General features: G+C 68.6%; 202 protein-coding genes and 1 pseudogene (1 of these 203 cut by a window edge). 114 read left to right on the top strand and 89 right to left on the bottom strand.

The genetic code is table 11. From position 1 onward, the window contains the following. The 3 genes from IPG50_14425 to IPG50_14415 all read right to left on the bottom strand — a co-directional run. On the bottom strand, positions 1–601 hold the 5' portion of the coding sequence (locus IPG50_14425) for a hypothetical protein (protein MBK6693385.1). The gene continues 383 nt to the left of window position 1, outside the view; the window shows 601 of its 984 coding nt (coding positions 1–601); the start codon lies at positions 599–601; its stop codon lies beyond the left edge, outside the window. Beyond that, positions 598–1,917, bottom strand: a complete 1,320-nt coding sequence (locus IPG50_14420) for a cyclic nucleotide-binding domain-containing protein (GenBank protein MBK6693384.1) — start codon at positions 1,915–1,917, stop codon at positions 598–600. The genes IPG50_14425 and IPG50_14420 overlap by 4 nt, the downstream gene beginning before the upstream one ends. Positions 1,918–2,068: 151 nt before the next feature. Further along, complete coding sequence (locus IPG50_14415) at positions 2,069–3,448, bottom strand: sigma-54-dependent Fis family transcriptional regulator (GenBank protein MBK6693383.1); 1,380 nt, start codon at positions 3,446–3,448, stop codon at positions 2,069–2,071. A 240-nt stretch (positions 3,449–3,688) separates the two neighbouring features. Between IPG50_14415 and IPG50_14410 the strand changes: the two genes are divergently transcribed. The 4 genes from IPG50_14410 (at position 3,689) to IPG50_14395 (ending at position 9,380) form a co-directional block, all read left to right on the top strand. Next, positions 3,689–5,887, top strand: a complete 2,199-nt coding sequence (locus IPG50_14410; protein ID MBK6693382.1) for a hypothetical protein — start codon at positions 3,689–3,691, stop codon at positions 5,885–5,887. Between the two features lie 8 nt (positions 5,888–5,895). Next, the gene (locus IPG50_14405) at positions 5,896–6,798 is read left to right on the top strand and encodes a DUF58 domain-containing protein (protein ID MBK6693381.1); all 903 of its coding nucleotides are present in this window, start codon (positions 5,896–5,898) and stop codon (positions 6,796–6,798) included. 10 nt (positions 6,799–6,808) lie between these two features. After that, entirely contained in the window at positions 6,809–8,755 is a 1,947-nt protein-coding gene (locus IPG50_14400) for a VWA domain-containing protein (protein MBK6693380.1), read from the top strand. An 85-nt stretch (positions 8,756–8,840) separates the two neighbouring features. Beyond that, complete coding sequence (locus IPG50_14395; GenBank protein MBK6693379.1) at positions 8,841–9,380, top strand: hypothetical protein; 540 nt, start codon at positions 8,841–8,843, stop codon at positions 9,378–9,380. Positions 9,381–9,383: 3 nt separating this feature from the next. On the opposite strand, the gene IPG50_14390 is transcribed toward IPG50_14395, so the two are convergent. Then, the gene (locus tag IPG50_14390) at positions 9,384–10,748 is read right to left on the bottom strand and encodes an NAD(P)-dependent oxidoreductase (protein MBK6693378.1); all 1,365 of its coding nucleotides are present in this window, start codon (positions 10,746–10,748) and stop codon (positions 9,384–9,386) included. Between the two features lie 123 nt (positions 10,749–10,871). Here IPG50_14390 and uvrB point away from each other — a divergent pair, with 123 nt between their 5' ends. From uvrB to IPG50_14365, 5 genes are all read left to right on the top strand, one after another. Then, complete coding sequence (uvrB, locus tag IPG50_14385) at positions 10,872–12,977, top strand: excinuclease ABC subunit UvrB (protein MBK6693377.1); 2,106 nt, start codon at positions 10,872–10,874, stop codon at positions 12,975–12,977. Positions 12,978–13,362: 385 nt separating this feature from the next. Further along, complete coding sequence (locus IPG50_14380; GenBank protein MBK6693376.1) at positions 13,363–14,400, top strand: hypothetical protein; 1,038 nt, start codon at positions 13,363–13,365, stop codon at positions 14,398–14,400. Then, positions 14,381–14,641, top strand: a complete 261-nt coding sequence (locus IPG50_14375) for a hypothetical protein (protein ID MBK6693375.1) — start codon at positions 14,381–14,383, stop codon at positions 14,639–14,641. The genes IPG50_14380 and IPG50_14375 overlap by 20 nt, the downstream gene beginning before the upstream one ends. Further along, on the top strand, positions 14,638–15,387 hold the full coding sequence (locus IPG50_14370; GenBank protein MBK6693374.1) for a hypothetical protein: 750 nt from the start codon (positions 14,638–14,640) through the stop codon (positions 15,385–15,387). Before IPG50_14375 ends, IPG50_14370 begins: the two co-directional genes overlap by 4 nt. 169 nt (positions 15,388–15,556) lie before the next feature. Further along, complete coding sequence (locus tag IPG50_14365; GenBank protein ID MBK6693373.1) at positions 15,557–16,516, top strand: hypothetical protein; 960 nt, start codon at positions 15,557–15,559, stop codon at positions 16,514–16,516. Here the strand turns inward: IPG50_14365 and IPG50_14360 are convergent, their stop codons facing one another. Together IPG50_14360 and IPG50_14355 are read right to left on the bottom strand one after the other, a co-directional pair. Continuing rightward, positions 16,517–17,059 carry a cytochrome P460 family protein gene (locus tag IPG50_14360; GenBank protein MBK6693372.1) on the bottom strand — a complete coding sequence of 181 codons (543 nt, stop codon included), beginning with the start codon at positions 17,057–17,059 and terminating at the stop codon, positions 16,517–16,519. It lies immediately after the preceding gene. Next, entirely contained in the window at positions 17,023–18,078 is a 1,056-nt protein-coding gene (locus tag IPG50_14355; protein ID MBK6693371.1) for a hypothetical protein, read from the bottom strand. Before IPG50_14355 ends, IPG50_14360 begins: the two co-directional genes overlap by 37 nt. Positions 18,079–18,106: 28 nt before the next feature. On the opposite strand from IPG50_14355, the gene IPG50_14350 reads away from it, so the two are divergent. Further along, positions 18,107–18,295 (top strand): hypothetical protein, encoded by a 189-nt coding sequence (locus IPG50_14350; GenBank protein MBK6693370.1) that lies wholly within the window; start codon positions 18,107–18,109, stop codon positions 18,293–18,295. Here the strand turns inward: IPG50_14350 and IPG50_14345 are convergent. Next, on the bottom strand, positions 18,292–20,388 hold the full coding sequence (locus IPG50_14345) for a hypothetical protein (protein MBK6693369.1): 2,097 nt from the start codon (positions 20,386–20,388) through the stop codon (positions 18,292–18,294). The two genes, IPG50_14350 and IPG50_14345, sit on opposite strands and share 4 nt — an antisense overlap. A 91-nt stretch (positions 20,389–20,479) precedes the next feature. On the opposite strand from IPG50_14345, the gene IPG50_14340 reads away from it, so the two are divergent. The 3 genes from IPG50_14340 (at position 20,480) to IPG50_14330 (ending at position 24,657) form a co-directional block, all read left to right on the top strand. Beyond that, on the top strand, positions 20,480–22,090 hold the full coding sequence (locus tag IPG50_14340; GenBank protein ID MBK6693368.1) for a hypothetical protein: 1,611 nt from the start codon (positions 20,480–20,482) through the stop codon (positions 22,088–22,090). Positions 22,091–22,095: 5 nt separating this feature from the next. After that, positions 22,096–23,772, top strand: a complete 1,677-nt coding sequence (locus IPG50_14335) for a hypothetical protein (protein MBK6693367.1) — start codon at positions 22,096–22,098, stop codon at positions 23,770–23,772. Positions 23,773–24,072: 300 nt separating this feature from the next. After that, positions 24,073–24,657: a hypothetical protein gene (locus IPG50_14330; GenBank protein ID MBK6693366.1), complete on the top strand. Its 585-nt coding sequence runs from the start codon at positions 24,073–24,075 to the stop codon at positions 24,655–24,657. A gap of 54 nt (positions 24,658–24,711) precedes the next feature. Here IPG50_14330 and IPG50_14325 read toward each other — a convergent pair whose 3' ends face one another. The 3 genes from IPG50_14325 to IPG50_14315 form a co-directional block, all read right to left on the bottom strand. Next, on the bottom strand, positions 24,712–25,875 hold the full coding sequence (locus IPG50_14325) for an acyl-CoA dehydrogenase family protein (protein MBK6693365.1): 1,164 nt from the start codon (positions 25,873–25,875) through the stop codon (positions 24,712–24,714). A gap of 135 nt (positions 25,876–26,010) precedes the next feature. Beyond that, the gene (locus IPG50_14320) at positions 26,011–27,450 is read right to left on the bottom strand and encodes a hypothetical protein (GenBank protein ID MBK6693364.1); all 1,440 of its coding nucleotides are present in this window, start codon (positions 27,448–27,450) and stop codon (positions 26,011–26,013) included. Positions 27,451–27,666: 216 nt separating this feature from the next. After that, positions 27,667–30,072, bottom strand: coding sequence for a serine/threonine protein kinase (locus IPG50_14315; GenBank protein MBK6693363.1), 2,406 nt, complete (start codon positions 30,070–30,072; stop codon positions 27,667–27,669). A 63-nt stretch (positions 30,073–30,135) separates the two neighbouring features. On the opposite strand from IPG50_14315, the gene IPG50_14310 reads away from it, so the two are divergent. From IPG50_14310 to IPG50_14295, 4 genes are read left to right on the top strand one after another with little or no spacing between them, the layout of a single operon-like run. Next, entirely contained in the window at positions 30,136–32,109 is a 1,974-nt protein-coding gene (locus tag IPG50_14310; protein MBK6693362.1) for a DUF1585 domain-containing protein, read from the top strand. Next, complete coding sequence (locus IPG50_14305; GenBank protein MBK6693361.1) at positions 32,106–32,828, top strand: hypothetical protein; 723 nt, start codon at positions 32,106–32,108, stop codon at positions 32,826–32,828. Before IPG50_14310 ends, IPG50_14305 begins: the two co-directional genes overlap by 4 nt. Positions 32,829–32,835: 7 nt before the next feature. Further along, on the top strand, positions 32,836–34,173 hold the full coding sequence (locus IPG50_14300) for a DUF1501 domain-containing protein (GenBank protein MBK6693360.1): 1,338 nt from the start codon (positions 32,836–32,838) through the stop codon (positions 34,171–34,173). Then, positions 34,154–35,278 (top strand): hypothetical protein, encoded by a 1,125-nt coding sequence (locus tag IPG50_14295; GenBank protein ID MBK6693359.1) that lies wholly within the window; start codon positions 34,154–34,156, stop codon positions 35,276–35,278. The genes IPG50_14300 and IPG50_14295 overlap by 20 nt, the downstream gene beginning before the upstream one ends. 88 nt (positions 35,279–35,366) lie before the next feature. Here IPG50_14295 and IPG50_14290 read toward each other — a convergent pair whose 3' ends face one another. The 4 genes from IPG50_14290 to IPG50_14275 form a co-directional block, all read right to left on the bottom strand. Continuing rightward, complete coding sequence (locus IPG50_14290) at positions 35,367–35,594, bottom strand: hypothetical protein (GenBank protein ID MBK6693358.1); 228 nt, start codon at positions 35,592–35,594, stop codon at positions 35,367–35,369. A 191-nt stretch (positions 35,595–35,785) separates the two neighbouring features. Then, entirely contained in the window at positions 35,786–36,310 is a 525-nt protein-coding gene (locus tag IPG50_14285) for a hypothetical protein (protein MBK6693357.1), read from the bottom strand. Beyond that, positions 36,307–37,929, bottom strand: a complete 1,623-nt coding sequence (locus IPG50_14280; protein ID MBK6693356.1) for an ABC-F family ATP-binding cassette domain-containing protein — start codon at positions 37,927–37,929, stop codon at positions 36,307–36,309. The genes IPG50_14285 and IPG50_14280 overlap by 4 nt, the downstream gene beginning before the upstream one ends. Positions 37,930–38,004: 75 nt before the next feature. After that, the gene (locus IPG50_14275) at positions 38,005–39,717 is read right to left on the bottom strand and encodes a serine/threonine protein kinase (protein MBK6693355.1); all 1,713 of its coding nucleotides are present in this window, start codon (positions 39,715–39,717) and stop codon (positions 38,005–38,007) included. 46 nt (positions 39,718–39,763) lie between these two features. Here IPG50_14275 and IPG50_14270 point away from each other — a divergent pair, with 46 nt between their 5' ends. Both IPG50_14270 and IPG50_14265 read left to right on the top strand, forming a co-directional pair. Then, the gene (locus IPG50_14270) at positions 39,764–41,605 is read left to right on the top strand and encodes a hypothetical protein (protein MBK6693354.1); all 1,842 of its coding nucleotides are present in this window, start codon (positions 39,764–39,766) and stop codon (positions 41,603–41,605) included. Between the two features lie 395 nt (positions 41,606–42,000). Then, the gene (locus IPG50_14265; protein MBK6693353.1) at positions 42,001–42,387 is read left to right on the top strand and encodes a hypothetical protein; all 387 of its coding nucleotides are present in this window, start codon (positions 42,001–42,003) and stop codon (positions 42,385–42,387) included. Here the strand turns inward: IPG50_14265 and IPG50_14260 are convergent. Further along, positions 42,384–43,454 carry a quinone-dependent dihydroorotate dehydrogenase gene (locus IPG50_14260; GenBank protein ID MBK6693352.1) on the bottom strand — a complete coding sequence of 357 codons (1,071 nt, stop codon included), beginning with the start codon at positions 43,452–43,454 and terminating at the stop codon, positions 42,384–42,386. The genes IPG50_14265 and IPG50_14260 overlap by 4 nt on opposite strands. 91 nt (positions 43,455–43,545) lie before the next feature. Here IPG50_14260 and IPG50_14255 point away from each other — a divergent pair, with 91 nt between their 5' ends. Beyond that, positions 43,546–44,118 carry a hypothetical protein gene (locus IPG50_14255; GenBank protein MBK6693351.1) on the top strand — a complete coding sequence of 191 codons (573 nt, stop codon included), beginning with the start codon at positions 43,546–43,548 and terminating at the stop codon, positions 44,116–44,118. A 91-nt stretch (positions 44,119–44,209) separates the two neighbouring features. Here the strand turns inward: IPG50_14255 and IPG50_14250 are convergent, their stop codons facing one another. Next, a complete protein-coding gene (locus tag IPG50_14250) occupies positions 44,210–44,563 on the bottom strand; it encodes a hypothetical protein (protein MBK6693350.1) in 354 nt (117 codons plus the stop codon). A 193-nt stretch (positions 44,564–44,756) separates the two neighbouring features. Here IPG50_14250 and IPG50_14245 point away from each other — a divergent pair, with 193 nt between their 5' ends. The 4 genes from IPG50_14245 to IPG50_14230 all read left to right on the top strand — a co-directional run bounded on the left by IPG50_14245 (position 44,757) and on the right by IPG50_14230 (position 48,922). Next, positions 44,757–46,076 carry a cyclic nucleotide-binding domain-containing protein gene (locus IPG50_14245; GenBank protein ID MBK6693349.1) on the top strand — a complete coding sequence of 440 codons (1,320 nt, stop codon included), beginning with the start codon at positions 44,757–44,759 and terminating at the stop codon, positions 46,074–46,076. Positions 46,077–46,186: 110 nt separating this feature from the next. Next, positions 46,187–47,257: an isocitrate/isopropylmalate dehydrogenase family protein gene (locus tag IPG50_14240; GenBank protein MBK6693348.1), complete on the top strand. Its 1,071-nt coding sequence runs from the start codon at positions 46,187–46,189 to the stop codon at positions 47,255–47,257. Between the two features lie 203 nt (positions 47,258–47,460). Further along, positions 47,461–47,979 (top strand): hypothetical protein, encoded by a 519-nt coding sequence (locus IPG50_14235; GenBank protein ID MBK6693347.1) that lies wholly within the window; start codon positions 47,461–47,463, stop codon positions 47,977–47,979. 10 nt (positions 47,980–47,989) lie between these two features. Beyond that, positions 47,990–48,922, top strand: a complete 933-nt coding sequence (locus IPG50_14230; protein ID MBK6693346.1) for a trypsin-like serine protease — start codon at positions 47,990–47,992, stop codon at positions 48,920–48,922. A gap of 23 nt (positions 48,923–48,945) precedes the next feature. Here the strand turns inward: IPG50_14230 and IPG50_14225 are convergent, their stop codons facing one another. From IPG50_14225 to IPG50_14215, 3 genes are read right to left on the bottom strand one after another with little or no spacing between them, the layout of a single operon-like run. Then, a complete protein-coding gene (locus IPG50_14225) occupies positions 48,946–49,788 on the bottom strand; it encodes an XdhC family protein (GenBank protein MBK6693345.1) in 843 nt (280 codons plus the stop codon). Position 49,789: 1 nt separating this feature from the next. Continuing rightward, positions 49,790–50,383, bottom strand: coding sequence for a hypothetical protein (locus IPG50_14220; protein MBK6693344.1), 594 nt, complete (start codon positions 50,381–50,383; stop codon positions 49,790–49,792). Next, the gene (locus IPG50_14215; GenBank protein ID MBK6693343.1) at positions 50,384–50,794 is read right to left on the bottom strand and encodes a radical SAM protein; all 411 of its coding nucleotides are present in this window, start codon (positions 50,792–50,794) and stop codon (positions 50,384–50,386) included. It abuts the gene before it with no gap. Positions 50,795–50,900: 106 nt separating this feature from the next. Between IPG50_14215 and IPG50_14210 the strand changes: the two genes are divergently transcribed. The 3 genes from IPG50_14210 to IPG50_14200 are packed head-to-tail and all read left to right on the top strand — an operon-like array spanning position 50,901 to position 52,750. Further along, positions 50,901–51,755, top strand: a complete 855-nt coding sequence (locus IPG50_14210; protein ID MBK6693342.1) for a methyltransferase domain-containing protein — start codon at positions 50,901–50,903, stop codon at positions 51,753–51,755. Positions 51,756–51,788: 33 nt separating this feature from the next. After that, positions 51,789–52,268: a cyclic pyranopterin monophosphate synthase MoaC gene (gene moaC, locus IPG50_14205; GenBank protein MBK6693341.1), complete on the top strand. Its 480-nt coding sequence runs from the start codon at positions 51,789–51,791 to the stop codon at positions 52,266–52,268. Positions 52,269–52,276: 8 nt separating this feature from the next. After that, the gene (locus IPG50_14200; protein ID MBK6693340.1) at positions 52,277–52,750 is read left to right on the top strand and encodes a molybdenum cofactor biosynthesis protein MoaE; all 474 of its coding nucleotides are present in this window, start codon (positions 52,277–52,279) and stop codon (positions 52,748–52,750) included. Between the two features lie 76 nt (positions 52,751–52,826). On the opposite strand, the gene IPG50_14195 is transcribed toward IPG50_14200, so the two are convergent. Together IPG50_14195 and IPG50_14190 are read right to left on the bottom strand one after the other, a co-directional pair. Next, on the bottom strand, positions 52,827–53,045 hold the full coding sequence (locus IPG50_14195) for a MoaD/ThiS family protein (GenBank protein MBK6693339.1): 219 nt from the start codon (positions 53,043–53,045) through the stop codon (positions 52,827–52,829). After that, complete coding sequence (locus IPG50_14190; GenBank protein ID MBK6693338.1) at positions 53,042–53,614, bottom strand: MogA/MoaB family molybdenum cofactor biosynthesis protein; 573 nt, start codon at positions 53,612–53,614, stop codon at positions 53,042–53,044. Before IPG50_14190 ends, IPG50_14195 begins: the two co-directional genes overlap by 4 nt. On the opposite strand from IPG50_14190, the gene glmS reads away from it, so the two are divergent. Continuing rightward, positions 53,613–55,511: a glutamine--fructose-6-phosphate transaminase (isomerizing) gene (gene glmS, locus IPG50_14185; protein MBK6693337.1), complete on the top strand. Its 1,899-nt coding sequence runs from the start codon at positions 53,613–53,615 to the stop codon at positions 55,509–55,511. The two genes, IPG50_14190 and glmS, sit on opposite strands and share 2 nt — an antisense overlap. 48 nt (positions 55,512–55,559) lie before the next feature. Here glmS and IPG50_14180 read toward each other — a convergent pair whose 3' ends face one another. Together IPG50_14180 and IPG50_14175 are read right to left on the bottom strand one after the other, a co-directional pair. After that, the gene (locus IPG50_14180) at positions 55,560–56,384 is read right to left on the bottom strand and encodes a metallophosphoesterase (GenBank protein ID MBK6693336.1); all 825 of its coding nucleotides are present in this window, start codon (positions 56,382–56,384) and stop codon (positions 55,560–55,562) included. After that, positions 56,381–57,277 (bottom strand): hypothetical protein, encoded by an 897-nt coding sequence (locus IPG50_14175; protein ID MBK6693335.1) that lies wholly within the window; start codon positions 57,275–57,277, stop codon positions 56,381–56,383. The genes IPG50_14180 and IPG50_14175 overlap by 4 nt, the downstream gene beginning before the upstream one ends. Before the next feature lie 185 nt (positions 57,278–57,462). Here IPG50_14175 and IPG50_14170 point away from each other — a divergent pair, with 185 nt between their 5' ends. Continuing rightward, entirely contained in the window at positions 57,463–58,431 is a 969-nt protein-coding gene (locus IPG50_14170; protein ID MBK6693334.1) for a hypothetical protein, read from the top strand. Positions 58,432–58,471: 40 nt separating this feature from the next. Here the strand turns inward: IPG50_14170 and IPG50_14165 are convergent, their stop codons facing one another. The 3 genes from IPG50_14165 to IPG50_14155 all read right to left on the bottom strand — a co-directional run bounded on the left by IPG50_14165 (position 58,472) and on the right by IPG50_14155 (position 59,790). Continuing rightward, positions 58,472–58,762 carry a hypothetical protein gene (locus IPG50_14165; GenBank protein MBK6693333.1) on the bottom strand — a complete coding sequence of 97 codons (291 nt, stop codon included), beginning with the start codon at positions 58,760–58,762 and terminating at the stop codon, positions 58,472–58,474. Then, positions 58,746–59,021, bottom strand: a complete 276-nt coding sequence (locus IPG50_14160; protein ID MBK6693332.1) for a BrnT family toxin — start codon at positions 59,019–59,021, stop codon at positions 58,746–58,748. The genes IPG50_14165 and IPG50_14160 overlap by 17 nt, the downstream gene beginning before the upstream one ends. Before the next feature lie 232 nt (positions 59,022–59,253). Then, on the bottom strand, positions 59,254–59,790 hold the full coding sequence (locus IPG50_14155) for a GNAT family N-acetyltransferase (GenBank protein MBK6693331.1): 537 nt from the start codon (positions 59,788–59,790) through the stop codon (positions 59,254–59,256). Positions 59,791–59,939: 149 nt separating this feature from the next. On the opposite strand from IPG50_14155, the gene IPG50_14150 reads away from it, so the two are divergent. Further along, positions 59,940–60,644, top strand: a complete 705-nt coding sequence (locus IPG50_14150) for a hypothetical protein (GenBank protein ID MBK6693330.1) — start codon at positions 59,940–59,942, stop codon at positions 60,642–60,644. A gap of 32 nt (positions 60,645–60,676) precedes the next feature. Here the strand turns inward: IPG50_14150 and IPG50_14145 are convergent, their stop codons facing one another. Together IPG50_14145 and IPG50_14140 are read right to left on the bottom strand one after the other, a co-directional pair. Further along, positions 60,677–63,064, bottom strand: coding sequence for a hypothetical protein (locus tag IPG50_14145; protein MBK6693329.1), 2,388 nt, complete (start codon positions 63,062–63,064; stop codon positions 60,677–60,679). Between the two features lie 63 nt (positions 63,065–63,127). Beyond that, positions 63,128–64,141 (bottom strand): hypothetical protein, encoded by a 1,014-nt coding sequence (locus IPG50_14140; GenBank protein ID MBK6693328.1) that lies wholly within the window; start codon positions 64,139–64,141, stop codon positions 63,128–63,130. A gap of 274 nt (positions 64,142–64,415) precedes the next feature. Here IPG50_14140 and IPG50_14135 point away from each other — a divergent pair, with 274 nt between their 5' ends. The 3 genes from IPG50_14135 (at position 64,416) to IPG50_14125 (ending at position 68,249) form a co-directional block, all read left to right on the top strand. Then, on the top strand, positions 64,416–65,441 hold the full coding sequence (locus IPG50_14135; protein ID MBK6693327.1) for a hypothetical protein: 1,026 nt from the start codon (positions 64,416–64,418) through the stop codon (positions 65,439–65,441). Between the two features lie 415 nt (positions 65,442–65,856). Further along, the gene (locus IPG50_14130; protein ID MBK6693326.1) at positions 65,857–66,834 is read left to right on the top strand and encodes a hypothetical protein; all 978 of its coding nucleotides are present in this window, start codon (positions 65,857–65,859) and stop codon (positions 66,832–66,834) included. A gap of 917 nt (positions 66,835–67,751) precedes the next feature. After that, positions 67,752–68,249: a hypothetical protein gene (locus IPG50_14125; protein MBK6693325.1), complete on the top strand. Its 498-nt coding sequence runs from the start codon at positions 67,752–67,754 to the stop codon at positions 68,247–68,249. Positions 68,250–68,452: 203 nt separating this feature from the next. Here IPG50_14125 and IPG50_14120 read toward each other — a convergent pair whose 3' ends face one another. The 3 genes from IPG50_14120 to IPG50_14110 form a co-directional block, all read right to left on the bottom strand. Continuing rightward, on the bottom strand, positions 68,453–69,304 hold the full coding sequence (locus IPG50_14120; protein MBK6693324.1) for an NmrA/HSCARG family protein: 852 nt from the start codon (positions 69,302–69,304) through the stop codon (positions 68,453–68,455). Positions 69,305–69,406: 102 nt separating this feature from the next. Further along, positions 69,407–70,180 (bottom strand): helix-turn-helix domain-containing protein, encoded by a 774-nt coding sequence (locus IPG50_14115; GenBank protein MBK6693323.1) that lies wholly within the window; start codon positions 70,178–70,180, stop codon positions 69,407–69,409. Then, a complete protein-coding gene (locus IPG50_14110; protein ID MBK6693322.1) occupies positions 70,177–70,593 on the bottom strand; it encodes a hypothetical protein in 417 nt (138 codons plus the stop codon). Before IPG50_14110 ends, IPG50_14115 begins: the two co-directional genes overlap by 4 nt. Positions 70,594–70,680: 87 nt before the next feature. Here IPG50_14110 and IPG50_14105 point away from each other — a divergent pair, with 87 nt between their 5' ends. The 3 genes from IPG50_14105 to IPG50_14095 all read left to right on the top strand — a co-directional run bounded on the left by IPG50_14105 (position 70,681) and on the right by IPG50_14095 (position 74,514). Further along, the gene (locus IPG50_14105) at positions 70,681–71,568 is read left to right on the top strand and encodes a 2-dehydropantoate 2-reductase (protein MBK6693321.1); all 888 of its coding nucleotides are present in this window, start codon (positions 70,681–70,683) and stop codon (positions 71,566–71,568) included. Positions 71,569–71,659: 91 nt separating this feature from the next. After that, positions 71,660–72,574: an ankyrin repeat domain-containing protein gene (locus IPG50_14100; GenBank protein ID MBK6693320.1), complete on the top strand. Its 915-nt coding sequence runs from the start codon at positions 71,660–71,662 to the stop codon at positions 72,572–72,574. Beyond that, positions 72,571–74,514 (top strand): hypothetical protein, encoded by a 1,944-nt coding sequence (locus IPG50_14095; protein ID MBK6693319.1) that lies wholly within the window; start codon positions 72,571–72,573, stop codon positions 74,512–74,514. The genes IPG50_14100 and IPG50_14095 overlap by 4 nt, the downstream gene beginning before the upstream one ends. Positions 74,515–74,553: 39 nt before the next feature. On the opposite strand, the gene IPG50_14090 is transcribed toward IPG50_14095, so the two are convergent. Continuing rightward, entirely contained in the window at positions 74,554–74,934 is a 381-nt protein-coding gene (locus tag IPG50_14090) for a DUF4288 domain-containing protein (GenBank protein ID MBK6693318.1), read from the bottom strand. Positions 74,935–75,100: 166 nt separating this feature from the next. Between IPG50_14090 and IPG50_14085 the strand changes: the two genes are divergently transcribed. Next, positions 75,101–75,961 carry a Uma2 family endonuclease gene (locus IPG50_14085; GenBank protein MBK6693317.1) on the top strand — a complete coding sequence of 287 codons (861 nt, stop codon included), beginning with the start codon at positions 75,101–75,103 and terminating at the stop codon, positions 75,959–75,961. A gap of 52 nt (positions 75,962–76,013) precedes the next feature. On the opposite strand, the gene IPG50_14080 is transcribed toward IPG50_14085, so the two are convergent. The 3 genes from IPG50_14080 to IPG50_14070 form a co-directional block, all read right to left on the bottom strand. Beyond that, positions 76,014–76,751, bottom strand: coding sequence for a Fic family protein (locus tag IPG50_14080; protein MBK6693316.1), 738 nt, complete (start codon positions 76,749–76,751; stop codon positions 76,014–76,016). After that, positions 76,748–77,629, bottom strand: coding sequence for a hypothetical protein (locus tag IPG50_14075; GenBank protein ID MBK6693315.1), 882 nt, complete (start codon positions 77,627–77,629; stop codon positions 76,748–76,750). Before IPG50_14075 ends, IPG50_14080 begins: the two co-directional genes overlap by 4 nt. A gap of 182 nt (positions 77,630–77,811) precedes the next feature. Beyond that, positions 77,812–78,543, bottom strand: a complete 732-nt coding sequence (locus IPG50_14070) for a hypothetical protein (protein MBK6693314.1) — start codon at positions 78,541–78,543, stop codon at positions 77,812–77,814. A gap of 700 nt (positions 78,544–79,243) precedes the next feature. Here IPG50_14070 and IPG50_14065 point away from each other — a divergent pair. Continuing rightward, on the top strand, positions 79,244–80,182 hold the full coding sequence (locus IPG50_14065; protein ID MBK6693313.1) for a hypothetical protein: 939 nt from the start codon (positions 79,244–79,246) through the stop codon (positions 80,180–80,182). A gap of 135 nt (positions 80,183–80,317) precedes the next feature. Here the strand turns inward: IPG50_14065 and IPG50_14060 are convergent, their stop codons facing one another. Further along, positions 80,318–81,670 (bottom strand): chemotaxis protein, encoded by a 1,353-nt coding sequence (locus IPG50_14060; GenBank protein ID MBK6693312.1) that lies wholly within the window; start codon positions 81,668–81,670, stop codon positions 80,318–80,320. Positions 81,671–82,022: 352 nt separating this feature from the next. Then, positions 82,023–83,123, bottom strand: a pseudogene (locus tag IPG50_14055) (site-specific DNA-methyltransferase). A 28-nt stretch (positions 83,124–83,151) separates the two neighbouring features. On the opposite strand from IPG50_14055, the gene IPG50_14050 reads away from it, so the two are divergent. The 17 genes from IPG50_14050 (at position 83,152) to IPG50_13970 (ending at position 98,621) form a co-directional block, all read left to right on the top strand. Beyond that, positions 83,152–83,640 carry a hypothetical protein gene (locus tag IPG50_14050; GenBank protein ID MBK6693311.1) on the top strand — a complete coding sequence of 163 codons (489 nt, stop codon included), beginning with the start codon at positions 83,152–83,154 and terminating at the stop codon, positions 83,638–83,640. Positions 83,641–83,677: 37 nt separating this feature from the next. Continuing rightward, positions 83,678–84,181 (top strand): J domain-containing protein, encoded by a 504-nt coding sequence (locus IPG50_14045; protein ID MBK6693310.1) that lies wholly within the window; start codon positions 83,678–83,680, stop codon positions 84,179–84,181. 37 nt (positions 84,182–84,218) lie between these two features. Beyond that, on the top strand, positions 84,219–84,545 hold the full coding sequence (locus tag IPG50_14040) for a hypothetical protein (GenBank protein ID MBK6693309.1): 327 nt from the start codon (positions 84,219–84,221) through the stop codon (positions 84,543–84,545). A 583-nt stretch (positions 84,546–85,128) separates the two neighbouring features. Continuing rightward, positions 85,129–85,527, top strand: coding sequence for a hypothetical protein (locus IPG50_14035; protein ID MBK6693308.1), 399 nt, complete (start codon positions 85,129–85,131; stop codon positions 85,525–85,527). Then, on the top strand, positions 85,503–85,985 hold the full coding sequence (locus IPG50_14030; GenBank protein ID MBK6693307.1) for a hypothetical protein: 483 nt from the start codon (positions 85,503–85,505) through the stop codon (positions 85,983–85,985). The genes IPG50_14035 and IPG50_14030 overlap by 25 nt, the downstream gene beginning before the upstream one ends. Positions 85,986–86,074: 89 nt before the next feature. Further along, positions 86,075–89,245, top strand: a complete 3,171-nt coding sequence (locus IPG50_14025; GenBank protein ID MBK6693306.1) for an efflux RND transporter permease subunit — start codon at positions 86,075–86,077, stop codon at positions 89,243–89,245. Positions 89,246–89,255: 10 nt separating this feature from the next. Then, positions 89,256–90,464, top strand: coding sequence for an efflux RND transporter periplasmic adaptor subunit (locus tag IPG50_14020; protein ID MBK6693305.1), 1,209 nt, complete (start codon positions 89,256–89,258; stop codon positions 90,462–90,464). Beyond that, the gene (locus tag IPG50_14015) at positions 90,451–91,074 is read left to right on the top strand and encodes a TetR/AcrR family transcriptional regulator (GenBank protein MBK6693304.1); all 624 of its coding nucleotides are present in this window, start codon (positions 90,451–90,453) and stop codon (positions 91,072–91,074) included. Before IPG50_14020 ends, IPG50_14015 begins: the two co-directional genes overlap by 14 nt. A 696-nt stretch (positions 91,075–91,770) precedes the next feature. Next, a complete protein-coding gene (locus IPG50_14010) occupies positions 91,771–92,562 on the top strand; it encodes a hypothetical protein (GenBank protein MBK6693303.1) in 792 nt (263 codons plus the stop codon). A 422-nt stretch (positions 92,563–92,984) separates the two neighbouring features. Further along, positions 92,985–93,110: a TetR/AcrR family transcriptional regulator C-terminal ligand-binding domain-containing protein gene (locus IPG50_14005; GenBank protein MBK6693302.1), complete on the top strand. Its 126-nt coding sequence runs from the start codon at positions 92,985–92,987 to the stop codon at positions 93,108–93,110. A gap of 852 nt (positions 93,111–93,962) precedes the next feature. Beyond that, positions 93,963–94,157, top strand: coding sequence for a hypothetical protein (locus tag IPG50_14000; GenBank protein MBK6693301.1), 195 nt, complete (start codon positions 93,963–93,965; stop codon positions 94,155–94,157). A 7-nt stretch (positions 94,158–94,164) separates the two neighbouring features. Then, positions 94,165–95,277 (top strand): hypothetical protein, encoded by a 1,113-nt coding sequence (locus tag IPG50_13995; protein ID MBK6693300.1) that lies wholly within the window; start codon positions 94,165–94,167, stop codon positions 95,275–95,277. A 110-nt stretch (positions 95,278–95,387) separates the two neighbouring features. Beyond that, on the top strand, positions 95,388–95,666 hold the full coding sequence (locus IPG50_13990) for a hypothetical protein (protein MBK6693299.1): 279 nt from the start codon (positions 95,388–95,390) through the stop codon (positions 95,664–95,666). 67 nt (positions 95,667–95,733) lie between these two features. Then, positions 95,734–96,093, top strand: coding sequence for a hypothetical protein (locus tag IPG50_13985; protein ID MBK6693298.1), 360 nt, complete (start codon positions 95,734–95,736; stop codon positions 96,091–96,093). 48 nt (positions 96,094–96,141) lie between these two features. Next, on the top strand, positions 96,142–96,567 hold the full coding sequence (locus tag IPG50_13980; GenBank protein ID MBK6693297.1) for a hypothetical protein: 426 nt from the start codon (positions 96,142–96,144) through the stop codon (positions 96,565–96,567). 1 nt (position 96,568) lies between these two features. Next, a complete protein-coding gene (locus IPG50_13975; GenBank protein MBK6693296.1) occupies positions 96,569–96,985 on the top strand; it encodes a hypothetical protein in 417 nt (138 codons plus the stop codon). Between the two features lie 487 nt (positions 96,986–97,472). Continuing rightward, the gene (locus IPG50_13970) at positions 97,473–98,621 is read left to right on the top strand and encodes a hypothetical protein (GenBank protein MBK6693295.1); all 1,149 of its coding nucleotides are present in this window, start codon (positions 97,473–97,475) and stop codon (positions 98,619–98,621) included. A 1,034-nt stretch (positions 98,622–99,655) separates the two neighbouring features. Here IPG50_13970 and IPG50_13965 read toward each other — a convergent pair. From IPG50_13965 to IPG50_13955, 3 genes are all read right to left on the bottom strand, one after another. Continuing rightward, the gene (locus IPG50_13965; GenBank protein ID MBK6693294.1) at positions 99,656–100,066 is read right to left on the bottom strand and encodes a hypothetical protein; all 411 of its coding nucleotides are present in this window, start codon (positions 100,064–100,066) and stop codon (positions 99,656–99,658) included. A 185-nt stretch (positions 100,067–100,251) separates the two neighbouring features. Beyond that, complete coding sequence (locus IPG50_13960; protein ID MBK6693293.1) at positions 100,252–101,688, bottom strand: NAD(P)/FAD-dependent oxidoreductase; 1,437 nt, start codon at positions 101,686–101,688, stop codon at positions 100,252–100,254. Continuing rightward, the gene (locus tag IPG50_13955) at positions 101,685–102,617 is read right to left on the bottom strand and encodes a metal-dependent hydrolase (GenBank protein MBK6693292.1); all 933 of its coding nucleotides are present in this window, start codon (positions 102,615–102,617) and stop codon (positions 101,685–101,687) included. Before IPG50_13955 ends, IPG50_13960 begins: the two co-directional genes overlap by 4 nt. A gap of 89 nt (positions 102,618–102,706) precedes the next feature. Between IPG50_13955 and IPG50_13950 the strand changes: the two genes are divergently transcribed. Further along, positions 102,707–103,420 (top strand): TetR/AcrR family transcriptional regulator, encoded by a 714-nt coding sequence (locus IPG50_13950; GenBank protein ID MBK6693291.1) that lies wholly within the window; start codon positions 102,707–102,709, stop codon positions 103,418–103,420. Between the two features lie 26 nt (positions 103,421–103,446). On the opposite strand, the gene IPG50_13945 is transcribed toward IPG50_13950, so the two are convergent. Together IPG50_13945 and IPG50_13940 are read right to left on the bottom strand one after the other, a co-directional pair. After that, entirely contained in the window at positions 103,447–104,316 is an 870-nt protein-coding gene (locus tag IPG50_13945; protein ID MBK6693290.1) for a hypothetical protein, read from the bottom strand. Beyond that, complete coding sequence (locus tag IPG50_13940; GenBank protein ID MBK6693289.1) at positions 104,317–105,189, bottom strand: SH3 domain-containing protein; 873 nt, start codon at positions 105,187–105,189, stop codon at positions 104,317–104,319. It abuts the gene before it with no gap. A 238-nt stretch (positions 105,190–105,427) separates the two neighbouring features. Here IPG50_13940 and IPG50_13935 point away from each other — a divergent pair, with 238 nt between their 5' ends. The 5 genes from IPG50_13935 to IPG50_13915 all read left to right on the top strand — a co-directional run bounded on the left by IPG50_13935 (position 105,428) and on the right by IPG50_13915 (position 110,315). Continuing rightward, on the top strand, positions 105,428–106,579 hold the full coding sequence (locus tag IPG50_13935) for a hypothetical protein (GenBank protein MBK6693288.1): 1,152 nt from the start codon (positions 105,428–105,430) through the stop codon (positions 106,577–106,579). A 179-nt stretch (positions 106,580–106,758) separates the two neighbouring features. Continuing rightward, entirely contained in the window at positions 106,759–107,262 is a 504-nt protein-coding gene (locus IPG50_13930; protein ID MBK6693287.1) for a hypothetical protein, read from the top strand. A gap of 54 nt (positions 107,263–107,316) precedes the next feature. Beyond that, positions 107,317–108,972 (top strand): S1 family peptidase, encoded by a 1,656-nt coding sequence (locus tag IPG50_13925; GenBank protein ID MBK6693286.1) that lies wholly within the window; start codon positions 107,317–107,319, stop codon positions 108,970–108,972. After that, on the top strand, positions 108,969–109,688 hold the full coding sequence (locus IPG50_13920; protein MBK6693285.1) for a hypothetical protein: 720 nt from the start codon (positions 108,969–108,971) through the stop codon (positions 109,686–109,688). Before IPG50_13925 ends, IPG50_13920 begins: the two co-directional genes overlap by 4 nt. Positions 109,689–109,772: 84 nt before the next feature. Then, a complete protein-coding gene (locus IPG50_13915; protein MBK6693284.1) occupies positions 109,773–110,315 on the top strand; it encodes a hypothetical protein in 543 nt (180 codons plus the stop codon). A 45-nt stretch (positions 110,316–110,360) separates the two neighbouring features. Here the strand turns inward: IPG50_13915 and IPG50_13910 are convergent, their stop codons facing one another. Genes IPG50_13910 through IPG50_13885 form a run of 6 tightly spaced genes read right to left on the bottom strand, consistent with a single transcriptional unit; the run spans position 110,361 to position 116,175 of the window. Continuing rightward, positions 110,361–111,860, bottom strand: a complete 1,500-nt coding sequence (locus IPG50_13910) for a serine/threonine protein kinase (GenBank protein MBK6693283.1) — start codon at positions 111,858–111,860, stop codon at positions 110,361–110,363. 8 nt (positions 111,861–111,868) lie between these two features. Further along, on the bottom strand, positions 111,869–112,795 hold the full coding sequence (locus IPG50_13905) for a hypothetical protein (protein MBK6693282.1): 927 nt from the start codon (positions 112,793–112,795) through the stop codon (positions 111,869–111,871). Between the two features lie 3 nt (positions 112,796–112,798). Further along, positions 112,799–114,211 carry a sigma 54-dependent Fis family transcriptional regulator gene (locus IPG50_13900; protein MBK6693281.1) on the bottom strand — a complete coding sequence of 471 codons (1,413 nt, stop codon included), beginning with the start codon at positions 114,209–114,211 and terminating at the stop codon, positions 112,799–112,801. Next, a complete protein-coding gene (locus tag IPG50_13895; protein MBK6693280.1) occupies positions 114,208–115,347 on the bottom strand; it encodes a hypothetical protein in 1,140 nt (379 codons plus the stop codon). The genes IPG50_13900 and IPG50_13895 overlap by 4 nt, the downstream gene beginning before the upstream one ends. Continuing rightward, positions 115,344–115,766 carry a hypothetical protein gene (locus IPG50_13890; GenBank protein MBK6693279.1) on the bottom strand — a complete coding sequence of 141 codons (423 nt, stop codon included), beginning with the start codon at positions 115,764–115,766 and terminating at the stop codon, positions 115,344–115,346. The genes IPG50_13895 and IPG50_13890 overlap by 4 nt, the downstream gene beginning before the upstream one ends. 55 nt (positions 115,767–115,821) lie before the next feature. Further along, positions 115,822–116,175 carry a hypothetical protein gene (locus IPG50_13885; protein ID MBK6693278.1) on the bottom strand — a complete coding sequence of 118 codons (354 nt, stop codon included), beginning with the start codon at positions 116,173–116,175 and terminating at the stop codon, positions 115,822–115,824. Between the two features lie 155 nt (positions 116,176–116,330). Here IPG50_13885 and IPG50_13880 point away from each other — a divergent pair, with 155 nt between their 5' ends. The 3 genes from IPG50_13880 (at position 116,331) to IPG50_13870 (ending at position 119,386) form a co-directional block, all read left to right on the top strand. Beyond that, positions 116,331–117,317 (top strand): hypothetical protein, encoded by a 987-nt coding sequence (locus IPG50_13880; GenBank protein ID MBK6693277.1) that lies wholly within the window; start codon positions 116,331–116,333, stop codon positions 117,315–117,317. Beyond that, positions 117,307–117,867 (top strand): hypothetical protein, encoded by a 561-nt coding sequence (locus IPG50_13875; GenBank protein MBK6693276.1) that lies wholly within the window; start codon positions 117,307–117,309, stop codon positions 117,865–117,867. The genes IPG50_13880 and IPG50_13875 overlap by 11 nt, the downstream gene beginning before the upstream one ends. Positions 117,868–118,123: 256 nt before the next feature. Further along, entirely contained in the window at positions 118,124–119,386 is a 1,263-nt protein-coding gene (locus IPG50_13870; protein ID MBK6693275.1) for a sigma 54-interacting transcriptional regulator, read from the top strand. Between the two features lie 38 nt (positions 119,387–119,424). Here the strand turns inward: IPG50_13870 and IPG50_13865 are convergent, their stop codons facing one another. From IPG50_13865 to IPG50_13855, 3 genes are read right to left on the bottom strand one after another with little or no spacing between them, the layout of a single operon-like run. After that, positions 119,425–120,609 carry a hypothetical protein gene (locus IPG50_13865; GenBank protein ID MBK6693274.1) on the bottom strand — a complete coding sequence of 395 codons (1,185 nt, stop codon included), beginning with the start codon at positions 120,607–120,609 and terminating at the stop codon, positions 119,425–119,427. Further along, positions 120,603–121,541, bottom strand: a complete 939-nt coding sequence (locus tag IPG50_13860) for a hypothetical protein (GenBank protein MBK6693273.1) — start codon at positions 121,539–121,541, stop codon at positions 120,603–120,605. Before IPG50_13860 ends, IPG50_13865 begins: the two co-directional genes overlap by 7 nt. Further along, positions 121,538–123,052, bottom strand: coding sequence for a protein kinase (locus IPG50_13855; protein MBK6693272.1), 1,515 nt, complete (start codon positions 123,050–123,052; stop codon positions 121,538–121,540). The genes IPG50_13860 and IPG50_13855 overlap by 4 nt, the downstream gene beginning before the upstream one ends. A gap of 160 nt (positions 123,053–123,212) precedes the next feature. On the opposite strand from IPG50_13855, the gene IPG50_13850 reads away from it, so the two are divergent. Further along, positions 123,213–124,211 (top strand): hypothetical protein, encoded by a 999-nt coding sequence (locus IPG50_13850; protein MBK6693271.1) that lies wholly within the window; start codon positions 123,213–123,215, stop codon positions 124,209–124,211. A gap of 36 nt (positions 124,212–124,247) precedes the next feature. Here the strand turns inward: IPG50_13850 and IPG50_13845 are convergent, their stop codons facing one another. The 4 genes from IPG50_13845 to IPG50_13830 form a co-directional block, all read right to left on the bottom strand. Next, complete coding sequence (locus IPG50_13845) at positions 124,248–124,751, bottom strand: 8-oxo-dGTP diphosphatase (protein MBK6693270.1); 504 nt, start codon at positions 124,749–124,751, stop codon at positions 124,248–124,250. A gap of 57 nt (positions 124,752–124,808) precedes the next feature. Continuing rightward, positions 124,809–125,219 (bottom strand): hypothetical protein, encoded by a 411-nt coding sequence (locus IPG50_13840; protein MBK6693269.1) that lies wholly within the window; start codon positions 125,217–125,219, stop codon positions 124,809–124,811. A 206-nt stretch (positions 125,220–125,425) separates the two neighbouring features. Then, positions 125,426–126,709 (bottom strand): hypothetical protein, encoded by a 1,284-nt coding sequence (locus tag IPG50_13835; protein MBK6693268.1) that lies wholly within the window; start codon positions 126,707–126,709, stop codon positions 125,426–125,428. Positions 126,710–126,831: 122 nt separating this feature from the next. After that, entirely contained in the window at positions 126,832–129,312 is a 2,481-nt protein-coding gene (locus tag IPG50_13830) for a VacB/RNase II family 3'-5' exoribonuclease (GenBank protein MBK6693267.1), read from the bottom strand. Positions 129,313–129,517: 205 nt separating this feature from the next. Between IPG50_13830 and IPG50_13825 the strand changes: the two genes are divergently transcribed. The 6 genes from IPG50_13825 to IPG50_13800 all read left to right on the top strand — a co-directional run bounded on the left by IPG50_13825 (position 129,518) and on the right by IPG50_13800 (position 139,707). After that, positions 129,518–130,588, top strand: coding sequence for a thioredoxin domain-containing protein (locus IPG50_13825; protein ID MBK6693266.1), 1,071 nt, complete (start codon positions 129,518–129,520; stop codon positions 130,586–130,588). Positions 130,589–130,855: 267 nt separating this feature from the next. Beyond that, positions 130,856–131,449 (top strand): penicillin-binding protein activator LpoB, encoded by a 594-nt coding sequence (locus tag IPG50_13820; protein MBK6693265.1) that lies wholly within the window; start codon positions 130,856–130,858, stop codon positions 131,447–131,449. A 38-nt stretch (positions 131,450–131,487) separates the two neighbouring features. Beyond that, entirely contained in the window at positions 131,488–132,840 is a 1,353-nt protein-coding gene (locus IPG50_13815; protein ID MBK6693264.1) for a hypothetical protein, read from the top strand. Between the two features lie 270 nt (positions 132,841–133,110). Then, positions 133,111–134,703, top strand: coding sequence for an RHS repeat protein (locus IPG50_13810; protein MBK6693263.1), 1,593 nt, complete (start codon positions 133,111–133,113; stop codon positions 134,701–134,703). Between the two features lie 61 nt (positions 134,704–134,764). Next, positions 134,765–136,807, top strand: coding sequence for an RHS repeat protein (locus IPG50_13805; GenBank protein ID MBK6693262.1), 2,043 nt, complete (start codon positions 134,765–134,767; stop codon positions 136,805–136,807). Positions 136,808–137,916: 1,109 nt separating this feature from the next. Continuing rightward, positions 137,917–139,707, top strand: a complete 1,791-nt coding sequence (locus tag IPG50_13800; GenBank protein MBK6693261.1) for a hypothetical protein — start codon at positions 137,917–137,919, stop codon at positions 139,705–139,707. A 246-nt stretch (positions 139,708–139,953) separates the two neighbouring features. On the opposite strand, the gene IPG50_13795 is transcribed toward IPG50_13800, so the two are convergent. Further along, entirely contained in the window at positions 139,954–140,352 is a 399-nt protein-coding gene (locus IPG50_13795) for a hypothetical protein (GenBank protein ID MBK6693260.1), read from the bottom strand. 267 nt (positions 140,353–140,619) lie between these two features. On the opposite strand from IPG50_13795, the gene IPG50_13790 reads away from it, so the two are divergent. After that, a complete protein-coding gene (locus IPG50_13790) occupies positions 140,620–141,024 on the top strand; it encodes a hypothetical protein (protein ID MBK6693259.1) in 405 nt (134 codons plus the stop codon). Between the two features lie 397 nt (positions 141,025–141,421). Here the strand turns inward: IPG50_13790 and IPG50_13785 are convergent, their stop codons facing one another. Continuing rightward, the gene (locus IPG50_13785; protein MBK6693258.1) at positions 141,422–142,081 is read right to left on the bottom strand and encodes a hypothetical protein; all 660 of its coding nucleotides are present in this window, start codon (positions 142,079–142,081) and stop codon (positions 141,422–141,424) included. Positions 142,082–142,102: 21 nt separating this feature from the next. Beyond that, positions 142,103–143,758, bottom strand: coding sequence for a hypothetical protein (locus IPG50_13780; protein MBK6693257.1), 1,656 nt, complete (start codon positions 143,756–143,758; stop codon positions 142,103–142,105). A 265-nt stretch (positions 143,759–144,023) separates the two neighbouring features. On the opposite strand from IPG50_13780, the gene IPG50_13775 reads away from it, so the two are divergent. The 5 genes from IPG50_13775 to IPG50_13755 all read left to right on the top strand — a co-directional run bounded on the left by IPG50_13775 (position 144,024) and on the right by IPG50_13755 (position 148,616). Continuing rightward, complete coding sequence (locus IPG50_13775) at positions 144,024–144,824, top strand: hypothetical protein (protein MBK6693256.1); 801 nt, start codon at positions 144,024–144,026, stop codon at positions 144,822–144,824. A gap of 98 nt (positions 144,825–144,922) precedes the next feature. Further along, a complete protein-coding gene (locus tag IPG50_13770; protein MBK6693255.1) occupies positions 144,923–145,507 on the top strand; it encodes a hypothetical protein in 585 nt (194 codons plus the stop codon). Then, positions 145,504–146,403 (top strand): ABC transporter substrate-binding protein, encoded by a 900-nt coding sequence (locus IPG50_13765; GenBank protein ID MBK6693254.1) that lies wholly within the window; start codon positions 145,504–145,506, stop codon positions 146,401–146,403. Before IPG50_13770 ends, IPG50_13765 begins: the two co-directional genes overlap by 4 nt. A gap of 40 nt (positions 146,404–146,443) precedes the next feature. Further along, positions 146,444–146,908, top strand: a complete 465-nt coding sequence (locus tag IPG50_13760; GenBank protein ID MBK6693253.1) for a hypothetical protein — start codon at positions 146,444–146,446, stop codon at positions 146,906–146,908. Between the two features lie 85 nt (positions 146,909–146,993). Beyond that, positions 146,994–148,616 carry a serine/threonine protein kinase gene (locus tag IPG50_13755; GenBank protein ID MBK6693252.1) on the top strand — a complete coding sequence of 541 codons (1,623 nt, stop codon included), beginning with the start codon at positions 146,994–146,996 and terminating at the stop codon, positions 148,614–148,616. Here the strand turns inward: IPG50_13755 and IPG50_13750 are convergent. The 13 genes from IPG50_13750 to IPG50_13690 all read right to left on the bottom strand — a co-directional run bounded on the left by IPG50_13750 (position 148,603) and on the right by IPG50_13690 (position 162,429). After that, complete coding sequence (locus IPG50_13750; GenBank protein ID MBK6693251.1) at positions 148,603–149,772, bottom strand: hypothetical protein; 1,170 nt, start codon at positions 149,770–149,772, stop codon at positions 148,603–148,605. The two genes, IPG50_13755 and IPG50_13750, sit on opposite strands and share 14 nt — an antisense overlap. A gap of 235 nt (positions 149,773–150,007) precedes the next feature. After that, on the bottom strand, positions 150,008–150,820 hold the full coding sequence (locus tag IPG50_13745; protein MBK6693250.1) for a class I SAM-dependent methyltransferase: 813 nt from the start codon (positions 150,818–150,820) through the stop codon (positions 150,008–150,010). Between the two features lie 105 nt (positions 150,821–150,925). Further along, complete coding sequence (locus tag IPG50_13740; GenBank protein ID MBK6693249.1) at positions 150,926–151,795, bottom strand: hypothetical protein; 870 nt, start codon at positions 151,793–151,795, stop codon at positions 150,926–150,928. A gap of 57 nt (positions 151,796–151,852) precedes the next feature. Continuing rightward, the gene (locus IPG50_13735) at positions 151,853–152,857 is read right to left on the bottom strand and encodes a hypothetical protein (protein MBK6693248.1); all 1,005 of its coding nucleotides are present in this window, start codon (positions 152,855–152,857) and stop codon (positions 151,853–151,855) included. Between the two features lie 36 nt (positions 152,858–152,893). Beyond that, positions 152,894–154,318: a protein kinase gene (locus IPG50_13730; protein MBK6693247.1), complete on the bottom strand. Its 1,425-nt coding sequence runs from the start codon at positions 154,316–154,318 to the stop codon at positions 152,894–152,896. A gap of 63 nt (positions 154,319–154,381) precedes the next feature. Then, complete coding sequence (locus tag IPG50_13725; protein ID MBK6693246.1) at positions 154,382–155,857, bottom strand: hypothetical protein; 1,476 nt, start codon at positions 155,855–155,857, stop codon at positions 154,382–154,384. After that, on the bottom strand, positions 155,854–157,215 hold the full coding sequence (locus IPG50_13720) for an OmpA family protein (GenBank protein MBK6693245.1): 1,362 nt from the start codon (positions 157,213–157,215) through the stop codon (positions 155,854–155,856). The genes IPG50_13725 and IPG50_13720 overlap by 4 nt, the downstream gene beginning before the upstream one ends. Positions 157,216–157,218: 3 nt before the next feature. Then, the gene (locus IPG50_13715; protein MBK6693244.1) at positions 157,219–157,824 is read right to left on the bottom strand and encodes a GNAT family N-acetyltransferase; all 606 of its coding nucleotides are present in this window, start codon (positions 157,822–157,824) and stop codon (positions 157,219–157,221) included. Between the two features lie 167 nt (positions 157,825–157,991). After that, the gene (locus IPG50_13710; protein MBK6693243.1) at positions 157,992–158,339 is read right to left on the bottom strand and encodes a hypothetical protein; all 348 of its coding nucleotides are present in this window, start codon (positions 158,337–158,339) and stop codon (positions 157,992–157,994) included. Between the two features lie 87 nt (positions 158,340–158,426). After that, entirely contained in the window at positions 158,427–159,527 is a 1,101-nt protein-coding gene (locus tag IPG50_13705; GenBank protein ID MBK6693242.1) for an NADH:flavin oxidoreductase, read from the bottom strand. A 60-nt stretch (positions 159,528–159,587) separates the two neighbouring features. Further along, positions 159,588–160,244 carry an outer membrane lipoprotein carrier protein LolA gene (locus IPG50_13700; protein MBK6693241.1) on the bottom strand — a complete coding sequence of 219 codons (657 nt, stop codon included), beginning with the start codon at positions 160,242–160,244 and terminating at the stop codon, positions 159,588–159,590. Next, complete coding sequence (locus tag IPG50_13695) at positions 160,241–161,686, bottom strand: hypothetical protein (GenBank protein ID MBK6693240.1); 1,446 nt, start codon at positions 161,684–161,686, stop codon at positions 160,241–160,243. The genes IPG50_13700 and IPG50_13695 overlap by 4 nt, the downstream gene beginning before the upstream one ends. A 2-nt stretch (positions 161,687–161,688) precedes the next feature. After that, positions 161,689–162,429 carry a glycosyltransferase family 2 protein gene (locus IPG50_13690; protein MBK6693239.1) on the bottom strand — a complete coding sequence of 247 codons (741 nt, stop codon included), beginning with the start codon at positions 162,427–162,429 and terminating at the stop codon, positions 161,689–161,691. A gap of 77 nt (positions 162,430–162,506) precedes the next feature. Here IPG50_13690 and ybeY point away from each other — a divergent pair, with 77 nt between their 5' ends. Both ybeY and IPG50_13680 read left to right on the top strand, forming a co-directional pair. After that, a complete protein-coding gene (gene ybeY / locus IPG50_13685) occupies positions 162,507–163,007 on the top strand; it encodes an rRNA maturation RNase YbeY (protein MBK6693238.1) in 501 nt (166 codons plus the stop codon). Positions 163,008–163,289: 282 nt separating this feature from the next. Continuing rightward, the gene (locus IPG50_13680; protein ID MBK6693237.1) at positions 163,290–163,601 is read left to right on the top strand and encodes an HU family DNA-binding protein; all 312 of its coding nucleotides are present in this window, start codon (positions 163,290–163,292) and stop codon (positions 163,599–163,601) included. A 394-nt stretch (positions 163,602–163,995) separates the two neighbouring features. Here the strand turns inward: IPG50_13680 and IPG50_13675 are convergent, their stop codons facing one another. From IPG50_13675 to lnt, 3 genes are all read right to left on the bottom strand, one after another. Continuing rightward, positions 163,996–164,223, bottom strand: coding sequence for a hypothetical protein (locus IPG50_13675; GenBank protein MBK6693236.1), 228 nt, complete (start codon positions 164,221–164,223; stop codon positions 163,996–163,998). Between the two features lie 95 nt (positions 164,224–164,318). Next, positions 164,319–164,849, bottom strand: coding sequence for a hypothetical protein (locus IPG50_13670; GenBank protein ID MBK6693235.1), 531 nt, complete (start codon positions 164,847–164,849; stop codon positions 164,319–164,321). Between the two features lie 181 nt (positions 164,850–165,030). Continuing rightward, positions 165,031–166,548, bottom strand: coding sequence for an apolipoprotein N-acyltransferase (gene lnt, locus IPG50_13665; GenBank protein ID MBK6693234.1), 1,518 nt, complete (start codon positions 166,546–166,548; stop codon positions 165,031–165,033). A gap of 167 nt (positions 166,549–166,715) precedes the next feature. Here lnt and IPG50_13660 point away from each other — a divergent pair, with 167 nt between their 5' ends. Together IPG50_13660 and IPG50_13655 are read left to right on the top strand one after the other, a co-directional pair. After that, positions 166,716–167,690, top strand: a complete 975-nt coding sequence (locus tag IPG50_13660; GenBank protein MBK6693233.1) for an FKBP-type peptidyl-prolyl cis-trans isomerase — start codon at positions 166,716–166,718, stop codon at positions 167,688–167,690. Between the two features lie 109 nt (positions 167,691–167,799). Then, positions 167,800–168,765, top strand: a complete 966-nt coding sequence (locus IPG50_13655) for a hypothetical protein (GenBank protein ID MBK6693232.1) — start codon at positions 167,800–167,802, stop codon at positions 168,763–168,765. A 33-nt stretch (positions 168,766–168,798) separates the two neighbouring features. On the opposite strand, the gene IPG50_13650 is transcribed toward IPG50_13655, so the two are convergent. Continuing rightward, positions 168,799–169,740, bottom strand: a complete 942-nt coding sequence (locus IPG50_13650) for an SUMF1/EgtB/PvdO family nonheme iron enzyme (protein ID MBK6693231.1) — start codon at positions 169,738–169,740, stop codon at positions 168,799–168,801. Positions 169,741–169,864: 124 nt separating this feature from the next. Here IPG50_13650 and IPG50_13645 point away from each other — a divergent pair, with 124 nt between their 5' ends. The 11 genes from IPG50_13645 (at position 169,865) to IPG50_13595 (ending at position 183,215) form a co-directional block, all read left to right on the top strand. Further along, on the top strand, positions 169,865–170,413 hold the full coding sequence (locus IPG50_13645; GenBank protein MBK6693230.1) for a hypothetical protein: 549 nt from the start codon (positions 169,865–169,867) through the stop codon (positions 170,411–170,413). 125 nt (positions 170,414–170,538) lie between these two features. Next, a complete protein-coding gene (locus IPG50_13640) occupies positions 170,539–171,084 on the top strand; it encodes a hypothetical protein (protein ID MBK6693229.1) in 546 nt (181 codons plus the stop codon). Positions 171,085–171,187: 103 nt separating this feature from the next. Continuing rightward, positions 171,188–172,918: a hypothetical protein gene (locus IPG50_13635; GenBank protein ID MBK6693228.1), complete on the top strand. Its 1,731-nt coding sequence runs from the start codon at positions 171,188–171,190 to the stop codon at positions 172,916–172,918. A gap of 21 nt (positions 172,919–172,939) precedes the next feature. After that, complete coding sequence (gene rfbB / locus IPG50_13630; GenBank protein MBK6693227.1) at positions 172,940–173,986, top strand: dTDP-glucose 4,6-dehydratase; 1,047 nt, start codon at positions 172,940–172,942, stop codon at positions 173,984–173,986. Further along, positions 173,970–174,851, top strand: a complete 882-nt coding sequence (gene rfbA, locus IPG50_13625; GenBank protein ID MBK6693226.1) for a glucose-1-phosphate thymidylyltransferase RfbA — start codon at positions 173,970–173,972, stop codon at positions 174,849–174,851. The genes rfbB and rfbA overlap by 17 nt, the downstream gene beginning before the upstream one ends. Next, positions 174,848–175,534, top strand: coding sequence for a class I SAM-dependent methyltransferase (locus IPG50_13620; GenBank protein ID MBK6693225.1), 687 nt, complete (start codon positions 174,848–174,850; stop codon positions 175,532–175,534). The genes rfbA and IPG50_13620 overlap by 4 nt, the downstream gene beginning before the upstream one ends. After that, positions 175,531–176,697: a dTDP-4-amino-4,6-dideoxygalactose transaminase gene (gene rffA, locus IPG50_13615; protein ID MBK6693224.1), complete on the top strand. Its 1,167-nt coding sequence runs from the start codon at positions 175,531–175,533 to the stop codon at positions 176,695–176,697. Before IPG50_13620 ends, rffA begins: the two co-directional genes overlap by 4 nt. Further along, positions 176,694–178,190 (top strand): hypothetical protein, encoded by a 1,497-nt coding sequence (locus tag IPG50_13610; protein ID MBK6693223.1) that lies wholly within the window; start codon positions 176,694–176,696, stop codon positions 178,188–178,190. The genes rffA and IPG50_13610 overlap by 4 nt, the downstream gene beginning before the upstream one ends. Further along, on the top strand, positions 178,190–180,031 hold the full coding sequence (locus tag IPG50_13605) for a hypothetical protein (protein MBK6693222.1): 1,842 nt from the start codon (positions 178,190–178,192) through the stop codon (positions 180,029–180,031). The genes IPG50_13610 and IPG50_13605 overlap by 1 nt, the downstream gene beginning before the upstream one ends. 38 nt (positions 180,032–180,069) lie before the next feature. Further along, positions 180,070–181,596: a hypothetical protein gene (locus tag IPG50_13600; protein MBK6693221.1), complete on the top strand. Its 1,527-nt coding sequence runs from the start codon at positions 180,070–180,072 to the stop codon at positions 181,594–181,596. A gap of 2 nt (positions 181,597–181,598) precedes the next feature. Further along, entirely contained in the window at positions 181,599–183,215 is a 1,617-nt protein-coding gene (locus IPG50_13595) for a DUF2029 domain-containing protein (protein MBK6693220.1), read from the top strand. A gap of 25 nt (positions 183,216–183,240) precedes the next feature. On the opposite strand, the gene IPG50_13590 is transcribed toward IPG50_13595, so the two are convergent. Next, positions 183,241–184,824, bottom strand: a complete 1,584-nt coding sequence (locus tag IPG50_13590; protein MBK6693219.1) for a hypothetical protein — start codon at positions 184,822–184,824, stop codon at positions 183,241–183,243. Between the two features lie 29 nt (positions 184,825–184,853). On the opposite strand from IPG50_13590, the gene IPG50_13585 reads away from it, so the two are divergent. Genes IPG50_13585 through IPG50_13575 form a run of 3 tightly spaced genes read left to right on the top strand, consistent with a single transcriptional unit; the run spans position 184,854 to position 187,848 of the window. Continuing rightward, positions 184,854–185,561, top strand: a complete 708-nt coding sequence (locus IPG50_13585; GenBank protein ID MBK6693218.1) for a glycosyltransferase family 2 protein — start codon at positions 184,854–184,856, stop codon at positions 185,559–185,561. Beyond that, the gene (locus IPG50_13580) at positions 185,558–187,438 is read left to right on the top strand and encodes a phospholipid carrier-dependent glycosyltransferase (protein ID MBK6693217.1); all 1,881 of its coding nucleotides are present in this window, start codon (positions 185,558–185,560) and stop codon (positions 187,436–187,438) included. Before IPG50_13585 ends, IPG50_13580 begins: the two co-directional genes overlap by 4 nt. Further along, complete coding sequence (locus IPG50_13575) at positions 187,363–187,848, top strand: hypothetical protein (GenBank protein MBK6693216.1); 486 nt, start codon at positions 187,363–187,365, stop codon at positions 187,846–187,848. Before IPG50_13580 ends, IPG50_13575 begins: the two co-directional genes overlap by 76 nt. A gap of 32 nt (positions 187,849–187,880) precedes the next feature. Here IPG50_13575 and IPG50_13570 read toward each other — a convergent pair whose 3' ends face one another. Then, positions 187,881–189,605: a glycosyltransferase family 39 protein gene (locus IPG50_13570; protein ID MBK6693215.1), complete on the bottom strand. Its 1,725-nt coding sequence runs from the start codon at positions 189,603–189,605 to the stop codon at positions 187,881–187,883. A gap of 7 nt (positions 189,606–189,612) precedes the next feature. Beyond that, a complete protein-coding gene (locus IPG50_13565) occupies positions 189,613–191,853 on the bottom strand; it encodes a hypothetical protein (GenBank protein MBK6693214.1) in 2,241 nt (746 codons plus the stop codon). A 275-nt stretch (positions 191,854–192,128) separates the two neighbouring features. On the opposite strand from IPG50_13565, the gene IPG50_13560 reads away from it, so the two are divergent. Beyond that, positions 192,129–193,190 carry a serine/threonine protein kinase gene (locus IPG50_13560; GenBank protein MBK6693213.1) on the top strand — a complete coding sequence of 354 codons (1,062 nt, stop codon included), beginning with the start codon at positions 192,129–192,131 and terminating at the stop codon, positions 193,188–193,190. Positions 193,191–193,208: 18 nt separating this feature from the next. Here the strand turns inward: IPG50_13560 and IPG50_13555 are convergent, their stop codons facing one another. After that, positions 193,209–194,078, bottom strand: coding sequence for an outer membrane beta-barrel protein (locus IPG50_13555; protein MBK6693212.1), 870 nt, complete (start codon positions 194,076–194,078; stop codon positions 193,209–193,211). A gap of 265 nt (positions 194,079–194,343) precedes the next feature. Between IPG50_13555 and IPG50_13550 the strand changes: the two genes are divergently transcribed. From IPG50_13550 to IPG50_13525, 6 genes are all read left to right on the top strand, one after another. Continuing rightward, positions 194,344–195,531 carry a class I SAM-dependent rRNA methyltransferase gene (locus IPG50_13550; protein MBK6693211.1) on the top strand — a complete coding sequence of 396 codons (1,188 nt, stop codon included), beginning with the start codon at positions 194,344–194,346 and terminating at the stop codon, positions 195,529–195,531. Continuing rightward, on the top strand, positions 195,528–196,322 hold the full coding sequence (locus IPG50_13545) for an HAD hydrolase family protein (protein ID MBK6693210.1): 795 nt from the start codon (positions 195,528–195,530) through the stop codon (positions 196,320–196,322). The genes IPG50_13550 and IPG50_13545 overlap by 4 nt, the downstream gene beginning before the upstream one ends. A 36-nt stretch (positions 196,323–196,358) precedes the next feature. Then, positions 196,359–197,579: an acetylornithine/succinylornithine family transaminase gene (locus IPG50_13540; GenBank protein MBK6693209.1), complete on the top strand. Its 1,221-nt coding sequence runs from the start codon at positions 196,359–196,361 to the stop codon at positions 197,577–197,579. 65 nt (positions 197,580–197,644) lie between these two features. Beyond that, positions 197,645–199,918 (top strand): HAD family hydrolase, encoded by a 2,274-nt coding sequence (locus IPG50_13535; protein ID MBK6693208.1) that lies wholly within the window; start codon positions 197,645–197,647, stop codon positions 199,916–199,918. A 47-nt stretch (positions 199,919–199,965) separates the two neighbouring features. Then, positions 199,966–202,617 (top strand): serine/threonine protein kinase, encoded by a 2,652-nt coding sequence (locus tag IPG50_13530; GenBank protein MBK6693207.1) that lies wholly within the window; start codon positions 199,966–199,968, stop codon positions 202,615–202,617. After that, on the top strand, positions 202,614–205,970 hold the full coding sequence (locus tag IPG50_13525; protein MBK6693206.1) for a hypothetical protein: 3,357 nt from the start codon (positions 202,614–202,616) through the stop codon (positions 205,968–205,970). Before IPG50_13530 ends, IPG50_13525 begins: the two co-directional genes overlap by 4 nt. A 35-nt stretch (positions 205,971–206,005) precedes the next feature. On the opposite strand, the gene IPG50_13520 is transcribed toward IPG50_13525, so the two are convergent. After that, positions 206,006–207,190 (bottom strand): serine/threonine protein kinase, encoded by a 1,185-nt coding sequence (locus IPG50_13520; protein MBK6693205.1) that lies wholly within the window; start codon positions 207,188–207,190, stop codon positions 206,006–206,008. A gap of 185 nt (positions 207,191–207,375) precedes the next feature. Here IPG50_13520 and IPG50_13515 point away from each other — a divergent pair, with 185 nt between their 5' ends. After that, positions 207,376–208,326, top strand: coding sequence for a hypothetical protein (locus tag IPG50_13515; protein MBK6693204.1), 951 nt, complete (start codon positions 207,376–207,378; stop codon positions 208,324–208,326). Here IPG50_13515 and IPG50_13510 read toward each other — a convergent pair. Continuing rightward, the gene (locus tag IPG50_13510; protein ID MBK6693203.1) at positions 208,320–209,996 is read right to left on the bottom strand and encodes a DNA polymerase/3'-5' exonuclease PolX; all 1,677 of its coding nucleotides are present in this window, start codon (positions 209,994–209,996) and stop codon (positions 208,320–208,322) included. The two genes, IPG50_13515 and IPG50_13510, sit on opposite strands and share 7 nt — an antisense overlap. Positions 209,997–210,107: 111 nt before the next feature. Here IPG50_13510 and IPG50_13505 point away from each other — a divergent pair, with 111 nt between their 5' ends. Further along, positions 210,108–211,040 (top strand): RluA family pseudouridine synthase, encoded by a 933-nt coding sequence (locus tag IPG50_13505; GenBank protein MBK6693202.1) that lies wholly within the window; start codon positions 210,108–210,110, stop codon positions 211,038–211,040. A 58-nt stretch (positions 211,041–211,098) separates the two neighbouring features. Here the strand turns inward: IPG50_13505 and IPG50_13500 are convergent, their stop codons facing one another. Continuing rightward, the gene (locus tag IPG50_13500; GenBank protein ID MBK6693201.1) at positions 211,099–212,304 is read right to left on the bottom strand and encodes a beta-lactamase family protein; all 1,206 of its coding nucleotides are present in this window, start codon (positions 212,302–212,304) and stop codon (positions 211,099–211,101) included. A gap of 280 nt (positions 212,305–212,584) precedes the next feature. Here IPG50_13500 and IPG50_13495 point away from each other — a divergent pair, with 280 nt between their 5' ends. Then, positions 212,585–213,289 carry a phosphatase PAP2 family protein gene (locus IPG50_13495; GenBank protein ID MBK6693200.1) on the top strand — a complete coding sequence of 235 codons (705 nt, stop codon included), beginning with the start codon at positions 212,585–212,587 and terminating at the stop codon, positions 213,287–213,289. Here the strand turns inward: IPG50_13495 and IPG50_13490 are convergent. Further along, entirely contained in the window at positions 213,284–214,192 is a 909-nt protein-coding gene (locus IPG50_13490) for an acyl-CoA dehydrogenase family protein (GenBank protein ID MBK6693199.1), read from the bottom strand. The two genes, IPG50_13495 and IPG50_13490, sit on opposite strands and share 6 nt — an antisense overlap. A 102-nt stretch (positions 214,193–214,294) precedes the next feature. Here IPG50_13490 and IPG50_13485 point away from each other — a divergent pair, with 102 nt between their 5' ends. Both IPG50_13485 and IPG50_13480 read left to right on the top strand, forming a co-directional pair. Then, positions 214,295–216,958, top strand: coding sequence for a hypothetical protein (locus tag IPG50_13485; GenBank protein MBK6693198.1), 2,664 nt, complete (start codon positions 214,295–214,297; stop codon positions 216,956–216,958). Between the two features lie 271 nt (positions 216,959–217,229). Further along, positions 217,230–217,388 carry a hypothetical protein gene (locus tag IPG50_13480; protein ID MBK6693197.1) on the top strand — a complete coding sequence of 53 codons (159 nt, stop codon included), beginning with the start codon at positions 217,230–217,232 and terminating at the stop codon, positions 217,386–217,388. A gap of 22 nt (positions 217,389–217,410) precedes the next feature. Here IPG50_13480 and IPG50_13475 read toward each other — a convergent pair whose 3' ends face one another. Beyond that, on the bottom strand, positions 217,411–218,073 hold the full coding sequence (locus IPG50_13475; GenBank protein MBK6693196.1) for a hypothetical protein: 663 nt from the start codon (positions 218,071–218,073) through the stop codon (positions 217,411–217,413). A 108-nt stretch (positions 218,074–218,181) separates the two neighbouring features. Continuing rightward, a complete protein-coding gene (locus IPG50_13470; GenBank protein MBK6693195.1) occupies positions 218,182–219,327 on the bottom strand; it encodes a DUF882 domain-containing protein in 1,146 nt (381 codons plus the stop codon). Positions 219,328–219,528: 201 nt separating this feature from the next. Here IPG50_13470 and IPG50_13465 point away from each other — a divergent pair, with 201 nt between their 5' ends. From IPG50_13465 to IPG50_13440, 6 genes are all read left to right on the top strand, one after another. After that, positions 219,529–220,788 carry a hypothetical protein gene (locus IPG50_13465; protein ID MBK6693194.1) on the top strand — a complete coding sequence of 420 codons (1,260 nt, stop codon included), beginning with the start codon at positions 219,529–219,531 and terminating at the stop codon, positions 220,786–220,788. Between the two features lie 190 nt (positions 220,789–220,978). Next, positions 220,979–222,031: a type IV pilus assembly protein PilM gene (gene pilM / locus IPG50_13460; protein MBK6693193.1), complete on the top strand. Its 1,053-nt coding sequence runs from the start codon at positions 220,979–220,981 to the stop codon at positions 222,029–222,031. Then, the gene (locus tag IPG50_13455) at positions 222,028–222,669 is read left to right on the top strand and encodes a PilN domain-containing protein (protein ID MBK6693192.1); all 642 of its coding nucleotides are present in this window, start codon (positions 222,028–222,030) and stop codon (positions 222,667–222,669) included. The genes pilM and IPG50_13455 overlap by 4 nt, the downstream gene beginning before the upstream one ends. Then, positions 222,670–223,290, top strand: coding sequence for a type 4a pilus biogenesis protein PilO (gene pilO / locus IPG50_13450; GenBank protein MBK6693191.1), 621 nt, complete (start codon positions 222,670–222,672; stop codon positions 223,288–223,290). Further along, positions 223,287–223,916: a pilus assembly protein PilP gene (locus IPG50_13445; protein MBK6693190.1), complete on the top strand. Its 630-nt coding sequence runs from the start codon at positions 223,287–223,289 to the stop codon at positions 223,914–223,916. Before pilO ends, IPG50_13445 begins: the two co-directional genes overlap by 4 nt. A 212-nt stretch (positions 223,917–224,128) precedes the next feature. Next, entirely contained in the window at positions 224,129–224,995 is an 867-nt protein-coding gene (locus IPG50_13440) for a trypsin-like serine protease (GenBank protein ID MBK6693189.1), read from the top strand. 97 nt (positions 224,996–225,092) lie between these two features. Here the strand turns inward: IPG50_13440 and IPG50_13435 are convergent, their stop codons facing one another. After that, entirely contained in the window at positions 225,093–225,914 is an 822-nt protein-coding gene (locus IPG50_13435; GenBank protein MBK6693188.1) for a putative metal-binding motif-containing protein, read from the bottom strand. A gap of 323 nt (positions 225,915–226,237) precedes the next feature. Here IPG50_13435 and IPG50_13430 point away from each other — a divergent pair, with 323 nt between their 5' ends. Next, positions 226,238–226,873 (top strand): C-type lectin domain-containing protein, encoded by a 636-nt coding sequence (locus IPG50_13430; protein ID MBK6693187.1) that lies wholly within the window; start codon positions 226,238–226,240, stop codon positions 226,871–226,873. A gap of 6 nt (positions 226,874–226,879) precedes the next feature. Here IPG50_13430 and IPG50_13425 read toward each other — a convergent pair whose 3' ends face one another. From IPG50_13425 to IPG50_13415, 3 genes are all read right to left on the bottom strand, one after another. After that, the gene (locus tag IPG50_13425) at positions 226,880–227,476 is read right to left on the bottom strand and encodes a hypothetical protein (protein MBK6693186.1); all 597 of its coding nucleotides are present in this window, start codon (positions 227,474–227,476) and stop codon (positions 226,880–226,882) included. A gap of 142 nt (positions 227,477–227,618) precedes the next feature. Then, entirely contained in the window at positions 227,619–228,413 is a 795-nt protein-coding gene (locus IPG50_13420; GenBank protein MBK6693185.1) for a hypothetical protein, read from the bottom strand. A gap of 40 nt (positions 228,414–228,453) precedes the next feature. After that, positions 228,454–229,830, bottom strand: a complete 1,377-nt coding sequence (locus IPG50_13415; protein ID MBK6693184.1) for a serine/threonine protein kinase — start codon at positions 229,828–229,830, stop codon at positions 228,454–228,456. Between the last annotated feature and the right edge of the window lie 32 nt (positions 229,831–229,862).

Below are 229,862 nucleotides of genomic sequence, written 5' to 3'. Positions count from 1 at the left end.
CCGCGCGCTGCTCTCGAAAGGGCTCACCGCTGGCGATGCGGGCGCCTTCCCCGGCCACGACGCGGCAAGTGTCGCCGGCCTCGATCCTCGTGCCCTGCGTCGCGAAAATGAACGCCGTCGTCGTCGCGACCTCAAGCGGCGCGCGCGCGGCGAGCACCGTGAGCGTGCCGTCGTAGAGCGTGAGCGTTTCGTCGGCGCCGCCCCGCAGGGCGGCCTCCCCGGCGATCTCGAACTCCACGCCTTCGGGGATCGTCTTGAGGACCGCGCCACCGCGCTTCAACGTGAGCCGATCGCCGGGGCCGATGCGCGCGCCGACGCCGAGCGCGACATCCGGCTCACGGCCCGACGTGAGGTGCGTCGCTCCGGCGTCGCCGTCACGAAGGGCGAGGACGCGGAGGCCGCGGTCGACTCGGCCGCCATCGCCCCGAAGCGATGGCGCCACCGGCGCTCGTTCCGTCGCCGTCGGCTGCGTCGCTGTCGTGCTCGGCGCCGCGGCTCGCTCATCGCTCCGCTCCGCCCTTCGCGCGCAGGCGGCGTTCGCGCTGGCGAAGGCGAAGGCGAATAGGACGAGGCACGGGAGGCTGCCTCGCCGGAGCGTCACGAGCGACCCGGCAAGGGGGGCGGAAGGCTGCGCGTTCGCATCGGTGTCGAGTGCTCGTCGACGCGCAGTCCTTCTTTGGCAGAGCGCAGATCGCTTGACGTTTGGTCGAGGCGATCGGCGAAGACGCCGAGGAACTGCCAGAGGAGCTTGACCGCGAGCTCGTGCTCGCGCCGCAAGATCTCGAAGAACTCGCTCCGGCGAATCGCGATGAGCTCGGCGGCGCCCTCCGCCGTGACCGTCGCCGAGCGAGGGACGCTCCGAATGAGCGCCATCTCACCGAAGTGTTCGCCCTGACCGAGGTGCGTCAGGACGGCCTCGCCGCGGGAGACGCGGACTTGCCCCGAGAGCACGATGAAGAGCTCGTCGCCGGTGTCGCCCTCGCGCAAGACCACGTCGTCGGAGGCGTAGGAGCGGACCTCGACGGCCTGCATGACGCGGAGCAGCTCGCGCTCGTTCAGCGGCGAGAAGATAGGCATCTTCGCCAGCACCTCGCGCTTCAACGCGAAGCGCCGTGCGCGGCCGTCGTCGGCGGTGTCGCCGACGTGCACCGTGATGACGGTGATGTTGTCTTTGCCACCCTTCGCGTTGGCAAAGTCGATGAGCGACTTGGTGGCTTGGGCGCCCTCTTTTGCGAGGTGCTCGGTCATGTCTTCCGGCGACTCGAGGTAGCCGTGGAGGCCGTCGCTCGCGAGGATGAAGGTGTCGCCGGGCAACACCTCGATGACAAGTGTGTCGACTTCGACGCGCTCGTAGACACCCACGGCCCGCGTGATGGCGTTCTTGTGGCCGACCTTGTCGATCTGTTCGCGGGTAAGGTTCCCGCGCTTCAAGAGCTCGTTGTAGACCGTGTGATCTTCGGTGATCTGCTCGATGCGCCCCTGGCGACGCAGGTAAATGCGGCTGTCGCCGACGTGGGCGATGAAGCCTTGGTGGCCCGCGACGAGCAAGGCGCTGAGCGTCGTGCCCATGCCGCGCTTCGCTGCGTCGAGGCGGGCCTCTTCGTTGACCTTCGCGCAGGCGCGCTGGACGGCGTGCTCGATGAGCGTGATGAGATCGCGCGTCGTGACCTTGGCCGCGCCCTTCGCGCCGGCGAGGTAGTCGGTGATGAGGTCGGCCTCGCGACGCACCTCTTCGTGGACCGTCCGCACGGCGATGGCGCTGGCGACCTCGCCGGCGGCGTGCCCTCCCATGCCGTCGGCGACGATGAAGAGCGAGAGCTTCTTGTCGACGAGGAAGTTGTCCTCGTTGTGGTCGCGCACCTGACCGACGTCGGTGCTCGCGAAAAAGCGCAGGCTCTCGTGCATCGCGGGGCCCATCATCCTAGTAGCTCGCCGCGGTGAAATCGAACGATTGGGGGGCGAGCTACTAGAAAATCGGCGGGAGCCGATTTTGGGGGCAAAAGGGGGCGAACATTGGGGCCGCCGAAGCGACGGGAACTTGGGCGGCCTCCGGTCGTGAAGGCGGGCGTCACGCGTCTTCCTCGCCCTTGTCGCCGCGCAGGCCGAGCGACCGTGCCTTCTTGTAAAGGTGGCTTCGCTCCAGATCGAGCGCGCGCGCCGTCGCCGTCATCTGGCCAGCGTGGTGCGTGAGGGCTTCTTTGAGGATGGTGCGCTCCGCCTCCTCGACGAGCACCCGGAAGGGGACGCCGGCGCGGTAGAGGCCCGCCGTGGCCGTGGCGACGCCGCCCGGGAGACAGGTCCGTACGTCGGCCTCGTCGATGACGTCGTCGGGCGTCAAGATCACGAGCCGCTCCATGAGGTTCTTGAGCTCGCGGACGTTTCCCGGAAAGGCGTAGCCGCTGAGGAGCGTCACGGCGCTGTCGGTCAGCTTTACGTTCCGCCGATCGTTGTTGCGCGCCGCCAGCTCGAGGAAGTGCGCGGCGAGCACGGGAACGTCCTCGCGGCGCGCCCTCAGCGGAGGGATCTCGAGCGGGACGACGTTCAGGCGATCGTAGAGGTCGGCCCGAAAGCCGCCCGACTCGCAGGCTGCGACGAGATCCCGGTTCGTCGCCGCCACGACCCGCACGTCGACCTTCAGCACCTCGTTGCCACCGACGCGCTCGATTTCGCGCTCCTGGAGCACGCGCAGGAGCTTGGCCTGCATCGGGAGCGGCATGTCGCCCACTTCGTCCAAGAAGAGGGTGCCGCCGGACGCGCGCTCGAACTTCCCGCGGCGCTGCTTCGTCGCGCCCGTGAAGGCGCCGGCTTCGTGGCCGAAGAGCTCGCTCTCGATGAGTTCGCTGGGGAGGGCCGCGCAATTGAGCTTCTCCAGAGGGCCCTTCGCGCGTGGAGAGAGCGTGTGGATGGCGCGGGCGACGAGCTCCTTGCCGGTGCCGCGCTCGCCGGTTACGAGGACGCTCGCGGCGCTCCGCGCGGCGCGGGCGATTTGATCCACGAGCCGCTTGACGGGGGGGCTGTCGCCGACGAGCTCGGTTCCTGAGCCGGCGATCTCGCGCAGCGCCTTGGCCTCGGCCTCGGCTCGATCGAGCCGCAGCGCCGTCTCGACGCCGATGAGGAGCGCGTCAGTGTTAATGGGCTTCTCTAGGAAATTGAGAGCGCCCAGGCGCGTGGCCTTGACGGCCGTGTCGATGGTGGCGTGCCCGCTCATCATTATGACGGGCGTCTCGACCTTCGCGGCCCGCAAGCGAGCCAAGAGCTCGATGCCGTCGCCGTCGGGCAACATGACGTCGAAGAGGCACAGGTCGTAGCTCCGCTTCTTGAGCTTTTCTTCGGCTACCTGCACAGCGCCAGCGACGTCGACGGCGTAGCCTTCGAGGTCGAGGGCCTTCTTCAGCGTCGTCAAGATCGCGGGCTCGTCGTCGACGATCAAGAGGTGAGCTCGCGCCATAGGGCGAGATGCTAACGCAAGCACCGCTTGCGTTGGTCCTGCGACGAGCGAGGACTGATCCGATCTTGGCTAGAGACTCCTGCGAAGGGCCGTCTCGCCCACCGGGGCGGCCGTTCGATAGGGGCGATTCAAGTGATCTCTGCCGTAGCCCCTCGGCCGCGTCGGTGCCCACGACCGTGACGCGCCCGGCATGGCGCTGGTCGCGTCCCCGCGTCGCTCGCGCCGGTGTACCATCCGCCCATGAGGCGGTTTCTTTGGTGCGCGATCTCGCTCGCGGCGCTCGTCGGATGCGGCTCACCGCCAAACACGGGACCCAAGCTCCCCGGCGAACGTGGGGGCAGCCTCTCGGTCGCCCCCGTCGCCGACGACCGTTTCGCGGAGACCGTGAAAGACCTCTTGGCGAGCGAGCCGCGGTCGGAAGCACGGCGCGTCTTGCTCGCGCAGACCATGTCGCGCCAATTGGTGCGCGCAGCGGCGCACTTCACGGGCAACGCGCCCGATCGGGGCCTCGCCTCGGTGACCGGCGCCTTCGCGCTCGCCTCCGTGTCGGAGATCGACGCGGCTTCCCTCGGCCCCGCCGCCAAAGGCGCCCTCGCGGGCGCTGCGAAGGAGCTCTCCAACCGGGGTGATGAGGGCGCCGCCTTCGCCGCCTACGCGATGCTCGCCCGCCTCTCTACGGAGGGCGATCGCAAGGAGATCGAGGCTCATCTCGAGGCCATCGGTCGCTGGATCAAGGACCTTCGAGCCGGCAGCGCGCCGATGGCGGGCGTCCAGCTCGCGAAGAACGCGGCCGTCGCTCGCGCCGTCCTCGAGCCCAGCGACGTTGCGCTCGCGGAGGCGGCGGCGCGCACCACGGAGTGGTTTGAGCGCGCCCTCGAGCTCAGGTCCAAGTACCGGTCGGCGCAGGTGCTCCGTTCGCTCAACCGTCGCGATCAAGAAGAGGCGATCCTGGCTCACGCGGCCCTCCGTAGCGCGCCCATCGTCCTCGCGGCCCTGTACCTAAGGCACGGCGACGCGAAGGGCGCCTCGCAGGCCCTCGAGAAGGTTCGAGCACGCGAGCTGGTTCCGCAGCTGGCGGCCGCCGTCGATGGCGCCAAGACCGCCAGCGCCGAGCGATGGCTCGAGCTGCTTCGCGCGCTGCAGCCAGAGGAGCGCGAAGAAGTCGACGCGAGCCTTCAGACGCTTCTCCGCGTCGCCCAGTTCCGTGTCGCCGCCGAGGCCTACCGCCTCGACCCGACGTCCGTCGACGCGGCCGGTGACTTGGCCCTCGCGCTCGTCGACTTCGACATGCTCGAGGCGGCGCCGGCGGTCGTCGTCGAGGCGGTGCGCGTGCACCCGGAGCCGCGCACTATCGCGGCGGCGCTCGCGCTCTCGATGCAAGCCATGATGAAGGCCTCGGACGGCGACGGCGCGCGCCGCGTCTTTCGCGCCGCCGGCGGCCTCCTCGCCATCGCCGATGGCGCCAAGGCGAAGATTCAGCCGAGCCCGGCCTCCGTGCGCGCGCTCATGGGCGAGATCGAGCTCCGCGATGGACACGTCGCCGAGGCGCGCGAGCTCTTGCATCGCGCCGCGTCGGTCGAGCCCACGGGCCCGGTGTCGGCGACGCTCGCGCGCATCGCTCGGAGCGAGGGCAAGACCGACGACGCGCTCCGTCACATCGACGATGCGACGCGCTCTCCCGAGGGTCAGCGCTCGCCGGCGCTGCGCGGCGAAATCCTGCTGATGAAGAGCGACATCCAGCGAGAACGGGGGCAAGACGCCGCCGCACGCGCGACGCTCGGCGATGCGCTTCGGGGTCTCGCCGAGGCGCGCAAGGCTACGACCGACGACGCTCGCGCCCGCGTCGAGCGAACGCTCGCCAAGGTGCTCGACCGCTTTGGTGCCGGGCAGAAGGCGCGGCAAGCGCTCGAGCGGGCCTTTGACGCAGCCCCGCGCGACAAGCAAGAGGCCTCGGCGACGCTCCTCACGATGGCGTCGCGGGCCCTTCGCGAGCTCGACCTCGCCGCCGCGCGGGACGACCTGCGTCGCGGCGTCGCCGCCGATCTCCCGGCCGAAGACATCGTCTACCTGGCCCTTTGGGTGCGCATCGTCGAACGGCACCGCAAGGTGTCGGCGGATCCGGTGGCGGAGCGAGCCATGACGGGCATCAAGGACGACGGCCGCTGGACCTCGCGGCTGGCGGCCTTCGGCACGGGCAAGATCGGCGTCAGCGAGCTCACCCAGAGCGCGCGCACGCCGGCGCAGCGCACCGAGGCGCTCTTCTATGGCGCGATGGAGCAGCGCATCCTCGGCGACCAGAAAGGCGCCGAGGCGACCTTGCAGAAAGTCGTGCAGTCAAGTGGCGGCATCGAGCTCATGGAGGTCACGATTGCGCGAGAATTGCTCGCCGGCGCTCGCGCGGCGCTCGGCGGTCCGGTGCCCGACGTTGGGCTGCCCTGACGAGGACGATGCGCGCGCGCGATCTCAGCAAGGGCATCGATTGGGGGAGCCTCGCGCCGCTCGCGCTCCGCTCGCGCGAGGTCGCCGAAGGCGTCTACGCGGGTGGCCATCGGAGCGCGCGACGTGGGGCTGGCGTCGAGTTCGGCGGACACCGCGAGTACCTTCCCGGCGATGACCTCCGCTGGCTCGACCGACGCTCGCTGCTTCGTCACGACCACCTGCTCGTGAGGCAGTTCGAGACGGAGACCGACCGCGCGCTCCGGTTGGTCGTCGACGCGACGGCTTCCATGGCCTACCGCGGCGGCACGGCGCCCGGCGCCAAGCTCGCCTTCGCCGCTCTTTGCGCGGCAGCCCTCGCCCGCATCGCCGTGGGGAGCGGCGACCCTATTGGTCTGACGTTCATCGGCGGAGAAGGGCCGCGCGGCGTTCCCGTTTCGGGTGGACGCGAAGCCTTTGAGCGCGTCGTCGCGGCGCTCGAGACCGTTGAGCCCGGCGGCGACGCGTTCACCGGCCCGGAGGTCTTGGAGCGCGCCCTCGGCGCCATCGCCCGTACGGCGCGTCGCGGCTCGATCCTTGTTGTCTTGAGCGACCTCCTCGACATGCCTGCCGGCGCCGTCTTGCGCGTTGCGAGCCTCGCATCGGCGGGGCGCGTGGTGGTCGTCGTGCAGACGCTCGACCGCGACGAGGAGACCTTGCCGTGGGAGGGCACCTTGCGGCTCCGCGCCCTCGAGGGACCGGGGCTCGTCGAGACAGACCCTTCGGTCACACGCGACGGCTATCTCCGCGCGCTCGCCGCGCTGCGCGACGAGTGGAAGACAGCCCTCTTGGCTCGCGGCGCACGGTTCGTCACGGCGTCCACGAACGACGATCCGGTGGCCGTCGTGCGCGCTATCGTCGAGGCGGTCCGGTGAGGAGTCCCGCGTGAGCTTCGTTACCGCGCTCGCTCTCTTGATCGGCCTCCTGGCTGCAGCGCCTTACATGGCGCACCGCCTTCGCCGCCGCCGTGGTGAAGAGCGCCCCTTCGCCGCAACGCACCTCGTGCCGCCGGCTCCGCCGCGGGCGCGGCGTCGCGCCGAGTTGGAGGACGTCGCGCTGTTGGTCATCCGCGCCCTCGCCGTCCTGGCCCTCGCGGCCCTCGGGGCCTCGCCGCTCGTGCGCTGCTCGCGGCTCTCGCTCACGCGCTCCAGCGGGGCCTCCGTCGCGCTCGCGATCGTCATCGACGATTCCATGAGCATGCGCGCGGCCGCTGGCAGCGGTTCGCGCTTCGACGCGGCCAAACGAGCCGCCCTCGAGTTGCTCGCCTCGTCCCGCGAAGGCGACGCGGTGGCGGTGGTGCAAGCGGGGGCGCCGCCGCGCGTTGCCCTCGCGGCCACCGGCGACATCGGCGCCGCACGGACGATCTTCGAGAACATGTCGCCCTCGGATCGGGCGACCGATTTGGAGGGAGCCGTCGCCGTCGCACGCGGGCTCGTGGCGCAACTGCCGCAAGTCGATCGGCGCGTTGTGCTTCTCAGCGATCTGGCCGACGGCCAACCGAGTGCGTCGCCGCTCGAGGGCGGCGACGTGCCGCTATGGGTGCCCCTACCGGAGCTTGCCGTCGCGGCCGTCGATTGCGCGGTGCTCTCCGCCGACCGTTTGCGCGGCGTCATTCGCGTCCGCATTCAGTGCAGCCCCGACGCGCCCCTGGCTCTCGAGCGGCGCACCCTCGAGGTCGTACGCGACGGCAAGGTCGTCACCTCCGTGGTGCCACTCCTCGGCGTCGTCGATGTAGCCGTCGCCGACGACATTGTGCCGCGGCTCGTCGTGCGCCTGACGGGAACAGATGCCGTCGCGAGCGACGACCAAGCGCCGGTGGTCGTCGAGGCGGCCACGAGCGCCGTGGCGGTTGTGGTCGAGCGAGGAAGCGAGGCCCTTCCCACGGGTGGGGCGCCGGCTGTTGAGCAGGCGCTCGCCTCGCTGAAGCTCGACCTCTCGGCGCGCCCGCTGCCCGTCGTGCCCGACCGCATCGAAGACCTGTCGGGCTTCGTCGGCATCCTCGTCGATGATCCGCCGGGGTTCACGCCGGATCAGCGGCGAGCGCTCAAGGCCTTCGTCGAAGAAGGGGGCGTCATCCTTGTCTCTCTCGGGCCTCGCGCCGCCGCCGCGCCGCTCGGCTCGTCCTTTGAACCGTTCTTTGAGCGAGGCGTCATCTGGGAGAAGAACAAGAGTGCCGGCGCCGATCCAAAAGGTGCGCGCGGAATGTTCGTCGAGGCAGCGACCTCGTTCACCGACCTCGGGGCCAAGGAGCGCTCGGTCATGACGCCCGCCGATCGGGAGCGCTACGAGACGCTGGTGCCATGGACCGACGGCGCGCCGCTCCTCGCCAAGCGCACGATCGCGCGAGGCGAGGTGTGGCTCATGACGTTGCCGCTCTCCGTCGACGCCAGCGACTTGCCGCTCCGGCCCGGATTTTTGCCGCTCCTCGACACGTGGGTTGATTTGGCGCGAGCGCGCGTCAGCGACCGGCGCACCCCCGTTGGCGAGCCGTGGGTCTTCGTGACGGGAGGGAAAGCCGCGGAGGTCTCCGGCCCGCGAGGCCCGGTGAAGGTCGTGCGCGAGGGCAACGTCGCGCGCGCCGTGCCCGAGGTCGCGGGCGCCTACGAGCTCACGTTCGCGGGGGGCCGCAAGGAGCAGCGCGTTGGCGCGCCCATCGCCAAGGAGCTCGACCTGAGGCCTAGGCGCGCAACGGCTCCCAATACGGAGGCGAAGCTCGGCGACACCAAGGCCACCGTCGACGTGTCCTGGATGGTCGCGCTCGTCCTCTTGGGGCTCCTTTCGGCGGAGCTCGCGCTCCGCGCGGCAGCGAACCAAAAGCGACCCGCTGCTTGAGTGTGCACCACATGCTGGCGGCGAGCCGGCAAGGTTGATTTCAGCGCCCTTTTCTTGAGAAATCCGCACTACGCTGCCGACTCCGATGAGAGCCCTCTTCGCCGCCGTCTTCGCGCTTTCCCTCGTCGCTTGCGGTGCCGGCCCCTACGGCCACGCGCCCCACTACGTGCCGCTCTCCGAGGAGCAGAACGCCGTGGCGGCTGCCCGCGAGTACGACCCCGTGATGTTTCAGCGCCAGCCCGACGAGTGGAAGAAGGGCCACGTCTCGCTCTTCGGCATCGTCACGCATCGCGCGCCCGGTCCGTCGGGGGCCACCGCGTTGACCCTCGGGGTGCGTCGCTTGGAGCCGCGCAACCTCTGCGAGAGCATGCGCGACGATTCCACCTGCCGCGTGACCGTCAGTGATCGCGAGTTTGGCCTCGTGCACGTCCTCGTCACGTTGCGCCCCGACGACGACGTCGGCGAACGTTCCGTTGGCGTGGGCTCGCTGCTCCGCGTCGTGGCCTCGTCCGGTGGCGAGGTCGACCCGCAAGACGGCGCGGCGGTGCTTCGCGCCAGCTACTACCGCCACTGGCCGCGCTACTTTTACGTCACCAAGGCGGCGGCGCGCGACCTTCGCCAGTAGACGCTACAGCTTGAAGTACTTCTCGAGGGCAAACGCGTCATCGGCGCCGAGGCCCTCTTCGACGGCCTTCTCCAGGGTGCGAAGCGTTTCGCGACTCACCGCGAGTGGGAGCCCGGCTTCCTGTTGAAGCTCTGCGAAGAGTCGCGCGTCGCGGAGGTGCGTCTCGAGCGTCGTCTCGACGGAGAAGTCCTTTGCGAGGAGCTTCTCCTTGCGCATCGCGAAGGCCGGCGCGGCGTAAGGACTCGCCGCGAAGGCTTCGAGGATCGTGCGCCGCGGTAGGCCTAGCTTCTCGCCGAGGGCGAGGGTGCTCGTCAGCGCCACGAGCTGGTCCGCCGCAAGGCCCGCCAAGAGCACGCGCAAGGCCTGCCCCGAGCCAACATCGCCGGCGTGGAGAATGCGGCGACACATGCTGAGAAGCACCGGCTGGGCCCGCGTGATCTCATTGAGCTTGCCGCCCACGAGTGCGACCAATTCGCCTCGCTCCGCGGCGCCCGGTGAGCCGGTCACAGGTGCGTCGACGAAGCGCGCGCCGGCGTCGCGGACGAGCTGCGCGACGCGGACGGCCGCCGCTTGACCGATGGTCGACATATCGACGACGAGCGCGTCGGGGGCGAGCTTATGCAACGCTCCCGTCGAGCTCGTCAGCACGTCGGTGAGGCCTCGTTCGTCGGTCAGCATCGTGATGACCAACCGCGCACCTTCCACGCACTCGGCGGGGCTGCTCTTGACCTTCGCGCCGAGCGGGGACAGCGACGCGGCGCGTTCGCGCGTCCGGTTCCACACGTGGAGCGAGAAGCCGCGCCGTGCGATGTTCGCGGCCATCGGGAGGCCCATGCTGCCAGTGCCCAAGAAGGCCACGACGCCGAAGGTGGGGGGGGTCGAGCCGCGAGGGCCCGGCGGCGGCAGCGAGCCGGGTCCGGGCCTCGCGCTCGGCCGGTCCGCGGGCGCGGACGACGGTGGAGCCGGCGGGATTCGGTTGGACGCCGAGCGCGCGAGCAGCGGATCGGTGTTGGGAGCGCCCGGAGGGACGCGACTCGCGCCCGAGCGCCCCAGCAGCGGATCGGTGCTCGGGGGTGCCGGCGGCACGCCCGAAGGCGGAGGCAACGGCGGCGGGCGGCTCGTTGGTCGAGGCAACGGTAGCGTCCCCTCGGCCGGCGCTTCGTAGACCAGGCCTGGCGCCGTCACCGAGAGCGCATCGTCGGGCAGGCGGAAGACCGGCTCCTCGGCGACGGTCGGCGCAGCTTCTTCCTCCCTCACCGTTTGAGGGGGAGGCCACTCGCGTCCCGTTTCCGGTGGCCGGCTCGACAGCGGGGCCGGCGCACCGGCGGGCCGCGGCACGGGAGGCCGCTTGCTCGGAGGATCCGCCACGCCTCACGAGTAGCACAGTTGGGCCGAGTCCGGGGCGTCGGCGGGCCTCGCGTGCGGTCGCGGCACCGACGGCGATGCGACCGCTTGTCGCACGGCTCGCTTCGGATAATGGTGATTGGCTCCATGGCCGCGGACTTCAAACTCGTCTCGGCGTTCGCCCCCAAAGGCGACCAGCCCAAGGCGATCTTCGAGCTCAGCGAGGGCCTCAAGCGCGGCGATCGCCACCAGGTGCTCCTCGGCATCACCGGCTCCGGAAAGACCTTCACCATCGGCAACGTGATCGCCGAGCACGGTCGACCGACGCTCATCTTGGCGCCCAACAAGACCCTCGCGGCGCAGCTCTACGGCGAGATGAAGGAGCTCTTTCCGTCGGCCGCCGTCGAGTTCTTCGTCAGCTACTACGACTACTACCAGCCCGAGGCGTACGTGCCGACGACGGACACGTACATCGACAAGGACGCCATCATCAACGACGCCATCGATCGGATGCGTCACTCGGCGACGCGCGCGCTCCTATCACGGCGTGACGTCATCATCGTCGCGTCGGTGAGCTGCATCTACGGCATCGGCAGCGCCGAGAGCTACCACGGCCTCCTGATTGATCTGAAAGTCGGCGAGGAGTTCCGCCGCGACAACCTCCTCCGGATGCTCGTCGACGTGCAATACGAGCGCAACGACGTGGACTTCCACCGCGGCACGTTCCGCGTTCGCGGCGACGTCGTCGAGGTCTTCCCCGCCTACGAGCAAGAGACCGCCATTCGCATCGAGTTCTTCGGCGACGTCATCGAAGCGATGAAGGAGGTCGACCCGCTGCGGGGCCGGGTGAAAGGCTCGCTCGACCGCTACGCCATCTATCCCGGCTCCCACTACGTGACGCCGCAAGAGCAGATGCGCCGCGCCATCGACGGCATTCGCGTCGAGCTCCGCGAGCGGCTGGAGTTCTTCGACAAGGCGGGGCGCTTCCTCGAGAAGCAGCGCATCGAGCAGCGAACCTCCTACGACATCGAAATGATGGAGCAGATGGGGTTCTGCAACGGCATCGAGAACTACTCGCGGCACCTCTCGGGCCGCAAAGCGGGCGATCCGCCGCCCACGCTCATCGACTATTTCCCCGAGGACTACCTCCTCATCCTCGACGAATCGCACCAGACCGTGCCGCAGGTGCAGGCGATGTTTCGCGGCGATCGCGCGCGCAAGGAGACGCTCGTCGAATACGGCTTCCGGTTGCCGAGCGCCCTCGACAACCGACCGCTCAAGTTCGAGGAGTTCGAGACACGGGTCAAACACGCCATCTACGTGTCGGCGACGCCAGGCGAATACGAGCTGCAGAAGGCCGACGGTGTCTTCGTCGAACAGGTCATTCGCCCGACGGGGCTAACCGATCCGGAGGTCGAGGTCAGGCCCGTGGCCGGCCAAGTCGACGACCTCCTGGCCGAGATCAAGAAGCGCGTCGCCGCGAACGAGCGCATCTTGGTGACGACGCTCACCAAGCGCATGGCCGAGGACCTCACCGACTACTATCGCGAGCTCGGCGTGCGGGTGCGCTACCTCCACTCGGACGTCGACACGCTCGAGCGCATCGACATCTTGCGTGATCTCCGGCTCGGGGAGTTCGACGTCCTCGTCGGCATCAACCTCTTGCGCGAGGGTCTCGATCTGCCCGAAGTCTCCCTCGTGGCGATCTTCGACGCCGACAAGGAAGGGTTCCTCCGAAGCGCCCGCTCCCTGATCCAGACGATGGGGCGCGCCGCGCGCAACTTGAACGGGCGCGTCATCATGTACGCCGACGCCATGACCGCCGCGATGAAGCGCGCCATCGACGAGACCTCGCGGCGCCGTGTCATCCAGGAGGCGTACAACTTGGAGCACGGCATCACGCCCGCGACGGTCGTTCGCGCCGTCATGAACATGAACCCCGACTCGGGCATCATCGATTACCTGAACATTCCGAAGGGCGGCGGTAAGCGCGGCGTAGAGGCGCAAGGCGGCGAGGAGCTCGCCGACCAAATCCAGGTGCTCCGTCTCGAGATGTTCGCGGCCGCCGAGAACCTCGAGTTCGAGAAGGCCGCGCGGCTGCGCGATCAGCTAAAGGCTCTCGAGGGCGCCGAGGGCCGGGGGCGGCCGGAAGACGTCGCGACGTACGAGCCCTACGGCAAGCGCAAGTCGAGCAGCACGACGACCAAGAGCGCGAAGACGCGCTCCAGCCGGCGACCCGCGAAGCGCCGCTGAGCTGTGAGAAGCACGAACAAGAGCTCGCTCCGCGAATCGTTGGTGCACCAAGTTCCTTCTTCGCCATAGCTTTCGCGCCGCGGTGGAAAGTCGTCGCGCGTCTCGTGCACGCGCTTGCACCCTTGGGCAGCGCCTTGCGACAGGTTCTTTTTCGAGGGTGCGACGCCTCCGAGATTTGCCACGCTTTTTCTCGGGCGCTCGCCGAGCACACGCCTTGCAGCCTCTCCCTCGACACTCGCCCGCACAATGTCGGGAAGCCACCGCGCAGAGAGAGGCCCCGGAACGAATTCGCGGGCTTCTTTCGAAACCAGTCGCGTACCCTCCGGTCTTCGGGCCTGGGTCGCACCCGCTGCGCCAGGCGCCCCGGATAAACAGGAGGACTTCGATGGGACTGCTGAAGACGCTGATCGACTTCGTCATGAAACTGCTCGGCATGAAGTCGGAGCCCGCAGGCCTGCCGGCTCAGGCCCATGGCGGCGGCGGGCACGCGGCGCAGATGGCGTCGTCGGAGCCCGAACCGGAGGCGGCGGAGGAAGAGACCTGTCCCCACTGCGGCGAGGTTCATGAGTTCGACCTCGCGGGCTTCAACCCCGAGACCGACGAGGACGCGTTCTTCGAGGCCCAGCTCTACATGGACAGCGAGGGCATGATCGCGCCGAACGTCACCATCACCGAGGAAGACCACGACCGCACAATGCGCCAGTGGGGCATCCGCGACCGCCGACACTGGCAGGCCGTGAGGGACTCGGTCCAGACGGTCCTCGCGCGCAAGTACGGCGGCATCGACGCCATGGCCCAGCGCATGATGAACCACCGCATGGGGATGACCCAGAAGCTGATGGCCAAGACCGCCGCGTCCAAGGCCGCGAGCGGCGAGCTCAACCCCGTCGAGGGCATCTCTCTTGAGCAATGGGCCGGCATCAACGCCGCCATCGCTCAGGGCGCCAACGCGGAAGACATGCTCAAGGGTCAGGGCATCGACATGCCGCGCTGGGATAAGGCTCGCGCCGAGTGGGAAGCCCGTATGTCGCGCGACACCACGTTCACGGTGGCGCAGATCTACGGCGACGCCTTCCAGGCGGCTTCCAAGGGCAAGTACTCGGAGTACGCCAAGGAAGCGACCGCTGCCCGCGCGGCGAACCGCGAGCTCAACATGCAGCCGCCCATGACCCTCGAGCAGTACTGGGAGATCCTCTACGAGCAGGCCTACGGCGCCAAGCAGGGCAAAGACCCCGTCGAGGTCCTCAAGTCGTGCAGCCTCAGCGTCGTGGACTGGTGCGATCTCTCAGCCTTCATGGGCTACCACATTCACCGGACTGCCGTTCAGAACCACAAGCAGTTCAACGAAATGCAGAAGCGAGTCGAGGCCAAGTTCGAGGCCAAGTACCCCGGCGTGAAGGCCGATGTCGACATCTCGTTCTGATTCCGGAAGCGGCGACTCGGGCGGCGGCCAAAAGCCGCCCGAGAAGCCTCCCGCCGCGCCGACGCCAGGGGGTGGCGTCGGCGTCTCGGCTCTCTTTGCGCGCGCCGTCGCCGCGCAAAAAGAGAAGGCCGCCCCCGACCAGACGGTCGCCGCCGGCGTGGCCATCATGACGTGCAAACAATGTGGAGCCCCTCGTCAACACGAGGAGCTCGTGTGTCGCTTCTGCAAGGAGAAGCTATGAGCGCTGCTGCCGCGCGATGGGACGGATTTCTCAAACAGATCGCGGACCGCCACGCGGCCGTTTGCCAAGAGGCAGAGGAAGGGTCCAAGGCGGCGCTCGCCGCCTGCGGGCACGACTTCATCCCGATTTCGCACGCGTGGATGGCGGTCAACGATCGCCTGAAGGAGCTCGAGCGTCGCATCATCGACACCTGGAACGAGAAGGTCGAAGCGGTCTTCGAGCAGGAAGGCGTCGAGCGCGGCGTGCAGATGCGCGAGCGGCGCAAGGGTGAGGACCTCGCCTTTGATCTGGAGAACAAGCGCGAGGCCTCCGAGATGCGAACCTTCGCCGCCGGTGCGCGCGAGCTTCATCAGCGGGCCCTCGTGACGCAGGCTGAGCGCAACTGCGGTCACTGCGGCGTACCGCTCGCGATCCCTGTGACATACCGCGCCATCAACGTCACCTGCACGCACTGCCAGAGCGTCGTGACCTTTGAGCCGGCGACCTTGGCGCGCATGGCCATCGCCAGCGGCGGCCACGCCATGGCGTGGGAAGCGGCCTACCCCGAGTGGCTCCAGATGCGCCGCGCGGAGCGGCCATTCGCGACCACCGGTCGCCGACCCCGCTCGCGATCCTCAAGGCCTACGAGCAGGCGCAGATCGCCTACTGGACCAAGTACATCGGGACCAAGGCCTACTTCGAGCCGGAGCTCCGCGACGTCGCGCACGAGGTGCGCTCGCGGATGCAGTTCTGGTGGACGCAAATGACGACCGAGGAAGAGTGGCGGAAGGCTGGAAATCCGCAGGCTTCCGTGTGATTCCGCCCCCGCTGCGTCGGCCCCGCGTCGGCCGCGCGCCAATCCTCACCGCTCCCGCGTAGGCGCCTCGATTCGCACCACGCCACTTCGTGGCGTCCCCGGTCTCATGGAGTCATCCTGTGACCGTGGCCTCGCCGGCAAAGAACAAGCGCTTCCTCGTGCTCCAGGGCGGGGCTCAAGGCGGTGCCGCCCGCGATGGAGCGGTGCCGTCGAGCGAGCGCGTTCCTGCGCCGCCCGACAGCGGCTCGCTCAAGGTTCGAGAGCTGGTCGCACCGGCCTCCCCCGCTGTTGCCGACGAAGACCTCGACCGCCTTGAGGTGCCGGCGGCGGTCGTTTGCGCGCGCTGCGGCGACGTCGATTGCCTCGGCTGCGATCCCGACGAGGAGCGCTCCGGCTTCTTGACCATCGTGCCCTGGGAACGCGATGGCTCGTCGCTGCGCGGCCTTTGGCTCACGGCGCGCCTCGCGACGGAGCAGCCCGAATCGTTCTTTGAGGCGCTGCCTGATGGCGCCGTCGCTCCAGCGCTTCGCTTCGCGCTGCTCTCGGAGCTCGCCGCGGCCTCGGCCCTGATGCTCGGGGCCGCCAGCGGCGTAGGCTTGCTTCTGCCAGCGCTCTCCGCCGAGGTCGTCGTGTCGGATGGCGCGCTGGCCTTTGCCGCCCGTTCCACGGTGGTCGGCTTGCCGCTCATCGCGCTCCTCCTCGTCGGTGCGCACGCGCTGCATGCGTTGGCCCTCGACCGGGCGGCTCGCAACTCGGGCGCGCGCGGTCAGCGCACGCGTGCGCTCCGCTTCGGACTCTACGCCGCCGGTTGGGACATCGTCCTGGGCCCCATCGGTCTCGTCGCGTTGCTGTTATCAGAGGGACCAGCCTCGGCCTTCGCCACGTTGACCAAGGCCGGCCGCGCGCCCGGCCGGGCCTCGCGGGCCTTCTTGCGCGGTGCCTACGGCCTGTCAGGCGACGCCGCCGAGCGAGCCCTTCGCGGCGGCTTCCGCGGCGCGGCGTTGGCCGTCGTTCTTGCGGCCGTCGTGCTGTTGGCGCTCTCCGTGGCCTTCGTGGTGGCGCTGGCGTCCCGCGTCTGATCAGGGCGCGCTACCGAGCCGAAAGACGTGGTCATGCGCGGCGTCGTCGTGGCAGAGGACGCAGCCCTCCGGTTTGCCGTCGACGACGACCTCACCGTCGGCCGCTACCACCACGAAGCGCCAGTCGCCGTGAGCGGGGTCGAAGCCGGCAGCCATCTTCTCCATGGCCATGACGGGGCCGCGCTTGCCGTCGCCACCTCGCTCCCAGTGCTCCTTGATGAAGAGCGCCCCGACGGGAAAGGTCCCCGCGTGCTTTGCGAAGGCCTCGGTCGCGCCCTCGTTGGCGTAAAGCAGAGCGTCGAAACGAGCACCCGCGTGCCCCGCCGACACGAAGCGACCCGAAAGCTTCCCCAGCCGCGTGCGGAAGTCGGCGGGCAGGACCGTCAGGGGGCGCGGCGCCGCGCCGGCGTCGGCCGCGCGAGGCCCCGGTCGCATCGCCTGCGAGACGCCCACCGGCGACTCCGGCGGCTTGTCACAAGCCGCGGCCGTGGCCGCCGCAGCGAGCGTCAGAAGAAGACGCCACCTTCGAGCGATAGCGTCCATTGGCGAGTGCTTTGTAGCCCGTAGTTTTCGGAGTCGGGAGGCGTCGCGTCGATCAGGAACTGGCCGCCGACATACAAGATTTCATACTTGTAGGTTGCACCGAACATCATGCGGTGCCGGTGCACGCGCACCTTGTCGAAGGTGGCGAAGTTGTTGAAGTCGACGTTGTTGTCCGCGCCGCTCGCGAGCTTGTTGCGGCACGAGGGAACGCCGGTCCGCGGGTCGGGGCCCGCGTAACCGCACTCGCGGAGCGCGTCGGTGTTCGGCGTAAAATCGGTGATCGTCGAGTCGCCGAAGATGAAGAGGCGCTGGTAGCCGACGTGCGGCGTGAGCGTCGCCGAGTCGGCGATGGGGATCGGCTTGGACGCCTTGACGTCGAAGCCGACGGCCGTGAGGTGGAACTTCGAGGTGCCCGTCAGCGTGCGAACGCCGCCGCCGACGGAGAAATCGGGCAAGACGCCCAGGGCGCCGCTGCGGAACCCCTCAAGGAGTGACCAGCGAGCGTCGGCGCCGACGACCCAAAGGCTGGACCCGCTGATGGTTCCCAAGGCTCCGACCAGTTCGAAACCGAAGGGGAGACCCTTTCTGGCTTTGAGGGTGTAGACGGACAGGAGCGAGTTGGGGCTCGTGTTCTCGCGCGAGAACTGGTTTGAGCCGGTGTCTTTGCTGCCTTGCGTGCCCTTGCGCCAATAGGAGGTCGTCGAGCGATCGTCACCGATGCTCTGGCCGTCGCTGTTCACCTTGGTGTAAGCCGCCTCGATGGTCAGCGCGATGCCGCCGATGCCTGTGGTTCGGGCCGGGTAGTTGGCCGTCGGGGCGATGGCGAAGCCCAACTCGGACACGTAGTTTCGGAACGCCATGTTGTCCGGCCGGCAGTTGAGGCTGGTCGGCAAGGTGCCGGCGGCGAGGGCTTTGTCGGGCGAGGCCGCGATGCTCTGGCACGTCTCGCCGGCGGGGAGGTTCGGCGGCTGAAGGACGAGCCGCTCCGGCGTCGGATCCAAATCGCCGGCCAATGCCAAGCGAGGAAGGCCGAGGAAAAAGGCACAGATGGCGAGGGCGGTTACGGTCCGCAAGCTGCTCGGAAGGTACGTGCGGCAGCGCGCTTGCGTCAACGACTCAATCGACTTGCCCCCCAAGAACGCGGCCCGGCCGTCGCGCCGCGTCGGGCGCCGTCTCGCCGCGGGCGCCGTCTCGCCTCCGGGCACCGTCGTCGGGGAGGCGCCGCCGGCGTTCTAGAACGGGCTTGGCACGGGCACCAACCCCGAGCCGAGGCGCGCCCCGTTCTCGATGAGGCGCGTGGTGGCAGAAACGAGCACGAAAAGCGGGCGGGGCTCGCCCGTCTCGGCGAGGGTCGAGCCGCCTTGCGCGTGCATCGCGACGGTGTTGTTGGCCAGCACCGAGTCGTCGAGGAGGCCGCTGCCGGAAGCGAAGGCTACGCCGACGCTCTTGCTCGAGAGGATCGTCGTTCGCAGAATTGACGCCGAGGCTCCGGCCACGAAGACCCCCATGCCGAAGCTGCCGCCGTCGTCGCTATCGGTATCCATGATGGTCGAATCCACGACGCTCGCGCGGCTGCCTTCGCTGATGACGCCGATGGCAATGGACCGGTTGCTGACAAATGCCGAACGCTCGATCTCCACCGTCCCCCCCGTCTGAACCGAAATGGCGTTGCCGCCGCTGCCGGCGCGAGAGCGCGTATGGGTGACGAGGACCTCGCTCAACTTGGCGGTGCCCCCGTCGAGGAGGAGCGAGGCCGCCGTTGCGTTTCGGACGGTGGAGCGGCTCATCGCAAGCACCGAATGGGGCGCGACGGCGAGGGCGTATCCGCCAATGTCCCCGGCCACAGGAGCGGTGTCCGCCACGAGGCTCTCCACGATGCTCGCGCTCCCGGTGCCCCGGATCCGCAGACCGAGGTTTCGCGATGCGAGGGCTGCCACGCTGCGCAGCGTGGCGCGCGCGCGGCCCTCCGTGACAAGCGCGGCCCCCTCCGTTGTCGGAGCCGCCTGCCCGGCAGCACGCGCGATGGTGACGCTCGTGAGCTCGGCTTCCGCCGCGCCTTGAAGCGCCACGTCGGTGCGTCCGTTCTCAGCAAAGGTCGTCTCTTCGGCAAAGGCGGACCCGGCGAAGGCGAAGAGCCCGGCGCCGTCGGCGCTGTCGGAGGGGCGCGTGCCGGCGACTACCGAACCGCGAATGGACACGGTGGCGCCGCTCTCGAGCAAGAGCACGCCGTTTTCCCGGTTGTCGAGGATGGCCGACTCTTCGATGTCGAAGGTCGCGCCCTTGCCGGCCACGGCCCCTACGCCGGCGCTCGAGAGCGCGTTCGCGCTGGAGGATGACCGTCCGCTCTTGATGATGGAGCGGGAAACGCGCAAGCTCGTTCCCGCATCGAGCGCTGCGACGTTGGTGAATTCGTTGTCGGCGAAGACGCTGTCCTCAACGCGCGCCGTCGATCCTTGTTGCACGAGAAGTCCGTAGGCCTCCCTGGTGCCGGGCACCATCGTGCCGCCTTCCACGACGACGTTCGAGAGTTCGAGCGTGGCTTGCTGCGCGGAGAAAATCCCCGCGCGTCGTGATCCCCGCACGATGACGTCGCGCATCGCAAGTCTGCCGACGACGTGCATTCCGTACTCAAAACCATCGATCGTGAAGCCGCGAAGGCTGACGTCCCGCGTGCGCACCAACAGACCTTTGGTGGCCGTGCCGGCGCCGCTCACGAGCGTCTCCGCCGGACACCGGCCGACCAGGGTGACGGGCTTCGAGATGTCGACGGACTCAACGTAGGTGCCGCGGTCGATGGCCACCGTAGCGCCGCTGGGGGCAGCGGCGATGGCAGCGCCGATGGTTCGAAAGTGGGTCTTGTCGAGCTCGACGGCGGCGTAGTCAGCGCGGACGAAATGGGTCGCTTCTGGCGGCGGAAACGCGTCACAGCTCGCGACGGGAACGCAGTCGCGTACCCCGAGGCGGGGCCGCTCCGCTTGGGGACACGAGCCCTGCGTGAGGATCGGCGAGCAGCCCCAGCCGCCCTCGGCTCGCTCGAAACCGGCCGCGCAGCGCGTGACGCCCACGGCCACGCACTCGACCGATCCCACCTGGCTCCGCGTCCCCGCCGGGCATTCGCGAGGAGGCAAGATGGGAACGCAGCCACGCCCGCGCTCCTCCGCACGAAAGCCCGCGGTGCAAGGCGGGCGCTCCGAGTTTGCCGTCGGCTGGGCTTGGGGGACGGGCGCCGCCGTATCGCTGCATCCGAACACAACCCCGAGCGCGAGCAAGAGACCTCGCGGCATGCCAAGGCGCGCCACGAGGCCGCCAGTTTGGGGTCGGGATGACACGAGTGTCACGGGGCGAGCGCGGTCCGTGCGGGAAGGATACAGTGTTCGTCGAGGAAATGGCGTTGGCACTGCTGTTGCGGAGGAACGAACCATGATGGTGACTAAGCGGCGATGGCTCCTCGTCTCGCTCGCGTGCGCGCCGCTCGCGTGCGGCGCCTCGGGCGACGCGTTGTCCTCCTCAGCGGAACGGGGCGCGTTTCCCGGTGATCCCTCCGCCTCTGGAGCGACCGCCGGAGGGGCGTCGAGCGACGCGGCCGCCCCCGAACGTGAGCTCGAATCGCTCTACGAGGCTCCCGTAGCGACGGGCCGATACGTGTGGACTGCAAACCCGCGCAGCGGGCGCGTGGCCTTCGTGGACGCGACCACGCTCGCGGTGCGCACCCTCGAAGCCGGCAATCAGCCGACCTTCCTCGCGACGGTTCCGCCGACGTGTGCGCCGAAGCCTTGCGACGACGACAAGGTCATCGTTCTGAACAGCGGCTCAAAGGACGCCACGCTCATCGGCGTTGGAGCGACCCTCGACGTGGCCACGGTGCCGGTGCCGAGCGGCGGCAATCGTTGGGCTGTCGCGCCCAACGGCCTCACGGCCATCGCGTGGACCGACGCGCGCCGCGAGGCCAGCGCGCCCAAGACCCTCGGTTTTCAAGACGTGTGCATCGTCGACCTCGCGACCCGTCGCTCCACGGTCCTCGCCGTCGGCTACCGACCTGTCGCGATTGGCTTCTCGGCCGCCGGTGACAAAGCGTTCGCGGTCACGCAAGACGGGGTCTCCGTTGTTGAGCTCGCGACGGCGTCGGGCCCGCGCGTATCCAAGAACGTCGCGCTCTCCGACGCACCGCTAGAGGATCCCGGCTCTCGCGACGTGTCGCTCACCCCCGACGGCGCCTACGCGCTCGTGCGTCGCGACGGTGCATCGACGCTCACGGTGATCTCGCTCGTTGATGGGACGCGCAAGACCGTCACGCTCGACGGGCCCGTTACCGATCTCGACCTTGGGCCCAACGGCGACCGCGCCATTGCGGTCGTTCGGAGCACCGCCAAGGCCGTCATCCTGCCCATTCCGCAGATTTGGAACGACCCTTTGACCTTCGACACGGTGACGCTTCCCGGCGAGACCGTTGGGTCGGTCGCGTTCGCGCCCGAAGGCAGCCGCGCACTCCTCTACACCACCGACCCGTCAGTGGAACGCATGAGCGTCCTCGACTTCTCGACGACGCCGGCCACGACGCGGCCCACACGCTTGTACTCACCGGTGCTCGCGGCGTTCCTCGCGCCATCAGGCGCCCACGCCGTCATCTTTCATCCGCCGGTGAGCGCCAGCGCCGGTGGGCCGGCCACGAGCGCCTTCAGCCTCGTGCCGCTCTCCGCCGAGCTTCCCGCGAAGATTGTGGCCACGGAAGCGCCTACGATGCAGGTGGCCATCGCGCCGGAGAGCGATCGGGCCATCATCACGGAGCGCGACGATCGGTCGAAGGTCTACCGGGCCTCCCTCGCGAGCTTCCCGTCGCTCATGGTTCAGCGCTACACGCTGGCGAGTCCGCCCATTGCCGCTGGCGTCGCCGCGCGGTCGCGGCGCGCCTTCGTCGCACAAGAGCACCCCGAGGGACGCATCACGTTTATCGACTTTGCGACGGGCGCCGCGCGCACGTTGACGGGCTTCGAGCTGGCGGCGCGCGTCGTCGATGGATCGGTGGGGCGATGAGGCCGATGAGCGTTCGTGACCGGTCGTTGATGCCTCTCTTTCTCGTCCTCGCGGCGGGAGCCGGCCTTGCTTGTGGCGAGCGCGCCGACGTGTGGAACGACCCCATCCGCATCGGGGCGCGTCACGGGCTCGTCGACGCGGTTGCCGTCGTCGACGAGTCGGCGAAGCGCGTCGTGCTCGCTGTGCCGGAGCCAGACCTCGGACTCGCGCGGAGCTCGGTGGCCGTCGGGCCCAACGTTGTGGCCACGGCGCTCTCGCGCGATCGCACGACACTCTTCGTCTTGTCTGCCGGCGACCAGCCGCGTCGTGAAGAGAAGGACGCCCGCCCGTCGCTCACCGTCATTCGCCGCTCCGGCGGCGCCACGATCCACCGCACGTTCGCCCTCAAGAACGCGCAGAGCGCGTTGACGCTCGACCCGCTGGGGCGTTACGTCGCGCTGCACGCAGCGCCGGCGGGCACGGCGAACCTCAAGGCGTCGTTTGTGGAGAACCCCAACGAGGTCGTCGTCCTCGACCTCGACGATCCGTCGACCGACTCGGCCGCCACCTCCCGCACGCTGCGGAGCTTCGGCGGCACGCCTCGCCGCTTCACGTTCACGCCGCCGCTCTCGCTCCCCGGGGGCTCGCGGCGACTGCTCATCGCCGAGACGGAGCAAGACGTCGCGCTGCTCGACCTCGATCACCTGAAGGACAAGCCGGAGCGCCCCGAGATCACGGTGCGCCTCGGCAGCGGCAGCACGAGCAAGGTGCTGAAGCCTGCGGGCCTCGTCTTCGACGATGGCGAGCCGACGCGCAACGACGACACCCGCATCGCCATTCGCAGCGAAAGCGACTCGAGCGTTGTGACGCTCACCCTCGGACCGGCGACGGCGGCGGCGGCAGGCACCACGCCGCCCCCCAACGCCAACGACTTCTCGCCCACCGTCAACCTCGTCGACGTCGGCGGCCCGCCTTCGGATCTCGCCTTCGTCCGCACCGACGGCGGTCTTCGACTCGCCGCGATCGTCCCCGGCATCTCCAGCGCCGTGCTCGTCGAACCCGAGACCGGCGTGACCGACAAGGTGACGTTGCCGGCACCGTTCACGCGCGTGTCGCTCGTCACGCGAGACGTTGCCGCCGTGGCCGCTCCGGCGGCAAGCTCCGATGTGGCGCTCCTTTGGGGCGGCTCGGGGGCGGGCGTCGCGTTCTGGTCTCTGGGCAGGACGAGCGGCGTGCCCTATCGCTCCGTTGAGTTCGTCTCGGTCGGCGGTGCCGTCGCGTCCGTCAAGGACGTGCCGCCGCCGCGACCCGAGCTCAAGGTGCTCGAGCTTGGCCGCGGGACTTCTGGCGCCTCCGGCACCGCGAGCTTCGCGATCCTCAACCTCAAGGACCGCACGGCCTCGCCGCTCGTGTCGACGGCGAACGCCCTCTCGCTCGAGGTCTCTTCCGACGGCGCTCGAGCCTGGGCGTTTCAACCAGGCACCGGCAAGCTCGCGGCCATCGGGCTCGCGGACGCCCGACCCCAGACGCTCGACGTCGAGCGAAACATCGACGCCGTCTACGACATCGAGGCACCCAGTGGCCGGGCCCTCGTGGCGGTGCACGCGCGAGGCGCCGTCGGCTTGACGCTCCTCGACGCACTGACGCCCGATCCGGCGCGCACCGTCGCCTATTCAGGCCTTCTCTTGGAAGGGGTGCAGTGATGCGCGTGCTCATGCGGCGACGGCTCAGCGTTGCTCTCCTCCTGGCCTCGTCTGCCCTCGCCGGGGGCGCGCGCGCCGATGAGCCTGCGGCAGCCCCGGTACCGGGCCCGGTACCGCCGTCGCCTCCGCCGTCCACGGGGGCAGCCGCCGCGCCAGTTGCTCCGCCGACCGTCGAACGCGCGCAGCCGGCTCCAGCACCGTCGTCGCCGAGCGAGGAGTCGCCCGGTGGCGCCGAGCCCGCGGAGGAGCCGAGTCGCGTCCTCACGGGAGAGCTCGGGGACCAAGCGAGACTCTTGGAAAATGTCGCTCGGCTTCCGGGTCGCATCCGTCGGCGACTCGACCTTCGACGCCTTCGCGAAGGGCGACGCGCTCGCCGGCGTCACGCTCGCGGCGTCGCGGACGCTCTTCGGTCGGGATCGGTTCGCGCTCGCGGCGGGCCTTGCGTGGGATCACGGCGGTCGAGGCTCCTCGATGCGAGGCCTCGCTGCAGGCCTCACGTCGGAGCGCTTCGCGCTTCCCATCGAGGCGCGCTTTCACCCACGGCCTCTGGTCTACGGTTTCGCTCGCGTGGCGCCCGGTGCGCAGCTCCTTCGTTTCGACGTCACCGATCCTTCGGCGCCGAGCCAGCTTCGCGGCTCGGCTTGGTCCTTTGCTACGGACCTCTCGCTGGGCGCTTCGCTCCTTCTGGGGCCGCACGCGGCGCCAACGCGGCATCGCGCGCGCTTCTGGCTCACGCCGGAGGTCGGCGTTCAACTGGCGACGGCGGCGAATCTCAAGCTCGAACCGACGGACCGCGACGATCCGCGGCCCGTGGCCAGCACGAAGCTCGGGGCGCTCTCGACCAACGGCGTCTTCTTCCGGATGACGCTCGACTTGTCTCTCTGAGCGGCAAGCTCTGCCCTCCAAGCCGCGTCGCGCGGTGACCCGCTAGGCGGCGCGTCACTCGAAGGCGCTGATCCCGGTCACGTCTTGCCCCAAGATCAACGTGTGCACGTCGTGGGTCCCCTCGTAGGTGGAGACCGTCTCGAGGTTGCAGAGGTGGCGCATCACCGGGTACTCGAGCGTGATGCCGTTGCCACCGAGGATGTCGCGGCACGTTCGCGCGATCTCGAGGGCTGCGCGCACGTTGTTGCGCTTGATCATGCTCACGTGTTGCGGCCGGAGCTGCTTCTGCTCCTTGAGCCGCGTCGCCTCGAGGGCCATGAGCTGCGCCGAGGTGATCTGCGTCAGCATCTCGGCGAACTTTGCCTGCACGAGCTGGTGCGACGCGATGGGCTTGCCGGCGAACTGAACGCGGTGCTTCGCGTAGTCGAGGGCCGAATCAAAACACGCGTGCATCGCGCCGATGACGCCCCACGCAATGCCGAAGCGCGCCGACGTGAGGCATGAGAGCGGGCCCTTCATGCCGACGACGTTGGGGAGCACGGCGTCTTTCGGGACGCGGACGTCCTCGAGGATGAGCTCGCTGGTGACGCTGGCGCGGAGGCTCATCTTCTTGTGAATGAGGCGCGCTTCGAACCCCTTCGTCTCTGTGGGGACCAAGAATCCGCGGACCAGACCCTCGGGGCCGCCGACCTTGGCCCAGACGAGCGCGACTTGGGCCACGTTGCCGTTGGTGATCCACCGCTTGGTGCCGTTCAGGACCCAGTGGGCGCCGTCGTCGATGGCAACGGTGCGCATGCCCGCCGGGTTCGAACCGTGATCCGGCTCCGTGAGGCCGAAGCAGCCGATGATCTCGCCCTTCGCCATCTTCGGCAGGTAACGCTCCTTTTGCGCCTCCGAGCCAAAGGTGTGAATGGGGTACATGACCAAGCTGCCCTGCACGCTCGCGAAGCTGCGGACGCCTGAGTCGCCGCGCTCCAGCTCCTGCATCGCGAGGCCGTACGCGGTCTCCGACAGACCGGCGCAGCCGTAGCCCTGTAGATTGCACCCAAGTAGACCGAGGCCGGCGATCTCGCTGATGAGCTCGGTGGGGAACGTTCCCTTCTCGAAGTGCTCACCGATGCTCGGCAGGACGCGAGCGTCGACGAAGCGACGCACGCTCTCCTGGATGGAGCGCTCTTCGGGGGACAGGTGCCTCGCGAGGTCGAAGAAGTCGGGCATGCAGGCGGTCTAATACCGTCGGCGGTCGCCGTCCACGGCCACACGGAGCCTCGCCCTCTCGGTGCGGACAAAACGAAGAAGGCCCGCCGAGGCGAGCCTTCCATCGAGCCGTTAGAGTCGGCTACAGCCGGCCGCTCAGTTGCGGCGTCGACGCGCGAGGCCGGCGAGGCCGAGCGCGAAGAGCGCGCCACCGAGGAGCGTCGTCGTCTGGTTCTTCTTCTGGCCCACGACGTCGCAGCCGCAGCCGCTGTCGCTGCCGGGTGTGGCCACCACGGCCGGCGGCTCCTCGGCCTTCGGCGGCGGCGCGGCGAGCGGCTTGGCGCCGTTCGCCGTCACGTTGATCTCGACCTTGGACTCGTTGGGGTCGTTGGACTTGACGAGGATCTTCCCCGCCGCGGGGCCGGCGTTCTGCGGGACGAACAGCACTTCGAGCTCGTACTTGCCCTTGATGGCGATCTGCGTCGCCTTGCCGACCTTGAACTGCGGATCGGTGCTCTCAAACTCGACGGTGGCGCCCATCTCGCCGGTGTTGTCGATCTGAACGGTCTTCTTGACCTCTTGGCCGAGCGTCACGGTGCCCATGTCGAGCGACTTGGTGCGGACCTTCACGTTCGGGAGCGCGATGTGGAACGTGGCCTTGGGGAAGTTGACGGCGAGCGGGCCGTCGAGATCGCCGGGCGTCTTGGTCTTGTCGTTGCCGTAGGGCACCTGGGCGTCGGCGATGCCGGCGAGGTCGATGGTGAACGGGAGGTTGAAGCCCGCGATCGACGTGACCTCGACGACGGGACGGACCACCATGTTGCCTTCGTAGTCGAGGCGACCCTTCACGAGCGCTTCCACCTCGAGGTAGTCGGCGTCGATGGTGGGGATCTGGAGCTCTTCGCCCTCCTTCGTGAGGGGCTTGTTCGCATCGAGCTGGATCGACGTCGTCTTGTAGGTGAACTTCGGCGTCGTGGTCATCGCGACGGCGATGTTGCCCTCGATGGTGCTCTTGCTCGCGCCGAGCGCCTCGAAGGTCGTGCTGACGATCTTGCTCTCCGCAATGGGCGCGCTCGGGATGGTGAACTGCGCGCCGTTCCAGCCCCAGGGTTCGAACGGCGACTGGCCCTTGGAGTGCGGGTCGAACTTGCTGCCGGGGGCCTTGTTCAAGAGGCCGCTGGCGTCCCAGAACTTGTTGAAGGTGCCGAAGGCACCGGCGTCGACGGTGATCTCGACGCCCGGCTTGATGACGTATTCGGCGGAGAAGACGCCTTCCTTCTGCTGCGTGCCGAGGGACTTGATGGTGATGTTCTTGTCGTCACCCCAGCTCGCCTCGATGAGCGCGCCCTTGGACATGTCGACGCGAAGGAGATCCTTCTGCGGGTCGGTCTCGGGCTGGAAGCTGAAGCCAACCTCAAGGGCGACGTCGCTGTCGCCGAGGGACGTGCCCACGTTGAAGAAGCTGTCGCGGGTGCGCCAGATGAGCGGCGCCGTGGCGCTCGAGCTCTTGTCGGAAACGGCCTGGGCGCTTGCCAAGTCGGCGAAAAGGACGACGGACGAAAGGGCAGCGAGCGAAACAACCGAACGACGCGTCATTGAGCCTCTCCAGGAGCGAGCCGGGGCTGGTATTTCCGGCCGGCAGCGAGGCTGGTTTAGCATGCGACCAAAGAATACAAGTCAGATATTTTTGTACCCTGACCAAATCCTTCAAGCAGGAACGTAAGTGCACGTGATGGCGACCTAAATCGCTCTATGGACAACTTCCGAGTTGGCGCGCAGCGCGCGTCTCACCGCTGCGCGCGACGCGGCACGTCAAAGTCTTGAAATCACTGTACCTGCGCGGACTTCCAGCGCCATGCAGCGCACGTCCGCGTGCGTCGGCGCCGTCGGCGCGAGCACCAAGACGCGGGACTCGCTTCGCTGGACGAAGTGCTCCGCGAGCGGCGGCGCGCCGAGCCCCGCCGGCGCTACGAGTGACGCTGCCTCAACGACCGGCCCGTAGCCGAAGCGCGGCGCGAGCGTGGTCGCGTCGATGGTCGCGAGCTCACGGCTGCCGGTGCCGTCTTCGAGGACTGTGAAGACGAGCTGGCCCATGGCGGCGAGCGCCACGAGCTTGCGCTGCGGGAGCGGTGTACCGGCGGTGGCTCCGCTGGGCCAGGCAAAGAGCGCATGCCCCTCCGGCATGCGGAGGACCGCGATGACACCGCCGCCAGAGAGCACCGGCCTCACGCTCGGCTCGATGGCCTTGTCGCGGAGCGCCACGGGCTCTTGCATGTTGCGACCGTCGATGACGCTGACGTAGCTGCCGCTCCCGAAGAGGCCGCGCTTCTCTCCCGACACCAGGAGCAAGGGACCTTCGGCGGTGACCGAGACCACGGTCTCCGCGTCGGGCATCGGCGCCCGGCCGGGCCCGGCGACCGTCGCCAACGTCATGGGGTCCAAGATCTCGAGGGTCTTTCCGCCCTCGCGGCCATGCAGCACCAGGAGCACGTCGTGCCACGCGGCCATCTCGACCCGCGACGGAAACGTGCGCTCTGCAACCACTGTCCCGTGACCTGCGTGGATGGAGAGGAGCGTCGAACCGCTGGCGCGCGCCACCAGCATCGGTTGCGGGTTCTGGAACCACACGATGGCCGGCGCGTTCGGCACGCGATCGTCGGGATCGACGGGGCGGGGAAGGACCGACCGCAACGTGACCTCGCCGGTCACCAGGTCGACGGTGGAGAGCGAGGCCCCCGACGCCACCACGACGGTGCGCCCAAAGACCGCGAGCCACACCGGTCCGTCGGGGATCGGGTGGCGCCAGAGCGCGATGCCCCGATGGAGGCGCAGGCCGATGAGGTTCGTGCCCTCCGCCGCCACGAGGATGTAGCGATGCTCCGCGTCGAAGCCGACGACGCTGCGCGCGAGCGATGACAGGCCGCCCGATTGAACGTCCGAACGCGGCACCGTCGCGGGGTCGACGCCGCGCGGACGGCCTGGTGCGGGCGGCAGCGGCGCCGGCGGCGCTTGCACGCCGGCGGCTTCGCGCGGGCGCGCCGCGGCGGGCAAGGGCGGCGGCCGATCGGTTGACGGCTTCTTCGCGTGAGGCGCCGGCGGCCTTGGCGCGACCATGAGCGGGGGCCGCTCGCGCGTCTCGAGATCGGCCGCCGAGAGCGACACCGGATCGACGTCGCTGTCGGAGATGGGGGGCGGCGCGACGAAGACCATGGAGCGCGATTCCGGCGCGTTCTCGATGACGAGCAGGTCGGGTCGCGTCGGCGCCGACGCGGGGCTCTTGTCCTCGAGGATCTCGCGGGCCGAGCGGAGCGCCGCCTGCATGGCGCGCGCCGAGGCGAAGCGATCGTCCATTGCGAACGCGAGGGCGCGGTCCACGACATCGGCGACGAGCGGCGGGAGGCGCGGCGCCGCGTCGAGAACGGAGCGCACCGGTTGGGTCATCGCGAGGAGGAGCTCCTCATGCGTGGTCTCGGCGATGCGCGGCTTCTCGCCCGAGAGGACCGCAAAGAGCACAGCGCCGACGGCCCAGACGTCGGTGCGCCCGTCGACGAGGTTCCAGCGACCGCGCGCCTGCTCCGGCGGCATGAACGACGGCGTTCCCATGCCGGCGCCGTGTTGCGTCTGCATGCCGTCGTTGGGGCCCTCGAAGAAGCGCGCGATGCCGAAATCGAGGACCTTGATCTCACCGGAGCGCGTTCGAAAGAGGTTGGCCGGCTTGATGTCGCGGTGAACGATCCCCGCGTCGTGAGCCGCTGCGAGGAGATCGAGCACCTCCTCGGCGACGCGCAGGCTCTCGACGATGGGGAGGCGCTCCTCGAAGGTGGCCCAGCGCTCGAGCGTGTGGCCCTCGAGCATCTCCATCACCAAGAAGACAGCGCCGTCTTCCGTGTGTCCGTCTTCGAAGATGGGCACCAGGCCCGGGTGATCGAGCTTCTTGGCGATGGCCCCTTCGCGCAGAAAGCGCCGCACGAGATCGTCGCGCGCGGAGAGCTCCGGGTGGAGAATCTTGATGGCGAAGCGCTGACCCGACTCGAGCTCCGTGGCCGCGTACACGGCCGCGCTGCCGCCGACGCCGAGCAGCTCGTCGAGCCGGTAACGCCCGACGATCGTCGAGCCGACGCGCTCGCGGGCGCGCGCCGTCGGCCCCTCGGGGCGGTAATCGTCTTCGGATGAGCTGGGAGCGTTGGTATGCTCCCTACCGTCCGACGGGCGAGTCATCGCTCAACCGTATCAGTCCGGGAGCTGTGAGTCTGGGCTTGGCTTAGGGAAGGGAGCCCAATCATGCGGCCCACGTTTCCGCAGAACTTTGCCGATCGCATCGGCCGCCCGACGGCGGCGGTGTTCGGGGCTCTCCTTGCCCTCGTGGCGCCGCGTCCTGCCCTTGCCGAGGGACCCCAAAAGGACCGCACGCTCGAGGAGTACCGCACCTATCGCGCCCTCTTCATCGACCTCGTAGGTCGAATGCCACTGCAAGCGGACCTCGAGCGCTTCGAACGGAGCGACTTCGACATGGGACAATTCGTCGAGGAGACGCTGCGAGGGCCCGGCTACGTGGAGCGCATGACGCGCATGACGATGGACGCCCTGCGCCTCGAAGCCAATCCGCTTCAGCTCTACACGCCCGCGCCGGCGACGCTCTTCGCGGAGACCGTTCGGCAGCCCGACGGCAAGCTTACCCGGGTCTTCTATCGCAAGGGCCAGCGGCGACTGCGCGCTGCGACGGACGCGGAGTTTTGCCTCACGCCCGGTGAATCGGGTGTGGACAAGAGCAAGCCGCCGGCCGACGTGGCGACGCTCCCACGTGTGCCTCAGGCGGCGCTCGACGGGGCGACGGTGCTCGTCAAGCCGTGGTGGCTCTACCGCGACTACCGGACGCCGCAGCCTTCCGAGCGGCTCGGCAAGGCATGGTCGCCGGCGCGCGGGTTCTATCCCGTGAAAGAGCTCACCGTCGAACCCGACGGAGAGACCGAGCTGGTGAGCGTGAGGGTTTGCCGAGAGGAGGCGCAGAGCAACGGGGAGGGGAAGCTTTGGGTCTCGGAGCGCTACGGCAAGAAGCCTCTGCCGCCGCGGGCGCCCGAGCGCACAACACCGCCGCCCTACGACGACGCGTGGGCAGGGGCGAATCGAGGCCAACCGATCGCGTGTTCGACGCAGCTCGCCCTCCGCGCCAGCGTTGACTGCGGTTGTGGCGTGGGCCTCGAGCGATGCCTCCCGCAGTTCATCGACTATTCGCCGATGTTCAAGGTGCCGGCTCGCGATCCTGTGGGGCTTGAAGGCGCGTATCCGCCGGGACCCAACAAGCTGACGAACTACCAAATATGGTGGTGGCACAACGAGGCGCTGAAGCTGCTCGACTACGTCTACGGGCAAGATCGCGACGTCCGGGAGCTTGTGACGGGCCGCTACACCTTCGTCAACGGACCTCTCGCTCAGTTCTATCGCTACGTCGAGCCGGCGGCCTGTTGCGAGGGAGAGCGTCCTCTTGGGATGCCGTTCGAATCGACGCCGCTCGTCTTGCCCGACGCTATCCCTGACTTGATGCCCCATGAGGCGGCTCCTTGGGTGTTCGTGAAGGACCGCGGACCGCGCGCCGCTGGCCTCCTCACGACGCCGGCGTTCCTCCAGAAGTTCACGTCGCGCCGAGCGCGCGCCGCGGCGATCCATACGGGCCTGCTCTGCAAGAACTTCATCGCGGACACGTCGAACGCCGCGCCGAGCAAGGACCCTGACCTCATGACGCGGCCCGGTTGCGCGAGCTGCCACACGACCCTCGAGCCGCTCGCGGCCTACTTCACGCGCATCAAGGAGGGCTCGTCGACCTTCCTCTCCCTTCCTGCCGAGAACCCGACGTGCAAGGTCGTCGGCGGTCGCATGTCGCCGGCCTGCACGACGTTTTACGACCCGTCGTTTTCGAACGGCGACCGCGGCCTCCTCCGCGGCGCATACGCCTCTCGCGACCACACGGAAGCGGGGCCCGTGGCGCTTGGCGCCGAGCTCGCCGCCTCGCCCGACTACGTAGGCTGCGCGCTCGACAGGGTCGCGTCGTCGCTCCTCGGTCGGCCGCTTGACGCTGACGACGGCGAGCTGCGCGCGCGGCTCCTCGCTCGCTTCGCCGAGAGCGGCTACCGCATGCGTCCCCTTGTGCGAGCCATCGTCCTCGACGCCGCGTACGCGCGCGCGCAGCTCGGCGCATCGCGACCCTCGGCGACGGGGAGTACCTTTGTTCATCCGCCGATGGGAGACGCGGGCCCATGAGCGCGCGAGTGGCCGCGTCGTTGTTGGTGCTCGCGCTCGCCTCATGCCAGGCGTCGCCACCGGAGGTCGTCGCGCCGCGGGCGCTGCCACCGCCAGCTATCGCGGAGGCCCCGCGCGAGTCGTTCGTGGCGCGCGAGACGAGGCTCGTGCCGGCCGAGGTGCTCATCCATTCGTACACCCAGATCTTCGGCGACCTCATGCTGCCCGAGGTCCGCGCGCCCTACGACGAGGCGGCGCGTCGCGGCGCGTATTTCGGTTGGGACCAGCACCTCGCGGCGCTCGGGCTGCCCGACTACGCGCGCGATCTCGGGCGCGCGACGCAGACCAACACCATCATGGCGGCGGCCTTCGAGCGGCTCGGCGTCATCCTGTGCGATCGCGCCGCGGGCCGCGACCTCTACAGCCGTTCGCCGAAGCCCCTGCCGCCCGCGGCGCGCGGCCTCGCGTTCGTGGAGCCGCGAACGGTCTTCGCCTTCGAACCGAGGCCGGCGCCCCTCTCGGAGGCCGACTTCGGTCCTCGCTTCGACGTGCTCCACCGCACGTTTTTGGGCTACCCCATGCGCTTGGCCCCGCCCGAACGGCTCCACGAATTCTTCGCCGTCTACAAGAAGGTCGAGTCGCGTCACGTGGCCCTGAAGCAGGGGCAAGCGCCGCACGTGTCCGCGTGGTCGGCGGTGTGCCAGGGGCTGGTGCGGCACCCCGAGTTTCATCACTATTGAGGTGCCCATGATCGGACGACGCGCATTGATCGCTGGCGCCTTGGCGTCACCGCTCGCGGCCGCGATGGCGCAAGCGGCGCCGGGGCGCGCCTCTTCGACGGAGTATTTCGTCCTGATCCACGCCCAGGGTGGCTGGGACGTCACGCTCTTTGCGGATCCACGCTTCGAAGCCGTCGGCGCGATGATGCCCGCGACGACCGCGAACCAAGACGTCCGCGGCCTGCGCCTTTGGGCCGATGGCTCCGCGGCGGGCGTCGACAAGAGCTTTCGTCCCGTCATCCCGAAGGGGCGCGACGTCGCCTTCGGGCCAGGCATCGGGGACCTCCTGGACATCTTCGATCGCGTCACGATTCTGAACGGCGTCGCCATGAGCACCGTCGCCCATCCCGACGGTGCAGCCTTCGCGATCAGCGGGCGCCACCTCGTGGGGGGCCGCCCTGTGGCGTCGAGCCTCGACGCCGTGCTCGCCGACGCCTTCGGACCGACGCAGATGTTGCCGGTCGTGTCGGTGGCGTTCCCGTCGTCATTTGTTGGCCAACGCCTCGGGCCCCACGCGATTCCCATCGAGACGGCGAACATCGACGGACTCGGCGCGGCGCTGACGCGCTCCGACCACACCACCAACGCGGACGACCGCGCCGACGTCGCGAGGCTCTTGGAGGCGGAAGCCACGCGGACGGCTCGGCTCTCCACGTACCCGCAGCGAAGTGTCGCCATGTCGGCGCAGTTCGGGGCGCTCGCTCGCCTCTCGCGCGAGGGCGTCGGCGGTCTCTTTGGCAACGCGGCGCTCCGGAAGGCTTATCCGAGTCTTCCCTGGACTGGACGCGCCGGGCCGGCGACGCAGAGCGCCGCCTTCGCGATCGAGGCCGTGCGCCGCGACATCGCGCGAGTGGTCGCGTTCTCCTTGGGCGGCTTCGACACGCACGCGTCGAACTACCGGCAACACGGGGCCGCGCTTCAGGATCTCTTCCAGCTCGTGACGGCGATGGTTCGCGTGTTTGACGACGTGGCCCATCCGACCGTTAGCGGGCACAAACTCGCCGACCACGTGCACGTGCTCGTGTTCAGCGAGTTCTGTCGCACGCCGCAGCTCAACCTCAACGGTGGACGGGATCACTACCCGAACAACTCCATGGTACTGCTCTCGCCGCGCTTCCGCGGCGGACTCGTGGCCGGGCGCACCGACCCGGGGGAGCTCTTGCCGATCGCGACGCGCCGCTTCGCGCTGGGGGAGCGCGCCGTGACGCCGCCCGATGTCTTGGCGACGTTCCTCCACGCGGTCGGCGTCGATCCGGCGCCCCACGTGCGCGATGGTGAGCTCATGCGTGAGCTCCTTCGCAGTTGACACACTCTTCGCTTGTGGCGGCGCGCCCGCGTCGGCGCCCACTGTGAAGGCATCGCTGGCGTTGCCCGTGGTGCTCGACACAAAAGAGCCGCCGCACCTCGGAGTCGACGCGCTCTTCGTGGGCCGTCGTGGCCCTTACCTCTTGGAGCGGAGCGGCGCCTTCCGCGCGCTGGCCGCCGACTCGGTCGGCGAGCTTGGCCCTCGCGACCCTCGCAGCGAGGCTCCGTCGTGGCGCTCGGTGACGGAGATGAACGCGCTCGACGGCACCGGGCGTTGGGCGCTCGCCGTTGACGCATCCGGCGCGATCCAGCGGCTCCGCCCTGGCGGCGGCCTCGAACCGATGAACGCTCGCCTCGGGGTGTCGGGCCGGGCCGTCGCCCTGACGAGCGCCGGCGACAGCCTCGCGGTTCTGACGGAGGATGGGCTCCAGGTGGTCTCCCGCGACCGCGTACGTCGCGCGGCCCTGTCGGGCACCGCCGTCGCAGGGGCGAGCGCAGCCGGCGTCGTCGCCCTTCAAAGCCCAGAGGGCGTTGTCGCGTTCGAGCTCAGCTCGAGCCGAACGCGGTGGTTTCCGCTCGTTGACGTGCGCCACGTCGCCGTCACCGCCACGGGAACCGTCGCTTGCGCGACGGACCGAGCCATCTATCTGGAGAACGGCTCCGGCGTCTTGACGCTTCGATACGTGGCGTCCGAATCCATCGGCGCGCTCGCGACCTCCGGAGAGCGGCTCTGGTTCGCCGAGGGGCCGCGCGTCGGGGCGCTCGACGACGCTGGCGTTCGTGTCAGCCGGGACCTCGGCTTCGGGAGCGTGTCGAACGTTGCCGTTCGAGGCGGCGAGGTCTGGGCGCTCGCGTCGGCGCGGGCCCATCGCCTCGTTCTCGAAGGGGCCTGGCCCGCCGACATTCAGTCGATCGTCGCGGCGCGATGCGGCGAGTGTCACCGAAGCGGCGGTCGCGGCGGCTTGGACCTCTCGACGCCGGAGCGGCTTCGCCAACACGCGGAAGAGGTCGCGCTCGCCCTTTCCTCGCGGAGCATGCCCCCGGCCGGCCATTCCATGACCGACGCCGACCGGATGCGACTGATGACGTGGGTCGGGCTCGAGTAGCGCGCCTCCACAAAAGCGAGAGAGCCGGCCAACTTGCGATGACCGACTCTCGGGGCCGCGAGGACGCGACGGCTCAGCGAGCTCTGGCTCAGGGGAAGTTGGCGGACTCGTCGACGGCGGCTTCCGTCTCGCGCGCCGACGACACGACGCACGTCTTGCCATCGGCATCGACGGCGTAGCCTTCGGGGCAAACGAGCGCGCTCGTGGTCGTGGTGGTGCCGACGGCCGGCGTCTGAATGGAGCCCATGATCTCCGCACAGCCGGTGAGAGCCGAGAGCGCGAAGAGAGAGATGAGGGAGAGCTTGATCGTATTCATGGTGGAGGACCTTCCTTTTGCCGGAGGCGCGAGTTGGGGGGGCTCCGCGGCGCAGGCGACGACGACCGGGTAGCACGCGGCTCCTGCTCGGCAACGATTCGGAAACGCCCACGTGTCGATTTGCGCGCCCACGGCCGAAAGTTCTGGTGGTACCGGTTTTTTGCTGCCGTGAAGCAACGCGCGGGCGTTGGCTACGGCGTGCAGGCCAGTGGCGCAGGCACCGATCCCGGCACGGCGCAGCTCGTCCGTCCGGCGGCCATTCGTCCGGCGCCCAAACAAATGGCCTCGGCGAGCTTGGCCGACGCGGCCCGATCGGCCTGGACGCGCCCCATCCACACGTCGTTGATGCCATCCAGGGCAATCTTGAGCGCTCGGGCCCCTTCGAGCGCCATCGTGTGGCACGCGCCAAGCTCACTGGGCACGTTCATCGCACCGAGACCGCCGCTCAAGAAGCCCGCGCCGTCGCGCGCGCGAGAGAGCCGCTTCATGCGCGCATCGGGCGGCAGGCCTGCCATCTCGTCGATGGCGTGCACGACCTCGGTCTCCTCGGCGACGAGGCTGCTCCACTTGGCGCGCGCCGCCTCGGCCGTGAGCGGCTCGCCTTTGGGCGCGGTCGCTGCGACAGGGGCCGCCGGGTCGTGGCCTGTGGCGGCGGGAGCTCCGCAGCCGGCGAGCACCGCTACGAAAGCGAAGGTGCGCAGTTCGCGCCCCCTCACGAGCGCACCCCGGGAGCTTCGTAGCCGGTCTGGGCCACGTACTCCGAGTAGCCGCCGCCGTATTGATGAATGCCGTCGTCGCTGAGCTCGAGCACGCGGTTCGACAGGGCCCTCAGGAAGTGACGGTCGTGGGAGACGAAGAGCATCGTCCCTTGATAGTTCGAGAGCGCTTCGAGCAGGACGTCTTTCGTGTCCATGTCGAGATGGTTCGTGGGCTCGTCGAGGACGAGGAAGTTGGGCGGGTCGAAGAGCATCTGCGCAAGGACCAGCCGCGCCTTCTCGCCACCGGAGAGGATGCGGCAGGGCTTCTCGATGTCGTCGCCGGAGAACCCAAAGACGCCAGCGAGGGTGCGAAGCGAGCCGATCGAGGCCTTCGGGTGGCGCGAAATGAGCTGCTCCCAGACCGTCGAGTCTTTGTCCAAGAGCTCCATCGCGTGCTGCGCGAAGTAGCCCAGCTTCACGCTGCCGCCGACGACGACCCGGCCGTCGTCAGGCGTGACGCTGCCGGCGATGAGCTTGAGGAGCGTCGACTTGCCTGCGCCGTTGACGCCCATGACGCACCAGCGCTCTTGCCTTCGGAGCAGGAGATCGAAGCCGTCGTAGATGACCTTGCTCCCGTAACGCTTCTTGACGCCCTCGAGGCGGGCGACGTCTTCGCCGGAGCGCGTGACCTCGGGAAAATCAAAGCGCAACTTGCGGCGACGTTTCGGCGGCTCGAGGCGCTCGATCTTGTCGAGCTTCTTCACGCGGGACTGCACCTGCGCCGCGTGGCTCGCGCGGGCCTTGAAGCGCGCGATGAACGCTTCTTCCTTGGCGAGCATGGCCTGTTGCCGCGCGAACTCGCTCTCGGCTTGCGCGTCGAGGACCGCGCGCTGCTTCACGTAGAACTCGTAGTCGCCGGTGAAGACCGAGAGCTCGCCGCCGTTGATCTCGACGATCTTGTTCACGACGCGGTTCATGAACTCGCGATCGTGGGCCGTCATGATGAGCGCGCCGTCGTAGCCCTTCAAGAACTGCTCGAGCCAAAGGATGGACTCGATGTCCAAGTGGTTCGTGGGCTCGTCGAGGAGCATGACGTCGGGCTTCATGAGGAGGATGCGCGCGAGCGCTACGCGCATGCGCCAACCGCCGGAGAGCGCTTCGACGCTGCCGTCCATCATCTCCTGCGAGAAGCCGAGGCCCGCCAAGATCTCGCGAGCCCTCGCATCGAGGGCGTAGCCGCCGAGCTCTTCGAAGCGCGCCTGCGCCTCACCGAACTCCTCGATGACGCGCTCCATTTGATCGGCGTAGGCCGGGTCGGCGAGCTGCGCCTCGAGGTCGCGGAGGCGCGCGCCAACCTCGGAGACGGCGCCGGCACCGTCGAGCGTGGCGCCGACGACGTTCTTGCCCTCCATCTCGGCCGCGTCCTGGCTGAAGTAGCCGATGGTTGTGCCGCGATCGATGATGACCTGGCCGGCGTCGGGATCTTCCTCCTTCACAATGAGGCGAAAGATCGTCGATTTGCCGCAACCGTTGGGCCCCACCAGACCGACCTTTTCGCCGCGAAACAAGGCGAAAGAGGCGTCGAGGAAGAGGATCTGGTGGGCGTGCTGGCGCGATACGGCGTCGAGGCGAATCATCGGGCGGCGCGACCATAGCAGGATGTCGGCGAGATGTTCGATCTCGACGGCGCGGTCGCCGGTCGCCGGTCGCGGCTAGCTAAGCGCTACCGCTCGACACGAATGAGCGGCGAGCTCCCGGTGAAGTCGGCGCGGAGCGTCACGCGCTTGTCTTTGGCCACATGAACGCGCTCGCCGCGCGACTCCCCCGTCGGCACGAAGACGAAGCGGACTTCGTGGGGCCCCGTCTCGACGGTCAGGTTCAGGGGGCAACTCCCCTTCGCGGCCCCGTCGATCGTGACCTTCGTCTCGGGATCGCAGAAGACCGCGAGTCTTCCTTCGCCCACCGCAACGCTCGGAGCGGGCGCAGCGACGGTCGAGGTCGAGGTCGAGGTCGGGGTCGGGGTCGGGGTCGGGGTCGGGGTCGGGGTCGGGGTCGGGGGTCGGGGTCGAGGTCGAGGTCGAGGTCGGGGTCGGGGTCGGGGTCGAGGTCGAGGTCGGGGTCGAGGTCGGGGTCGAGGTCGGGGTCGGGGTCGGGGTCGAGGTCGAGGTCGATGACGTCGCCGCCGGCGTCGCGCCTTGCCCGCTGAGCTTCGAGAGCGAGCCAAAGCCCACCGCGAACGCCGCCGCCGCTGCGAGCGCCACGAGGGGAATCCACACCTTGCTTGTTCGCGCACGCGGCGCCGCGTCGCCCGGTGGTGGAAACTCCCCAACGGGCGTCTCAAGGGGCCTCGTGGCGATCGTCTCCACGCGCGGCTCCGACGAAGGCGGCCGCTCGGAGCCAAGTCTCCGTGTGCTCGGCTCGGGAGGCGCCTCCGGCAGCATGTCGTCGCGCGCCGCGAAGGTCTTGGTCACCATCTCGACGTGGCTCGGCTCTCGCGGTCGCATCGACGGTGCCGTCTCGGCCTCCGCGCGAAGGGAGGCCTCGCGTCGCGCCTCCCGGGCACGGTCGCCTAGGCTCCGAGCGACGTCGCCGAGATCGATCTCCGCGAGGAAGCGACGAAGCACGCGCGCAAAGTCGTCGGCCGTTTGGGGCCGCTCTTCGGGGTTCAGCGAGAGCGCTCGACCCACCACGTCGTCGAGCGGCGCGAGTCGCGGGTCGACGCTGCTCGGCTTGGGGGCCGGCCCTTTCATGGCCTCCGCCGATTCCTCCGGCGTCTTGCGGCGGAAAGGCGGCTTGCCGCTCCACATCTCCATCAAGAGGACCGCCACGGCGAACAGATCGGTCGGGGGCCCGAGCTCGCGCCCCTCCATCTGCTCCGGCGGCATGTGGCCCGGCGAGCCGAAGACGCGGCCGCCATCGCCGCTGACTTGCGCGCGCGCCGCGATGCCGAAGTCGATGAGCTTGATCTGCCCCTCTTCGTCGACCATCACGTTGCGCGGCGTGATGTCGCGGTGAACGACCTGCATGCGCCGGTGCGCGTAGTCGAGGGCGCGGCAGATTTCGACGCCGACGTACGCGCCTTGCTCCGGCGAGAGCGGCGTCTTGCCTTCTCGTTTGGGGTCCAAGATCTCCGAGAGGCTTGCCCCGTCGACGAGCTCCATCGCGAGAAAGTACGTGCCCTGTTCGACGCCGAGCTCGTAGACCGGGACGATGTTCGGGTGGCTCAAGGCCACCGTCGTCTTCGCTTCCTCGACGAAGCGCCCGACGAACTCCGTGTCGAGCGCCAGCTCGTCCCGGATCTGTTTGACCACCAAGCGCTTCTCAAAGCCGCCGGCGCCTCGCAGCGTGGCAAGCAGCACGCGGGCCATGCCGCCGCGGGCCAGCTCGCGTTCGAGGACGTACTTTCCGAAGACTTGGGGGTACATTCGCGGGGATCGGCAGCGCCGCCTTGTCGGCTCGGGGATTCTACCAGTGTCTTTCGCGTACCGTACCTTTCCGGCTCAGCCTCGCGGACCGCTCGTCGCGGCCGCTCTGGCCGTTTCAGCCCTCGCGCTCGTCGCCGCGTCGTGTGCGCCGGAGGCCGACATCGACGAGCGCAGCGTGACGCTCCACGTGCCCCTCGCGTGTCCCGTCCCGCCCAACGCGTACGCCCTCCTCTATCCCTTTGGCGACTTTCAGCAAAGCGCGGCCTCGCCGTACCAAGTCTTTCGTGAGAGCGCCGCGCGGCTCGACGCTTTGCCTGTCAACACGAGGCAACTGGAGCTCGACTTGGCGGCCGGCGAACGGCGCTTTCGTGGACTCGGGCTCGTGCCAGCGGCGGGGCCTATCGATCTTCTCGCGTGGCCCGAAGGTTCGCCGTGCGCGCTGACGGGGACCATCGGCGCCCCTGAGCGCACCGGACACCAGCTAACGGTCGCCGGTGAGTTCGCTCTGGTGAGCGGCGGCACGGAGCGTGAGCGCACACCCCAATCGTTCCTCGCGGACCTGCGAACGGGCGCCCTCGAGGCGCTGCCGGTGGATGGCGATCTGCGAACGCAGCGCGCGCGCGCCGCTGCCGCCGCGTTTCCCGGCGGTGTCCTCGTCACCGGCGGCACGCGCTCCGACGGAAGTTTGCTCGACAGCGCCGAGCGCCTCACGTTGGCCGACGCCGCGGGGCGGCGCTTCGACGCCGTCATTCCCCTCGGCCAACCGCGCGCCGACCACGCCGCCGTAGCGCTCTCGACAGGGGAGGTGCTGCTCGTAGGAGGCATCGGCAGCCGCTCGCTCATCACGTCGCTCGAGCTCGTGGACGCGAAGGCGGGCCGGGCGCGGACCGCGGGCCTCGCGTCGCTCTCGTCGCCGCGACGGTTTCCGCGCGCGCTGCGCTTGGCCAACGGCGAGATCCTCGTGGCCGGCGGCTTCGATGAAAATGGCGTTCCCGTGCGCAAGCTCGAGTGGTTCACGCGCGACGCCACGTTGGCAGCGCATCCGCCGAAAGAGATCGACGTCGGCAACGAGCAGGGTCTCGTCGCGCTCCCGGCCGGCGGCGCTCTGGTCGTCACCACACAGGCGCCGCCGCTGAGCGGCGCGAGCGTCGTGTTCATCTCCGCCGAAGGCGAGACCGAGACGGCTCCGTCGGTGTTGGGCAACGTCACGCGCGTCGCGCTCTTCGAGGCGGCCGCCGGGGCCCCCATTCTGTGGACCGGCGATCGGTGGCTCCGCTTCCGGCCGTGGGAGGGCGCCTTCGCGCCGCTCGCGCTAAGCGCGACGACCGGGCCGGTCGCCGGAAGCGTCATCGCCACGGGTGATCCGAGCCTGCTGCTGTGGACCGACGGCCCTCGCCTCACGGGCCTCAGGGTCGATCCGCTTCGCGGGCCGTACAGCTCGGAAGTGCGACCGCTCTTGGCCGGCAGCGATCCTTCGCCCATGGCGCCCGATCGGCTCGTGTCTCCCACGACCGCCAGCTCGCTCCGCTTTGACGCCGATCGCGGCCTCACGGTGCCACAAGGCGCACGCGTCGTCGTCGCCGACGCGACCTACGCCGCGTTTGAAGCGGAAATCACGATCACCGAAGGAGCTATGCCGCACCTGGTGCTACGCAGCGAGGGCGGCCTCGAGAAGGAGCTCGGGGGAGACCCGTGCCCGAGCCCGCGCCCTGTGGGAACCACGCTCGTCGTCGCGCGGCGCGGCGCGCGCGTCGAGCAGCGCGCCGAGAGCGGCGCTGCCGTCACGTGCGAGGTGCCTGAGCTCGCTCGCGGACGGGTCGTCCTCGGCTTGAAGGGCACGGGCGAGGGCGCCACCGTGCGCTCCTTCGACATCAAGCGCACGCCGTAGCGACAAGGGCGCGTCTTGTGGCATTCTCGGGCGATGCGTAAACCGACCGCTCTCTTCTTCTCCTGGTTGTCGCAGGCGGAGCCTTTGCCGCCTGCAGCGATAGCGAATCCCCGGCCATCACCGATGGCGCGGATGCCAGCGGCGTCGATGGGTCGACGTCGTCGACGGGCGACGCGGCCGCCACGACCGACAGCTCCGCGGTCCTCGACAGCAGCTCCAGCACCGACGCGACGACCGACCTCGACGCGAGTCTGGAGCAAGACGGCGGCCTCATCACCGACGGCGGTGGAAACCCCGACGACCCCGACGCGGGCCCCGACGACGCGGGCGCGGCTGACGGCGGCGACGCGGGCGCCTGTGGCCCGGCGGCGGGCAACGGCCCCGCGCTCAACTCCGTGTGCTCGTCGATTCTGACGATCCCGCTTGGCGGAACCATCGTGCCCGGCACCTACGATCTGGCGGGCTTCACCGTCACGGGCTCGATTCCGTTCTGTTCCACCTACACGCAGCTCTCCTATTCGGGGCGCCTCGACGTGACGGCGAACGGCGGTGGGTTCAAGCTCGCGGAGCGTGTGGCGCGTTCGGGAACGCGGGCCACGTCTCGGACCTTCGATGCGACCGTGAACAACAAGTTCCTTGCCACCACGCAGCTCTGCGGGAGCGCCGTGACGTCGAACTCGTGGGGCTTCTCGGTGGGCAAGGCCAAGGGGGGCAAAGACACCATCACGTACACCCACGACTCGGGCTCCGCGACGGTGCGTTACTTCTGGATCGCGCGCTAGGCTTGGACGAGCCCCTCTACGACGTCTCTCACGAAGCTGGGCCCGCCGTACACGAAGCCTGTGTAGACCTGAACCAGGTCTGCGCCGGCGGCGAACATCGCGCGGGCACCGGCGGCGTCGCAAATGCCGCCCACTCCGATGATCGTCGCCTGATCGCCGAGTCGCCGCCTCGCCCGCGCCACAACGGCGCAAGCTCGCGCGTGAAGCGGCGGCCCGCTTAGGCCGCCGGCGCCGACGTCGCGAACGGCGGCGGCGTCGGTCACGAGGTTCTTGCGCGAGAGCGTGGTGTTGGTGGCCACGACGCCGGCGAACTCGCAGTCCGCGGCGACGTCGAAGAGCGCATCGAGCTCGGCGTCGTCGAGATCGGGCGCGACCTTCGCGAGCAGCGGCACCGTGTCGCCGACCTTGTGGCGCCGAACGGCGAGCGCACTGAAGAGATCGCGCGCCAGCGCGGGCCCCTGGATGCGCCGCAAGTCTTTCGTGTTGGGTGACGACACGTTCACGACGATGAAGTCGGCGACGGGCCGCACGGCCTCGAAGGCCAGGAGGTAGTCCTCCACCACGCTGCGGAAGTCTTCGACGTCGACGACGCGCGACTTTCCGATGGAGACGCCGACGGGCACCGGCATGTCGCGGCGCGCTCCCCGCAGGCCGATGCGCGCCTCGATGCGGCGCGCGACGGCCGCCGCGCCTTCGTTGGGAAAGCCCAAGCGATTGATGAGCGCGCGGTCCTTGGGCAAACGGAAGAGGTTGGGGCTAGGGTTCGCGTCTTGGGCCACCGCCGTCACGGTGCCGAGCTCGAGGAAGCCGAAGCCGAAGGCAGCGAGCGACCGCGGCCGGAGGGCGTTCTTGTCGAAGCCGCCGGCGAGGCCCACCGGGTTTCGGAACGCGAGGCCGAGCTTGTCGATGCGGAGCGCTCCTTCGGCGACGCGGGGGGCAAAGGACCGAGCCATGGCGTCACGCACGAACGCCGAATGCTCGCCGGCTCCCAGGGCCATCATCGCCATTTCGTGGGCCGTGGCCGCGGGGAACGAAAAGAGCGCGGGCTTCGCCAACTCGTAGAGCACGTGCCTTCTATACCGTCATCTTGGAGGCCGAAGCGAGGCGCGGTATCGTTCGAGGTCGCTTGGCTGCCGCCGAGCCCCATGGAGCTTGCGCATGAAACGATCTTTCCTTCTCGTGAATGCCTTCTTGGCCCTCGGTGCGGTCTACGCGTGCAGCAGCGACGAGACGACGACCAATCCCGCTACGTCAACGGACGCCGGTTCAGGCTCCGAGACCTCCACCGCCGCTGACTCAGGGAGCACCAAGGACAGCGGCGGCGGTAGCGACGCCGCCACGGTTGTCGATACCGGCGTCGACGCCGCGGTGCCAGCCCCGTGCACCGACGCGGAGCTCGACTTGCCGGCAAACGACTACAGCGCGTTCGATGGCGGTGGCCTCGGCCAAGTGGACATCGCCTTTCCGGCGAGCCTCGGCGATGGCGTGAAGCAGTACACGAACCGCTGCGTGAAGATTAAGGCAGGCCAAAAGGTGAGCTTCGGCGGCGCCTTCAACCTCCATCCGCTGACCCCCTTCGGTGGCACGACGCCGTCGCCCATTCCGGCGAACACCAACGTGACGCCCGATGCCGGGTACCTCGAGGTCACGTTCCCAAATCCCGGCACCTACGGCTACCGCTGCGGCTTCCACCCGCTCGTGATGAACGGCGCCGTCAAGGTCGTGCCCTGAGCACCGAACGAATGAGCCGCGGCGCGTGAGCGCGAGGCGCGAGCGGGGAGCCTTCGGGCTTCCCGCGTCGCTTTGTGCATGCCTTCTGACGTCAGCGTCGGCGAGCGGGAATCAGGCGAGCGCGCGAGTTGACGACGAGCGTGCCGAGTCGCGTCGAGACGCTGCACTCCTTGACCTGCGCATGGAGCGCGCGCACGGCCGTCAGGAGCGCGTGGGCGAAGAACGCGCTGAGCAAGACGCCGATGTCTTCGCCCTGATAGAGCGCGACGACCAGCGCGAGGCCAACGGCGTAGACGGCGAGCAGCGACAAGAGGCCCGTGCGGCGCCGCGCTTCGTCAAACTCGGCCCAGTCGGTGGCTTGAATGGGGCGCCGCGGCGGGGCGGACGAGCGGGCTCGGGAAGCCGTGGAAGAGACCGGAATGAGAAAGTGAGACGAGGCGCTCATGAGTACTCCTGGGCGTTAATCTCGTCGGTGCACGAAGTGTGCGCGGGTGGCGGACATCTGCCCGGCCGTGAATTGTCAATGATTTCCGGGTGCGGCGCCGCTCATGGCGGGTCCATTCCGATCCACGTTGTCCCTGGCGCGCTCCCACGAGGCTTGCGTACCGTGGTGGCCTCCCTCGGGCGAAGGACCGCTTGTGAAAAAACCTGATCGCCGAATTGCCGAGCTGACCGAGAAGTACAACCAGGCCTCCGAGCGCGATCGGCCCAGGGATGCGCTCGCCGCGCTCCGCGAGCTCGAGTCGCTCGATGCCATTGACGCGCGGTGGTCTCATCGCCTCGGCGACGCGCTCCGGCGCCTGGGGGACCTGAAGGACGCCGAAGAGGCTTACGTCCGCGCCATGGAGCGCTACGCGGCGCAGGGCTTCGTCACCAAGAGCCTCGCCATGGCGAAGGTCGTCGAGTCGCTCAACCCGTCGCGGGCCGTCGCCCACGAGGTCGACGCCGAGCCGGCCCGCTCGCTGATGGTGAAGCCTCCCATCGAGCCGCTCTTCGAACGCGCGGCCGTGCTCACGCCGGCGGCCGAGCCTTCGAGCGAGGAGCTGCGCTTCGACGATGGGCCCTCCACCTCGCACATCTACGATCTCGCGCCGCTGCGCGGTGACGCCGAGCCCTCCGTCATCGAAGTCACCGACGACGATCTCATCCTCATCGAGGACGACGACGAGCGCTCGACCGCGGAGGGAGAAGCGAAGATGGCGGCCTGCGCGCTCTTCGCGTCCGTCTCCGCCGATGCGCTGCGGGCCCTCGCGGGCGCCGCCGAGCTCATCGACCTTTCCGCGAACCAGGTGGTGGTGCGGGAAGGGGAGCCGGCCGACGCGTTCTTCGCCATCGCATCCGGTGCCGCGCGCGTCGTCTTCCCCGGGGGTGGCGCGTTCCCCGACGGCATTCGACTTCGCGAGGGGGAGATCTTCGGTGAGTCGTGTCTCCTCGGCGACGCGCGAAGGCAAGCGACGGTGGTGGCCGACGGGCACTTGCTCGCGCTGCGCATCGGCAAGAGCAAGCTCGATGGCATCGTGGCGGCCCACGCCGATGTAGAGGCTGCGCTCTACGGCTTGCTTACGCGGCGGCTGCTCACGAACACGCTCCACGCCTCGCCGCTCTTCGCGGCGTTCGATCCGCCGACGCGACTCGAGATCGCGCGCAGCTTCGAGGTGAGGCGAGCGCCCGTCGGCACGGTCCTCGCCGAGAAGGGCAAGCGCGCCGACGGCCTCTACATCGTCTTGGCAGGCGAGATGAGCGACGACGCGTCAGGGCAAAAGCTGGGTCGGGCAGCCACCTTTGGTCACGGTTCGCTGCTCTCGCGGACGCCGTCCTCGGTGACGCTCACGGCGGCGACCGAGATGCTCCTCTTGCGGCTCCCGCAGGCGGCCTTCTCCATGTTCGTCGCGATGTACCCGCCGGCGCTCTCGCACCTCGCGGAGCTCAGTGGGGATGTCGCGGTGCCGGTGGCGTGAGCGCGGGGCATGAAACACCGTGCACGTCCACGGACGTCCAGGAGCACGGGCACGTTCACGGGGGGAGGGGGAGCATTTACGGGGCCTAGGCACTGACGTAGAGGAAATTCATGCGGCACCTGATCGCGCTCATTCCCGGCGACGGCATTGGCAAAGACGTTCTCGCAGAGGCGAGGCGGCTGCTCGTTCATTACAAGGAAGACCGCAAGCTCGACCTTGAGCTCTGGGATCTCGACCTCGGCGCCGATCGGTACCTGCGCGACAAGGTCACGTACCCCGACGACGTGCGCTCGCGCATCGAGCGCGAGGCGTCCGCGGTGCTCCTCGGTGCGCTGGGCGACCCGCGCGTGCCCGGTCTCGAACACGCGCGCGACATTCTCTTCGGCCTCCGCTTCGGCCTCGATCTCTACGCCAACGTGCGGCCCGTCAAGGCGCTCGACGACCGGCTCGTGCCGCTCAAGGGCAAGGGCGCCAAGGACGTGGACCTCGTGGTGTTCCGCGAGAACACCGAAGGCATCTACGTGGGCATGGGCGGGCAGTTCAAGCGCGGCACGCCTGACGAGATCGCCATCAACGAAGACGTGAACACGCGCAAGGGCGTCGAGCGCATCATTCGCGCCGCCTTCGAGTACGCCAAGGCGCACGGCCACAGCGTCGTCCACATGGCCGACAAGTCCAACGCCATGCGGCACGCGCATGAGCTCTGGTACCGCTGCTTCTTCGAGGTCGCCAAGGAGTACCCGGGCATCGAGCCGAAACACGTCTACGTCGACGCGCTGTGCCTCTACCTCGTGCAGGATCCGTCGCCGTTCAAGGTGGTCGTGACGTGCAACTTGTTCGGCGACATCGTGACCGACCTTGGCGCCGCGCTGCAGGGCGGCCTCGGCATGGCCGGCAGCGCAAACCTGCACCCGGGTGTCCCGGACCGAGTCGCGATGTTTGAACCGGTCCACGGGTCCGCGCCGCCGCTCGCTGGCAAGGATCTTGCCAATCCGTTCGCGGCGTTCCTGACCGTGGGCATGATGCTCACCCACCTTGGCTACAAGGGCGAGGAAGCGCGCATCGAAGCCGCCGTGTCGGAGGCGCTTCGCGAGCGTAAGTGCACGAAAGATGTGGGCGGCGAGCTGGGGACGCGGGCTGCCGCCGACTTTGTGCTTGGCCGCATCCAACGATCGGCCTGAGCCCGTGTCCTAGCCCCCGTTGTCCTGAGGCCGCTCGCCAAATCTTTTTTCCCGAACTCGGGAACTTCCTCGTCCCCCGCTTGTCTCCACTACTTACGCGGCCTCTCGCGAGGACCCGTTTTGTGAGAACGTTTGTCGTCGTCACGCGTCTAACGAAGACTTGGCGGCCTCGTGCTGCGTTCGTGGACGATTCGGGAGGCTGAATGAGCGGAGTGGCGTGGAATGCGTGGGTGCTTGCGGCGGTCTTCGGCCTTTGGCTCGCCAGCGGGACCCAGCGCGAGCGCCCCCTCGTCGCCACCGATCGCGCGGACATCGTCCGCACCCTCGAGGCCCGCGTCGCTGAGGCCCCCGCCGATGTGTCGGCGCGTCGCGATCTCGCGCAGGCCTACCTCGATGTTCGCGCGCCGGGCCTTGCGCTCCGTGCCATTGAAGCGGCGCCCGAGCGCGTGCGCCACGAGCCGTCGGTCGAGCATGTGTACGCTCGCGCGCTCGCCGAGAACGGTCGCTCCGGCGACGCGCTCTTGGCGGAGCGCCGCGCCCTCGCCGCCTGCGACGACGACACGCGCACCTGCGACGCGTGGTTCATCGCCGCCGCGACGCGTCGCGCCGACTTCTTCTCTGAGCTCGTTCACCGCGGTATCGAAGACGCACAAGCCCATCCCGAGATGAGCGCGGTCGCCTACCACAGTGCAACGAGGCAGGCGCGCCTCGCCGTTCGATGACGAGGGGCGCATGACGCCGTCGTCGCGTCCGCCGACGGCCCTCGCTTGCGCGTGGGTTGCGGCGGCGGGCCTCGTGACGATGGGCTGCGCTCGTCCCCCGCAGGCGAAGGTCGCGGTCCGTCCCGCGTCGCACGACGACTCGCACGATGACGTCGCGCCGCGCGCGCCGTCACGGATTCCCTTCGCGCTGGCGACCCGCGAGGACGCCATCGTTCGCGTCGTCGTTGCCGGCCGTTCCTCTTGCAGCGGCACCCTCGTCGATGAGGATCTCGTGCTCACGGCGCACCACTGCGTCGTGAAGAAGTCCGACGCCGGCGAGCTCACGCCTACCAAGCACCGCGCCGAAGAGATCACAGTCGAGCTTGGCGGTGACGACATCGCTTGGGGGCAGGTCAGCGTGAAACACGTCGTGACGCCGCCGTGCGGCCACGGCGGCGGTCGCGGCGACGTGGCCGTCTTGGTGCTCGAGCGGAAGCTCGTGGGCGTGGCGACCATGCCCACGCGGCTCGACGCGCCGCCTCACGTGGTCGTGGCGCCGCAGTCGCAGGCGCCGGCGTCGCTTCACGCGGCCATGGAGGCGGCGGTGCCGAACAAGGCGAAGCACATCGCGCAGGCCGATCCCATCGGCTTTGGTCGCTGCGCGTCGTCGGCCGGCGGTGTGCATCGCCGCGCCCGCACCGGCGGGGACATCGAGACCGTTTCGAGCGGCACGTTTCGATTGAAGGCCTCCGTGTGCCCTGGCGATTCCGGCGGGCCCGTCTTGCTCCGTGGCACACAGGAGATCGTGGGCGTCATGAGCATGAGCGCGATGGACGGCGACGAGCGGACGGCCGGCATGTCGATCGTCGCCCGCATCGACGCGGTGCGGCCGGTCTTCGCGCAGGCACGAGCCATCGCCGATGGCGCGTCGCCGGCCGAGCTTCCGCCGATCAGCTGTCCGTGAAGCGACGCGGCGCTCGCGCGCCGCTACCGCTGAGCGTCCGACGCTTCTGACGCGTGCGGCTCATCGTCGTCGTTCTTCCAACGCACGAGCTCGGCGGCGATGGCGATGGCGATCTCGTCAGGCAAGCGCGCCTTGATGTCGAGGCCAAGGGGCATGCGAACCCGTTCGATGTCGCGCGCTGCAACGCCTTTCGCCTCCAAGCGCTGCCGCGTCCGTTCCGCCTTCGCGCGACTGCCGACTCCGCCAACGAAGCGGAAGCCCCGCCCGAGCGCCCACTCGATGGCCCGCTGATCGAGGCCGTGATCATGCGTCATCACGAGGCAGACGCCCCGGGGATCGATCTCTCTTCCGGCGTCGTCGAACTCCCCCACAACGACGCGCGCCGTTGGGAACCGCGCCGCGTCGGCCCACTCGCTGCGCTCATCGACGACGGTGACGGCGAAGCCGAGCCTCGCGAGCGTCGGCGCGAGGGCGCTCGCCACGTGGCCGGCGCCCACGATGAGGCACGGCAAGAGACCCGATAGCGGTTCGATCAACATCGTCACCCTCCCGCCGCAACACATGCCAAGCTCGGCGCCGAGTTTGTACGTCACCACGCGGTGCGCGCCGCGGCGAAGCACAAGCTCGTTTAGGTCTTCGAGGACGCGGCGCTCGAGGCCGCCGCCGCCGACGGTGCCGAGGCACGAGCCGTCGGCGCCGAGGTAGAGCTTCTGCCCTTCCGTGCCCGGTGCCGAGCCGTGGCGTTCGATGACCGTGGCCATCGCGCCCGAGACGCCCGCGAGGCTCTTGGTCCCGGCCAAGTGGAGGACCTCGGCGGCTCGTGCGCCCCGCGGGAGCGGAAGAGCGTCGCCGTCTTCCTTAGCCATGTCAGCCGCCGATGCCGCGCATCGAGACCTTGGCGGCGCTGGGCTCGGTGCATCCCTTCCACACGTCGCCGTCGGGCTTTTCAGCCCATGCGCGTGTGACCGCTTCGGCGATGGCGCCTTCGTCACCGCCTTTGGCGATCTCGCCCGCGGCGACGCCGTCGTTGGTCGCGAGGCAAGGCCTTAGGACGCCGTCGCTGGCGACGCGAAGCCGATCGCAACCTTGGCAATAGGTGTCGCTCGTGCCGCTGATGAAGCCCACGCGGAGCGTCGCGTCGTGGCGTGCGCTGACGTATTTGGCCGGACCGCGATCGGGATCGACGCGTCCGTCTTCGGCGATGAGCAGGTGGGCGAGCTTCGACTTCATCTCGGCGGCCGTGACGACGCGGTCCTTGAGCTTGGCGCCTTCCCCGATTTGCATGATCTCCAGGAACCGCGGCTCGATGCCGCGCTCCCAAGAGAAGCGCACCAGCTCCTCGAGCTCGCCGTCGTTCTCGCCGCGCATGATCACGGCGTTGAGCTTCAGGCGTGAGAAACCGGCGGCTCGCGCTGCCTCGATGCCGCGAAGCACGGTGTCGAGGTTGCCGCCGCGGGTCATTCACCAGAAACACGCCGAGTCGAGCGTGTCGAGCGAGATGTTGATGCGCTCGAGGCCGGCCTCCTTGAGCGGTCGCGCGAGCTTGGCGAGGCGCGTCGCGTTGGTGGTCATGGCCAAGTCGTCGAGGCCGAGCGAGGCGAGAAAGCCGATGGCTTCGAGGATGTCGCCGTGGAGAAGCGGCTCACCGCCCGTGAGTCGCACGCGCCGCACGCCAGCGCGCACCAGGCCGCGGATCATGACCTTCCAAGCCGCGAGGTCCAGCCGCTCGTCTTTGTAGCCGTCCTTCTTGTGTGGGCGGCAGTAGACGCACGCGAGGTCGCAGCGATCGGTCAGCGAGAGTCGAACGGATCGGGGCGCCACCTTTGCCGCTGGCTTCGCCGACGGCTCTCTCCAAAGGGGAAGCGCGCGCACGGCCCGAGTCTAGCCGAATGTTCGATGTTTGGGGCTGCGGCGAGGTCCCGTCGGAGCGGCCGGTCGGTGCTCGACGTCCGACGCTCATCGTCGCTACGATGCGCCGATGTCGAACGCGCCGGACGCGCCGCCGCCTGCCCAAAGCGCCGCCAATCCCCCCAGTCCGCTCGCTACCCCGCTCGCGTGGGACCTCGTCGCCGACGATTACACCGCGGAGCTCGTTCCTCAGTTTGAGCGCTTTGCGAGCGATGCGCTCCGCCTGGGCGGCACGAAGCCTGGCTCGCGCATCCTCGACGTCGCTACGGGCCCCGGCTCTTTGGCGCTGCTCGCCGCCCCCACTGCCGCGAGCGTGGCCGCCCTCGATTTCTCCGAGACGATGATCGCCCGCCTCCGCGATCGCGCCGCCGCCGCGTGCGTCACGAACGTCGAGCCGCGCCTTGGCGACGGGCAAGCGCTCCCCTACGACGACGAGTCCTTCGACGCTGCGTTCTCGATGTTCGGGCTCATCTTCTTCCCTGATCGCGTCCGTGGTCTCTCGGAGATGAGGCGCTGCCTCGTGCCCGGTGGGCGTGCCGTCGTTGCGAGCTGGAAGCCCTTCGATGACGTCCCCATCATGAAGCTCTTGTTCGCCATGTTGCGTGAAGTGCTGCCGCACTTGCCCTTTGGTCAGGGCAAGGCGCCGCTCGGCAGCGTCGACGAGTTTCAGACCGAGTTTGCGGCCGCCGGCTTCGCCGCCGTAGATGTTCACCCGGTGAGCCACGGCGCCGACGCGCCGAGCACGGCGGACCTGTGGGCCTCCTTCCAGCGCACCCTGGCGCCGCTCGTGCTGCTCCAGCGAAAGATGGGTGCCGCTGCGTGGGCGCCCGTGCGAGAGCAGATGGGCAAGCGCCTCGAAGAGGAGCTCGGTGCCGGGCCCCAGCGCATGGACCTGCACGCGTGGCTCGGCGTCGCGTCTCGATGACGCCCGCCGAGGTGCACGCTACGCTCGCCGGCGATGGCGACCGACGAGCTGACTCACCTTAACCGCGCGGGTGAAGCGCACATGGTCGACGTGGGCGACAAGCCGGTGACGCTGAGGCGCGCCGTGGCGCGGGCGCGCGTCACCATGGCGGCCGAGACGTTTCGCCGCCTCTCAAGCGGCGACACACCGAAGGGGGACGTCCTCGCGGTGGCGCGAGTGGCCGCCATTCAAGGCGCGAAGCGCACCAGCGAGCTGATTCCGCTGTGCCACCCGATCCCCCTGACGCGCGTCGACGTCGCCATCGCCCTGGTCGATGGCGGCGCTACCGTCGAGGTCACCACCGAGGCGCGCGATCGGACCGGCGTCGAGATGGAGGCCATGGTCGCCGCCTCCACGGCCGCGCTGACGCTCTACGACATGCTCAAGGGCATCGATCGAGGCATGTCCTTCGACGTCGCGCTCATCGAGAAATCCGGCGGCAAGAGCGGGCACTTCGTTCGCGAGGCGCCGTGAAGGTTGCCATTCGAGAAGCACGCTTGTCGGTTGACGAGGTGATCGACGCTGTCGCGAGGCCCTCCGCGGGCGGCCTCTCGGTCTTCATCGGCGCCGTGCGCAATCACAGCGACGGACGTGAAGTCACGAAGCTCGAATACTCGGCCTACGTGAGCATGGCGGAGCGCGAGATGGCGCGCATCGCCGAGGAGATTGAGCGCGAGGTCGAGGGGACCGTCGTCTCGGCCATTCACCGGGTTGGGGAGCTCGCCGTTGGTGACGCCGCCATCGTGTGCGCCGCCAGCGCGCCTCACCGCGGCGAGGCGTTCCGTGCGTGCCGGTTGCTCATCGATCGCATCAAGGAGCGGGTGCCGATCTGGAAGCGCGAGACGGGGCCCGACGGGGCCGCGTGGGTCGGCTGGGTCGACGCGCGCTGCGCCGCCGATGGGCACGACCACGCGCACGAAGCCGGCGTTGACCACAACGGACACGAGGGTGCTTGAAGCGCTCTTTCAGGACTTTGTGGGAGCGGAGGCCTTGACGTCTCCTCCGGCCTGTCAGGGCGGACGCTCGCGAGCCTCAGCCGCCAGCGACCGGCGGGATCAATGCGACGACGTCGCCGTCTTCGAGGGGCTCCGCGTTCGTGGCGAAGGTCTCGTTGCGCGCGAACCGCACCGCTGAGAGGCGCCCGGCGAGGGGGGCGTGATGGGCCTCGAGCCACGCCGCGAGATCGGCGATCGTCTTGACGCTGGGCGCCAGTTCCACGCGCTCTTCGTCTTTGCCGACGAGGTCTTTCACGGCGGCAAAATAGAGGGACCGTGATCTTCAAGTCTTTCCCCGTGCCCGTGCCCGTGCCCGTGCCCGTGCCCGGTCCGCCCGCGCAGCAAATCCACCGCGTGCTCCAAGACCGGCGCGATGAGCGCGCACGCTCCGAGCCGCACCGCCGCCGTGCTCCCCGGCAGCGACGCGACGAAACACGTTCTTACCGTCCCCGCGGTCGCGCGTGACAACATCGCGCGCGGGCCGATCTCCTCCCACGAGAGTCTCCGAAAGGCTTCGCCGAAGCCGTCGATGCGCTTCTCGAAGAGCGCCTCCACCGCCTCGAACGTCTGATCGCGCGGCGCGATTCCCGTGCCGCCCGACAAGACGACGGCATCGGCCTCGTCTCCGTCAACCACTTGGCGGATCAGCGCCGCGATGCGGGCCGGGTCGTCGGGCACAATTTCGTGTCGCAACAGGGCGAACCCGCGCAGCTCCTCGCGGAGCGCTTCTCCCGACCGATCGTCCGACGGCGTGCGCGTGTCACTCACGGTGACGGTGATGATGCGGGGTGGCACGGGCCGATGGTACGCTCCGCTCCCCATCATGTGCGGAATCGTTGCCTACGTTGGTCCCAAAGAGTGCGCCACCATCCTCGTCGAGGGCCTGCGCAAGCTGGAGTACCGCGGCTATGACTCGGCGGGCCTCGCCGTTCAGACGGGTCGCGGCGTCGAGATCGTGCGCGCCGTCGGCAAGCTCGCCAACCTCGACGCGGCGCTCAAGAAGACGCCGCTCGTGGGCATCGCGGGCGTGGGCCACACGCGCTGGGCCACGCACGGACGCCCCAGCGAGGCCAACGCCCACCCGCACGTCGCCGGGAAGGTCGCCGTGGTGCACAACGGCATCATCGAAAACCACGCCGAGCTCCGCCGCGAGCTCGAAGGCAAAGGCGTGCGCTTCTCGAGTGACACCGATACGGAGATCGTCGCGCACCTCATCGACGAGGCCGACCGCGCTTCGTCGGGGCCGCTCGACGCCGCCGTGCGGACGGCCCTCCGCCGCGTGCGCGGCGCGTACGCTATCGCTGTCGTGCACGGCGATCGGCCCAGCGAGATCGTCGTGGCGAAGGACGCCTCGCCGCTCGTGATCGGCCTCGGCGAAGGCGAGACGCTCGCCGCCAGCGACGTGCCGGCGCTCCTGGCGCACACGCGCGACGTCATCTTTCTTGAAGACGGCGAGCTCGCGGTGTTGACGGCGGCCGGTGCGGCCATCACCAAGCTGAGCGGCGAAGTCGTGACGCGCGCCAAGAAGCGCATCGACTGGTCGCCGTCGCAGGCAGAGAAGGGCGGCTACAAGCACTTCATGCTCAAGGAGATCTACGAGCAGCCTCGCGCCATCGAAGACACGCTACGCGGGCGCATCGATCGCGGCGTCGACGTCGTCGGCGAAGAGCTCGGCTTGAGCGCCGAGGCGGTCTCGAAGATCGGCCGCGTGTATTTCGTCGCGTGCGGCACGAGCGCCCACGCGGCCATGGCCGGTCGCTACTGGATCGAGCAGCTCGCGAAGCTCCCATCGACGGTGGAGATCGGTAGCGAGGTCCGCTACCGCGAGCCCGTCTTTCTGCCGACGGATCTCGTCGTGGCCGTCAGCCAGAGCGGCGAGACCGCCGACACGCTCGCCGCCGTGAAGGCCGCCAAGGCCGCCGGGGCGCGCATCCTCGCCGTCGCGAACGTCTTGGACAGCGCGATCCCGCGCGCCGCCGACGGCGCGCTCTACACGCATGCGGGCCCAGAGATCGGCGTCGCTTCGACGAAGTGCTTCACGACGCAGCTCGCGGCGCTCTTGCTCCTCGCGGTGTACATCGGTCGCCGCCGCGGCGTTTTGCCGCCGGAGGAGGCCAAGCGCATTCTTGACGAATTGGTGCGCGCGCCCGCGTACATCCGCGAAGTGCTCGAGCAAGCGGAGATGATCAAGCGCATCGCGAAGCGCCATCACCGCGCGCTTCACATGTTGTTCCTCGGTCGGGGCACCGGCTATCCGGTGGCTCTCGAGGGAGCGCTCAAGCTCAAAGAGATCTCGTACATCCACGCCGAGGGCTACGCCGCCGGCGAGATGAAGCACGGCCCCATCGCGCTCATCGACGAATCGATGCCCGTCGTTGTCGTGGTGCCGCGCGACGCGCACTACGAAAAGACGCTGTCGAACCTGCAAGAGGTGAAGGCGCGCGAAGGGCACATCATCGCCGTCATGACGCGCGGCGATCACGAGGTCTTGCAGCTCGTCTCCGATCAGCCGGTGATGCCGCCCGTGTCGGACCGGTTCTCCGGGCGCCCGCCGTCGCAGCTCAGCTTGCCCGACGTCGTCGAGGTGCCCCCTTGCGCGCCGGAGATCTTGCCGATCATTACGGTGGTGCCGCTGCAGTTGTTGTCCTATTTCATCGCCGATCTCAAGGGCACCGACGTCGACCAACCGCGCAACCTGGCGAAGACGGTCACGGTGGAGTGAGGCGGCCGGAACAACGGGACCCCATGGGACGGAGCGCCGCCGGAAGGATCAGGCCGTGCCGGCGCGCTCGCGCTCGAGGAGCACCACGCGACCGTTGACGTTGAGGACCTGCGCGCCGCCGCGGATGTCCGTCATGGGCTCGCGCCAGTAGAGGTGGCCGCAGACGACGAGCATCTCGCCGCTCCGATCGAAGGCCTGGCGAATGGACGCGTGGCCGCGGAGCTCGCCTCGTTTCGCGTCGGGTCCCTGGTGAAGTACGACGAGCGCGGGCTTTTGGTCGAGGACCCGGCGAAGGGCGCGCAGGTATTCCTTCTCCTCGCGGCGCCCGGGCTTTGACGCGTCGCCGATCATGTACCCCACGCCGCCGACGCGCACGCCGTCGAGCACCACGCAATCGCCGTCCAAGAGGTTGACGCGACCCTGCGCCGCGAACCGATCGCGCTCTTCGCGCACGTCACCGAAGGTGTCGTGGAGGCCGGCGACGCCGGCGACCCAGCGGTGCCGACCCGCGAACGCATTCCAGACGGGCCTCACGTCTCCGGAGACGCCGAGCTCGTCGGCGTTCGGCGCGCTGTAGAGATTGCCCGCGAGGACGACGCCGACCTTCGAGAGCGGTGGGATCGTGCCGCGCTCCGCGAGGAGCGAGAGCTCCTCCGACAAGACCTCGCCGACGAGGCGGGTCGCCTCACGCGATTGGAGCATCGCGATGCCCTGAAGATCGGACGCGACAACGAGCGCCTCGACTCCTTCGGGAAGGCCCCGGATGACGCCTCGATGGACCTGGAGGCTCTTGGCCTCGGACTTTCCTCCGCCAGCGGCCACGCGCTGCTGAATCGTGTGAATGGGGGCGGCGTCGATGCTCAGGATCTTCATGCGTGCGGGGAGCGTAGTCCTTTGCGGGCCGGCGCGTCGATGCAAGCGCTAGGGGCGCACGAAGACGACGAGATCGTCGATGCGGATCTTGACGGGCGCCGCGCCGTATTGGCTGCCGATGGCCACGGTGAAGGCACGACGTCGCTCGAAGTCTTGTCGAGCTGGCCGATCTCCACTGCCGCCTGAGCCGGCTCGGTCTTGGAGAAGACCGTCTTGCTCTTTTTCGCGACGAGCTCCACGGTGAACGCCTTACCGGTAAGGCCCAGGCAGGCGGAGCCGCCGTCAAAATTGCGAAACGCGCAAACGCTCTGGGGCCCACTTTCAAAATCCTGAAGGACGAATTGGTGCCTCAGGCCGACGGGGTCGACGTACGTCAAGAAGCTGATGTACGTGTACCCACCCGCGTCCAAGATCTCGGCGTAGCCGTACGGCTCGACCTCGACCTTGGCCTGAATCACGATCGACGCGTTGGCCCCGATCGCCGAGTTCGCGTAGGACCAAGCGAGCTGTGCTTGGTCGCCGGCGGCGAGGTCGACCTCGAGGAACTTGTTCGAGTCTTGCTTGTCGACGATGATGCCGCCGTCGCCGGCTCCCTTCAACGTGACGCCTGCGTCACCGAGCACGTTCTTGTTGAGGGCGTTGGGCCCTTCGAAGTCGAGGCAGAGGGCGGCCCCATCGACGGTGTCGCAAAACGTGACGACGGGAACGTCCGCGTCGGAGAGGAGGCCACCGTCGCCAGCCGCATCGGCTTCGCCAGCCTCCACGACGGCCGTCGCCGTCGCGTCTGCGCCCCCATCGTTCGGCGCCGGCGCGTCGCGCTCCTGGAAACTGAGGAGCGCCTGGCAAGCCGTGGCCGACGCGGCCAACGCAAGCGTAACGCTCGACAGTCGCATGGGCGCAGCATAGCCGAACGGACTCGCCCTCTTCTTCAAGAGGCCTATTTGTGCGCTCGGGCCCCCCCCAGCGCCGGTGATTTGCGCTGCCATTTGCGCTGCGAGGACAATCTCGTGAGGGGCGCCCCACGACGGAAGGTTTTTTCGGATGGTTCGTAAGTGGGGGCAACCAAGGAGCCACACGCATGCGCTTGTCCCTCGCCCTTCTCGCCCTCGCCGCGTTCTCGTCGAATTTCGCCTGCAGCGCCGCGCCCGAAGAAGAAGCCCTCGCCATCGACAGCGAAGCGGAGCTCCGCACGCTGACGGCCGCGGAGCTCGCCGGCGACATCACGTACGGGACGAGCGCCATGGAAGTGCAGCACCCCGGCGAGTCCACGAGCCGCCGCACCTACCGCGCGGTTCGCTTTCAGGGAACGGCCGGTGACGAGATCGACGCGTCGGTCATCGGCGGCAACGCGGCGCGTCCCGTCCTCTACCTCTTGGGCGACCGCTTCCAGACCATCACGAGCAACGACGTGGCGGCGCCCAACGACGGCGTGCACGTGACGCGGCGCCTCACGCGCACCGGGACGTACTACCTCGCGTTCCGCACCAAGGAGGGCTGGCGCACCAAGTTCTACGTCTCGCTCCGCAAAGCGAACGGTGCCGTCGAGCCGCCGCCTCCTCCTCCTCCGCCCGTGGCCACGTGGCGCACAGCGCTCGCTGGCGCCGACCGCTTTGGCGTCGTGTTTGACGGCGCCATCTCCACGAGCACGTCTGCCATCGGCATCTACTGCCGCATCTCCGTGAGCGCCGCCTCCATCCGCTGCGCGTCCAACGGCTACGACTACAATGGTGCGACCGCCGCGATCCAGGACGACGGCTCGTTCGCCGTCAACACGCGCACGAACCAGGCCCGCGCCGGCGACGAACTCAAGGGCTCCATCAACGCCGACGGCTCCGTGACGCTCACGCGCTTCGCACACTACGAGTGTTTCCAGACGTCATCGTTCTGGTGCGAAGGCCGCGAAGCCGACGGCGCGATGATGCCGCGCCGCGCGAACGCCTTCGAGCTCTGCCGGACGCCTGATCAGCACTTCTATCAAGGCGGATGGGCGTCCGGGTATTACCTCGCGTGCTCCGCGTGCAACGGTCAGTGCGAAAACGGCCGGTGAAGCGCTGAAGACCGCGTGCGAGCCGAAAGAGGTCGAGCGTTCAAGATGCCCGGCGCAGCCGCTCCGCGATCAGTGCATTCACGCTGACCCCTTGCTTGCGCGCTTCGCGCTCGAGTTTGCGCCATTCTGAGGCGGGGAGCCGAACGCTCCGCACCGCAGTCGGTGGTCCTTTGGGCCTTCCGCGGCGGACGAGCTTGCCGAGCGAGGTGGACGGCATCTCCCATAGCGACCAAAGGGCAATCCCATCCGCGGGGTCGTAGTCGGCGAACGGATTGCCCGGCACGCGCTTCCACTTCCTGAAATCAATTCGCTCTTCACTCCAGGCCTTCATAAATTCCCCTCTGTGCTGGGCTTGCCTTGCGCGCGCTGACGATGCGAATCGCGTCGCGACCGACTTCCGCGTGCACGACGAAAAGAAGCCGACTCTTCTTCGAGAGCGCGATGAGGATGAGTCGATCCTCATAGGCTGGGGCCACGTTGCGGAAGTAGCACCCGTTGGCGTCGTCGAAGCAGGTGGCGGCCTCGTCGAAGGACACGCCGTGCTTCTTCAGGTTGGTCTTGGCCTTGGTTGCATCCCAAGTGAACTTCACCTCATTGTTGTAACACAATAAATATCCGGGACGCCCATCTGTGACATCCAAAAACGGTAGCCGCGAGCTTGCGCGGCGGGTCGCAGTCCCCGGTGACCTCACTTCAACACGCACCGCGGATCCGGCTCAAGGCCCGGGAAGATTCGGTCGACGAAGCGCCGATCGTGCGCGAGTCGCTCGACGAACTCGGCGAAGCTGAGAACAGCCGAGAATCTGCATGCGCCGCTCGCCCTCAGCCCGTCGTCTCCGGCGCCAGGTCGTCCCGGAGCATCGAGTAGAGCACCAGGTCGTGGCGCTTTCCGAGCCTGAACTGCGCGCCGCGCAAGATGCCTTCGCGCTGGAATCCCACGCGCTCGGCGACGCGTTGCATGGCCAGGTTCTCCACATCCGTCGAGCCCTCGAGGCGTCCCACTTCGAATTGCTCGAAGAGGTAGCGCACGAGCGCGCGCATGGCCGATACGCCCAGGCCTTGGCCACGGTGCTCGGGGAAGAGCACGATTCCCAAATTGAACGCGCGGGAGCCTGCGTTCGGGCCGTATGCCGCGGTGTGCCAGCTCGCGGTGCCCGCCAGGTCGCCGTCACCGAGAACGACCGCCAGGCGGCCGCGCTCGCCGCCCGCTGGGAGGAAGCCGTCTTCGGCGAACCGCTTTCGGAGCGAACCTGCCCCCGTGAAGCCGAAGTCGTCGTAAGGCGATGACGCGCGCTCGGTCTCGCTTCGAGAGAGCGCGTCGAGATCGGCTTCGCGGACGGGACGGAGGATGGGGCGCATGGCACGGTCATCCTTGAGCCGAAGCTTGCTCCCGGCAAGAGCGGAATGGGAAGGCGCTCCGGCGCCCAGGTGAACGCGCTCGCGGGTCTCCGAGCGTCGCGCGCTCCAAAAGGCTTCGGGAGAGCGCATGGCGCGGATACCTTGAAGGCATGACGCTCCGCACGCGACGGTCCGCACGCATCGCCCTTGTGCTCCTTGCCGCCGCTGCTCTCTTGGCGGCCTGCTCGTCGGAGTCCGAGTCGACCGGTGGTGCGGGCTTGGCCGGCGCGGCCGACGGCGCCGCGGGGCCCGGTGCCGATGGCGCTTCGGCGTCCGACGGCTCCGGGGCGACGCTCACCGATGGCGCGGTCGTGCCGGCGAGCGATGCGTCCGTCACGCTGCCCTTCGACGGGGGCACGGTCGTCGCGTGCAGCGGGGTGCCCGACAGCGGTGGACTCACGTTCACGACCGTCTGCACCTTGAACATGCCGCTCAGCGGCGCCGCCACCACGACGCTGGATACAACCGGCTGTGCGAGGCCCGCGCCCGACACCTTCACTTGGGACGCGACCAGCAGCGCCGGAAAGTTCGCCGTGAAGATGCAGCTCACGGCACCGCTGGCGGTCGATACCGTGGGTGTGTTTCCGCTGCAGGGCTTCGAGCTCTCGACCACACAGAGCGGGGGCAACAAGTGGACGGCACCCAGCGGCGCTTGCTCCATCGCGATTACGCGCAGCGAGTGCAAGCCGTCGAAGCAGCACCCGACGCAGCGCATCGTCTCCGGCAACGGCGCCTGCGCGCAGCCGCTAGCGGGCGCGAGCGGCGGGCCCATGACCGTCGCGCCGTTTACGTTCCTTGTGGCCTTCGACCCGTAGAGCGCATGACAGCGGGCGACCGGCAGCGGGTGCTACCGCACCGTTGGGCACCGAATGCCCGTGGCGCCCGCCGAGTTGTTGTCCTCGAGACACTCCTGCACCAACGACACGCCACTGGCGCCATCGACGCGCACGAAATACGACGAGGGACTCCCTTGACCAGGCACGTCGAGTAAGACGACCTCACTCTGCCCCGGCAGGAGGACCTTCGTCGTGGCCTTCGCCGCCAGGAGCGGCGCCGTCGCGTCGGTGCCCGCGAAGAACTCGACCTTCACGCCGGGGGCTACGCCAAGCGACCCCTGATTCGTCACGCGGGCCCGAAGAAGGAGCGTGGCCGGGCAGCTGGCCGTCGAGACTTCGAAGTCGACGCGCAGGTCGGGCGCGTTGCCCACGCCTTTCCCTTGCGACGAGACTCGGTAGTTGTTGAAGCCGTTCGGGCCAAAGCTCGGCAGCTCCGGTGCGGGAACCCCGCCGGACACGTCGATGTTGGTGATGTGGTACGAGTGCTGGTTCCACACGCGCCGCGTGCGAACCCAGCGGTCGTTGGCGTCGCCATAAACAAAGACGCCGCGGCGAGCCGCTAAGCCCGCGTCCCCGTATTGCCCCGCGCAGTCGCCGTCGACGGTGCTGGGCCTGATGTTTGCGACGGTCACGAACTCGGTGTTGTTGTCACCGTCGACGTCCACCAAGATCGGGTACTCGTGGATGGTGGCCGACGTGTTCGGCACCGAGAAGAGCACGCCGCCATCGCGACCTTGGTAGACGCGAGAGAAACACTCGTCGCTGTAGACCACTTCGGCGACGCCATCGCCCTCGAAATCAAAGACGCTCGAGCCGGTGACGTTCGAGGAGAGATCCTTTGTGGGCGCACTCCACAGCACCGTGATGAGGCCGGGGCCGCCGTCGCCGGCCGGGTGGTACTTGAAGACGTTGTACGAGTAGCCACCGGCCGACGAAAACTCCATGGTGCCGTCGCCGTCGAAGTCGGCCACGGTCGGCGGCCCGCCGCGGTTCTTGTTTCGGTCTTGGCCCGCGAGCGTGAAGTCGCGCTCCGCCAGCAGGGCGCCGTTGGTTGCGTTGTGCACGCGGACGCGCCCGTCGCTCACCACCACCAGCTCGGGGGCGCCGGCGTTGTCCAAGTTCGCCACGGCCGTGTAGCCGTCGCGGTATTCCGGCCGTTGCCAAAGGGCCGTTCCGTTCTTTCGGTAGGCTCCGTTGCCGGTCACGACGAACTGCTCCGTCGTGTTCGGATCGCCGTCTACGTCGGCCACAACGCTCACGGGGCCGTAGGTGAAGTCGTTGGCGCCCCAGCGCTCGCGAGCGCCGCCGCCGTCGAAGCGCGTCTGCCCCGCCATGGTGCGGTCCACCAGGGCGCCATGGTGGTTGAGCACGATGCCGCCCACGACGACCTCGGCGTAGCCGGGCCCGTTGGGATCCGTCGCCGGGTCCATGTCGGCGATAGCGACCGTCGCAGAGAGGAACGAGCCGTTGTAGTCGGAGGCGCCGCCGTCGGTGAGCGGGGTCGTCGCCGCCCATAGTCGCGCGCCCGTGGACGCGTTGAAGGCGAGCACGCCGCCGCCCTTTCGCGGAACCACGATGGCGATGGGACCCCCGGGCGTGAGTCGACCCGCCGCGGGCGTGCCGCGCGGGTTAACCTCGTTCTCTGCTTTGTAGACGTCGGTGTTCACGTCGGTCCACTGCTCGAGGCCCGTCTTTCCGTCGAGGCGTCGCAGGTAGGCCGTCTCCGTGTGAGGGAAGCCGGAGCTGCCCGTGTTTGAGCTCGTCACGACGTAGACGTCGGGCGTTCCGTTCTGATCGCCGTCGATCACCACGGCCATGTTGATGATGTTCTCGAAGCCAGGCTTCACCGCGGCGCCGCCGTCGGCCAGCGGCCACTGCCACTCCACGATGGGGTTGAGCGGCGCGAAGGTGGGGAGCAGCTGGCAGCTCGCCCCACCGTCGGGCTGCGGGAGGCACTTCTTCAGCGTTGGCTCGCAGAACTGCGCCTCGTTGCAGTCGAAGGAGTCTTCGCATGGCGAGCCTGGCGTGGTGCACGCGCCGCCAAGGCAGACGTCGCCGGCGTTGCAGCAGGCGGCCCCGCAGCGCGTTCCCGAGGCACACGCCGCGGAGCATGCGCCCTGCACACATTCTTGGTTGAGCGCGCAGCAGACGCTCGGGGTGCCACACAAGAGCGCCGAGACGCACTCGGGGCCCGCGTCGGGGCCCGGCACGAACTGCGTGCCGTCGGGCGCGCTCGCCGCGTCGCCGGCAGAAGACGCGTCGGGGCCCTCCGCATCGACGGGCCCATCCCCAAAGACCGACGTGTCGCTGCCGCAGGCGCCAGCGACCACCGAAGCGGTGGCGACGGCGCCCACGAGGAGAAGCCTGGCTGACGGGAAGTCGAAGGCGCGGCGCAACATCGCACCAAGCGTTTCATGCCTTGGGGACCGCGGGAACCCCCCGCCATAGCCTCGCCGCGCGCTTCATGGACAAATGGGCGCGGGCGCCGCGACGAGCGAGTCGAAGAACTTGGCCGAGCCCGCGTCCGTCACGAGATCGGCCGACAAGATTAGTCCTGCGTCGCCGGGCTGCACTTGCCAAAGCCTTCGGTTCGCCGAGTCGACGGCGTAGAGCGCCGCTCGGCTCGTGTCGTAGCCGATGCGCGTCACGGTGTTGGGAAGGTCGCCAATCCGGCTGGTCGCGGCGTCGGCGCCATTCACTCGGTAGAGCCCGCTCGTGGTGGACGCGATGTCGAGCACGTAAATGTCATCGCCGATCACCGTCATGCTGTCGCAGTCTTCTTGGTCCGTCTGCAAGGGGCCGCCAAGCCTGGTCGCCGTGTTGTCGCCGAGGTCGTACGATACGAGGCTCTCGCTCAAGGGGACGTTCAAGGGATCGCCGTTCCAGTCCGCGCCGCCGAAGAGCGTCCCGCTCGAATGGCGAGCGATGCACTCGGCATGCGTCAACGCACCGCCGTCACCGCCCGCGTCAGAGCGTCGCGTGATGCGGGGCCCTGCCGTGATGGTGCCGGTGCAAAGGTCAACGGTCGCCAAGCGCGGCGCCGTGAGCGCGTCGACGATCGCCCGCATGGTGCTCGCCGCAGGGTCCCACACCATTCGCACGTCGTGCTGTCCGGAGGTTCCGATGGTGGTCACGAGACCCGTGGCCGGATCCACGCGCACGAGCGTGCCCGGCCCCGCGTCGCCCGGCGACGTGAACACCGAGAGATGCGCGTAGAGATAGGTGCTCCCGCTCATTGCATCGGCCGCGTCCGAGTCGGCCTGCCCTGCGTCGAGGGACGTTTCCGCGTCGGCGGCGGCGCCACCTTCCGCGAGCGGCGCGTCGGGCGCGCTTGCGTCGGACGCTTCCGCATCGAGCGAGGCATCGGCAGCCGGTGATTCGCTGCCCGACGGCGCCGGGTCATCGCCGCAGCCAGCATGAACGACCGAGGCGCCGAGGGTCGCCATGGTGAAGAGAAGAACGGCTCCGCGAGTCATGCCTTCGCGTTAGCACGATGCGACGCGTCGCCACCGCGCGGCGTCCGTATGGCAGCCCGCCAGCGGAATACACCCGTGCCGGCGTGGGGTCGCGCCGCCGGCCGCGTTGAGCCTCCGTCGCCGCGGGGCCGCCTCGGGAGCGGCGCGTGGCGTCTCTGCGGCCTCAAGGCGACGCGGGTGTGGCGCGGTCTCGACGTTGGCGCTTCGCGCCGGCCTCGTTCCCGGGGCGGAATCGATGAAACGCTGAGGCACGTCGCTTGCTGCCGCTATCGCGGTGATGAACAACCCGTTCCGCAGCGCGCTTCGAAGCGCAGCCCTCGTCGCGTCGCTCTTCGTCGCCGCTACGGTCGTCGCTGGGTGCGGCGGCCGCATCGCGGACGACACGCCCCTCGGCCAGACCCAACCCGGCACCGCAAAGGCGGGCGCGCCGCGTGCGGCGAGCGCTGACGACCCGACCGCGGATGAGCCCATCGAGCCCCCGCCGCTGCTCGCGATCCCCGACGGCTCCTATGGCTCATGCAAAGGGAACGGCTTCGTCGAGAACTACCAGAACCCGTCAGGGCCAAGCTCGGGCAACTGGGAGATGGACGTGGGGGGTCTTGCGTTTGAGCTCGCGCCCACCGGCGGCGTGCAGGTGACGTACAGCACCACGGGCTCGCGCGTGACCGCGAGCACGCTTCAACTGACCTCTCGCACGGAGACGACGGCCGTCATTGACGCTGGCCAGCGCGTGACGTTGCCGGGTTTGCTGGGCGAGGGGCCGCTGACCGTCGAGGTGGATCGGGGCGTCGTCGCGTGGGTCGGGAGCCTGATCTACTTGGCCTTCGACGCCCCCTTCGATGCACGCTCGCGCATCACGTACTTCGTGGCATGCGACGCGCCGGGCCTTAAGCTGCCCGCACCACCGACCTCCAAGGACCCATCAGGCCTCGTGGGGGCGTTCGAGGGGGTGGCGTGGGGCCACGACTCGCAAACGAACCAGCTCCAGAGCCCCATTCTTGTGGACAGCAAGGGCGGGAAGCTATCGGCGACGACGTGGATGGGCTCGCTCGACTTCGTGACGACGAACTCTACGACCGCCGCGCTGGCGCCGGCGCAGACGTTCATGCTCGGCGGCACGTATTGTTCAGCGACATCGGACCCCATTCTGCTGGAAAACACGGCAGGGGTCATGGTGCTCGACCAGGACACGCTGTTTCTGTTCATCAACGGTGAGCACGACACTCACAAGCCAACCCCTCGGCCCGACCTTCGCTGCCGTGCGCGCACGAGCGCCATGGCGGTCGGCAAGCGCCGCTGAGGCGCGTTCGGACCCCAACCTGGGTCCACCGTGAGGTCCGGGACCTGGGGCGCAGACAGGCTCACACCTGCTCCTCCAATACTCGTCGGCGAGCGGATCGAGCCAGTGCGGGAGGCTCGCCCTCCTGCTACGCAAATTGGCGGCGCCCTGGCGTGCCGACGATTGACAGAGCGAGGGAGCAATCAATGGCTCGATTCTCGATTCTCGATTTCGGTTCTCGCGAGCATTCGGCATCGTCCCGACCGTCAGTGCTAGGCTCTTGTCGACCGCCTGCTGGTTTGTCATAGCGTCCACTTCCTGCAGCGCTGGCGCCGAATCGACCGCGGTTCGGACATCGGCGGTCAGTGACTATTCACTGCAGGGCTCGAGTAACCTGCCAAGCGCTATCCCGAACTCGAAGTGCTTTCAGCAGGGGATGACGGGCCAGAACTACGGCTGCAACAATCAATGGACGCCGACGCCTTGGACCTTCGGTAGCAACTTCACCAACTCGAGCGTCTGGGACAGCGACTTCATTGATCCGCAGGTTCAGAGCGGCGGTGGCGACAACGCGTACTTCGACGTGCCTGGAACGGCGATTGGGTATTTCACCGGTCACGGCATGGACCCCGGCTGCAACGCTCTCGAGTTCTGTTCGTCGTCAGCGCAGTGCAACGCGCCGAACGCGAGCAAGTACCAGATCGGCCCCGGCACGTGCCGGAGCGGGCCGCCCGGAAGTTTTGGTGCTCCGCCCCACGGACCGGTGTGCTGCTACAACACCGACCGGGCCGTGGTGACGAGCTCGGGAAGCAGCTCGTTCGGAAATCGAGCCATCTACAGTCAGGTCTGGCTTGGTCCGAGCGCGCGATGGGCAGCGTGGGGCGAAAGCACGAACTCGGGGTCCTGGTCGAGTGCCGGCACGAACGGTGGTGTGAATCTGGTGGTCCTCGACATTAGCCACGGCGTGACACCGCAGTATTGGGTATCCCAGCTGCGCCCGGCCTTCGCGGGGCTCCAATACCTCGCCACCATCATGCCGACCGCTGGCGATACATCGATCAACACCGAACGAGGTCGATACTTCGCTCAGCGCTGGCAGGCGAACGCCGCCGAGCCCATGGCCAACGCGTGGACGTACACCCTCAATGACCTGCCTCCGACCCTTGGCGATCCCTGCAAACTGACTCCACCTGGTGGTCAGCCGGACTACTCTCTTGGAGGCGGGCACGGAATCAACGGGTGCGGGTGCAACTTCATCATCAGCTTCGACACCCAATCCCGCGCCTACTACAAAATGGCGTACGGAAACTGGAACACGTTGCGCGATGATGCGAACGACAGGATCAACAGCGGATACCACTACTGGTTCGCCGTCTGCAACTACGACACGAACACCTACCCGTGGGCGCTATGAGGGCCGAACGCTGGCGGGGTTGGCTAGCACTCGTCTGCTCGTCCCTCGCGATGGCGTGCACCGCAGCTCCCGAGGAACCCGTAGGGCGCCCGCGGGGGATGACCGCGACAAGGAACCTGTCCGGTGAGGGAGAAGCTCGGGTCCGCGGGTTTGTGCAAACCCTCGACACCTCACGTTTTGACCCCGGCCAGGGGGCGGCCGAGACATTCGAGTCGGGCCTCCGCAAGGTTCGCGGTGCGGCAGGTGTTTTCGCTTTCGACGAAGTCACGGGCGCGGTGATCGCAAGCCGCTCGTCGGGACCGATGCCGCTTCCGTACTCCGGAAGCGGAGGTCTCCACAACAGCGAGGTCCGCGCGTACTTGGTGTCTGCCGGGATCCCCGCCGAGCAGGTGGCATCCGCCGTTGTGCACACAGCGCTTCGGGGCAGCGGGCCCGCGGGTGAAACACCGTCCGTGGGTAGCATGGAGTTCGCAGCCTACTCGACGGTTCTGTCACGCCATGTCGAGGGGGTCGGCGTCGCGGAGTCCATCGCGTGGGCCGAACTCGACGGCGCGGGCCGAGTCGTTGCTGAAACCATCTACTGGCCTGAGCTACCCGTGGCGGCACTCGAGAGCGCCCGCGCATTTCGTGACGTGTTGAAAGATCCCGCTCGGGCGGCTGCGTACCTGCGTGCGTTGCCATCCGATTTGGAGGAGGGCCGAGTCGTCATTCACCACACCCCAATGACGTACCGGATCCCGCGTGCGTGGCGGGTCACGTACGACGCAAGCCCGTCCTCGGGGCCACGGTCGGGAGTTCGCTACTTCGACCAGGCGGGGACGGAGTATGCCGTTCCGATTTCAGATGGGATCCCTGCGCAGCGAGTCGCCGACGCGCCGGGAGGCCGGAAGTAGGTGCTGTGGTCGCGGCTGCTATCGATGGCGCTGCTTGCTGTGGCTTGCAGCACGCCGAGCGCGGAGAGCCCGCGCCAGATCGACGCTGCGGCGCCCGACGTAGGTGCCTGCGAGGCGTTCGCGGGCGACGCGGACAGGAGGGCATTTCCGATACCCTCCGACGACCCCGCGCTCAGCTTCTACGGAGCATTTCTCGTCGACGACGCCCGCAGCTGCCTCGTCGTCGTCGTTCACTCGCTGCCGGGCCTGTGTGTCGTCGAGACCGGTGGCGGCTCGCCCGGCACCGTGTGCCTTGTAAGCCCTGAGGGAGAGCGCTACCTCGTGCGCGCCACGAGCGGAACGTCCTTTGTGGGGGAAGGCTGGACGGGCGAGTCGCTGACGTGGGGCGTCGGTCGAGTCGCACGAGCGACGCAGGCGGAGGTCGACCGCTGTCACGAGACGGAGCGCACCGTGCTCGCACCGAACTGGGACCTGACGCGGAGCGTTTGCGGTGCCAATCGAGATTCCGGCGCGCACGACTGACGCGGGCGGGGCCTTGGTACGGGCCTAACGCGGCGGAGGTGCAGCCCGAACGGGCCTGGAAGCAGACACGCCAGTCGCGGGGAGCAAGCTTGCGCGCGCGCGGCCGGCTCCGGCAAGAAGAATGCAAAACACCCGGCCCGCTCTCCGCGCGCCGGGTGCTTCTCTCAGTCGTTCGTCGGTCGCTCGTCAATGACGACGAACGCTTACGGCTTCTGGTTCGCCGCCCACTGCTCCAGCGTGAGCGGCTGGATGCCCCACTTCGCGGCGCACGCCGCGATGTCGGCTGAGTAACCCACGTTCTCGAACCACTCGAGCATGAGGGCCATGTCTTCGCTGTTCTTGCGGACCGCGTCGATCGGGAGCGACTCGAAGGTGATCTCCTTGCCGAGGATCGAGCTGACGGCGGTCGCCGCGTCGAGCATCGTGACCGCGTCGCCGGCGAGGTCGACCTCGGCGCGGTTCCACTTGGCCGAGTCGATGAAGGCCGCGGCGCCGAACTTGCCGATGTCGTCGGACGCGATCATCTGGAGCTTGGTCGTGGGCTTCATGGCGGTCATGAGCTTGTCGCCTTGGAGGAACCACGGCGAGACGAGGTTCTCCATGAAGAACACGGGGCGCAAGATCGAGTACGCCGTGAAGCCCGCCGCGCGGACCGTGTCTTCGACGCGCGCCTTGTTGTCGAAGTGCGGGATGCCCGTCTTCTTGTGGGCCGAGCCCACCGACGTGTAGACGAAGTGCTGAACGCCGCGCTCGCGGGCGACGGCGACGAGCCGCTTGCCTTGCGTCTCTTCCTTCTCCACGCCAGCTTCCCACGTGTTCTGCACGCCGAAGACGCCCCAGGCGCTGCCGATGGCGTTCTCGAGCGACGTCTTGTCGTCGAGGTCGCCTTTGACGAGTTCAACGCCGAGCTCGACGAGGGCCTTGGCCGCGTCGCTCGAGGGGTTGCGCGTCATGCCGCGGAGCTTGAAGCCGCCGTGCTTCGCGAGGTGACGAAGCGTCGCGCCGCCCTGCTTGCCGGTTGCGCCCACGACGAGGATCGTTTTCTTGTCAGCCATGTGTCTTCCTCCTACGGAATGCTCGAAAGGGGAAGGATTGGACGGGACAAAGGCCGCCAGGTCAACGGATCTCGGCGGCGCGAGTTCCGCCGCCGTAGGTCGCTACTTCTCGGCGCCCGCGAGCTCGCGGAAGAAACGCGCGCTGTCTTCGTCAGCGGGAAAGAACAGCTCCACCCGCAGCTCGTCGAGAGTGACGTTCCTGGCGGTCCCGAAGCGCGCGATGGCGGTAAACGTGCGAACCACTCGGTCGCCGAAGCGAAAGCGCGGGCAGAGCACGTGCTCGGTCGTAAGGTCCGCGGCTGCCGGACGAGCGATGCCCTCAAGGTGCCGTTCGAGTCGCAGAAGGCAATCCTGGGGCGGGTTCGACTCCCGGCGCAGCGTGTCGGCGGCGTGCCACGCGACCTCGGCGAAGTTTTCGACGGCCGCGCGGAGCGGACTCGTGGGCGCGAAGGCGGCGTCAATCCAGTCCATCGTGTCCAGCTCCGGCAAGAGGCGCCTCGCCGCGCCGTTGGCAAGAACCAATCGATAGGCCCCATCGAGCACCAACGCTGGGTAAGGCTCCTGCTTCTCGAGCAGCGATTCGACGACGTGCCGGAACGTGGCGAGAGCGTCCGCGTCGAGCGCGACCTCCGGGTAGGCCGGTGCGAAGCCTGCAGCAACCAGGAGTCGGTTGCGCTCGCGCAGCGGAACGTCGAGAGCGTCTGCCAGTCGCTCGACGACCGCGCGACTGGGGCGCGCACGGCCCGTTTCGACGAACGATACGTAGCGCGGCGACATGGCCGCGCTGCTCGCGAGCCGAAGCTGGCTGACCCCGCGCCGTTCGCGCCAGTGTCTTAGCTCAACACCGAACGGACTCTGGGGACGAACGGGGCTCATCGAGCCGGTGCAGCGTATCGCCCTTCCTTGGCGCTCGCCCGACGGAGCGACCACAAGGGCGCGGCGAGGAGCAAGAAGGCCGTGTTGCCGATGGCGTTCTGCCATGATCCATGACCGAGCGAGGCCAGCGTATCGACGACGAACCATGCGAAAACACCCTGGGCGACGCAGGCCACGCCGCTGGTGTGCGCCTCACGGACCGCCGCCACGACGGCCACACCCAACCCGACGGTCAGACCGCCGGCCACGCCCGCGTACAAGGCAAGCGCGCGGTCGGGCGCGGCCGCCTCGGGGACCGCCAGCCGCGTGAGCGCGCCGAGCCACGGGGGCGCGAAGGAAAGGGCGACAAGCGCCAGCCCCGACGCCACATAGAGCCAACCACCCACGCTTGCGAAGCGACGTGCACGTTCCATTGCGTTACCTCCGGGCGAGAGGATGGAGCCGGCGTGGGACGAAGACGATTCCCAGATTGGGAAGCGTCCTGTGGTAGCCAAGCGGTCATGAGTGCCATCGCGGTCGTGGGGCCCGGCGCCGTCGGGGGGACCTTTGCCGCCGCGCTCGCGAGCGCGAAGCACGACGTTGTCGTGTGCGCGCGCACACCCTTCAAGGCGCTCTCCGTCGAGACGCCCGAAGGAACGCTCAAAGCCAACGCCCCCGTGCTCACGGATCCCGCTCAGCTCCGTGAGGATGGTCTCGCGCGTCCCTTCGATTGGGTGCTCGTCGCCGCAAAAACCTACGACGCCGAAGGCACGATTCCGTGGCTCCGCGCTCTCGTGGGGCCAACGACGTCGGTCGCCATTCTTCAGAATGGCGTCGAGCATGTGGAGCGCTTCGAACCCTACGTCGAGTGGGAACGCATCGTTCCCGTCGTCGTTGATCTCTCGGCAACGAAGATGAGCCCTGGCGTCATCGTCCTTCGCCGGGCCGGCATTGCGGTGGTTCCGACGACGGCGCGAGGCCGCGCCTTTCAGGCGCTCTTCGAGGGCCCGCCCCTTCGCGTCGAGGTCACCGACGACTTCAAGACGGCCGCGTGGCGCAAGCTCTGCTTGAACAGCATCGGCATTCTCTCGGCCATCGTCGCCAAGCCCGCCCGCATAGGGCTCGACGAGGACGTGGGCGACTTGATGCGCGGCATGCTCGCCGAGTGTGTGGCGGTGGGGCGCGCCGAGGGGGCGAGGCTTCCCGACGAGATCATCGAGGAGGTGCTCGCGCGGTACCGGCGCTCCTCGCCGGAGGCCATGAATTCGCTCGTGGTCGACCACTTGGCCGGCCGTCGCACGGAGGTGGACGCCCGCAACGGCGTCGTTGTCCGAAAGGGACACACCCACGGAATTCCCACGCCGCTCCAAAGCGCGATGAGCACCCTTCTCAAGGCGTGCCGGATGTAGCGGAATCGGGACCGTGCCTGTCTGAGGACTGATCCGCACGACGCACCTTCGCGCGTTGCGCACCTGGAAAGGGTTGGCGACGATGCCGCGCATGGCAATCGCAACGGAACACGACGCGGCGCTCCTCGCGGCCGTTGAAGCGAAAGATCCGAAAGGCCTCAAGGCGGCGCTCGCGGCCGGCGCCAACCCGAGCGCCATCAAGCCCGGCGGCCACGCGGCGCTCCACATGGCGCTTCAGTGGAAGTCGAAGACGATGGCGAAGGCCCTCCTCGACGCGGGCGCCGACGCGAAGGTGACCGACAAGAAGGGCGCCACCGCGCTGCACCTCGTGGCGACGACGTTTCCGGACCTGGACATCGCGGCCTTGCTCCTCAAGCGCGGCGCCGACGTGAACGCCTGCGGTGGCTCCGATGGCCGCGCGCCGCTGCACGACGCCGTTCTTCGGCCCAAGCTTGAGCTCGCCGGGTTCCTTCTCGAACACGGCGCGTCGATTGATGTGCGCGACGCGGAGAACGGGCTGACGCCGCTGCAGCTCACCATCAAGGAGGCCACGAAGACGAGCTTCGCGGCGGCGCGCTGGCTCCTCGAGCGGGGCGCCGACGTCAACGCGCTCGATGGTTACGGCGACAACGCGCTCAACACGGCCGCCAAGTGGACGAACGACCTGCCCATCATCACCGAGCTGTTCGAGCGAGGCACCGTGCTTGTGGCCAACAAGTATGGCTCGACGGCGCTGCACCACGCCGTCAGCACCACGCACGGACGCGCCACCGCCATCTGGGATCTTCTGTTGGCCAAGGGATGCGACCTCAACGCGCGCAACGAATCGGGCAGGACGCCACTCTTCGAGGCCGCGAGCCACTGGAATCCGTTCTGCGTGAAGTACCTCCTCAAGAAGGGCGCCGACGCTTCTTTGAAGGACGAAAAGGGCGAGACCGTCCTCGACCGAGCCAAGGCGCTGAAGCAAACCGAGATCATCTCCATCCTCGAAGGAGCCACGAAGTGACCACCGCGCTCGTCTTCCGACCCCTCACTGAAACGACCTCGCAAGAGGCCCCGCTTCCGACCGAGCCCGTCACGCCCGGCAACTACGGCCTCGTTTACCATCCGTTGGACAAGGCGCTCATTTACGCGCCGTCGACGGACCATCACCAGGGCGGCTCGGCGTGGGCCTGGGATGGCGCGGCATGGAAGCCGTTCGCGGAGAAGACCGCGCGGGGCAGCAGCATCGAGCAGCCGTGGCGCGCCGTGTGGGACGCGAAGCGGAAGGCCGTCGTCGTCTGGTCGTGGGACTACACACCGGGTCCTCTCGGCGTCGTGATTCAAGGCGGAGCCAAGGCTCCCGTCCTGCTCTCCGCCAGCAAAGAAGCGAGCGCCGAAGGGAAGGGGACGCTCGAGCTTCTGACCGGCGACTTGCCCATCAAGGCCGACGACACGAGCTGGCGAAAGTGTGCCGCGATGTTTGGCTACGACATCGGTCGCGGTGTGACCGTGTGCTTGAACGAGGCGGGCCTATGGGAGCTTGATGGCTCGCGCTGGACGCGTCGCGACGCATCGCTCGACGGGCTGCCCAAACAAGTCGACGGCAGCCGTATGGCGAATGGCTTTGGTTCGTTCTACGACGCGAAACACGAGCGTGTCGTGTTCTGGGCGCACGATCGCGAAGACGACGTGCTCGTGCTCTTGGCGTGGGACGGAAAGACGCTCAGCCGCCTCGACGTCGGCGGCCTGCCCGACGACCTCGCAGGCTGGCGCGGCGGCTTCTCGGTGGGTGACCACCCGGAGCACGGCGTCGTCGTGCTCTCCGGCATGGGCGACGCGCACCTCTTCGCGATGAAGGGCAAAGAGGGCGGCTTCAAGGCCGTGCCGTCCGTCGCTGGCGATGGCGCGCCCAAGGAGTTCTCGTTGGCGCTGCTCGCCTTCGACGTGTCGCGCGGTGAGCTCATGCTCGGGCCCCAGCACACGAAGACGAAGGAGCATCGGTTCTTCGTTCGCGGAAAGAAGGGCTGGCGCGCGTTTGGTCGCGCCGTTGAGAAGAGCGACCTTGGCGATCAGCGAAACTTCTTCGTCGTGGCGAGCGGCGGGGCCTACGCCGTGTCGACCCGCGGAACCGTGACGCGGTGGGACGAAGCGAAGCAGCGTTGGACGACGGCGCTCGGCGGTAGCGCGACAGAGAAGGTCTTCGAAGGCACGGTGCAGATCGCCGTGTGTGGCTGGAACGACAAGGTGCACGCCGTCAGCAACGACGGTGCCGTGTTTCGACTCGACGGCGACGACGCTGGCGCCGACGCGGCTGACGACAGCGGCGCGGGCCTCCGTTGGACGAAGGTGTGCGCCAAGAGCAAAGACTTCGGTGCCGTGCGCTGGCCTCTCTTCGCGTTCGACGAGGCGCGCGGGCTCCTCGTCGTGTGGGGCGACTCGAAGGCGTCACGCGGACGCAAAGACGACACGTTCGTGTTCGACGGCAAAGCGTGGAGCAAGGCCAAGAAGGGCAAGGAGAAGCCCGAGAGCCTCGACTACAAGGACAGCGATCCCTTCACGATGTTCTACGATCCCGGCGCGCGCGCCGTGGTGCGCCTCTCGGACAAGCAGGTCGGCGTCTTCGATGGCAAGACGTGGACGCACACGCCGCATCGGAGCGCGAAGCTCGCGGTCGGGTGGGAGCAAGTCGTGTGCGTGGCGCCCGGCAAGACCGACGTGCTCTTGGTGAAGCGCCACATGGGCGAGCGCGAGGTCGTGCTCCTCCGGCGCGGCAAAGACGGCTACGTGCTGAAGAAGGTCGCCACCTTCGAAGCCGTGCACAGCCGCGGCCCGCACGACACGGGCGGCAACGCGTCCTTCGACGTGGGCTGGTTCGACCCGAAGACCGCGCGTTTCATCGCGCACCTCCCAGAGGACGCGAGCATGAACTTCGCGCTCGACCTGGGCGCGCTGTTCGAGAAGTAGGGGGGGCCAGGCGAGCTCAGCGTTTGCCTTCGCCGCGCCCTAGCCGGGCACGAACATTTCGCGTTGCGCTTCGCTTTGCTCATCTTCATCCGCGCCGAGCAGTTGGTCGATAACCGCTGCGTCCGACACCTTTTCACGGATGACTTCTGTTCGTGAGTAGACCTCGCGACCGTGGCCCGGCTGTTCAAACAGGCGGAAAGCGTCGCAAGCCTCCAGAAACGTCATCTCAACGCGCTGCCCGTAGCGATTCGCGTGCGGCCTCCGCGCGGCGTACGCATGCCCTTCGACCTCCGCTCGACGAATCGCTTCGTCAAAGGAGCGCGCCTTGAAGAGCACGACACGCTCTTCGACGAGCGAAACGTCCTCTTCGAAATGCTTGTCCTTGCGGACGGCTCGGCCCCGCAGGGACGTTCGATACAACGTCTTCGGTGAGCGTCCGCTGGACGTCCGAGGGTGTCCGCGGACAGGCGGCCTCGCCCGATTCATCAAGGGTTCTGCAACGGGCATCGTGGCGCGCGTCCTGCTGGGAGTGCCGGTGATGCGACCGCACGGGGCACGTCGAGAGAGACCAGGTACACTTGCGGGCATGGCGTCGTCGCCGAATCCCGCGACCAAGGTCGTCACCGAACTCAGGCACGTGCGCCCCGTGCGGCCGCTTCATTTTCCGGAATCAGAGCCGGAGGAGGAGCACTTGGGCCAGCACCCTCGGCACGAAGATTTGTGCATGTTCTTGAAGCTGCTCTTGCGAGCGCTTTGCGGCGAGGCGAACGCCGTCTCGGCGGACATGTTCGTCTACTGGAACGCGACGCTGAACGACGATCGCGGTCGCCGTGCGCCGGACGCAGCCGTGAAGCTTGGCCTGCCGCAGGCCGAGATGTTCGAGCACGGCTCGTGGAAGACCTGGGAGCTTGGCGTGCCGGAGCTCACCGTCGAGGTGCTGTCGCTCTCGGATACGCGCGAGCGATGGACGCTGACGGAGAAGCGCGAAGCCTACGAGGCGATGGGCGTCGACGAATTCGTCTGCTTTGACGTCGACGCGCCAGCGGGCTCGCGCATTCGCGTGTGGGATCGCGTCGAGGGTGACTTCGTCGAGCGCGTCGTGGAGGCGGAGCGAACGCCGTGCATCACGCTGTCGGAAGCGTTCGGGTGCGTGTTCGAGTGGATCGTAGCGCCGGCGGAGCGCTGGCCCGTGGCGCTGCGCCTCTTGCAAGATGGCGTGCTCGTGCCGCTCCCCTCCGAGGTGGCCGAAGCGGCGCGCGCGAATGAGGCAGTCGCCAAAGCAAACGAGGCTTCTGCCAAAGCGAGCGAAGCGACTGCCAAGGCGAGCGAGGCTTCTGCCAAGGCGAGCGAGGCTGCCGCCAAAGCGAGCGAGGCTGCCGCCAAAGCGGGCGAGGTGGCTGCGAGGGCGCGGGTCGCGGAGCTCGAGGCGCTGCTCGCGAAGAAGTAGCGGCGGCGCCGTCGGCCCACCATGGCTTGCGTGAGACGAGGTCTCCTCCGCCTCACGCCGCCGACTCACATGCGCTGGCCAGCAAGCGCGTCGACCGAAGCACGGCGCGCGCTACCACGCGGGCCGCGTGACCCGGCGTGGGGTTCTCCCTTAGCGACGCGTGAAGCGCCACGAACGTGTCGCCGGGCGCCCCGAAGCCCATAGGCAAGTGTCCGTGCTCTCCGAGGAGCCAGTCGGCGGCGAGCCGTGCCGTGCGACCGTTGCCGTCTTCGAAGGGGTGCACGGAAACGAGCCACTGGTAGAGAAGCGCGGCGCCCCATATGGCCCCGCGCTGCCGCACGCGCACGTCGACCGCGGGCAGCATCCGCTCCAGCATCGCGGGGATGTCCGCCGGAACGACGCACGCTTCTTGGTCTAGGAAGGTCGCGGTCCGCCGCAAGGACGACGGACCCGGCTCACCCAAGACGGTGGCGTTGAGGCGTGACACCGATTCGAGTGAGATCGCGGTTTCCTCCGCAATCGCGGCGACGACCTTTGCGTTGGCGGCGAGCCACGCCGCGCGCGCCTGCTCGATGACCGGCGAGGTGGCGCCGCTCTCGCCGGAGAGTGTCGCCGACGCGACGATGCGCGCCCGCGTCACCCCGGCGACCGCTTCGGGGCGCACCGTTAACCGCTGGACCAATCCCTCCGCGGCGGCGAGCTCGGAGAAGCTCTCGTTGAGCTCCTCCACCTCCGCGCGCGTCGGCTCGCGGGCAAGCAGCTCCAGCAAGCGACGCGCGAGCGGCGTCATGGGCCCACGATCTCGCAGCCGATCGCAACCTCGCCGCCGAGCATGTCTTTCAGCGTCGGGTCCTCGGCGCGGAGCGTGAGCGCGTTGCGTGGAGGTCCGCCGCCGACCGAGATGTTCGCGAGGACCACGGAGTTGTAGCTGTTACGTAGCTCGTAGCCCTCGCCCGTGGTCTTCCGGGCCACGTCCGCGCTGTAGTAGCCCATCACCCAGTGCGCAGCCGGGTCGACAAACTCGACGCGCGCCTTGTAGGTCGGTTGAGCTTGCCCGCGGTTTGCGGCTTCGGTGATGGCGATGCGCACGCGCGTCCCAGCGAAGGGACCGCGCGACAGCGCAGTCGGTGCCGTGCAAGTGGAGGGTCGCAGTTCGCCGAAGGTAGTGCTTTCCGACACGATGTCCGGCGCGGTCGCGAACTCGAGGCGTTTCGCGTTCACAATCTTCTCGAGGCCTGCGTCGACGTCACAGGTGACTTCCACTTCGCGTGATGGCTCGCCAAAGCGTGACAGCGTGAGGATCGTCCTCGTGCGGCCTTGCGAGACCTCGCGGCGAATCTCCGCGTAGCTAGCGTCCGTGACCGTCGATGAGAACGTGCCCAGGCGAATCACGTCTCCCACCCGGCTCGCTGAGAACGTCGACGTGCGCACCAGCGCGCCGGTCGACGCGTCGTAGACCTGCAGCTCTACGTGGCTCGCGCTGACGGCATGAACACGGAAGTGTGTCCCGCCTTGGGGGGCGCTCACGCACCCCCGTCCGTCGGGAAACGGAAAGGACAGCGTCGCCGAGGCGAGCTCCGAGGCTTCGTCGACGGAGGTTTCGGGGCTGGTGGTTCCGCAAGCTGCGAGGCTCGCCGACGCCAGAACTGCAAGGATTGTCTGCTTCATGCTCGCCCTTACAGCAGGGGCCGTGCCGAGGTCGACGCCTTGATATCTCCTGGAAATTTGCCCGAATGCGCGTCGTGCCTCGGCGCAGGCGTGGCGTCGCGCCGCCATGAGCGGTCACGTCACCCGTGCCGGAGCGGGAGCGCCATGCCCGCGCGTTGCATGGCCCTGGACGCGCGTTCGCGTCAGTCGCCGTCGTCCTGCGACGAGTCGCTCGCGCGCTTTCGCTGCGCCAGGCCCAGGCGAATGAGGTCGACGCGCGAACTCAAGACGGCGCGCGCGGTCTCCGCCCATTCGGCGTACCAACCGCGCAGCGCCAACATCGCCGGCTCGTCGTCGAATTTCGGCTCGGGGCGCGGCGCGTTCGGCGTCTCGCCGAGCGCGACCTTGGAGAGCGCCAGCCACTCGGCGCGGAGCGCCGGCGAAAAGCCGCGGTCGGCGAGCGTCGCGAGCGCTTCGCGATTCGCCTCGGCGGCGAGCTGTGAGCCTTCGAAGGGGTCCTTGCTCTCGAGGAGCGACAGCATGTCCAAGAACATCCGAACGGTGAGCGCCGCGTTGCCCTTGCCCATGCGCTCCGCCTCGGCGACGCGTCCGAAGACGACGGCCTCGTGATCCGGGTGCCGGCGCCCGAGGGCGGCGCGCGCTCGTCGCAGATCGATGCGCGCGACGGATTCCATCGCCGCCTGGGCACGCGCGCGGACCTCTTCTTCTTCGCCGCGTTCGGGGGCGAGCGCGTCGGGCGCCAAGCGCAGCGCGTCGGTCAGGAGGCGAATGCCTTCTTCGTGGTGGGCAGCCGTGTACCCCGCCTTGGCGAGCTTGAGCTGCAGCTCGGAGCCTGTCCGCACGCCGCGCAAGAACGCCAGCACGCGCGATGGCGTCTCGGTCATTACCTGACGGCTTAGGCCTTCAGTTTTCATCGTGTTTGCACCTTGCGAAGCTTGCCCGTGAGGATCGGTCGCGTGTCGGGTGGTAGCAACGCATGAAACGAAGATGTCATCAAGGCGTATGGACGATGTGTACCTATGTCGAAGTTGAACATATGCTTGTCGGCACTGGTAGCTACCTTGTCGGTCATGTGCTGGAGAATGACGTCACGCAGACAACTAGCCACAGGCGACCGACAAGCAATCGAGACAGAAGGCAAGCGCTCACTCGTGTTGGTCAAGTCGCCAGCATGGTGAACAGCCTGCGCCGGAGCGCCGGAACTTGCGACTCTCGACGGCGCACAGCCCTGACCACCCTGAGTGGAGCGACCGACCGACCGGCCGGACGGCCGCCGGCCCCGCGGGCGAGTCAGTTTGCATGCTAATTGTCGAACCCCGCCCCCCGCGCCGCGCCCCCCGGCGCCGCCCCCCCGGCCCCCGCCCCCGCGCCCGCCCGGCCAGGCCCTGACTCGCCTCGCCCACAAAGCCCACCTCTTCCGTTCGCTCACGCCGCCTCCGCCGACCCGCGCGCAGCTCTCGCCCCGCCGGAAAAACCCGCTCCTCCGGGCTGGAGCATCGCGGGGAAGGGAAGTAAGGTGCGCGCCGCTCGAACCTCAGCGTCTGCCGCTCGTCCGCGAGCGCCGTCGCCGCGGCCTGACGCGCCTTTTCGCTCTCACTTCGTTTGGAGGCTCCCGTGAAGAAAATTGCCCTTGGCTTAACCTCGGTCGTCGCGTTCGTGATGAGCGCCGTGGGTGGTTGCTCGAGTGACGAGCCGGCCGCCGGTTCGCCGGACAACGACTCGGGTGTCTCCGAGACCTCGACCGTCGATCGCAAGGCGCCGCCCCCCGTGCAGACCGACGGCGGCGACGCCGTCTGCGCCCCGGGCGACGTGGCGTCCTTCAAGCCCATCTGGAAGGCGCCTTCAGGGTTCAACCAGAAGCTGTGCACGCCCGAGCAGGTCAAGCTGCTCGCCGACTGCGTTTGGTCCCACCCTGGCCGTGACGACGCTGCGTGCAAGACGTTCTTCAACTCGTCCGTCAACAAGGCGTGCGTCGGCTGCGGTTACACGTCGACGTCGTCCGCCAAGCTCGGCGCCATTGTCTCGAACAACACCTCCGTGGCCGTCAACTACGCCGGCTGCGTCGCCCAAAAGCTCGGCGACGTGACCGCGAATGGCTGCGGCGCAAAGGTGCAGGCGGCGGCCCTTTGCCGCGACGAAGCGTGCGTCGACGCGTGCCCCGTTCCCGACGACGACACCGGCAAGGCCTTCGAAGCCTTCTTGAAGTGCCAAGACGATGCGGCCACGAGCGTTTGCCAAAGCTACGCGGACGCCGCCGCTTGCGCCGACGACGCGCTCTCCGACGGCGGCGTCGCCGCAGACTGCAACCCCGACACCACCGATTTCGGCGAGCGCGCGGCGATCTACGTCGAGCTCTTCTGCGGCGGGCTCGCAAGCGACGCCGGTACCGACGGCGGTAGCGACGCCGCTACGCAGACGGACGCGTCCGTCGATGACGCGGCTGTCGATGCTTCCATCGATGACGCGGCGACGACCGACGCCGCGACGCCGGACGCGGACGACGCGGCGACGGCCACCGATGCGCCCGCCGACGCTCCCGCCGACGGCGGCTGAGCGGCCGCGAATCGCGGCGGGTGAGCGAGCCGTGATGATGGCTTCCGCTCCTCCGGCGCCACGCACCGCCGACGATGAGACCTGGCGCCCTTCGGGTTGCCAGGTCTCGTCACATCAGCGCGTCACATCAGCACGTCACATCAGGCGACCGAGCCGCTCGAGCGCGAGCCCTAGCTCCTTGAGCGTCGCATTCTGCGTCCGCGAGAGCTCCTCGAAGCGCGTCGTTGCCGAGAGCACTTGCTCGATGCCGATGGCTTGCGTGCGCTGGCTGCCGCTCAGTTGCGACAAAGACGCGTTGATCGCCTCGATGGCTAGCGTGATTTGACGGCCGCCGCGCGTTTGCTCCTGCGAGCTTCGCTCCACGTGTTGCGTGATGAGCCGCATCTTCTCGGCGCTCTTCATGATGAGCTCCGAGCCGCGCGCCTGCTCCGCCGTGGCCGCCGCGATCTGCTGGACCGTCTCGGCGATGCGCCCGATGGCGTCGGTCACCTGCTTGGAGCCCTTGGCTTGCTCGACGGTGGCGCGCGCGATGGCGCGCACCATGTTCGTCGACTTCTGGCTGCTCTCGAGGATCTTCTTGAGGGCGCGCTCCGCTTCGTTCGACACCTCGACGCCGCGATCGACGTTGTGGGCGCCCCGCTCGACGGCCGCGATGGCGTTCTTGGACTCGGTCTGCACGGTCTTGATGAGATCGGTGATCTCGCGCGTGCTCGCGCCGGCGCGCTCCGCCAGGTCTTTGATCTCGTCGGCCACGACGGCGAAGCCCTTGCCCTGCTCGCCGGCCTGCGCCGCGATGATGGCGGCGTTTAGCGCGAGCAGGTTCGTCTGCTCCGCGACGTCGTCGATGACGTTGACGATCTGGCCGATGGCCTCGATGCGCGAGCCGAGGCTCTGGATGACGGAGACGGCCTCCTGCGAGCTCTCCTTGATGCGGTAAATCTCGCTGATGGTCTTGAGGATGGCTTCGGCGCCCTTCTCGGCGTCGAGGGCCACTTCTTCCGACAGGCGCGCCGTCTCGTTGGCGTTCGATTGAACCTGATCGATGGACACATCCATCTGGTTCATCGACGAGCTCGTCTCCTCCGCCGTCAGCGACAAGGCGTCGACGTTCTTGGCGACCTCCTTGATGGAGTAAGCCATCTCTTCGATGGAGCTCACCGTCTCGCGGACGCTCCCCGCCAGCTCGCCGACGTTCTCGGCGACCTCTTCGTTGGTGGCCGTCATCTGCAAGATCGAGGAGCTCGACTCTTCCGCGCCCGTCGTGAGGGCCTCCACCTGCTCGCTCACGCCGCGAACGCCGCCGGCGATGCCGCGAATCAGCTCCCGAGCCTCCTCCCAAAGCGCGAGCTGCGAGCTGCCGCTCGAGCGGAGCCGCTCGATGGCTTCCTCGAGCACCTTCTCTGCGTCGCGCATCGCTTGATCGCGCGTCGCCACGTCGCGGCGCACTTTTTGGTGCGACTCGAGGAGCATCGTGAGCTCTTCGCCCATGCGCGCGAGATCGGGCGGCGCGCCCTCCGGCAGCTTCGGCGTCTCGCCCAGGGCGGCGCGCCGCACCAGCTCGAGGGCCGGTCCCAAACCGGTGCCGCTCCCGCTGGCCACGAAGAGCGCGATGGCGCCGGCGACGCCGACGACGAAAAGCGCCGTCTCGCGTTCGATGGACTTCGCCGTGCCGAGCACGAAGGCGAGGACCACCAAGAGGACGGCGAGGGCGAGCTGCTTCGGCGTGACGGTCATGAGCGTGCCGCGCGAGCGCGTACGCGCCGCGGCGGGGACCCTCAACCCTCGTCGTCCCCGATTCCGGCGGTGCCGGCACCGGCAGGAGCGCCCGGAGGCGCTCGCGAGCCGTCTTTAGCGCCACTTCGCTCGCGTCGATGCCCAAGTACCTTCGCTCGAGGCGCGCCGCGACGGCCAGCGTGGTGCCGCTCCCGGAGTACGGATCGAGCACCAGATCGCCCGGCGCGCTCAGCGCTCGGACCACGCGTTCGAGGAGCGCTTCGGGCTTTTGCGAGGGGTACCCCGTTCGCTCGCGCGCCACCGGTGCGATGACGCCGATCTCCCAGACGTCGCCCATGGGCACGCCCGAGCTCTCATCCTCGGAGCTCGAAGAGCGCACGCGGCGGCCGGACTTCCCAACGACGGCCTTCTGCTTCTTCGTGCCCCAGGTGGCCAACGTCGACGGCGCCAGCGGCTCGTAGAGCGTCTTGAATCGTGGCTCCGCCTTCGCGTCTTTGCGGTAACGCAAGAGCACGTCGTGGACCCGCTGGAAGTTCGGCGTCTTGGACGGCCAGCGCCGGTAGCGCCACACGATCTCGCTGGCGAAGCACTCGTCGCCGAAGATCTCGTCGCAGAGCACCTTCACGTAGTGGCTCGTCTTCGGATCCACGTGAACCACCACCGACCCGTGCGGCGCGAGCAGCTCGCGAATGGGCACGAGCCGGTCGGCGAGGGCCTCGAGGTACGCGGCCCGATCGTCCCAGCGATCGTCGAAGGCCACGTCGAGGCTGCGCTCGCCGACGGTCTTGCCCTTCCGAATGGCCTTGTGGACGCGGCCCGTGAGAAACGGCGGATCGAGGTACGCCAAGGTCACGCTCTCGCGGTGCGTCTCGGCGAGCGCCGAGAGGACCTTCGCGTTGTCGCCGCGTAGCAAGACGCCGCGCGACGTCTCGTGCTCGATGGCGCCCCGCAGGCCGTCGCCCACCTCGCGGTGCCCGCTGTTGGCGGGGCACTTCTCGGAGGATGTCGTCGAAGGCGCGCGCTCCGGCGCGGCGTCCTCGTCGGGCGCGCGCAAGCCGGGCAGCACGCGCTCCTTTCCGCCCCACGCGAGGCGAACGGCGCGGCCTTGCTTCACACGATCGAAGTGTAGTGAGGCCGCCTCTCGCGACGCCACTTTTCGGCCACGCGCGGCGCTCCGTCGAGCTCGTCGGGCGCGCGCGTCACTCAGAGACCGCTTCGGTTATGCTCGCGCTCCGATGAGCGACGAGCGACGCCGAGGGCAGCACCGCGTGAGCGTGAGCATCGCGCTTGCGGCCGCGTTCGCGCTCATTGGATGCGCGAGGCAAGCCGCCGACGCGACGCCCGAGGGCGCCGTGCACCTCTGGATCGAGCGCGCGGAAGCCTCGCTCGAAGATCGCCGCGCCGCGCGCGAGGCTTACGCGCTCCTGGGCCCCGTCGCCCGAGCCAACCTCGAGGAGCGCGCCCTTCGCGCGAGCCGCGGGCAGGGGCGCCGCGTCGAGCCCCACGAGATGCTCGCGGAAGGACGCTTTGGCCTGCGTTTCCGCCCCAAGACCATGAGCGCCACGTTCCTCGGCCCCGACGACGCCGTCGTGCACGTGCGCGGTAGCGGTGCCGAAGAGCACGCCTCGGTCCGTTGCCACAGAGAAAACGGCACGAGCTGGCGCATCGAGCCGGGCTTGCCCGCTCTTTCCGCTTCCCCGCGTCGCGACGACGCAGGGCAGTAGCGCGCGGTCGCTAGGCGATTTACGTTCCGGGGGCACCATGGCCTCCGACCTCTACGCAACCCTTGGCGTCCCCAAAGACGCCGACGGCGAGACGCTGAAGAAGGCGTACCGGAAGCTCGCGCAGAAGCTCCATCCGGACAAAAACCCCGGCAACAAGGACGCTGAGACTCGCTTCAAGTCGGTCAACCACGCCTACGAGGTGCTCTCCGACCCCAAGAAGCGGCGCCTCTACGACGAGTTTGGCGAAGAGGGCCTGCGCGAAGGGTTCAACCCGGAGCAGAACCGCGCTTACCGAAGCTGGTCGTCGCGGCAGGCCCAGGGCGCCGGCGCGGGAGGTTTTCCCGGCGGGTTCTCTGGCGGCACCGTGAACCTCGAAGATCTCTTCGGCGCCAACACCGGCGGTGGCGGCGGCGTGGCTGCGTTTGGCGATCTCTTTGGCCGAGGGCGGCGCCGCGGGCCTTCAAGGGCGGCGACCTCTCACGAGCACCATCACCATCGACTTCGCCGCGTCGCTCCACCCCGCCCCCGGCACGACGGTTGAGCTTCGGCCCCGCGGCGGCGGTGGCAGTCCCGTGACGGTGCGAATCCCCGCCGGCGCTGACGAAGGCGATCGCGTGCGCATTCCCGGGCAAGGCGCGCCGTCCGCGAACGGCGGTCCGTCTGGCGACCTCGTCCTCGAGGTTCACGTCGAGCCCCATCCCTACTTTCGCCGCGAGGGAGTCGATCTCCACCTCGACATGCCGCTCACGGTCGCCGAGGCCTACGGCGGCGGAAGATCTCCCCTGCCCACGCCCGACGGCCCCGTGAAGCTCTCGGTCCCGGCCGGCGCGCAGAGCGGCACCGTGGTGCGCCTCCGCGGCAAGGTGTGGCGCGAAAGCCGAAGGAGCCGGGCGATCTCTACGTGAAGTTCTTGATTCGCCTGCCGGCGGTTCAGAGCCCCGAGGCCGAAGAGCTCATCAAGAAGCTCGCGGCGCTCGACGCGACCGATCCGCGAGCGGCGATCAAGCTGTAGTCCGTAGCCTCGAGGTCCCGGTGACGCCCCTAGTAGGCTGCGGACGGCTCGAATCCCGTCGTCTTTCCTTTACGTCGCCCAGCGTCTAGGATGTGTAGAATGCATCGATCGACGAGCCGCCGTACGATCGCTTTGATCTCCCTCTTTGGAGCCGTCGTTGCCGGTGCTGGAGCCGCCTGCGAAACCGCAGGGGATGATCCCGCCGGCGACGCAGGCACGGACGCCGCGGCGGGTTCCGATGTCGCGCCCCGTCGACTCAGCCAGGAGCGACGGACAAGGGGACGGTGGCGCCGGCACAGACGGAGCGATCGCCGTGGGATCCGACGCCGCCGATGACGGCAGCCTCGACGGCGGCGCGAGCGACGCGGCAACCGGTGCCGATGCGGCCATCCCGATCCCCGCCGACTACACCGTCGACAGCGTGGTCGGTGACGACACGAACCCGGGCACGGCCGCGCTCCCGCTCCGGACCCTAGGTGTCGCGTTCGCTTTCGCGGCCGACGCCGGCGGCCCGCGCCGCATCCAGCTTCGACCAGGCAGCTACGTCGGAGGCCTGCTCAACGTGCCTTCAGGGGTCGTCGTCGTCAGGGGACGAGGCGTCGCGAGGAACCGCGAACGGCGGGACGCTCGTCACAGGCGTCAATCAGCAAGTGAAGGCCGGTGCTCGCCTGTCGGGATTGAAGTTCTCGACGCCCAACACCGCCCTGTCGTTCGCGGTCACACTGCAGGGGGGCGCCGTCACCTCGAGCACGTTCGAGGGCGGCGCCGGGGTTCTTGTCGCCGGCGGGGGTACCGTGGGCGCCCACATCCAAAACAATGTCTTCGCCACGCTCTATCAGGGCGTCGAGGGGTGCCAACCGGATGCGACGCGCTGATCGAGCAGAACAGCTTCACGAGCTCCGTGTCGGTCCCCATCACCCTCTATACGGGGAGCCTCGCCATCATCCGCGCCAACACGATTGTGGGCTCGGGCGTCGTCGGGATCCAAGCGGCCAGCGGTAGCGCGCAGATCCTGCTCAATACGTTCTCCGCGACCAGCTACACGGGGGGCGCTCTCGCTCTTGCGGGGCCTCACACGGTGAGGGGCAACACCATCCAGAGCACGTCCAAGGACGCTGTGGTTGCCAACGGCGACGTGGACCTTGGGACGGTCGCCGATGCCGGCGGCAATGTGCTAGGGGCTGGCGCCGCGGTCGGTCTTCGCGCGAACGGCAACGTGCAGGCCTTGGGCAACAGCTGGGCGCACACGCCGCCCGGCTGCGGCGTTGATGCGATCCTTGTGAACGCCGCGAGCAGCATCGCTCTGCTCCCGGATGGAGGCGGGTGCTTCTGATCGGCGGCGGCGCCGCGATCTTCCGCGACTGACCCCGCACCCCGCTTCGTTGACCTTCGTGGACGCACCGTCCACTATTGCGTCGCGCCATGTGGATCGTACGCCTCGCCCTAAGGCGCCCCTACACGTTCGTCGTGCTGGCGCTGCTCATGCTGGTGGCCGGCTTTCAGGTCATTCGCAAGACGCCGACGGACATCTTCCCGACGATCGACATCCCCGTCATCACCGTCGTCTGGACCTACGGAGGCCTCCCGGCGCAGCAGATCGAGCGGCAGATCACCCAGTTCAGCGAATATTCGCTCTCCGGCAACGTCGCCGATCTCAAGTCCATCGAGAGCCAGTCCTTCGATGGCATGTCGATCATCAAGCTCTACCTCCAGCCGGACGCCGATGTGCCGTCGGCCATGGCCGGCATCACGGCCGTCTCGCAGACCATTGTGCGCCGCATGCCGCCGGGCACGCAGCCGCCGATCATCGTGCGTTACAGCGCGTCGAGCGTGCCGATCCTCCAGCTCGCCTTTCGAAGCGACACGCTGCGCGAGGCGGAGATCTTCGACCACGTGAACCAGCGCGTGCGAACGGCGCTCTCCGTCGTTCGCGGGACGCGCTTTCCGCTCCCGTCAGGCGGCCGCGCGCGGCAAGTGAGCGTCGACCTCGATCTCGACGCGCTCCGCGCCCAAGGCCTCTCGCCCCACGACGTCAACCTCGCCGTCTCGGCGCAGAACCTCACGCTGCCCACAGGCAGCGCCAAGCTCTACGACCGCGAGGTCCGCGTCAGCTTGAACAGCTCGCCGGTGCTCATCGAGGCGCTCAACGACATCCCCATCAAGAAGCCCGACGGTAGCGTGGTCCTCGTGCGCGAGGTCGCCCACGTTCACGACGGCTTTGCTGTGCAGACCAACATCGCGCGCCTCGACGGCGCCCGCGGCGTCGTCTTGAGCGTACTCAAGACGGGCGACGCCTCGACGACCGAGGTCGCGGGCCGCATCAAGGCCATGCTCCCGACGATTCGCGCCTCGGCGCCGCCGGGCCTCGAGGTGGAGCTGCTCGCCGATCAATCGCTCTACGTGACGCGCGCCATCGACGGCTTGCTCGTCGAGGGCCTCATCGCCGCCGGCCTCACGGCGACGATGATCCTCCTCTTCCTCGGGAGCTGGCGGAGCACCATCGTCGTCGCCGTCTCGATTCCGTTGTCGGTCGTCGCCGCATTGCTCGCGCTGAGGGCTCTCGGCCACACCATCAACGTGATGACGCTCGGAGGGCTCGCCTTGGCCGTCGGCATCTTGGTCGACGATGCGACCGTCGAGGTGGAGAACATCCACCGCAACCTCGCCATGGGCAAACCCTTGGTCCAGGCGATCCTCGACGGCGCCTCGCAGATCGCCGTCCCGGCCTTCGTCGCGTCGCTCTCGATCTCCATCGTCTTCGTCAGCGTCGTGTTCCTCGACGGCCCGGCGCGCTTCATGTTCATGCCCATGGGCGAGGCCGTCGGCTTCTCCGTCATGGCGTCGTACCTCCTGTCGCGAACGCTCGTGCCGACGATGGTCATGTTCCTCCTGCGGCACGAGGCGGAGGCGCCGCATGGCCCGGCGAAGGGGCTTTTTGGTTTCTTTGAGCGGGCGTTCGAAGCGTTGCGCACGCGCTACGTCGCGATCTTGGACGCGGTCCTTCATCGACGCCGCATCGCCTTTGGCTCGTTCGCCGTCGCCGTGGCGGTCGCCGTAGCCGTCGTGCCCTTCGTGGGCCGCGACTTCTTCCCCACCGTCGACGGCGGGCAGGTGCGTCTCCACGTCACGGCGCCGCCGGGGACGCGCATCGAAGAGACGGAGCGGCACTTCACGCGCGTCGAAGACGCGCTGCGCGAGATCGTGCCGGCGCGCGACCGCGATCGCATCCTCGACGTCATCGGCTCGCCGGGCGGCTACACCTTGGCCACGACCGACAGCAGCAACCTCAGCTCCGCCGACGGGGAGATCCTGATGACGCTCGCGCGCACGCGAAAGCGCGCCACGGCCGACATCATCAAGGAGCTTCGCACCGAGCTGCCGGCGCGGTTTCCCGAGCTGGGCTTTTACTTTTCGCCAGCCGACATCGTGACCCAGATCTTGAACTTCGGCTTGCCCTCCGCCATCGACGTGCAGGTCTCGGGCGCCAAGCAAGACGTCACCTACGGCATCGCGAAGCGCGTCGAGGCCGATCTCCGGAAGGTGCGCGGCGTCGTCGACGTGCGCCTACATCAGATCGTCGATGCGCCGCGCCTTCACGTCGAGGTCGATCGCTGGCGCGCCGCGCAAGTGGGCCTCACGCAGCGCGACATCGCCAACAACCTCTTGCTCCTCGTCTCGTCGAGCGGGCAGGTGAACCCGTCCTATTGGACCGACCCGGCCACAGGCAGCGGCTATTCGGTCGCGGTGCAGGTGCCCGAGTGGCGCGTCGACTCGGTCGAGAAGCTGACGGCGCTCGGCCTCAGCACCGCCGGCGGGAGTCAAACCTTCGGCGACATGGCGAAGGTCGACCACCGCATCACGCCGGTGGTCGTCAGCCACGTGAACGTCCAGCCGACCTTCGACGTGCGCGCGAACATCCAAGACACCGATCTCGGCAGCGTCGCCAAAGACATCGAGGGCGTGACGGCCAAGTACATCAAGGAGCTTCCCCCTGGCGCGACGCTCGCGATCCGCGGTCAGGTCGACAGCATGAACGAAGCGTTTAAGAGCCTCGGCTTGGGCCTGCTCGTCGCGGCGCTCGTGGTCTACGCGATCATGGTCATCAACTTTCAGTCGTGGCTCGATCCGTTCATCATCCTGACGGCGCTCCCCGGCGCGGGCGTGGGCCTCGTGCTCGCGCTCTTCGCGACGCAAACGACCTTCAGCATCCCGTCCTTGATGGGCGCCATCATGAGCGTTGGCGTCGCGACGGCGAACTCGATCCTCATCGTGTCCTTCGCCAACGAGCGACGCAGCGAAGGCCTCTCGTCGCGCGAGGCGGCCCTCGACGCGGGCCGCGTGCGCCTTCGGCCCGTGCTCATGACGGCCCTCGCGATGATCATCGGCATGCTCCCCATGTCGCTCGGCCTCGGCGAAGGCGGCGAGCAAAACGCGGCGCTCGGTCGCGCCGTCATCGGCGGCCTCTTCGGCTCGACGATCGCGACCTTGTTCTTCGTGCCCGTCGTGTACACCGTGCTGCGGGCTCGGAACAAAGTTCGCACCCTCGATCCCGCGCTTCGCGATGCGCCCCACGATGGTGCGGTGGCAGAATGAAGAGGACGTCATGACGATGCCGCATCCGCCAACAGAGCCGAAGCTCGCCGAGGACGCGGCGCTCGCTGGCGAGCGGCGACGTCCGGCGTTGGGGCGCTACGTCTTCTTGGCCTTCGCCGTGATGGCTGGCGCGCTGGCCATCGGCGCTCTGCCCAAGCTTCGCCAGCGAGACGCGCTCACCAAGGCGGCGGCCGAGTCGGGCGCGCCCAAGCGCGTCCTCGTGGGCAAGGTCACGGCCGGCTCGAAGCGCGTGGAGACGACGCTCCCCGGCAGCGTCGCGCCGTTCCAATCGGCGCCGCTCTACGCGAGGACGACGGGCTTCGTTCGCAGCTACAAGGTCGACCTCGGCGATCGCGTAAAGGCTGGCGATCTGCTCGCGGTCATCGACGCGCCGGAGACGAAGGAGGAGCTGCAGCTCGCCGAGGCGCGCAAGCGCGAAGCCGAGCTGAACCTCGACATCTCGAAGTCCATCGCGGAGCGCAAGGACGCCCTGTCGAAGAGCGGCCTTGTCTCGCAGCAAGACGTCGACGAGCAACGGGCGAAGGCGAACTCGGCGGCGGCGGCCCTCGGGACGACGCGCGCGGAGGTGGGACGCATCGGCGCGCTCATGAACTACCAGCGCATCGTGGCGCCCTTCGACGGCGTCGTCGTGCGGCGCGGTGTGGAGGTCGGCTCGCTCGTGACGCCGAACGTCGGCAGCGCCGGCACGGTGCTCTTCGAGATCGGCAAGCTCGATACGTTGAAGGTCTTCGTCGACGTGCCGCAGTCGGCGGCGAGCGGCGTCCGCGTGGGCACGAAGGTGAGCGTGTCGCTCCCGTCGTCGCCGAAGGCGCCCATCGAAGGTGTTGTGGCGCGCACCGCGGGCGCCCTCGATCCGTCGACGCGCACGCTCCGGACAGAGATTCATGTGCCCGGCGGAGGCGTGCTCCTCTCGGGCGCCTTCGTCAGGGTCCGCATCGCGACGGAGCGCCTGGCGCCGCCGCTCATCGTCGCGGCGAGCGCGCTGGTGGTGCGCAAGGAAGGGACGCGCATCGCCACCCTCGACGCGTCGGGCCGCGTGCTCCTGAAGACGGTCGTCATCGGCCGCGATCTCGGCAAAGACTTGGAGATCGTCGACGGCCTCACGCTCGGCGACACGGTCGTGCTCAACGCGTCGGATGATCTCGTGGATGGAACGGTCGTGAACCCCGTGGAGCCCAAGGCCCATGGCGCGCCCTGAGGCGCAGAAGGCAGAGGCGCCGCCCCGAGCTGCGCGCGGCAGGCCGCGGAGCGAGGATTGCCGCTGCGCGATCCTCGAAGCCACGGCGGATCTCCTCGAAGAGCGCGCGTACGCGGGCGTGAGCATCGAAGCCATCGCGGAGCGCGCCGGCGTCTCGAAGCAGACGATCTACAAGTGGTGGAAGAGTCGCGCGTCGCTCGCGATGCAGGCCTACGCGGAGCGCCAGTTACGGCGAAACCCGTTTCCCGACACGGGCAACGTCCGCGAGGACTTGCTCTCCCTCATGCGTCAGAGCTGTCGCTTGCTCCGCGGCGGTCGCTTCGGCGAGACGATGGCGGGCTTCATCGCGGCGGCTCAGTCGGACGCGGCGCTCGCGGAGGAGTTTCGCGAGACGTACGTGCAGACGCGGCGCAAACACGTCGCCGAGGTGCTCGATCGAGGCGTCGAGCGCGGCGAGCTCCCGCGCGGGCTCGATCGCGGGTTCATGATGGATCTGATGTTTGGCCCCGTTTGGTATCGGCTCCTCTTGCGCAACGCGCCGCTCGACGACGCGTTCGCGGAAGCGGTGGTGGACGCGGTGCTCTCGGCGACGCTTCGCGAGGCGCGGTAGTGGGCGAGAATTTGCGTCGCCGAATAGCGAAAAAGGAGAACGCGCACCTCCGGCCGTCCTCGCGATGGCGCCGATTGCGAGACGGTTTCGAGGCCCCGCGTAGCGAGAGCGTCCGATGGGGACGATCCTGCGATTCAAGCTGAATCGTCTCCTGGTTCGCCCTGGTCAAAGAGACTTTGAAGAGCGGTGCGCGTTCCTGTGGCGCGGGGGGCCACAGCGAATGGAGCCGAGCGCGATGCGCCAGCGGACATTCGGCGACGATGTCGTCTAGGCAGAAAGGGGGCAGGGGGTGAACGATTCGTTCATCCCCGAATTGGTGGGCAATCATTCAAGCGATGCGGACACCTGCCTCGCTTCGCGAACGTCTGGCACCGCGGCGCCCGGCTAGAGGCCTTGGTCAGCATCTTGCTTGACCGGCTGTGGAGCACGGCACCTCGTGCTCTCAAGAACGGAGCGCAGCACGTGAGATCATCGCAAGCGGCACAGTTCGAACTCGATAGCGCGGCGCTCGCAAGCGTGAGCGGTGGCATGAGCACGAGCGGCTTCAGGCCCTCGACGAACATGGATCGCGTCAACGACGCCCACCTTTGGACGCCAACCGAAGATGGACGCGTCGTCGGCCCAACGGGCGCCTGGACGTGGGACCGACCATCAACGCCAACCAGCCCGACAAGATCTACAGCGCCACGGAGGGTGGTGAGCTCATCGGCCCTGACGGCAAGGGAGTACATCGATCCCGGCCTGGGCTCTTACGGAAGGGTGGAAGCCGCGAACACCGAGTACCGGACTCCGGCCTTCGACGACGCCAAGAACTACATGAGCGACGCGCTCAACTTCAACCTATCGCCCACGGAGGACGGCAAGGTTGTCGGATCAAACGGTCGCGTCTATGACGACCCGTCGATCAACGAGAACCAAGACGTGTACACGCACAAGCCCGGCGAATTCGTCCCGGGCGTTCACGAGAATGAGGCAGCGCCGAACGGCTACAAGACGTGGGGCCTCATGGGGAACGGCGCCGAACCGACCAGCGCCCCCGGTGGGCTCCCCGCAGGCGGCGCCGACGAGACTGGGTTCGTGCAGGCGTTCGGTGGGGCCGAAGGTGCCGGCGACAGTGGTGGCGGTCAGAACGGCGGGTTCCAAAGCAGCAGCGCCGACGAGACAGGGTTCGTGCAGGCGTTCGGCGGGGCCGAAGGCACCGGCGAGAGTGGTGGCGGTCAGAACGGCGGGTTCCAAAGCAGCGGCGTCGATGAGGCGGGCTTCGTTCAAGCGTTCGGTGGGACCGAAGGCACCGGCGAGAGTGGTGGCGGTCAGAACGGCGGGTTCCAAAGCAGCGGCGCCGATGAGGCGGGCTTCGTTCAAGCGTTCGGCGGGACCGAAGACGGTGGCGGCGGCGGGCCGAGCGGCGGGGGCGATCAGACGCAGAGCTCGTCGGGCGGTGGTGCGGATGAGGCGGGGTTCGTTGACGCCTTCGGCGGCGCTGAGTGAGATAGGTCGACGCAGACTCCGACCGAGCCGAGCCGCTACGCGGGAGGGGCGCCCCTCCAACGAGACGCTTTCGAGCCCCCGCCCAGCGATAGAGACTGTGTTTGCCTCCGCCGCGTGATTGCTCACGTGATGCAGGCCCCCTGTATCGGGTGACTGGCTGACGCTTCGTTCGCCCGGCACGACGACGAAGGTGCGTGAGATGACGAGTTGGCCTACGGCGTCGTCTCCGAGTCCGCTCGCTTCTCTCGCCCGACGACTCCTTTAGTCGACGTAGTGGCGCCGCTTGCCCGAGACGCGGCCGCCGACGAAGTCGATGTTGAGCACCTCTCGCGAGAACGGCGAGGTGGGGCGCACGACGCACATGCGACCGTTGACGATGCGCGGAGAGCTGCCGCGAGCCGCGAGGGCTCGACCGCGGGTTCATGATGGATCTCATGTTTGGCCCCGTTTGGTATCGGCTCCTCTTGCGCAACGCGCCGCTCGACGACGCGTTCGCGGAAGCGGTGGTGGACGCGGTGCTCTCGGCGACGCTGCGCGAGGCGCGGTAGCACGCGAGAATTTGCGTCGCCGAATAGCGAAAAAAAAACGCGCACCTACGGCAATCCTCATTCTGTCGCGGATTTCGAGACGCTTTCGAGTCCCACCGTAGCGAGAGAGACTGTGTTTGCCTCCGGCGCGTGATTGCTCACGTGATGCAGGACTGTGTCGGGTGACGGGGCTAACGATTCGTTCGCCCGGCACGACGACAACAGTGCGTCAGAGCGCGAGCGACTGGCTCGACCTCGAAGGCTTCCGCGATCTGTCGATGTGGATCCAAGTCGCTGACGTGACGAGCGGCGCCGAGGTGAAGCTCACGCTCGAGACGGCGCCGATGGAAGACGAGTCGCTCTTTCAGACACTCACGATGCAGCCATCGGGCACCGTGCTCTCGACTCGCGGCGTCTACTTCGCGGCCTCGCGCGCGAACGTGTCGAAGGTGCCGCTCTCCAAGCATCTGCGCTGGGCGGTCTCCCTGACCTCGGAGGGGACTGGAACCTCACCTTCCGGCTGGTTGTGGCGCTCAACCCCGTCGTGCGCGAGTTCCGTGCGTCGCGCGGGAGCGACCTCTTCGCGATTCCCGAGGGCATGTCTACAGCAGCGTCGACCCCGCAGGAGCGCGCTGAGATGCACAGCCTTCTGTTCCAGGACATCGTCACCGTCTACGGCACGACCACCACGACCAGTGGCGCAATCCGACGCCGAGGCGCTCGACCTTGCGGCGTACCAAGACTTCAGCGCGTGGATCGAGGTGATGGCGCTCGCGCCGGCGGCGCGCGCCGTCGCCGAAGCTGTGGCTCGAGACGGCGCCGCTCAAGGAAGAGGCGCTCTTTGCGTCGCCACAAGACGGACTGCAGACCAACGTGCCGCTCGTCGTGGGGCTCACGACGACGCGCAACATTCTGAACGCGCCTCTTCGCGACACGACGGCGCAGCAGATCCCCTTGGCCCGCTGGCTGCGTTGGCGTCTCGACCTCGCGTCGGCGTCGTCGAGCTGGTCGGTGACGTTTCGGATTCACTTGGCGGCGCACTCGGTGTGGTTGCCGCGCGCCTCTTGAGGTCTCGATGCACTCCGTTCGTTTGACCGATTGGATCACGATTCGCGGCAGCGGCACGACGCCCGTCGTCCAGTCGGAGGAAGACTGGCTAAGGGCGCCGGAATACGCCGATGCCGTCTTTTGGGTGGAGGTCACGGAGGTCACGAACCCTGGCAGCGGCACCGTGGCGCTGCGCTTCGAGACGGCACCGGCGCCCTTCGAGAGCCTCTTTGTGACGCTCGACTCCGTCGACGTCTTGACCGTGGGGCCCGCGCCGGTCTTGCGGAAGGCGTTCATGAACCAAGTCGTGAAGGTGCCCCTGGCTCGGCTCCTTCGTTGGAAGCTCGTCGGGTCGGCCGCGGGGACGTGGGATGTGACGTTCCGCGTGCACGTGACCTTCGGGGAAGGCGTGCGCTCGGCGATGTCGCCGAGGAGCGCACTCGACTCGACCGGCGCAGGAACGCAGCCCGGGTTGCTCCTGTGGCTACGGGCCGACCAGGGCGTGGTGCTCAGCGGCTCGAACGTGACCGATTGGCTCGACCAGTCCGGCAACGGCAACCACGTCACGCAGGCCGTGGCGGGGAGTCGGCCGGTGCTCGTGAACAACGCCGTCGGTGGGAGGCCCGCGCTCGACTTCTCGGGCTCGAAGTTCATGCAGAACACGCTCACGAGCCTTGTTGCGGGAGGAGCGGCGTATTCAGTGTTGTGCGTGGCGAAGAACGGCAACGGCACGTTGCTTTCATTGCGGTTGGCCTCCCCGCCCGCGACCACCTACTCGGCGAGCATGTTTTTCTTGGCCAACACCTACGTCTACAGCGATAGCTCCGTCGTCAACGAGACGGTCGACAACACCTTGGCCGAGACGCAGTCGGCCTCGGCAGCGTTCAAGAGCTGCCATCGGTACGAGGGGGCGGGGCAGTTTGCCAAGATCACGCTGAACACCACGCCCCGCACCATCACGGGTGGCTTGCTCAGACAACGGCGACCGGCGCGACGGGCTTTTCGAGTGGGCGTGAACACGCAAACGGTGCCCGAGTATTGGAACGGCCTCATCGCGGAGGTCATCGTCGTCAGGGGCGCCATCTCCGACCTCGATCGGCAGCGCATCGAGCTCTACCAGCGGAACTACTTCGGGGTGTAGGCGATGCAGAGCTTTCTTCTTCAGGACTGGTGACGGTGGGGACCGACGGCGGGGCAGCAGGCGTCGTTCAGGCGTCCGGCGGCTGGGTCGACTAAGGCTTCGCGAGCGAGGTGGTGTTCTTTCTCGAACTTGCGCGCCGGACGACGCTGAGCCCACAGAACATGATCTACGAGACGGCGCCCTTCCGTGATGCGAGCACGTTTCGAGCCTTGGGTACGCCGCTCAGCATCACTTCAGCGGGCGCGACACCAACGGTCAGTCGCTTCGCGCTCTACGACAACCCGGCGCAGCCCGTCTCCCGCTGGGTGAGGTGGCGCACCGTGTCGCAGGATACAGGCGTCAGTTGGAACATCACATTTCGCATCACGATGATGGCGTACGCGCGCTGAGCGCCCACGAGAAGCGCGACGGGCGAGCGAGAGACGAGGACAACGTGTGGTCGAAGGTCATTCAAGATTGACGACGCTGCAACGCTCGGGCGGGCCGACGGAGATCGTGCAGAGCGAGGCCGTGTGGGTCCCCGCAGACGAGTTCCAAGACGCGCAGTTTCTGATCGAGGTCGGCAAGATCATCGTGAGCGGCACCAATCTCTACCTGCGCATGGAGACGGCGCCGTCGGAAGACGAGGCGCTCTTCCTGCCGCTGCAAGCACCCACGGCGGTGAACCTCGCGACCATCGGTACGTCGACGGTCATGACGGCGCTCGCGCACTCGGTCTACGGGCCGCCCGTCGGCAACTGGGTGCGCTGGGCGCTCGAGTCGGCGGACAGCGCCACGTGGAGCGCGACGTTTCGGATCACGATGTCGGCGATTTGAGGGCTTGGGGCGGCAACGAACAGCGCGATGCGCGCGGAGGGAGAGACCATGCACGGATTCTTGTTGCAGGATTGGACCACGATTCGAATGCAGTTCGGCCTATCCAACGTGATCCAGACGGAGGCCAACTGGCTCGACCTTCAGGGCTACCAAGACGCGGTCATGTGGCTTGAGGTGCGCGAGGCGTCGTTCGCGACCGGGACGTCGCCGCCGACGCAGCTCAAGTTCGACTACGAAACATCCCCCACACGGGATGAGTCGATGTTTCGCGTGGGCGTGTCGAGCGCGGCGTTCACCGGGCCGTTTATCGGCAGCACGCCGGACGTGCAGAAGATTCTCGTTAGCAGCACCGTGCCGTTGGCGCGCTGGCTCCGCTGGAAGCTCGCCATCGCCGCCGGTGGCGTCGGCACCGTGGGCGCGTCCGACGTGACATTTCGCATCGCCGTCGCGGCGAACATGATTGGAGGCAGGTAACATGCAAGGATTCCTGTTGCAGGATTGGACGACGATTCGCATGCAGTTCTCGATTCAGAGCGTGATCCAGACCGAGGCCAACTGGCTCGACCTCCAGGACTACCAAGACGCGACCGCATGGCTCGAGCTTCGCGAGTGCACCATCGCAACGGGGCACACCTCGTTGAGGTTCGACTATGAGACCGCACCCACGCGAGACGAGTCGATGTTTCGCGCGAGCGCAGCGAGCCCGACGTTTACGGCGACGCCGCCGCTCTTGGCCACGAGCCCCGATGTGCAGAAGCTCGTGCTTGGCAATACCGTTCCGCTAGCGCGTTGGCTCCGATGGAAGCTCATCGCGACGGCGGTGGGGTCGTCCGGCGTCTCCGACGTGACCTTCCGCATCGCCGTCGCGGGCAATCGGGTGGGGGGAAGGTGAGAGTGACCTCGGAGCGCGTAGGCCCGGGGCCGGACCACGGAGCCTGACTGCCGTCGATGGGCGCGAACAGGACCGCTTTCAGACCCGCGAACCGCGAGCGGGCCAACGGAGCGAGCGTCCCGAGGGACGGCGACTGATGTCTGAAAATGAAGCAAACGAGGAGACCGTGATGCAAAAACAACGACCCGATAGCGGCGACGAGGCACTCAGCGTTGATCGTGAGCACGATGAGAGCGTTTGCTCGGAGGTCTCGGCGGTGAGCATCGCGGCGTCCGTCGTTCCGACTCCGTCCACGCCTGCGGTGGCGGCTGGTTCCGAACGAAGCCGCGTCGTGCGGTGCTCAAGAGCTCACGTTCCGCGTGGCAACGCCTGGCAACGCAGGCGGCTCATGAGGCATGTGCGGCGGCCCAACGTCACGGCTAGCGGAGGGCGCGGGTGAGCCCCGCTCGAAGCGCCCGCCAAGTCAGCACGTAGCGACGGAGTTCACATGGCACTTAGTCGAATTCAGAGGATGTCCCGGCCGGGCATCGTCGTGCCGATGGCCTACGACACACTGCGCAACGAGCGCACGCTGGTCGTCGGTCCGAGGCAAGCGACGAGCAACAACATCTACCACGGCCTCACGTCGGACTTTCGGACCATTGGCGAGGCGATGCGGGTCATCCCGCTGCCGCCGAAGAAGAACTACACCGACGTAGACTTACGGCCGGGTGAAGACACCTGGACGATCCTCGTGACGCCTGGCGTCTACTACGAGGAAATTCGCATGAAGCCCAACGTGCTTCTTGTTGGGATTGGTCAGTCGGCCACGATCTTCCCTCCGAACGGCGCGTGGGTGTCGCCGGAGGGCCCAGGCGGACGCCGAGCGGTGGTCTACATGAATCACAACACGTCGGTCAGCAACCTCAACTTCGCGAAGTCCGCGAGGATGAAGTCCACCGATTACGTCTTCTGGAACCGCGACATGTACAACGTTGGGCTTCGGCTCGAAGGGCGGGACATCCAGGTTCCTGACGTAGCGTATCCGGCGCGCACGGCAGAGCGCGTCCTCGACGCGAGCGGGATCGCGATCAAGGACGTTTGGGTGTGGCCTTACGGGGACAAGGGCAAGACGCTGCTTCTGGAAGGCGACTGGCACACCGCGCTCTTCACAGACTTCGGCAGCTCGTACAACGAACGCGACGGCTACGACATCGAGGTTCGTTGCAAGCACAAGAACGCCGATTGTCACTTCATGAACTGCTTCTTCGACGCCCTCTTCATGGAGGAAGGGCCGGGAGGCTGCATGCTGATCGAGGACGCGTTCGACGTGCACGTTCGTGGATCGCTCCTCCGAACGAATGTGACCGAGGCGTACTACACGGCCAAGAACTTCGACAAGGCGACAAGCGCGTATCGGCCGATACCAGGCTCGTGCGTCTGCATACGTGACACGGACGAGACTTCGTCGGCGTCTGATGTGTCGCCCACCTACGTCTTCCTGGAGAACACGTCTCTCGAGGCGCCGTCTTTTCCGGCAGCGTCGCGGAGCGCGCTTCAGATCCTCGGCTCGCGCGCGAAGTGCTCATTCCGCAACTCGTCTGCCGATTCGTTCGATGGAGACATCAGCCAACTCGATAGGCCCGCCCTCTCGTGAGGACCGCGACTTGGGAACGATTCGGGCGCTATGGGGCGCGGGCGGCGCTCGTTCTCTTGCCCGCGCAATGGGCCTGCGAGCGGGAGGTGCAGCCAACACCTGAGCAATGCGATCCGAACGCACGGTTCTTGTACCCGAACGCCGCCGCGGCCGTTAGCGACTCGCTCGGCGCGCTTGTCGACGATCCGACCCCGATGCTATCGGGCGACGAATTGACGGTGTACTTCCATGCGCAGCACAATGGCGCGACTGCGCTCTACCGCGCAACCCGCACCGATCGCAAGCAACCGTTCGGCCGGGCCGGAACCCTGTCTGGAGCGCCCGGTGGACTGGCGGGAGTGAGCACCGATGGGCAACGCTTGTACTTTAGTACGGGGACGGCGGTTCGTAGGGCCCACTTTGTCCCCCCTGACGCCGTCGTGCCGGATGCGGACGACGAGGTGTTTGCCGGGGGGATCACCTTCACCGGCGTCCTCGTGTCGGCGAACGAGACGGTCATCCTGTATTGGAGAGAGGGTCGCATCGTTTCGAATGCGGTCGACAACCCGCCAATCTATCGGAGAGAGCGGGGCTGGGCAGTGGGGCGAGGAAACGGACTCAGGGGCGCGAGGGCGCCTTGGCGCAGTCTCGGCCGACGGCGCGCTCTTGGTCGCGGACCAGACAACGTTGGGAGGCCAGCAAATGCCCTTCGCCTACGAATTTCGTGCGGGTGAATCTCGCTACGGCAAACCCGTTAGGGTGGGGGACTGGTACCACGCGTCAAGCCGCTGGCTCTCGCCCGACGCGTGTCGCCTCTACGTGAGCGGTTCGGCTGGCCCCGTGACGGGCCAACCGAACCACACGATTAACTGGCTCGAGCGCGCTCGATGAGAACGCGTGGCGCGGCCGCGCGACACGGGGCGGGCTCGTCCAACGGTTGCCGCGCCTACTGCTCCTACGCAACGCCCGGCCTCTGGATCGCGCAGCGAGGCAAGTGACGAGTTGGCCTACGGCGTCGTCTCCGAGTCCGCTCGCTTCTCTCGCCCGACGACTCCTTAGTCGACGTAGTGGCGCCGCTTGTCCGAGACGCGGCCGCCGACGAAGTCGATGTTGAGCACCTCTCGCGAGAACGGCGAGGTGGGGCGCACGACGCACATGCGACCGTTGACGATGCGCGCCGTCAGCGGTCCCGCTTGGCGCGCTTGTCCGGGCGGCCCGTCCAGCAGAACCGGATCGTTCGTCTGCACGAGGAGCGCGCCTTCGTAGAGGGAGATGCTCCCGACCTTCCCCGCGACGGCGCGCTCCAGCACCGCGTCGAAGGCGTCGCCCACGTTCACCGCCGCCTCGAGCGGCGCAAGCGACTTGCCGAGGGAGCAGCCTGACAGCGCGACCGACGTCACCGCGCCCACCGCGACCACGAGGACCCCGAAGAGGGGAGTCAGGATCCTCGGGAGGGGCAAGCGCATGAGCGGAGAGCGTGGCGGCGCTCGATCAGACGACGCAACAGAGCCGCGCATTCCAGTTGGGGGCGCTTTTCGCGGGGAGCCCACGAAAATACCTTTCGACCTCGACCTCGACCTCGACCTCGACCTCGACCTCGACCCCGACCCCGACCCCGACCCCGACCGCGAGCCCAGGTCTGGCGGCTGCTCTAGGCGACGGTCTCGTAGTTCTCGAGGTCGAAGCGCCTCGTGCGGTGGCGGAACTCGAGCACCGAGCCGGGCCACATGGTGGTGTTGCGGCCGCTCTTGCTCAGGTACCAACTCTGGCAGCCTGACGCCCAAACGGTGCGCGCGAGGCGCCGCTCGAGCCAATCGTTGTATTGGCGTTGCGCACTCTCACGGAGCTCGATGGAGCCCACCTCGTCGAGCGCTGCGAAGGCGCCGCGGAGGTAGCGAAACTGCGCCTCCATCATCGCGATCATCGAGTTGTGCCCGAGGCCCGTGTTGGGGCCCACGAGGAGAAAGAAGTTCGGCAGGCCTCGGATCGTCGTGCCCAGGTAGGCGGAAGGGTCCTCCTTCCAAAGGTCGTCCCATGTGGCGCGTGGGCCTCGCGCCGCGAAGGGAGGCGACGCGTTCGCCGCCTCGAAGCCCGTCGCGAAGACGATGGCGTCGAGCTCGTGATGCGCGCCGTCGCTCGTACGCAGCCCCGAAGCCGTGACCTCCACGATGGCGCACGTTGTGACGTTCACGTTCGGTCGCGTGAGCGCCTCGTAGTAGTCGTCGGAGAGCAGGATCCGCTTGCAGCCCATGCGGTAGCGCGGCGTGAGCTTGTCGCGTAGCTCCGGATCGCGCACGGCGCGATGAAGCTCCTTCAGCGTCGCGCGCTCCACGTAGCGCATGAGCTCGGGCTTCCGCGTGAGCGCGACCGACAGAAGCTCGTGCCGCGCAAAGAACGCGGCTCGAAGCGCGCGCTGCGTCGCGGGCGCGCGTCGAAAGAGCGCCTTGAGCGCGGTGGGTACCTCGCGATCGCCGCGCGGCACGATCCATGGAGCCGTGCGCTGGAAGACCGTCAACGACGCGACCTTCGGCGCGATGGCGGGGACGATCTGGATGGCGCTCGCGCCCGTGCCAATGACGGCCACGCGCCGGGCCTCCAATGACACGCTGTGATCCCACCGCGCCGAGTGGAAGGTCGCGCCGCGAAACGACGAGAGGCCCGGGAGCTCGGGCACGACCGGCTGGTGGAACGCGAGGCCCGACGCCGACACGAGCGCGCGCGCGTAGACGACGCGCTCCATGCTTGTCTCGATGCGCCAGCGTCGTTGAGCCGGTTCCCACGTTGCCGCGGTGACCGGCGCCCCCGTCCACAGGCGGTCGCCGAGCGCTTCGGCGTGGCGACGCAGGTACGCGAAGATCTCCTGCTGCGGCGCGTACGTTCGCGACCAATCCGGGTTCGGCGAAAACGAATAGGAATAGAGCTGCGACTCGATGTCGCAAGCGACGCCCGGGTAGTGGTTGTCGCGCCACACGCCGCCCGGCTCGCTCTTCGCCTCGAGCACCAAGAACGAGCTCCCCTCGCGCGCGAGGAGCGTCGCGAGCCCCAGGCCCGCGAAGCCGCCGCCAACAATGGCGACGTCAACGATCACGCGGCGCCTTGCTCCGCAAACGCCTCGATGGCCATCCCGGTCGAGGTCCCGGTCCCGGTCGCGGTCGTGGTCGCGGTCGTGGTCGCGGTCGTGGTCGTGGTCGCCGCTGCCCCTTGCGTGTACCCCGCCTCCTCAAGGTACCTCTCCGCGAGCGCGTCGAGCTCGCGGTCGAGCGGATGAAAGTCGCGCTTCATGTATTCGCGAATGCCGCGCACGAAGATCGACGAGACGCCCTCTTGCCCGAACATCCGGAGGAAGTCCTTCGCAAGGCGATGCGGTTTCTCCTCTTGGAGCAGAAGCGACACGGTCGCGAGAGCCCAAAAGCCTCCGAGGCACGCCGTCGCGACGAAGAGCCCCGCGAGTCGCAACGGATAACTCGGCGCCACCGCGGAGAGCACGTCGAAGGCCACGGCGCGGTGTTCGATCTCCTCGGCCGCGTGCCACAGGAAGAGCTCGCGCATCGTCGGGTGCGCCTCGTCGAGGGAGCGTGACACGAGCGCCTCTTCTGCCAAGAGCGCCGTGAAGTGCTCGCACGCGGCCGTCGTGGCGAGGCTCAGCGATGCCGGCGAGATGCGCTCGATGAGCTTGTAGGCGACGCGCTCGTAGAACTGAAGGAACCCAGTCACGTTGTACCCCTGCTCGCGCAAGAGCGCGATGACGCGGTCGTGCTCCTTCGCGTGGCGTCCCTCTTGCCCGAAGAAGCGCTTCGCGTGCGCGACGAGGGTCTCGTCCTTGAGCTCGCCCAGGTACGCGCGGACGGAGCGAACGAAGAAGCGCTCGCCGGCGGGGAACAAGAGGCCCACGCCGTTGGCGAGGTGCGTGGCGACGGCGTTGTCCGCGAACCAAGCGCGCGGGACGGGGCCGTGGCTCGACATCTTGGGTGAGCGGACTTCGGGGAGCGGACGCTGCGGCGGATGCAGATCAGCCATGAGGGCCTCCTTGGGCGTTTCCAGAGTGTGGCGTCTATTGAACCAAAGTCAATAGTGGCCCGGCGGCGCATTTCCCGTAAGCTGCGGGGGTGCCGCGACCCTCGCCGAAGCGCTCCAAGAAGACGACGGCTAGCCGGAAGGCCACGTCGGCGGCGGCGCCGGCGTCCGTGCGCACCCGGCTCGACGTCGATGAGCGGCGCGCGCAGCTCGTGGTTCTGGCCGTGCAGGCGTTCAGCGACCGGGCCTACGACGAGGTGTCCATCGACGCCCTCAGCGAGGCGGCGCACATCTCGAAGGGCCTCCTCTACCACTACTTTCCGTCGAAACGAGACCTCTACGCCGCGGCCCTCAAGCACACCGCCGAGGAGCTTCTCCAGGCGACGGCGCTGGTCGAGGCGCTCCCTCCCATTGAGCGGCTCCACCGCGGTCTCGAGACATACCTCGACTTCGTGGCGCGCCGCGGGCCTGCGTACGTGGCCTTGATGCGCGGCGGCATCGGCTCCGATCCGAGCATCGCTTCGATCCTCGAAGCGACCCGGCGTGCGTTTCTGTCCCGCGTGGTCGCCGGCATCGAGGAAGACTTCCCCGATCTCGGCATCGGCCCCGTCGAGGAGGCGAAGCTCGCGCCGGTGCTGCACGCGGGCTTGCGCGGTTGGATCGGCTTCGTCGAAGCGGGCTCCGTCGACTGGGTCGAGTCGCACGCGTCCTCTTCCGCGAGCGAGCGCGCAGCCTCTCGGCAAGCGCTCGTCATGCTCTTCAGCACCGTGCTCGGCGAGGTGCTCAGGCTCGCGCCTCCGCGCTGAGCGGCGGGCCCGAGCAGTCGAATCGTTCAGCCAAGCGCAGCGAGGACGTCGTCGATGGCGCGCGTCAGCTCGGTACGAATGGCCTCCTCGAGCGGATCGGCGGCCGGTGTGGCGAGCGAGGCTCGGAGCGCCGCGAGGGCCGGCGCGCTGCGTCGCTCCCCGATGCGTCCGAGCGCGAGCACCACGAGGTGTTTGCCCGCGCGAGGCACGGTGTCGTCGGCGAGCTCGCGCTCCAAGAGCTCCACGGAGCGCGGATCGGCAAGCTCACCGAGCGCCTCGTAGACGTGGAGCAAGACGCCCAAGTCGGGGCGCTTCTTTTCGTCGTTCAAGATCTCCGTCAGCCGGCGGAGCGCAGCGTCGCGCGCCGTAGCGGTCGCGGCGGCGCCGAGCTTTCCCATCGCGACGACGGCCGACGGCGCCACGCCAGGGACCGAGAGGTCAACGCGCAACACGGCGGGGAGCGCCGACGGATCGCCTCGCGCGATCAACGTGTCGAGGGTCTCGAGCAAGACGGCCGCGTCGCTCGACGAGAGGAGCGCTGCGAGGCCCGCGACGGCCGCCGGGCGGGGATCCGCAGTGAGGGCCCGAACGCGCGCGAGTGGATCGGTCGCCGAGGGCGCGCTCGCGCGGCTGTCGTCGACGTCGACGTCGTCGTCGGTCCGCGGAGTCCCGAAAGGAGCCGCGTGCGCGGGCCCTGGCGGCGGCGGAGGTGCACCCAGGTTGCGCGTCGCCGCGCGCGCTGAGGCCTCCTCCGGCATCGCGTTCGGCGTCGACGGCTCGCTCACACGAAGCGGCTTCTCCGCCTCGATCGCCAAGCGCGCGACCACCGAGAGGGCGCCCACGGCAACGCCGCCGGCGAAGGCCAGCGCGAGCTTCGTTTCGCGGCGAGCGCCCACTTAGCAGCCCGCGACGCTGCAGTAGAGGTTGCGAACCTGGCTCATCGACTTGGAGGGCTGACCGTAGCGACCCGGCGGCAACGAGGCCCACTCGTACGAGAGCTTCGACATCGCGTTGGAGAACTCCGTGGCCGTCATCGGACGCGCCGTCGGGATGGTCACGCGCCTGGTCGTGGAGACGAGGTACGCGGCGCCGCGCTCTTGGTTCTCCGGCTCGAAGCTCGGCAGGCCGGCGGCGCGCTTCACGGTGTTCCACGTCGTCGTCAGGAACTGGTAGCGCCCGGCTGCCGTTGAGCAGCTGCTGCCGAAGGCGATGCACACGTTCGGATGCGTCTGGCAGCTCGCGAACGTGCGGTGCGAGAACATGACGTTGTAGCCGTCCTTCGAGTAGTCGCGCGTGCCTTCGGCGTAGGCGATGGCGTCGTGAAGGGCCTTCTGGTAGCGGTGCACCGCGCCGTCCGCGCGCGAGGGTGCGCACGTTCCGCCGCTGGGCGCCGGGTTCGGTGAGGGATTCGGCGATGGGTTCGGGGAGGGGCTCGGCGCGCCGCTCACGCGAGCGAGGTACTTGCCGAAGACCCAACCCTGGTCGCCGCCCTGCGACTTGACGTTGACCCAGCCGTCTTCGCCGCTGGTGGTGACCGCCGTCACGCGATCGTTTTGCCGCAGCACGGCGACCACATCGGCGCTGAGCTCCGCTTCGTTTCGCAAGTTCAGGCGCGACGCGGTGACGCGCAGCGTGGCTCCGGCCGTCACGACCTCCGTGGCCGTCAGTGCCGCTTCGTCGGTCACGCCCTCGTCCCCGTCGGCAGGCGCGGCGCCGCAGCCGGGGAGGAGCATCGCAATGACCAGCACCGACGGCCCGAACTTCAGCATGTCGACCTACTGAGCAAGCACCGATCCAGCGCCGGCCTGACGCCGAACTTCCGTCCCCGGTGAAGATTGAAGGGCGTGAGCGTTCGCGCGACCCCGTTCCGTGTCTCTCTCCGGTGCTCGATCGGGATTTGGGCACGTCTTGGCGTCGCCGAGTGTCGGCGGCCGGTGACGCCAAGAGACAGTCGCACGATCCGGCTGTCCTTGCGTGGGAGCGCCAAACGTTGCTCTACTTGGGCCGGTGCGTCACCGATTCGCCGCGGCGCTCGCCAATCGCGTTCGGGCCCGCGCGATCGCGTGCGTGTTGGGCCTCGCGGTAGTGAACGGACCGCTGGGATGCGGGAGCGCTCCTCCGCCAGTGCCGTCGCCTGCGTCCGCCGGTTCCGTCGAGGCGCCGCCGCCGCCCCCGGTCCAGAAGACGATCGTGGCCGTTGCGGCGGGCGATCTGCATACCTGCGCGATGGCGCAAGGCGGGAGCGTCTTCTGTTGGGGCCGCAACAAGGACGGCGAGCTCGGAGACGGCGGCACCGCGGGCAATCGCACCAAGCCGCTTGCTGTGCCCAACCTGCGCGACGTCGAGCAGCTCGCCGCGGGGCACGGGTTTTCGTGCGCGCGGCTGAAGAGCGGCAAGGTGCGTTGTTGGGGCTCGGGCAAGATCGTCGGCGACGGGCGTGACGTCGACAAGGTGCGGCCCACAGAGGTCGTCGGCATCGAGGGGGCCATCGACATTCAAGCGGGCGGCTTCGTCGCGTGCGCGAAGAACCAGTCGGGCGGCGTGAAGTGCTGGGGCACGCCGAGTGTCACGAAGGGCGCGCCCGTCGCGGGGGCCGACGAGATCGCTGTTGCCGGGGCGCATGCGTGCGCGCGCTCGCTCGATGGGAAGATCACGTGCTGGGGCGAAGGGCTCGCGAAAAATCAGAAACAGTCCGGCCCCGATGTCGCGAAGGCCACGTCGATCGCGACCGGCGACTCCTTCGTGTGCGTCGTCGTGGCGGGCCAGCCGCGGTGTTGGGGCCGAAACGATCAAGGCGAGCTGGGCATCGCGCCCGACGGCGAGACGCGCGCCAAGCCCACGACCCTGAAGGGGGTCACGGGCGTCGCGAAGCTTGTGTCGGCGGCGGCGCGCTCGTGCGCGCTCGGCACCGATCGCACGGTGCGCTGCTGGGGCGCCAACAACGACGGCGAGCTCGGCCAGGGCACTCGTTCGATCTCGGCGACCGCCGGGCCCGTCGCGGGACTAACCGACGTGGTCGAGCTCGTGCTGGGCGCGGGCCACGCCTGCGCCCGCGTTGGCGAAGACGGCCAGCTCCATTGCTGGGGTTCGAACCGATACGGCCAGCTCGGCGACGGCTCGCTCGAGACGCGCACGAGTCCGGTGCGCGTCGTCTTCTGAGCGTGCCGACGCGCACGCGCACGACAGCGAGGCCCCTGCAGGTGTTTCACGGAGGGTAGCGTCGAACTCCACCTCCGTTCCCCACCCGCATTGCCGCCGCTCCTTCATTTCTCCGGTTTAGGCGTCTTTCTGTCGGGCACGCGGGTGCTACAGGACCGGCGTCGTTCGTGGAGGTTCGCTTGATTCGTGTCGCTGGTCTCGTCGTCTCGCTTGCCGCGTTGGTTGGCTCCTTGGTCGCCTGCAGCGACGGGTCGGGTGGTGATGCGCCCTCGCAGGCCAAATCCGACGGCGGCGCTCGCGTGATCATCGGTCAAGAGGACGCGGGCGCTTCGCCCACCGCGCCCGGAACGAACGGCGGAACCACGGGAAACACGAGCGCCACTGGCCTGTGCAAAGCGCTCACCGCGGCAGGGTCGGGCGCGCCCACCGCATGCTCCGATGCCGACGCGGGCACCACCGACGCGAGCATCACGTTGAAGAACGGCTGCGGCGAAGACGTCGAGCTGGTCTGGGTCGACTACGCCTGCAAAGAGGTCTCCTACCAGACGGTCGCCGCCGGGAGCGAGATCACGCAAGGCTCCTACGCCGGGCATCCTTGGCGCGTTCGTCTCGCCAAGGGCGGTGCGGTGGTCAAAGACATCCCGCGCCTCGCCGTCGGCAACACGACCGTGACGTTGCCATGAGGCCCTCTCTCGGACGACGCATGAGCGTCGGCGGCGCGGTCACGACGGCGACGTTTGGCCTCGCGGTCACCCTCACCCTCACCGCGGGTTGCTCCTCGCTCGCTGACGCTCCGAGCGGCGACGCGCGTCACGCGCACCCAGCAGGCCATCATCGGTGGCGCACTCGACACGACGCACGCCGCCGTGGTGACGCTGCGCTCGGCGCCTTCGGGCGGCGGCTTCTTCGAATGCAGCGGAACGCTCGTGAAGATTGATCCGGCCACCGGCGTCGGCTGGGTCCTTACGGCGGGCCACTGCCTCTCGAACTGGAAGCCCCAGACGGTGCTCCTTGGAGAGGATCCGGAGGCGCCCTCGACGCGGCGATTCTCCGTGCTCGACGGGAAGACGAACTACACAGGGAAGCCGGAGGTTGGCGCCCACGACGTCGCGATCGTGCGCATCCTAGGCGTCGACGCAACGACGCCCTTCGTGCCGCTCGCCACCGCGAGCGACGGCCTCTCGGTCGGCACGAGCGTCGTGAGCGTCGGCTACGGCCGCACCACCGCGAGCGGCCCCGACCCGGCCAAACAAGCGCGCCGCAACATCACGCGCAACGTCTCGGCCCTGGGCGCTGACTTCCTCCGCTACGAGATGAGCGACGGTGGCGTCTGCTCCGGCGACAGCGGTGGCCCGGTCATCCTGGGCACGGGCGCGAGCGCGCGCGTCGTGGGCGTGCACTCGTTCGTCGAGCCCGACTGCCTTGGCGTTGGCACGAGCGTTCGCGTGTCAGGCGAGCTCGTTTTCCTCGATGCCGAGCTTGCGGCGCCGCTCCCCGCGATGGACACGTGCCGCGTTTGCGCGAGCCGCGCCGAGTCTGGCGACAACACCTGCGCGAAGCGAAGAGACGCCTGCGTCGCCGACAAGGACTGCAAGGCGCTGCTGGATTGCCGGTCGGCGTGCGGCTCGCAAGCATGCGCCGATCAGTGCGCCAACAAGCACGAGGCGGGCGCTGGCCCGTACCTCGCGTTCCAGAGTTGCTCGTGCCAAGACGCCTGCGCCACCGAGTGCCGCGACGTGGCCGGGTGCAAGAGTCTGCCGGCGTGCGGAAGGGCGCTGCTGAAGGACAGCGCGTGCGACACGTGCGGTGGAGCGAGCTGCTGCGCCGAGCGGCGCGCGCTGTCGTTCGAGTCCGTCGGCGCGCGTTGCGTCGCGAACCCGAGCGACCCTTCTTGCGCCGCGAGCTCCGGCGGCAAGGGCTACGCGGCCTGCCTTGAGCGAAGCTGCGCGGCCGCGTGCGGCATCGCGGCACCGGCGGCGGCGGCGCCCGCTGCGTCGGTCGATGGGGGCGCCACGTCGCAGGCGCCAGCCACAGCGGACGCGAGCGACGGCGGTTGCGCCGTCGCGGGTCGTTCGACGCCGGGAGGCCTGTGGCCGCTCGCCGTCGCGATGCTCGCCCGCCTTGGTCGACGAAGGCGGGCGGCCGCTCAGGGCTTGCTGCCGCCGGCGGGCCGGCGGCGCGCCGATAGGCTCGATAACAGGGCGCACGTTGTAGTCGGCGGCGGCGCGTTCATGCGCCCTCGGGCCCGAGCGCACAGTCCGCTGGTGGGGCGATGGATCGTTCGCGGCTGCTCCTGCGGCTTGAGAGCCGCAACTGTGGTGTTCCGCCGCAGTGCGGGCCGCGATCCGGGCGGCGCGACGCTTGGCATGTTCCTCGATGGGGAGGCTGCATGAGAACACCTGCCTCGTTGGAATTGTTGGAGCGGGCCTTTGGCGGCATGGAGGACATGACAGGACCGCCCCGGCTCAACCAGGGTGAGCTGGCCGACTGCTTCTTCGTCGCGGCCGTGAACCAAGTCGCGGCCACGCCCGCTGGCGAGGCGCACTTGCGGTCGCTCGTCCAGTCCCTGGGCGACAACCTCTACGAGGTCATCGTCCACGACAAGGAGCGACCGGCGCACGTTGTTTTGCAAGGTCCCGGCCCGGTTGGAGCCGCTGGCGACAACGAACTGCGCGTCCTCGAGCGGGCCGCCGCCGTCCATTACGGCGTCGGTGCCACCGACATGGTCGCCGGCGAACGCGATCTCTACGAGCAGAGCGCGCTCGGGCGCGGCGGCTTTCCGGCGACGGCGTTCAGCATGCTCGGACTCGATGCCGTGGAACTCTCGGCGCAGGACGCCTTGCAGGCCGCGGCCCGTGGTGACGCTGACGCCGTGGTCATCGCCTCACGAGCCGTTGCGCCCGGAAGCGTCGAAGAAGCGGCGCTCAATGCCTACGGGCTCGTCCCAAGTCACGCCTACGAGTACGGCGGAACGAGGCGCGACGACGCCACGGGCGAAGAGTTGGTCTCCCTCCGAAATCCGTGGGGTACTGGTTCTCCAGCGCCGATTCCCAGCGAGATGGTTCCGCGCGTCCTCGCGTCCGGCACCCTAGGTCGGCTGCGCCGATAGCTCTTGCGCGCCTGGCGCTGTCCCAGCCTCAAGGGCGGATTTGCGATACGACTAGGCCATGTTGCGCCAGCATGCAGGACGTCCATGAGCCTCGTTCGGACGTGCGTTCTGGTCGCCCTCACTTCCGCGTGCTCCTACGACTGGACCACCACGCCGAGGGACGCCGGTTCCGCCGATGCGAGTCGGGATTGCCGCGTCAAGACCGATTGCCGCGCGGACGAGTATTGCGCCTTCCCGGACCGTCAGTGCGGTCGGGGGGCGCTGGGGGCCTGCCGCGAGCGTCCGCAACTCGACACGTGCACCGACGAGAAGGTACCTGGCGGTGTCTGCACTTGCGAAGCGATCGGCGAAACCTCGAGCGCTTGCCGGGCCGCGGCGACCGGTAGCGACGTTTGCGATGCGTCCAAGCCCACGTTCACGTGCGGCGCCACCGCTTGCGCCACCCCGTCACAGGTCTGCGTCGGCGTCAGTGCGAGCGATGCGGGCAAGGGGGCCGTCACGTACGACTGCGTTCCCCTCGTCTGTCCGCTCGAGGATTGCCCGTGCCTTCTCGCGGAGCATTGCGCCAAGAGCGGCGCCAAGGGCTTCTGCGCCGCTGGCGGGGCCGACGTGATCTGCACGCTCTAGGTCGCCGCTCCTTGCCGTTGGTCGCGCCGGGGCGCGATTGTGCCGCTATCCGTTCCCGGCGTCGCCTCGGTACGGGTTCGGCGGCGCCTTGTCGCCGTCCTTCGCCTGGGTGCCCGCGTCGACTGCAGCCGCCGGGGCGATGGGTCGAACGATGGCTCGAGGCGGTTGCCGTCGAGGCGCTTTCAGCTCCTTGGCGCTCGACGCGGCAATGGCCGTCGGGTCTTTGGGCGGCACGTCGCTAACCACAGCCGCCGTCGCGCTGCCGTCCTGCGCTCGAAGTCCGAGGGGGACCAGCACGGTGCTCTGGCTTGGTGCCGACGAGGGCGTCGGTGCTCCGGGCTCTCGCGAGAAGAGCCTGAAGCCAGCCGCCAACGACGACGCGGCCACGAGCGCCGCCAACGCGAGCCAACGGGAGTTTGATGGCGCATGAGCGGCCTTTGGCACCGCCACGGCGGCGGCGCCATCGAGCGTCAGGGTCTGCTTCTTGTCGTCTTGCTTGGTCGGCTGGTTGGCTGGGCCGGCGCGCGTTTCGGTGCGCTCAGGCGGCACGAACTCGTCTTTCGTGACGTCCAGCGATCGGAGCAGGTCGCGTCGTGTGCGCAGAAGATCACCCGCGCGCGCCTCGACGGCGTCGGCTACCTCGTCGTGGCTGGCAAGCCCGTCCGCATAGGCGCGCACCGCTTGTTCGAGTTGTTCGGCAAACGCCCGTGCCGAGGCGGGGCGTTCCTCGGGATCCCTCGCGAGGGCGCGAAGCACAACCTCGTCGAGTTCGGCCGGGACGCCCGCCGCGACGGCGCTCGGTGCCTTGACGCTGCACCGAAGGACCGCCGCCAGCGTCGAGCCTTCGTTGACTCCTTGAAACAGCCGCTCACCGGTCAGTGCCTCCCACAAGACGATGCCGAGCCCGAAAACGTCGATGCGCCGGTCGACAACGCCGCGTTCCACGTATTCCGGCGCCATGTACGCGAGCTTGCCCTTGAGCCCTCCCGTCAGGGTGCCCGGGCCCGTGTTTGACAGGCTCTTCGCGACACCGAAGTCCGTCACGCGCGCGATGCCGTCTTTGCCCACCAGAACGTTGTGTGGCGTCACATCGCGATGCACGACGTCGAGCGAGCGGCCGCGATCATCTTTGAGCTCGTGGGCCGCGTGAAGGCCGTGGGCCGCGTCTAGGACGATGCGCACCGCGAGCCGTGCGCGGGTCGTGGCGTCGTCACTCAAAGGAACGAGCTCGGCCAGCGACGCGCCCTCGACATAATCCATCACGAGCAGAAGCTCGCCATCGAGGTCCTCTACGTCTTGCACGGCCACGACGTTCGGATGGTGAAGCCGCGACGCGAGTCGAGCCTCGGCCACGAAAAGTTTGCGATAGGTCGCGTCGTCGGCCAGATGCGTGTGCGCCCGCTTCACGGCGAACAGGCGCCGCGTGCCGGCGGCCGCCGAAAGCCGCCCGACGTAGACGGTTGCCATGCCGCCGGCCGCGATCTTGTGGAGAAGCTCGTAGCGTGACGTCGCTGGCAAAAGCGGCGTGGAACCTGAGCTAGGCAACGGCTGTCTCACGGCAGCCTCGCACCCGACGGCGGGCCACCCGCGCCTTCTGCGACGCGGCGGACGGAGGAGCGCCCAGCGCCGTCGCGGTCCGGTGCGCGCCAATCGACGGCGAAGACGCCAAGGGCGAGCGTCGCGAGGGCCGTGACGCTCAAGGCGCCCAGAAGCAGGTTGGTTCGAATCTCCGCATTGCGCCCTCGCGCCGCGGCCGCCTCGTCGCTGGTGTCACGAAGGAACGCGTCGTGTTGGGTCTTGGTGTCGAGGGCGGAAGCGCCGAAGCCGACCGCGAGGCCCGCGGTCAAGGCGCCACCCACGGCGACCACGAGTGGCGGGAGCCCTGCTCGCACTGCGGCAGCGGCCGGCGGAGGCGTGACAGGCGCGGAGACCGATTGGGTCGCCGGAGTTCGCGATGGGACCAGCTCGTGGCTCGAACCTCCGGCGAGATCGACCGCGCGCTCCTCCTCACGCCCGTCACCGACGATGACGATGCGCACAGGGCCCGGCGACACCCATCGGGCGCGTCCCGTTTCCAGGGGCACGCCCCCGATGGTGCCGCTGCACACGACGGGTGGCGGGCAGACGAGCACCACGCGTGCCGCCTGCCGCCCTAGCCGGCGGCGTGCCTCGAGCGCTGCGTCGAGGGCCTGACCGCGCGCGTCGGCGCGCTCCGCGAGGTTCATGGCCAGCACGGCGTCCGCACTGCGTGTCGCGGCCTTGAGCGCCAGTTCGAGCGCGATGGCGCTCGGGACGCGCTCGTCGGCGGCACTCAGCTCCCTAGCAGCCGTCGCATAGTCACCCGCGTCGTAAGCGGCGGCGCCCCGGTCGTAGGCGGCGGCGGCGTCTTGGCTTGCATCGGCGTGGGCCAGATCCGCCGCGGCGACACCCCAAAAGGCCGTGGCTGCGAACAGGAGCGCGCGGGGCTTGCGAGAGCGCATCGGCTACGACTTTCCGAGACCGTGTTTGGCAAGCAGGCGACCGAGGTAGGTGCGGTCGAGGCCGGAAACCCGTGCCGCCGCGGACTGGTTGAAGCCCGTGCTCTCGAGGACCTTCGCGAGGTAGAGCCGCGTCATGCGATCGGTGACGGCGTCTTTTTGTTCCGCATACGGGCGTGCCGCGTCGATGACATCGAGGAGCGCTGCGTCGAGTCGTGCGAGCCGCGGCGCCTCCTCTGAGGGAAGCTCACCCAAGGCCAGGTAGGCCAGCACCGCATGGCGCAGCTCGCGGACGTTCCCCGGCCACGCGCGCTTCGTAAGCTCCAAAATGACCGGCTGAGGCAAGTCCATGGCGCCGCCCTGCCGGGCGAAGGCCCGGGCCAAGAGCGGAATGTCCTCAGGGCGATCACGCAGGGCTGGCAACGCTACGGTGACGGCGGCGATGCGGAAGTAGAGGTCTTCGCGGAATCGGCCCGCCTTCATTTCGGCTGCCAGGTCGCGGTTCGTGGCCGTGACGAGGCGCACCTCGACGCGCCGAGTCGAAGGCTCACCGAGCGGCTGAATGAATCCCGTCTCGAGGGCGCGGAGCAACATCGGCTGAAGGTCGAGCGGCAGCTCGCCGATCTCGTCCAAGAAGAGCGTCCCGCCGTCGGCGCACTCGAAGGCCCCCTTGCGGCTCTCGGTGGCACCAGTAAACGCGCCGCGGCGGTGTCCGAACAGCTCACTCTGGATGAGGCCTGCGGGGATCGCCGCGCAATTGACCGCGATGAACGGCCCGGCCTGTCGGGTGGATCCGCCGTGAAGCGCCAACGCAGCTAGCTCTTTGCCGACGCCCGATTCGCCGGTCACCAACGTCGGAACCAGCGAGCCCTCCAGTCGCAACAAGAGCGCGAAGACCTGTCGCATCAGCAAGGACGTTCCCAACATGCCGCGGAAGGAGTCTTGTTCGACGAGCGCGAAGCCGCCGAGCGACGGGTCGTCAAGCTCGAACGTCAAGGTCGCTCCCCCGACGGCGACGGCGGCGCCCGGGCCCAAGATGGCGCGCTCGATCCGCTGCCCCAAATAGTAGGTCCCGTTGTGACTCCCGAGATCGGTGACGCGGACACCCTCCGGCACCAACTCGAGTTCGACGTGTTTGCGCGACACGGTGCTGTCGGCAAGCACGAGGTCGCAGGGCGGTTGCGAGCCTACGACGACCTTGTCATCCTTGAGCCGCACCCCCACGGGCCTCGCACGAACGCCCTCCACCCGCACTCGCATGGCGAGAGGGCGGCGCGAGACTTGGCCGCGCAGGATCGTTTGCGTGCTCGCGCCGGGCTTTGCGACCATGAGGCTCGGGCCGCTGTTATTGCGCCCCTCGGCGGAGCTTACCGCAACTTGCGGCGCGCCATCGGGCGGCTCGCCGCGCGCTGCGCTCATGGGCTGCTCTCCCCCCGGACACGCGGGAAGGCTCGGTAGATGGGTGCACTCTGCATGACGCGCCGTTGGGATGCCGTGAGCTCAGGCGTGTTCTTGGGGCCGCTGGGGGCCATCAAGTTGTTGGTGTCGAGGCACGCTCGTGCCTTCGGGGCGCACGTCGGTGTGTCGAGCAAGAGGTCGTCGGTCCCATCGTCTTCGGACGTGTGCATGAGGCCGGCAAAATGTCCGAGTTCGTGCAGCATCGTGACGGCATCGTTTTCTGCGCTCGACTCGGGGTAGAGGGCCACGGCGATGGCGGCGCGCGTCCCGCCACCGGGGTCGGCGAACCCCGGGAGACCGAGCGTGTAGCCGTAGAGCGGTGCGCCGTCCGTGTACGACATGCGGTTGGTCAACGCCACGGCCACGGTGCCCGGCTGGCTCGGGGCAGCTTGCCGGAGAAGCTCGGCGCGGGCGTCTCCGCTTTCGGCAGCGGCGTAGCGTGCCTCCATGGCGCGGGTCGTCACGGTCCCGCGCGAGATCCCGACCGACACCCAAAGGAGCGCGAAGAACGCGTCGACCCGCGCCGCGATGGCCGGGTCGCCGACGGCATCGTTGGCGCCGATGGGGCGGCGAACGTCGCCCTCACCGACGAGAAGACCGTCGGGAACGAACAGCTCGAGGTCCATGAGGCCTCCGTGGAACTGGCCGTCGTCGGTCCTCTGAACGAGCAGGCGCAGGGACGAGCCTTCGGGCCCTTCGGCGAGCACGGACCAAGGTCCGGCCACCGGCCCGTCGTTGATGCCCCAACTGCTCGTCACCGCGGCCGCCCCGCGTACGCCTTGTCCAAGGGGACGCGCCCCGCCCTGAGGAACGAAGTCGACGACCGCGCTGCGGCCTGCCGGATCGCGCAGCTCGCGCACCCCCGAGACCGCGCGCTCGGATCCGGTAGGAGTCCACATCGCCAGTGAAAAGCCCAACGCGCCGCGCGGGACCTCGAAGACGACGGGGGTCTTCGCGAGGGCTAGGTCCATCACGGACACCGATGGCGCGTTCGCGCCGGTCCCAGCGTCGGCAGACGAGGCACCGGTCGGAGCCGCCTCGAGCGGCGCGGTGCACGCCAAGGCGGCCGGCAACAGCAAGGCGAGCGTTCGCGTCATTTCCCGGCGGGGCCCGAGGGGGTCGGCGTTCCGCCGAGGCACTCGATCATTCGAAGCTTGTCGCACGTCGTGAGCTGTTCCAAGCAGGCGAGGCTCTGGGCGGAGGCCTTGGTGCAAACCGAGTCGCATGGGTTGTTGGCGCCGCACACGCGCCCGAGCGAGGCGTTGCAGCGGGTCACGCACGCAGGCTCCGGCGCGGGCGTGTCCGACGCCGGTGGCGCACCGCCTTTCGCCGTACCGCCATCGGCGGTGTCCGTCGCGGCCACCGGCTTGGCGGCGGGAGCGGCGGCGTCTGGCGCTCGCAGCGGCGCCGAGTCGCGCTCCGAGTCGTCCTCCTTGGGGCTCTGAATTTCGCCCGAGCATGCGTTGAGCGTGAGCAGGGCGAACAGGGTCGAAACGCTGGCAATGGTTCGAAACATGGGGGACTCCTTGGTTGTCCCCTCCTCAGCAAACTGCGCGCCGTCCTGTCCTTCGTCAAAGCTCTCGGGGATTGCCCGATAACTCACCGCCCATGCGGCTTTGACGCCGCACCCGCGCGGCGCAGCGGACCACCGCGCCCCGCGGTAGCAGGGCCGTGGCCGCGCTTCTGGTCGCCGCGCGCGTCCGCGTCTTGCCGACTTTAGGGAGCGCCGGAGCGAGGGGGTGCCCGGTGAGCTCGGTAGTAGGTGCGCTCTGCATCACGCGCCGCTGCGAAAGACTGAGCTCCGGGACGTTCTTCAGGCCTGCCGGCGCCATCAGCTTGTTCGCGTCGAGGCAGACCCCGGGCTTCGGGTGGCACGTCGGCGTGTCGGCCAAGAGGTCCATGAGGCCGCCGTGAGTGATCCTCATCGAGCAAGCCGCGCGCGGCCGTCTGCCAGTGTTGCAGCGTGGGGCGCCCACGTCCCGGGAGGGGCCCTCACTCGCGAGACCACGCCTCAACTTTTCTTAGCCTCGTGCAACGAACGCCGGCCGCTCCGGCCAACAGGAGGTCAAGGAGCGGTCGCATGAGCCAGGCCGAGGAGAATGCACGTTTCGAATCGGAGCACCAAGCACGCCTCGACGAGGCGGCGCGACTCTTGCTGGAGGAGACCCGCGAGAAGGACCCCGTCCGCCGAGCCGAGCTGCGCGAGCGGCGTCTCGGGCTCGAAGCCGTCACCCGTGCCCTCTTCGAGCAGCGCGTCGCCGTGCTCTTGCAGAGGGATCGCATCGCGCGCATGCTCGCGATGGAGGAGGTGATCAACCGGGCGCCTTGGATCCGCTCTGTGCGGGGCGCCGATCGCACCGACCTTCGGCCGAACGGGTGCTCGACCTGCGCGAACGCGCCCGCGCGCTTCACCGATGAAGGCATTCGGGCCAGCCACAAGTTCGGGGAGCCTCACCAGGTGAGGCGAGAAATTCAGGCCAAGTTTCCGCGCTACGTCGACGAGCGACAACCGCTGCGCGTTCACGTCGTGAGCAAAGAGGAGATCACGAGGACGCTTCCCGGGGCAGGGGCGTTCGCGACCCATGCTGGCGATATCTACATACCGGCTGACGCCTCGCTCCGAACGGTTACGCACGAGGTGCTTCATACGCTCACGGCGCCGGGTTGGTATGGGCGGGTTCCGAGGACGGTGAACGAAGCGGTGACCGAGTTCCTGACGCGTCGCATGGGGAGGTTCCCGCCCGATGGTACGCTGCTACACGCCAAGGCCTACGAGGGCAGTCAGCGGCTGATCAGCGACTACGTCGCGGCGAACCCGGCGCGCGAAGACGCGCTCGCGAAGGCGTACCTAACGGGAGACTTCGGCGATCTGGACCGACTCGAAGACGCCTCCATGCGAGGCTCGGTCTTCGCGATGCTTCACGGCCCTTCGGCTCAGCGCTTCCGCGACTGGGACGCTCGGTTGGCGAACGTCCTCCCCGGCTCATCGTTGACCATCGACGACGAAACGCTCTCTCCGCCGCCGCCGCCGGTGTCACCTCCCGTGGAGGCAGGCCGTGCCTACTAACGTTCAAGAAGAGTTCCTCGCGCATCTTCGCCTCATCGACGCACAAGCCGAGCGCCTCGCGCGCACCGTCGAGGCGCGACCGGCGCTGCGCAAGGACTACGCGGAGGAGGCCGCAGCGTTAGAGGTGCGCCTCTCGGTCGTGGAGCGCGCTCTCGCGGTTGTGGGCCCCGATGCCCTCGCGGCGCTTCGCCCGGCTCTCTCCGAAACGAAGCTGGACCTCCGCTTCGTCCAGAAGGAAGGTGAGTTCATCAGCTGCCGGCTCGCTCGCTTCCTTCGGTCGCCGCGCGTCGAGGTGCCGGAGCTGCTTCGAAGGCTCGACGATGTCGAGGCTCGTGTCGCTTCGGCCGGCGAGGCCAGCGCCGACCTCACGCGCCCAGAGGCCGTGGAGCTCGCCCAGCAGCTCGACGAGATCGAGCTCAACCTTCAAGCGTTGTGGCCGGGTGCCCTCGAAGCGCGGGGAGTGCAACTCGAGCGAGCGCGACGGCGCCTCCTGGCGATCGTCCGCGCTCCCGCCGACGGCCTCCGCGACCGGGCTCTTCTCACGGGGTGATGCGCCTCTCCTTGCCACGTTGCCGCGACGAGCGCCTATCCTCGTCCGAGCAGGGCCGTCGGACGTCCCCGGGGCCGAACCGAAAGGTGTTCACCAGGAAGTAGCCGGCTAACGTTGGTCCGTGGCCGAGGCGTCGGTGTACGCTTGCCATGATGGTCGACGAAGAGACGGGGGCGATGGGGGCGAGCCGCGTCGTCCGTCAGTCAACGCGCGCGAGCCGGGCCTCGTCCTTTCGTACGCGCCGACGGCGAAGGACATGCCTTCCGTCGTCATTCTCGAAGAAGGCACCTGCGTCTTGGGACGCGACCCGCCACCGGGCGGAGTCACGTTGCCGCTGACGTCGGTCTCTCGCGTGCACGTTCGGGTGCATCGGAAGGCCGACCGGGTGTCGGTGCACGATCTCGGGAGTCGGAATGGCGTCTTCGTGCGCGGTGAGCGCGTCGATGCGGCGGAGCTGCGGCCCGGGGACGATCTCCGCATCGGTGATGCGGCCTTCATTTTTGTGGCCGACGGCGCCCGCGCGTTCGTGGGCTCTCGCTTCGACGGCGTCGGCGAGACGCCGTTCGCGCACGCACCAATCGCCTGCGGGCCGGCGAGCCGAAGGGTCTTCGAGGAGCTTGTTCCCATCGCTCGCTCGGAGATCCCCGTCCTCGTGTTAGGCGAGACGGGAACGGGCAAGGAGCTGGTCGCCGAAGCCATTCATTCGGCGAGCCGTCGGAGCGGCGCCCTCCGCGCGCTCAACTGCGCTGCGATCGCGCCGACGCTCGTCGAGAGCGAGCTGTTCGGATTCAAGAAGGGAGCCTTCACAGGCGCGGAGCGTGACAATCCGGGCATCGTGAAGGCCGCTCACGGCGGAACGCTCTTCTTGGATGAGGTTGGCGACTTGCCACCGGAGGTCCAGCCAAAGCTCTTGCGCCTGCTCGAGTCTCATGAGGTCGCGCCCGTGGGCGCCGCGCGAACCGAGATCGTCGACGTTCGCGTCGTCTGCGCCACGCACGCCGACATGGAGGCGCTGGTTCGCAGCAAGCGCTTCCGCGCGGACCTCTACGCGCGCATTCGTGGACACGTGGTCCACCTTCCGCCGCTTCGCGCGCGCAAGGAGGACATGGTTCGCCTCGTCACGGCGCTCCTTCATCGTATCGGTCGCGCCGAAGCCGAACTCTCCGTAGCCTTCATGATGGCGCTGCTCCGCCACGACTGGCCCTTCAACGTTCGTGAGCTCTTCTCCGTCTTACGGCGAGCGGTAGCTTTGGCGCCGCCCGGCACCGTGCTCGATGTCGCCCACTTGCCTGACGAGCTGTTGGTGCCCGCGGCCTCCGAGGGGGCGAAGGTGACTCCCGCGACGACCGACGGCGAGGACAAGCCGCCGATCCCCTCTCCCGACGAGCTGCGTGAGGCGCTCCGGCGCTCCGGTGGCAACGTCGCGGAGCTGGCGCGCATCTTTCGTCGCGATCGCTCGCTCATCCATCGCTGGCTCAAGCTTCACGACATCGATCCGTCGTCCTACCGCACCGAATAACCCTCGCCGGCGTCGCCGACGAACGGCGCTCGTCGTCCTCAGGGGCGAGCTAGCTTCTTTACACCGTTGCCGGTGCCCCAGTAGTAGGCCGCGGTGTCGATGGCGAGGCCTCGCGGCCGATCTTCGCCGCTCGCGTGCGTGGTCTGGCCCGTCGTGCAGCCGACCGTCGGACACGAATGGATACCGCCGTCGACGAGGCCACCGTCGGCGAGCTCCGTCCAGGCCGTCCAGTGGACTCGGTCGCCATCGATGGTGAGCGCTCGCGGGTGCCCGAAGGCAGGCCCGAGCACTTGCGATACGCCGCCGTCGCGCGGCGCGCGAGCAAGGCTGCCCGGATCGCCGACGTCGTTGGCCACGGCCCAGTACACCCAGGTGTCATCGAGGGCCACCTCGCGGCCCGAGGTTCCCGTCTTTCCGATGAGCGTCTTCCCGCCGTCGCTCTCGGAACGGAAGACGCTCGCGGAGAAGTCGACGATCCAGAAGGCGTTCGGTGCGCCGCCCGCGAGGGCCATCGGGCGACCCCCGGCGACGTCGACGACGGTCTGCTCTGCGCCGCCGTCGAGGGGCCTCCGACGGATCTGATCTCCGTTGCTGTCGGTCCAGTAGGCGTGACTTCCGTCGACGGTGAGGCCCGTCGCTTCTGCCCCGTTTTGGGAGAAGACCTCGGGAGCGGCACCGCAGCCGGCCAGCGGACATCGCGAGACCCAGCCGGGCAGGTCGCCGTTGGCCCAGTAGAAGTGCGTGTCCGTTGCAACGATGCGCTTTGGCACCGCGACGTGCGGCGCCGTGGCGAGGGGCTCGACGGCGCCGCCGTCCTTCGGGACCCGGGCCACGAGGTTGGTGCTTATGGCTGTAAAGTACACGTGAGTCGCGCTGAGTGCCACCGCTGAGACGGGGCCCTGGCCGTTCGCGAGCGCCGTCGCTTCACACTGGCCGTCGCGGCACTGGCCACCGAGACACGAGTGGCCGCAGCGGCCGCAGTTCTCAGGGTCGGCCGCGGCATCGCAGCGGCGCGCAGCGTCATCGCCGACGTCGATTCCGGCGTCCGACGCGTCCTCGGTGCCCGTGTCTCCGACGGTGCCGTCGTCGGCGCCCGTTTCATTGCGCCCCGAGTCGGCGCCGCTTGCCGGCACCGCCTCCAGGTCGTTGATGCCGATCAAGAGACCGCAGGCCGGCAGGAGTGCGGCCAAGAGAAGAGCCAGCGCGCGTCGCGCCGTCACCATCGGACCACCGCACCGACGCGGCCAAGGCCGAGCGTCGGGGTGACGCGCGCCCCCGTTGGGCTTGCCGCTGTTGCCCACAGGATGACGCCCGTCGCGAGGAGCGCGCCGCCGACGGAGAACGTTGCCGTCGAGGCCGTGGCCCACGAGCGCGCGGCGTCGTTGGCGCGCAGCGCGTCTTGGTCCGCACACGGTCCGTCGACGGGACACTTCGCTTTGGCGGTGCCGTTTTCCGATATCGCGACGAGCCCGGTGATCGCGCCGGCAGCGACGCCCGCGACGCCGACGCCGCCGAGGACGAAGGCCCAAGTGCGCTGCGGGGAGCGCGCGGCCGGCTCTTCCGATGAAGCCCCGGTCGTGTCGTCGCTGCTCGGCGCTTCGCCGAACGTAACGTTGACCGACACCGTCTGCCCCGCGGGAACATCCACGCTCTGGCGCCACCTCTCGCCGCGTCGCGACGTCGCCTCGACGAGGTGGGGGCCCGGGTCGACGGGAATCGCAGCTCCCAGCTCCGAAGCCACGAGGGCAACTCCGTCGCGCGTCACTCGCGTATCGGCCTCATGGCCCGCCGCTGCGAGGATCGTGAGGCGGCTCAGGTTGCCGGCGAGCGCGGCGGCGCGGGTGCGGGCCTTCGCCTCCCACTCGGGGCGCGCCGTCGCCTTGTAGGCCGCGGCGGCGCTCAGGTAGGTCGCCCACGCGCTCGCGCTGCGGCCGCTCTTGTCGTAGCAAACGGCGAGGTTGTATTCGGTGCCCGGTCCCGGATCGAGCTTCTGACTGCCCTCGAGCTTGGCGCAAGCTGCGATGAAGTCACCCTTGCCCATCAACGCGCGGCCTTCTTCGAAGAGCGCCTGTGCGGCCGCTGTGTTGTTGGCGCCGGCCGGCGTCGTCGCGATCACGAGCGCTGCAAACAGGGCGACGAAGACGTGGCGCTTCACTTGCGGTCCGACGGCGTGTCCAAGTCGGCAGGCCGGCTCGCGTCAGGACGCGTCGTGCCGGCGTCCGTCGACAGCAGGACTGGCGCTGCCGCGCTCTGAGGCGGCGCCGGACGATGCGTTCCCGTCGTCGTGGCGGCGCTGCTCGGCGCGGTCGTTCGCGGCAAGGCGTCCGGTTCTTGCGTCGGGGCAACGCCAGTCGGCGACGGTGTCGTCGTCGTCGCTTGCCCGACGGCGGGCGGTGACGTGGGAGTGGTTGCCTCGACGGCCCGCGCGCCGGGGCCGAAGCTCATCGAAGCCCCCACGCCAAGAATGACTCCGGCGGCCAAGAGCACGGCCGCCATCACCGTGCGACGAGGGCTCCGTTCCGTGCGTTCAGGCCCTTTGGCGTGGGTCACGACGGCTTGGTTTGTCTCTTCGCGGCGTCCACCGGCGCTCGCGCCTGGAGGCGCATCTTGAACGGGTCGCTCCGCGCGCGTCGCCTCGGCATCCCGAGACGAGCTCGCAAGGGGCGGCGCTGCCGCCTCGCCTGCGGCGGGCATCGATGGGACCGAGCTTCGTTCGATTTCCTCGATGAGCTCACTGCGTTGGCTGAGCTCGACGCCCGCCACCGACTCGACCCAAGCGGCGACCTCCGTTCGCGACGCCGCCTTGAACGCGCCCTCGAGGGCTTCCGCGAAGGCGTTCGCCGTGGCGAAGCGTTGCGAGGCTTGGCGCTGCAGCGCCTTCTGGAGGGGCGCGTCGAGGGCGCCGAGGTCTCCGCCGGGCAAGGGTCGGTACGTTGGCTCCATGACCTTTGGCAGCAGCGACGGATCCGACGCTTGTCCGAAGTAGCGCTCGCCTGCGAGCATTTCCCAGATGACGATGGCGGCGCCGTAGATGTCGACGCTTGCCGTCGCCGTGTCATCGAGGAGTCGCTCCGGGGCCATGTAGGCCAGCTTGCCTTTGACGTCGCCGTTCGTGGTCGCCGCGAGACGACCGAAGGCCTTGGCGATGCCGAAGTCGAGGACGCGCGCGACACCATCGACGCCAACAAGCACGTTCTGCGGCGAGACGTCGCGATGGACGAGCCCGAGCGGCTTGCCCCGTTCGTCGCGGGCCGAGTGGGCCGCATGAAGGCCATGCAGAATGTCGACGGCGATGGTGACGGCTACCCCTGCCGGCACGCGCCGGGCGGCGTCGTCGGGCCCCGCCACGAGTTGCGACAACGCCCGACCGTGGACGTAGTCCATGACCAGCAGCACTTCATCGCCGTCGATCGCGACGTCGTGCGTGGCCACGACATTGGGATGGTGAATGCGCGCGGCGATGCGGGCTTCGTCGAGGAACGCGTCGACGAAAGCGCGCTCCTTGACGAGGTGCGGGTGCATGCGCTTGATGGCGACGAGCCGCGAAAAGCCTGCCGGCCCGACGAGGCGCCCCAAGTGGACCCTCGCCATGCCACCGGCACCAAACTGCCCGAACAACAGGTAGCGCCCGACGGTGCGATCAAGGCGCGAGAGGTCGGCGGGCATGCCGAGGAAGGATACCAGCGGTCCCGCTGGCCGGTGGAGTTCTGAGAGCGGCGGCGGCGGGTCACGGTCACGGTCACGGCACCTCGAACCCTCGCGACCCCACAGTTTTCAGAGCCTTGCGGGCCGCCGGCGTCGGCGCGGCCGTTGCACCACCGCCGCCATGCCCATTGTCATCCCGACGTTGCGAAGCCTTGCCCTTGTCTCTCTCGCTGCCCTCAGCGCCTGTGTGGTCGAAGTCGATGACCCGCCGCCTCCCTCTGCTGCGAGCGACGATGGCCCAACGGGCGCCGACCCTGCGTCGGACCGCGCGGGCGCCGTCGCTGCGTCCGGCGAGGCAGCGCAGTCCCCCACGTTTCGCTCCCTCTCGCTCACTTGGAAGATCCAGAAAGCCGACGGCGCGAAGGACCAGTGTCCCGCCAACTATTCGAAGCTCAAAGTGCACGCGAGCGCCATCTCGGCCTCCGACACGCGCAACGGCGACGCCTTTGTCACGGTCTTCGACTGCAACGCCGGAAAGGCGACCCTGCGTTTGCAGACGTCCGGCGACGAAGCTGAGCAGCGCACCGCCGACGGGTCGCTCGTGAAGGGTACGGCCAGCGCCATGACGGGGAAGTACTCGATCACCATGGTCATCACGGAGCCGTCTGGTGAGGTCGATTTCAGCGCGACGCGCTCGCAGGTCGTCGACCTCTCACGAGGCGACGCGAGTCTCGCGTTCGTGGTGACACCAGGCGCTAGCCATCGGCGCACCGCCTGGGGACTCAAGGCCAAGTCGACCGGTGATTCGCTGAGCTGCGCCGCCTCCGGCGCCGACACGATTCGCGTGAAGAGCAAGCGGGTGCAGCTCCCCGATCAGGCGCCGGACCCGTCACCGAAGGAGACGATCCAAACGTTTCCCTGCGAGAGCGAACCGTCGAACGTCACCTGCTTCGGGTGCGCCGGCGCCGGCACCAGCACGCCCCTCGAATATGGGTACTACGCAACAAGCATCGAAGCGCTCGCGAACGGCACCGTGATCGGGACGCTCCCCTATGACGACACCGGCTCGCTCGTGCGCGTCGACCGTGAATCGGTGCGCCTGCTGAAGAACGCCGGCAACCCAGACAGCGCCGACGTCTACATGAGCTCGAGCTTCTTCCTTGAGGTGACCAACCGCTGACCACGCCTCGCAGCAGGCCCGCCGACGACGGCGTCGCTATCGGCCCGCATCACCCTCGTCCAAGAGCTCGTGGTCGAGCATCGTGTCGCCCTCGAAGAGGAAGCGCCCCCGGAAGGGCCGTCCCGCGAGCATCATCGGAAGCCAGAGGCGGTCGTCGCTCCACATCTCCTCGTAGGGGAGCGCATCAAGCGGGGTCCACAGCGGAACGGCTTCGTCTGTCTCGCGCACCGTCCCTTCGCACGCGTCTGCCGAGAAGACATAACACTCGACAGAGTAGCCATCGACGAACTGGAAACGCAGGTGGCCGCGGCGCCGCGGCTCACTGGGCGTGACGCCGACCTCTTCTTGCGTCTCTCGAATGGCCGCTTGCTCCGGCGTTTCTCCCGGCTCAATCCGCCCTCCGGGAGCGTTGATCTTGCCAGCGCCGAGACCGCGCTTCTTTCGAATCAGGAGCGCCTCTCCGCCACGCATGACGAACAAGAGGACGGCCACGTCTTTTGGGACCCAGGTGTCCCACGCGATGTCGGAGAGCGTCTTCACGCGCCTCCTTCTATCAGGAACCGCGTCCGGCGAGCGGAACGCAGTCAGCCTCGCAGCTCAGGCCGCGACGAGTCGCTCGACGGCATCGCTCAGGCGCTGCACGAGATCGCGAAGACGGTCACCGGAGCCGTGGGGCGCGTCTGGGCCGGCATCAACGCTCGAAGCCGCAACGGCGCCGGACGCCGGACGCGGTGGCTGGGCAACTTGGTCCACCTCGAGCACGTAGTGGGCGGGATCAAACGTGCGCTCGCTCCGCGGTGCAATGGCGCGGATTTCATCGGCTCGGAGCGTGGCTGGCTCCTCGTCCGAAAGCGACGGAGAGCCCCGCTCGCTGGGCGCGATGTCGGGCAGTCCGTAGGAGCGGACCGTGTCCGGCGCAGCTTCCTCGTCGAGGGGCTGAACGACGACCTCGCGCCAATGGGGCGAGTCGACGTCTGCGGTGGAACGAAAGAGAAGAGTGAAGCTCATGAAGGACTCCGCGAGCACTAGGCGTGCCAAAGGGGGAGACACGCGAATCACCGAGAAAACCTGCGGCGTGGAAGGAACCCGGGACCGTGGAGAGGCATTCCTGCCGCAGCCCTGAGTCTCGATGGCCACGCCCACCCCCCTCCAAACGGCGCGCGTCCGACTCGGCTTACACCCGCGGGTGACGTTTCTCGGAAGGCGAACCGCGCCTAAGGCATCAGGCGTTCAGCGCTCGTCAGTGAGTCACCCGTCGCGCCGTACCCGCCGACGATGAGCGTCGAGCCGTCCTTCAGCACCGTCGCCGTTGCAAGGCTACGCGCCTCGGAGAGCTCGAAGACCCTCGTCGCGCCCTTGTCGCTCCACACCTGGACCGAGGTCGGGGCCGTGCAACCGTCGTTGTCGCAGGAGAGGCCGCCAAAGACGAGCGCGCCACCTTCTTGGAGTGGCACAAGCGTCGCGACGGTTCGCGCGGGCCCCGCCGTTGGCCCGAGCGTCCATTGACCGCTCGTCGGGTCCCAGATCTGCGTGTCTTGCAGCATGAACCGGTTGGCCTTCTTGCCGCCGAACACGAGGACTCTCCCGTCGGCGAGCCGCGTGGCCGCGTGATGGAGTCGGTCGGCGCCCTTGAACTCGCCCGCGGGCGCGAAGGTGCCCTTCGTCTCGTCGAAGACCTCGGCGGTGGCGAGCGATTCGGGATCGCCGTCGCCGGCGCCTCCGGCGGCGACAACGCGTCCGTCGGCGAGCGCCACCAACGTGAACGCGTAGCGAGCTTCGGCCATCGGGCCAACGCTCGTGAACGTCTCGCTGGCGGGGTCGAAGACCTCCGCGTCGGCGAGCGCCGTCGCGAAGGGGATAACACCGCCGGCGCCCTTCGCCTCCTTCGGCGTCGAGCCCGAGCCGCCGCCGCCGACGAGCAGCACCTTTCCGGACGGGAGCAACGCCGCTTGGTGCCCGTGCCTCGCCGCGCGCGGGGCGCCGACGGGCTTCGCTTCACCGGTCTCGGGGTCAACGAGCAACGCGTCCTGGTGGACCTCCTCGCCAGACGGCACACCGATGGCGTTGAGGACGCCGCCGCCCACCACGAGCACCTTGCCGCTCGCGAGGAGCGTGGCTGTGTGGGCGCCGCGCGGCTTCGGCAGCGAAGCCAGCGACGTCCACGCGTTGGTGTCGGGATCGTACAGCTCGACGCTGGCGAGCTGCGCGCGCGAGCTGATGCGCTCTCCGCCGATGACCAGGACCTTCCCGTTTGGCAACAAGGTCGCCGTGTGCCCGTCGCGGGCGACCTTCATGCGCGCCACCTTCTCGGCGCGCCCCGGCCGCGTCGCGAAGGGCGAGACGACGGCGGCGGTCTGGGTGGCGCCGCCGTCGGCAACAGCAGCAGGGGTCTGAGCTGACGTGCCGGCGTCGGTGGCCGAGCAACCCAGCGCCGTCAGGGAAGCACCCGTGACGGCGAAGAGCAGGGCGTGAGCGAAGTGCGCGCGGTGTGAAGGCATGCGGCCGCGAAAGCAACGATCGCGCCCGGCGTGAAAGGCAGGGAGTTCGGGCCGCGCGTCGCGATCTTAACGCGACCTTTTTCCGATCGATCGCGTCTACGCGGCCTTTGCCGCGCGCGCGCCTACTTCCCCTTCTTCTTGCCCTTCTTGCCCGATCGATCCGACTTGCCGGTTGCCGGCGCCGGCGACGCCCCGCGCGCCGAACGATCGCGGTGGTTCTTGCTCTTGTCGCGCCCCTTGTCGAAGACGCGATCCTTCTTCTTCGCGCCCTTCGACTCAACGCCGACGCGCTTTCCGTAGACGGTGCGGCGCGTGATGACGCAGTCGACGATCTCAACGAGCACCCGCTCTCCGAGGCGAATCACGTCGCGGCTTCGTTCGGCCACGGCCGTAAGTCCCGCTTCGTCGATCTCGTAACGCTCACCGGTGTCTTCGAAGCGAAGCATGATGTCGACGAAGGGATCGTCGAGCTGCACGTAGGCGCCGGTCCCGACGAGCGCCGTGACGGTGCCCTCGTAGCGCTCGCCGATGCGGTCGCGCATGAAGACGCAGCGGTAGATGTCGACGACCTCCCGCTCAATCTCCATGGCGCGGCGCTCGTTCTCCGACGACACGCGCGCCGCTTCGGCGAGCTTCTCGTCGTCCGACGGCGGCCGACGTTTGCCTTGGACCACGGCGTGCGTGGACCGGTGGACGAGCAAGTCGGGGTAGCGGCGAATGGGCGAGGTGAAATGGAGGTAGGCCTTCGACGCGAGGCCGAAGTGGCCGATGTTCGCGATGTCGTAGGTCGCCTGCTTAAGGGAGCGCAAGAGCAGCATGCGAAGGACGTTCGCCTGCGGATGGTCTTCGAGATCTTTAAGGAGTTGGCTCAGCTTCTTCGGGTCTTGCGCATCCTCGGCGTCGAAAGGGACGCCGAAGAGCTCGCACACACCGGCGAAGCGATCGAGCTTCTCGCCGTCGGGCGGCGCATGGACGCGGTAGACCGTTGGGATGTTCTTCTCCTGGAAGAACCGCGCGACGACCTCGTTGGCGAGGAGCATCAGCTCCTCGATGAGCTGGTAGGCCTTGCGCACGCCTTGATCGTCGGCGCGCCGGCCGATGGCCGTCGGGTTGCCGTCTTCGCCGAGGACGATCTTCGCTTCCGGCAGATCGAGGTCGAGGGCGCCGCGCTTCATGCGGCGCTGCCGCAAGATCTTCGACAGCTCGAGCGCGACCGTGAGACCGGGGACGAGCGCCTCGGCCTTTTCGTTGCGCGGCGGCGCGTCGCTCAACCCGAGGGCGCGGGCGACGCTTCCATAGCTGAGCTTCGCTTGGCTCTTCATGAAGCCGCGCACGAGACGCGAACGGACGACGTTGCCCGCCGCGTCGATCTCCGCGTCGACGCAGAGGCAAAGGCGAATCACGTCGGGCAAGAGCGAGCACAAGTTCGACGACAGCGGCCTGGGAAGCATCGGAATGGCGCGGTCTGGCAGGTAGATGCTGCAGCCGCGGAGGAGCGCTTCGGCGTCGATCTTCGTGCCCGGCACGACGTAAGAGCTCACGTCGGCGATGGCGATGTAGGCGCGGTAGCCGCCGCGCGGCGTTCGCTCGACCCACACGGCGTCGTCGTGATCGCGTGCGTCTTCCGGATCGATGGTCGGCAGCGGAAGATGGGTGAGATCCTCGCGACCTTCGAGCATCTCCTTTGGCACTTCGAGGCCGTAGGCCTCGGCCTCCTTGAAGGCCTTCTCCGAGTGAACCTCTTCGATCTGCTCGCGGACGAGGATCTTCGCGACCTCCACGGTGAGCTCGCCGGGGCGACCGAGGACCGCTTCGAGTTTTCCCTCCGGGAGCTCGTCGGGGAGCTCGGGGTAGCGCGTGATGGAGATGACGACGGCGTCACCGTCGTTGCCGCTGTTGCCTTCGGCGCCGCGCGTGTCGAGGTCGCTGGCGAGCGGAATGGGCCCGCGCATGCGCGCGTCGTCGGGCTCGAGCCACGCGCTCTTGCCGCGCCTCCGCAACGTGCCCGCGACGCGCCGCGCCTTTCGTTCGACGACCTCCGTGACGGCGCCCTCGAAGCCGCGCGCCGAGCGCTTGGCCACGAGCACCTTGACGCGATCGCCGTGCATACCGCCCAAAATGGCTTCTTTGGGGATGTACACGTCTTCACCGGCGGGGCCGATGCCTGACACGAAGCCGAAGCCGCGGGCCGCGATCGAGAGGTTGCCCTCGCGCTCGTCGCCGCTCGCCACGCGAACGGGGCCGTCGGGCCGCCGCCCGGTGCCGCTTGGCGCCACGGGGAGCGAGGACGGCTTGGGCTCTTCGTGGCGTCGCGCCGCCTCACCTCGCCGCTCCTTGCGCGAAGGTGGCAGCCCCTTCTTTCCGTGGTTCTGCGCGGCGCCGCCGCGCCGGTCGGCGCTTTCGCGCTCGCCTCGCTCCTGGCGGCCTCCGCGCGGCGCTTCCCTTGGTGCTTGGGGCTTCGACCGGATGCGCTCGTCACGCTCCGCGGGGGAGCGCTCCGCGGCGGTGAGGTTCAGCGGCTCAGGTTTGCGGGTGCCGGGCCACGCAAACCGCGCCCGGTCGTCGGCTTCCAGCTCGCCGCTTAGGACGAGGTCGTCGAGCATGCGCAAGAGACCTTGTTCGCTGGTCTTGGGTTGCGAAAGCGCGGTTGCGGCTTCCTCCACCGTGAGCTCGCGGCGCTCTTTGAAGATGGCGAGGATTTCGGCCCGACTGGGCAGGTGACGCGGCATAAGGCCCGGCAGTCTCGGAGGTTCGGCCCCGGGGCGCAAACGGTTTGACCAGGCGCCCACGCTCTGGCACCAAATGGGCATGCCCGATCCTGGACCCGAGCCCGTGGCGCCTCAGGGCAGAGGCCACCTTTCCGTTGGTTTTTCCGCTGCCGCATGCCTGGCGGGCATCGTCGCGAGCGCGCTCTTGCTCGTCGATTACGTACGGCCCGCAGCCGTCTTTTGCGGCGGCGGTGGCGGCTGCGAACGCCTTCGCAGCACGACGTATGCCGCGGTTCTTGGCGTCCCGACGCCGGCGTTCGGCTTGCTCGGCTTTTGCGCGGTGGCCGTCGCGCTGTGTTTCTCCGGACCGCGGGCGCGCCTCGTCCAGCTCGCGCTCGCGGCGCTCGGCGCCGTGGTCGCGACGTTCCTCCTCGCGGTGCAGCTGCGGCTCTCGGTCTTCTGTCGCTATTGCCTCGTCGCGGACATCGGCTGCCTCGTGCTTCTCGTGGGGAGCGTCTTTCGTTACCGCCTCGGGGTCGACGCGACGTTCCGCTTCGCCGTGCCGACGCTGGGTGGCTCCTTCGTCCTCGCTGCCGCGATCCCCATGGGCGTTGGCTTCACGCGACCGCTGCCGCCGCCGGAGGCGCAAGGCCCCGTGCCGGAGCTGGTCAAACGGGAGATCGCCAGCGCGCCGCCGGGTGTCGTCACCGTCATCGACTTCGTCGACTTCGAGTGCCCGTTTTGCCGCATGACCCACGAGGGGTTTGCGCCGGTTCTGGAGCGCCACAAGGGACGCGTGCGGGTGATTCGCAAACAAGTGCCCCTCACGCGCATCCATCCCCGTTCCATGGACGCGGCGCTCGCGGCGTGTTGCGGTGAGAAGCTCGGCAAGGGAGCCGAGATGGCCGAAGCCCTCTTCAGCACGCCGCCCGACGACCTCACGCGCGAGGGCTGCGAGAAGCTGGCGACGAAGCTTTCGTTGCCGCCGGCAGAGTTCCGCTCGTGCTTCGACGACCCGTCGACGCGTGCGCGTGTCGATCGAGAGATCGCAGAGTTTAAGGAGGCCGGTGGCCGCGGCCTTCCCACGATTTGGATCGGTGCGGAGCGCTTCGTGGGCGCGCAGGATCCGGCGCACCTCGAGGCGGCCATTCGGCGCGCCAGCGGCGGCTGAAGCGCCGCGCGTGAAGATCGCGCTCGGCCATTTGGCCGCTTCTTCGCCGCCCCTTCGAGTCGCGTAATCGCGCCTTCACGGTCCGATCGTCACCGGGGGTTCACGTTTCGCCTCGATCGCGCCGTAGGCCGCGCCGCGATTGAATCGGTGAGAACGGTGCCGCGTCTTGCCGGTATCTCGTCGGCCGCCCGCGGCGTCGCTGCGTCGGCTATCCTCCCCTCCGACCGACCGACTCACGTTCTTGTGCCTGGGAGACGAAAAGGAATCATGAAGCTCATATCCCTCCAAGTGGCCCTCTTTGGCGCAGCGCTCGCGCTCGCTGGCTGTTCGAAGGAGTACGTCCGCGGCTCCAACGATCCGAGCATCGACAACCCCGCCATGAGCACGGGCCTCGACAAGGAAGACATCCAGAGGATGCTCTCCGAGTCTCTCGGCAAGCTGCGAAACGCGCCGCTGATGGAGCTCTGGCGCGGCAACCGCGGCAAAGACATCGTCGCCATCTTCCCCTACCAAAACGCCACCAGTGAGCACATCGACTCGCAGCTCGGCGCGGCCCTCAGCGAGACCGAGACGTGGCTCGTCGAGTCGGGCGTCGTGACGGTCATCAGCCGCGAGCGCCAGAAGGAGATGATCGCCGAGGTTGAGGGCCATCAGAACCCTGTCTTCAATCCCGCCAACGTGACGAAATACGGCCGCCAGCTCGGCGCGAAGTATTTCATCACCGGCAAGGTGCAAGCCGCTGCCGAGCGCACCGACGACGCCCGCCGCGTTCAGTACTTCTTGTTCATGCAGGTCATTGAGGTCGAGACCAGCGCCATTCGCTTCCAGCACAAGGCGTACATCACGAAGATGGTTCGTTAGGTCCCTTGCCTCTCATGCTGCACCTCTCGCGCTCGCGCCTGCGATGGCTCGTCGCGCTGGCTCAAGCCCTTGCGCTGGCCTTCGCGCTCGCGCTCCTCGTGGGCTGCGGTGGTCACGAGGCTCGTACGCTCCGCGTTCGCACGGCGCTCGACGACGGAGCGCCGCGCGCGGCCATCGCGGCGTTGAACGACGAGATGGACGCGAAGACCGACAAGGACCTGCCCGAGAAGCTCGAGGGCGACAACGCGCTGCTCTTGCTCGACCGCGCGACGATTCAGCAGTCGCTGGCGCAGTTCGAGCTGTCCGCGCGCGACTTCGAGGCCGCTGACAAGGCCATCGAGATGCTCGACCTCTCGAAGAACGCCGCCGACACGATTGGAAAATACATGTTTTCCGATTCGGTCGGGCGCTACCAGGCGCCGCCTTACGAGAAGCTGCTCATCAACACCCTCAACATGGTGAACTACCTCGAGCAGGGCGATCTCAACGGCGCGCGCGTCGAGGCGCGGCGCCTCGCCGTTCTGCACACGTACTTCAAGCAGAAGCTCAAGGACGAATCGAGCCCGGTGCTGGGACTCGGCGGCTTTCTCGCGGGGCTCGTCTTCGAAAAGAGCGGCGAGCCCGACGAAGCGCTGCGCTGGTACGACGCGGCGCTGGCGCACAAGGGGTTCGATTCGCTGCGCCGATCGGTGCGCGGCGTCTTGGCGCAAGGGGCCTATCGAAGCCCGCGCCTGACGGCGCTCGAAAAGGACGACGCGCCGCCGCCGCTCGGCGACGAAGGGGAGATCATCGTCGTTTTGGGCTATGGGCGCGTGCCGCACAAGATCGCGAAGCGAATCCCCATCGGGCTCGCGCTCACCTACTTCGCCTCGTCGATAAGGCCTGACGACGCGTCGGCGGCGAATCGCCTCGCGGCGCAAGGGCTTGTCACGTGGGTGAACTACCCGACCTTGGCGCCAGGGCAGGGCGGCTACGAGATCCCTACGGCCAGCGTCGGTCGCTCGCCGTTGCCGGTCGAAGAGGCCGTGAACCTCACGGCGGAGGTTCGGCGGGAGTGGGAGAAGCTCGAGGGCGCCATCGTTGCTTCCGCCATCTCGCGCCTCGTCGTGCGTCTCGTGGCCGGCGAAGGCGTGCGCCGCGCGGGCGGCAGCGGCGACGGCGCCATCATCGGGCTCATCGCCTCGCTCGCGACGCAAGCCACGCTGACGGCTCTCGACACACCCGACACACGAAGCTGGGAGACGCTTCCGGCGCGCATCGCCATCACTCGGGTCCGCGTGCCGGCAGGGCATCACAAGGTTCACCTCTCGGCGCGCGGCGTGTCGCGTACGCAGGCCGTTGACGTTCCCAAGGGCGGCTTCCGCGTCGTGTCGTTGATGGCGCTGCGCTAGGCCGCGACGCGCCGCGCGTCGCGCTGCCAGGCGCGCATGGCGTACCTCTCCATCCATGCACCGATGCTGCTGCATCGGGGCGGCTCGTTTGCGTTGGCGCTGCGCGGCCGCCCTGATAGCCGTTCTAGTGCGGCTGCGCTTTTCTACGCGCCCGTGCGAGTGCTCAGCGAACGCCCATCGTGGGCCGCGAGAGCGCTCACGAGAGGCATGATGGCGAGGGCAGGGGCAGTGCTCGGGGCAAGGACGGCGATCCGCTCGATCGCTGGCGGCGTGGGGCTCGCAAAGTGGATCGCGCTCGGCGTGCTCTCGTTCTGGGCCGCGCCGGCGCAAGCCGCCGACATGCCGCCTCCGCTCACGTGCACCGGGGGGAAGATCCCGAAGGGCGTTGTCTCAGCCACGGGCGGTTTCTTCGATCCGACGCGGCCCCTTTGCAGCGTCGGTGACGCCATCACGAGCGTCGCAGGTGCGGTGACTCAGTGCGCCGTTCCCGGGCAGCCAGCTACGGTCTATCCGAACGTCATCTGGGATCTGCCGAGCGCCGTCGATTGTTACTACCGCGGCGAGAGCCAGAGCTATCCCCCAGGGCGGCACGTCCATCAGTACCAGTGCACCCAGAAGAGTCACAACAAGAACTCCCCCACGGGGCCCGCCGGCTTCCCGTACATGGGGTGGGACCTCTTGCTCGAGTGCGTCACCTGCACCGGAGATGCAGACTGCAACGACGGCAAAGCATGCAACGGGGGTGAGCGCTGCGTCTCGGGTGTCTGCAAGTCCGCGAGCGTTCCGCCGCCGGCCACCTGCGGCAACTGCCCCGCGGGCGAACTATGGAACGGGAGCGCGTGCATTCCCGCTGCGAGCTGCACGGGCCAGGCGCAGTTCGGCCAATGCCTCGGCGGTTCGCTCGCCAACAAGTGCGAGGACTGCGATCCGGCCAAGGGCGCCCTCTGGATCGGTGATCCCATTCATCCGGGCGCTGGCGTCAGTCGCCAGGCCGAGCCCATCTTCAGCTCGTCGACGCTCGAGCTCACGCTCGTCTACAACTCGCTGCCCACGGGCGCGTACCTCCCGCCGCGGTCGTACCCCTTCGGAACGCTGTGGTCGCATCGCTACGGCGCGCAGCTCTTGACGGCGCTCGACCCCTTCACGGTGGCGGCCGTGCGGCCGAGCGGGCAGATCTACTCGTTCTCGGCGCCGTCGAGCGGTACGCGCTACGGGGCCGACCGCGACGTCTCCGAAACGCTCGACAAGATCGTCGACGCCGGCAACGTCATCACGGGCTACCGCATCACGATCCCTGCCGAACAAGTCGTGGAGCTCTACGACGCGGCTGGCACGCTCCTCAGCGTCACCGATCGCACGGGGCGTGTCACGACGCTCACGTACAGCACCGCCGCGACGCCCGTCGCGGTGGCGCCGAAGGCCGGACTGCTCCTTCAAGTGACCGACGACTTCGGTCGTTCCATGGGCTTCGTCTACGACGCATCGAGTCGCGTCTCTACGGTGACCGACCCGGCGGGCGCGAACTACACGTTCAAGTACGACGAGGCGAGCTCCACCGGCGCGGCCAACAACCTCACGAGCGTGACCTTCCCCGGCGGCGCAAAGCGGACGTACTTCTACAACGAGGCGGCTCACGTCGCGAGCGCGCAGTCAAACGCGCTCACCGGCATCAAGGACGAAAACGGCACGCGCTTCGTGACCTGGAAGTTCGACGCACAAGGTCGCGCCACGGGCTCGCTCGTCGGTGGGCCTACGGGCCTCGAGAACACCACGGCCGTCTTCGGCGCGAACGCGGTGACCGTCACCGATCCGGCCGGCGCCGTCCGCACGTACGCGACGACGCTCGTCAACGGGGGTCGGTAAGGTCGTCAGCATCAGCGGGCCGCCGTGCCCGAGCTGCGGGCCGGCGGCTCAGAACTTCGACGTGAACGGGTACCTCACCTCGGTCGCTGATTGGAACGGCAACGTGACGACCTTCGAGCGGACCGACGCGCGCAAGAACCTCGAGACGTCGCGCACGGAAGCCTTCGGGACCCCTCTTGCGCGGACCATCACGACGACCTGGCACCCCACGCGGGACGTCCCCACGCTCGTCAGCGAGCCGGGCCGAACGACGACGTTCACGTACGACGCGAGCGGCAACATGCTCACGCTTTCGCTCAAAGACACAGCGTCGAACAACGCGCGCACTTGGTCGTTCTCCTACGACGCCCACGGCCGCGTCGTCACGCTCGACGGTCCGCGGACCGACGTGACGGACACGGTGGCCTACGCGTATTACGCCGACGGCGCCACGTGCGCCGGCGCAAGTTCCCTCGGTTGCCGCGGCCAGCTCGCCGCCCAGAGCGATGCCCTCGGGCACCTCACGCAGTACCTGGAATACGACGCGTACGGCAACCCGCTCAAGCTCGTCGACCCCAACGGCACGACGATGACGCTTGCGTACGACGCGAGGCAGCGGCTCACGTCGCGCAGCGTGGGTGGTCTCGTCACGAGCTACACGTACGATGCCGCCGGGCTCGTCACGCGCATCACGATGCCCGATGCGTCGTTCGTCGATCTGGCTTACGACGCGGCGCATCGCCTCACCGACTTGGCCGATAACCTCGGCAATCGCGTGAAATACACGCTCGATGGCCTCGGCAATCGCACCGCCGAGACGATTCGCGATCCCTCCAACAACGTGACCCAGTCGCGCACTTGGGTCTTCTCGAACCTCGGGCGCTTGACCAAGTCGCTCGGCGCCCTCGGGCAAACCACGACGTACGCCTACGACACGCAGGGCAACCTCACGAGCGTGACCGACCCGCTCAGCCGCACGACCACGCGCGCGTACGATGCGCTCAATCGCCTCATCAAGGCGACGGACGCTGCGGGCGGCGTCACGGACTTCGGCTACGACGCGCGCGATCGCCTCGTGAGCGTCACCGATCCGCGCTCGCTGGTGACGCAATACGCCGTGGACGCGCTCGGTGACGTGCTGAAGGTCACGAGCCCCGACACGGGCGTGGCGAACGCCACGTTCGACGCGGCGGGCAACGTCGTCTCGCGGACCGACGCGAAGGGGCAGGCGACGACGTACGAGTATGACGCGCTCAATCGCGTTGTCGCGGTTCACTACGCCGATGGGACGCAAGCGTCGTACGACTACGACTCAGGCGCGAACGGTATCGGTCGATTGACCGCCGTCACGGACGCGAGCGGCGCCCGCGCCTACCTCTACGACGCGCTCGGGCGCCTCGTGCAGGAGTCCCAGGCGATCACCGCCGGCGGCAACAACGTGTCGCTCACGCTCGGGTACCAATACGACGCCGTGGGGCACCTCACGAAGATGACGTACCCCAACGGGCAGGCAGTGAAATATGCGTACGACGCCCTCGGTCGCGTCGGCAAGGTGTCGCTCGACGCTGCCGGACCCAACCCGACGACGACGACGCTGATGGACCTCATCGCGTATAAGCCCTTCGGGCCCGTTACGAGCTACAAGACTCAGGGCGGCGTCGTTATCGCTCGCGCCGTCGATCTCGACGGTCGCATCGCGAGCTACATGGCGGCGGGAAAGACGTGGACCGTCGCTTACGACGCCGCGTCGCGCATCACGAGCATCGCCGACGCCGCCAACGCGACCGACGCGCGAACGTATGCGTACGACGCGCTCGATCGACTCGTGGCCGCGGTGACGCCGGCCGGCGCAGAGAGCTACGAATACGACGCGGTGGGCAACCGCACGAAGCGAGGTGCGCAGACGCTGTCGTACGGCGCGGGGAACCAACGGCTGCTCGCGACGTCGGCGCCCGACGCGCGCAGCTACGCCTACGACGAGAACGGAAGCCCCACGACCGATGGGATTCGGAGCTTCGCGTACGACGCTCGCGGGCGCCTCACGAAGATGACCAGCGGGTCGGTCGTCGCAAACTACCTCGTTGGTTCGAATGGCCTCCGCGTGGCGAAGACGGTGACGCGATGAGCGCCATCATGAAGCGCATCGGCGCATGGCAACTTGCCGCAACGTTCGCCGTCGCGCTCACGCTTCTCGGTTGTGACAACGCGGGCTCTGACGGTGGAAGCGGCGGCGATGTCGGCGCGCCCGGAACCGAGGCCGGGAGCGACGAGGCAGCGACCGGCGGCGATGGTGGAGGTCATGCGAGCGCCGATGGCGCGGCCGACGCGCCGGGCAGCGGTGACGCCGGTGATGGCGGGCCCTGCACGCCAACTCTCACGACGTGTCCCGCGCAGCAGACGTGCGGCAAGGTCGACAACGGGTGCGGCACGCTCCTCGACTGCGGCTCGTGCGTCGCGCCGCAAGTGTGCGGCGGCGGCGGCACGTCGGGTCAATGCGGCTGCGAGCCTGCGAAGGCGTGCCCCAGCGGACAGAACTGCGGCACGGCGCCCGACGGTTGCGGTGGCACCCTCGACTGCGGCTCGTGCTCCTCGCCGCAGACCTGCGGCGGCGGCGCGATCGCGAACCAGTGCGGCTGCGCGCCCGCCACGACGTGTCCGACCGGGCAGACTTGCGGGAGCGCGCCCGACGGCTGCGGCGGCACGCTCGATTGCGGCTCGTGCGCCTCGCCGCAGACGTGCGGCGGCGGAGCGACGGCGAGTCAGTGCGGCTGCACGCCCGCCACGGCTTGCCCGTCGGGGCAGAACTGCGGCACCGCACCCGATGGTTGCGGTGGCACCCTCGACTGCGGCTCGTGCATCAACGCCGACACCTGCGGTGGCGGCGGAACGGCGACGCAGTGTGGTTGCACTGCAGCGACGACGTGCCCTGTAGGCCAGGTGTGCGGTACCGCCAGCGACGGCTGCGGCGGGACGATCCCTTGCGGAACGTGCAGCGCCGGCGAAACGTGCGGCGGTGGCACGTGTCAGGTCGTCGTCGTCTGCAAGACGAGCTGCCCCGTGGGGCAGAACTGCGGCACGGCGCCCAACGGTTGCGGAGGCACGCTCGATTGCGGCACGTGCACTGGGCCCGAGACGTGCGGCGGCGCCGGCGCGGCCGGTGCGTGCGGTTGCACGCCGGCGACGAGCTGCCCGGCGGGACAGAACTGCGGCACCGCGTCCGACGGATGTGGAGGGATGTTTGATTGCGGCTCGTGTCTTGCGCCGCAGTCATGCGGTGGCGGCACCGTCGCGAACCAGTGCGGATGCAGCCCGGCGACGACCTGCCCCGCGGGACAGAACTGCGGCAGCGCCGACGACGGTTGCGGTGGAACGATTGACTGCGGCTCCTGCACCGCGCCCCAGTCGTGCAGCGGCGGCGCCACGGCGAATCAATGCGGATGCACGCCGGCGACGACGTGCCCCGCGGGACAGAACTGCGGCACCGCCGATGACGGTTGCGGCGGCACCGTCGACTGCGGCGCCTGCACCGGCCCGCAATCGTGCGGCGGCGGCGGCACCGGCAACCAGTGCGGGTGCACACCGGCGACGGCGTGCCCGAGCGGCCAGAACTGCGGCAGCGCCGACGACGGTTGCGGGGGCCTCATCGATTGTGGCTCGTGCGGCGCGCCTCAATCGTGTGGCGGCGGCGGCATTCCGAACCAGTGCGGCTGCACACCGGGCACGGTCTGCCCCGCCGGCGAGAACTGCGGCACCGCGAGCGACGGCTGCGGCGGCACGATCACGTGCGGCACGTGCACCGAGCCCGAGACGTGCGCGGGCGCTGGCGTTCCGAACCACTGCGGGTGCACGCCGAAGACGACGTGCCCAGCGAATTTCATGTGCGGCACAGCGCCCGACGACTGCGGCGGTCAGGTGGCGTGCGGCTCATGCACCACCGGCGAGTCTTGCAATGATGACCATCGCTGCACCAAAACGACGTTCGCGTTCCGCGACGCGGCGGGGCGCTTGATCGGCGAATACGATGCGACGGGCGCGCCGATCTACCAAGTGGCGTACATGGGCCAGACGCCCGTCGCGCGCTTCACGCCCACCGAGTCGCAGACGATTCACACCGATCACCTGGGCACGCCGCGCGCGCTAGCCGACGCCACCGACAAGATCGTGTGGAAATGGGACGGCGACGCGTTCGGCATGTCGATGCCCGACGAAGATCCCGATGGCGACTCGGTGAAGCTGAGCTTCCCGATGCGCTTTCCGGGGCAGCTCTACGACGACGAGAGCGGGCTCCATTACAACGTCTTCCGCGACTACGACCCGAAGACGGGGAGGTACTTGCAGGCGGATCCGATTGGACTCGCGGGCGGGGCGAGTCTCTATGGGTATGTCGGAGGAGCGCCGGTTGGGCGGAGCGACCCGACTGGGCTGTACTGGTTTCTTCCGTATCTCATCCCTTACGTAGCCACGGCCGCCACTACTGGCGTCGCGCTTCTGTATCGCTCCGCGCCGATGCTCAACCAAGCGACGATCTTGGCCTCAGAGGTCGTTGTTGACGGTGGAGGCATGGGCTTCGGCGCGATGCTCACGTCGGTCGGGCGCTCGGCGAATAGGGTCGCACTCGCCGCCCGCCTTCGAAATGTGAATTCCGTCCGCGGCACAACCAATTGCCAGGAGGTGGCTCTCTCGGTTCACTCGATTTTGCGCGGACACGGCCCGCGTCCGGTGACCAATTCCGCGGCCGGTGCACCTGAAGTTCTCGAGAAGGCACTCGGCGGGAAATTCACCTCCCGAAGCCCCATCGAAGAAATCATCAAGCAGATGGAAGACGCTGGACCAGGTGCGGCGGGGATCGTTTCGGGCTCCAATCCGTTCATTGACCCAACCAAGGGTCACGTCTTCAACGTCATCAACGATGGCGGGATCGTTAGATTTATCGACGCTCAACCCGGGGGCAACGCATTCACTGCAGGAAGTCGTGCCGCGCACGAGGAGTACTCGGCGTTTCGCCTCTTGCTGCCGGGAAAGTGAAGGCCCTCACCTCCGCCTCACCTCAAACGTCCGCGGCCCGTTCCTATTCTCTTCACGCACGGAGACGAGCCCGCTTCGGTCGATGCAGACGCGCCCTAGCGTCTTGCCGTAGGGGCCGCGGTCGGTCGCTACGAGCAAGACCCGTCCTGGGTTCCTTTTTCGCCGGTCGACGCAACTTGGCTCGCGTCGCCGCCGATGTGACGTTCATGACGCTTCCCCGTCAGGTCGTGGCCGGTCGCACGTACCTCACCAGTCGGCGCTGCACGCAGCGCCAGCACCTGCTGCGTGCCGATGCGCGCGTCGCGGACGACAGTTCACCGTGTACACACGGTGAGACCAGCAAGACCCGTCCTGGGTTCCTTTTTCGCCGGTCGACGCAACTTGGTTCGCCCCGCTGCCGATGTGACGTTCATGACGCTTCCCCGTCAGGTCGTGGCCGGTCGCACGTACCTCACCAGTCGGCGCTGCACGCAGCGGCAGCACCTGCTGCGTCCTGATGTGCGCGTCGAGCAGATTTACCTCTACTGCCTCGCGGAGGCGTGCGAGCGCTACAAGATCACGCTGCATGGCTTCATCGCGATGAGCAACCACCAGCACCTGCTCGTCCGGGACAACCTCGGGAACTACCCCGAGTTCTTCGCCCACTTCCATAAGATGATCGCCAAGGCCCCTCAACGCGCATTGGGGTCGCTGGGAAAACCTCTGGGCCACCGAGCAGCCCAACGCCGTTTACCTTGTCGAGGCCCAAGACCGCTTCGACAAGCTCATCTACGTTCTCTGCAACCCCGTGGCGGACAACCTCGTCGAGCGAGTCGCGGAGTGGCCCGGTGCGTCGTCGTTCGGCCAACATCTTCCGCGGCACGACGAGGACCATCAAGCGCCCAGGCGGCTTCTTCCGGGGAAGACGGCCCGATGCCGAAAGAGGTGACCCTTCGCATCGAGCCCATTGACGGCTTCGAGCACCTCGCGGCCAAGGAATGGGCCGACAAGATCGCCGCTGCGGTCCGTGCGGAAGAGGACGCGGCGAAAGCGCGGCGCGCGAAGACGGGGCGACGCGTGCTTGGACGCAAGGCCGTGCTCGGCACGGCGCCGACGAGCAGGCCCCGCACCGTCGAGCCTCGCCGCAAGCTCCGGCCCCATGTGGCATGTCGCAACAAAGAGCGGCGGCGCCAAGAGCTCTCGGCGCTCCGCGGCTTCCGAAAGGCCTACCGCGACGCACGACTCCGATGGATCGCGGGTGAGAGCACCGTGTTCCCAGAGGGAACCTATCGCTTCGCCGCATTCGGCCCGCGCGGCCATGGCGCCGCGCAAACATAGCTACCTCACCGCTCCGCGCCGATGTTCCGAACCCGCCCACGCGCGGCTCGCGAGCGCGATGGGAGCACTTTGTTCGCGGTGAGCGGCACGGGCAAACGGCCCGTGACCCACAGCGGTCGCACGAGCGTTTGCGCTTCGTGTCCACCGGTTCCGTGGGCGAACTGGGACGCGGGACGCGATCGCGGCCCGCACGACCACGCTTGCGGCAGCGGCACCGCAGCCTCGCGGAAATCAACCCAGGTCGGCCGCCCCGGCCGCCCCGCCCCCCGCGGCCGCCCCGCGCAGGTCCGGCCTGCCGCGCCGAAGAGCCCGACGGCGACTGCGTGAAGATGAGCTTCCCCCTGCGCTTTCCGGGACAGCGGGCGGTGCGGGCCTCATGGCGACGAAGAGAAGTCCCTCACCTCCGCGTCACCTCAAGCACTCGCGGCCCGTGCATGTTCTCTTCGCGCACCGAGACCAACCCGGCTCGGTCGATGCACACGCGCCTTAGCGTCTTGCCGTAGGGGCCGCGGTCGGACGTCACGTGGCACGGCGCGCCTTTGGGCTTCGCCATCTTCGCATCGGCGAAGCTCGCGCCGCCGGCGGTCTCTGTGAGGACGCCCCCGGTGAGGCGCCACTCGTCGGGCAACCGCGTCGCGATGGCGGTGTCACCCTCGACGGCCCAGCTTCCGTTGGCTACCCAGGCGCCGTCGTCGCAGTCCACGGCCGTCACGCGGAAGGTCGCCTCGAGCGTCGTGCGCTCCCGGGCTCCGTCGGTGCTGTGCGCATCGACGGTGTCGATGATCCGATACCGCTGCGTGCTGCCGACGCGGAAGAACGCCTCAAACGGACCCGCTGGTGGCGCACACCGCGGTGGTGCCGCGTCGACGTTCGTCGCGTCGCTCCGTGACGCATCGAGCGGCGGGCTGAGCGGCTCGCTTGCCGCACCGGGGTTGCGTACGGGCGCGCTCGCGTCGACAAGGGGCGCACCGTCAGCGGTCGCGCGCAGGTTGGCTTGCCGCGTCGAGCAATGGGAAAGGGCCACCATCAAGCCGGCGCCGGCGAGTGCCTTCTTCACCTGAGTCACTCGCTTGATCGCTCAGAGTTGATTCGCCGCAGGAGAGGTCGTGCCCGTGACGCTCGTGCCCTGAAGGACCACGTAGCCATCGCCGCCTTTGACGACCTCGTCCTTGAATGCGCCGGCCGTGCCCGTCGCGGTCCCGCCGACGGCTTTCACCTGACCGGTACCAACGTTGAGCGCGCCACCCTTGATAAAGACGTATCCGCCGGACGCCGGTTTCGCGGCAGTGGCGGCCCCGCTCGCGCTGATCTTGCCCGTTGCGCCGACGGTGAGCTCACCCACCAAGAGCAGCGTGATGCCGCCGGACCTGGACGCCAGCACGAACGGATCGAGAATCGGCTGATCGGCGAAGCTGGCGCCGCAGGCCAAACCGCCGCCCGCCCCCGAGCCCATCGTGAGCTTGGTGGCGTCGGATACACCGTACGTTGTGCCGTCGGCGCCAAACGTCCGGCCCAGCGGATTCTTTCCCGCTTCGCCCGCCTGCGCGTGCGCGGCGCCAGGCATGAGCGGAAGGTCGTCTCCAGCGAACGACGTGGGCGGCGACGGATCGTTCATCACCCATCCGCTCGAGCCGCCAATCGGCGCGCCGCCGCCGCCGACTGCAGCGAATCCACCGATGGACTCGCCACGCATCGTCGGGACGTTGTAGACGCACGAGCGGTCGACGCTTCCGCGCCCGTCGCGGTAGCCGCGCGCGTCGGCGGAGATGGTGCCGTCGACCGTGAGCTTGACCGCGCGGAGCGCCGTGACGCCGCCAATGCCCATGAGCGCCTCCCACGGCTGCGTCGCTACAGTGCCCGTGTTGGTAACGGTGAGCACGCCAAAGCGCGGAACGCGCATCAGCATCACCCGTTGAGTCTTGCCGCTCACACCAGTCGGCCCGATCTTGGTGTCGTCGTTTCCCGCACCGTAGTTGCGCGTCTTGGCCGTCGCGAAGGTGACGGTCTTCGACGGCACCGAGTAGCTCGCGACTTGGAGGAGCTCCCAGTTGCCCACGTTTGCGACCTCACCGATGCTGCCTTGGAGGTTGATGAGCAGGACTTCGTCCCCTTGGGATAGACAGCTCGCACCCGCCGAGAGTTGAGTGCCGTCGCTCGAGGTCGAGACGGTGGCCGACGTCGTCGTGAGCCCGGTCACTGCGAACGACATCGCGTCGGAGCACGTCCGACCCGGCACCACGGACGCGAAGGAGGGATTCCAACTGTTGGATACGGTCACCGACGGCCGACACGAGCCGCTGCCGCAAAGTCCGCTGGTGCACGGCGTCCCCTCGGTCGCCGCGGCGCCGTCGACGCACGTGGGACCTCCATCGACGCACGCGACGACGCCCTCACGACACGGGAAGCCAGCGTTGTCTGAGCATGCACCGCCAGCGACGCAGCCGGCTGGGCCGTCAAGGGCGGCGTCTGCGGCGCCGTCGTTCGCGCTGGCATCGTTCGCGTCGCTCGCCGTCGCGTCTTCGCTCACCGCGTCGGGTGCAGTGGCGCCATCGACGCTCGTTGCGCCATCCGCGCCGGTGGTCGCGTCAGCCGTGGAGCCGCCATCGGCTTCTGCGAGCCCTCCGTCGCCCGTCTCGCCGTCGGGCGCTCCGGTGGTTGGGGTCGTCGACGTGGCTGCCTCGCTGCAGCTGGCTGCGATGACGACGATGGCGACGATCGGGAGGAACCGTTTCATAACAACCTCTGGGCGGGGCGAACGAAGGCGACGGAGCGAGTGAATCGCACCGCCGCAGGACCAGGACAGCGACAGCCACGATCGCAGAAAATCGGTCGCGCCCGAACACTCCGTAGCTAGAAAAATCCGCCCTGACGCTGGCTGCCCTGACGCCTCGGGGAGGCGCGACTGGATCCTTCACGCGCCGTGACCGCACCGGGCATGTGGGAAAATCGCCCGTTTCGACCGATGAGCCGGCGGCACGGTCGCTGCATCCCCGCCCGACATGAAGGTCTCTGTCGTTCTCCGCTTCGTCCTCGGCGTTGCCGCCGCCAGCCTCTTCGCCTGCGGAGGACAGGCCACCGACGCAGGCTCCAACACCGCCTCGGAGGACGCGCTTCGCGGCGCATCGATCGCCTTGGGCACTTACGTCGTCGACGGCAAGCCGAGCTCGGACTTCTACCTCGCGCGGCTTACGATCCTCTCCGACACACGCTACGAAGCCGACCTCGTGCAACGTGGCGAGCCCCGCATCAGCCGCGGCTCGTACCAAATTTTTCCGGCTCGTCCCAACAACCCCGACAGCCCCGTCGCGTCCGACAAGCCTTGGATCGCGCTCTCCGCCGAAGGTGGTGGCCCCAGCCCGAACTTCGAGTTCGACAAGCTCGAGAGTGGCGGCCTCAAGATGTACTCGGCGGCGCGGCACGAGTCCTTCAACATGAAGAAGGATCCGTCGTGGCGCGCGGAGGCCACGAACGCGAAGACCATGAAGTGCACGGGCAACCTCGCCGACGCCGAGCTCGTCCTCGACGAAGCGCAAAACCGCGCCGGCACACTCAAGCTCCGCGGTAAATCGGGTCGCATTCCCACCGTGACCGTGTCCGTCTTCCTGGTGCCTGAGTCCGAGACGGGGGTTCGCGATTGGGTTCGCTACGAAGGCCGAAAGGGCGAGCAAGACTTCAGCATCGGCATCAAGAAGGTCGACTTCGAGCGCGCGTCCGGTGCCGCGACGGTCTCGGCGAACTACGCCGAGAACGGCCAGCAGTTCGGCGTCGGCTTCGGCTCCGACCAGTGTTCGTTCGAATAAAAGTCGCTGCCGTTCCTCGCTGAGAGCCGGCTGTCCACGCGGCGCCGGTCAAGCCAAACCCCGCGCCGTCGCGCGCGTGGTATACCGCGACACCACGTATGGTGCGCTCCAAGCACATCGATGACGGCCTCCGTTCGCTAGGGCTCTTGGCCGCGTTGACCTTCGCGGGCGTGAGCCTGCTCACGGCTTGTCCGCCAGCCCTCGACGGCCGCCCCGAGGAGCGTTGCTACGCGGAATGCAAGGCTCGCGCAGAGGGCTGCACGGCAGATGAGTGCGCCCGCGGGTGTCGCTTCGTCTTGGACCGCCTCGTCGAGAGCGAAGATCGCGCCGTGCTCGGTTGCGTGACGCTTGCTGCCAAAGCCGCCAAAGACAAGAGCGCCGACCGCTGCGGCGACGCCGTCTGGGCGCGCTGCGCGGTGACGGTGGGCATCCACGCCGATGGCGGCCCGCCGCTCCCCCTGCCGGTCGGCGAGGACCGCGAAGAGGAGTCCAGTGGCGACGATGACGCGCCCAGCGAGAACGAAACGCGCAAGCTCGACGCCGGCGCCGCCCCCGTAAAGGTGGGCGACGCGGGGAAGACCAGCGCCGCCCGAGACGCCGCCGCGCCAGAGAAGAGGGACGCGGGAAAGCCCACGAAGAACGCTCCGGCGCCGCCGAAGAACGTCGGGAAGAAGGCGCCGTGATCGTCAAGGTGCGCGACGATCGGGGCCGCGAGCTCCTCTTTGGGGCGACTCCGCAGCGCGTTGTCTCCCTCGTGCCGAGCGACACGCTGTCGGTCTACGAACTCGGCTGCGGCTCGGTGCTCGTGGGGCGGACTGACTACTGCGAGCTGCCGGAGAGTGTGAAGACCCTGCCCAGCGTCGGCGGAACCAAGGACGCGCGCTTCGAGGCCGTCATGGATCTCGCGCCCGATCTCGTCATCGCGAACCAGGAGGAGAACACCCGCGCCCTCCTCGAACAGGTGGCCCAGGCCGGCGTCCGCGTGTTCGTCGCGTTCCCGAAGCGCGCCGCCGATGCCCTCGCGCACCTCGCTCGCCTTGCGCGGATCTTCCGCGTCGAGCGCGACGTGGCCGTTCGCGAGCTCGTTCGTCGCGGTTATCAGGCGCTCCGCGCTTCCGAAGCGGAGCGCGCGACGAAGCGGCCGCTCCGAGTGTTCTGTCCCATCTGGATGGATCCGCTGATGACCGTACACAGCTCGACATACATCAGCGATGTGCTCGCGGTGTCCGGCGGCGCGAATGTCTTCGCCGACCGCGAGCGACGCTACCCGCTCGCGGCCGATCTCGGCCGCGCGAGGCCCGTTCCCGAGGAGGACCTCGCGGGCCGCGACGTGCGCTACCCCCGCGTGACGCTCGACGAGGTCGTGGAGCGCAACCCCGAGCTCGTGCTGCTCCCCAGCGAGCCTCACCCGTTCACCGACATCGACGCGGAGGTGTTTCGTCGCCTTCCCATCGACGCCGCGTCTCGCGGCGCCATCGTGCTGACGGATGGCAAGGATCTCTCCTGGTACGGCTCGCGGACCGTCGATGCGCTGCCGCGCGTCCGCGCGCTCATCGATGCCCACCGGCTCTACAGCTGAAGTGGTTGCGGTGCGCACGAAAGCCCGAGAGCATCGGGGGATGAGGCGTTGGCCCGCTCTCTCCATCGTGGCGCTGGCGCCTGTTTGGTTGGCGGCGTGTGCCTACGACTTCACCGTCGGAAAGAAGGCGCCTGTGGATGCCGCTATCACGGACGACGGCGCTGCCGCGACGAGCGATGCTGGAGCCGTCGACGCGAGCGTCGATGCCGCCGTCTCGTGCATCGATGAGACGGTGGCGCTCAAGCGCGCACGCGCCGCCGCGGTCGCGTGTACCGAGGCCGTCGAGTGCCCCAAGGTCCTCAAAGACGAGTGTGGCTGCAGCGTGCCTGTGCTGAGCGACATTTCGCAAGCTGCCGTGGACTACCTTCGCGCCGTCGAGCGTCGCAAGGGCTCACCTTGCGCTGAGCCGTGCGCGCCGTGTCCTGACACGTCGGGCGTGACCGCAACCTGCGAATTCGACCCTGCCAATCCCTCGGCCGGCTTTGCCGTGTGCGCCTTCCCGTAGCTGAGCCCTCGCTGAGGCTCCGGCTCGCAGGAGTGGATCGCAATACTCGCTCGCGTTGGGAAGCCCGTGAGTAGATAGTCATCCGATGTCTGGGCAGCACCGCGCGTCACCGGTCGGCGATACCAGCGAGGAGGGGCGCGCCTTCCTTCAGGCGAGGGTCGCGCTCTTCTGGAAGGTGCTCTTCTTCATCACGCTGCTCAGCTGCGGTCTCGGCGCGGTGGGGGCCGTCGCGAAGCCAGGCGTCGACTTCGTCGTCGTCGTGGCTCTGACGGCTCAAGCCGGCATCTTCTGGTGGCTGTGCCGACGCGGGGAGCGATCGATTCAGTTCTCTCGGGCGATGGAGGCTGGCGGCCTCTTGTTCAATTTGGTCGGGGGCGCCTTCCTCGGGCGCTACTTCTTCGCGGCGTTCGCCCGCGACCACTCCCTCGCGACCGCCGAGGGAGCCTTGATGGGCGACGCCTACGTGTCGATGCTTCAACAGGGCGGGACCGCGATGATGGTCTCGATTCGAGCGGCGCTGATTCCCTCTTCGCCCCGTCGCACCGTCGTGGTCACGGCGCTCGTCGGCGCGCCTATGCTCGTGGCGAACGCGGTCGTGGTGCCTACGGCCAGCGGTGGGCTCGCTTGGCGCCCGCTCGAATCGGGCGCGTACCCTTGGATGCCCGTCGGCGCCGTCATGATGTGGGGTTTCGCCATCATCACGGCCACGGTCATCTCTTGGGTGATCTACGGCCTAAGGGCTGAGGTCCGCGAGGCCCGCCGTCTCGGCCAATACGTGCTCGAACGGAAGATCGGCGAAGGCGGAATGGGGGAAGTCTATCGGGCCCGTCACGGCATGATGCGGAGGCCGTCGGCGCTCAAGCTGCTGCGCAGCGATCGGGCCGGCGACCTCCGTCGCTTCGAGAGAGAAGTTCAGCTCACCGCGCGCCTGACGCATCCGAGCACGATCACCATCTTCGACTACGGACGGACGCACGACGGCGTCTTCTACTACGCGATGGAGCTCCTCGACGGTGCCAACCTCCAGCGAGTCGTCGCCGTTGACGGAGCGCAGCCAGCAAGCAGGGTCGTGCGGATCCTGGTCATGGCGTGCGGTGCGCTGACGGAGGCTCACGAAATTGGCTTGATCCATCGCGACATCAAGCCCGCCAACATCATGCTCTGCACGCAAGGGGGTGAGCGCGATGTCGTGAAGCTGCTCGACTTCGGGCTCGTCAAGGAGCTCGACGTCGATGGAGAGGTCGCGTTGACCGGCGCCAGCACCTTGACCGGGACGCCCCTCTACATGGCGCCCGAGGCCATCCTCAAGGCAGACTCCGTCGACGCCCGTACGGACCTCTACGCTCTCGGCGCCGTCGCCTACTACCTGCTGGCGGGGAGCGAGGTCTTTGGCGGCAAGTCCATCGTCGACGTTTGCGGGAAGCACCTCTACCAAAGCCCCGACTCGTTCTCGGCGCGAGGGGTAACGGTCTCGGCCGAGCTCGAGGCGGTCGTGCTCTCGTGTCTGGAGAAGGACCCGGACCGTCGGCCGCAGAGCGCGGCCGAGCTCCGGCGTCGGCTCGAGGCGTGCGCGATCGAACCCTGGGACAGCGAGAGGGCGCGTGCTTGGTGGCTCAAGCATCAACGCGAGCTCGACGATGACGGCGGTGAGAGGCTAGAGGACCCCAAAACGATCGCGGTCGACGGCCGCCGGGTCAGCGCACCTTGACGCTCGCGAGCACGGCGCGGCAAGCCTCGTGGACCGGCTCCCGCGACGGGCCCGCGCACGTGACGGCGTAGTGGCCGTCGTCGGTCGGCACGTGAAGCGTCGTTCCAAAAATGGGCGGCCCGTCGGCTTGTTCATCGAACTCCGCGGTCATCGTCGCGTCTTTCGCCCGCTTCTCGGAGCGGAATCCCGCGAACGTGGTGTTGCCGGTGGTGTCCTTCGAGAGGGCCGCCTTGTAGCGAGCGAGAACCGCCGTCGGGGCGGCGCCGTCGGTGATGGCGACGTCCACGAGGCGAACCGCGAGGTGAAAGTCGTCTTCGAGCACGAGTGAGAAGACCTTGCCGTCGCCCGAGGCTTGGTCGCTCGATTCGCGCCAAGCGTCCTCCTTCAAGAAGGGCAGCGTCGCCCGTGCGTCGCCGCGAGTCTTCGGCGCCGCGTCGATGCGCCCCAGGTGTTCACCGCAGCGGGCGCGGACATCTTCGAAGCGCGCGGTCTTCGCGTGGCACGTCGCGACGACGAGGCGGCCCGACGTGGCGATCGCCCGCACCATGCCGTGAAGCGCCACGGGCTTTGACGGGCGAGTGAAGTCCATGGCGACGGCCTGCTTGCCGCCGACCGACAGCGGGCGCTGTCCCGCTCGCTTCGCGCCGGACGCCTCGGCGCCGCGCATGAACCCTTCTGCGAGCGACGCGGTGTCGCCGAGCTCGTGAAGCACCACGAGCGTGACGCTCGAGCCCATCAAGGGGCCGCGCGGAGCCGCAGCCATCAGCGCCAGCGGACTCTTCGCGGGACGAAGCTCCAACTCACCGGGGATGTCGATGGTCATCGCTTCGTGGGCGAGGCGGCGGAACCCCTCCGGCGGGTTCTCGGCCCCGCGGAGACCGAAGCCGCCGGTCTGCGAGGTCGTATGCACGGGCCTTGCTCCAAAGCGCGCCGGCGCGCCGCAAGCGAGGAGGGCGAGGGGAGCAACAAGAACCAGCGGCCGACCGAGCAACATCATGCCCAAAGGAGCCCGCCCGGCCCCGCAGGTCGCAGCAAAAATCGCCGCTCCTCCCCCGTGAACGTGCCCGTGAACGTGAACGTGAACGTGAACGTGCCCGATCCCCTGTCCCTCTCTCTCTTCTTCTTCCGTCTCGCTCTTCCCTTTACGCCACCCCACCGCCTCCGGTTATGCTGCTCGCGCGGAGGTTTTCATGGCTAAAGGCGTTGAAAAGGACAAGAAGAACAACAAGCCCAAGCTCTCCACCAAGGAGAAGCAGAAGAAGAAGAAGGAGAAGGCCGCCACCAAGAAGTAGGCCTCGGAAAGACGGGCTCGCGCGGGCGAAGTGGTCGCCGGGGGAGCGAGGAGCCGCTCTGCGAAGCCGCGATTCCGGAGGGCCGTAGCCGCCATTGCGCTACACGCGCTCGGTCACCATGAGTCGCTCGTGCAGCACCAGAAGGTGCCTCGCGCGCGGCTCGAAGCGCTCGGCCCACCGGTTCGCCCCTTCGTCGGACACGAATTGAAAGCCGCGGCTTGAGAACGACGACGCGAGGTCGGCCGTGGTCACGGGCCCCAGGAGCGGCTCGCCGATGCCGCGAAAGACGAAGTGGGCCGCGCTGCCGGCGAGGCGCCCCAGTCGCGTGAGGTCGGGCGTGACGTAGGTTGCGGCGACGACGCTTCCGGGCGCAGCCCGAGCGGCGATGGCGTCGAGGGTCTTGTCCCGCGCGGCTGCTCCAAGGTACATGGTCACGCCTTCCCAGACGAAACACGTGGGCTCATCGGCGCGATGGCCGGCCTGCTCGAGGGCCGCGCCGAGCTCATCCCGCTCGAAGTCCACGGGAACGAAACCGAGCTCTCTCGCCATCCCATAACGCCGTGCGAGCCGGGCCTTCTTGTAACGCTGCATCGCCGGGTGATCGACCTCGAAGACCCTAAGCCGCGCCACCTCGGGCATGCGGAGGGCGCGCGAATCAAGACCGGCTCCCAAGATCACAAGCTGCGTTGTTCCAGCGTCCAGGCGGCGCACCACGTCGTCGATGGCGCGTGTTCGAAGCCGGATGTGAGCCCCGAAGCCCAGCGCAAGGGGGCTCGCGAGCGCACCGCCCGCGAGTCGCGTGAGCACAGCAACCCATGCCGGCAGCAGCGACAGGGCCTCGCCATCGACGTCCGGATGCGCGCGTGCCGCCGCGACCAACAAGGCTGTGAGGCTGAGATGTCCCGCGCGCACGCCCGCATCGTACCGCGGCCTTCTCGGCTCACGGCTGGTCGTTGCAGCGGGCGCGTACGTGCGGAGCCCTTGGAGCCGAGCTCGAGTACGTTGAGGTCCCCCGCCTTACGGATCGCAGCGCTGGGCGAAGACCCGCGGGTAGCGCACTGTGGCGAGCCCGGAGCCGCCCGTCCCTGGAACAAACGGGCCGAGCTGGAGCAAGCCCCCGCTAGGGCCTGGCTGAAGGTTGATGGTCCCAAGAGCCTGACCGTCAAGCCGCGCAACGACGCTGGAGTCACTGCCCGTTTCTGTGAGCTCGAGGCGCATGCGATGCGGGCCCGCTCCCGTCAAGGTGACGGGTGGGGTTCCCGCCTTCACGCCGTCTGGGCGCACGAACACCACGGTGTTCGACTGCTCCGTCGCGAAGACCACCTGAGCGTTGGTATAGCCATTGATGCCCGCCTGCGCCGCGACGAGGTCCATGCCGATGGGCATATTCTCTACGACGAAGTCGAAGATCAGGACCCAGCGGAACTGCTTTGCCACCGCGTCGAGTCCCGCAGCCGGATCGTATTGGTAGATCGCGTAGGTATCGCCGAAGGGACCCGTAACGCTGCAACGCATCCCATCGAGTCCAAAGGCACAACCGCCGGGCGGGTTCACCGACCAGTGCGGGTGCCCGCTCGTCAAACGTGTGGCGTTGCTGTGGAAGGAAACGCAACCCGTCTCTAGGGCGGGGTCGCCGCTCGCTCCGTCGGCATCCCCGGCCTCGAGCGTCGGAGAGTCGGGGGGGCCGGCATCGGCTGCCGAGCCGTCCGCCGATCCGCCGCCGTCGTCGCTGCGGGCGCCGTCCTCCGCAGCCGCCCCGTCGCTCACGGTCGCGTCGGTGTCGTTGGTCAGAAAGACCGGATCGTCGCCAACGCAACCAGCCACCGCCATGCCGAACGACCCAGCGAGCAAGGCCGCAATCGCCGCGGCGAGCGAGGACACGCGCATGAAGCAAACCATACCATCGCCGCCGTCACAGGATGGCATCCGGGGGCCAGCTACACGCTAGAACGTGCCTCTGAGCCCCAACCCGTGGCCCACGAAGGTCGGAACGACGTGGACCGCTGAGGCCCGTGACGTGCCTGTGCCGCTCGTGACCAAGAGGATGCCACCCACGGCGAGCGCCACGAGGCCACCGCCGCCCGCGCCGAGAGCGACCCATCGATTGGTGTCGCTGGCGCTCGCCTTGGACTCATACGACGCTTGCAGGCTCGTGCATCGGTTGCTGCCCGCTTGTGCCGCGCACTCGTCGTCGCGTTGCCCTTTGATGTCGTCGCGACCCGGGGCTGTGACGACCGCGTCGAAGATGAAGAACCCGGCGGCCGTTGCGACCCCCGCGACACCGACGGCTCCGAGGACCCATCCGGCCGTGCGACCGCCGCCCGACGGCGTCTCCGCTGCCCTTGGGTTCGTCGCGAGGGGAGGTGAGGCCTTGACCGGTTGGCTTGCCGCGTCCTCCAGTCCTTCCACGTCGACGACGTAAACGGGCCTCTCACCGGCGGTGACGACGACCGTCTTCTGAAGCGGCCTCTTGCCGGGGGCCCTGACCAAAACAACATGCGGTCCCGGGTCTGCTGGGACCGACGCTCCCTCCGGCACCTTCGTGCCGTCGCGCGTGATCTCCGCGCCCGGCTGCCCCGCGACTCGCACGACGATGCGTTGGAGCTTCGGCGTGAGGCGCTCGGCTTCAGCGCGCGCCGCCTGCGCGCGGCTGGCCTGCTTGTTCAGCTCGGCGAGGCTGGCGGCCGCGTTGTAGTGGCCCCACGCAGAAGCGATCTTGTTCTGCTTCTCGTTGCACTGGCCAAGGTTGATGAGCGCGCCTACGGAGGGCTCGGCCGCCTGGCTGGCCGCGAAGGCCGCGCAAGCCGCGGCGTAGTCCTGTCGGCCCATGGCCGCATGACCGTCGCGGAACAAGCCCTCGGCGGCGCCTGCATCGGCCGACGCGTGCGCGGCCCAAGTCGACAGGCAGAGGACCGCATTGGCGAGCGTGAGGGGGCGTCGCAGGGCCATCGGCCGGCGGAAGGTACCATCACCAACAAGTCGGGACTAGCGGAGGTCGGGCCGAAGTGGGTCGACCGCGGACCCGTTGTCGCTGCCTGCCGCGGTCGGCACCTGGCGCGGCTTCGTCTTCTTGACCGCGCCGGGCGAGTCCACCGAGCGCGATTTGCGCGACGAAGAGCTCGGTACCATGGGCGTCGCGTCGTCGGTGCTGGCGCGCAGCGCCGGCGTCTGCACGGGGACTTCGATCGGGTCGACGCCCGAAGTCGCGCCCGATGGCGTGGGTGCGGTCGACGCGGCTCGCTCGGCGCTCTCGCTTGGTGCGGCCTGTGCCGCGGCGCGAGGGCTTACCGCCGGTGCAGGCCGCAGGTTACGGACCGCGAAAAATGCGCTCGCCGTCGCGGCGATACCAAACAGGACACCCGTCGCGACGACCTTCGCGCGCTGGCGAGATGCGGGGCTCGCCCTGCGGCTGTGCGGAGCATCGCCAGTGGAAGTCGAAAAGCCCTGACCGCTCGTCGCCGACACTTCGCCGAGCCCTGGTGGCGTCGCCGGCGGCGCAGGCCGCGCAGGCGTCGACAAGGGCGCGTTGGCCTCGTCCTGGGTGATGAACGGCGCGAGCGCGTCAATGACCTCCGCGGCGGACTGAAATCGCTCCTCGGGTCGCTTTCGCAAGCACCGCATGACCACCGCCTCAAAGTCCGTGCTCACGTCCGGCGCCACTGCGCGGAGAGGCACCGGTTCCTTCTCGAGTATCGCCGCTAGGAGGCCGCCGAGATCTTCACCATCGAAGGGCCGCTGCCCACTCACCAGCTCATAGAGAATCACGCCAACCGCCCAAACGTCAGTCAGGGGGGTCACGGTGCTCGAGCTGCGCACCTGCTCCGGCGACATGTACCTGGGCGAGCCCAAGGTCGCTTGCGAATTGGTCATTGACGGTTGGGCCGCGAGCGCGCCGCCCGTCGCCTTGGAGATGCCAAAGTCGAGGACCTTGACGAGTGGCGAACCGTCGCTTCGCGCGGTCAAGAAGATGTTGGCCGGCTTGAGGTCACGATGCACGACGCCGAGTGCGTGCGCGGCGCCGATGCCGCGGAGCGCTTGGGTCATGAACGCGGCGACGCGCGGCGGCGGTAGCCGACGATGACGCGTCAGGTGGTCCGCGAGATCCTCGCCTTCCAGCAGCTCGAGGATCATGTAAGCGAAGCCATCCTCCTCGTCGACGTCGCTGACTCGCACGACGTGGTCGCTGCGAATGTTGGCCGCGGCCCGGGCCTCGTTGAGGAAACGTGCCCGACTGTTCGGCAGCAGCGGATCGGAGAACATCACCTTGATGGCGACCGTGTGCCCGAGCGTCCGGTGCGTCGCCGCGAAGACGGCTCCCATTCCGCCGGCACCGATGAGGTGGTCGATGGTGTACTTGCCGCCGACGACGGTCCCGGGGGCGGGAAGGATGACGTGGGCCGGGAGGTCCAAGGGCCCGATTGTAGCGTGAACGCTCGCCTTGCTACTCCCAAACCGCGTCGCCGCCGCCCCTGCTCACGGCGCGATTTTGTGAATCACGTTGGGCGTGCCGCTCGCCTGATGTCGCGTGACCCAGTTCACCGAGCCGCCGTTGGGCTCCGAAACGAAGCGCGCCGAGTTGGCCCGCACGGCGAAGAGCGAGATGACGCCGCCGCCGACGCCGTCGGTGGCCGAGAGGAGTTCGATGAGATCGCCGGTGGCGGCCGCCTGATGGGAGGTCACGGTCAAGAGCCCCGTTTGCGTCATGAGCTGCGGCATCTGCGCGGTGCCCGTTGCGCCGTCGAGGACGACGAGCACACCGCTCACATGAGTGAAGGCAGAGAGACCGGAGGCCCACGACTGACCCAGCGAACTCAAGGCCCCGCTCGGCGCCGTCGTCTGGTCGTGCACGAGCACGACCTCGAAGTTCGCGGTCGTGGCCCCGGCCACCGCGGCGTCGCTCGCCGTTGCGGTCACCACAATGTTGCGGCCGGTGCGCGTCTTGGCGTCGGCGAAGATGCTTCCCACCCGCGAGATCGCGCCCGCTCCCGCGTACCTTTGGTACGAGAGCACGCGCACCGGATCGCTGCGCGACATGAGCACGGCGTTCTCCAAGATGCGCGCTTGAGCCGTGCGGAGCGGCGTCGTCGCGTAGTCGTGCCCGATGTAAACGATGTCGCCGCTGGCGGCGCCTTGGCAAACGCCCTGCACGCAGATGTTCGAAGCGCAGACGCGGCCGCACGCGCCGCAGTTGTCGCCATCGGTCAGGAGGTCTTTGCACGTGTCGCCGCAGCGAGAGAGCGGAGCCAGGCAGAAGGGCGCGCACGCGTAGCTCGTGCCGTCGAACTTGCACGCGTCGTTGGGGGCCACGCACTGCGTAAAGCAGTCTCCGCAGTGCGCTTCCGTCGTGTAGGGCGGCAGGCACGCGTCGCCGGCCGGCGCATCGCTCGCACCAGCGTCGGTGGCACCAGCGTCGCTGACGCCGCCATCGCTCGATCCGCCGGCGCCGTCGCTCGCGCCGCCGTCGTCGCCCGTCGGGCTGTCCGTGAGCGCGCCGTCGGTGCCCCCGCTGTCCACGCTCGAGCTGTCGGGCCCGGCGCCGTCGCTCAACGTTCCGTCGGCGACCGGTCCGTCGGAGACGGTCCCATCGCTCGGTTGACCATCGCCGACGTTGCCGTCGGAGCCGGCGCCATCGACGCCAGCTTCGCGGTCTACGCCCGCGTCATGGCTCACGGTGCTCGGACCGTCACACCTGCCGCCGATGCAGGCGACGCCGGCGTTGCACGCGACGTCGCAGGCGCCGCAGTGCGCAGGGTCGGTGTCGAGATCGACGCAGGCGAGGTTGCACTCCACGTAAGGGAAGCGGCACGCGCCGCCGACGAGGCCGGTGCTCTCACCGCAGCCCGACATGGCGAGCGCCACCGCGAGGGCCGTGGCGCCGAGCGTGACGAGCGTACGCAAGGTGTTCTTTGGGGACGTCGACCGGCAGCTCTCGTCAACCATTGGCTTCACGGCTTTTCTCCCACCGACTCGGTTCGCGGGCTGCTGCGGACCACCCAGAACTCCACACGGCGGTCTTCCACTGAGCCTCTGCCGGTGTCGACCTTCGTCTTGGGCCTCGATTCGCCGTAGCCCCGCGCTGAGAGGCGTGACTCGGAAACGCCCGCCCCAATGAGCAGCGTCCTCACCGACGCTGCGCGCGCTCGCGAGAGCCCAAGGTTGTAGTCGTCTGCGCCGACGCGATCGGCGTGGCCCTCGATGTCGACGTGCAGGATGTCCGGCGACGCGTTCAGAAATTCTGCGACGCGACGGAGCAGGGGAAAGCTCTTGGAGCGAACGCGAGGACTGTCGGTGTCAAAGTGAATCCGGTCATCCAACACAAGCCGATCACCGACGAGGCGAATCGTGCTCGTGAGCGGCGCGCAGCCGTTGGTGGCCTTGTCGGTGGTGCGAACGCCTGCCGCGTCGGGGCACGCGTCTTCGTCGTCGAAGACGCCGTCGCTGTCGCGATCGCTCGGGGGACAGCCGTTGGTCTTCGGATTGTGGGTCCGCACGCCGGGCTCTTCGGGGCACGCGTCTTCGTCGTCGTAGACGGCGTCTCCGTCGCGATCGGCGCGGGGGCAGCCGTTCTTCTTCGGGTCCGACGAGCGCGGGCCCGATTCGTCGGGGCACGCGTCTTCATCGTCGTAGATCGAGTCGCGATCGCGATCGCTTCGCGGGCACCCGTGTATAGCCTCGTTGCCGCTCGCAGGGCCCGCGACGCCGGGGCACGCGTCTCTCGCATCGCAGATGCCGTCGCCGTCTTGGTCTCCGCAGGTCCCCGAGCGCTGGCCCCACGCCACATGCGCCCCGACGGTGAAGAGGCGCGCGTCTTCTGGCCTTAGCGTGTCGTCGGGCTGGACGACGTGCAGGTAGCCGATGCTGGGGCCCGCCTGCCATGTTTCGCTCCGACCGACGGCGAAGTCCCAACCGACGTGCGCATCGAACCCGAAACGCGCGACCCCCGTGGCGACGAGGCCGAGGCCGAGGTCGAGATAGGGGCCACCTTCCGGTGGGGAGACGCGCACGCCGGCAAAGACGTTCGCGGCCATGCCTGCCGTTCGATCGGCGAGGCGAGGGTTCGCGGGCGACTTGCCATCGGCGAGGACGACGCCGCCGACCTTGCCCATGATGCCGAGGACGTTGGTGACCGGTACTTCGAAGCCCACGTCGCCGGCGGCGCCGAAGCTCAGCTCTCGACTCTGCGGCTCAGAGACGGCGTGCGCGACGCCAGCCGTGGCGTGCACGCGCGGCGGCTCCGCGGCGGCGGACGCAGGAGTGAGCATCGCCGCCAGAAGCGCGACGCGGAGCGTGCATCGATGTAGGCGCATGGGTCAGCGAGCGCCTCCCGACGCAATGGACACCGCTCGCGGATCGGTGACGAGCATCCCGAAGATGGCGTGGTCGAGCCACCGTCCGCTCACGCGTTCGGCTTGGCGTGCCACGCCCTCGAAGGTGAACCCGAGGCGCCTTATGACGGCCTGCGAAGGATGATTGTCGGTCGCGGCGGCGACGCGAACGCGGTGAGCGCAGAGCTGCCGGAAGCAGAACCGAAGCGTCTCCGTTGCGGCCTCGGTCATGTACCCGGCGCCGACAGCGTCGGTGCGGAGCCAATAGCCGAGGTCCATGTTCTGGTGGATGTGAGCCATCGACTCCAGGCTCACGACGCCGAGGAAGCGCTGCGTCTCGCGATCGCGAACGGCGAGGCGGCAGGCGCGGCCCGCGTCCCAGTCTTGCGCGCTCGCGTCGGCGTACCGAAAGCTCGCTTCCGGGTCGACGGTGAACGGCACCCAGGGGAGCCATCGCTCAAGCTCGGTTCGCGATCCTTCGACCGCGTACCAGAGGTCATGGGCGTCTTTGGTTTCGATGGGGGCGAGCATGAGGCGAGCCGTGGTTAGCGGTCGCGAGCGAAGCTCGGCTCGGGTAGGAACGGCCAACATCGCTCGGCGAGGCTACTCCAAAGACGGTCGAACAGGCCTGCGCCTTAAGGCACCCATCCGCTCACATCCCGTGCCCGGGCCCGTGCCCGTGCCCGAGGTCGAGGTCGAGGTCGAGGTCGAGGTCGAGGTCGCCCATCGCCCGCCGGGCTGCGCGGCCTCGCCGGTCCTCAGGAGAGCGGCGGGTACGACTCGACGAGGACCTTTTCGGGCCGGTCAACGCGTTCGAGCGGACTCGTCACCAGATCGCGGCCCTCGTACGCGAAGTAGAGCGCCTCGCCCGGCTGCGGATCGCCCGGGTTCGGGACGATGGCACCGTTGAGGTAGAACTTGAGGCCGCCGTGGATGCGTCGCCGCAGCGCCAGGTGCCCGCGCAAGAAGTCGCCGGTGCGCCGATCGCGGACGGCCACGCAGAAGCCATCGCGGAAGTGATACTCGGTGTTGCGGGTGACGTAGACGCGGTGGCGTCGGCGGTCCGGGCCAGGAAAACCCGAGGACATGACGGCGGCGGTGCTCATGCGCGAAAGCGTCGCCGAGGTAGGTTGATGTGGCCAAATTTTACGAATCGCTTCAATAAGCGGCTAAGCGGCGCGATCAGCCTGAGCTCAGACCACGAAGCCTTTCCACTGGCTCATGTACTCCGCGAAGCGGGGGCTTAGGCCGCGGGCTTGGAGCTCTTCGCGCGTCAGGGGCGGGCGCCTCGGCTCCCAGGCCGGGTCCGATGCACGCCGCGGCCAATCGGGGTTCGCGATGGCGGAGCGGCCGAGCGCGATGCCGTCGGCGCCGAGCGCCAGGAGGCGTTCGGCTTCGGCGCGGGTCCAGACGCCGCCCGCCACGAGGAGCGCGACGTCGGAAGGTAGGGCTCGCCGCACGAGCGGCAGTGCATGCTCGCTTGGCCGCTTCTGCGTGTTCTCCTGCGCTCTCCAAAGGGAAAGGTGCACGAAGTCGACGCCGTCGTCGGCGAGCCATCGTGCGGTTTGCACGCTTTCGTCGAGGTCGAGCCCCTGCGCGTTGCCGAAGTTCTCCGGAGAGAGGCGCACGCCGACGGTAAATTCCTCGCCGACGCGCGCCCGCACCGCGCGCACCACCTCACGAATCAAGCGCGCGCGATCTTCGAGCGAGCCGCCCCACCCATCGGCGCGCACATTCGTGGCGCTTAGAAACTGCGTGAGCAGGTATCCGTGAGCACCGTGGATCTCGACGCCGTCAAAGCCGGCGCTCGCTGCCCGTGCCGCCGCGTCGGCGAAGCGAGCGACAACACCTTGAAGCTGGGCCTCGGTGGCCGCGGCGATAGGTTTTCCATCGCTCACGGAGGCGACCGCGCTCCATGGTTGTGAGCCTGACACGGCGGCGTCCGCGCGCGCGCCGCCGTGGAACAACTGCACGATGGCCCGGGCCCCGCGCTCGCGGAGGGCCGTTGCGAGGGAGCGGAGACCGGGGAGGTGAGCGTCGTCGAAGATCCCCAGCTCCCCGGGCCAGCCCTGACCGTCTTTCGCGACGTGCGCAGCGCACGTCATGACGGTTCCGAAGCCGCCGTCGGCGCGGGACTCGAGCCAGCGTCGCTCGTCATCGGACAACGTGCCGTCTTCGTGGCTCTGCTTGTTGGTCATGGGCGCGAGCACGAGGCGATTGTGCGCAGCCAGGCCAGCTCGGAGGCCAGCTCGGAGGCCAGCTCGGAGGGTGAGCGGTTCGAAGAGCGACTTCATGCGCGCACGCTCTCACGGGGCGCCATCGGGCGCGAGCACCGAGGCGCGCAAAGCAGAGGCCTACGGGCCCTTCATGCGCTCTGGGTCGACGGCGCCGTTGCGCACAAGCTTGCCAAAGACGATCTGCGTCCGATCTTTCGGGCCGTCGATGAGGACGACGCGCCGCGGCGACCCGCCCTCGGCCAAGTCGATGTCGAACTCGATGCGCTTGAGACGGCCGGCGGCGGCGCCGGGGCGTGGCTCGGCGGAGAACGACACGAGGGGCCCGTCGCTCTTCTCGAGGGTCAACGAATAGCGCTCCGCGAGGCCGTCCAACCGATCGCCCAAGACAATCTTGAGGTCGTCGAGGGCCGCCGCGATCTTCGCGTGGGTGGCGGGCACGCGCCCCTTTTCGCCGCGCGCGTTCTGAAACGCAAACCCAGCCGGCGTCACCCAATAGACAACGGCGTCGGGCGGCGCGAGCTCCCACCGGAGTCGGTCGGGCCTCACCATCGTCAGCGTACCCGTGCTCTTCACTTTTGCGGCGAGGAGGCCAATGGTCCGCTCCTGCTCGAAGGGCCCCGCCAAGGTCGTGAGGCCCGAGCGCGCGCCGGCCACCTTCTGCAGCGCCTCCGCGAGCGGCGACGCAGCGCGCGCGCGCCGGCCCGCAAGCAGCAGCGGACCGGTCGTGGCCCCCGCAATCGCCATCGACAGCACGTCGCGCCTCGTCCAGATCATCGCTTGTCTCCTCGCGCCTGCCCAAGACCGCGCGCTCGCGCGCGGACCTCATTGTACTCGGCCGACTCGGCGGCCGGGTCGGCGGCCACCGTTGGCGCTGGCGACGGCGGCGCGTCGGGCGTCGCCGTGAAGGCTTCGTTCAAGTCCAAGCCAACGAATTGTCCCGAGAGGCCGGGCCCGGCGCTGACCCAGAGCACCTTCGCCGTCGTATCGGCGACGATGCCATGCGTCGCGATGAGCGCGTCGATGGCGCGTCGGTCGCCGAGCGCACACGCGGCGCCGCCGGCGCACCGATGATCGCGAAGCATCGCCACGGCGCGGGGCACGTCGCCCTCGCTTGGCCCTAGCGTCGCCAGCATTTCATCGAGCCGCGCACGTCGCGCGAGCGTGGTCGTGTTCCGGCGCACGCTATCGTTCTTCGGATCGGCGGCCAGCGGACCCTCGAAGTGGTTCGTGACGGCCACGCGCGACGGGTCAGCGAAGTCGCGGCGCACCGTCGCCGGGGAGCCGGGGGCCCGCTCGACGACCGCAAAGTGTCCCTTCGCGTCGGCCGCGATGACGATGTGCGAAACCATCACGGCTTCCCGCGAGAGAATCGCGGCCGCCTCGTCCACGTCTTTTGCTTGCTCGAGCACGCCTCTCATCGAAAACACCAGCGGAACGCCCGCCTTATGGACGGGGCCGGCGCGCCCTCCATGCACGACCACCGCGAGGCCCTCGCGATTCATTCCGCTGACGACACCCACGAGGCCCGGCCAAGCGACGCTGGCGAAGGGAATGGTCCCGTCCCCCGCGACGAAATAAACGGCCTTGTCGCGGTCGAAGGCCTCACCGGCTTCGAAGTCGAAGGCGCGCGCCAAGAGCGTGTGGCCGTCGCGCGTGGCGGCGGGCCCGAGCCCGAAGGTCGAGCAACCGACGAAGCGAGACTGCTCGAAGCTGAGCGCGATGTCGTAGAGGGCGTGCAAGAGGACGAGGCGCTCGTAGGTCGGGACCTTCGAAGCGAAGCGGTCGTTCGCGACGGCTCGCGCCTCTGCCGACAGCTCGACGGCGCGCGCCTTCGGCAGGTTTCCGTCGACGTGGCGGTACTGGAGTCGCGCGAGGTCCAGGAAGAGAAAGCGCGCCGGCGCTAGGGGAACCACCTTTTCGAAGGTGCCCCAAAGCTCCCCCTCGTTCTCCATCATGCGGTCCTGGAGCAACGCGCCATGGGCCGCACCAAGCTCTTTGGGTGACCCACGCAAGTGCACCTCGCGAACGCCGCCCCGCATCCGGATAAAGCCGTTCTCACGCTTGCGCGCCGGCCCACCGACCTCACCGACGTCGCCAACGTCCGGCGGCGTCATCGACCTCTGGCCGACGTAGAGGTGAAGGGCCGCGGCAAGAAGGAGCGCGAGCCCGGCGCTCCCCGCGAGACCGAAGGCAAGGACGCGGGCCCAACGGCGCATCGCTACGGGTCCGCCGCCGACGTGCGCCTCGCGGCGACGGAGCGCGGACCGGCCGCCCGCGTGCGCCGAACCGTCCGCAACACCGCCAAGATGATGCGGGCCGGATCCTTGACCGCGTCGAAGTGCGTCACGCGCTGGTTCTCCGGCGGGTAGATCACGCGGATGTCGACTTGCTCGATGGCGAGGCCGGCGGCGGCCGCGAGGAGCACGATTTCAGCTTCGAACGCGTAGCCTGTTTCCTGGGGCATGAGCGCGAGCGTTTCGTCCACGGGGTAACGGCGCAGACCGCACTGCGTATCGGCCAGCGGGATGCCGGCAAAGCGCGACAAGAAGAAGTTCGAAATGCCGTTGGAGAAGCGGTTCTTCTTCGGCGCGCCCGCGCCCGCCAGGTCGCGAACGCCGAGCACCAGTGCGCCGGCCGGCGCATGGAGCACCTTGGCGCAGGCGTCGCCCGGATGCTGACCGTCGGCGTCGACCGTGAGCGCCGCTCGGTAGCCGCGCCGCCGGGCCTCGGTTAGGCCCGTCATGAGCGCCGCGCCCTTGCCGAGGTTCCTTCCGTGACGGAGCACCGATGCGCCGGCGGCCTCGGCGATTCTGCTGGTTTCGTCGTCGGAGCCGTCGTCGATGACGAGCACGTGGCCGGCGGCTTCGGGCACCGACGCGATGACGTCGGCGATGACGTCGGCCAGGTGGCGCGCGGCGCGATAGGCAGGGATCAGGACGATGAAGGACGGACGCGGCATTGACCGGGAGGTAGCGAACAGATAGCACCCGCGCCGTGCCGATACACGTCGCCTTCCAAGGTAAGCCCTCAGCCATCGTGACCCCCCGCGCCATCGCCGTGCGCGCGGGGCGGATGATGAGAGCTCTTCAAATCGAAGATCATGAGCTCTCAATCCTCCTAACGGATGACAAACAAATAAAGATATTGAACCGCGACTACCGAAAGAAGAATCGCCCCACGGACGTCTTGGCGTTCGCCATGCGCGAGGGCAGCGGCGGGCACCTCGCGGGCCGCGTCCTCGGGGACGTGATCATCAGCCTCGAGACCGCGGAGCGCCAGGCGCCCCAGTTTTCTCGCTCTTCGGCGGAGGAGGTCACGTTCCTCCTGGCGCACGGCCTCCTGCATTTGCTCGGTTGGGATCACGACACCGACGCGAAGGAGCGGGCCATGACGAAAGAGACCAAAAAGCTCTGCGTCGCCGCGGCTAGCGCGCCCAAGGCCGCAACAAAGACGTCTCCCACACGCAAAAAACAGGGCGATCGGCGGCCCCGCGCGGCGTCGCCGCGGGCGCGACCGCTCCGCCGAAAGTCCAAGTAAAAACACGCGCTAGCGACGGGGCATGGATGTTCTTTCCCGGAGATTTTGGCCTCCGCGGAGGCGCCATTCTCCAAAACATCTATTTTTTTCGCTTGCGCGCCGCTTTTCGCGGGTGCTACCCATGTTTTCGCCGAGCCGGACGCAAGTTCGGAGAACGCAACGACGACGCCCTGCGGATCCGGAACCCCGGACCACGTAGAGGTGACTGGCGGGGGTGTGTCCGAAGCCCTCGGGTACGAGCCCGGCAGAGATTTCTGATTCGTTTAGCAGGAGGAATGCACGATGTCTGGAAAGCGCATGACCAAGTCTCAAGTGATTTCTGAGATTGCTGACTTCGCGGAGCTCGACAAGAAGAGCGTCAACCGCGTGTTTGACGGCCTCACCGAGCTCATCAAGAAGCAGCTCAGCTCGCGCGGTCCCGGCGAGTTCGTGATCCCCGGCCTCCTCAAGCTCAAGGCTGTGAAGAAGCCCGCCACGAAGGATCGCCCCGGCGTGAACCCCTTCACCAAGCAGCCGATCACGATCAAGGGCAAGCCGGCTTCGAAGAAGATCCGCGCCACGGCCCTCAAGTCGCTCAAGGATCTCATCCAGTGAGCGCGAGCGCGGCGCGGCCTCTCGCCGCGTCGTGCTGACTGGCGAAGGCGTCTCCCGAAAGGGGGGCGCCTTTCGTCATTTTGGTGCGCGCTCGCCGGACCGGCCGCCGGTCAGCCCGCGTCAACAGAAGAGAGATCGATGACCGCGAGGTCGGGCGCCGCTGGAAGCCACACTGCGCGCGCCGCCCGCCCGGAAGCAACGATTGCCCTCGGTTGAGGGCGTCAACACGGGGCTTCGCGTCTCGTCGAAGACCGTGACGCCGGCGCGGTCGACCTTCACTCGGTAAGGGCTCGCGGCTTGAATGTTGGTCGGGCGGGTCCAAGAGGCCGTCACGACGCGGGCGTCGGTGGTGATGTCCGTGCGAAGGGAGCCGGCGAACAGCGGAGCTCCGCCGTCAGGCAGAAGGGCGACGCTGTCCGCAGGTCGCGCCCTCGCAGAGCGTGACCGTGAGGTCGCGGAGTCCTTCCGCGCCGCCGCGGTTGGTGAACACGACTTTGAGGACGGAAAAGAATCCCCTGCCCTCGCACAGGTTGCAGGCGCCCGCGTCAACGGTGTCCGACGACGTGCTCGCCTCGCCGCAGGCGAAGAGCGTGAGGGCGGCGAGGAGGTGCGCGCGGGTCATCCCAGCAAGCCGAGCAAGTGCCGTGCCCGTGCGCGCCCATTGGAAACGGCAGCATGCACCACGCCGCCGTGAGCCAGCGTGTGCCGAGTGGCCGCCTAGCGCCCGCCCGTGGCCCGGTAGCCGCCGCCACCGGCCCGCGCGCCGGCGCGCTCAACCTCGGTCACCGTTCCCTCAATTTCGCAGGTCGCCTTCGCCGGCGACCGGGCGCTGCCTTTGCACTTCACGCCGCCCGTTGTGGTCTTGCCGAGACCTTTGAAGAGCAGCGAGGCCAAGAGCGCGCCTTGCTCGTGCTCCTCGCCGACGAGGACGCTGAAGGGGGCGCCGAGCGACGGGTCGGCGTTGCTCTCGAACGACAAGAGGCAGAGCCCGTCGGTGCATTCGAGGACGTAGCCCTCCGTGTGCACCCCGAGAAATCCCTCGTCCATGCGAACGAGCTCAGGGTTTTCCATCATGACCTTGTCGAGGATCGCGTCGGCAGCGGCGCCCTTCGCGATGTGCATCCGCACCACGTGCTGCACGTTGAGGGCAGCCTGGTCGCTCTCTCCGTTGGTCGAGGAAGGCGCGGCTTCGCCGCAGCCGACGACGAAGGAGAGGAGAAGGAGTGGCAGGGCAAACATCGATCGCATGGGGGCCTCAACGGTTCGGTTTTCACCCTGAGGTGCACCCGATGTGCCACCGACGCGGAGTTCGCGCAAAAGGCGAATCCAACTGACCTTTCGCGGCGTTGGGCGCCGCGGCCGAAGCTGACGGTCTGTGCGATTTGCGGTCGTGTCGGATCGCCAAGCGATCAGCCCGGCTTGCCGCCGGTCATGCTGGTCGCGAAGAGCGGCGACCGCGCGCGACAAGGAGCGCGGCGGCGCCCAGCGAGAGCAGCACCCACGGCGTCTCGCCAAAGCGCACGTACACCGTCGCCGGCAGCTCCAAGAGCGCTGGCTTCGCCATCAAGAACGAAGGCACCGTCGGCTCGATGACCCCTGCGATGCGTCCCGTCGCCGCGACCCACGACGTGGGCCCGTGGTTGACGGCGCGTACCATGTCGCGGCGCGTCTCGACGCTGCGCATGACCGCCACACGCAGGTGCAGTGCGCTCTCCTGGCTCCCCGCAAACCACGCATCGTTCGTGATGTTCACGAGCAAGTTCGGCGAAACGAGGCCGGCTTCGCGGCCCGCGGCGGGGACCGTGTCTTCGAAGCAGTTGAGGACGGCCGCGCGCACGTTGCCCGCTGGGAGGATGAGCTGCGCTTCGCCTGGCACGAGCCCCGTGCCCCGCGCGAAGGTCTTGCGGACCCACGGCCAAACGTCGGCGAGCGGGACCGTCTCGCCGAACCAGAGAAGATGCATCTTGTGGTACGGCTCCGAGACGGTGCCGTCGCCGTGGATCACCACAGCGGAGTTCATCGCGTCGCGCTCCTTGTGGGTCAGCGCGCCGGTCAGCACGGGGCCGCGAACGCCCGCTTGCAACGGTGCGTACGAACCAACGGGCGCACGTCGGCCCGTCGCCGACAGCGAATATGGGTACGCCGCCTCGGGCCACACGACGAGCTCGGCGCCGGCGGCCTCCGCGCGCTTTGTCAGGTCCGTGAGCTTCGTCAAGATGGCGGCAGCACGGCCCTTCTCCCATCGCTCGCGGGCCTCAATGGAAGGCTGCACGAGGGCTACGGCCGCCGCCGGCGCTCCTTTGCGCGCTGCCTCCACGGCCCGAATCCGGACAGAGCCGTAGACCATGAGTGCCGTTGCGATGAGCGCCGCACCGCCCGCGAAGTACGTCGCGCGCCTTGGTGTCCTTCGATGGCGGAGCGCCTCGACGAGCAGCGCCGAGAGGACCGCGAAGAGGCCCGTCAAGAAGCGCTCGCCGCACAGCTCTGCGAGCTGCACCGTCACCGGCCATGCGGTGGCGCCGCCGGCCGGCGTCCACGGAAAGATCATCGGCACGAAGGTGCTGAGGTACGTGGCCACGCCGAAGGCCACGACCGGCGGCACGCGTCTCTTCGCCATCGCCCGATAGAGATGCTCGAGCACGAAATAGCGAAGGCCCTGGGCCCACGCCAAGAGCACAACGGCCAGGGCGCCGGCGACCCACGGCAGCGGCGTGAAGCGTACGATCACGTCGGGCACGAAGCGAAACGTCATCACGTTGCACGCGAAGCCGAAGGCGAAGCCCATGGCGCCGCGGCCGACGAAACGCCGGAACCGCCCGCGCCCTTCGCCGAGCGGCGCCGCGAGGACGAGGGCGCCGTAGAGCGCCGCCGGCGCGAGCCAAACGCCAGGCACGAACGAGGTTGGTGGCCCCACCACGGCGAGGAGCACACCGCCGGTAGCTGCCATGAGGAGCGCTTGCGATGGCCGTAGCGTCACCCACGCAGCGTGCCATGAACGGCTTCGGTGACCAAACCTAGGCGGCGCCGTTTCGCGCCCGACATTTTCGCGCCGCCCTTTCGGGCCGCGCTTAATGGGATGGCCCCCGCGACGCGACTTTGGCAGCATGGCGCCCGATGCGAACCACCTCCTTGCTCGTGCTCCTTTCCCTCGTGGCCGCCTGCGACAAGACCCCCGCGCTTGCCGATCCTGCTGGCCCTTCGGCCGTTGGGAGCGGGAAGGGGAGCGCGCCCGCGGCGACCAACGCGGCGACCGCGGCCCTGACGCCGCCGCCCGGTGAGGTCGCCCCCGTCGCGAGCGCCAACGCGCTCCCGGCGCCTGCGGACGTTGCCGCCCCGCCGGCGACGGCGAAGAAGACCGCGACGGGGCTCAGCTCCGTGGTGCTCACGCCGGGCAAAGGCAAGGAGAGCCCGTCCCCGTCCGACAAGGTGAAGGTGCACTACACCGGCTGGACCAAGGCCGGCGCGATGTTCGACAGCTCCGTGACGCGCGGCGAGCCCGCCACGTTCCGCGTGAGCGAGGTCATTCCCGGATGGACCGAAGGCCTTCAGCTCATGGTCGCCGGTGAAAAGCGTCGCTTCTGGATCCCCGCGGCGCTCGCGTATGGCGAGAAGCCCCGAATGATGGGCGCGCCGGCCGGCGATCTCGTCTTCGATGTCGAGCTCATCGAAATCACCGTCGGCCCGAAACCGCCCGCGACCCCGGAGGACGTGAAGGCCGCGCCGGCGACCGCGAAGAAGACCGCTTCGGGTCTCCAGTACCGCGTGCTGAAGGCCGGCACCGGCAAGAAGAAGCCAGCGGCCACGGACCGCGTCACCGTTCACTACTCAGGCTGGACGCCCGACGGCAAGATGTTCGACAGCTCCGTCACGCGCGGTGAGCCAACGACCTTCGGCTTGAGCAACGTCATCAAAGGCTGGACGGAGGGCGTGCAGCTCATGGTCGAGGGCGAGAAGACGCGCTTCTGGATTCCCGGCGAGCTCGCCTACGGCGAGAAGCCCACGCGTCCCGGGGCCCCGGCTGGCATGCTCGTCTTCGACGTGGAGCTTGTCTCCATCGGGGCGCCTTCACCCGGCGGCTCGCCGCACTGACGCGCGAGTGCGGGGGCGCCGGTGCTGCACGATGAGGCAAGACGCGGCCGCTCGAATTGCCTGAACGAAGGGCAATTTGAACGGCACACGCGTTGCCTGGGCATGGGCCATGGCAATCTTCGCACTCGACGTCGCGCACCTTCATCTCTGCGTCGGCGGCGTCGCCATCAGCGATGACCCCTTCTTCGCCAGTCAGGACGGCGGAGGCGGCGGCGGCTACGACGGCGGTGGCTACGACGGCGGCGGCTACGACGGTGGCGGCTACGCCGGCGGCGGCTACGACGGCGGCGGCTACGACGGCGGCGGCTACGACGGCGGCGGCTACGACGGTGGCGGGCCCTCCGTCGAAGACCTGATCCAAGACATGTCGCCGGGCGAGCGAGATCGTTGGCCGACGGAGGCCGACGTCGACACGACGGGCGTCGAAGTTCGCGAGCTGTCCGCTCAAGAACGTTTCGATCAGCAGGTCGACCTCATCCAGAACTACCGAGACGCCGCCAGCCAGCCCGAGCTCGTGCAAGGCGACATTGCCAATTGCTACGCGGTCGCCGCCATAAACTCTGTCGCGCAGACGCCGGAGGGGCAGGCACACCTCGCGAGCCTGGTGACCCCGCTCGGCAACGGAGTCTACAACGTGACCCTCCAGGGGGTCGACGGCCCGACGACCGTCGGCGTGGTGTTGAACGACGGCGAGGTCTTCGGCAGCGGGCCCGACTTCATGATGGCGATTGAAAAGGCCATCGTTTACTCGAACAACGCCGACGGGCTGACGGGGGTCCTTCGCGATGAGGGCGGCAATGCCGGCATGGCCCTCGCGCAGCTCGGGCTGAACTATGTGTTCGCGGGGGACTCGCCCTCGCCCGACGCCGTTGCCGTCGCCCAGGTCTATGGACAGGACGGACACGCGTATGCGGTGGGCGGAACCCTTGTCGACCCCGCAGGGAACACCGTCATCGTGCCGCTTAACCCTTGGGGCGTTGATCAGATTGCGCCCGTCTCCGCCAGCAGCGCCTACATCTACACGGCAACGCTGGACTCCGGTGATGGGGCGCCGCTCGACGCGGGCGGGCCCTGACGCTGCTCCCGCGTTCGACCGCCGTAGAAGCCCTCACTTCACTGCGTCGGTGCAGCAGCGCACGCCTTCCTGGTAGAAGACGTGCGTCTCGCCGTGGGCGCGCGTCGAGGGCCGACAGCGCGTGCGCACCGGACCCCAATAGCCGCCCTTCAAGATCGACGGGCGGCCTGGCAAGACCGAGCGCGTCCACTCGTCGACGTTGCCGACCATGTCGTAGACGCCGAAGGGTGAGCGGCACTTTGGCTGCGCGCCTGATGGGAGTCCCTGCCACAGGCCGTCGAGCTCGCGCCTCGTCTGCTCGCTGCCGCGACCGTGCTTGATCCACGTGCCGGCGAAGGGGCGCCACGGCCGATCGACGAGGCAGGCGTCGGCGTCGCGCGTGTAGCCGTAGGGGTAAGGGACGGCTTCTTCGCCTTCGCAGGCGAAGGTCCACTCGTCTTCGGTGCAGAGGCGCTTCTTCTCTTGCTTGCAGAGTGCACCGGCTTCGTTCCAGTCGAGCAAGATGACGGGGTATTCGCCCTTGCGATTGGGGTACTCGAAGCGATCGATGCAGAAGGCCATCTCGCGCGTCTTGACGTCCTTTGAGAGCGCGAGCCACTTGTCGCGGTCGAACTCGGCGCAGCGCTCCGGGAACGTGCGCGAGATCCATTTCTTGCACGTCGTCTGTTGGAGGCCGTCGCCGTTGGGCATGAGCTTGAACTGGCCGCGCACCTCGACCATGCCCTCGGTGCACTTGCCGCGGTTGCCCTCGCGGGCGTCGGTGGTGGCCGGCGCTTCGCCGGGGTCGCTCTTGACCTGCCAGTGTTTGCCGGCCACGAAACGCCACTCGCGGACCGCGGGAGCGTCGCCGAGGGCCGTGGTGGTAAGCGACGCGCTCGTAACGAGCACCCCAATGCCGACCGGTACCAAGACAGCTCTTCGGTGGGCCGCAAACGCAGGCCGTACGAACGAAGTCCTTGCGTCGCCTTCGGCCATCGGGGCGACTCTAGCGCAAGGTGCGGGCCGCGGTGGTCGTGAGGAGTGGTCGAATCAGGCGATTTCTCAGGGACTAGTTCGCCGCGTCCCTTGAACGACCAAGGTCCCGTGCCAGACCTCTCGCATGCGTGCGCTCGTTGGCATCCTGTCCCTTTCGCTCCTCGCATGCTCTGCCGCAGGCCGCGGCGTCGGCTCTTCGGCCGCCGATGCCGCGGCGCCTACCGCGGCGGACGCCGGGGCGTCGTCGCGCCCCAAGGATGCCGACGCCGCCGCAGCGTTCGACCCCGACGCCGACGCCCCGCAGGGGTGCGAGCGCGACCTCGAGGTCGGCGCGCTGACGCTCTCGTCAAACACCTGTTTCGTGAACGAGCACGTTGAGAATCAGTCCGGCAAGCTGCGGTTCCCCTGCAAGGGCGGCGACGCGAGTGTCGAGTTCGCGGGCAAGACGTTTGAGGGCACCGTGAAGGGCGACGTCATCAGCCTCCGCCTCGTCGAGCCGTTCATGTTCAACGCGTGCCAATGGCAGAGCACCGAGACCATCAAGGGCGACTTGTCGACGAACACCCTCGTTTACACCTACGTCGAGAAGAAGCTCGCCAACTGCACCGATACACCGTGCACCGCGGACGGCGATCTCGCCGTCTCGAGCGGTGCCGTCGTCGTCGTGAAGTAGCGTCCGCCGATGGGGCGTCGCCGCGAACCGGCCTGGCTGCATTTTTTCGAGGTGCTGGCCCAAAACCCTCGTACTCTCCCTGCGCTCTGCGGGGGGCAGGCCTTCGCGAGCCAGGGGAGAGGCTCATGAAGGATCAGAAAAACCCGCGCTCGCGGTTCGCCCGCATCGGCTTGCCAGTCATCGGTACGGCGCTCTACGCCACCCTGCTGTTCCAGGCGGGCTGCCCCGACGACGACAGCAACAACTTCGCCGACGCGGCCGCGCCGACGGCGACGACGACAAACACGAACCCGGCAGCGACAACGACAACGACGATCCCGACCCCGACCCCCGATGCGCAAGTCGTCGCGCTCGACGTCTGCTGGAAGGCGGCCTCGGGCAAGTCCTACTCATCGTCCGGTCCGGCGAACTGCGGCATCCTGAGCACTCAGATCTCGACGCCGGGTGATGTCATCACGGCCGCGCCCCTCGGGCAGAACGCATCGGTGGCGTGGACGGCCAAGGCGGGGGCCCCGGCGCAGGCGACGGCTACGGGCCTGACGATCTTCGACGCCGGCAGCCACACCTGTACGCTCAAGTGCATCGCGCTGGAAGCCGGCGCGCCGCTCCTCAACCTCGAATGCACAAACCCCGGCGGTGGATTCTGCGGACAGGCCCTCGAGAGTTTCTGACCCGTGCGTATGGGGCGCGCCTTCGCCGCCGTCGCACTCGCCGTGCACCGGGTGAAGGCGCTTTGTTTTCGCGCTCGCTCGTCACTACTCGGCGCTCTACCTGGTGAGCGGCGTCCGCGATCCCGGCGCCGCTGACGGTCACTACGCGTTCCTCTATGCGCGCTCGCTGGCCTTCGACGGCGACCTCGACTTCCGAAACGACTACGCGCTCTGCGGCGACCCTTACGCGCAAGGTGTCGACCGCGGCGTCGGGCGCGTAGACAACCCGGCGTACGCCGGGCCCGCGCTCGTGTGGACGCCGCTCCTGCTTGCGGCGCGCGTCTTCGTCCCCGTCGCCAAGGACGCGCCCCTCGCGGTCCGGGCTGGGTGTCGCGGCCCCATCGCGCGCTTCGCCCTCGCGTCGGCCTTGCCGCTCGCCGCGCTCTCGATCGCTCTCGCGTTCAGCGTTGCGCGGCGATGGGCGAGCGTCGGCGCATCGTTCGTGGCGGCGGTGCTCTTCGCGACGGCGAGTAGCTTGCCGCAATACGCGAGCGTCTTCGTCTCGAATTCCCACGCCTTCGAGTGCTTCTTCGCGGCCGCGGTCCTCTGGGCCTCGTTCTGGGCGGGCGACGGCGAGGCGCTTGGCCGCTGGTGGGTTGTCGCCCTGGCGCTCGCTGCGCTGACGTTGCATCGGATGCCCGACGCCGCGTACGCGTGCATCCCCCTTGTGGTGATCCTGAGCGGCTCCGCGCCACCGGCGCGCAAGCTGGCCCTTGCTGCGGTCGTCGCGTCGGGGGCGCTCTTGGGGCTCGGCGCTACGCTTCTCCTCTACCGGTATCTCTACGGCTCGCCCTTCGTCCTGCCACAAGGACGCCACTTCGTGCACCTCGCGCATGCACACCCTTGGCTCCTGCTCTTCGCGCCGCAAGGCGGTTTGCTCTTCGCAACGCCCGTCGCCTACCTCGCCCTTTTTGGCATCGCCCTGGGTCGCCGCGAGCCACGTCACCGCCCCTTTGCGCTGGCCGGCGCGCTCGTCGTTGGCGCGTGCCTCTTCGTCGCGTCGTCGCCTCTCGACTGGCACGCCAAGGCAACCTTCGGGGCGCGTCGTCTTGTGGTGCTCGTGCCTCTGTTCGTCGTCTTCGGGGCTCTCGCGCTCGATGCCCTCGCGGCGCGCGTGCCGTCCACCCTTCGCGCCGCTCTTCCCGTCACCTCCGTCGGTGCCGTTCTCCTCTTCGGAGTGCCCGTGCTCTTCGCCGTCGCGGGAACGACCCAGGGTAAGACGCCTCTCGATGCAGCGCCGCTGCGCATCGCCTCCGCGGGCGCCGCCTATCGCGCCGTCGCGGCCATCGGTGACGTCGCGGTGCTGCCGGCGAAGGTCGTCTACGCGACGCGCTTCGGCATGCCTATGGCGTCCTTCGGGCTCGCCACGACGGATCTCCACTACCGGCGCTCGTACCGCGATCTCTCCTGGGAGCCGAACACGCTATCCTTCACGCACCCGTCGCTCGTCGCCGCCTCGCGCGGCACCGCGGCGAGGTCCGACGGTCTCCTCCTCGTTGCTCCCGAGGCGGTCGTCGTTTGGACCGCCGGCTGGCCCTTCGCCGACCGCGCGACGCTGGCGCTGCATGCCGATGGCGAAGGCTCGCTTCGCGTCTCGTTGGGCTCGTTCTTCGGTCGCTGCGATCTCGGCGAGCGCCGCTTCGCCGTCGGCAAAAGCGTCGTCGCTTTTGCCTTGCCGCCAGGCTGCTTCGATTCGGGCCTCGTCGAACTCGGCTTTCGCGCTGACCCGAGCGCGGCCGTCACCCTCGAACGCATGACGCTCGACGATAGCCGTGCGCTTCCGCCACCCTTCTGACAAGATCGGACCTGCTCTTCCATGAGGGTCCTCGTCACCGGTGGCGCCGGGTTCATCGGTTCTAATTTCTTGAACGCGTCGGTGCCGAGGCGCCGAGAACACGACTTCATCAACGTCGACTGCTTGTCGTACGCGGCAAACCCAAAGAGCCTCGAGCCGATCGCGGGCGCGCCCAACTATCGCTTCGTGGAGGGGAACATCGCCGACTTCGCCTTCGTTGACGCGCTCTTTGAGCGCGAGCGGCCGGAACTCGTGGTGCACCTCGCCGCCGAGACCCACGTGGACCGGAGCATCTTCGGACCGCGCGACTTTGTCACCTCGAACGTCGTGGGCACGGCGTCGCTCTTGGAAGCCTGTCGCAAGCACTGGCGCCCCGGCGTCGGTGTCTTTCATCACGTCACCACCGACGAGGTCTACGGGCCCGCGGCAGCTGGCACCAAGACGACCGAGTCGTCGCCCTACGCTCCGCAGAATCCCTACGCCGCGACGAAGGCCGCCAGCGACCATCTCGTCCGCGCCTACGCGGCGACGTACGGGTTGTCGGTGCGCATCACGACGTCGACCAACAACTTCGGCCCGCGGCAACACCCCGAGAAGCTGGTGCCGTTGGTCATCGCCAACGCCCTCGTGGGCAAGGCGGTGCCGATCTACGGAGACGGCAAGCAGGTGCGCGATTGGATCTACGTGGACGATCATTGCGACGCGCTGTGGGCGGTCATCGAGAAGGGGCGGCCCGGCGAGACCTACGGCGTCGGTGCCGAGCGCGAGCTCGCGAACCTCGACATGGTGCGGCGCGTCCTCGGCGCGCTGGCCCTGGAGATGGGACGGCCGCAAGAGGCCTTCGAGCACCTCCTGACGTTCGTCGCCGATCGACCGGCGCACGATCGCCGCTACGCGACGGACGCGAGCAAGCTCGCGCGAGAGTGTGGATTTACCTGCAAACACTCGCTCGACGAAGGGCTCAAGAAGACCGTGCGCTTCTACCTCGACGATGCCGCCTGGCTATCGGCGGCGAAGAGCGGCGCGTACGCTGCGTGGATCGAAGAGAACTATGGGAAAAGGCACTGACAAGGGCATCGTCTTCGCCGGCGGTTCAGGCACGCGCTTGCACCCGCTGACTTTGGCTGTGAACAAGCAGCTCACGCCGGTCTTCGACAAGCCCATGGTCTACTACCCGCTCGCCGTGCTCATGCTGGCGGGCATTCGCAACGTTCACGTCATCTCCACACCGCACGACGTCCCGCTCTTCGAGAGGCTCCTCGGCGACGGCAGTCAGTGGGGCATGACGCTCTCGTACGGTGTGCAAGAGGAGCCGGGAGGGATCGCGCAGGCCTTCTCCATCGCAAGCGAGTTCATCGCCGGCGAGCGGGTGGCGTTGGTCCTCGGTGACAACGTCTTTTATGGCCACGGGCTCCACGGTCTCCTGATGGATTGCGCCGCACGCACCGAGGGCACGACCGTCTTCGGTTATTACGTGCGCGATCCGGAGCGTTATGGCGTCGCCGAGCTCGACGCCGCTGGCCGCGTCGTGGGACTCGAGGAGAAGCCGCGTGCCCCCAAGTCGAGCTACGCCGTTCCCGGGCTCTACTTCTACGACGAGCACGCGACGGCGTTGGCCGCGACGCTCACGCCGTCGGCCCGTGGCGAGCTCGAGATCACCGATCTCAATCGGCTCTACCTCGAGCGCGGGTCGCTGCACTTCGAGAAGCTCGGGCGGGGCATCGCTTGGCTCGACACAGGCACGCCGGAGGCGCTCCTTCAGGCCAGCCAGTTCATCTTCGCGATTCAGAGCCGGCAGGGGCTCCAGGTGTCTTGCCCCGAAGAAATCGCCTTTCGCAAAGGCTGGATCGACGAGGCGTCGCTCCGGCGCCTCGGCGAGCGCCTCGAAAAGACGGCCTACGGCCAATACCTCTTGGGATTGCTCGCGGGATGAAACACGCGGCGACGCAAGGGCAAAGGACGGGCGGCGCCTTCCGGGCGCTAAGCCTCGCCGGCGTCTACGATCGGCTGCAAGACGCGCTCGGCGCCGACGGCGCCCGACGTCGCGTCGCCCAGAGCTACGTGCTCGCTGCGGCCCGCCGCGGCGCCGAGCTTCGCGTCCTCGACGTCGGCTGCGGCACGGGGGCTCTTTTCCCGCACCTCAAGGGCGTTGCCTACGTCGGCGTGGACGCCAACGAGCGATACCTCGCGCGGGCGCGCGCGCGCTTCGGCAAAGGTGCCACGTTCCGCCTCGTCGACGTCGCTCGTCCCGATTGGAGCGCCGCCGCTGGTCTCGGCGACGCGCTCTTCGATGTCGTGGTGCTGACGGGGCTCCTCCACCACCTCGGTGACGCGAGCGCGACGCGGCTCTTTCACGATGTCGCCCCGCTGCTCGCGCCGGAGGGCCGCGTCGTGACCCTCGACGGGACGATCACGTCGGACACCAAGCCCGCGGGCGCCCTCCTCGCGCGATGGGATCGCGGCCTTCACGTGCGCGCGCCCGAGGAGTACCGTCGCCTCGCGGCGCCGTCCTTCGGCCGCGTCGACGTTCACATTCACCATGACTTGCTCCGTGTCCCCTACAGTCACGTGCTCCTCGAGGCCTCGATGCCCTTCCGTCGAGCCGGTGCCCCATGACCGATCGTCACCCGAGCTCAAAGGTGCCCCTCGCCGTCCCGTTTCATCGGCCCAGTCTCGCCGAAGGCGAGCTCGAGAACGTGCGGCAAGTGCTGGCCTCGGGCCACCTCGCGCGCGACGGCGCCTTCAGCCGGCGCTGCGCCGAGTGGCTCGTTCGGCAAACGGGCGCGGCCCACGCGATGCTCACGCACTCCTGCACCGGCGCCCTCGAGCTCGCCGCGATCCTCTCCGGCGTGGGCCCCGGCGACGAGGTCATCTTGCCGTCGTTCACGTTCACGTCGACGGCGAACGCCTTCGTTCTGCGGGGGGCGACGCCCGTGTTTGTCGACATTCGAAGCGACACGCTGAACCTCGACGAGCGCCTCGTGGAGGCCGCCATCACGAGCCGTACCCGGGTCATCGTGCCCGTCCACTACGCGGGCGTCGCCTGCGAGATGGATGCGCTGCTCGCGCTCGCCAAGAGTCGCGGGCTCTTCGTCGTCGAGGATGCAGCGCAAGGGATCCTCGCGAGCTACAAAGGGCGAGCTCTGGGGACGCTCGGCGACGCCGGGGCTTTCAGCTTCCACGAGACCAAGAACGTGGTGTCCGGGGAGGGGGGCGCGCTCTTCGTCCGCGACGCCCTGAAGGCGCGAGCCGCCATCGTTCGTGACGTGGGGACCAACCGCGGGGCCTTCGCCGCCGGTGAGGTCGATCGCTACACGTGGCTCGACGTGGGCGGGTCCTTCGGCCCCGGCGAGCTCATCGCCGCGTGCCTCTTGGCCCAGCTCGAGCGCGCCGAAGCGCTCGTGGCGTCGCGGCTTCGGCTGTGGCAGCGGTACATGACCGCCTTTGCTGACGCTGAGGCGCGGGAGTGGTTGCGGCGGCCGGTGGTCCCTCCCGGCTGCGTCCACAACGGCCACATCTTCTACGTCGTCTTGCGCGACGCGCTCCGTCGTGACGCGCTCCTCGCGCGGCTCCGGGCCCGCGGCATCGGCGCCGCGTTCCACTACGTGCCGCTCCATTCGTCGCCGGCGGGCCTGCGCTTCGGTCGCACCGCTGGCAGCTTGACCGTGACCGACACGGCGAGCGCGAGTCTCGTTCGCTTGCCGCTCTACTCCGACATGGAAGATGGGCTTGTCGACGACGTCGTGACGGCGGTGACCGAGGCGTTAGGCGACCCTTGACGACGGGCGGGCTTCTCTTGCGAATTCGAGCGCCGGCCTTCGCGCTCTTCGTGCTGCTCTTGGGGGTCTACGCCTACTTCTACCAAGCGGGAGGGTGGAACCAGAATTCACGTTTCGATCTCGTGCGCGCCGTCGTGGAGGAGCGGACCCTCGTCATCGATCGCTACGAGAAGAACACCGGCGACGACTCCATTCGCAACGGTCACTACTACTGCGACAAGGCGCCGGGCGCGTCGCTGCTTTGCATCCCGGCTTACGCCGCCGTCTTCACGCTCGCCGGCGCGCCCAGGCCCGTCCCGCCCGGCACGCTCGCCTGGGGCGCCTGGCTGTCGATCGTCTTTGCCATCGGCGTGCCTTCGGCCATCGCCTCGACGTTCCTCGCGCGCGCCGCGCGCGGCCTCGGAATGCGCCCTGGCGAGAGCATCGTCTTGGCACTCGCGTGGAGCCTCGCGTCGATGGCGCTTCCCTATTCGACGCTGCTCTACGGCAACCAGCTGTCGGCCTCGGCGACCATCGTCTCCTTTGCGCTCCTCATCGAGCTCAAACACGGGCCGCCGCGCGGGACTTCTTCTCAGCGGCTTCGTCTCGCGGCTGTCGGTGCGCTGCTCGGCTTCGCCGTTGCGACGGAGTATCCAGCCGCGCTCATCGGCATTCCCGTCGGGCTCTACGGCCTTCACGTGGCGGGCGTCCGCGCAGCGCTCTTCGCTGGGGTCGGAGCCCTCGTCCCGGTATCGCTTCTCCTCGCCTACCACGCCGTCGCCTTCGGCAGCCCGCTGGCGTTTCCCTATGACTTCTCCGTTTGGCAGACGCCGCACACCGGTTGGTTCATGGGCATCGGGAAGCCGAACTTCGTCTCACTTCGGAACATCCTCGTGGGTGAGTACCGGGGCCTCGTCTCGACGGCGCCCTGGCTCGCCCTCGCCGTGCCCGGCGCCCTCGTCCTCTGGAGAAGCCGTCGCGCTGAGGTGCTCGTCGCGACCGCGGCGGTCTACCTCTTCTTGTGGCTCAACGCGTCCATTCCGCCTTGGGACGGCGGCTGGGCCGCGGGGCCGCGATACCTCGTTCCCATGTTGCCCTTCGCCGCGCTCTTGGCCGGCGGCTCCATCGTGGAGATATCGGCGCGACTGGCTGCGCCGGAGCGAGGCGAGCGGGCCGCGGGGCTCGTGCTCTCGCTGGGCCTGGCGGGACTCGTGCTCTACGGCGCCGCGAACATGTTCGCCGCTACCGCCGTCAAGCCCGAGATTCCCACCGGACACAAGCGGCCCTACGGGGAGTTCATCTGGCCGCAGTTTCGCAAGGGACAGCTCAGCGTGTCGACGCAGAGCATCGACATGCTCGACAACCCGCCGAACGCGCCTCGGCAGGCGTGGAACCTCGGACACAAGGCGGGACTCGAGGGCCACCTGTCGCTCTTGCCGCTGGGACTGTGGGTCGCAGTCTGCGGCGCTTGGCTCGCCGTGAGCTTGCGACGCGAGCGTCGTCGGAGCGCGTGATGATGGCCCACCGGCTTCGCGCCGCCGCGCTCTTTCAGAGCACCCGCGGTCGCCGAGTCCTCTTCATCCTCGCGACGACGCTTGTGCTCGGGGTCCTCTTCGCCGTGGGCAAGGAGCCGCGAGGCCCGACGGCGCGCCTCGATAGTGATGCGTATTACATGTATTTGCCGCTGGCCTCGCTCGCCACCGACGGCGACCTGGACTTTTCGAACCAATACGCCGCTTACGGCAACTGGTACGGCTTTGGTCCAACGCCGGCGGGTCGCCCGGGAAACGTGTTCGGCGTCGGACCGGCGGTCTTTGCGGCGCCGCTCTTCGCCGTGGGTCGCCTCGTCGCGTTCGCCGCCAATGCCGGCTTGCGCGACGACTTCTCGCGACCCGAAATCGTTGCCACGCTCTTCGCGTCGGTCCTCGCCTCCGTCTTCGCGATGGTCTTCGCGTCGCGGTTCATTCGTCGGCGCCTCGGCCCGCGCGCCTCGGGAGACGCGCTGGCGCTCCTGACGCTCCTCGCCGGGCCCGTCTTCTATTACGCGGTCCGGCAGCCTGGCTACGCGCATCCCTTCGGCTCGCTCTTCGCGGCCTGGCTCGTGGACCACTGGGATGAGAGCTACGAGCAAGAAGGGCCGCGTCGCCTTGCCACATGGCTCGGCCTTGGCGCGCTCTTCGGCGCGGTCGTCTTGGCGCGACCTCAGCTCGCGACGTGGGTCGTGTTGCCGATCGCTGCGGCCGTGGATGACGCGCGGCGTGTTCGCTCGGCGCTCGAGTGGCGCCGACTCGCGCTGGGCATCCTTGGCGCGGCCCTGGTGGCGACGTTGGTGTTTGCGCCGCAGCTCTTGGCGTGGCGGGTCGTCTACGGCTCGGCCTTCCTGATCCCCCAGGGGCAGGGCTTCATGCGTTGGCGCGAGCCGGCCATGAGCGAGGCCTTGTTCTCGGCGCGCAACGGCCTCCTCGCATGGGCGCCGTTCTACGCCATCGGGCTCGCGGGCCTCGTCCTCGAGCTTCGGTCGCGCGCCGGCATCGTTCTGGCGACGGCGCTCCTCCTACAGATCTTCGTCAACGGCGCCGCGTGGGATTGGTGGGGCGGGGGAGCCTTCGGAGGGCGGCGCTTCTGTTCGACGTACGTCGTCTTTGCCTTCGGTGCGGCGGCCCTTTGGCGGCGCTTGCGGCCCCCGGGCGGCTTCGACATCGTGTCGCTGAGGACGCAGTTCGCGCTCTTGCCAACGGCGGCTATCGCCGCCGGCAACGTCGCTCTCGCGTGGAGCTACGCGTCGAGCACGGTTCGCATCCACGGCGGCGAAGCGCCGTCGGCGATCATGCGAGAGCGCATCGGGCCGCGTGTCGGTGGCGTTCTGGCTGCCTCCTCGGACGCGGTCATGGCGCTCCCGCGAGCAGCCTTCGCGATTCGCCATGGGGCCTCGTTTTCGGCCTACGACGCGGTTGTCGGGGTCTACCTTTTGGATGAGCTCTTCCCGGGGCTCAACATCCGCGAGGCGCCGAGCCGCGCGGAGCTCGTCTTTGGCCACGGTCGCGTGCCGCCCTACGCGTTGGGATTCGCGCCGGCAGCCGAGGGGCTGATGCTCGCGGCGAGCGGAGCTGCCCACGGCGACCTTCTCTTGTCGCTCAACGAACGACGTTCACGTGTGCGCGTCGAGCTGTCCGCGAGCGGGCCCGTCGACCTCTTATGGCGCGGGCGGCCGCTCGCGCTGACACCCGATGGGCGAGACGGCGTCGCGACGGCGGAGGTCTCGGAGCTAGCCCGCGGCGTCAACGTCCTCACGGTGCGTCGGCGCGGGGAGGCGGCGGTGACCCTTCATCGCCTCCGGCTCGCCGCCCTCGATTGACGAGGCTCCTGAGCCTTCTTTCGGTGTATGAACGGTCCGTGAGCGCGCGCCGCTTCTCCGCCTCGACTTGGGCGCTGCCGCTGCTCGCGTCGATCGCGCTCGTGGTGCACGCGCAGATCTTCGACTTCGTCTGCGACGACGCGTTCATCGCGCTCCGGCAAGCGCAGAACCTCGCGCTTCACGGTGCGCCCGTCTACAACCTCGGCGAGCGAGTCGAGGCGGCGACGAGCCCGCTCTGGGCGGCGCTCTTGGCGCTCGGTCTCCTCCTCCGCATCCCGCCGGTGCCTCTGCTTCAAGGCGCGAGCCTCGCCGGGGGCGTGCTCCTCGTCTTTGCGACCTGGCACCTCGTGCGGCGCGTGCTGCCGGAGCGCCTCTTTGCCCAAGCCTTCGCCCTCGCCGCGCTGGTGAGCGCCGCTCCCGTGGCCGCCTGGAGCATCGGCGGCCTCGAGACGGCGCTCGCCGCGGCCGCCATCACGAGCGCCCTCGCGCAGGTCGACGTGGTGGAACGTTCGCCCTCTCCCCGCGCCGCGACGCTGCTCGGCGCCACGCTCGGCCTCGGCGCGCTCGTGCGCCTCGAGGTGTTGCTCCTGACGGTGCTCGTCTTGCTCTTCCTGCGCCGCATCGACGGAAAGCTGCTCCGCCGCGTCGCGTGGCTCGCCTTCGCGCCGATCGCGCTCTTCACGGTCTTCCGCGTGGCATATTACGGCCTGCCGCTCCCGCACACGTTCTACGCGAAGACCGCCGGCTCGGCCGGTTCGCGGGTGAAACACGGCTTCGGCTACGGCTATTTCTGCATCGGTGAGCTTGGCTTCTTCCTCTCGCTGCTGCTCGTCGCGAGTCCATTCCTTGTGGCACGGTCCGCCGCCCTCTGGACGGCGCGGGCCTTCGTGCCGCTCTACGTAGCCTACGTGATCGAGATCGGTGGTGACTTCCTCGACCTGTACCGCTTCTTCGTCCCGCTCTTCCCGATGCTCTTCGTCACCTTCACGGCGGCGGCGTCGCGGGCCTTCGATCGCTACAGCGCGTCAAACGCGGTGCGCCTCGTCGTGGGCGTCTTGGCGTTCGTTCCACATGCGTCGAAGCAGCTCTCGCTCGGCGCCCGCGCACTCGCGGTGCAAGACGTATCGCGCGCCAAGCTCGGCATCGAGCCCATCGGTTGGACCAAGCGCGCGGCCGTTGAGTGGTCGCTCGTGGGGGCGTGGCTCAAGGGCGCCGCCTTGCCGGGCGACACGCTCGCGACGGGCGCGGCGGGCGCGATGCCGTTCTTCTCCGGCCTCCCGAACTTCGACCTCCTGGGCTTGGCCGCGCCCGAGGTGGCGCGCTCTGGCAAGCGTCTGGGCATTCGTCCGGGCCACGCGCGCTACGCCACGTGGGAGCAGATCAAGGCGCACAATCCCGCGTTCCTCTACATCGAGTGGCGTCCCGGCGAGCGCGCCGGGTGGGAGGAGCGCGGGTACGTATGGATCCGCGTTCGCACCGACGGCTTTCTGACGACGCTCCTCGTTCGCGCCGACCGCGCCGAGCGCGTGCTCCAGCGCCCCGACGTGGAGCCGCTGCCCAAGTAGCCATGGATCGCGCCCGTCTCCCGCTCCGGCTCGTCGCGTGCTTCAGCCTCGTCTTTGTGGTCGGGGTGCTCGCCATCGCGTGGCGCCGCCTCGCCTTTCCCTACGACGTCGAATGGATGGAGGGCGGCGTCTTGATGCAGGCGGAGCGCCTCGCGCGGGGGGCGAGCGCCTATCCGCCGCCGAGCGCCACCTACGTTCCGTACCTGTATCCGCCGCTCTATTCGTGGGTCGTCGCGGCCCTTGGCAACGTGACCGGCGGCATCTCTTACGCGCTGGCGCGCGGCGTGTCGGCGTTCGCGAGCGCCCTCACCGCCGCGCTCGCGCTTCGCGTGGTCCTTCGCCACACGGCGCGATGGGAGTTCGCGCTCCTCACGGTCGGCTTGTGCGCAGCGCTCTACAGCTTCGCCGGTTCGTTCCACGACCTGGTGCGGCCCGACGCGTTGGCCATGGCGCTCTGCATGACGGCGGCGGTCCTCGCGGAGCGAGGCTCCACGTGGCGCCTCGCCCTCGCGGGGGCGCTGGTCGCGGCCGCTTGTTTCGCCAAGCAGACGTCCTTCGTCATCGGACTCGGCGTCCTGATGGCGGTCCACTTGACGCGCGATCGGCGGGCCCTCGCCGTCGTCGCCTCGGCGGCCCTCGTCACGGGGCTCTTGGCCTTCGCGTGGTGGGAGTCCGCGACCGGGGGGCTCTTCTCGTTCTACGTCGTCAAGGGGCACCAGGCGCACCGCTTCTACCGAGACAACTTCGGGTTCTTCTTCTACCGAGACGCGCTGCACCTCGCTCCGTTGCTGCTGGTCGTGCCGCTCGTGTGGTTGTGGCGCGCCAAGCTCTCTCCCGCGCTCCCGTGGCTCCTGCTCGCGCACCTTGGCGCGACGGTCGTCCAACGGTTCGTCGCGACATCGGACCTGCCGCACATGTACTTCCGCGATCTCTGGTACCCGCACCGTGCGTGGGGCGTCGTCCCCGTGGCTCTGCTCCTCGTCATGGGGTTAGCGGCACGCGGCGCGGGAGCGAGCGGCGAAGCTGCCCTCTCGCCGGCGTCGCGCTACTGGGGCTCGCTCTTCGTCGCCGCCATGCTCGCGTCGGCGACGGGGCACGCGACGCAATGGGCCTTCAAGAACTCGCTCCTTCCCCTCGCGACCTTGGGCGTGCCCTTTGTCCTCGTCGCCGCCCATGAGCTCGTCGCGGCGGGCGCTCCGCGCGTCAGCGCCCAGGTGGCGTTGGCCTTCGCGATTCAGTTCGCCATGCTCGCGGAAAACCCAGCGCACCTCACCCCGTCGGCCGGCGATCGCGCCGCATGGGACGCGCTCAAGCTTCGGCTCGCGAAGGTCGCCGGTGCGACCATGGTCTTGGGGCACCCGCGGCTGTCCTTCGAGCTGGGCCAGGGCGAGCACCTGCACGGCATGGGCATCGCCGACCTGGCGAGCATGGGTGGGGTCCCCGATCTCGAAGGGCGCCTCGCGCGTCACGAGTGGGCGGCCATCGTCATCGACGTGGACGACGGCATGGGCGTCCCGCCGGTCGTCGCGCGCTACTATCGACGAAGCGAGTCCTTGGGTGGTCCGCCCATGAAGACCGGCACGCTGTGCCGCGCCGGCGAGCTTTGGATCCCACGCTGAGCCCCGTGCGCGTTGCACAAGAGCGCTACGGCTCGTAAGTCGTCGTGACGTAGCTCCACATCTCGCTTCGTACTGGCTCTTTCGTCTGCGAGAAGTTCTCGAAGCGCGAGAGGGCGAGCGCGCCCAAGACCAGCGCGAGGGCGAGGTGTCCGAGACGCGCGCCGGTGCGGTGCAGCCCCCACGTGATGGCCGCCCCGATGGTCAGGTAGAGCGGCAAGAGCGAAGCGAGGCCGCGAAGGCCTAGGGCCGTGCCGATGGAGTGGGGCGCGTGCCCCTCGCGGAGGAGCCGCACGGAGATCTCGAAGACGGGGTTCGCGAACTGCGTCGGCCAGTGCGGGTAGGTCGTCGCCGCGAGCACGTTCACGAGGACGGCGGCGAAGATGGTGGCAAGCGCGGGCACCCAGAGTTCGTCGTGTTTGCGGCAGACGGCGAGGCCTGCCGCCGCGAGCCACCCAAAAAATGGGATCGCCACGGCGATGTAGCGCGGACCCACTGACCAACCGGCGCGCCCGAACTCCGGCGCCAAGGAGCCCACGAAGGCCAGGTACGTAAGGCCGATGGCCGACGCCACGAGCGCCTCGGCGCCGATGCGCGCCCTGAGTTCACGACTCCGTGCGATGGCAACGGCACCCACCACGGAGAAGAGCACCCACGGCGAGAACACCAAAAGGCCGTTGTTGCCTCGCGTGAAGAGCTGCGTGACGGCCTTGGCAGACGGGCCCACGATCCCCATGAAGCCCACGCGGTTGGCTTCGTCGACCGAGTAGGCGTAGCCGGTTCGGAAGGGCGAGCCGAAACACGCCTGGTGGTAGAAGCCGAGGGCCACGAGAAAAGGAAGTGCGCCCAAGGCCATGCCGACGACCGCTCGGAGGCGGGCGCCTCTAGGGCTCTTCGCCAGCACGAAGACCCCGATGAAGAAGGCCGCGAAGATCGCTTGGTACTCGACGAACATCGCGAGGCCCAAGGCTGCGCCGATGAGCAAGCTGCCGCGCCATCGCGTGGGCGCTGGGCTGTGCGCCTCATCGCTCGCGACGACGAACGCGGCGCCGACGGCGACGGCCGCCGGCACATGCGACATGAAGAGCAGGGCGTAAGGAAAAGCCAGTGAGCCGAAGGCGTAGGCGATGAGCGCCGCGTCTCTGGCGGCGTCGCTGTCTGGCGCGAACCGCCCCGCCATGCGCCGAAAGAGGCCGAGGAATAGGACCGCCGGCAGCGTCACCATCGTGACGCGAAGCAACCACGTCGTCAGCGCCATCGATGGCGTCCCGCCGAACGCTCGCGCCACCACCGCGACGGGCCAGTAGACCGCCGTCGCGAGGATCGTCAGGCCTGGGGCCTTGTTTTGGTATTGGCGTCCCGCCGGGGTCGTCGAAATGTCTGCGCGCGAGCCAAGCTCGTCGAGGCGTTCGTTTAGCTGGAACGTGCCCTTGTGAACGATCTCTTGGGTCGTCAGGACCCGCGGCAATTCGTTGGCGTGCTTGAGCTTGGGGAAGTAGGGAAAGGCGTAGAGGTGCAGCGCCATCAGGACGACGATGCACACGGAGAGGCGCGTCCGCGGCCCCGCCCCTTCGAGGCGCGCTCTGCCCTGGCCTTCGGAGGTCTCCGTCATGGGCGCCGTAGGATAGACTCTCGCGCCGCGTGCGTGTGTCGATCCTGATCCCGGTTTTCCAAGAAGAGGCGTACGTCGCTGAGACGCTTCGTCGTGTCTTCGCCTGCCCCACGGAGCGCGTCGGGTTTGAACGCGAGGTGTTGCTCTGCGACGACGGCTCGACGGACGGCACCGCTCGGGCCATCGCCGACGTCGCCAGGTTGGTGCCCGACCTTCGCGTGATGTCCCACGAGAAGAATCGCGGAAAGGGCGCTGCCATTCGCACACTTCTGCCCCACGCGACCGGCGACTGCGTGCTCATCCAAGACGCCGATCTCGAATACGACGCCGATGACGCGCTCGCGCTCCTCTCGGCGTTCGCCGAAGGCCATCCCGCGGTGTACGGGAGTCGATTCTTGGAGCAACCCTGGCCCGAGGGCATGTTGCCGACCAATCTCGTCGCCAATCGCGTGCTCACGGCGACCGCCAACGCCCTCTATGGGCATCGCATCACCGACGAGGCGACGTGCCTGAAGCTCGTCCAGACGTCCGTGCTCCGCTCCATGAACCTCACGTGCGAGCGTTTCGAGTTTTGTCCCGAGGTCACGGCCAAGCTGGGGCGCATGGACGTGCCCATCGTCGAGGTGCCCGTTCGCTACCGAGCGCGGCGCGCGGCGCAAGGCAAGAAGATCACTTGGAAGGACGGCTTTGAAGCCATGCGTGTGCTCGTTCGGCATCGCTTCGAGGCGTTCCCGTGAGACCGCTCACGCGCGCCGGCATCGCCGTCGCTGCGGCTCTCCTCCTGGCCTTCGCCGTTCAGTGCGCCTGGTTCGTCTGGGCGAACAGCCCAACCTACGACGAGGGCCTCACGCTCGTCTCCGGCGAGCTCCTGTGGCGCGGCGGGCCCGACGTGAACGGCGAACACCCGCCGCTGGCGCGAAGGCTGGCGTCCTTGCCGATCCATCTCCTTCGCGACCCGCGCATCGACCTCGACCTCTGGCACGCACGCCGCGAGAGCCCCTTCGGCCTCGGTCAGATGTTCCTCTACGAAGGTGGCGTTCCCCACAGCGAGCTCCTCACGCTCGGCCGCGCTCCCATGGTCGTGCTCGCGCTCTTGCTCGTCGGCCTCACGGGACTCTTCGCCTGGCGTCTCTTCGGGGCGCGCGCCGGCCTCCTCGCCCTCGCCCTCGTGTGCTTCGACCCGAACCTCGTGGCCCACGGGTCCATCGCGTCGCACGACGGTCCGCTGGCGCTGTTCTCCACGGCGGCGCTCTTCGCGACGGCCGAGTTCCTCCTCCGTCCACGCCTTGTGGTGCTGGCCGTCGTGGGCGTCCTCTCGGGCCTCGCGCTGGTCACGAAGTTTTCCGGCGTGCTCGTCTTGGGCGGCGTTGGGCTGGCCCTCCTCGCTCACGCCTTCGTCGTCGGGGGCACGCCCGTTGTCTGGATGGATCGGCCAGCACCGGTGTCGCGCCTCGGCAGCGTCGTCTCCGCGGCGCTCAACGCCTTCTTCGCGTTGGCCCTCGCGCTCCTCGTCGTGCGACTCGCCTACGGGACGCGGGGCTACGAGCCCTATTGGCATGGCCTCCGCGCTCAGTGGCTCCACCAGTCCCACGGCCATCCGGCCTATTTTCTGGGAGAGGTCTCGCGCCAGGGCTGGCGAGCGTATTTTCCTGTCGCGATCCTCGTGAAGGCGCCACCCTTGCTGCTCGTCTTGGCGGCGGTCTCGTTGTGCTTGCCGAAGCGCCTCATGGCGCACGGGCGAGCCTTTGCGTGGCCTCCGGCATTGCCCATCGTCGTCCTCGTGCTGCCGGTGGCGCTCTGGGTCGTCGCGCTCGTCTTCGCGAAGGTGGCCATTGGCGTGCGCTACGCGCTCCCGATCTTCCCGCTCTTGGCCGTTGTGGCGAGCCGCGTGGCCGTCGCAGCACCGACACGTCCGCTGGTCGCGGCGTTGTCGTTGGGGCTCTTGCACCACGCGTCGGCGGCCGCTCGCATCGCGCCCCACTCGCTCGCCTTTTTCTCCGACGCCATCGGAGGCCCCGCGCGTGGTCACCTCTATCTCAGCGACTCGAACCTCGATTGGGGACAAGACCTGACGGGCCTCGCCCAATGGTCGCGCCGCGCGAACCCCGCGGAGCTCATGGTCGCGTATTTCGGAACGGCCTCGCCGGATGCCCATGGCCTCACCTCCTGGCGGCCCGCGCCCCACTCCTGTCCGCACCCGGCGCGACGAAGGGACCGGAGGGACGAGGCCCCGCAAACCGCGTCGCCGGGCGCCGGCGACTACCTGGCGATCAGCCGAATGCACCTGCACGGTGCCTTTTTTCCGGACCCGCGCGCGTACCGGTTTCTCGAGGGGCGTCGGCCGGTGGCGGAGCTCGGGCACTCCATCGTCGTCTACGATCTCACCGGCGACGCGGCGGCCTACCGCGCCCTCGCGGAGCTCGCGAGCCTCTACGGGCCCCGCCGAATTTGCGCCGTGGGCGCTCGCCCAGGCGAGAAAATACGAACAAAATCCAAAACCTTGAGCGTGGCGGTGGCTCTGCTAAGCTGTCGTCTCCGATGCCGTCGAAGCCCGCCTCCAAGAAGCCCCGTTCGCGCACCCTGGTCTTGCTCATCTCATCGGGCCTGTGGCTGATGTACTTCGACCTGCTTACGTCGATGCCGGGTTGTTCCTCCTCCGATCCGCAGGCCGAGGCTGTCGATGCGGCGCCGGACCCGAACCGCGCGGACAGCGCTTCGGTTGCAGAGGGCGACTCCGCCGTGGTGACCGACGCTCCCTTGGGCACCGACGCGCCGCTGGCCGCCGATGCGCCGGGCTCCGATGGCAACGCCGCGAACGACAGCGCCGCCGCCACCGACGCGCTCCTCGACGCGGGCGCCGTCGACGCCCCCTACGCAGACGCCGACTTCCTCGATGCGCCGCTCGCTCCGGACGCCTCGTTCCTCGATGCGCCGCAGCAGCCGATGCCCGACAGTTCCTTCGTCGATGGGCCGCAGAACCCGATGCCCGACGGTTCGTTCATCGACGCCCCGCCCGACGCCTAGTCGCGCTCCAATCCGCGCCAAGGTGGCCCTGTTTAGCGTCTCCGGTAGACGCTGACGATGGGAACCCCGTCGTGCGTGAGGACGTGCACCGGTGCGGCCCCGCCGAAGTCGACCCAGATCGAGTAGTCGATCTTGTTCATGTGAAGTTCGTGCTGCATCAGCGCAAATGCGCTCTCCGAGGGTGTGCCGACGCCTCGAAGGTCGGGCCTTAGCCGTCGTTCGTTGATGAGCCGCTCCCACGAAGGCCACGCCGTGTCGTGGATGAAGACGGTCGCGTTGGGCGGAGCCTTTGCGGCGAGCCAAGGCGCGACGCTCTCCGTCGTGTAGCCCCAGAATTGCCGATTGAGACCGAGGTCGGCGCCGCCTTGCGCTCCGCCCACCAGCGGCACGTACGTCGATAGCCCGAAGGGGTGCGAGTGCACGGTCACGGCGAGCGGGCCCGCCACGGCGGCGGCGCCAAGCAAATACGGTGCGGCCCTCCGCGCAGCGGCGGACGCTCGCGCGCGCTCGAGCAGTGAGAGCATGGCCGTCGCGGCGCGCTCGAAGCCGTGGCCCGCGAAGAGGGCGAGGAACGGGTACGCGGGGAGCCAGTGTTTGGTGCCGCCGAAGATGGGCGTTCGTGGGAGGAAGAAGACCGCGAGCGGCGCGGCGAACGCGAGCGCGAGCAAGAGATCCGTCGCGGCGTCGGGTCCCGCCGGTCTGTCTGGGGCGGGCTCTCGGGCGTGTTCGGCGCGGCTCTTTAGGAAGGCGCGGAGCCTCGCCCAACTCTCCTTGCCGCGGCCCTGGGCGCCGACCGCGAACAAGAGCAGCGTCACCGTCGGCACCGACGCGGCGATGAGGACGGGCGCGTAGTGGGGCGGCGACGGCGGACCGAAGTAGTTTCGTCCTAGAAATTCGATGTTGTAGTAGTCGTGGTGGACGTGGAAGCGCACGTAGCGGCTGATGCGCGCCGCCGTGTCGAACCACAGCCACGGCCACAGCGACACGAAGACGAGCGGGCTCACGGCGGTCATCAAGAGCAGGTGTTGCGGCTCCGCCCACGCCTTGGCGCGGCCGCCGAGCGCCGCGCGTACGTAGCGGAAGACCACGCACGGGACGAAGACCGCCGGCAATATCCACGCGTTGTGTTTCGTCTCGAGCGTCAAGCCGTAGACGAGCGCGAAGGCCGCCGCCCACCCGAGACCGCCCTCCGTGTCGGCGCGCCAGAAGACGTAAACAGAGAGGAGCCACATCGTCATGATGGGGACGTCGAAACACGCGAGGTGCGCGTTGTAGAAGAGGTGCGGCATCAGCGCGAGCAAGAGCGCCGCCACGAAGCCCGCCGTCCGCGAGAACACGCGCGCGCCGAAGACGTAGGTGACCCAGAGGGCTAGGCCGCCCATGACCATGCCGGGAAACCGAAAGGCGGTGCTGGCGTCGCCAAAGACGGCGAACTTCTCGTGCAAGAGCATCCACGAGAGTGCGAAGAGGCTCTTCATGAGCGACGGATGCTCGTGGTTCATCGACCAGTGAGCGTCCACGACGCCCCTTGAGAACGCGCCCAAGCCCAGCTCGCCGAGCTTCTTGAACCAGGCGGCGTACGTCGTGGCGGACTGGAAATAGAACCCTTCGTCGCGCGCAAAGCCCAGCCCTCGCGCCGTTCCCAGGAGCCAAGCGACGTAGACGGCGCCGAGGGCCGCGCCGACGGCGTGATCGCGCGCAGCAGCGCCTGGCCTCGCCGCCGCTTGTGCGAAGCCCTCTCGCGCCGTCTCTGTCACCAGCGTTTCAGTTGCAGCCGGGGTTGAGGAACCGCTTGCAGCGCGCCTTGATGGGGCCCGGCTGATTGTCGGGCGGTGCCGAGAAGAACACGTGCTCAGGCGTCGAGATGACGCTCAAGATGGGGAACGGGCCGCTGGCGACGACGAAGCCCGCGGTGTTCGAGCCGTCCATCGGCAGAGCGTTGACGTTGTTTTGGAACGGCACGTAGACGAAGCCCGGGTCTACGCCGAGGGAGGTCGTGTTGGCGCCCACCGCGGTGCCTAGGAGGACCGGCGTGCCGCCGTTCTCGCGGAACACGCCGACGCCTTCTGTGGCCCAGATCATCTCGGGACCCGCCTCGCTGATGACGCGTACGGCTCCACCCGTGGGGGCTGGCGTGAAGAACGCTCCGCTCGTTCCCGTGCACGGCACCCCGGCCGTGTCCGTGCATCGGTAGATGTCGCCGTTGCCGAAGCCTACGATGAGCGTGGTGGTGTCGGGCTGGTAGTGGAGCGCCGTAATGGGACCGGTCGTTCCGCTGATCTCGAAGTTCGTCCAGGTGTTCGACTGCAAGCTGTAGGTCGACAGCGACGGGGTCAGCAGATCGACGGCGACGAACAGGCGATGCGGGCTCGCCGCGACGGCCCTCGTGGCGCCCGCAGGGAAGGGCCCGTTCAAGGGACCGGTCTGAGCGCACGGCGGTCCGCCGTCGCCGCTCACGTTGCAGCCGAGGTACTTGATCCCGAGGTTGAAGGAGCCAGCGATCGTGATCGGCTGCCCGCCGGGGGCGAGGCCGAGATCCCACATGGGCGCGACACCGCCGGTCGAGTCAGCGGGGTTGAAGTACACCGAGCGCGCCGTTGGCGTGGTCGGGTTCGCGAGCAGGGGGCCGAGGGCGAAGCCGAGGACGTTCGCCTCAAGCGGACCGTTCGCTGCGCGCCCAACGTAAAGGTTGAAGCCGTCGAAGCGGAAGTTGGCGGGCGAGGGCTCGCCGATTTGGTAGTCGACGACAGGCCCGAAGGCGGGCCCCGGCGGGCCAGTGTCGGGCAACAGGCCGCCGTCGGGCCCGCCATCGGCCGGCGTGCTCGCGTCGGACGGAGGGCCGCCGTCTGTCGTGGGGGCGCCGTCGGGCAAGGCGCCGCCATCCGGCAAGGGCCCCGCGTCCGGCTGCACCGTGGCGTCGAAGCCGGCGTCCGCGCCCGCGTCGGGCGAGGCGTCGGGGCCTGCGTCGCTGAGTCCCCCGTCGAAGTCGAGCGGCGACGCCGTCGTGGCGCCGCCGTCGGGGACGATGGCGTTCGAGGCCGGCACCGCGGAAGCGGGACCACACGCCGACGTCGACACGGTCTTCGTGGGGCAGCTCTTGGTGGCGACGACGCCGAGCGCTTCGCCCTTCGCGATGCGCGCGCAAATGGCAGGCAAGACTTTCACGTTCCCGCCCTCCACACTCCAGCCTGACCCCTTGTCGAGGGGCACGATGCAAACGCCGTTCGAAAGGCATTCGCCGACCGGCTCGGCGCCCGTCGCCGGTTGCTTGAGCGCCACGCCGAGCGAGAGGTTCGCGTCATCGGCCTTGAGCGACGCGTCCAGTTGGCCCGTGCAATCGGCGCTGAGCTTGACGACCGTCGAGGCGCCGAAGCAGGCCTTCACATCGAAACACGCTCCGCCGCTGCCGTTCGCGTCGCCGCCGCCGAAGACCTCGCTCTCGATGTACGGGAGGAGCGTCGATGAGTCGATCTTCGCATCGGCGCAGACGCCGTCGATGACCGTCTCGTCCTTTGCCGTGCACTTCGACGCGAGGCGCATCAGGCCGTCGATGGCCGTCGTCGCCTCCGTTCGCGTCCCGGTCCCGGAGCCTTCGTTGATCCAAGTGAGCGGCAGTCGCAAGAGAGCCGTCCGATCTTTGGGGACCGTCGTGATGGCGTCGCGCAGCACGCGCACGGTCCCCGCCGACGTGAAGGCCACGAGGCGGATGCGGATGACGGCGCCAGCCCGCTTGTCGTCGCTCAGGATGGCGATGGTCGCGGGAAACTTCACCTCGCCGGTCGGCGCAACGTCGCGCGTGTCGCTGAAGATCGGGCGGCCGTCGGAGGTGATGAAGAGGCCGACGCTCGCGACATCCCGCGGCGCTACGAGGTCCGTATGAACGGCCAACATGATGGCGCCCGGCGCCGGAACCGTCTCACCGGCGCAGGCCGCGAGGGCGATGGCCAAGAGGCCGCTGGTGAGGAAGAGCGCTGAGCGGACCGAGCGGAGGGGGAGGCAGAGCATGGGAAGGCTCCAGAGTGCCGGAGACCTTGGGTCCGAATCCAGAACGTTTCACGATCGGCGCACTCTTTCCCACCTAGTGCGTCGGCTCGTTGATCCAGCACGGATCGAGTCGATCCACGGGCGGCGGCCTCCTACATCGTGATCAGCGGCCGACGCCCCCGCGCCGCGCGGGCCCAAATTCCGAGGAGTCCCCGTTGCTCGCAGGGAAAAATACGCCCGCGCACGAACGCTGAGCGGTCCCGAGCTTTGGTGTGCCCCTTGCGTAGTCTCGCGTCGTGTCGCCCTTGGATAGACCGGTCGTTCGTTGCGGAGACCTTCTCGAGGAGCGCTTCTTCCTCGAGCGTGTCATCGGCTCCGGCGGGATGGGCTTCGTGTACGAAGCCGTCGACATCGCTTGCGGCGAGACCGTCGTCGTCAAGGTTCTGCGTCGCGCCCAGGCGACCAAGGCTGGTGCGCGGCGCCTGCGTCGTGAGGCCCAGACGGCCTCCGCGGCTGCATCGGCTCAGGTCGTCGTGGTGAAACACATCGGCGAACACAAGCGGATACCGTTTCTCGTCCTCGAGCGGCTTCAGGGAACCGATCTCGCCACGTACACAAGGAAGCGAGGACCCTTGCCGGTCTCGGTTGCGTGCGCCTTCTTGCGGGAGGCGGCGCTCGGGGCTGCCGCCGTTCATCGGCAGGGGCTCGTGCATCGCGACATCAAGCCTTCCAACTTGTTCGTGACGGAGGGCACCGCCGGCTTGAGCGTCAAGCTCATCGACTTTGGGATCGCAAAGCGCACCGACGGGCCCATCGAGGAGGCCACGACGGCGCTCACTCGCGTGGGCGAACTCTTGGGCTCCCTCGGTTACATGGCGCCGGAGCAGGCCACCCACGCGCCCGACGTCGACGAGCGCGCCGATGTCTGGTCCTTGGGCGCGACGCTCTACTTCCTGCTCACGGGCGTCAGCCCTTTTTCAGGCCGAGGGGTCGCGAGCATCGTGGGCGCGCTGCTCTTCGACCAACACGTGCCTCTGGAAGAGAGACGCCCCGACGTACCCGTGGCCCTCGCGCGGCTCGTCGACGCATGCCTCGCGAAGGAGCCCGCGGAGCGATTGCGGAGCGCAGCGCTCTTGGCGTCGCTCTTGACGCCGTTCGCTGGCGAGCAGCGGTACGTCCAGGGTCACATGACGCTGCGAGTTGCACAGCGCGCTCGTCAGCGGCTCTCTGCATTCGTGCCATGGGCTGCCTCGTGGAGTGCCCGCATCGAGCGGGCCCTGCGTCGATGGCTCGCGCCCGTGGCGGCTGCGGACTTGGCCGACGAGGTTGTCACGACCCGTAGGCAGCGCGCCGCCTGACGGGGTCGATGGCTCGACTCAGAAGTAGAACGTCATCCCGAGCGTGAACAGGCCGCCACCGGACGTGTTGGTGCGACGAGACCCGTCGACGAATTCGGGGCGGGCCGCCGCCTCTTGGTCGGTGCGGCCCCGGACGAATCCGCGGAGGTCCGTATTGAGCGCGAAGTGTCGCGCCACGCGGAACTCGAGGCCGATGCCAGCGGACATGCCGAAGTAGCTGTAGCTCGAGTCGCCGCCGGCCGTTTGGCCGTCACGGACGCGGGCTCCCGCCCATCCGAAGCCGATGGGGAAGTAGAGCTGCACGACCTTCGCGCGGGGCGTCGCAAAGAGCAGCGTGTTGATCGAAAAGGCCGTCTCGCCGCGGCGGTAGCCGTTGTAGTCGTGACCGCCGTAGAAATCGATCGAGGGCTCGATGGCGACGACGGGGTGGGGCCGGTAGCGGAGACCGAGACCCATGCCGCCCATGCCCGCGTCGTTGTCCTTGCCGCTTCCGATCATGGCGCCCTGCATGTGGAGGTTCAGGCCCCACTCGCGCCGCGGCCGCGCATCGGGATCGCGCGGCGAATACGGATAGGGCGCCGGCTTCTCGGCCTTGCCTTGCACCACCACCACCGGCGGTCCCGGTTGATAGACGACGACGGGCGGAGCGGCGGCTGCCGGTGCTGCGGGCGCCGCGGCCGGCGCGGCCGGCGGCAGTGGTTGCAACGAGCCGGCCGGCGCGGGGGCCGCGGGCGCTGGCGTTGCCGGGGTCGCCGACTCACAGAACCAACTCCCCGGAGGGCACGCAGCCTGTTGCGCAGAGGCCGACCCGGCGGCCGCGACGGCGGCGGCAGCGATGAAGGTTGCGCACGTGCGGCGGGCCGAGACGGTCATCTTCGAGAAGGTCATGGGGGAGAACCTCAGCGGGCTGCTGGCGCCATCGCCCTGCCCGCGGGGACTAGTTTAGCAACCGAGATGCCATCCTCCGAGGGGCGGACCGTCGAAAGATCCGCATCCTTTTTTGGGGGCTGTGACCGCTGGTTCACTCTGCCGATACGCGCCGCTTCACGGAGCCCTGCCAAAATCGCGGGGCGGGGGGCAGGGAACGCCAAGGAACCCCAACGACCGCCCCGCCGGTCGCTCGACGGAGCGCGGCTCATGTATGGTGCGGCCGATGCCCGTTGTGCGCCTCAAACCAGGACACGTTCAGCCGGTTTGGGCCGGTCACCCGTGGGTCTACGCCCAGGCCGTCGATCGCGTCGAAGGGGGCGCGACGGCTGGCGACGAGGTGTCGGTCATTGACCCACGCGGAAACCTCATGGGACGCGGCTTCTATTCGCCCCGGTCCGCCATCCCTGTACGCATCCTCGTCCGCGACGACAGCACCAAGCTCGACGCGGCGTTCTTTCGCGCCCGCATTCACCGTGCCGCAGCCTTCCGCGAACGCCTCCATTTGGGCGAGGGCAAGACCGACGGCTACCGCTTGATTCACGCGGAAGGGGACGGCTTGCCAGGGCTCGTCGTCGACCGCTTCGGCGACGCGCTCGTCATGCAGCTCCTCACGGTGGGCATGAAGCACCGCGAAGCGTTGCTCCTGTCGGCGCTGCTCGACGTCACCAAGGCGAAGGTCATCCTCGATCGGACGCCGGCCAACGTGGCGAAACAGGAGGGCTTCGAGCCCGGCCGGGGCGTGGTTCGAGGCGAGGCCGTCGCCGAACTCGCGTTCCACGAACGAGGGCTCCACTACCGGCTGCCGCTCGAACTCGGGCAGAAGACGGGCTTCTACTTCGATCAGCGCGGCCTCCGGGCTCGCGTCGAGCAGATCGCCAAGGGCCAGCGCGTGCTCGATACCTTCAGCTACGTCGGCTCCTTTGCGATGGCCGCGGCGCGTGGCGGCGCGCTCTCCGTGCGCTCCGTGGACGAGAGCGCCCTCGCCCTTGAGGTCGGCGCCGAGTGCGCGCGCATGAACGGGTTGGAAGGACGCATCGAGTACGTCAAGCGCGACGCAAAGCGCGCCCTCGCGGAGGCTGGTGAGGCCGGCGGCTACGATCTCGTCATCGTCGATCCCCCGCGCCTCGCGCCCACGCGCAGCGCGCGCGAAGCGGCGCTCGTCGCCTACTCGAAGCTCGCCGAGGCGGGCTGCCGCGCCGTTGCACCGGGCGGCGTCCTCGTCCTGTGCTCCTGCTCGGCGGCCATCGATCTTCATGCGCTGACGCGCGCGTTGGCGACGGGGGCGCTCCGCGCGAACGTCTCCGCGATGGTTTGGGACCGTGCGTTTCAGGGCGCCGATCACCCGGTCAACGCGGCCTTCAACGAAGGGCTCTACCTGAAGGCGCTGCTCGCGAGGATTGACCCGCGATGATGCCGCTGGCCCGCTTCAACCAAGATGCGGCCCGTCGCCTGAAGGGCGTGCTGTTCGATCTCGACGATACGCTGCTCTCGCACGGCGCCTTGACGGAAGAGGCCTTTGGCACGCTCTTTCGACTGCGAGCCCTCGGCCTTCGCCTCGTCGCCGTCACGGGCAGGCCGGCGCTCTGGGGCGAGCTCGTCGTCAGGCAGTGGCCCATCGACGGCGCCGTCACGGAGAACGGAGCCGTGGGGCTCTATCGCGAAGGCCGCTTCGTCGAGCGAACGGACTTTGTCTCAGCGGACCTAAGGAAGGAGCGCCGCGCAAGGCTCGAGGGGCTCGTGGCTCGCGTCGCCGAGCATTTCGCCGGGCTCACCCTCGCCGACGACGTGGCCGGGCGCGTGACCGACATGGCGTGGGACATCGGCGAGCGGGTGAAGGTGCCGGCGTCGCGCGTCGATGAGCTCGCGACCTTCGTGGAGTCTTTTGGGGCCAAGACGACGCGCTCCAGCGTTCACCTGCACGCGACCTACGACGGCGTCGACAAGGCCTCGGGGGTCGTTCGGTTCTTGGCGGCTCGCTTCGGCGAAGACGCGGGGGCCGCGCTTCATCGCTACGCATACCTCGGCGACAGTCTGAACGACGCCTCGTGTTTCGCGGCGTTCTCGTCGACCTTCGGCGTCGCGAACGTCGCGGCCTACGTGCCGCGCCTCGTGGTGCCGCCCCGTTTCGTGGCGTCAAAGGAGATGGGGGCCGGCTTCGCCGAGATCGGCGCGCGCATCGCCTCGTTGCGCGAAACTCGGTGAGGCGCGTACGCGAATGACGCGCTAGCCTCTCGGCCGATGTCGCAGACCGAGTTGCTCGCCCAGGCCGCCCAACACCTCTACGAAAACTACCGCCCCGCGCCGGTCGTCATGGCCCGCGGCGAAGGCACCTCGCTCTACGACGTGGAGGGGCGCCGCTACCTCGACCTGTGCGCCGGCGTAGCCGTGTGCGCGCTCGGTCACGGGCACAAGAAGCTCACGCAGGCCATCGCCGAGCAAGCGGCGCGCGTGATGCACGTCTCGAACTACTTCTACAACGACCGGAACATCGAGCTCGCCGTCGCCCTGACGGCGCGCACCAAGATGGCCCGCGCGTTTTTCTGCAACTCCGGCGCGGAAGCCAACGAAGCGCTCTTGAAGCTGGCGCGCCATCATCATTTCGCGCGCGGCGACAAAGCGCGGACGCGCGTCGTCGCGTTCCTCAACGCCTTTCACGGGCGCACGCTCGGCGCGCTCTCGATGACCGGCACGGCGAAATACCGCGAGGGCTTCGGCGAGCTCGGGGCCGTGACGCACGTGCCCTACGGCGACGCGAAAGCGGTGGCTGACGCGATGGGACCAGACGTCGCCGCGATCATCGTGGAGCCGCTTCAGGGGGAGGGGGGCGTGCTCGCGCCGCCCCGTGGCTTCCTGACGGAGCTGCGACGTCTCGCCACGGCGCACGGCGCGCTTCTCCTCATCGACGAAGTGCAAACGGGGTTGGGCCGCACCGGCACGTTCCTCGGCCACGAGAGCGACGGTCCCGACGTTTGCCCCGACGCCATCTCGCTCGCCAAGGGCCTCGGCGGAGGGTTCCCCATCGGCGCCATGCTCACGACCGAGGCGCTCCGCGGCGCGTTGCCGCCGGGCACCCACGGCTCGACCTTCGGCGGCAACCCGCTCGCGTGCGCCGCGGCGTTGGCCGTGCTCGCCGCCCTCGACGAGGAAGACCTCATCGCCGGTGCGGCGCGAAAGGGCGAGTTCTTGAGTCACGAGCTCAAGCGGGTCGTCGCGGACCTGCCCGCCGTCTGCGAAGGCGAGCGGGGCTTGGGCCTCTTGCGCGGACTCGTGCTCAAGCCCGGGTTCGTCGCCCGAGACGTGCTCCCGAAGCTGCAGGCCGCCGGCGTCTTGCTCACGGCCGCCGGCGAACGCGTGCTTCGCTTCTCGCCGCCGTTGGTCGTCACCGAGGGTGAGCTCAAAGAGGGCGTCGCGACCGTGCGCCGTGTGCTCGGCGAGCTGCCCGCCGCGGGGCGCTCCTGACCGGAGGCGCCGAGCTCCGTTGTCCCGCCTGCGGACGCGGCATCGACGCGCTTCGCGCCGGGCAGGTGGCCATCGTCTCCGGCAAGTTCACGTACTACTGCGACAAGGCGTGCAAGGAGTCGCACCTTCGAGGCGCTCGCGCCGCGCTCGAGAGCCACACGGCCGAACCGCCCGCCGTTGCGCCGTCGCTGTCGCCTCGGCCGCCATCCGCGCGGACCTCGACCCCGGCGGTGCTCTCGGACAGCGTCACGCGAGAGCCTGCCCCGGCATCGCCGCACGTCGTGACGGGGAGTGACGCCGGGGCACCCGCGCGAGAGCGCGCGGTGGCGCCGCCCGAGGTGCTCGCGCCAGTCGTCGCCGCGGCCGCCGAGCGCGTCGAGCACCAAGAGCCGAAGCCCGAACCGAAGCCAGCCGCCCTCACCGAGAGCTCGGAGCCGTTGCGTGGCGCGAGCGGCAGTGTGGACGCGTCGGCTCCGAGCGATCCGGCGCCCGCGAGCGAACCCGAACGACCGACGGTCGCCCGAGGGCGCGCGCCCATCGCGGTGCGCGTCGGCCTCCGCGAAGCATTCGCCGTGAGCGTCGCGGCGGCCACGCTCGCGCTCTTCCTCCGCGCGCCGACTCTTCTCTTCGCGGTCAGCGCCGCCGCCGTGGCCGCTCTCTTCGTGGCGCTGCGGCGCGGGCCGTCGCTCCAAGCTCACGGTCCCAATCGCTGGACCTCGCTCATGTTGCCCCCAGCGCTCTTGGCCGCCTTTGCTTGCGCCGCCGGCCTGCTCGCTCCGCGCCTCCTCGTGCCCGCCCTTCGCGCGGCGACGATGGGCATACTTGGGCTCGTCGTGGCCGTTGTCCTCGCTGAGCGCATGGCGCGCAAAGGCGAGGCGGCGCGGCGTCGCGCCGCCGCTGCGGGCCACGGTCTTCCCAGCACGAAGGTCGACGTTGGCGAGCGGCTCACGTTGTCTTCCGGCGAGACCGTTCCCGTCGATGGTGTCGTCATGGAGGGGGAGGGCACCGTCAGGCCGTATCCGCATGCGACCTTCGAGGAGCCCCGCCGCGTCGGGCAGTCGGTCATCGCCGGCGCTCGCCTCGCTTCGGGGACGCTCACCGTGCAGGCGACCTTCGTAGGCAACGATCGCGTGCTCTGTCGCCTCACCAACCGGGAGCACCACACGGGCCGAATGCTCCGCTGGCGACCCGTCGCGGTCTTTGGGGCCCCGAGTCTCGCCCTCGCCATGGGCGCCCTCGCCCTGTGGCCCCTGTCGGTCGTCGAAGCGCCGCTCGTTCTCTTGGCCGTGCTCGCCTCGGTTCCCCTCGCTGGAGCCTTTGCCCTCGCGAGCCTTCGCGTACAACGGGCGCGCGACGAGGCCTTCTCGCGCGCGATCTTCTATCGCGATCCAGCCGCCTTCGACACCGCAGCCTCCGTCGAGCGCCTCGTGTTTTGTGCCGACACGGCGGCCCTCGAGGGGCGCCCCGAGATCGTTTCTATCGAAACGCAACGCGAAGGCGATGCAGCACGCGTCATGGCGCTGGCGAGGGCGGCAGCGCAGGCGGTCGGCCCAGCGGTGCTGAGTCCCGCGCTCGCCTTCGCGTCACGGGAGCGAACGAGCCTCGCGTTGATGGCGCTCACGCAGCACGTCGGCCTCGGAGTGACGGCGCAGGCGACCAACGGCGAGCGCGTGGTCGTCGGCAAGAAGGCCCTTTGCATGCGTGAAGGTGTCAGCGTCGCGGCCCAAGAGTCCGCCATCCGAGGGCTTGAGAAGAAGGGGCGGCACGTTGTGTTGGTCGCCGAAGGGGGGCGCCTGCTCGGATGGGTCGTCCTCCAAGACGATCTCGCGCACGGCGCTCGCGCGGCGGTGGAGATCGCGCTTCGCGCGGAGGTGGAACCGGTGCTGCTCTCAGGGTCTTCGCGCGACGCCGCCGAGGCGCTCGGGCTGTCCTTGGGCATCGAGCACGTGCGCCCGGACGTGTTGCGCGACGAGTGTGGCGCGGAGGTGCGAGCGCTCGCTACTTCCGGTGCTTGCGTAGGTGTCATAGGCACCGCGGAGGACGACGACGCGGCCCTTGGGGCGGCAGGCGTCGCCATCGCGCTCGGCGCTGCCGGCGCTGCGCAAGGCGAATGGTCGATCCGTTTGGCCGCTAGGAAACCCGACCTTGCAGCCGAGGCGGTGACCCTGGCGAAGTCGGTCCAAGACGTCCCCGGCGTGGCCCTGGCGGTGACCGCCCTCCCCGGGGCGCTGGTGGCGTTGGGCCTTTCGACCGGCCTTGTCCCGGTTGACCTCGCTTGGCTGGCCCCGGCCGCCGGGGGCTTGGGCCTCGGCCTCGCGCACTGGCGCCTGGAGCGGTAGTCAATCTGCCCGCGCCGCGATAGCTTGGCATGCGTAATCAGGCATCCATGGCCGACCCCTCGAGCAAGAAGGGCGCCCGCGAGGCGCGCCCCGACGAGCAGCAATACATGCAGCGCGTCGGCACCACGCTGCGAGGCAAGTGGCGCCTCGACGCGTTCATTGGACTGGGCGGAATGGCTGCGGTTTATGCGTCGACGCATCGCAACGGCCAGCGAGCGGCCATCAAGATCCTTCATCAGGAGTTCGCCCGCGACCCGAAGGTGACCGAGCGCTTCCTCATGGAAGGCTATGTAGCCAACCGCGTCGGGCACCCCGGCTGCGTTTCGGTGCTCGACGACGACACCTCGGAGAACGGCGAGCCGTTCCTCGTGATGGAGCTGCTCGAGGGCGAGACCTTGCGGGACTACTGGAAGCGCATCGGACGCCGCGTCCCGCCGCCCGACGTGCTCCGCATCGCGGCTCAGATTCTCGACTGCCTCGAGGCCTGTCACCAGCAAGGGGTCATCCATCGCGACCTCAAGCCTGCGAACATCTTCCTCACGAAGGCGAGTCAGGTGAAGCTCCTCGACTTCGGCGTCGCGCAGCTCCGCTACGCGATGACGAGTGAGGGGCAAGGTGCGCCGACGGCCGTTGGAACGCCGGCGTACATGTCGCCGGAGCAGGCCATGGGGCTGTCCGATCAGCTCGATGGCCGCACCGACCTCTTCTCCGTGGGCGCCATCATCCATGCGCTCTGCACGGGACGGCGCATCAATCACGGAAAGAGCGAGCAAGAGTCGCTGATGATGGCGGCCACGACGCCGGTGCCGTCGGTGGCGCGCATGGCGCCCGACCTGCCGCTCGAGCTCATCTCGCTCATCGACAAGGCGCTCGCGTGGGACCGGCGCAACCGTCACGGCAACGCCGCCGAAATGCGCGCCGCGGTGCTCGACGCGCTCGAGAAGATCCTTCAGGGCGGCACGCCCCTCATCCAGTCAATCCCGCCGAGCCGCGCCGAGGAGAGCCGCCCGGCTGCGTCGGCGCTCGATCTCGAGCCGCGGGGCCAGGCGGCCCGCGAGCTCCTGCGGCAGCTCGAGCAAGCGCTGACGTCGGCGCGCGCCGGCGGCCTCGACCACGTGAACACGCAGCGAGCGCTTCGCGCTGCGCACGACACCCTCGGCGAGATGTCCAGGACCGGCGAGCCGCTGCGCCTCGAGATCCGCCCGCAAGGTTGGCTTGCCGGCCGGACTCTCGTGTGGGAGCCGGCGGCCCCCCACGACGCCATCGCGTACAACCTCTACGTGGCTGGCGTTCGCTCCCTCGTCTTCGAGGTGGGCATGCCCTTCGAGGCGCTGCGCGAGCTGTGCGGGGTCTTGTGCATGGATCCAGAACGCGATCTGTCGTCGGAGGACGATCTCGTCACGGTCTTGCGGCAAAAGAATATTTCGCACCTCTCGCTCGACGTCGCCGAGGCCTTCACCAGCGGCGACGCGACGGAGCGCGAGACCTTCTACGAAGAAGCCGATGAGCTCGAAGAGCTGGCCTTCGCCGCCGGCAAACACTTCACCGAGCGGGTCGAGGCGCGCGACGACGCCAACGCCGCGCACCCGCTTGCCCTCGAAGAGGTCGTTCGGGCGATGTACCAGACGCAGCTTGAGCTGCCGCGTGACCGCTGGCGGGCGCGGTATATCGAAGCGGTCGTGGAGGGGTACATCGACGCGGCGCGAAATCGTGACGCGCACCTGCTCCTCTCGGGGCTGCGCCGCTCAGCGGCCACGCTGATCGGTCGCGGTGAGCTCACGACGGTCCTCGCATTTCACGGCGAGCTAACTCAGAAGATTGCCTCCCGCCTCTCCGGCAATGACGTCGCGCGCCTCACGACGCCGCTCCACGCGACGCTCTTCGGAGGCGAGCTCCTCGAGCTCGTGCTCGACTACTTGCGGCAGCACCCGGCTGCTGCCGCGAGCGCGGTGTCGATCTTCGCGCTCCTCTCCGACACCGAGCTCATGACGGTGCTCGGCGCTCTGCGCGCCGGCGTTCCGCCCCAGCTTCGCGAGCCGCTCTTCAAGTTCGTCGAGCGCGTGCTCCCGGGTCACGAGCCGCTCGTCGCCGACGTGGCCGCATCGGCCGAGCCGGAGATGGCCCTGCGACTGACGAACGTGCTCGGCCGGGCCGGTACGCCGCCGGCGCGCGCCGCGCTGGAGCGTCTCGTCGCCGTCGACGACCTCTCCGTCCAGACCGAGGCGCGGGTCCTCCTGGCGCCTTCGCCGGAGCACGCCTTCGCCGAGCTGGGCCGTCAGCTCGAGAACGCGTCGGCGGCCATTCGCCTCGCCGCGCTCCGAGCCTTGGTGCGCCATTCGCTTCGCGGTGCCTACCCGGCCGTTGCGCGTCAGGTGCGCGCCGCCACCTTCCACGAGCTAGCGACCGATGAGCGCGCCGAGCTCCTTCGAACGTTGATGCTCCTGTCGCCGGAGCATGGCGAGGTCGCGGTGCTCGAGATCGTCAAGAAGGGTGGCATGTTCACGGCCCAGACTCGCGAGGTGTCGCGCACGGTGGCGGCGCAGGTGCTCGGGGAGCTCTCTTCCGCCGACGGCACCGTCGAGAGCCTCCGCGAGCTTTCGCAGGCCCGCTGGGGCGTCTCCGAGGAGACGCGCGCGGCGGCGCAAATGGCCGCGACGCAGATCGTTGCTCGTCGCGGTCGAGGCGAGGTGACGTCGTGACGATGCGCGCCGACTTCGCGCGGGAGGAGCCGGGGCGTCGCGAGCAGACGCTCGACGCGGGCGCCGAGACGCTGGTGTCGCTGTGCCGATTTGGTCGCATCGCCGCGGCCCACGATCCGTCGCATCCCGCCTTCGTGCGGCAGCTCGACCAGTCCCATCAAGCGCTGCTCGACTACTCGGCGCGCGCGGGGCGCTTCTTCAGCGCGTTCTTTACGCCCCACGGCACCTTCGTAGGGGGCGAGCTGGTGCGCGGAGGGCGCGTGACGCAAGACGCCGCGTCGGAGCTCGGCTCCATGCTCGGCGTTCGCGGCGTCGCCGAGCTCGTCATCACCAAAGACGTGGCGCAAGAAGACTTGCTCGACCTCGCGCGCTTCATTACCAGCGGCACGGAGCTGCGCTCGCCGCGCATTCGCGTCCGTGGTGTCTCGGAGGTCGCCCGTACGCGCGGCCTGGCCGTCGAACAGCTGCCCGTCGACCGCCACATCGCCCGCATCTACTCGCAGGCTGTCGTCGCCTTGCGTCGCCTCTTCGACGAACTGTTGGCCGGGCGTTACGTCATGCCGGCCCGGCTCAAGCGCATGGCGCTCGAGATCGTGACCTTGGCGCAATCGCAGAATCCGTTCCTCGTGGGCGTGACCGAGGCGAAACACGCGTCCCACGACGAGGCCGCTTGCGCCGTCAACGCGGCCTTCTTGACGGCGGCGATGGCGCGCGAGATCGGCGCCGATCCCGAACGCGCCCTCGAAATGGTGCTCTCGGCGCTCCTCTACGACGTGGCCGTGCCGCGCATGCGGGCGCGCGCTGTCGAGCAGACGGGACGCAGCGACGAAGCCCCGGAGACTGACACGGAGCTCCCGGCTGGGACGGCGGCGACGTTGGCGACCTTCGTTGGCCTCGAAGAGCGGTCCATGCCGCGCGCCGTCGTGGCCTTTGAGTCGCAATGGACGCGCTTCACGGGCTCGCTCGGCGCGCTCTACCAAGGCACCCAGCCGATGACGCTCCAGGCGCGCATCGTGAGCGTGGCGCACGAGTGGGCGCGGCTCCGCGCCATCAAGGGCGCGATGCGACCGCGGACCATCGACGACGCCGTCGCCGCGCTCCTGGAAGACCGGCAAGATCCGAGCGATCTCGCCGTCGTTCGCCTCCTCGTCGCCACCTTGCGGTTCTTTCCTGTGGGGACCGTGGTCGACCTCGCGAGCGGGGAAATCGCCGAGGTCGTCTCGGCGCAAGAGATCGGCAACGGCGCGCCCGTAGTGCGCGTCACCGTCGATCCGAAGGGGCAACCGCTGGCTCGCCCCATTGAGATCGATCTGTCGACCGAGACCCACAACGCGCGCCGCCACATCGTCGCCGTCCGCAGCGTCGAAGGTTGGCGGCGCCTCGAGCGCGCCACGAGCCCCGCCGATATCGCGCGCGCACCAACTCCCTTCCGCGGCTCGCTCCCATCGATTTCGCCGGGTCTCATCGAAGGCGGACCCTCGAACGCCGCCGACGTGCAGGCGCTCCGCGACGAAATCTCCGAGCAGCTCGCCGAGGTCCTTCCGCGCGAGCGGTCTTCGCCGAGCCTCGACGACGCCGCCAAGAGCACAGCGCCGCGCGAAGCGGCGCGCGACGAGGGCGGTCGGTCCAAGCGCCTCGTGCCGAGCGCGAAGGGCACATTCCAAACGACGCCGCTGGTGCACGTGCTCATCTACGTCCTCGACCACGGCATCAGCGGCTCCGTCGAGCTCCTGGAACCGGCGGGCATCGCCCACGTGATCTCCTTCCGCCGCGGCGCGCCAGTGAAGGTGAAGACCGGTCGACTCCTCGCGCCCCTTGGGGAGCTGCTCGCGCAGTCGGGGCAGCTCCTCGCGGAGCGCATTCCGGAGCTGGTCTTGGGGGCGCAGGAGGCGGGGACGCTTTTTGGCGAACACCTCATCATGAAGGGCCTCGTCAACCGGCGTCACCTTTGGTCGGCGCTCGAGCTGCAGATTCCTCTGAAGCTCGAGCGGCTGGCCAATCTCCCCGTCGAGACGGCCTATTCGCTCTACCGCGACGTCGATCTCCTCGAGGGATTTGGCGGCGCCGACGCCGTCGCCGCCGACGCCGTTCACGTCATTCACTCTGTCGTTCGCAAGTGGCACGATCGCGCTCGCGTGCGCGCTGCTCTGGCGCGCATCGCGAAGCACCCACTCATCGTGCGCCCCGACGCGAAGGTCGGCGGCCTCAAGCTGTCTCCCGACGAGCGGAGCGTCGTCGAGGTGATGCGCGCCGAGAAGGCGACGCTCAGCGTGCTCACGCACAAGCGGCTCGCCGATCCCGAGGAGCTCCAGTCGCTCGTCTACGCGTTGGCGATCACGCGGCAGCTTGATCTGCCGGGCCAAAAGAAGGCGCCCATGGGGGTTCGCGCGGCGAGCCTCCCGACGGCGCCGGCGCGCCCCTCTACGATGCCCGGTGGCGTGCCCGCGAAGCCGCGCTCGCCCTCATCGGCTTCGTTGCCGGCTGTTCCGCAGGCGTCGGCGGCGCCGCAAATCGCGGAGGCCATCGCCACCGCGCTGAGCTCGCCGCCGTCGGGCTCGCACAGCGTGCCCGCCGTTGAAGTGCCGCAAGCGGCGCGCGTCCCCGAATCCATGAAGAGCCCGCTGTCGCAGACGCAAGCGCCGGTGAGCTCGGCGAAGGGCCCCGTCAGCTCCGCCAAGGTGCCGATCAGCTCCTCGAAGGTGCCGTCGTCGGGCGCGCCTTCAAGCTCCAGCCGAAGGTCGGCGTTGCCGCCGCCGCTCTCTTCGCCTCGCTCGCCGTCGAGCTCGCAGCGCGCGGCCGCGCCTCCGGCCTCCGCGTCGTTTCCGCCGCAGGAAGGGTCCAGCAGCTCGCGCCACGCGCCTCCGCCGTCGCGGGAGCGTCCGCCCGAGTCGTCGAAGTTGGCGGGGGCTCCGCCGTCGTCGCGCACGCCCAACTCGGTCCGCGAACGCGCGCGCATGGCCAGCGACGCGCTCGACGCGGCAGACCGAACCTTGAGCGCCATGTCCAGCTTTCGCAGCGCGGAGGCGGCCATGCTCAAGGGTGACTTCGACGCTGCCGAGGGGCTCGTGGTCGACGCCTGCGACTTTGATCCCGAGCCCATCGACTACCGCGCCGCGCTCATTTGGATCCGCGCCCAGGGAGCGCCTGCCGAGGCCGTCGGCGCGCCCATCGGCGCGTTGACCGATCTGCTCGTCGAGCTGCCGGCGCACCCGCGCGTCCTCTTGTATCGCGCCCGATTGCTGCGTCGCCAAGGCCGGGTCCGCGAAGCCATCGCCGACTACGAAGAGCATCTGCGGGTCAATCCCAAGGGCAAAGAAGCCGCGGCGGAGCTGAAGGCCTTGCGCGGCGACTAGCGTGCGCGCGCGCTGGGCTCGGCGGGCTCGCCCCGTCACCGCTGCGCGATGGGAACCGTCTTGTACTTCTCCACGAGGAAGTCGCGGAGCGTCCCCATGCGAATCTTGTCGGTGCGGTCGCCGCTCTTGGCGATCTTGGCGACCTCCGCCTGCGCGCGCCACTCGGGGGAGTCCGGCAGCGAGAGCGCTTCGCGAAACGCGTCGCCCATGGCGATGGCGCTCTCAAAGCGATCCTCCTTCGTCTTCGACAGCGCGCGCTGAAAGAGCGCTTCGACGACGAGCGGCGCCTGCGGCAAGAACCTCCGTATCGGGGGCGGCATCGCGGCGACTTGATCGTGGCGCACGGCGAGCTCGCCGCGGCCGCCGTCTAGGAAGGGCGTTCGGCCCGAGAGCATCTCGTAGAACACGACGCCCGCGGAATACAGATCGCTGCGAGCGTCGACCTTCTGGCCAAGCACCTGCTCGGGCGACATGTACAGGCCGCTGCCGGGCGCGAGCGCCGAGACCTCCATCGACGCCGGCGCGAGCGTGCTGTGCGCGATGCCGAAGTCGGTGAGCTTCACGAGGCCATCGCGGCGCACGAGGACGTTGGACGGCTTGACGTCGAGGTGAACGATGCCGAGCGAGTGGGTGGCCGCCAAGGCCCCGAGGAGCTGCTGAAAGTAGGCCCACGCGCGGAGGAACGGCATGCCCGGCAGCGCGTAGGGGCCCGCGAGCGCGGCGCGCGCCACCGTGCGCGCGATGACGTCGGCCAGCGTGCTGCCGTCAACGAACTCCATCGCCAAGACGAGGGAGCGATCGGCCGAGGCGTCGCCTTCGGGCCAGTCGAAGGCGTCGAAGCGTTGCACGACGTTGGGGTGATCGAGGCGGAGCAAGAGGTTCGCCTCGCGCTCGAGGAAGTGGCGCAGCTCGACCTTGAGCGGGGAGTCGGGGCGGAGGACCTTGAGCGCGAGTCGCACCGGCGCGGACGCCCGCGGATCGGTCGGCGGATAGAAGAGCCAGCCCTCGAGCACGATGCCCATGCCGCCTTCGCCGATGCGCGGCCCCGCGACAATGCGGCCGTATTTGCGGTCGACGGTGACACCGCTCTCGAAGGCCCGCGCCCCTATGGTAGCTGGCTGAAGCGCACGGCAGACCGGGCACACGCGCGCGCCGGGCGAAATCGCCGAGCGGCACTGGGCGCAGGCACTGGGGGGTCGCTCGGGCAGGACAGCGGACAAGGAACCAGAGTCTCCATTGCTGGGAAGTGGCGGGGCCGCTCGGGCGCTAAGACCGCGCGCGACCTCCCGATTCTCGCGCCATGAAGCGTAACCGAAGGCGTCGGCCGATGCCGGAGAAGGCGCGTCCGAGCGCCGCACGACGGTCGCCGCTACCGCTGCCGGACCGCGACGCTATGCTTGAGCCGATGGCGAGTGCCCCGAAGGAGCTGGCACCGGAGCCGAACTTCCGTCTCGTCACGGTCGTCGCCGGTCGTCGTCAGCCCATGGCTGGCTCGCTCGCCGCGGCGCTCGCGGGCACCGCAGGGCTCGCCGCCGGTGTCTATGCGGGAGGCGGATGGCGCGCGGCGGCGCTCTCGAGCGTTGCCGTCGCGACGCCGCTCGCGTGGGCGCGGCTTCGGCGCAAGGTGGCGCCACACGCTCCCGCGCGACCCGCGCGCATGGACATCGTGCCTTGGGGCGTGGTCGTTGATCTCGGCGCCGAGACACGCATCTTGCGATGGGGCGCCGTGTCAGGCGTTGAGGTCGAGACGGTCTTCACGCGTGACCAAGCCTCCGACACCACGCGGCACAGCGTCGTGCTCGTGGCCACCCCGGAAGGAAGGCTCGTGGGGCACGTGACCGGCGACGCACCGCTCGAGTGCTTGCTCGCGCACCGCGACGCCTACGCGAGCGAAGCCGAGCACGTGGCCGCCGTGGACCTCGAAGGTCGCGAGGCCGCCGGTGAGGCGTGGGAGCCGCAAGCGGAGCGACTCCTCATGGCGTCGCGGCAGCTCATTCGCGGTGGCGGGCTCGGCATCGCGCAAGACGACGCCGGATATCGCGGTGGGCGATTGGCGAATCCGACGGCGGACGTGGTGGCGCGCTTGCGCGCCGTCCTGCGAGATCGCGTGGCACGCGTTCGTGATCCGAGGCCGCTCACGTTGATGCTCGTCGCCGAGCTCGGTCTTCGCTCGCTCTCCGAGGAGCTCGTTCGACTCGTCTCGTCGCCGCACCCGCTGACGGCGGCCACGGCGCGCGCGTCAGGCTTCGCGCTGGGGCTCGCGAAGAGTCGACTCGGCGCCATCGAAGAGGTCGCGCCGTTCTTGCCGGAGGGGGACGCGGCGTCGCTCGCCGCGTGGAGCGCCGAGGTTCAGTGACGGAGCGCGAGGCGCTTTCGTTCGTCCAAGAGTTTGTGCATCTCGCGGCGACCGCGCGTGTTCTTGACGGAATCGGCGCACAAACCGGCGCGCCGCGCCATGCACTCGCCCAGGGCGACGTCGGCGAGGCCCTCTGGCGAGTGGGCGTCGGGGTTGATGGCGAAGCTCGCGCCGCGAGCGCGGGCGCGCCGAAGCAGCGCCGGCGACAAGTCGAGCCGGTGGCCGTTCGCGTTGATCTCCATCCACGTGTCGTTCTCGCGCGCCGCGTCGGCGACGGCCTCGAGATCGAACGAGTAGCCGCTCTTGCCTGAGAGCAAGCGCCCCGTGGGATGACCGAGCATCGTGACCCAGGGGTTCTGCACGGCGCGGAGCAGCCGCTGCGTCATGGCGCGGCGATCCATGCGCGTGTCGGAGTGGACGCTGGCGATGACGAAGTCGAGCGTCGACAAAACGTCATCGGCGAGATCGAGCGTGCCGTCGGGGAGGATGTCGACCTCGATGCCGTGCAAGATCTCGATCCCTCGCACGTCGCGGCGGGCGCGCTGGATGCCCTTCTTCTGATCGAACAGGCGCCCTTCGTCGAGGCCGTTGGCGTAAGGGGCGGCGCGCGAGTGATCGCTGATGCCGATGTACTCGTAGCCTTCGCGGCGCGCCGCTTCGGCCATGGCCACGATGGAGGCGCTGCCGTCGCTCCAGTCGGTGTGGACATGAAAGGCGCCGCGCACGCTCCGCTCGGCGAGCACGACAGCACCGCTGTCGCACGCGCCGATGCGAAGCTCCGGCACGACGTACGGCAGGCCGAGGCTCTCGTAGATCGCCTGCTCCGAGTCGGCACCGCGGGCCGCCGCGGCGAGGCCACCCTTGCCGACGGCGTGCCGTTCGAGCCAGCGAAGGTGCCCTCGGTCGCTGGTGGCGGCCAGCGACGCCAAGGCGAAGTCCTCTGCGGGAACAATGCGCACCCTGAGCGGGCCGCGTCCTTGCAGAATGCAATAAACTTCGTCGCGCGAGACCACCACGCTGCGCACGAGGAGCGCGTCGTCGTTGGAGCGGAGCACGTCGGCGGTGGCGCGCGGGCCGATGCCCGTCGCCAGGACCAACAGCTCGCCCACGCGCTCGAGGCCGCGACGTGTATCGCCGCTCACGACCGCCAGGGCGCCTTCGGCGGCGAGCGCGCACGTCACGAGCCGACCGGCGTCGCGCGCCGAGGCCAAGAGCATCGACGGCGGTTCGGGGAGCAAGCGCCGGAGGGCGTCCTTGCCCATCGCGTCGAGGCTCGGCACACGCGGCAAGAAACCTCCGCGAAGGACGTCGGCGAGCTCGCTGACGGTGCGCGCGCCGGCGCGCTCGAGGAGCACACGCGTGATCCGCGGCCCGAGAGCCGGCGCCTCGGCGAGCGCGAAGAGCTCGTCCGAGACGGCGGAGCGCGCGTCTTCGAGGGCATCGAAGCTACCCGTCGCGATGAGCTCGTCGAGGTCGCGCTTGAGCCACGGCGGCACCGTCCTCGCGCCGGCCGCCGGCGTGGCGGAAGGCCGGACGGCTGCACGTCCGCCGGCGCGCTTCAGGCGAGCGGCGTAGGCTCGGTAGGCGCGGGCCCGCTCGGGCCGGGAAGCGAGGACGTCCAGCCGGAGGGCCATTTCCATGAGCCGCTTCGCTACGTCCCCCGACTTCACACGGCGCTTCTAGCCCGATTTCGTCGCGGACCAAGGTGAAAAATACGAAAATGCACCGAGAATCACCGATCGCTGCGGGGAACGAGCCGGCGCCGAGGTATGGTGGCGCCGATGTCAGACATCCTTGAGCTTGTTGTTCCGCCCGAGCTTGCCGGCGAGCGGCTGGATCGCGCCGTTGGCAAGCTGGCGAAAGGTTTGTCGCGCGCTCGCCTCAAGGACGCCATCGAGGGTGGCTTCGTCCGCGTCGACGGCCGTCGCCGTCCGAAGGGCGCTCCGGTCCAAGAGGGCGAACGCATCACCGTCGACACGACGCAGATCCCCTCCGCGGACACGCCCGCCGTGCCTGAGCCCGACGCACCGCTGGTGATTCGCTTCGAATCGAAGGAGGTCATCGTCGCCGACAAACCGGCAGGCCAGCCCACGGCGCCGCTTCGCGCCGGCGAGACCGGCTCGCTCGCCAACGCGCTCGTGGGGCACTACCCGGAGCTTGCCGCGTTCGGCTATTCGCCGCGTGAGCCAGGCATCGTGCACCGGCTCGACACGGACACCTCAGGGCTCGTCGTCGTGGGCCGCACGGCCGACGCGTTCGAGGAGCTCCGCGCGTCGCTCAAGGCCGAGGCGCTCAAGAAGACCTACCTCGTGGTCGTCAAAGAAGAGGGCCTCCCCGACGAAGGCACCATCGAGTTTCCGCTCACGAACCACCCGAAAGATCAGCGCCGCGTCTACGCGTGCGTCCACCCGCGCGACGTCATTCGCTATGCGCCCCGGCCGGCGTCCACGCAGTACCGCGTCGTCGAGCGCAAAGAGGCGTGGGCCCTCGTCGAGGCCGAAGCGCCCAAGGCCCTGCGCCACCAGATTCGCGCGCACTTTGCCGCCTTGGGGCATCCGCTCGCCGGCGACGAGCTCTACGGCGGCGCGCCGATTCGTTCCCTCGGTCGCCATGCGCTGCACGCGTCGCGCGTGCGGTACGGCGGCGGCGCCTGTGTCGATCCCTTCGACGTAAGCTCTCCGCTCCCAGCGGCGCTGGCGAACTTGATGGGGTAGGCCGCGCTTCCGATGGCGGCGCCGCTCGGCGCCTTCGCGCTCGAGCGACGCCACGAGCTCACTTCCCGCAGGTGCGCCACTTGGTGATGGCCTCGTCGGCGGCCCGGACGATGGTCACGCCTTCGAACCCCGTGCCCACCTTGCCTTGGCGGGCCAGGATGCCGAAGTAGTGGTTCTCGAAGTCGATGAAGGGGTAGGCGCCGTAGGCGCCGGCGCTCGAGTTCCTGTGACCAGCCCCGCAGTTGAAGGTGCCGAGCTGCTTCGCGGAGGGGCACTCGAGCCAGTTGCCGAACCCGTAGGACCAGTCCTCCGCGAGCCCTTTCCAGGCCGGCGAGGTGGTTAGCGTCGCCGACCCGCGCTGGTTGGCAAACAGCTCGGTACGGGTCGCGGGCTTCAGGATCTGACCCTTGGCGAGGGCGCGCAGGAAGCCGAGGTATTCGTTCGCCGTCCAGTGCATACCCCCAGCGAGCCGTGGGTTCGTCGCAGATGGGAGGTCGTACGTGGCCGTGGGGAACAGTCCACTCTTCGTTTTCCAAGCGTCGAACACGGCCGTCCATGAGGCCGCCGCCTTGGCCTTCATCGCCATGAGGCCGGCGACCTGGAGGTGCGTCGACGAGTATTGGAAGCGCGTTCCGGCTGCCGGCGCCGTCGCGCTGCTGTTCGTGTAGATGCTCGTCACGCAGGTTTCGAAGTTCGCCCCGCCTTGGTTGACGCACGTTGGCTCGTCGAAGAAGCCCGACGTGAAGCTGAGGAGGTGACGCAACGTGACCGTGGTCTCGGTCCAAAACGGGAGGAGGTCATGAGCCTTCGTGTCGAGGGAGAGCAGCCCCTCATCGACGAGGTCGAGGATCACGACCGCCGAGACTAGCTTCGACGTCGAGGCGGACTCGTAGACGGTGGTGGCGGACGAGGTGCCTTGCGAGTGGCTATACGCTTGGCCGTCCTCGGTCTCGATGAGCAGCGTGAAGTTCGGATTCGCGGTGATGGTGGGGTCGTTCGCGGCGGCATCGAGCTTGGATCCGATGGTGGCGGCGAGCGCATCCAGCGTCGCCGCGCTGCACGCTGCCGCGGGAGCGCTATCGTTGCCGCTGTCGGGAGCGGCCCCGCTGCTACCGCCATCGGGAGCACCCTCCGTGCCCGGTGCGGCATCGATGCTGCTCAAATCGCTCGTCGCTGGCGTCGCCTCGCTGGTCGAGCCGGAACAGGCGATGGCGACAAGGGCAGGCACGAACGGGAGCAACGTCTTCGACATGGAGGTGCGCATGTTCGACCTCCCGTGCACCATCTGCGCCACCCCAGGGGCCGGCCGCGCCACCGGGAAAGTGAGCCACTCTTCATGGGGCTCCGCGCTGCGACGATGAACGTGCCCTTGTTCACCTGGACGCCAGGGGGGCGCGAGTCGCGGCGACGGACCTTCTCGTTGGAACTTGGCGAAGAGTGGACGCCACCTCCGATAACGCTTGCTTTTCCGGCGAATCACACAATGGTGCGTCGTCGGCACTTCAGCCCAATACCCCTCCTTTCTTGCTGCATTTTCTCCCGTCGTGAACACCGATCCCGCATCAAGACCCCTTCCCGGCGAAAGCGAGTTGGTCCACATTCCCCGGCCTGCCATGTGGGCCCGTTGGAACCGCGCGCGACTCATCGAGCTCGCCCTGAACTCGGTGGTCATCGCCGTCTTCCTCCGGTCCTTCGCGCTCTACTGCGAGGTCGTCATCGAGAAGCGGCCCGGCGTGGTCTTGCCCGACCCAGTGCTCAGTCGCCTGCCCGTCATCGACTTCACCTGGGCCACCTTTGCGGTCCTCTACGTGACGCTCTCTGTCGGCATCTTCTTTCTCTCGAAGCACCCGTCGCGCCTGATCGCGAGCCTCCAGACCCACGCGCTCATGATCGGCTTCCGGTGGATCGGCATGTACCTCGTGCCGCTCGATCCGCCGGTCGGCATGATCGCTCTCGAAGATCCCTTCGTTACGACGTTTGGCCCGAGCGTCACGCTCACGCGAGACCTCTTCTTCTCCGGCCACACCGGCACCATGTGCATCCTCGCGCTCACGGGCACGCGAAAGAGCACGCGCGTTGTCTTCGCCGTAGGGACCGTCGTCGTCGTCCTCTTCATCCTCTTTCAGCGCGTCCACTACACGTTCGATGTCTTCGCGGCGCCGGCCTTCGCGTACCTCGCGTGGCGCATCGTCAACGGCGTGCGCAAGGCCGCGGGGCTCCCCGACGCCGAAGCCGACGTCGTTTCATGAGCGCGCGCGATCAGCACGAAGCTGCCTGACGCGCGAGGCTACGTCGAGGAGCGGCCGATCGCGGAGCCATCGGCCGGCGATCTCCGCCGGCGCCGAAGGCCACGGGAGCGCGTCCAGCGCCGCTCGTGCGCCTGTGAGCGCTGCGTCGAGGGCGCGGTGCGTCTCCTTCGCTGCGGCGTCTTCGTGGGCTAGCGCGAAGAGCTCTCGCAACGACGTGGTGAGAGCCTCCTCAGGCCAAAGCCAGCGACGCGCCTCCGCGAGGCCGTAGGCCACGATGGCCAAGGTGACGTGCGTGTCCTCGACGGTGCGGAACGGCTTTGCGTAGCGTTCGAAGCCGTCGCCTTCGAGCAGCTCGGTGACGGGGGCGCCGTCGAGTTGGAGGGCGCCGTGGGGAAGCTCCGGCGCGAAGGGCAGGGGCGCCCGCGGCGTGACGCTCGCGCCGGGCGCGCCGCGCCGCACGAGCGCGGCTCTCAAGTCCTTGCGGTCGCCATGCTCGCCAGCGCTCGCGATGACGACGTACCACTCGGCGTGCTCGGCGAGCGTCACGAAGGACTTGGTCCCGAAGAGCTTCCACGCGCCGTCGTCCTCCACGAGGCGCGTCTCGATGGCGCGCGGATGACCGCCGCCCGCTTCCGACAGGCAGAAGGCGACGCGCTCGAGGGACTTGGGCGCCAGCAATCGCACGAGCGCCGCCTCGTAGCCGGCGACGGTCGCAAAGGCCACGCGATCGGCGGCGAAGCCACCCAACACGGCCAGCCGCACGGGCTCACGGCGCGGCGCGCCCATCGACGCGTCCTCCAGGCCACCGAGGACCTCTTCGATGGACGCCCACGGAAGAGCGACGAGCGAAGCCGCGAGGAGGGAGTCACAGTCGGTCGCGGAACCCGTCCCAACATCCGGCATGGGTCGAGAGTATGGTCCCAAAGCTGCGATCCGGCGAGGTCCGGCGAGATCCGGCGAGACCTTGACCTCGCCAGCGGCGCGCTGTAGCGCCAGAGGTTGCTCATGAGCTCCGAGCGTCCCCGACCCGCCCGCCGTGCGCCTGCCGCTCGCGGCAACGTTGCGCCGCCGCGCGCGCGCAAGGTGCGCCGGGTGCTCGCGATGACGGGGCTCGCCGCCGTCGTTTTCGCCGGTGCGTCGCCCATCGCGCGCGACCTCGGCGAGCTCGCCGCCGCGCTGGGCGACGCCGCCTCCGGAGTGGTCGCACCGGAGGAGCTTCGCTGGGAGCCCTCGGGGGGTCTCATCTCCGACGCGCTCTTCGGACGCAAGGTCCTCTTCTTGGCGCGGGCCACGCCGGGCGCGCCGCGCGATCTTTACCGAGCGCGGGTGCGCCTCTCCCACGAAGGCCGGCCGCTTGGCATCGTGAGCGTTCACAACCTCACGCAAACGTCCATCGGCGACGATCACGCGCTCGTGGTGCGCGGCTCGCGCGCGGCGTTCGTCACCTCGGCATTCGGTCAGGCCCAAAGCCTCAGCGTGCTGGACCTCGCGCCCAAGGCCGCGCCCGACGCGCCCGGCGGCACTGATCGCCTTCTCCGGTGGCTCACGGGCCTTCAAGAGACCGGCGACGGCGCCGGTATCAAGCGCCTCGACGTGACCATGGATCCGCCGCCGGGACGCGTGGGGCTCGAGCTCTTGCCCGACCAGCTCCGCGTCGACTTCGACGCCGCCGGCGCCGTCAAGACCGCGATCCTCGATCTCGGCGCCAACGACTTGCTTGGCGCAAAGACGCCCGAGACGCTGGCGCGCGGCGACGCCAGCGGACTTCGCGCCGAGCTCTCGTCGAGGCCACCCAAGCGCTTCATCCACTGGGCCGTGGATACGGTGCGCGCCGTCTCGTGGATCGGTCCGGCGCCCATCGCGTGGCTCGAGGAGAGGGTCTTCTCGCTCCGCGACACGGCCAAGCAGGCGGCCTTTCGCTTCGGCGGCGCCTCCGCGGAGGTTCGCACCGACACGCCGTCGGTCACGGCCGCGCCCGTGCTTCTCTCGGCTCACCGCGCTTCGGAAGACGACGGCTCGTGGCCTCCGCCGGCCATCGCGTCCATTTGGAAGACGCCGGAGGCCGGCGAAGGCGAGTGGGCCCTTCCCAAGATCTCCTGGATCAAACGCCTCGACGTCGCCGGCGCCCCGTCGGCTTTCCTTCGCACGTTCGTGCGGCCCGATGAGCAGCGGCCCTACGCGCGCGTGCTCCTCGTGGCCATGGACTCGCGGCGCCTCGACCTCGAGATGGAAGCCGGCAGCGAGGATCCGAAGCCGCTGACGGGGCCGTCGGGGCCGGGACGCATCCCGCGCGACCCGCGCATCTCGACGCGCGTCGTGGCGGCCTTCAACGGCGCCTTCAAGACCGAACACGGCTTCTACGGCATGATGGTCAAGCGGCGCGTCTTGCTCCCGCCGCAACCGAACGCCGCGACGGTCGTGCTCATGAAGGACGGGCGCGCCGGCTTCGGCGCGTGGGGGCCGGGCAAGGAGCTGCTCGATCTTGGCGGATACGCCGCCGACGACATCGTGTCGCTCCGTCAGAACCTCGACCCGCTGGTGGACGGTGGGCGCGTCAATCCGCAGAAGCGCGCGCAGTGGGGCTACACGCTTCCGGGCACGAGCATGCAGACGGAGCGCTCGGGGCTGTGCGTGACGGCGACGGGCCACATGCTCTACGCGTGGGGCGACGACGTGAGCGGCATGACGCTCGCGAAGGGCATGCAAATGGCCGGGTGCACCTTCGGCATGCACCTCGACATGAACCCGCACCACAGGGGGTTTCTCTTTACGAACGTCGACGATCTGCGCGGCCGCAAGTACCGCTCCGAGCTGCTCTCGCCGGACATGGAGATCCCCACGGACCGCTACCTCGAGCACGCGGCGAAAGACTTCTTCTACGTGCTCGTGCGCGATCCATCGCCGCCGGCGACGAGCGGCGCTCCGGCGTGGGCGCCCGCGAAGGGCGTGCAGCCGCCGCCCTCGTGGTTCACGGGGCTCTTCGAGACCGAGGCGAAGGGCGGCGGCATCGAGCTCTTCGACATCGAGCCGGAGCGCGCCACGTACCGCATTCGCCGCGGCGCGCACGAACCCAAAGATCCCAACGCCAACGACGCTTCGAGCGTGCTCGACGAAGGCGACGCGTCGCGCGTCCTCTTTGCGGCAGGGCTCGGCGTGGCGCACGAGAAGCGCGCCCGCGGCCTCGTGGTCCGCGGCGTCTCACAACCGACCCCGCGCGGCGTCGCCGGCTCCGCGCTCGTGATCGCCCGCGGCACGAGCCTCCGCATCCAGCTCCCCAATGAAAGCGCCGCGGCCTTGGCCGACGCGGATGCGGTGGAGCTGCCGCTGCTCTTCGCGGGCGCCGACGTCGGGGTCGCCTCGCCGGCGCGGCCGCCTGGCACCACGCGCTCGGCCCTGGGCACCGCCGACTCGGGTCGCGTCGTGGTGGCGCGCGGACGTGACGCGACGGATCGCGCTCTGGCAGACGCCCTTCGCGGCGCCGGATGCCAACGCGGCGTGCTGCTCGATCGAGGGGAGGGGAGTCGTGCGATCTTCGATCGCTCCGGCACCCCCGACGTTCCGCGGGCGCGCTACGACGAGACCGCTCTCTACGGCGTGGCCACGCCGCTCCGCCCGCGCGCGTTCCGCTTCGAGGCGGCCGCTGCGCCGCCGAAGGCCGTCGAGAAGTAGGCGCATCGCCCCAGCGCGAAGCGACGCTCGGGCGGCGCTGTTCAGGTGCTCATGGCACCGACGCGATCAAGCGAGGGCGGATAGTTCTTGCGGCACGGGCCGCGCTCACCGTCGCCGCGCCTACATGACGCGACGTGCCCCGAACTCGCGTCCGAACGTGGGCCGATCCAGCGAGCGGCTCCATGGGCCCGGCGCGTCGTGGCCTCGCCACCGTCCCGCCATGGGAAATGCGCCCTGGCCGCTTGGCACCGTCCGTGCTTCGTCGGGCCTCATGGAACTCTCGGAGAAATATCTGTTGCAGCGCCTCCGCGAGGGACTGACGGTACCGACGGTGCTCGTGAGGGAGCAGGCCCCGACCACGGAGCTCAGGCCTCGCACGTTCAGTGACTACCTGAAGCTTCGTCGCGAGCTTCAGCTGTCCGGCGTGTAGCTTTGGCCGAGCGCCCGGCGCGTTACTCGCCGGCCTTCCACGCGTTCAAGAACTCTCCCTCGAAGGGCTTGCCGTGGCACGTCGAGCAGGAGACGGGCTCGCCGTCTTTCTCGCCGCCGTTGATGAGGAGCTTCGCGTTGAAGTTCGTCTTCATCCACGTCTTGAGCTTGTCGGGCTCGCTGCGGTCGAGGAACTTCGCGGCGCCTTGGTGACACGAGTCGCAGAAGAGCGGCGAGCCGTCTTCCGCGAAGCGGAAGCCAACGACCCACTCGTTCCACATGCGCTCGGCGACGCTCATGGTCTCGGTCTTCTTCTGGAAGTCCATGGCCGGCTTGCCGCCTTCCATGATCGCCTTGCCCTTGGCGTCGACTTTCGCCGCGTGACAATCTTTGCAGGATACACCCAAGCTCTCGGTGAACGACTTCATGACGGCCATGACGCGCTCTGACTTGCCGGCCTTCTTGTCGGCGGCCTCGGCGGCCTTCATCACCTTGTCGAAGGGTTGGTCGAGCTTGAGGCCTGTCTTCTTGAGCTTCTCGAAAGACGCGGACGTGGTGAGCGGCGGCGTTGTGCCCGGGTCGGTGTTGGTCGGGGCCGCGGCGGCCGGGACAGCCTCTTGCGTGGGCTCACCTCCGTAGCAGGCGGTCAGCGCGAGGAATCCGAGGGCGAACGTGAAGTGCTTCATCGAAGGGGCGGTCTAGTCGGCAGCCCACGACGCGCCACATCCAGAAGGGCCAAAACAGCCTTTCCGGTTTGGAACGGTTGCCCGAATGATTCGGCTTTTCCGGCCTCGTTACGGTTTTGCGGCGGGGACGGAGCCGCTCGCCGGGGGCGATGGCGCGGCGGCCGGCGTCCCTCCGGCGGCGGGGCCGGCGGCCCCCTGCGCTGCGCTCGGGGTCGCGGGCGGAAGCGTCGGGATCGCGGGGCTCGCCTTGTCGTCGGCCTTCGCCGGTCGCTCCGTCGACTCCGTCGCGCCCTTTTCGTCGGTCTTCTCCGGCGCCGTGTTGGCTGTGTCGGAGTCTTTTCCGTCGCTGCTCGTGAGCACGTCGGCGCCCACGTCGCTCGTGCCTTCGTCGGCCTCGACGTTCGGGTCGTTGTAGCGCGGCGGCTCGCCGGGCCGCGAGTAGTCGATCCAGAAGGCCGGCGTGGAGCGGGCGTCGAGGTGGACGAACGTGCTGTTCGGGTAGTACCCCACGCCGACGTTGCGCAGCGTGCGGCAAAAATCGCGCACCACTTCGTTGGGGACACCGACGACGCGAAAGTCGATGGCCTTGCCGACGTTGTGGTTCGAGTGCGCCGTGTGTTGCGTCGGCGCGTAGGGGCGGTATCCGCTGATGACCTCGATCTTACGACCGCCGAAGTGATCCGAGACGATGGCGAGGAGCGCCATGAGCCGCGGCTCGATGGGCTTCGATTGACCGGAGGCGCTGCGGAGCAGCTTCTCGATGGGCTTGGCGGCTTGTGGCACGTTGCGGCCACGGCGGTCGACGAGGCGGAGCTTGGCGTCTTCGGTGGTGGCGAGGCGCGCCAGGTGCACCACGCCGGGGTTTTTCGCCTTCATCGCGTAGGTCGGCGGTTTGGTCTTCTTGCCGTCCTTGTGCTCGCCGGTCTTGGCGCCGCGCGCGTTTTCTTTCGCGCCCTTTTCCTTCGCGTCGGCGCCCAGTGCCGACTTGCCGTCTTTCTTGTCCTTCGGCGTGACGCCGGGGATGACGAGCGTGTCGCCGGGGCGAAGGCGGTTCGGGTTCTTCAGCTTGTTGGCCTCGAGGATCGCCTTCGCTGGCACGTGGTAGCGATTGGCGATCGACTCAAGCGTATGGCCGCGCGCGACGACGTGCGTCGTGTCGGCGGAGGCCGTCGCCGCGAAGAAGGAACAAGAGAGCACCGCCATGAACGCGGTGCCGGCGAAGAACGGTCGAGCGAAGCCTCCCACCAGCGGCATGCGCGGTCCTTAGCATGTTCTCGCCAACGCGGGCCCCGCCCCACCTCTTTCCGAGAGCTTTTCGGGCGGCCCTTCGGAGCGGGTCTTGGAGGGCTTGCACTCGGCGGCACGGCTGTCGTGTGCAAGGGCGTGGGGCCTCCAAGCTAAGTAGCTGGAATGACATTGGTTGCGAGTTGGTATGGCGGCTGCTCGGCGAAGGCCATGCGCCCCCTTCTCGTGCCCTTGCTCGCCGTCTCGCTGCTCGCCGGCTGTTCGGCCCCGGCTGCCGACGAGGATGCCGCGTACTCGGCCGAGGCAGAGGGAGCTCTGACGTTGGCCGACGGCGACCGCTACGTGGTTCGCGCCGACGCGCAGAGCGGCGAGGTCGTCCTTCGGACCTCCGTCGATGGCGTACCCCTCCCGTACGACGCTCCGGCGATGCTTGGAAAGGCGCTCCTCATTCATCCGCTCCCCGGCCGCGCCGATGAAGGGATCTACGCCCGCGTGACGAGCGCGACCCGGGTCCAAGGTGAAGGCCGGCTTGACTCCGGCGATACGCTTCGTCTCACCACGACGCCGCTCTCGCTCGAAGAAATGGCGGGGCTCTCCGAGGATGACGTTCTTCGCATCTATCTCGCGCGCGGGCTCCGCGGCGGCTCGCTCGAGCCGGCGAGTCTGTCGCTCCTCGACGTGGGGGGCACGCCCCCGGCCAACACGTCGGCCAACACGCCCGCGAACACGGGCGCGTGGAGCGGTCTCTTGAGCGGTCAGCTCCCGATGGTCTGGGTGGTCCCCCCCAACGCGAACCTCGGCGCCTTCGTGGGCAACGTAGACCTCGGCCCGCTCGACCTGTCGTTCAAGCCCGAGGGCAAGCTCGCCTATCGACGCGAGTCGGGGCTCGAGATCGGCCTCCGCGGTGAGATGCGCGCCAAGATGGAGATCACCGTCAGCGGCATGGCCGGCGTGCGCGCGCCGATCTTCGTCACGCCCGACGCAAAGCTCCCGCCGGTGACGTTCCTCGTGCCCATCGGCCCTTTTCCCGTTCCCGTTCAGCTCGGCGTGAGCGGCAACCTCCGCTGCGATCTCCTGGCCGGTGGCCGCGTCGCCGCGACGGTCGCGCTCGGCGCCACAGTCCGCTTTGGGGGTTCCTCCCGGTTCAACCCAACGAAGAACACGCTGCCGACGAACTGGATTCAGGCCGGCGAATGGCCCTACGAGCTCGACGCTTCGTTCGAAGCCTCCGCCACGGGCGACGTCGATCCGGCCGTGGGCATCGCTTGCGTCGTTCCGCGCGTGAACCTCGACGTTCGCGTCGCGGGCGTCGCGGGGCCGTACCTCGCGTTGGTCCCTCAGGTCGCCTCCTTCGCCGATCGCACCGAGGCTCGCCCTTCCCTTCGGGCCGGGTGGGCGTCGGGCACGCTGCTCTTCGGCTCCCCGGCGCGCGCCGAGGTCGAGCTCATCGGAAAGACCTATCGTCTTTAGCGGTTGTCGCCGAAGCGCCGCCTGAGGCGCCGCGCCTTCGCCGTCTGTATGGTTAGGGCGGTGCCAGTGGGCGAGCGACACAACGGTCCTCGTTTTTTGACCGGCCCCGGATCGGGGTGCGACACTTTCGTGGTTCATCCCTCTCGAGGCTTCGGCTCTCGGAGAGGCACGGAAGGACCATCGCACCATCATGGGTGAAAAGACCCTCGTCGGCCTCGACATTGGAGCCAGCTCCATCAAGGCCGTGCAGCTGAAGGAGAAATCCAAACGCTACACGGTCATGCGGAGCGGTTTCGCGCCGCTGCCACCGCAGACCATCGTCGACGGGCACATCATGAACTCCGGCGCCGTCATCGAGGCGCTGTCGAGGCTCTACAAGGACAACCGCATCTCGCAGAAAGAGGTCGCGGTCGGCGTGTACGGGCAGTCGGTCATCGTTCGCAAAATCACGGTCCCCATGATGACGGCCGACGAGCTCGAAGAGCAGATCAGCTGGGAAGCCGAGCAGCACATCCCCTTCGACATCAAGGAGATGTCGGTCGACTACGAAGTTCTGAAGCGCCGCCCGGAAGCGGGCCACATGGACCTCTTGCTGGTCGCGGCCAAGAAGGCCGAAATCAACGATTTTGCCGGCATCATTCGCGAGGCCAAGCTTCGCCCCGTGGTCGTCGACATCAACGCCTTCACTGTGCAGAACATCTTCGAGTACTCGCAAGGGCTGCCGCAAGACGGCACCGTCGCGCTCTTGAACGTCGGCGCGTCGCTCTCGAGCCTCAACATCGTCTCGCGCGGCGTCAGCGCCTTCACCCGCGAGATCACCAACGCCGGCAACTCGATCACCGAGGAGATCCAGAAGCAACTCGGCGTCCCCTTCGAGCAGGCCGAGTTCTACAAGCTCGGCGCTGCGCAGCCGCACACGGTGCCGCCGCAGGTGCTCACGTCGGTGGGCCAAGCCTGCGAAGCGCTCGCCGGCGAGATCCAGCGCTCCCTCGACTTCTACCTGGCGACGAGCGGTGACTCGGAGATCTCGCGCGTCCATCTTTGCGGCGGCTCGGCTTATTGCGGTCCGCTCGCGCTCGCCATCGAGAAACGCGCCCGCGTGCCCGTCAGCATTCTCGACCCCTTTGCCAACGTCGGCGTCGACGCGAAGAGCGTCAACGAGGCTGATCTTCGCGCGCGCGCGACACAATTCGCCGTCGCGTGCGGCCTCGCGCTCCGCGCGGAGAAGGAGCGACGCTCTTGATTCGCATCAATCTACTCCCGCAAAAGCGGGAAGCGCGGCGTGCCTCCGAGGGGAACCAGAACTGGCTCCTCGTGGTCCTCGGCGTCGTGTTGCTGGAGGTCGTCGTCCTCATCTTCGTGCAGAAGGCGAAGCAGGACGAGCTGAAGCGCGTGGTCTCGGTCAACCAGAAGGTCGACGCCCAGATCAACGACATCAAGCGGCAGATCTCGAACCACAACGAGATCAAGTCGCAGCTCAAGGACCTGCGCGACCGCGAAGAGGCCATCAAGAAGCTCCAGTCGGCGCGCACCGGCCCGACCGAGACCCTCCTCGAGCTGGCGAAAATGCTCACCATCGGTCGCGGTCCCACCGTCGACAACGACAAGCTCGAACAGTTGAAGCGCGACAACTTGGGCGCGGTGCCCAACCAGGGCTGGGATAGCCGTCGCATGTGGCTCAACTCGTACGCAGAGACCGATCGAAAGGTCCGGATCATCGGCCACGCGCGTGACGGTGAAGACGTCTCGGAGTTCGTGCGCCGCTTGACGCTGTCGGACTACTTCTACGAGGTCAAGCTCCTGCCGGCGGTCAAGACCTTCGACAAGGACAGCCACGTGGACCTTCTCAAGTTCGAGCTCTCCGCGAAGGTGAGGTACTAGATGGCTGCGAAACCGAGCGTTCTCGCGAAGCTGCCGCTGGCCGGCAAAATCGGCATCGGCGCCTTCTTTGTGGTCGTTTTGGGCTTCGGCTATTGGCTCATCTTCTTCACCGAGGTCGACGGCAAGATCACCGCGGCCAACAAGCAACAGAACGACCTCAACACGGAGCTTGCGCGGCAGAAGCAAGCGCAGGCGAGCTACTTCGCCGACCGCGACGAGCTCGCCGTGCGGCAGCAACAGCAGCGCGAGCTCAACAAGCAGCTTCCCGCGGAGACCGAGCCGGCGAGCTTCTTGTCGTCGATTCAGCAGGTGTCCAACCTCTCCGGCGTTGATCTCAAGGCGTGGCAGCCGGCGGAGGAGAAGAACGAGGCCTTCTACGCGAAGGTCCCGATGCGTATCGAGCTCGGCGGCAAGTTCCACCAGATTGCCAAGTTCGCCTTCGAGATGGGCAAGGTCGAGCGCATCATCAACCTCGAGAACATCGAGCTGACCGAGCCCAAGATGGATGGCGACGAGATCAAGCTGAAGGTGAAGTGCCTCGCCACGACCTTCAAGCTGCGAGCAAAGCCGACGGCCCGCACGCCGGGCGCGCCGGCGGCGCCGGAAGGAGACAAGAAATGAGGCCGTCCCGTGCCTACTGGCTCGCGGCGCTGGTGCCGCTCGCACTCGTGGCGTGCGGCGACGACGGCGCCAAGAAACCGGCGCCGGCGGCGGCGTCGAGCGCGGCACCGGCCTCGGCGGGCGCCGTAGCGCCTCCCGTGCGACGCGGCGCGCAAGAGGCGCCCGACGCCGGCGAGCCGGTGAAGCGCGAGGCTCCCGCCTTCAGCGAGAACGACTTCGTCGAGAGCGACAAGAGCCGAGACCCGTTCCGAAACTTTGCCAAGCTCTTCAGCGAGCAGAAGCAGCAGCCGGGACGCCAGGTTCAACGCGACGTCATCCTCGCGCAGCACACCGTCGACGAGCTCCGCCTCGTGGCCATCGTCATCTCCGGCGACTACCCGCGTGCGATGTTCGTGGACCCCGGTGGCAAGGGCTGGGTCCTAAAGCGCGGCGACTACCTGGGCCGCGCCGATCTCGTCCACGTCGGCGGCACCAACGGCACCGACTATCAATTGAACTGGCGCGTCGACAAGATTCGCGACGGCGACGTCGTGCTGCTCCGCGAAGATCCGGCGCAACCGAGCATTCCTCCCGCGACGCGCGTCTTGCCGCTGCGTCCCGAGGGGAAGGACGACATTCGGCTTTAGGGCGCAGACCGTAAAACCTGGGGCGCGCAGGCCAGCGGTCGACGTCGCGGGTGCTAATGCCCGGCATGTCGAAGGCCGCCGCACGATGGTTCCGTCTCGCCTGCGCCGCTGCTCTCGCCGCGGGGTGTTCAACGCCGACGTCACGTGACAACGCTTCCATAGAGTCCGCCATCCAGGGCGGCGCGCCTTGGGGTGGTGACTACGCGGTGGGCATGATCGGTTTCGCGAGCGGCGGGGTCTGTACGGGGACTCTGATTGCACCGGACGTCGTGCTCACGGCAGGTCATTGCGTGCAGGGCGTGGAGGAGGAGATCTCCGGCTTCTACCTGGGGGCGGGAGGTCCGGTACTGTCGAACGGCGGCCCATCGACCGACATGCCAGGCAACCTCACGCGCTACGAGGTCGACAAGGTGGCCCTTTACCCGGGCTTCGATGTCGCCAACTCCATGAGCTGCCCGCTTGCGACGACCGACGTGGCGGTGCTTCATCTGGCGACACCCGTGACACCCGTGACAACCGTACGGCCGCAGTCGTTCCCGCGCCCGGGAAGCGATGTGCGCGTGGTGTCGTCGTCGCTTTCCGTCGGACAGAGCTGCTGGACCGTCGGCTACGGGCGTCACGACGTGGGCGGCGTCACGACGACCAAGGAGAAGCGCGTTGCACAGGTCCGCGTGCAGTCGCTTGCGTCCGGCAGCCTGTCGGTCGTAGCTGCCGCTGGCCCGAGCGGCGGCATCACCGACGAGGGAGACTCCGGTGGACCCCTGCTCTGTGCGTTCGCAGGCCTTGGTGGAAGCGCACCGTGGCGTGTGGTTGGGGTCGTGTCATGCGCCAAGGACGGCGTCGCGGCCGCGCACCACGAGCAAACCTTCGTTCGAACCGACGGGATTGCCGACTGGCTCGCCCAGGTCGTCGTGAGCTTCCCGCTCGAGGAGCGTTGCACGACGACGGGAGCGGAGATCCCGATGCGATGCGACGGTCAAGCGCTTCAAATGTGCGACGGACAGCGGTGGCGCACCCTCCAGACGTGCTCGGCCACGCAGACGTGCAGCGCGCAACAGGTCAGCTGCCACGGACCTTGATCGTGACGCGAAGCCGTTCGCTGAGGTGGTTCACCGGAAGCACCGTGCGAGCACGTCCGGTTCGCTGCGCTCGCTCGCCGTCCGGTGGGGATTGCACCTAAAACGACACGCCGCACTCGTACCAACACGCGGTCATCGCTCCCGCCGGCGGACTCGCGGCAAAAGAGAACGGCTCCCCAAGGTTGGCCCGGGAGTAGGTCGTCGAGCCGAACAGCGCCGGGTGATTCGCCATGAGGCCCGCCGAGTTGAGGTCGCAGGTCGCGCAAGTGCCGCTCGTGATCGCCGCCTCATTGGGCAACGTGAAGGCGGGGTTCACCAGCTCGCAGTGGTCTTGGCCGAGGTGGTTGGTGTCGGTGATCTTTGAAAAGGGTCCGGCCTGCGTCGGTCCGAGGAAGAGGTCGTAGCGCGTGGGGGAGCACAGAACGACCTTCACCCAAAGGCCGTAAGCCGCTGTGCGATCGAGCACGATCGATGCCCCGGTGCAGCGTTCGGAACAGGGCGAAGGTGGCGGCTCCACTGGCCCCGCGTCAACGACCGGCGGTGGCGGCGGCGGCCCCGCATCGACGCAGGTGATGCCGTCGTCGACGAGGCCGTTGCAGTCGTCATCGAGGCCGTTGCAGATCTCGCGACGACCCGGGCGCAGGCTTACGCATTCGCCCCATTCGGTGCCTGACAGTTCGCCCTTCGCGACCCGACGGCAACGTTGCTCCCCGCAGCTGCCGCAGTTTCGGAGCTCACCGGGCGAGCAGATCGGAGCCGACTCTGCACCCCGTGACACCTCGGTCGACGCACCACCGGGTACCCCGCCGCTCTGCATCGCCGGGGCTAGCTCCGCGGGCGCAGCCCCGTCTTCATGGCTCGTCGTCGAAGAGCACGCGACGAGCGACGTCGCGAGGACGAACCTCCATGCGAACTTCATGGTGAGCGTGCGAGCAAACGCCGGGCCGCGAAGAAAGGCGCAGCAACCCGGGTGGATCGTCGATGCCTCTCGGCAAAGCGGGGGCACAGGCGGCGGCGCCCTGCCGAGGAAGAATCGGGGGCGACGTCTCAAGACGAGCGCCGCCAAACCTCCATTCATCCTCGCGCAGCGTCAACGATTGCCCCGCTGGGACGTGCAGCTGCAAGCAAGGCGCGAGCGGCGAGTGCGCTCCGTGATGCCTTCTCGCCCACAGCGCGGAAAACGCGCCGGGCTCGGCGCGCGGGTGTCGCCGGGGCTCCGGTCCTTCGCTAGCCTTAGCGCCCATGCGGTCTTGGCTTGCGGCCCCCGGCGCTCTCGCTCTCGCTGTGGCGGTGCAGTGCAACTGGCTCGTCGACAGCGAAGACCTGGCGGGCGGCGCCGACAACGCCTTGCCCGATGCGGGCCCCGCGCCGGACGCAGCCGGCGCCGTTGACGGGGCGGCTGCCGGTGACGAGGCTGGCGTCGACGCGCTCTCCGCCGACGCCGCGGCGCTCAACGACGCTGACCACTGTCCCCCGGCCTTCGACGCAGGAGACTGTGACGGCGGCGTAACCTGGCGCGGGCGCTGCTATTGGTCACCCGCCACGACCCTCCGGATCGGCGAGGCGGATGCCCTTTGCGCCGCAAGCGGGGGCTACGCCGCCACCTTCACATGCGCCGACGAGTGGGCGGCCACAAGCATCCTGGTCAACAACGATACGACGTGGACGGCAGGTCGCATGGTTCCGCCGTCGACCGCTTGGAGCTGGTCTACGGGCGAGCCGTTTACTTTCGCCGCGTGGGGGCCGGGTCAACCGCTCGTCGGCGACGCCGGATTCCCATGCATCGCCATCGACAAGTTCACCGTGGCCTGGAGCAACTACGTGAACTGCACGGCGAGCCGGCAGCCGTTCTGCGAGCGAGGTCCGCTCGCGAAGTAGCGCCGCTTACTGGAACTTCTTCAGGATCGCTTCCGCGTCCCCCATCGAGAGCGCGCCGTCCGCGACCAGGTTCACGAGCATCGTGGAGCGGGTCATGTGCCTCTCGAGGTTGATCTCGCAGGCCACGTCTTCCTTCCGCCCCACGGCCCGGCGGCAGTCGATGGCTCCCGCGGTGCGCGCCTTCGCGCTGGCGGAGGTCGGCGCAAACACGTCGGCGAGCGTCTCCGCGAGCGGGCCCGTGATCGTCGTCGTGGTCTTGCCGGCACTCCTGTTGAGCGCTGGCGCTTTCACCACGGCCACGAGCTTGCACAGTCGTGACTCCGGCTCTTCACAGAGGACGCCGAAGTCTTGGTCCTTGAAGCGTGTGCCGACGAAGCCGGGCTTGCGCCCGGCAGCCATCTGGTCCGCGATGGTGCGCGCCCGAGCCGGCAGGGCGCTCGAGTCGATGGCGGCCTCCACCAACTCGTATTCGTCAATCGGCGGCTTCTCGGATGCCTTCCCTTTGGTGAGGGCTCCTTCGTCGACCTCGACGTCGGATGCGTCCGACGACGCGCAGGCGGTGAGCGACAACATTCCCAGGATGATGGCGGCGATGCGGTTCATGCCCAGGCTTCAGCAGGCGCCGTGCCAGCCCGTTCTCCTGGAAAAATGGCTGCTTGCGCTGCACGCCGCGCGGCGGCTCGTGGCCGAGTCGACGGCGGCCGGATCCAGCGGCGCTCCCAACGCACCCCGGCCGCGATGGTCTCTAGAAGCGGAGTCTCGTGAAGCCCTCTGCGCTCGGACTCGACGTGGCCGACGAGCTTGTGGCTCGAAGCGTGAGCCAGACGCCCGCGGCGACGAGCGCCACGGCCCCGACGGCCAACGAAACGTCGGCGACCAGGTAGCGCGCGCGGAGGTCGTCGACGCGACTGGGGTCGCATCGCGGCGCGCACGTCGTTTCGAGGTCGTGGTCGGTCGCGCGTGCGCCGAGACCGACGGCGGCGAAGGTCGCGATGCCTCCGACGCCCAACGTGGCGAGCGTCAACGGTGCCCAGTGAAGGATGGGCTCGCGTGGCGGACGGGCCGGCGCTTCCGTCCGTGTCGGTGCGTCCAAGACGACGTCGACGAGTCGATCTTTCTCACCTGACACCGCCATGACGGTCATGCTCGCGTCGCGCCCGTCGCGGCCCGTCACGTGAACGCGGTGCACTCCCGGATTGAGCGGCAACGGGCGTCCACGAGCGCCCTCCGCGATGAGCTGACCGTCGACGTGCACCGCGCCTGCGACATCGTGTCCCCGCGCGTCGCGCACGCGAAGGATGACCGTGGGCGTCGCGCGATCGGAGCGCTCGCGCCAAAGGGAGCAGTCTTTCCGGATCACCGCTGGGCATGCCGGTAGAGTGCATTGAGCGTAGAGGGCGGTCGCTCGTTGGAGCTCGCCCGCTTGTTCGGCGCGTTGCCCATCCACGTGGGCGTCGAGGCACGCGGTTCGTTCGTCGGCGCGGGCTTCGGCCGAGGCGAGGCCCAGCACGAGCGCGATGGCGGAGCAACGGCGGCGCATCGACGTTCGAGCATAGCCGAACACCCCATGCGGTCGTTGATCAGCGAGTGAGGCACTCGGGACGAAAGCGCTTGATCCCTTCTGTGTCGAAATAGTGGGGGGGATCGCAGTTCGTCGCCGCCGCATCCCGCCTTTGGGCCGCGCTCCCGTGGACGCGACCGCGCTCGCGTGTTGGGGCAGCGTCGCTGGGCGCAGGCGCTGGGTCTCCGCCTTCGGAAGCACCGACGCCGCTCGTGGACGGGGTGGGGGCCGCGGAATCCGGACGTGCGCTGGCGAGATCGGGGGGACCTCCGCCGCCGGTGCGCGGGCCTTCTTCGCGGCTCGGCGCTGGCGTCGGCTCTCGCAGCCGCACGCTGATCGCGACGCCGGCGATCAACAGCGAGGAGAGGACAGCGGCCGTCACCAAGAGACGCGGGGTCTTGCCCCCGGCGCCCGCGCTCTCCGCCGGTGGTGCGCCTCGTGGACCATCGCCGCCGCCCGACACCGTGGGACTCTCCGCTTGCACGACGAGAGCGGCGCTCTTCGCTGGCCTCTGTGCGGCTGCGAGGAGCGTGCTGCGTTGTTGGAGCCGCGCGCCGGCGACGTCGGCGAACCACTCAGCCACGCGGGCGGGTGACGCCGGTCGTATCGCCGCTTCGAGGGCCGCCGCGGCCGCCTCCGCCGTCGCGTAACGGCGTGCTGCGTCGCGCTGAAGCAGCCGCGCGACGACGAGATCGACGCCCTTCGGGACTTCTGGGTTCGTCGCGCTCGAAAGGGGCGGCGTCCAGCCGGGCGCCAGCGCCCCGAGGCGACGCGCCTCCGTCTCGAAGAGCGGTTTGCCGGCCACGAGCTCCCAGAGCACCACGCCCATCGCGTAGAGGTCCGTGCGCCGCGACAAGGGCTCACCGCTTAGCTGCTCCGGCGCCATGTAGGTGGCCTTGCCCACGACACTGCCAGTTTTGGTCGCGTGGACGCGGTCCTTCGCTCGGGCGACCCCGAAGTCCGTCAAGTGCGCCGTCCCGCTGACGCTCACCAGCACGTTCTGCGGCGAGATGTCACGGTGGATTAGCTCGAGCGTCGCGCCATCCTCGCCGGTGGCCTCGTGCGCCGCATGAAGGCCCAAGAGCGCCTGGTGGACGAGGCTCGCGGCGATGGGCACCGGGGTCGTTTCGCCGCGTTCGCGCAGCAACGTCATCAGCTCCCCCAGGGATGCTCCGTGGATGTACTCCATGACGAGGAACACCCGCCCATCGGCCTCGACGGCCTCCAAGAGGCTCACGACGTTCGGGTGGTGAATGCGCGAGGCGATTCGCGCCTCGTCGACGAAGCGCCGCACGTTGTCCGGGCCGTCGGCGACATACGGGTGCATCACCTTGATGGCCACCGGCTGCCCAAGACCCAGGCCCGAATCGGCGCGGCCGAGGTACACCGCCGCCATGCCGCCGGAGGCCAGCCTGCCGACGGTCTCAT

The organism is Myxococcales bacterium, from assembly GCA_016703425.1.
In the GTDB taxonomy this organism is placed as follows: domain Bacteria; phylum Myxococcota_A; class Polyangia; order Polyangiales; family Polyangiaceae; genus JADJCA01.
Note: the sequence above shows the minus strand (reverse complement) of the source record. Positions and strands in the feature narration are given on the sequence as shown.

What these genes read in the sequence shown, in the direction of transcription:
- IPG50_14075 (MBK6693315.1), bottom strand. Translation starts at nt 77,629, where the DNA reads ATGAAGCAGACAATCCTTGCAGTTCTGGCGTCGGCGAGCCTCGCAGCT.
- uvrB (MBK6693377.1), top strand. Translation starts at nt 10,872, where the DNA reads ATGGCCGCGGACTTCAAACTCGTCTCGGCGTTCGCCCCCAAAGGCGAC.
- IPG50_13895 (MBK6693280.1), bottom strand. Translation starts at nt 115,347, where the DNA reads ATGACGCGAACGCTCGCCTTGCTGTTGCCGGCCGCCTTGGCGTGCACC.
- IPG50_14175 (MBK6693335.1), bottom strand. Translation starts at nt 57,277, where the DNA reads ATGCGACTGTCGAGCGTTACGCTTGCGTTGGCCGCGTCGGCCACGGCT.
- rffA (MBK6693224.1), top strand. Translation starts at nt 175,531, where the DNA reads ATGACCGATCGTCACCCGAGCTCAAAGGTGCCCCTCGCCGTCCCGTTT.
- IPG50_13900 (MBK6693281.1), bottom strand. Translation starts at nt 114,211, where the DNA reads ATGAGCGCAGCGCGCGGCGAGCCGCCCGATGGCGCGCCGCAAGTTGCG.
- IPG50_13735 (MBK6693248.1), bottom strand. Translation starts at nt 152,857, where the DNA reads ATGGCCCTGCGACGCCCCCTCACGCTCGCCAATGCGGTCCTCTGCCTG.
- IPG50_14280 (MBK6693356.1), bottom strand. Translation starts at nt 37,929, where the DNA reads ATGATTCGCCTCGACGCCGTATCGCGCCAGCACGCCCACCAGATCCTC.
- IPG50_13740 (MBK6693249.1), bottom strand. Translation starts at nt 151,795, where the DNA reads ATGCGCGTGTCCTCGCTCGCCGCGGCGATTGCGGCCTTGCTCGCTGGG.
- IPG50_14060 (MBK6693312.1), bottom strand. Translation starts at nt 81,670, where the DNA reads ATGGGCGAAGAGCTCACGATGCTCCTCGAGTCGCACCAAAAAGTGCGC.
- IPG50_14165 (MBK6693333.1), bottom strand. Translation starts at nt 58,762, where the DNA reads ATGAAGGCCTGGAGTGAAGAGCGAATTGATTTCAGGAAGTGGAAGCGC.
- IPG50_14320 (MBK6693364.1), bottom strand. Translation starts at nt 27,450, where the DNA reads ATGACGCGTCGTTCGGTTGTTTCGCTCGCTGCCCTTTCGTCCGTCGTC.
- IPG50_13640 (MBK6693229.1), top strand. Translation starts at nt 170,539, where the DNA reads ATGAAGGATCAGAAAAACCCGCGCTCGCGGTTCGCCCGCATCGGCTTG.
- IPG50_14250 (MBK6693350.1), bottom strand. Translation starts at nt 44,563, where the DNA reads ATGAGCGCCTCGTCTCACTTTCTCATTCCGGTCTCTTCCACGGCTTCC.
- IPG50_13885 (MBK6693278.1), bottom strand. Translation starts at nt 116,175, where the DNA reads ATGAGGATCACTCACGGCGGCCTCATGGACCTCTTGGCCGACACGCCG.
- IPG50_13905 (MBK6693282.1), bottom strand. Translation starts at nt 112,795, where the DNA reads ATGCGCTCTCGCAAGCCCCGCGCGCTCCTGTTCGCAGCCACGGCCTTT.
- IPG50_13995 (MBK6693300.1), top strand. Translation starts at nt 94,165, where the DNA reads ATGCACTCCGTTCGTTTGACCGATTGGATCACGATTCGCGGCAGCGGC.
- IPG50_13855 (MBK6693272.1), bottom strand. Translation starts at nt 123,052, where the DNA reads ATGCCCGCCGACCTCTCGCGCCTTGATCGCACCGTCGGGCGCTACCTG.
- IPG50_13485 (MBK6693198.1), top strand. Translation starts at nt 214,295, where the DNA reads ATGAGCTCCGAGCGTCCCCGACCCGCCCGCCGTGCGCCTGCCGCTCGC.
- IPG50_14120 (MBK6693324.1), bottom strand. Translation starts at nt 69,304, where the DNA reads ATGGCTGACAAGAAAACGATCCTCGTCGTGGGCGCAACCGGCAAGCAG.
- IPG50_13605 (MBK6693222.1), top strand. Translation starts at nt 178,190, where the DNA reads ATGATGGCCCACCGGCTTCGCGCCGCCGCGCTCTTTCAGAGCACCCGC.
- IPG50_14340 (MBK6693368.1), top strand. Translation starts at nt 20,480, where the DNA reads ATGATGGTGACTAAGCGGCGATGGCTCCTCGTCTCGCTCGCGTGCGCG.
- IPG50_13470 (MBK6693195.1), bottom strand. Translation starts at nt 219,327, where the DNA reads ATGCCGCTGGTGGGAGGCTTCGCTCGACCGTTCTTCGCCGGCACCGCG.
- IPG50_14405 (MBK6693381.1), top strand. Translation starts at nt 5,896, where the DNA reads ATGCGCGCGCGCGATCTCAGCAAGGGCATCGATTGGGGGAGCCTCGCG.
- IPG50_14305 (MBK6693361.1), top strand. Translation starts at nt 32,106, where the DNA reads ATGAGCGCGCGAGTGGCCGCGTCGTTGTTGGTGCTCGCGCTCGCCTCA.
- IPG50_13675 (MBK6693236.1), bottom strand. Translation starts at nt 164,223, where the DNA reads ATGACCCGCGCGCACCTCCTCGCCGCCCTCACGCTCTTCGCCTGCGGC.
- IPG50_14415 (MBK6693383.1), bottom strand. Translation starts at nt 3,448, where the DNA reads ATGGCGCGAGCTCACCTCTTGATCGTCGACGACGAGCCCGCGATCTTG.
- IPG50_13465 (MBK6693194.1), top strand. Translation starts at nt 219,529, where the DNA reads ATGCGCCCCCTTCTCGTGCCCTTGCTCGCCGTCTCGCTGCTCGCCGGC.
- IPG50_13595 (MBK6693220.1), top strand. Translation starts at nt 181,599, where the DNA reads ATGGATCGCGCCCGTCTCCCGCTCCGGCTCGTCGCGTGCTTCAGCCTC.
- IPG50_14180 (MBK6693336.1), bottom strand. Translation starts at nt 56,384, where the DNA reads ATGAAGATCCTGAGCATCGACGCCGCCCCCATTCACACGATTCAGCAG.
- IPG50_13840 (MBK6693269.1), bottom strand. Translation starts at nt 125,219, where the DNA reads ATGAGCTTCACTCTTCTCTTTCGTTCCACCGCAGACGTCGACTCGCCC.
- IPG50_14115 (MBK6693323.1), bottom strand. Translation starts at nt 70,180, where the DNA reads ATGAGCCCCGTTCGTCCCCAGAGTCCGTTCGGTGTTGAGCTAAGACAC.
- IPG50_13430 (MBK6693187.1), top strand. Translation starts at nt 226,238, where the DNA reads ATGCGGTCTTGGCTTGCGGCCCCCGGCGCTCTCGCTCTCGCTGTGGCG.
- IPG50_14330 (MBK6693366.1), top strand. Translation starts at nt 24,073, where the DNA reads ATGTCGCTCGGCTTCCGGGTCGCATCCGTCGGCGACTCGACCTTCGAC.
- IPG50_14025 (MBK6693306.1), top strand. Translation starts at nt 86,075, where the DNA reads ATGTGGATCGTACGCCTCGCCCTAAGGCGCCCCTACACGTTCGTCGTG.
- IPG50_13550 (MBK6693211.1), top strand. Translation starts at nt 194,344, where the DNA reads ATGCCCGTTGTGCGCCTCAAACCAGGACACGTTCAGCCGGTTTGGGCC.
- pilO (MBK6693191.1), top strand. Translation starts at nt 222,670, where the DNA reads ATGGCTGCGAAACCGAGCGTTCTCGCGAAGCTGCCGCTGGCCGGCAAA.
- IPG50_13870 (MBK6693275.1), top strand. Translation starts at nt 118,124, where the DNA reads ATGCCTTCCGTCGTCATTCTCGAAGAAGGCACCTGCGTCTTGGGACGC.
- IPG50_13775 (MBK6693256.1), top strand. Translation starts at nt 144,024, where the DNA reads ATGAAGGTCTCTGTCGTTCTCCGCTTCGTCCTCGGCGTTGCCGCCGCC.
- IPG50_14210 (MBK6693342.1), top strand. Translation starts at nt 50,901, where the DNA reads ATGTCGAACGCGCCGGACGCGCCGCCGCCTGCCCAAAGCGCCGCCAAT.
- IPG50_13500 (MBK6693201.1), bottom strand. Translation starts at nt 212,304, where the DNA reads ATGCGCACCTCCATGTCGAAGACGTTGCTCCCGTTCGTGCCTGCCCTT.
- IPG50_13655 (MBK6693232.1), top strand. Translation starts at nt 167,800, where the DNA reads ATGGCAATCTTCGCACTCGACGTCGCGCACCTTCATCTCTGCGTCGGC.
- IPG50_14145 (MBK6693329.1), bottom strand. Translation starts at nt 63,064, where the DNA reads ATGTTGCGCCGCGCCTTCGACTTCCCGTCAGCCAGGCTTCTCCTCGTG.
- IPG50_13425 (MBK6693186.1), bottom strand. Translation starts at nt 227,476, where the DNA reads ATGAACCGCATCGCCGCCATCATCCTGGGAATGTTGTCGCTCACCGCC.
- IPG50_14255 (MBK6693351.1), top strand. Translation starts at nt 43,546, where the DNA reads ATGAAACGATCTTTCCTTCTCGTGAATGCCTTCTTGGCCCTCGGTGCG.
- IPG50_14315 (MBK6693363.1), bottom strand. Translation starts at nt 30,072, where the DNA reads ATGACTCGCCCGTCGGACGGTAGGGAGCATACCAACGCTCCCAGCTCA.
- IPG50_13705 (MBK6693242.1), bottom strand. Translation starts at nt 159,527, where the DNA reads ATGAAGTCGCTCTTCGAACCGCTCACCCTCCGAGCTGGCCTCCGAGCT.
- IPG50_14150 (MBK6693330.1), top strand. Translation starts at nt 59,940, where the DNA reads ATGACGCTCCGCACGCGACGGTCCGCACGCATCGCCCTTGTGCTCCTT.
- IPG50_14085 (MBK6693317.1), top strand. Translation starts at nt 75,101, where the DNA reads ATGGCGTCGTCGCCGAATCCCGCGACCAAGGTCGTCACCGAACTCAGG.
- IPG50_13835 (MBK6693268.1), bottom strand. Translation starts at nt 126,709, where the DNA reads ATGCCTTCACACCGCGCGCACTTCGCTCACGCCCTGCTCTTCGCCGTC.
- IPG50_14375 (MBK6693375.1), top strand. Translation starts at nt 14,381, where the DNA reads ATGTCGACATCTCGTTCTGATTCCGGAAGCGGCGACTCGGGCGGCGGC.
- IPG50_14230 (MBK6693346.1), top strand. Translation starts at nt 47,990, where the DNA reads ATGACGCCGTCGTCGCGTCCGCCGACGGCCCTCGCTTGCGCGTGGGTT.
- IPG50_13475 (MBK6693196.1), bottom strand. Translation starts at nt 218,073, where the DNA reads ATGAAGCACTTCACGTTCGCCCTCGGATTCCTCGCGCTGACCGCCTGC.
- IPG50_14225 (MBK6693345.1), bottom strand. Translation starts at nt 49,788, where the DNA reads ATGGCTAAGGAAGACGGCGACGCTCTTCCGCTCCCGCGGGGCGCACGA.
- IPG50_13555 (MBK6693212.1), bottom strand. Translation starts at nt 194,078, where the DNA reads ATGACCTTCTCGAAGATGACCGTCTCGGCCCGCCGCACGTGCGCAACC.
- IPG50_14050 (MBK6693311.1), top strand. Translation starts at nt 83,152, where the DNA reads ATGAGCGACGAGCGACGCCGAGGGCAGCACCGCGTGAGCGTGAGCATC.
- IPG50_13770 (MBK6693255.1), top strand. Translation starts at nt 144,923, where the DNA reads ATGGTGCGCTCCAAGCACATCGATGACGGCCTCCGTTCGCTAGGGCTC.
- moaC (MBK6693341.1), top strand. Translation starts at nt 51,789, where the DNA reads ATGGCGACCGACGAGCTGACTCACCTTAACCGCGCGGGTGAAGCGCAC.
- IPG50_14395 (MBK6693379.1), top strand. Translation starts at nt 8,841, where the DNA reads ATGAGAGCCCTCTTCGCCGCCGTCTTCGCGCTTTCCCTCGTCGCTTGC.
- IPG50_13915 (MBK6693284.1), top strand. Translation starts at nt 109,773, where the DNA reads ATGAGCCTCGTTCGGACGTGCGTTCTGGTCGCCCTCACTTCCGCGTGC.
- IPG50_13575 (MBK6693216.1), top strand. Translation starts at nt 187,363, where the DNA reads ATGCCGTCGAAGCCCGCCTCCAAGAAGCCCCGTTCGCGCACCCTGGTC.
- pilM (MBK6693193.1), top strand. Translation starts at nt 220,979, where the DNA reads ATGGGTGAAAAGACCCTCGTCGGCCTCGACATTGGAGCCAGCTCCATC.
- lnt (MBK6693234.1), bottom strand. Translation starts at nt 166,548, where the DNA reads ATGGCAGCTACCGGCGGTGTGCTCCTCGCCGTGGTGGGGCCACCAACC.
- IPG50_13825 (MBK6693266.1), top strand. Translation starts at nt 129,518, where the DNA reads ATGCCCGATCCTGGACCCGAGCCCGTGGCGCCTCAGGGCAGAGGCCAC.
- IPG50_14290 (MBK6693358.1), bottom strand. Translation starts at nt 35,594, where the DNA reads ATGAATACGATCAAGCTCTCCCTCATCTCTCTCTTCGCGCTCTCGGCT.
- IPG50_13505 (MBK6693202.1), top strand. Translation starts at nt 210,108, where the DNA reads ATGTCAGACATCCTTGAGCTTGTTGTTCCGCCCGAGCTTGCCGGCGAG.
- IPG50_14100 (MBK6693320.1), top strand. Translation starts at nt 71,660, where the DNA reads ATGGCAATCGCAACGGAACACGACGCGGCGCTCCTCGCGGCCGTTGAA.
- IPG50_13545 (MBK6693210.1), top strand. Translation starts at nt 195,528, where the DNA reads ATGATGCCGCTGGCCCGCTTCAACCAAGATGCGGCCCGTCGCCTGAAG.
- IPG50_14235 (MBK6693347.1), top strand. Translation starts at nt 47,461, where the DNA reads ATGAGCGGAGTGGCGTGGAATGCGTGGGTGCTTGCGGCGGTCTTCGGC.
- IPG50_14410 (MBK6693382.1), top strand. Translation starts at nt 3,689, where the DNA reads ATGAGGCGGTTTCTTTGGTGCGCGATCTCGCTCGCGGCGCTCGTCGGA.
- IPG50_14310 (MBK6693362.1), top strand. Translation starts at nt 30,136, where the DNA reads ATGCGGCCCACGTTTCCGCAGAACTTTGCCGATCGCATCGGCCGCCCG.
- IPG50_13790 (MBK6693259.1), top strand. Translation starts at nt 140,620, where the DNA reads ATGCCGAAAGAGGTGACCCTTCGCATCGAGCCCATTGACGGCTTCGAG.
- IPG50_13970 (MBK6693295.1), top strand. Translation starts at nt 97,473, where the DNA reads ATGGCACTTAGTCGAATTCAGAGGATGTCCCGGCCGGGCATCGTCGTG.
- IPG50_13690 (MBK6693239.1), bottom strand. Translation starts at nt 162,429, where the DNA reads ATGCCGCGTCCGTCCTTCATCGTCCTGATCCCTGCCTATCGCGCCGCG.
- IPG50_13645 (MBK6693230.1), top strand. Translation starts at nt 169,865, where the DNA reads ATGCGTGCGCTCGTTGGCATCCTGTCCCTTTCGCTCCTCGCATGCTCT.
- IPG50_14350 (MBK6693370.1), top strand. Translation starts at nt 18,107, where the DNA reads ATGGCGAGGGCGGTTACGGTCCGCAAGCTGCTCGGAAGGTACGTGCGG.
- IPG50_13420 (MBK6693185.1), bottom strand. Translation starts at nt 228,413, where the DNA reads ATGCGCCGCCGTTGCTCCGCCATCGCGCTCGTGCTGGGCCTCGCCTCG.
- IPG50_14005 (MBK6693302.1), top strand. Translation starts at nt 92,985, where the DNA reads ATGATGGATCTCATGTTTGGCCCCGTTTGGTATCGGCTCCTCTTGCGC.
- IPG50_13515 (MBK6693204.1), top strand. Translation starts at nt 207,376, where the DNA reads ATGGCGAGTGCCCCGAAGGAGCTGGCACCGGAGCCGAACTTCCGTCTC.
- IPG50_14370 (MBK6693374.1), top strand. Translation starts at nt 14,638, where the DNA reads ATGAGCGCTGCTGCCGCGCGATGGGACGGATTTCTCAAACAGATCGCG.
- IPG50_13695 (MBK6693240.1), bottom strand. Translation starts at nt 161,686, where the DNA reads ATGCGCCGTTGGGCCCGCGTCCTTGCCTTCGGTCTCGCGGGGAGCGCC.
- IPG50_13710 (MBK6693243.1), bottom strand. Translation starts at nt 158,339, where the DNA reads ATGAGCACCGCCGCCGTCATGTCCTCGGGTTTTCCTGGCCCGGACCGC.
- IPG50_13955 (MBK6693292.1), bottom strand. Translation starts at nt 102,617, where the DNA reads ATGGCTGATCTGCATCCGCCGCAGCGTCCGCTCCCCGAAGTCCGCTCA.
- IPG50_13980 (MBK6693297.1), top strand. Translation starts at nt 96,142, where the DNA reads ATGCACGGATTCTTGTTGCAGGATTGGACCACGATTCGAATGCAGTTC.
- IPG50_14380 (MBK6693376.1), top strand. Translation starts at nt 13,363, where the DNA reads ATGGGACTGCTGAAGACGCTGATCGACTTCGTCATGAAACTGCTCGGC.
- IPG50_14015 (MBK6693304.1), top strand. Translation starts at nt 90,451, where the DNA reads ATGGCGCGCCCTGAGGCGCAGAAGGCAGAGGCGCCGCCCCGAGCTGCG.
- IPG50_13890 (MBK6693279.1), bottom strand. Translation starts at nt 115,766, where the DNA reads ATGTTTCGAACCATTGCCAGCGTTTCGACCCTGTTCGCCCTGCTCACG.
- IPG50_13435 (MBK6693188.1), bottom strand. Translation starts at nt 225,914, where the DNA reads ATGAAGTTCGCATGGAGGTTCGTCCTCGCGACGTCGCTCGTCGCGTGC.
- IPG50_13780 (MBK6693257.1), bottom strand. Translation starts at nt 143,758, where the DNA reads ATGAAACGGTTCCTCCCGATCGTCGCCATCGTCGTCATCGCAGCCAGC.
- IPG50_14335 (MBK6693367.1), top strand. Translation starts at nt 22,096, where the DNA reads ATGAGCGTTCGTGACCGGTCGTTGATGCCTCTCTTTCTCGTCCTCGCG.
- IPG50_13590 (MBK6693219.1), bottom strand. Translation starts at nt 184,824, where the DNA reads ATGACGGAGACCTCCGAAGGCCAGGGCAGAGCGCGCCTCGAAGGGGCG.
- IPG50_13540 (MBK6693209.1), top strand. Translation starts at nt 196,359, where the DNA reads ATGTCGCAGACCGAGTTGCTCGCCCAGGCCGCCCAACACCTCTACGAA.
- IPG50_14325 (MBK6693365.1), bottom strand. Translation starts at nt 25,875, where the DNA reads ATGCCCGACTTCTTCGACCTCGCGAGGCACCTGTCCCCCGAAGAGCGC.
- IPG50_13865 (MBK6693274.1), bottom strand. Translation starts at nt 120,609, where the DNA reads ATGGTGACGGCGCGACGCGCGCTGGCTCTTCTCTTGGCCGCACTCCTG.
- IPG50_14125 (MBK6693325.1), top strand. Translation starts at nt 67,752, where the DNA reads ATGGCGCTGCTTGCTGTGGCTTGCAGCACGCCGAGCGCGGAGAGCCCG.
- IPG50_14020 (MBK6693305.1), top strand. Translation starts at nt 89,256, where the DNA reads ATGACGATGCCGCATCCGCCAACAGAGCCGAAGCTCGCCGAGGACGCG.
- IPG50_13650 (MBK6693231.1), bottom strand. Translation starts at nt 169,740, where the DNA reads ATGGCCGAAGGCGACGCAAGGACTTCGTTCGTACGGCCTGCGTTTGCG.
- IPG50_14070 (MBK6693314.1), bottom strand. Translation starts at nt 78,543, where the DNA reads ATGAAAACTGAAGGCCTAAGCCGTCAGGTAATGACCGAGACGCCATCG.
- IPG50_13480 (MBK6693197.1), top strand. Translation starts at nt 217,230, where the DNA reads ATGGAACTCTCGGAGAAATATCTGTTGCAGCGCCTCCGCGAGGGACTG.
- IPG50_13850 (MBK6693271.1), top strand. Translation starts at nt 123,213, where the DNA reads ATGCCCATTGTCATCCCGACGTTGCGAAGCCTTGCCCTTGTCTCTCTC.
- IPG50_13830 (MBK6693267.1), bottom strand. Translation starts at nt 129,312, where the DNA reads ATGCTCGACGACCTCGTCCTAAGCGGCGAGCTGGAAGCCGACGACCGG.
- IPG50_14045 (MBK6693310.1), top strand. Translation starts at nt 83,678, where the DNA reads ATGGCCTCCGACCTCTACGCAACCCTTGGCGTCCCCAAAGACGCCGAC.
- IPG50_13670 (MBK6693235.1), bottom strand. Translation starts at nt 164,849, where the DNA reads ATGCGATCGATGTTTGCCCTGCCACTCCTTCTCCTCTCCTTCGTCGTC.
- rfbA (MBK6693226.1), top strand. Translation starts at nt 173,970, where the DNA reads ATGGGAAAAGGCACTGACAAGGGCATCGTCTTCGCCGGCGGTTCAGGC.
- IPG50_14190 (MBK6693338.1), bottom strand. Translation starts at nt 53,614, where the DNA reads ATGATGGGGAGCGGAGCGTACCATCGGCCCGTGCCACCCCGCATCATC.
- IPG50_13530 (MBK6693207.1), top strand. Translation starts at nt 199,966, where the DNA reads ATGGCCGACCCCTCGAGCAAGAAGGGCGCCCGCGAGGCGCGCCCCGAC.
- IPG50_14105 (MBK6693321.1), top strand. Translation starts at nt 70,681, where the DNA reads ATGAGTGCCATCGCGGTCGTGGGGCCCGGCGCCGTCGGGGGGACCTTT.
- IPG50_14130 (MBK6693326.1), top strand. Translation starts at nt 65,857, where the DNA reads ATGACGGGCCAGAACTACGGCTGCAACAATCAATGGACGCCGACGCCT.
- IPG50_14140 (MBK6693328.1), bottom strand. Translation starts at nt 64,141, where the DNA reads ATGACTCGCGGAGCCGTTCTTCTCTTCACCATGGCGACCCTCGGCGCC.
- IPG50_13965 (MBK6693294.1), bottom strand. Translation starts at nt 100,066, where the DNA reads ATGCGCTTGCCCCTCCCGAGGATCCTGACTCCCCTCTTCGGGGTCCTC.
- IPG50_14155 (MBK6693331.1), bottom strand. Translation starts at nt 59,790, where the DNA reads ATGCGCCCCATCCTCCGTCCCGTCCGCGAAGCCGATCTCGACGCGCTC.
- IPG50_14275 (MBK6693355.1), bottom strand. Translation starts at nt 39,717, where the DNA reads ATGTACCCCCAAGTCTTCGGAAAGTACGTCCTCGAACGCGAGCTGGCC.
- IPG50_13715 (MBK6693244.1), bottom strand. Translation starts at nt 157,824, where the DNA reads ATGTTGGCCGTTCCTACCCGAGCCGAGCTTCGCTCGCGACCGCTAACC.
- IPG50_14240 (MBK6693348.1), top strand. Translation starts at nt 46,187, where the DNA reads ATGCGGCACCTGATCGCGCTCATTCCCGGCGACGGCATTGGCAAAGAC.
- IPG50_13445 (MBK6693190.1), top strand. Translation starts at nt 223,287, where the DNA reads ATGAGGCCGTCCCGTGCCTACTGGCTCGCGGCGCTGGTGCCGCTCGCA.
- IPG50_13755 (MBK6693252.1), top strand. Translation starts at nt 146,994, where the DNA reads ATGTCTGGGCAGCACCGCGCGTCACCGGTCGGCGATACCAGCGAGGAG.
- IPG50_13565 (MBK6693214.1), bottom strand. Translation starts at nt 191,853, where the DNA reads ATGCTCTGCCTCCCCCTCCGCTCGGTCCGCTCAGCGCTCTTCCTCACC.
- IPG50_13760 (MBK6693253.1), top strand. Translation starts at nt 146,444, where the DNA reads ATGAGGCGTTGGCCCGCTCTCTCCATCGTGGCGCTGGCGCCTGTTTGG.
- IPG50_14420 (MBK6693384.1), bottom strand. Translation starts at nt 1,917, where the DNA reads ATGGGCCCCGCGATGCACGAGAGCCTGCGCTTTTTCGCGAGCACCGAC.
- IPG50_13720 (MBK6693245.1), bottom strand. Translation starts at nt 157,215, where the DNA reads ATGCGCCTACATCGATGCACGCTCCGCGTCGCGCTTCTGGCGGCGATG.
- IPG50_14110 (MBK6693322.1), bottom strand. Translation starts at nt 70,593, where the DNA reads ATGGAACGTGCACGTCGCTTCGCAAGCGTGGGTGGTTGGCTCTATGTG.
- IPG50_13820 (MBK6693265.1), top strand. Translation starts at nt 130,856, where the DNA reads ATGAAGCTCATATCCCTCCAAGTGGCCCTCTTTGGCGCAGCGCTCGCG.
- rfbB (MBK6693227.1), top strand. Translation starts at nt 172,940, where the DNA reads ATGAGGGTCCTCGTCACCGGTGGCGCCGGGTTCATCGGTTCTAATTTC.
- IPG50_13975 (MBK6693296.1), top strand. Translation starts at nt 96,569, where the DNA reads ATGCAAGGATTCCTGTTGCAGGATTGGACGACGATTCGCATGCAGTTC.
- IPG50_13415 (MBK6693184.1), bottom strand. Translation starts at nt 229,830, where the DNA reads ATGGCGGCGGTGTACCTCGGCCGCGCCGATTCGGGCCTGGGTCTTGGG.
- IPG50_13700 (MBK6693241.1), bottom strand. Translation starts at nt 160,244, where the DNA reads ATGATCTGGACGAGGCGCGACGTGCTGTCGATGGCGATTGCGGGGGCC.
- IPG50_13440 (MBK6693189.1), top strand. Translation starts at nt 224,129, where the DNA reads ATGATCGGTTTCGCGAGCGGCGGGGTCTGTACGGGGACTCTGATTGCA.
- glmS (MBK6693337.1), top strand. Translation starts at nt 53,613, where the DNA reads ATGTGCGGAATCGTTGCCTACGTTGGTCCCAAAGAGTGCGCCACCATC.
- IPG50_14300 (MBK6693360.1), top strand. Translation starts at nt 32,836, where the DNA reads ATGATCGGACGACGCGCATTGATCGCTGGCGCCTTGGCGTCACCGCTC.
- IPG50_13490 (MBK6693199.1), bottom strand. Translation starts at nt 214,192, where the DNA reads ATGCCGGATGTTGGGACGGGTTCCGCGACCGACTGTGACTCCCTCCTC.
- IPG50_14360 (MBK6693372.1), bottom strand. Translation starts at nt 17,059, where the DNA reads ATGGACGCTATCGCTCGAAGGTGGCGTCTTCTTCTGACGCTCGCTGCG.
- IPG50_14220 (MBK6693344.1), bottom strand. Translation starts at nt 50,383, where the DNA reads ATGACCCGCGGCGGCAACCTCGACACCGTGCTTCGCGGCATCGAGGCA.
- IPG50_13920 (MBK6693285.1), top strand. Translation starts at nt 108,969, where the DNA reads ATGAGAACACCTGCCTCGTTGGAATTGTTGGAGCGGGCCTTTGGCGGC.
- IPG50_14170 (MBK6693334.1), top strand. Translation starts at nt 57,463, where the DNA reads ATGCGCTTGTCCCTCGCCCTTCTCGCCCTCGCCGCGTTCTCGTCGAAT.
- IPG50_13620 (MBK6693225.1), top strand. Translation starts at nt 174,848, where the DNA reads ATGAAACACGCGGCGACGCAAGGGCAAAGGACGGGCGGCGCCTTCCGG.
- IPG50_13800 (MBK6693261.1), top strand. Translation starts at nt 137,917, where the DNA reads ATGTTTGATTGCGGCTCGTGTCTTGCGCCGCAGTCATGCGGTGGCGGC.
- IPG50_13680 (MBK6693237.1), top strand. Translation starts at nt 163,290, where the DNA reads ATGTCTGGAAAGCGCATGACCAAGTCTCAAGTGATTTCTGAGATTGCT.
- IPG50_13660 (MBK6693233.1), top strand. Translation starts at nt 166,716, where the DNA reads ATGCGAACCACCTCCTTGCTCGTGCTCCTTTCCCTCGTGGCCGCCTGC.
- IPG50_14080 (MBK6693316.1), bottom strand. Translation starts at nt 76,751, where the DNA reads ATGACGCCGCTCGCGCGTCGCTTGCTGGAGCTGCTTGCCCGCGAGCCG.
- IPG50_13880 (MBK6693277.1), top strand. Translation starts at nt 116,331, where the DNA reads ATGAGCCAGGCCGAGGAGAATGCACGTTTCGAATCGGAGCACCAAGCA.
- IPG50_13940 (MBK6693289.1), bottom strand. Translation starts at nt 105,189, where the DNA reads ATGCTGAAGTTCGGGCCGTCGGTGCTGGTCATTGCGATGCTCCTCCCC.